Source organism: Rhizobium sp. K33 (assembly GCF_056501445.1).
Window position 1 is genome coordinate 1234695 of record NZ_CP096478.1, and the last position, 221680, is coordinate 1456374.

Sequence of the window (221680 nt, forward strand, 5' to 3'; positions counted from 1 at the left end):
GGGCCGCTTCCGTCAGAACCTGCTCGGCAAGCGCGTCGACTATTCCGGCCGTTCGGTCATCGTGACCGGTCCGGAACTCAAGCTGCACCAGTGCGGCCTGCCGAAGAAGATGGCGCTTGAGCTCTTCAAACCGTTCATCTACGCCCGCCTCGACGCCAAGGGTTATTCCTCGACCGTCAAGCAGGCCAAGAAGCTGGTTGAAAAGGAAAAGCCGGAAGTCTGGGATATCCTCGACGAGGTCATCCGCGAGCATCCGGTTCTCCTGAACCGCGCACCGACGCTGCACCGCCTGGGCATCCAGGCCTTCGAACCGACCCTGGTCGAAGGCAAGGCCATCCAGCTGCACCCGCTCGTCTGCACGGCCTTCAACGCCGACTTCGACGGTGACCAGATGGCCGTTCACGTGCCGCTGTCGCTCGAGGCTCAGCTCGAAGCCCGCGTTCTGATGATGTCGACGAACAACATCCTGCACCCGGCCAACGGTGCGCCGATCATCGTTCCGTCGCAGGACATGGTTCTCGGCCTCTACTATCTGTCGATCCAGAACCAGAACGAGCCGGGCGAGGGCATGGCCTTCTCCGACATGGGCGAACTGCACCATGCTCTGGAAAACAAGGTCGTCACGCTGCACGCCAAGATCAAGGGCCGCTTCAAGACCGTCGACGCCGAGGGCAACCCGGTTTCGAAGATCTATGAAACTACGCCTGGCCGCATGATCATCGGCGAACTGCTGCCGAAGAACGTCAACGTGCCGTTCGACATCTGCAACCAGGAAATGACCAAGAAGAACATCTCCAAGATGATCGACACGGTCTACCGCCATTGCGGCCAGAAGGACACGGTCATCTTCTGCGACCGCATCATGCAGCTGGGCTTCACCCACGCGTGCAAGGCGGGCATCTCCTTCGGCAAGGACGACATGGTCATCCCGGAAACGAAGGCGAAGATCGTCGGTGACACCGAAACGCTGGTCAAGGAATACGAGCAGCAGTACAACGACGGCCTGATCACCCAGGGCGAGAAGTACAACAAGGTGGTCGACGCTTGGGGTAAGGCAACCGAGAAGGTCGCCGAGGACATGATGGCCCGCATTAAGGCCGTCGAGTTCGATCCTGAGACGAACCGCCAGAAACCGATGAACGCCATCTACATGATGTCGCACTCGGGTGCCCGTGGTTCACCGAACCAGATGCGCCAGCTGGGCGGCATGCGCGGCCTCATGGCCAAGCCGTCGGGCGAAATCATCGAGACGCCGATCATCTCGAACTTCAAGGAAGGTCTGACCGTTAACGAGTACTTCAACTCGACCCACGGTGCCCGTAAGGGTCTCGCAGACACCGCTCTGAAGACCGCGAACTCCGGTTACCTGACCCGTCGTCTCGTCGACGTGGCCCAGGATTGCATCGTCAACCTCGTGGATTGCGGCACCGACAAGGGCCTCACCATGACGGCGATCGTTGATGCCGGTCAGGTCGTTGCCTCCATCGGCGCCCGCGTTCTCGGTCGTACCGCGCTTGACGACATCGATCATCCGGTCACGGGTGAGCGCATCGTTGATGCCGGTCAGATGATCCTTGAGCCGCATGTCGTGGAAATCGAGAAGGCTGGCATCCAGTCGATCCGCATCCGCTCTGCTCTGACCTGCGAAGTTCAGACGGGCGTCTGCTCGATCTGCTACGGCCGCGACCTGGCCCGTGGTACGCCTGTCAACATGGGCGAAGCCGTCGGCGTCATCGCCGCACAGTCGATCGGTGAGCCGGGTACCCAGCTGACCATGCGTACCTTCCACCTGGGTGGTACCGCGACCGTGGTTGACCAGTCGTTCCTCGAAGCCTCGTACGAAGGTACGGTGCAGATCAAGAACCGCAACATTCTGCGCAACTCCGAAGGCAATCTGATTGCCATGGGCCGCAGCATGGCGATCACGATCCTCGACGAGCGCGGCATCGAGCGTTCTTCGCAGCGTGTCGCCTACGGTTCGAAGGTCTTCGTGGATGACGGTGACAAGGTGAAGCGCGGCCAGCGTCTGGCCGAGTGGGATCCGTACACCCGCCCGATGATGACGGAAGTCGAGGGTATCGTGCATTTCGAGGACGTCGTCGACGGTCTCTCCGTGCTCGAAGCCACCGACGAGTCGACCGGCATCACCAAGCGTCAGGTCATCGACTGGCGTTCGACCCCGCGCGGTTCGGACCTCAAGCCGGCGATCGTCATCAAGGACGCAAGCGGCAACGTGCTCAAGCTCGCCCGTGGCGGCGAAGCACGCTTCCAGCTCTCGGTCGACGCGATCCTGTCGGTCGAGCCTGGTCAGAAGGTGTCTCAGGGTGACGTTCTCGCACGTTCGCCGCTGGAAAGCGCCAAGACCAAGGACATCACCGGTGGTCTGCCGCGTGTTGCCGAACTGTTCGAAGCCCGTCGTCCGAAGGACCACGCCATCATCGCTGAGATCGATGGTACGATCCGCCTCGGCCGCGACTACAAGAACAAGCGTCGCGTCATCATCGAGCCGGCAGAAGACGGTGTCGAGCCTGTCGAATACCTGATCCCGAAGGGCAAGCCCTTCCACCTTCAGGAAGGCGACTACATCGAAAAGGGTGACTACATCCTCGACGGTAACCCGGCTCCGCACGACATCCTGGCGATCAAGGGCGTCGAGGCACTCGCCTCGTACCTGGTCAACGAAATCCAGGAAGTCTACCGACTGCAGGGCGTTGTGATCAACGACAAGCACATCGAGGTGATCGTTCGCCAGATGCTGCAGAAGGTCGAGATCACCGACAGCGGCGACAGCCAGTACATCGTGGGCGACAATGTCGACCGCATCGAACTGGACGACGCCAACGAGCGCCTGATCGAGGAAGGCAAGAAGCCGGCATATGGCGAACCGGTCCTCCTCGGCATCACCAAGGCCTCGCTGCAGACGCCGTCGTTCATCTCGGCCGCATCCTTCCAGGAAACCACCAAGGTTCTCACGGAAGCTGCGATCGCCGGCAAGACCGACACGCTGCAGGGCCTGAAGGAAAACGTCATCGTCGGCCGTCTGATCCCGGCCGGTACCGGCGGTACCATGACGCAGATCCGCCGCATCGCCTCTTCGCGCGACGACCTCATCCTCGAGGAGCGCAAGAAGGGCACGGGTGCAGATGTTGCGACCCCGATGCTGCAGAACCTCGCTGGCGAAAACGCGCCTGCCGCCGAGTAATCGGTACCGAGGTTAAAAGATCAAAGGCCGTCCGGAGTGATCCGGGCGGCTTTTTCATTTTGGACTGGGGCAGGGCGCGGGCAGGTTCGCACGCAACGAAAAAGGCCGATCGCAAGCGACCGGCCTTCGATAGCTGAAAATGGGTGTTGAGCTCAGGCGAAGCGGATGATCGCGACTTCGCCTTCCAGCGCACCCTGATAGGCCGAGGCATGCGGCTCTTCGTCCGGCGCGCCCGTGATCATGCCGATCTGGTCGAGATCGGCCTCCAGGAAGCCTTCCTCCGAGAGCGCGTTGAGCGTCAGGCGAACAGCCGTGTCGTCGTCTGGGGCGGTCAAGAGGACGTGCAGGTCGACGGGTTCGCCACCCTCGGTCTCGTAGGCCTTGGCGATGACGATGAACACCATGGGCTCGTCGCGGTTGTTGTCGTTGTCGCTGTTGATCATGGTGCCGGTCTTCCTGTTGTGGCGGATCGATTCTTCAGTTGGCGGCCGATTCGACCACACGGGGCAGGGTGGTTGACCCGCTCTCAGTACCTATCTAGAAGTTTCCCGTCGCAATCCAAGCCAAATCGTCTCGGACATCAGGTTTTCCCGTGCCGAAACGGCCAGACTCTCGGTCGGGCAGGGGCTTGGGCCATTAATTGTCAGATGTGACTTGACGTTAAGGGGGGAAAACAGTAGTACCCCGGCCATCGGAGCCCATGTGAGGTAGGCTTTTTCGGGACGCCTCGTCCTGAAGTTCATCTCAAACAGGTCTCCAAACGCACGTTGACGACACGAATGCTGCTCGCACGACGCACTCTTGCAGTGCGTCCTCTGTCTTTTGTGGTCCATCCGCGAAAACGGGTCGGGCCACATTTTGCGCATGAAGAAAACTGTGCGGCCGCCGCCGGAAACGGCAACCACCAGGGCCTGAAAGGGCTTGAGACTAGATTTTGCAAGGGATGGGTATATGCCTACCGTAAACCAGCTGATCCGCAAGCCGCGTCAGGCACAGGTAAAGCGCAATAAGGTTCCTGCTCTGCAGGAAAACCCGCAGAAGCGCGGCGTTTGCACCCGCGTCTACACCACGACCCCGAAGAAGCCGAACTCGGCTCTGCGTAAGGTCGCCAAGATCCGCCTGACCAATGGCTTCGAAGTCATCGGCTACATTCCGGGTGAAGGTCACAACCTGCAGGAACACTCTGTCGTCATGATCCGTGGCGGCCGCGTAAAGGACTTGCCGGGTGTTCGTTACCACATCATCCGCGGCGTTCTCGACACCCAGGGCGTCAAGAACCGCAAGCAGCGCCGTTCGAAGTACGGTGCGAAGCGTCCGAAGTAAGCTTCGGCTCTTCATCCATCAGATACCGGCGCTGCGCGAGGTTCTCCGCGTGATAAAGCGTCCCTAACCGTTGAGAGACAAATAGTATGTCCCGTCGCCACAGTGCAGAAAAGCGTGAGATCAACCCGGACCCGAAGTTCGGCGATCTCGTCGTCACCAAGTTCATGAACGCCATCATGCTTCACGGCAAGAAGTCGGTCGCTGAAAGCATCGTCTACGGTGCCTTCGACGTCGTTCAGAACAAGTCCAAGCAGGAACCGATTGCCGTCTTCCATCAGGCGCTCGACAACGTCGCGCCGCATGTTGAAGTCCGTTCGCGCCGCGTTGGTGGTGCGACCTACCAGGTCCCGGTCGATGTTCGTCCGGAGCGCCGCCAGGCTCTCGCGATCCGCTGGCTGATCACCGCTGCCCGCAAGCGCAACGAGACCACTATGGTCGACCGCCTCTCCGGCGAGCTGCTCGACGCAGCGAACAACCGCGGTAGCGCCGTCAAGAAGCGCGAAGACACCCACAAGATGGCCGATGCAAACCGCGCCTTCTCGCATTACCGCTGGTAATCCACCGATTAAATATTGAAAGGCAGTCCGTTATGGCTCGCGAATATAAAATCGAAGACTACCGCAACTTCGGTATCATGGCGCATATCGACGCCGGCAAGACCACGACCACCGAGCGTATCCTCTACTACACCGGTAAGTCTCACAAGATCGGCGAAGTTCATGACGGCGCAGCCACCATGGACTGGATGGAGCAGGAGCAGGAGCGTGGCATCACGATCACCTCCGCTGCCACGACGACCTTCTGGAAGGGTCGCGACGGCAAAATGCGCCGCTTCAACATCATCGACACCCCCGGCCACGTTGACTTCACCATCGAAGTCGAGCGTTCGCTGCGTGTTCTCGACGGTGCCATCGCCCTTCTCGACGCCAATGCCGGTGTTGAGCCGCAGACCGAAACCGTTTGGCGTCAGGCTGAAAAGTACAACGTCCCGCGGATGATCTTCTGCAACAAGATGGACAAGACCGGTGCTGACTTCTACCGCTCGGTAGAAATGATCAAGACCCGTCTCGGCGCCACCGCTGTTGTCATGCAGCTGCCGATCGGCGCGGAAAGCGACTTCAAGGGCGTTGTTGACCTGATCGAGATGAACGCTCTGGTCTGGCGCGATGAGTCCCTCGGCGCTGCCTGGGATGTCGTCGAGATCCCGGCTGACCTGAAGGACAAGGCTGAAGAATATCGCGAAAAGCTGATCGAGACGGTTGTCGAGATCGACGAAGAAGCGATGGAAGCCTACCTGAACGGCGACATGCCGGACAACGACAAGATCCGCGAACTCGTTCGTCGCGGCACGATCGACGTCAAGTTCCACCCGATGTTCTGCGGCACCGCCTTCAAGAACAAGGGCGTTCAGCCGCTGCTCGACGCCGTTGTCGACTACCTGCCTTCGCCGCTCGACATTCCCGCGATCAAGGGCATCGACTTCAAGACCGAAGCCGAAATCGAACGTCACGCTGATGACGCCGAGCCGCTCTCGATGCTGGCATTCAAGATCATGAACGACCCCTTCGTTGGTTCGCTCACCTTCGCCCGCATCTATTCCGGCAAGCTCGAGAAGGGTTCGTCTGTTCTCAACACGGTCAAGGACAAGCGCGAGCGCGTCGGCCGTATGCTGCAGATGCACTCGAACTCCCGTGAAGACATCGAAGAAGCCTTCGCAGGCGACATCGTTGCTCTCGCAGGCCTGAAGGAAACCACCACGGGTGACACGCTCTGCGATCCCCTGAAGCCGGTTATCCTCGAGCGCATGGAATTCCCCGAGCCGGTCATCCAGATCGCGATCGAGCCGAAGTCCAAGGGCGACCAGGAAAAGATGGGCCTCGCGCTCAACCGCCTGGCTGCCGAAGACCCGTCCTTCCGCGTCAAGACCGACCAGGAATCCGGCCAGACCATCATCGCTGGCATGGGCGAACTTCACCTCGACATCATTGTCGACCGCATGCGTCGCGAGTTCAAGGTTGAAGCCAACGTCGGTGCTCCGCAGGTTGCTTACCGTGAGACGATCACGAAGCTCCACGAAGAAGACTACACGCACAAGAAGCAGTCCGGTGGTACCGGTCAGTTCGCGCGCGTCAAGCTCGTCTTCGAACCGAACCCGGAAGGCGACGACTTCAAGTTCGAGTCCAAGATCGTCGGCGGTGCGGTTCCGAAGGAATACATCCCGGGCGTTCAGAAGGGTATCGAAAGCGTTCTGTCTTCGGGTCCGCTCGCAGGCTTCCCGATGCTCGGCGTCAAGGCCACCCTCATCGATGGTGCCTTCCACGACGTCGACTCCTCGGTTCTCGCCTTCGAAATCGCATCGCGTGCATGCTTCCGTGAAGCTGCCAAGAAGGCCGGCGCTCAGCTGCTCGAGCCGATGATGCGCGTAGAAGTCGTCACCCCGGAAGATTACGTCGGCGACGTTATCGGCGACCTGAACTCCCGTCGTGGCCAGATCCAGGGCCAGGAACAGCGCGGCATTGCGATCGTGATCAACGCTCACGTCCCGCTCGCCAACATGTTCAAGTACGTCGACAACCTGCGCTCCATGTCGCAGGGCCGCGCACAGTACTCGATGGTCTTCGATCACTACGCACCGGTTCCGTCGAACGTTGCTGCTGAAATCCAGGCAAAGTATTCCGGTCAGAAGTGACCGGGATACCCCGCCCCACCAATTGAATAAGTGAATTTCCCCGGACGGGGACCAGATAATGGAGAGCCGGAAATGGCAAAGAGTAAGTTTGAGCGCAACAAGCCGCACGTCAACATCGGCACGATCGGCCACGTCGACCACGGCAAGACGTCTCTGACGGCAGCGATCACCAAGTTCTTCGGTGAGTTCAAGGCCTACGACCAGATCGACGCAGCTCCGGAAGAAAAGGCACGCGGCATCACCATCTCGACGGCGCACGTTGAGTATGAGACGGCCAACCGTCACTACGCCCACGTTGACTGCCCAGGCCACGCCGACTACGTCAAGAACATGATCACCGGTGCTGCCCAGATGGACGGCGCGATCCTGGTTTGCTCGGCCGCTGACGGCCCGATGCCGCAGACCCGCGAGCACATCCTGCTCGCCCGTCAGGTTGGCGTTCCGGCGATCGTCGTCTTCCTCAACAAGGTTGACCAGGTTGACGACGCCGAACTGCTCGAGCTCGTCGAACTCGAAGTTCGCGAACTTCTGTCGTCCTACGACTTCCCCGGCGACGACATCCCGGTCGTCAAGGGTTCGGCTCTGGCCGCTCTGGAAGACTCGAACAAGGAAATCGGCGAGAACGCCATCCGCAAGCTGATGGAAGAAGTCGACGCCTACATCCCGACGCCTGAGCGTCCGATCGACCAGCCCTTCCTGATGCCGATCGAAGACGTGTTCTCGATCTCTGGCCGTGGTACGGTTGTGACGGGTCGCGTTGAGCGCGGTATCGTCAAGGTCGGCGAAGAAATCGAAATCGTCGGCATCCGTCCGACGACGAAGACGACCTGCACGGGCGTTGAAATGTTCCGCAAGCTGCTCGACCAGGGCCAGGCTGGCGACAACATCGGTGCGCTGCTGCGCGGTGTGAACCGTGACGGCGTTGAGCGTGGCCAGATCCTGTGCAAGCCGGGTTCGGTCAAGCCGCACAAGAAGTTCAAGGCAGAAGCCTACATCCTGACGAAGGAAGAAGGCGGCCGTCATACGCCGTTCTTCACGAACTACCGTCCGCAGTTCTACTTCCGCACGACGGACGTGACGGGCATCGTGACGCTTCCGGAAGGCACGGAAATGGTTATGCCGGGCGACAACGTGACCGTTGACGTCGAGCTGATCGTTCCGATCGCGATGGAAGAAAAGCTGCGCTTCGCGATCCGCGAAGGCGGCCGCACCGTCGGCGCCGGCATCGTCGCCTCGATCGTCGAGTAATCAGTTGAAAGAGCGGCCCCGGGCCATGTGTCCGGGGCCGCTTTTCGTTTCCGTCTGTCGGTTGGTGCAAGCCAGTCATGCAGACAATGCGCATGTCGCCAATTCGTGCCTCTGGCCGGATTGACGAAAGGCCGATTGCGGTGTATGTCGCCGGCCACGATCAGAATCGCGCGGTGATTTGCACCGCAGTTCTAAGCGCTGCAGTTTTCAAAGGCCTGGTGACGGGTCGAGTTCGGCAGGGCTCCTCATGACTAGAAAGAGTGACAGGGGCACCCCTCGGTGTCCCTGTGATTTTTGAAAATTAGGGGCCGGCCAGTCATGGTAATTCACTGTCTCTGCGTATGCGGGACGCAAGAAAAGAAACAAGGACAAGTCGAATGAACGGCCAGAATATCCGCATCCGCCTCAAGGCGTTTGATCACCGGGTTCTCGATGCCTCTACGCGGGAGATCGTCTCGACCGCAAAGCGCACCGGTGCAAGCGTTCGCGGCCCGGTACCGCTCCCGACCCGCATTGAAAAATTCACCGTTAACCGTTCGCCGCACGTCGACAAGAAGAGCCGCGAACAGTTCGAGATGCGCACGCATAAGCGCCTGCTTGACATCGTAGACCCGACCCCGCAGACCGTCGACGCTCTGATGAAGCTCGACCTGGCTGCCGGCGTTGACGTCGAGATCAAGCTCTAAGAAGGAATTCCGGCGAGAGCCGAAATAACAAGGAAGGTACGTGGCAAGACCTGCCAACGACTTCTCGAAACGGGAAACCCGAAGGTTCGGAAGGGCCGGAGTGGAATCCTTAAACAAAGAGGAAAGGCCGAGATCTGATCGCGGCCGCGACTCTCAAGAGGAATGAACCAATGCGTTCAGGTGTGATTGCACAGAAAGTGGGAATGACCCGCGTCTATAACGACGCCGGCGAACATATCCCGGTAACAGTTCTGCGGCTGGATAACGTACAGGTCGTTGCCCAGCGTACGGTTGACAAGAACGGCTACACCGCGCTCCAGCTCGGTGCCGGCACGTCCAAGGTCAAGAATACGACGAAGGGTCTGCGTGGCCACTTCGCCGCTGCGAGCGTAGAGCCCAAGGCCAAGCTCGTCGAGTTCCGCGTTTCCGAAGACAACCTCATCGATGTCGGCGCCCAGCTGACCGCGAGCCATTTTGAAGCCGGCCAGCTGGTCGACGTCACGGGCACGACGATCGGTAAGGGTTTTGCTGGTGCAATGAAGCGCCACAACTTCGGCGGTCTCCGCGCTACCCACGGTGTCTCCGTTTCGCACCGCTCGCATGGTTCGACCGGTTCGAACCAGGATCCGGGCAAGGTCTGGAAGGGCAAGCGCATGGCTGGTCACATGGGCCAGACGCGCGTCACCACCCAGAACCTCGAAGTCGTTTCGACCGATGAAGATCGTGGTCTCATCCTTGTGAAGGGCGCAGTTCCCGGTTCCAAGGGTTCGTGGATCATCGTCCGCGACGCCGTCAAGTCGGCGAAGTAAGGGAGCCAAGCACATGGAATTGAACGTCAAGACCCTCGAGGGCAAGGACGCCGGCAAGGTTTCTCTGTCGGACGAAATCTTCGGCCTGGAGCCCCGCGAAGATCTGATCGCTCGCATGATCCGCTACCAGCTGGCCAAGAAGCGCCAGGGTACGCACAAGATCAAGGGCCGCTCGGAAGTCTCGCGCACCGGCTCGAAGATGTACAAGCAGAAGGGCACCGGTCGTGCTCGTCACCATTCGGCCCGCGCTCCGCAGTTCCGCGGCGGTGGTAAGGCTCATGGCCCGGTTGTTCGCAGCCACGCTCATGACCTGCCGAAGAAGGTTCGTGCGCTCGCTCTGCGTCACGCCCTCTCTGCCAAGATGAAGTCGGAAGATGTGATCATCGTCGACAACCTGGTTGCGGCTGAAGCCAAGACCAAGCTGCTCGTCGGCAACTTCGCCTCGCTCGGCCTCACCAACGCTCTCGTCATCGGCGGCGCCGAAATCGACAGCAACTTCAAGCTCGCCGCTTCGAACATCCCGCACATCGATGTTCTGCCGGTTCAGGGCATCAACGTTTATGACATCCTGCGCCGTGGCAAGCTCGTCCTGTCCAAGGCTGCTGTGGAAGCTCTGGAGGAGCGGTTCAAATGACGGATCTTCGCCACTACGACGTGATCGTATCTCCGTCGATCACGGAAAAGTCGACCATGGTGTCTGAGTACAACCAGGTTGTCTTCAACGTCGCCAAGGGTGCAAGCAAGCCGGAAATCAAGGCTGCTGTCGAAGCCCTCTTCGGCGTCAAGGTCACCGCCGTCAATACGCTCGTCCGCAAGGGCAAGACCAAGCGTTTCCGCGGCTTCGCCGGCAAGCAGAAGGACGTCAAGAAGGCGCTCGTGACGCTCGCCGAAGGTCAGTCCATCGACGTGTCGACGGGCGTCTGAGGTAGGGAACAAGAACAATGGCATTGAAAAGCTACAATCCGACGACCCCGAGCCAGCGTCAGCTGGTCATCGTCGACCGCTCTGGCCTCTGGAAGGGCAAGCCGGTCAAGGCGCTGACGGAAGGTCTCACCAAGAGCGGTGGTCGTAACAACTACGGTCGCATCACCGCCCGCTTCATCGGTGGCGGTCACAAGCGCACCTATCGTCTGGTCGACTTCAAGCGTCGCAAGTTCGACGTCGAAGGCACCGTAGAGCGCCTGGAATACGACCCGAACCGTTCGGCCTTCATCGCTCTCGTGACCTACACGGACGGCGAGCAGGCCTACATCCTGGCACCGCAGCGCATCGCTGCCGGTGACAAGGTCATCGCCTCTGAAAAGGCCGTCGACGTAAAGCCGGGCAACACCATGCCCCTGCAGTACATCCCGGTTGGTTCGATCGTTCACAACGTCGAAATGAAGCCCGGCAAGGGCGGTCAGATCGCACGTTCGGCTGGCACTTATGTCCAGCTCGTCGGCCGCGATGCCGGCATGGCGATCCTGCGCCTGAACTCGGGTGAGCAGCGTCTGGTCCCGGGCTCGTGCCTGGCCACCATCGGCGCCGTTTCCAACCCGGATCACGGCAACACCAACGACGGCAAGGCTGGTCGCACCCGTTGGCGCGGCAAGACCCCGCATAACCGCGGTGTCGTCATGAACCCGGTCGACCACCCGCACGGTGGTGGTGAAGGCCGCACCTCCGGTGGTCGTCACCCGGTTTCCCCGTGGGGCAAGCCCACCAAGGGCAAGCGGACTCGCTCGAACAAGTCGACCGACAAGTTCATCATGCGCTCGCGCCACCTGAAGAAGAAGTAAGAGAGGTAGTCAGAAATGGCTCGTTCAGTATGGAAAGGCCCGTTCGTCGACGGCTATCTTCTCAAGAAGGCTGAGAAGGTTCGCGAAGGCGGCCGCAGTGAAGTAATCAAGATGTGGAGCCGTCGCTCCACCATCCTGCCGCAGTTCGTAGGTCTGACCTTCGGCGTCTACAACGGCAGCAAGCATGTGCCCGTCTCTGTCAACGAAGACATGGTCGGCCACAAGTTCGGTGAATTCGCTCCCACCCGGACCTACTACGGTCACGGTGCGGACAAGAAGGCGAAGAGGAAGTAACAATGGGCAAGGCAAAAGCCGAACGCCGGCTGAAAGACAACGAAGCGCAGGCAGTCGCCCGCACGATCCGCGTCAGCCCCCAGAAGCTCAACCTGATTGCCGCGCTCATCCGCGGCAAGAAGGTCGAGCGCGCTCTCGCTGACCTGGAATTCTCCCGCAAGCGCATCGCCGGCACCGTTCGCAAGACGCTCGAGTCTGCGATCGCCAATGCCGAAAACAACCATGATCTCGACGTCGATCAGCTGATCGTCGCCGAGGCCTATGTTGGCAAGTCGATCACCATGAAGCGTTTCCACGCTCGTGGCCGCGGCCGCGCATCGCGCATCGAAAAGCCGTTCTCGCACCTCACCATCGTTGTGCGCGAAGTCGAAGCCAAAGGGGAGGCCGCATAATGGGTCAGAAAATCAATCCGATTGGCTTCCGCCTCGGGATCAACCGCACCTGGGATAGCCGCTGGTTCGCCGACAACGCCGAATACGGCAAGCTGCTCCACGAAGACCTGAAGATCCGCAAGTATCTGATGGACGAGCTGAAGCAGGCCGGTATCGCCAAGGTCGTCATCGAGCGTCCGCACAAGAAGTGCCGCGTCACGATCCACTCGGCTCGCCCGGGTCTGATCATCGGCAAGAAGGGTGCAGACATCGAGAAGCTTCGCAAGAAGATCTCGTCGATGACGAACTCGGAAACCCACCTCAACATCGTTGAAGTGCGCAAGCCGGAAATCGACGCAACGCTCGTTGCCCAGTCGATCACCCAGCAGCTCGAGCGTCGTATCGCATTCCGTCGCGCCATGAAGCGCGCCGTTCAGTCGGCCATGCGTCTCGGTGCCGAAGGCATCAAGATCACTTGCGCCGGCCGTCTCGGTGGTGCTGAAATCGCTCGTACCGAATGGTACCGCGAAGGTCGCGTGCCGCTCCACACCCTGCGTGCAGACATCGATTACGGTACGGCTGAAGCCGAAACCGCATACGGCATCTGCGGCGTGAAGGTCTGGATCTTCAAGGGCGAAATCCTCGAGCACGATCCGATGGCATCGGAACGCCGTGCACTCGAGGGCGATGCCCAGGGTCCCGCAAGCCGTGAACGCGGTGATCGTGGCGACCGTCGCCGCGAGAACGCTTGATTGAACGCTGGCGAAAGATAAGCTCGGAGAAGTAAGAAAATGTTGCAGCCAAAGCGTACAAAGTACCGCAAGCAGTTCAAGGGCCGCATCAAGGGCGTCGCCAAGGGCGGTTTTGATCTGGCATTCGGTGAATTCGGCCTGAAGGCTCTGGAACCGAACCGCGTGAACGCTCGCGAAATTGAAGCAGCCCGTCGTGCGATCACCCGCTATATGAAGCGTGCTGGTCGCGTGTGGATCCGCGTATTCCCTGACGTTCCGGTCACGGCAAAGCCGACCGAAGTTCGTATGGGTAAGGGTAAGGGTTCGGTCGAATACTGGGCATGCAAGGTCAAGCCTGGTCGTATCATGTTCGAGATCGACGGCGTATCGGAAGAGATCGCGCGCGAGGCCCTTCGCCTCGGTTCCGCCAAGCTCTCTGTCACGACGCGCTTCGTACAGCGCATTGCAGAGTGAGGAACAAGTCGATGAAAGCCGCAGACGTACGCGCCATGAGCGCCGACCAGCTGAACGACGAGCTTGCGAAGCTGAAGAAGGAGCAGTTCAACCTGCGCTTCCAGAAGGCCACCGGCCAGCTCGAGAAGTCTTCCCGCATTCAGGAAGTTCGTCGTGACATCGCACGCGTGAAAACCATTGCCCGCCAGAAGGCGGCAGAAGCCAAGGCCTAAGGACCAGAAGAATATGCCGAAACGCATTCTGCAGGGCGTAGTTGTCAGCGACAAGAACGACAAGACTGTCGTTGTTCGCGTTGAGCGTCGATTTGCCCACCCGCTGCTTCAGAAGACCGTTCGCCGGTCCAAGAAGTACAAGGCACATGACGAAACCAACCAGTACAAGACCGGTGACGTCGTCTCCATCCAGGAGTGTGCACCGATCTCCAAGGACAAGCGCTGGACGGTAATTTCCGCCCAGGCTTAATTTACGGACTTGCTGCGCAAGGGCTTGCACCTTGCGCAGAAATCTGTATGAAGCAGGCCACTGGCTGAGAACGCTCGGAATCGGGCGTTCTTTTTGCTTTGAGCGCACGGAAGGTCCCGTATGGGAAACCACCCTGTATTTGTCTTCCCGCGCACATCAGAAATTTATCATAAGCCCGGATAGGGGGCCTCGGCCCAACCGTTCGGGTTACAACAAGAAGGCGACCTGACATGATTCAGATGCAGACTAACCTCGACGTGGCGGATAATTCCGGCGCACGTCGTGTCATGTGCATCAAGGTGCTGGGCGGTTCCAAGCGCAAGTACGCTTCGATCGGCGACATCATTGTCGTTTCGATCAAGGAAGCGATCCCGCGCGGCCGCGTGAAGAAGGGTGACGTGATGAAGGCGGTTGTCGTTCGCACCGCCAAGGACATCCGTCGCGCCGACGGCAGCGTCATTCGATTCGATAACAACGCAGCCGTTCTTATCGACAACAAGAAAGAGCCGATCGGCACCCGTATCTTCGGACCGGTTCCGCGCGAACTTCGCGCCAAGAACCACATGAAGATCATCTCGCTGGCTCCGGAAGTACTGTAAGGGGAGCGACGAGCGATGAACAAGATTCGTAAGGGCGACAAGGTCGTCGTACTCGCTGGCAAGGACAAGGGCCGTTCGGGCGAAGTCCTCCAGGTCCTGCCGAAGGAAGACCGTGCGGTCGTCCGTGGCATCAATGTTGTCAAGCGCCACCAGCGCCAGACGCAGACCGCGGAAGCCGGCATCATCAGCAAGGAAGCTTCGATCCATCTGTCGAACATCGCGATGGCCGACAAGGACGGCAAGCCGACCCGCGTCGGTTTCAAGGTCGTTGACGGCAAGAAGGTTCGTGTAGCCAAGCGTTCGGGAGAAGTGATCGATGGCTGAGGCAAAGTATGAGCCGCGGCTCAAGGCCGAATACGTAAACCGCATTCGCAAGGCTATGCAGGAGCAGTTCTCCTACGCCAACGAAATGCAGATCCCGAAGCTCGACAAGATCGTGATCAACATGGGCGTGGGTGAGGCAACTGCCGACTCCAAGAAGCCTTCCGTTGCAGCGGCTGACCTTGCAGCGATCGCCGGCCAGAAGCCGGTTGTCACCAAGGCCCGCAACTCGATCGCTGGCTTCAAGGTCCGCGAAAACATGCCGATCGGCGCAAAGGTCACCCTGCGCGGCGCCCGCATGTACGAGTTCCTGGACCGCCTGGTCAACATCGCGCTTCCGCGCGTTCGCGACTTCCGCGGCCTGAACCCGAAGTCCTTCGACGGCCGTGGCAACTTCGCCATGGGCATCAAGGAGCACATTGTGTTCCCGGAGATCAACTACGACAAGGTTGATCAGATGTGGGGCATGGACATCATCGTTTGCACGACGGCGACCAACGACGACGAAGCTCGGGCTCTTCTGAAAGAGTTCAACTTCCCGTTCCGTCAGTAACCGTAACGACGAGCGTAGAAGAGGAACTTCGATATGGCGAAGACAAGCGCAGTTGAAAAGAACAAGCGCCGCCGCAAGATTGCCGCGAGCCAGGCCGCAAAGCGTGCCGGCCTGAAGGCGATCATCATGAACCAGGCTCTTCCGATTGAAGAGCGGTTCAAGGCTACCCTGAAGCTGGCAGAACTGCCGCGCGACGGCTCCAAGACCCGTATTCGCAACCGTTGCGAAGTCACCGGTCGTCCGCGTGCATTCTACCGCAAGCTTGGAATGTCGCGTATCGCGCTTCGCGAGCTTGGCAACACCGGCAAGGTGCCGGGCGTTGTGAAGTCGAGCTGGTAAGGAGACGCCAATATGACGATGACTGATCCGTTGGGCGATATGCTCACCCGTATCCGGAATGGCGCAGCTCGCCGCAAGAGCTCCGTTTCCACTCCGGCCTCCAAGCTCCGTGCCCGCGTTCTCGACGTTCTGCAGGCCGAGGGTTACATCCGTGGCTACAGCCAGGTCGATTACGGCAATGGCAAGTCTGAACTCACGATCGAACTGAAGTACTACGAAGGTGCTTCGGTCATCCGCGAGATCGGCCGCGTATCCAAGCCGGGCCGCCGAGTTTATGTCTCGGTCAAGTCCATCCCGCAGGTCGCGAACGGCCTCGGCATCACCATCCTTTCGACTCCGAAGGGCGTGATGGCCGATCACCAGGCTCGCGAACAGAACGTTGGTGGTGAGGTACTCTGCTCCGTCTTCTAAGACGGGCAGGGGATCTCCATAGCGAACAGACAGGATAAAAACTATGTCTCGTATCGGTAAGAAGCCCGTTCCGGTTCCGGCTGGTGTGACTGCCGCCGTCGATGGCCAGAAGGTCACGGCGAAGGGCCCGAAGGGTGAACTTTTCTTCGTCGCGAATGACGAAATCTCCGTGAAGCTCGAAGACAACGCCGTTGTCGTACAGCCGAACAACGACTCCAAGGATGCTCGTTCGAAGTGGGGCATGTCCCGCACGATGATCGAGAACATCTTCAAGGGTGTTAAGGACGGTTACGAGCGCAAGCTCGAAATCAACGGCGTTGGTTACCGTGCGTCGCTCCAGGGCAAGAACCTGCAGCTCGCACTCGGCTTCAGCCACGACGTCGTGTATGAGCCGCCGGTCGGTATCTCGATCGCTGTTCCGAAGCCGACCGAAATCATCGTGTCCGGCATCAACAAGCAGCAGGTCGGCCAGGTCGCCGCCGAGATCCGCGAATATCGCGGTCCGGAGCCCTACAAGGGCAAGGGCGTCAAGTATGCCGAAGAGCGGATCGTCCGCAAAGAAGGCAAGAAGAAGTAAGGATCGCGCGAAATGGCAAGCAGAAAAGAAGCACTTGTTCGCCGTGCGAACCGCGTACGGCGTCAGATCAAGGCGGTGGCAAATGGCCGTCCGCGTCTGTCGGTACATCGCTCTTCGAAGAACATCTACGCTCAGATCATCGACGACGTTGCTGGCAAGACCCTTGCCGCTGCTTCGACGCTCGATGGTGGCCTGAAGGGCGAGCTCAAGACCGGCGCCGACATCGCAGCAGCAGCTGCCGTTGGCAAGCTGGTCGCCGAGCGTGCCGTCAAGGCTGGCGTGAAGGAAGTCGTCTTCGACCGTGGCGCCTTCATCTATCATGGCCGCATCAAGGCTCTCGCCGAAGCGGCTCGTGAAGGTGGTCTGACCTTCTAAAATGAATTTCCACCCGGGCTTGCGTTCGGGTGGATTTCCGGCTTTAAGCCGGTCACACCGGATTCCACCTTGACCCGCAAGGGCAGGGTGGAACTTTGCGTAATCTGCCGATTGCACCCGGAAAAGAAAAAGGAAAAGGACAATGGCACAAGAAAAGCGTGGTTCGCGGGATGACCGTCAGAACCGTGAAGAGCGCGATAGCGAGTTTGTCGACAAGCTGGTCGCCATCAACCGCGTCGCCAAGGTCGTCAAGGGCGGCCGTCGTTTCGGCTTCGCAGCCCTCGTCGTCGTCGGCGACCAGAAGGGTCGTGTAGGCTTCGGCCATGGCAAGGCACGTGAAGTGCCGGAAGCCATCCGCAAGGCTACCGAAGCTGCCAAGCGCGACATGATTTTCGTTCCCCTGCGTGATGGCCGTACGCTGCATCACGACGTCAACGGCCGTCACGGCGCCGGCAAGGTTCTCCTTCGCTCCGCCAAGGCCGGTACCGGTATCATCGCCGGTGGTCCGATGCGCGCCGTCTTCGAGACGCTCGGCATGTCGGACGTCGTCGCCAAGTCGACCGGTTCGTCGAACCCCTACAACATGGTTCGCGCAACCTTCGACGCGCTGAAGGCTCAGGTGCATCCGAAGGACATCGCTGCTCAGCGTGGCCTGAAGTATGCCACCCTCCAGGCTCGCCGCGCTGCCTCTGGCAACGCTGCTGAAGAATAAGAGGAGTCTGAACCATGGCTAAGGCTACGAAGAAGACTGAAGCAAAGACGATCACGATCGAGCAGATCGGTTCGCCCATTCGCCGTCCGGAAGTGCAGCGCAAGACGCTCATCGGTCTGGGCCTCAACAAGATGCACCGGGTCCGCACCCTGGAGGACACTCCTTCGGTTCGCGGCATGATCCGTGCTGTCCAGCATCTCGTTCGCGTCGTCGACGAGAAGTGAGACGGGGGAAGTCATCATGAAACTGAATGAAATCAAAGACAACGAAGGCGCCTCCAAGGAACGTATCCGCGTAGGTCGCGGTATCGGCTCCGGCAAGGGCAAGACCGGTGGTCGCGGTGTGAAGGGTCAGAAGGCTCGTTCCGGCGTTGCCATCAACGGCTTCGAAGGCGGCCAGATGCCGATCTATCGTCGCCTGCCGAAGCGCGGCTTCAACAACATCTTCGCTTCTGAATACGTCACCGTATCGCTCGGCCGTATCCAGACCGCGATCGATGCTGGCAAGCTCGACGCCAAGGCAACGGTTGACGCCGCTTCGCTCAAGGCAGCCGGCGTGATCCGCCGCGCCAAGGACGGCGTTCGCGTCCTGTCCGACGGCGAACTGAAGGCCAAGCTCACGATCGAAGTTGCCGGCGCCTCCAAGGCCGCCGTCGAGAAGATCGAAAAGGCTGGCGGTTCCATCAAGCTGCTCGAAGCAGCCAAGGAAGCCGCTGAATAAGTGAAAGACAATCGCCCGGGGTGCTTCACACCGGGCGATTTTGCTCCCATATGTGAGCCTCACGATCCCAGGACGGAATGGACGTCGTTTTGTCCTCCGGGTCATCTGGAAAACAAGGGTGTGAGGCATGCGGTTGCGTCGCAACTTCTCTCCGCGCCCTGTTTTCTGAAAAAACAGTTTGAACGAATAGCCTCCGGTACTGACGGTTTCTCGTCACCGGTTTAGGTTGGCGGAGAATTCTATGGCTTCTGCAGCGGAACAACTGGCCTCGAACCTGAACTTCTCGACTTTCGCCAAGGCGGAAGATCTGAAGAAGCGTCTGTGGTTCACCCTGGCCGCATTGCTGGTCTATCGCCTCGGCACGCATATTCCGCTGCCCGGCCTCAATCCGGAGGCCTATGCCGCCGCCTTCCAGGGCCAGTCCGGTGGTATCCTCGGTCTCTTCAACATGTTTGCCGGCGGCGCCGTCGAGCGCATGGCGATCTTCGCGCTGGGCATCATGCCCTACATCTCCGCGTCGATCATCGTGCAGCTGATGACGTCCGTCGTCCCCGCCCTCGAGCAGCTCAAGAAAGAGGGCGAGCAGGGCCGTAAGATCATCAACCAGTACACCCGCTACGGGACCGTGCTGCTCGGCACGCTCCAGGCTTACGGCATCGCCATCGGCCTGGAATCGGGCCAGGGCATCGTTGCCGATCCGGGCTGGTTCTTCCGCATCTCCACCGTCCTGACGCTGCTCGGCGGCACCATGTTCCTGATGTGGCTCGGTGAGCAGATCACCTCGCGCGGTATCGGCAACGGCATTTCGCTGATCATCTTCGCCGGCATCGCCGCTGGTCTCCCGACCGCCGTTGCCCATACGCTGGAGCTCGGCCGTACCGGTGCGCTTTCCACGCTGCTGATTCTCACCGTCATCGTCGTTGCCATCGCCGTCATCGCGCTGATCGTCTTCGTTGAGCGTGCCCAGCGCCGGCTTCTGATCCAGTATCCGAAGCGCCAGGTCGGCAACCGCATGTTCCAGGGCGACACCTCGCACCTGCCGCTGAAGCTCAACACCGCAGGCGTCATCCCGGCAATCTTCGCGTCCTCGCTGCTGCTCCTGCCCGCAACGGCAGCCGGCTTCACCGGCAACCAGGCCCTGCCGGGCTGGGCGACGACCATCATTGCTTCGCTCCAGCACGGCCACCCGGTCTACATGCTGCTCTACGGTGCGCTGATCGCCTTCTTCGCCTTCTTCTACACGGCTATCGTCTTCAATCCGAAGGACACGGCCGACAACCTGAAGAAGCACGGCGGCTTCATCCCGGGCATCCGCCCCGGCGACCGCACGGCCGAATACATCGACTACGTCCTGACACGCATCACCGTGGTCGGCGCTATCTATCTCGTTTTCGTCTGCGTACTGCCTGAAATCCTCATCGCGCGCACCGGGATCCCATTAGCCCTTGGTGGTACTTCGCTTTTGATTGTTGTCAGCGTCACCCTTGATACTGTAGCACAGATTCAGGGACACCTGATTGCCCAGCAATACGAGGGTCTGATCAAGAAGTCGAAGTTGCGTGGAGGAAAGAGGGGACGATGAGACTGATTCTGTTAGGACCGCCGGGCGCGGGGAAGGGGACCCAGGCCCAGCGGATCGTGGAGAAGCACGGCATCCCGCAGCTCTCCACCGGTGATATGCTTCGTGCGGCGGTTGCCGCCGGCACGGAGGTCGGCAAGCGCGCCAAGGCTGTCATGGACGCCGGCAAGCTCGTTTCCGACGAGATCGTCATCGCCATCGTTTCCGAGCGCATCGATGCGCCCGACTGCGCCAATGGCTTCATCCTCGATGGTTTCCCGCGCACGCTCGTGCAGGCCGATGCCACTGAGGCCATGCTGTCCGGCAAGAACCTCGATCTGTCGGCGGTCGTCGAGATCCGCGTCGACGACGAGATCCTCGCGGATCGAATCGCCGGTCGTTACACCTGCGCCAACTGCGGTGCGGGTTACCACGACGAAAACTTGAAGCCGAAGGTGGAAGGCGTCTGCGACAAGTGTGGTTCGACCCACTTCAAGCGTCGTCCGGACGACAATCGCGAGACCGTCCGTACTCGCCTGCAGGCCTACTACAAGGAAACCTCGCCGCTGATCGGTTATTACCACGCCAAGGGTAAGCTGCATTCGGTCGACGGCATGGGCGAGATCGATGCCGTCACCGGCGAGATCGAAGCCATCCTCGCCAAGCTCTAAAGGCCTGGCAGTCCCAAGAATCTTCGCGGGGTCGGTTGCTTTTGTCGATCGATTCCGTTAAAGACCGCGCCAACTCGCGACATGACTGCGATCGGCGCGTTCTTCCAAAACGCTGGGAGACCGGGTTCGATCGTTTTGGTTTGTCGAGAACCCGATTTGTAATTGCGGTCCCTTTGGGCCGTGTAACGAGACACGACTTGCCGGATGGCAACTGGAAGCAAGGAGAATAGGCGTGGCACGTATCGCTGGCGTCAACATCCCGACTGCGAAGCGCGTTGTTATCGCGCTGACCTATATTCACGGGATCGGCCCGAAGTTCGCATCGGAAATCATGGAGAAGGTCGGTCTTCCGGCTGACAAGCGCGTTCACCAGCTGACCGACGCTGAAGTCCTCCAGATCCGCGAAACCATCGACCGCGATTACCAGGTTGAAGGTGACCTGCGTCGCGAAACCGCGATGAACATCAAGCGTCTGATGGATCTCGGCTGCTACCGTGGCCTGCGCCATCGTCGTGGTCTGCCGGTTCGCGGTCAGCGCACGCACACCAACGCCCGCACTCGCAAGGGTCCGGCGAAGGCGATCGCTGGTAAGAAGAAGTAATTTGCAGGCAATAGGTCTTGGGCAGGAGGCAGTAGGGATCCCTTACTGCCTCCTGCCTACTGCCTATTGGCTTCAAGGTGGAGCCGCTGGAACTACGGCGGCGAAGAGATCAAGAAAGGTAAGACCATGGCCAAGGAAGCCGCACGCGTCCGCCGTCGCGAACGCAAGAATATCTCGTCGGGCGTAGCCCACGTCAACTCGACCTTCAACAACACGATGATCACCATCACCGACGCTCAGGGCAACGCAATTGCCTGGTCGTCTGCTGGTGCCAAGGGCTTCAAGGGTTCGCGTAAGTCGACCCCGTTTGCTGCCCAGATCGCTGCTGAAGACTGCGCCAAGAAGGCTCAGGAACACGGCATGAAGTCTCTCGAAGTGGAAGTTTGCGGTCCGGGTTCGGGTCGTGAATCCGCTTTGCGCGCCCTCCAGGCTGCCGGCTTCATGATCACGTCCATCCGCGACGTGACCCCGATCCCGCACAATGGCTGCCGTCCGCGCAAGAAGCGTCGCGTCTGATCGTTCTTCGTTTTGCCGGCCAGGCGTTTTCACGCCTAGCCGGTGCTTCTCATATTCGGCCGTCACGATTGAATGGTGATGGCGAACGGAAGGTAAAATCATGATTCAGAAGAATTGGCAGGAACTGATCAAGCCGAACAAGGTGGAATTCTCCTCCTCCGGCCGCACCAAGGCGACCCTCGTTGCCGAGCCGCTCGAGCGTGGCTTCGGTCTGACGCTGGGCAACGCTCTGCGTCGCGTTCTCCTGTCGTCGCTTCGTGGTGCAGCTGTCACGGCTGTCCAGATCGACGGCGTTCTGCACGAGTTCTCGTCTATCCCGGGCGTTCGTGAAGATGTCACCGACATCGTCCTGAACATCAAGGAAATCGCCATCAAGATGGACGGCGACGATGCCAAGCGCATGGTTGTCCGCAAGCAGGGTCCAGGCGTTGTTACCGCCGGTGACATCCAGACGGTCGGCGACATCGAGATCCTGAACCCCAACCACGTGATCTGCACCCTCGACGAGGGCGCCGAGATCCGCATGGAGTTCACGGTCAACAACGGCAAGGGTTACGTCCCGGCCGAGCGCAACCGCGCGGAAGATGCTCCGATCGGCCTCATCCCGGTCGACAGCCTCTACTCGCCGGTCAAGAAGGTGTCCTACAAGGTTGAAAACACCCGCGAGGGCCAGGTTCTCGACTACGACAAGCTGCTGATGACCATCGAGACCGATGGCTCCGTCACCGGTGAGGACGCTGTCGCATTTGCCGCCCGCATCCTCCAGGACCAGCTCGGCGTCTTCGTCAACTTCGACGAGCCGCAGAAGGAAGCCGAAGAGGAAGCTGTCACCGAGCTCGCCTTCAACCCGGCGCTGCTCAAGAAGGTCGACGAGCTGGAGCTTTCGGTCCGCTCGGCAAACTGCCTGAAGAACGACAACATCGTTTACATCGGCGATCTGATCCAGAAGACCGAGGCAGAAATGCTGCGCACGCCGAACTTCGGCCGCAAGTCGCTGAACGAAATCAAGGAAGTTCTCGCTTCCATGGGCCTGCACCTCGGTATGGAAGTACCGGCATGGCCGCCCGAGAACATCGAAGATCTCGCCAAGCGCTACGAAGACCAGTACTGAAAAAGATAAAGGCAGGGCCGTCTCTGCCTTTTCCAGTCAAACTGCGGGTGAATGCCCGTATGTGTCAGGAAACGGCAGCCTCTGAGACAGAGCCTGCACTCAAAGGAGAATAGCAATGCGCCACCAGAAAGCCGGCCGCAAGCTGAACCGTACTGCCAGCCACCGTAAGGCGATGTTCGCCAACATGGCTGCCTCGCTCATCACCCATGAGCAGATCGTCACCACGCTCCCGAAGGCGAAGGAAATTCGCCCGATCGTCGAGAAGCTGGTCACTCTCGGCAAGCGCGGCGACCTGCACGCTCGTCGTCAGGCCATCTCGCAGATCAAGGACGTCGATGCCGTCAAGAAGCTCTTCGACGCCATCGCAACGCGCTACGCCACCCGCAACGGCGGCTACCTGCGCATCATGAAGGCCGGTTTCCGCCAGGGCGACAACGCCGCCATGGCTGTCATCGAGTTCGTCGAGCGCGACGTTGACGCCAAGGGCGCAGTCGACAAGGCCCGCGTCGCCGCTGAAGCCGAAGCTGAAGCTGCGTAAGTTTCCTCCCGTAAGGGAAGGATGAAAAAGGCCGGGTGAGCGATCACCCGGCTTTTTTGTTTGTCATGACTCGGGAGATCGGGCGGCCCTCAGAGCCTTACCGCATTCCTCGACCCTCCCCATCAGAAACGCCCGTTCCACCGCATTGTCGCTTAAACCGGCCGCCCGTTCGAACGCCTCCCGCGCCTCGGCCATGCGCTGAAGCCGCATCAGAAAATCCCCCTTCGCGGCATGGAACGGCGGATGGGCCGCCAGTTGCGGTGCATCCTCGATCTCCGCCAGCAGCATCAACCCCGCCTCCGGCCCGAACGCCATCGCATGGGCCACCGCGCGGTTCAGCGCGACCACGGGCGAGGGGACACGGTCCAGCAGCCGGTCGTACAGTTCGGCACTCCGACCCCAGTCCGTATCCTCGAACCGCGCCGCCCGCGCATGCACGGCCGCAAGGGCCGCCTGCAGCGCATAGACCCCGTCTACACCATCGAGCCGCTTGACGCTCTCCAGTCCGTCCAATCCGCGCTGGATCAGCAATCTGTCCCAAAGTCTTCGGTTCTGTGTCTCGAGCGTCAGCGCACTGCCATCCGCTGCCACCCGTGCCTTGAAGCGCGAGGCCTGCAGCTCCATCAGTGCGAGAAGCCCATGCGCCTCCGGCTCCTGGGACGCAAGGCCGACAAGAATGCGGCCGAGCCGCATCGCCTCCTGGCAGAGCTGCGGCCGGACGAGGTCGTCGCCTCGGCTTGCGGCATAACCTTCGTTGAAGATCAGATAGATCACCTCCAGCACCGAGGCGAGGCGGGCATCGCGCTCTGCCCCGACCGGCACCTCGAAGCTTATGCCCGCGTCCCGCAGCACCTTCTTGGCCCTGACAATGCGCTGCGCCACCGTCGTCTCCTGCGTCAGGAAGGCGCGGGCGATTTCCTCCGTCGTCAGCCCGCCGATGATCTTCAGCGTCAGCGCCGTGCGCTGGTCGCGGGAGAGAAGCGGATGGCAAGCGGTGAAGATCAGCGACAGCCGCTCGTCGCCGATCGCGTCATCGAGGGACGCCTCGATCGCGGCATGGTCGCTCGCCCGTCCCGTCTCGATGTCGTGCGAGAGTGCTGCCTCGTGCCGCGCCATCATCCGGCGGCGCCGCCACAGATCCACGGCGCGCCGCTTTGCCGTGGTCATCAGCCAGCCGCCGGGATTGGGCGGCGTGCCCTTCTCAGGCCAGGTGGCCAGTGCAGCGACCAGCGCATCCTGCGCCAGTTCTTCCGCCAGGCTGATATCGCCCACATGTTTGGCGAGCCCGGCAATCAGCCGGACCCGCTCCATTCTGAAGATCGTCTCGACGTCTTGCGCCGCGCGGTTATCCGTTTGGGGCAACGAGGAAGTTTCGATCGCCTGTCCATCCCGTGTCATGAGCCGGAGTATGGACTTGGCCGCCGCGCGGTCAACCATCGGCATCGCCCTCAGGCGTCGACACCGGTCGTGTCGCCGGCAGCTGCGGCAGGGTCCATCCAGAAGATCTCCCAGACATGCCCGTCGGGGTCCTCGACCGACCGGCTCCACATGAAGCCGTGATCCTGCGGCGGGTTCGGATCCGGCCGGCCCCCTGCGGCAGTGGCTGCATTCAGCACCCGGTCAACATCCGCATGCGCCTCGACGGTCAGCGCCAGCAACACCTGGCTGGTCGCCTTGGCGTCTGCGATGGGCCGCTTCGTGAAGCTGCCGTAATAGTCGTGCGTGAGGATCATGACGCCGATCGTGTCGCACAGCATCATGCAGGCCGCATTCTCGTTGGAAAACTGCGGGTTCTTCGTCGCCCCCAGCGCCTCGTAAAAGCGGGTCGAGGCATTGAGGTCGGTGACCGGCAGGTTGATGAAGATCATCTTGCTCATCGGCGCTCAGCCCTTGTTCTTCTGCTGCGCGGCCAGACCTTCTGCTGCGCGATCATGGCTCGCCTGACCCTCGGGCGTGGCGATCTCGGCGAAATCCTCCATCTCGTAGAAGGGGCGGATCTCGATCTCGCTCGGTCCCATCATCGGGTTGGGGCAGCGTTTCACCCAGGCAACGGCCTCGTCCATGTCCTTCACCTCCCAGATCCAGTAGCCGGCCACCAGCTCCCGCGTCTCGGCGAAGGGTCCGTCGATCACCCGGCGATCCGGTCCGTCGAAGGCCACGCGCTTGCCCATCTTGGATGGCTTCAGTCCGTCGCCCGAAAGCATGATGCCGGCCTGCACCAGTTCCTCGTTGAACTTGCCCATGTCCTCGAACAGCTTCGGCGGCGGCATGATGCCTTCTTCGCTGTCTTCCGTCGCCTTCACCATAACCATCACACGCATGTCTCTTCTCCTCTCGTTTTCCGGACCGCACCGGCGATCCTGCCTCCGCAACGAGTGAGCTAAACCGATTTCGACACGGCATGCGAAAAAAATCTTTCGCCGCCCGTTTATCTCATCTCGGAATGTGGATCGTCGCCCGGATATGTTTGAGCGAAGCGACGATGGTGAAGGTCATGATGACCAGCAGCGTCCAGGAACTCCACTTGCCCAGATGCACGGTCGACCAGGCGCCGAGCTGGTTCGGGTAGTGCCAGATGGCAAAGAAGGTGGAGATGTTCTCGGCCACCCAGATGAAGAAGCCGATCAGGATGAAGGCGAGGAGCATCGGCATCTGCCGGTTCCGGTCGAAGGGCCGGAAGATCACGGTCGTGCGCGCATAAAGCCCGATGGCGAGCGCCGCGAGATACCAGCGGTAATCGCCGATATAGTGGTGGGTGAAGAAATTGAGATAGATCGCCAGCGCCACCAGGGTTGCCATCCAGTAGGGCGGATGATGCCGGATGCGCACGTCGAGCAGGCGCCAGGCCTGGATGATGTAGCTGCCGACGGCGGCATACATGAAGCCGGAAAACAAGGGCACGCCGAGGAGCTTGGTATAGGCGAAGTCCTGATAGGTCCAGGAGGGATTGGCGCCCGAGGTCTTGAAGGCTTCCAGCACGAAGCCGACGACATGGAAGAGGCAGATCGCCTTCAACTCGTCCATCGTCTCGAGCTTGGTCCAGACCATCCAGATCTGGATGGCAAGCGCAATGATGAGGAGCACATCATAGCGCGGAATGCCGAACAGGCCCGTGCGCGGCACGGCAAAGATCGAGACGAAGAAAAGCCCGGCAAAGAGGCATGCGCGGGCTTCCTTGATGCCGAACATGACGAACTCTACGACGAAGCGCCTGAAGCCGGTCAGTTCCGGGTGCGGCGCGTTTTCGATCAGCCGTCGATCGAGCGCACTCAGGATATCCTTGCGTCCCTCCGCCACCAGTGTCATCCGCACGCCCCGCTGTTGCATTCCGTTGCAACCTCAGTACTAAGCGCTGATGGACGAAATCAAGGCATCGACGTCACTGCGTATGCGCCGATTGGCGATCGCGCTCGTCATCATCCTCTGCGGGGCGGCCTTGCGGCTCGGCGGCTACGATATCGGACTGCCCTATTTTCTGGTGAAATACGGTGGCTCGACGCTGTGGGGCGCGATGGTCTTCTTCCTGTTCGCCACGCTGCTGCACCGCCAGTCGATCGGCCGTCTCGCGGTCTTGTCCCTCGTGTCGGCGGCGCTGGTCGAATTCAGCCGTCTCTACCACACCCCCTGGCTCGACGACTTCCGCCTGACGCTGGCTGGCGCTCTGCTCTTGGGGCGCATCTTCTCCTGGTGGAATATCCTGGCCTATGCCGCAGGCATTGCGCTGGCCGCAGGCTTGGAGCGCCGACATCTCGCCCGCACGGGTTCGCTCAAGGCCTAGCGGTCAGCGCCTGCCATGCGTTTGGCCCGCCGCCGCTCCATGATTTTCGGCCGCACGAGGCGATAGCCAAGCACCAGAAGTGTCACGACGATGTAGAAGCTGACTTCGGCGTCGAGAACCTTCAGCGACAGCGCATAATGCAGCACCGCGACGATCAGGACCGGATAGACCAGCTTGTGCAGCTTGTTCCAGCGCTGTCCAAGCCGGCGGATCGACCACTGGTTCGAGGTCAGCGCCAGCGGGATCAGCATGACCAGCCCCGCCATGCCCAGCATGATATAGGGCCGCTTCAGGATGTCGCCGGCGATCGACGACAGGATCAGGCCCCGGTCGAGCGTGAGATAGACGGCGAAGTGGGCCAGCACGTAATAGAAGGCCAGAAGCCCGAGCGCGCGGCGGTAGGCAATGAGATTGATGCCGAACAGATCGCGCAGCGGCGTAATGACCAGGCCGATGCAGAGGAACCGGAGCGCCCAGAGCCCGAGGAGATGCTCGAACGCCCGCACTGGATCGGCCCCGAGCCCGCCGAAGATCCCGAGATAGAAGGCATAGAGACCGGGCATAAGCCCGACTGCATAGAGCGCCCAGATCGACGCCGGCTTGTAGCGGGCGGGCAGGGCAGGAAGTGCAAGAGTGGCCATCAGTAGAACTTCGTCAGGTCCATGCCCTCGTAGAGGCTCGCCACTTCATCGGCATAGCCGTTGAACGGCAGCGTGTCGATGCGCGCGCCTCCGAACAGGCCGTCCGCTTCGCCGATCCGCCGCTCGGTCGCCTGGCTCCAGCGCGGATGGTCGACCTCCGGATTGACATTGGCATAGAAGCCGTATTCCGACGGCTGCAGCCGGTTCCAGGTGGACGGCGGCTCCTGTTCGGTGAGCGTGATCTTGACGATCGACTTGATGCCCTTGAAGCCATACTTCCACGGCACGACGAGCCGGATCGGCGCGCCGTTCTGGTTCGGCAGCGTCTCTCCGTAAAGACCCGTCGCCAGGATTGCCAGCGGATGGCGCGCCTCGTCGAGCCTCAGCCCTTCGACATAGGGCCATTCCAGCGCCTGGAAGATGCCTGCCTGGCCCTGCATCTCTTCTGGACGAACCAGCGTCTCGAAGGCGACGTATTTTGCCGATCCGAGTGGCTCGACCCGATCGAGCAGCGCCGAAAGCGGGAAGCCGATCCAGGGGATCACCATCGACCAGGCCTCGACGCAGCGCATCCGGTAGACGCGCTCCTCCATCGGGATTTCCTTCATGATCGTCTCGATGTCGATCACCTGCGGCTTGGCAACCAGGCCGCCCACCTCGATGGTCCAGGGGCGCGTGGTCAGCGAACCGGCATTGCGTGCCGGATCTTCCTTGCCCGTGCCGAACTCATAGAAGTTGTTGTATGTGGTGACGTCTTCCTTCGAGGTCAGCTTTTCATCGAGGGTGTATTTGCTCGGCTGCGCAGCAAGCGGCGCCGCAAAGGCATGATGTCCGAGCCCGACGGCGGCCACACCACCTGCCGCAACGCCCATGAACTGCCGTCGCTTGAGATAGAGCGACTTCGGGGTAATCTCGGAACTGGCAATCTTCGGCGGATGGTAGACGGGCATGGCGCACCTCTTCAGGCTCTCTGTGTCTCTCTAAGATAGATGACGTGCGCTCAGAGACCAGAGTTTCAGTGCCGGGAAATGAAGCCTGACAGGAACAATTTCGTGTAGGGCGCGGGCGGGCCGCGGCTGTAAGAAACCACCGTTTTCAGCGACGTGGGTCAGCCGCACCAGTTGAGCTTCTGTCCTTCCCAGCGATGAGCAAGCCCGCGGGCGATCAGGTCCTCGCCGACCGAGCGTCCGTCCTGCAGCACCACCCGCAGCTTTCGTCCGTATTGATCGACATCGCGCCGTTCGCGGCGCTCCATGGTCAGCCCGCCGCCGTTCAGGGTCTGCAGAAGCGCCACCTGCGCCTCCATCCCGAGACGCCGCTCGCGCTCGCATTCCGGACGGCCGATCTCCGGCGTGTTGATGTCGGAGATCCGATATTTCACTGCCCGGTACCAGAAGGTGTCGCCATCGACGACGCAATTGATCCGCTGAGCGCCGGAACAGGTCACGAAGCGACCCTCGATCGGCTCAGGATGTGGGGCAACGGCCCCGGTGATGCTGTAGTCGATCAATTTGTTTCCCGCTGGCACAACCAGGTAGGAATAGGGAAGTTTATCGAAATGAATGACGGCGAGGACGCCGAGGCCGCCATAAAAGATGACGCGGCGCATCTTGTAGAGCACCTTGAACGGGCTCCAGCGCGGCGCGGGCTCGGGATTGAGCTTCTGACGGGCATCCTTCAGCAAGATCACGCGGGCAGGTTTGCGGGTCATCATGACGCCTCCTTCCGCGGTAAATTCTAATAAACACGTCTTGCCGCAGGCTTAAGCCGATCACTAAAATGCGAACCAATTTACGCCCTCCGTGAGGTCAAGGCGTACCGATTTGCCCTTGGATGCTAGTGACAGGTGAGGGCGCTTGGCTTAGACCAGTTCCAAAATGGCCGCCTTGCCTTGGCGCCGAGGGTGCAGGCATGACGGCGAACAAGCCATCGAGGTGACACCCATGCCCGCCTATCGTTCGAGAACCACCACCCACGGCCGCAACATGGCCGGTGCCCGCGGCCTCTGGCGCGCGACCGGCATGAAGGACGGCGATTTCGGCAAGCCGATCATCGCGGTCGTCAACTCCTTCACCCAGTTCGTCCCCGGCCACGTCCACCTGAAGGACCTGGGCCAGCTCGTTGCCCGCGAAATCGAAGCCGCCGGCGGTGTGGCCAAGGAATTCAACACCATCGCTGTCGATGACGGCATCGCCATGGGCCATGACGGCATGCTCTATTCGCTGCCGTCGCGCGAGATCATCTCCGACTCGGTCGAATACATGGTCAACGCCCATTGCGCCGACGCCATGGTCTGCATCTCCAACTGCGACAAGATCACGCCCGGCATGCTGTCCGCTGCCATGCGCCTCAACATCCCCGCCGTCTTCGTTTCTGGCGGGCCGATGGAAGCCGGCAAGGCGATCCTGCAGGGCCGCAAGGTCGCCCTCGACCTCGTCGACGCCATGGTTGCCGCAGCCGACGACAAGATCTCCGACGCCGATGTCGACGAGATTGAAAAAGCCGCCTGTCCGACTTGCGGCTCCTGCTCGGGCATGTTCACCGCCAATTCGATGAACTGCCTGACCGAGGCCCTCGGCCTGTCGCTGCCGGGCAACGGCTCGACGCTCGCAACCCATGCCGACCGCAAGCGCCTCTTCGTCGAAGCCGGCCACCTGATCGTCGACATCACCCGCCGCTACTACGAGCAGGACGACGAAAGCGTTCTGCCGCGCAACATTGCCTCCAAGGCTGCCTTTGAAAACGCCATGGCCCTCGACATCGCCATGGGCGGCTCGACCAATACCGTCCTGCACATCCTGGCAGCAGCCCATGAAGGCGGCATCGATTTCACCATGGACGATATCGATCGCCTGTCGCGCAAGGTGCCGTGCCTGTCGAAGGTGGCTCCCGCCAAGCAGGACGTGCACATGGAAGACGTCCACCGCGCCGGCGGCATCATGCGCATCCTCGGCGAACTCGACCGCGGCGGCCTGATCAACCGCGATTGCCCGACCGTGCATGCCGAAACCATCGGCCACGCCATCGACCGCTGGGACATCACCCGCACCAATTCCGAAACCGTTCGCGAATTCTTCAAGGCAGCTCCGGGTGGCGTTCGCACCACCCAAGCCTTCTCGCAGGCCTCGCGCTGGGATGAACTCGACACCGACGGCGAAACCGGCGTCATCCGCTCGGTCGAACATCCCTTCTCCAAGGATGGTGGTCTCGCCGTTCTGAAGGGCAATATCGCGCTCGACGGCTGCATCGTGAAGACGGCTGGCGTCGATGAATCGATCCTGAAGTTCAAGGGCCCGGCCCGCGTCTTCGAAAGTCAGGACGCAGCCGTCAAGGCTATCCTGTCGAACCACATCGTCGCCGGCGACGTCGTCGTCATCCGCTACGAAGGTCCGAAGGGCGGCCCCGGCATGCAGGAAATGCTCTATCCGACGAGCTATTTGAAGTCGAAGGGCCTCGGCAAGGCCTGCGCTTTGGTCACCGACGGCCGCTTCTCCGGCGGCACCTCGGGCCTCTCGATCGGCCACGCCTCGCCGGAAGCCGCCCAGGGCGGCGCGATCGGTCTCGTCCGCGAAGGCGATCTGATCGATATCGACATCCCGAACCGCACGATCAACCTCGTCGTCGACCCGGCCGAACTGGAGCGCCGCCGCGCCGAACAGGACAAGCTCGGCTGGCAGCCCGCCGAAAAGCGCAAGCGCAATGTCACGACCGCGCTCAAAGCCTACGCCGCGTTTGCGTCCTCGGCTGACAAGGGCGCCGTCCGCCAGCTGCCGGAATAAGGCTTCGACATACGGCAACCCGTCGGCATCACCGACGGGTTGCCGTTAACCACCTCTCCACGTTGAACTTTCGAAAATCCGCTCGTTTGAATATATCGCCTGGATACCCGGGGGATGGTTCATGACAGCGAGCGGCGTAAATCCTAGCAGCGAGAGACTGGCTTTTCTCGATGGATGGCGCGGGCTGGCCATTCTGTCCGTGATGATCGGGCATTTCTTCCCGGTGCCGGGCCTCGAGTTCGGTTCATTCGGGGTCGAACTCTTCTTCGTCCTTTCCGGCAGGCTGATGGCCGAGATCCTGTTCGTTCGCAAACTGGACGCCCTGGAGTTCCTCCGTCGCCGCTTTTCGCGCATCTACCCGGCCCTGCTTGTTTTCGTATCCTGCGTCAGCATTCCGGCCCTGCTGAGCGTCGAATTGATGCACACACGCGAGCCGCTGGCAGAGATACCTGACATCGTCGCGGCGCTCACTTTCACCTCAAGCTATCTCGAGCTGTTCTACGACCGCGGCCTGGTGTTCGCCCATACTTGGTCGCTCTCGGTCGAGGAAAACAGCTATCTCGTCCTGCTGGCGCTTGCCTGGTTCACCCGTCGCAAGACGCGGCTGGCGATGTACTGCATGATCGGAGCTGCAATCCTGTGCGTGGCAAACGGCGTGATTTCGAGCGAGTATTTCGGCCAGCGCGAAGAACTGGTCTATTGGCGCACCGATGTCCGCATTGCCTCGATCCTAATCTCCGCCTCGACGTTTCTTGCGATCCGCGAGTTTGACCTCAGGCGCTTCATGCACCCGGCAATCACCGTGCTAGCCCTGCCTTTGGCGCTGATGATGTTTGCCGAGCAGACCCCCGGTTACATCAAATATGGAGCAGCGACGCTTCTGCTGGCCTGGAGTGTCAACGCGCTCGACGTGTCTCCGAAACTGGTAAGGGAGGCGCTTTCGTTCCGGCCGCTGGCATCTCTCGGGCTCGTCAGCTATTCGCTCTATCTTTGGCAGCAGCCATTTTATGTTGCAGCTGGCCGGTTCCGGGACATGGGGCTGATCTACGTCTTCGTGCTTGTCATGGCCGCCCTGTGCTGTGCCATCGGGAGCTATCTGTTTATCGAAGGGCCGGCGCGCAGGTTCATCAACGGCATCGATCTTCGCCGGTATCGCCTGAGGCAGCCATCCACAGGAACCGTCGAATGGTCCGGCAACGAGCCGACCAGCCGCTGACCGATAGGGGCTGACGTTTAACCTCAATCCCGGTAGCTCGGGTCTTCCTTGTCCAGGCACGACTTCAAATACGCAAAATGCTTCGCCGCCATGCCGCGATAGGGGATCCAGCCATCAGACGTGCCTTGCGCAATTTCATCCGAGAGCACCGCCAGCGGCTTGCCGGTCGAAAGCGCCAGGATCATGGTCTGTGCGGCCTTCTCGAAGAAGTAGAGGTCCTCGAAGGCATCCGCCACCGTTTCGCCGGCAACCGAGACACCGTGATTGCCCATGACCAGAACCGCCTTGTCGCGGATCATCTCCGCCAGCCGCTCGCCTTCCTCCGCCGCGTCGGCGATCCCGCCGAAGGAGAGGTCATAGCCGATCCGCCCGAAGAAGCGTGCGGTGTTGTTGTCGAGCGGCAGAAGCGTCGGATCCTTGAGGCAGGAAAGCGCCACCGCATAGGGCGAGTGGCAATGCAGGATCACCCGCGCCTCCGGCAACATCCGGTGCAGCGTGCCATGCACGGTCCAAGCCGATGGGTCGGGGGCATTCGGCCGGTTCATGACATCGGGATCATCGGCATCGAGCAGCAGCAGATCGCTCGCCTTGACCGTAGCAAAATGCTGCCAGCGCGGATTGAGCAGGAATTTCCGCCCATTCGCCGAGACCGCTGCGCTGAAATGATTGCCGACTGACTCGCTCCAGCCGAAGCGATGGCAAAGCCTGAAGGCGGCGGCGAGATCTTGACGCAGCGTGGTCAGCGCCGCATCGTCGAGCATGTCGTTTCCGGAAGCCGCGATATTCATGCCTTGAACCGTCCTTCCGTCGTCAGCGCCCGATAGGTCGAACGCATCTCCTCGCGATCGGCGTAACAGCCGCGCAGATAACGATCACCGCTGGTCGCCGAATAGGCCATGCGCCCATGCACGATCCGGTGATTGTCGAACACCATGCATTCGCCCGCCTTCATCAGGAAGCGCATCATGAACTTGTCGTCCTGCAGCATTTTGCCGAAGCGGCAGAAGGCCGGATAATAGTCGTCGAGCACGGTCTGCGGCAGGTCGAAGAGATCGGCCATGTGCTGGCTGATCGTCAGCCCCGAGACCTCGCCATGTTTGTCGAGCTCGATCACCCGCTGCCTCGAGCGCATGTCGTAAGTGTCGTGTTCGCAATAAAAGGGAATGTCGATTTCCGACAGCAGCTTAAACCCCTCGGGGTCGATCTCCCGGAAGGCATTGGCCACCGCCACACCATCCGAATAGATGCTCATGCCGCCCTCGACGGTGTTTGCCCGGCAATGCAGAAACTGGATGCCCGGCGCATGTTCTTCCGCCGGCGTGTCGGTATGCAGCTCCAGCGCCTTCGCCGTATAGGCCGTGTTGGTCGGATTGATATGCGTCTTCACGTCGAAATACTCGCCGAAGAAGGTCGGCCGCACATGGCCCATCAGCTTGACCGTCTCGGTCAGCCCTTCATTGCTGTCGGGCATGTCGGTCACGATCGTCAGCCCCTCGACGATCATGGCCTCCAGCCATTCGGCAACCTTTTTCGGGTCGCGCAGCAGCTCCGGCTGCGAGAAACGGGGAATGTCGGGATAGTGGTCGCTGAACCAGGCCTTGCGCGGCAGATCGGCCGGATCCGGGCGATGTCTGCCCTCGGTATAGAGCGCCAGCAGCGACAGCGGAAACCGCGACACATGGTTTTCGCCCGCCCAGCGAATGATGAGCGCATCACACTCGATATCCGCACTCGCAGCCCGCGGTGCCTCCGACAGATGGAAGATGTCGAAGCTGCGCTCGCGCGTCTTGGTGTCGAAGGAGCTGGGGCAGTTATCGCGCAGCCAGTAGTAATTGAAATAGGCCTGTCTGCCATCGGCAAGTGGCAGATGCAGGCCCTTCTCGGCGAGTGTCACGGCCCCGGTCGCAACATGGATGTTCATCGCGGTTTTTCCTTAAGTCTGGCTGGCGAGAGAGCGGATCGGATTTGACGATCATCATCCCACTTCTCAGGGGAAAACAGAGGGATTATGCTTATGCTGAGTTAAGCTGGAGATTAAGTTGAGCCGCCTGCCGCCCCTGCGCCTGCTGACCACCTTCGAGGCCGTCGCCCGGCTCGGCTCGATGCGCGAGGCGGCAAGCGCCTTGAACGTCACCCAGCCCGCCGTCACCCAGGCGCTGAAGGCGCTCGAAGATCATGTCGGCGCCATCCTGATCGACCGCTCGACCCGGCCGGCACGGCTCACAGAAACCGGCCAGCAACTGGCGCGCGCCACCCGCGACGGTCTCGACCTGATCGCCGACACGATCGAGGAGATCCGCACCAGCACCGGCCTCGAAGACCAGGGCCTGACCGTTGCCTGCACCATGGGTTTCGCCACACATTGGCTGATGCCGCGGCTGAGCGGTTTCTACGCGGAAAATCCCGGCCTCTTCGTCAATGTCCAGGTCCCGCCGACCGACCTGCCGCAGATCTGGCCGGGCACCGATCTCGTCCTGCGCTACGGCCGGGGCACCTGGAAGGATGGCGAGACGCTGCGCCTGTTCGACGAGACGATCTGCCCTGTTGGCCGCCCGGCCCTGGTCGAGAGCCTGCTGGCAAAAGGCGAGGGGCTGGAGACCGCGCCGCTCATCCATGTCCGCACGGTCGAGGCGCGCCACTGGGAAGGCTGGGCCGACTATCTCGCCCGTCGCGGCCTGCCGAAATCCCGCGGACGGTCCCACATCTTCGACAACTACGTTCAGGCCGTACAGGCCGCGCTCGATGGCCGGGGCCTGATGCTCGGCTGGCATTCGATCACCGACCATCTCGTCGCCGACGGCAGCCTCAAATCCTGGCCCGACGGTGCGCTCGATCTCGGCACCGCCTACTTCGCCACGGTGGCCCCTGCGGCGGCAAAGCGTGGGGCGGTCAAGGCTTTCGTGACGTGGCTAGGGCAGGGGACGGAGAGCTCCAGGTGATGATTCGGCAAAAAATAGGTAGTTAGGCAAATAGGACAATAGCGGGGTTTAGAGGTCGCCTTACGGAGTGGGCCGCGTCTCTCGAAAACTGTCGAGCGCCGCCACCCTCTGCCACCAGTCACCGAGGTTGCGGTGTTCCGCAAACATCTCGCGCACCTCCGGGACCTCGAGCCCATAATCGATCATCGGCGCCAGATAGAGATCGGCCAGCGTGAGCGCGTCTCCACACATCCACCGCTGCCCGGCAAGCATACCGGCGAGCACAGCGAGAGAAGTCCGGGTAATGCGGCGCGCATTCTCCACGCGCATCTGGTCGGGAGTTTCCCCGCGCTTTGGCTTTTCGATGCATTCGACATAGAGCCCCCAGACCACCTGCGGATACACATAGCCATCGGCAATGCTGACGATCTGGTTCATCCGGGCGCGTGTTTTGGCATCGGTCGGCTGAAGCGCCGGTCCGTCGAAAGCCTCGTCGACATAGCGGGTTATGGCCCCGGTCTCATAGAGCTGGAATCCATTATGGTCGAAGGCCGGGATCTTGCCAAAGGGATGTCGTGCCAGGTGCGCGTCGGATATTCCATCTTCCGCGAAAACGTCGACCGGCACCAATTCATGCGCCACGCCCTTCTGCGTAAGCGCAAGTTGGGCGATCCGGACGTAAACGCTGTAATCCGCTCCATACAGAACCGGTGGTGTCATTCCTTTTCCTGCTTGCAGAAGTAGGGTCTTGAGCAGCCCCACAAGAACAGAAGCCAGCAATTCACGCAACAACACCACCAACCTGATCTACTGTTGCCTGTGAGAGCTTCTGGCTCAACTGCCGAACACATGGTTCGTCATCCTGCCAAAAAGCCGGGCGCGATAGCGGCCCGGCTTGTCTCGAATACTGGGGGTCACAGTGCGGCCGTTCGGCAATTCGCTAATTGGATTGCGTTGTCTGCCCCTGCGTTTCGGTCATCTTGATGACCTCGCCGACAGCGCTTCGAAGCTCGGCCATGCGGCTCGCATAGGCGGCGGCGAGGCAGTCGAGATTGCCGCCGCATTCGCCGCGCTGTTCGAGCCACTTGACCTGGGCCGTTTCCAGCTCGCCGCGGCTGCCCATCGGCAGGATTTCGCGGACCAATTCGAACGTGGTGACCATGCGCACGTCCATGTCGTTGAGATCGATATTCTGGCAGATCGCCGCCTCGTCCGCGGCAAGGCCCGGCGTGCGGCAATCGAAACTCGCAGCCTGGGCTGGCTGGGGCAGGGTGGTGACAACCGGAGCGGCGAGGGCGAAGACGGCGAGGCCGAAGATGGTGGATTTGGTTCGGGACATGATCGGTCTCCTTTCCTGATGCTGGACCAACGGTCTTCCAGCGCCAAACGTTCCGCGACGCGTGAACGGCAAAATCCTCACGATGCGGTGAGCACGCGCGCTTTCGGCCTTCCCTTGCGCGCCGCAGCCATTACCTTCAGCCTATGCAAAGGCGAACCTTCCTCTCCCTCCTCGGTGCTTCCGGCGCCGTCTCCGTCATCTCCGGCCCCAAGGCTTTGGCACAGTCCGAGGCTTCTGGCGCGCCGCCCTCGCCCGAGCCTATCGCGACCCCGGCCAGTCCGGCAGCGGATTTGGAGGCGGTGCGCCCGCGGGTCGCTAACCTTCTGGAGGAGGCAAGGCGGCTCGAAACTCTGGAAACGGTCATCGCCACCCGCAACGGCGAGACGCTCGGTGAGCGCGCTTACGGCGAAAGCTCGCTCACTGGTTCGACCAACATCAAGTCGGCCTCGAAATGCGTCGTCTCGGCTCTGGTCGGCATCGCCATCGACAAGGGCCTGCTCGAAGGCGTCGACCAGAAGATTGAAACCGTTCTGCGCTCGGAATTTCCGGCCAATCCCGATCCGCGCCTGTCGCAGATCACCATCGGCCATCTTCTCTCCATGCGGTCGGGCCTTGAGCGCATGTCCGGGCCGAATTACGGCCGCTGGGTCGCGAGCCGCAACTGGACGCGCTTCGCGCTCGCCGCCGATTTCGTCGACGAGCCCGGCGGCGGCATGCTCTATTCGACCGCCTCCACCCACCTTCTCTCGGTCATTCTCACCAAGGTCTCCGGCAAGCCGACTTTGGCACTCGCGCGGGACTGGCTCGGACCGCTCGAGGGCTTCCGCATCGGCTCCTGGCACCGCGATCCGCAGGGCTATTATCTCGGTGGCAACCAGATGGCCATGACGCCGCGCTCACTGCATGCCTTCGGCGAACTCTATCGTCGTGGCGGCGTGACCGAGGATGGCACGCGGCTGATCTCGGAAGCCTGGATCCGCGAGAGCTGGATCCGCCGCACCAATTCCGTCTTCAACGGCGATGGCTACGGCTATGCCTGGTTCCTCAAGGAAATGGGCGGCGCCCAGGTCAACTATGCCTGGGGCTATGGCGGCCAGATGCTCTATATCGCGCCGAGCCTTGGTCTGACCGTGGCGATGACGTCCAATGAGAGCGCGCCATCGGCCCGCACCGGCTACCGTGATGAGCTCCACGGCCTGATGACGCGCATCATCGAAACCGTCAGCACTTGAGCCGGGCAGGCGTTATCCCCATCTGCGATTGGTCTTCCTTGGTTCTGCCTATTTGCCGGCGCAGGAACCGGGTCTAGAACGTCCATATCGCATGAAGGAATTTCGCATGCCGCGTTTTGCCCGTCTGACACCGCTCGCAGTTGTCGTCGCTCTGATGACGCCGCTCACCGCCCCCGCTTTGGCGCAGGACAAGGCGGTGCCGAAGAGCCAGATCGAGATGCAGCTTTCCTTCGCGCCGCTGGTCAAGCAGGCGCGCGGTGCAGTCGTCAATGTCTATGCAGAGCGGCTGGTCCAGACCCGCTCCAGCCTGTTTGCCGGCGACCCCTTCTTCGAGCAGTTCTTCGGCCAGCGCATGCCGAACCGCACCGAAAAGCAGTCCTCGCTCGGCTCTGGAGTGATCGTCGAAGCCGACGGCGTCGTCGTCACCAACAACCACGTCATCGATGGCGCCGACGACATCAAGGTGGCACTCGCCGATGGCCGCGAGTTCCCCGTCAAGGTCGTGCTAAAGGATGACCGCCTCGATCTGGCTGTGCTGAAATTCGAAACCAATGAAGTGATGCCGACGCTGCCGATCGGCGATTCCGATGCGACCGAGGTCGGCGATCTCGTGCTCGCCATCGGCAACCCCTTTGGCGTCGGCCAGACAGTCACCTCCGGCATCGTCTCGGCGCTCGCCCGTAACCAGGTGACGGAAGGCGATTTCGGCTTCTTCATCCAGACCGATGCCGCGATCAATCCTGGCAATTCCGGTGGTGCGCTGGTCAACATGAATGGCGAACTGATCGGCATCAACACCGCGATCTTCTCGCGCGGCGGCGGTTCGAACGGCGTCGGCTTTGCCATCCCCGCAAATCTCGTGCGCGTCTTCCTCGATGCCGCCGACCGCGGTGAGGCAAGCTTCGAGCGTCCCTATGTCGGCGCAAGCTTTGAGCCTGTGACCTCTGACGTCGCCGAAGCCTTGGGCCTTCAGACCGTGCGCGGCGCGCTGGTCGTCAGCGTCGTCGAGGGTGGCCCGGCCGAAAAGGCAGGCCTGAAACCGGGGCAGGTCGTGACGGCCGTCAACGGCATTCCGGTCGAGCATCCAGATGCGCTCGGCTATCGCCTCACCACGGCCGGCCTCGGCAAGACGGCCGAGCTCACCATCCAGCAGGATGGCAAGCAGCAGGCGATTGCGCTGCAGCTCGCATCCGCGCCTGAGACCCGGCCGCGCGACATTCAGTTGATCGAAGGCCGCAGCCCCTTTGCCGGCATCCGCGCCGGCAATCTCTCGCCGCGCCTCGCCTATGAGCTGAAGATGGCATCGGAAGTCACGGGTGTCGTCGTCACCGAAGTCGTGCGCGGATCCCCGGCGGCCCGTCTCGGCTTCCAGCCGCGCGATATCGTGGTGGCCGTCAATGGCGAGCCGATCGCCTCTGTGGATGATCTGCAGACCATGAGCGAAAGCGATCCTGGCTTCTGGCGCGTCGAGATCGAGCGCGATGGCCAGCGCATCCGGCAGATCTTCCGATGAGCGATCTCTTTGCGCCGCAGATGTCGAAAGAGATGGCCGAGCGTCGCCCGCTCGCCGATCGTCTGCGGCCCAAGAACCTTGCCGAAGTCACCGGTCAGGAGCATCTGACCGGCGAGGATGGCGTGCTCGCCCGCATGATCGCCTCGGGCTCGCTCGGCTCGATGATCTTCTGGGGCCCCCCGGGCACGGGCAAGACCACCGTCGCCCGGCTGCTCTCGGGCGAGGCGGGCCTCGCCTTCGAGCAGATTTCGGCGATCTTCTCCGGTGTCGCCGACCTCAAGAAGGTCTTCGAAAGCGCCCGCCTGCGCCGCATGGAAGGTCGCCAGACCCTGCTCTTCGTCGACGAGATCCACCGCTTCAACCGCGCCCAGCAGGACAGTTTTCTGCCGGTGATGGAGGACGGCACCGTCATTCTGGTGGGGGCAACGACCGAGAACCCAAGCTTCGAACTCAACGCCGCTCTTTTGTCGCGCGCCAGGGTCCTGACCTTCAAGAGCCATGACGAGGCGAGCATCGAGATCCTGCTCAAGCGCGCCGAGGAGACCGAAGGCAAGCCGCTGCCGCTCGATGCCGATGCACGGGCAAGCCTGATCCGCATGGCCGATGGCGATGGCCGTGCCTCGCTGACACTGGCCGAAGAAGTCTGGCGTGCCGCCCGCGAAGGGGAGGTCTTCGACACCGAGGGGCTTGGCCGTATCGTCCAGCGCCGCGCTCCGGTCTACGACAAGGGCCAGGACGGCCACTACAACCTGATCTCGGCCCTCCACAAGGCCGTGCGCGGCTCCGATCCCGACGCTGCCCTCTATTATCTCTGCCGCATGTTCGATGCCGGCGAAGACCCGCTCTATCTCGGTCGCCGGCTGGTGCGCATGGCGGTCGAGGATATCGGCTTGGCCGACCCCCAGGCGCTGGTCGTCTGCAACGCCGCCAAGGATGCCTACGACTATCTCGGCTCTCCCGAAGGCGAACTCGCGCTGGCCGAGGCTTGCGTCTATCTCGCGACAGCCCCGAAGTCGAACGGCGTCTATGTCGCCTACAAGGCCGCCATGCGCGCCGCGAAGGAACACGGCTCGCTCTTGCCGCCCAAGCACATCCTGAATGCCCCGACCAAGCTGATGAAGGGCGAGGGCTATGGCGACGGTTATCTCTACGATCACGACCAGCCGGATGCCTTCTCCGGCCAAGACTATTTCCCCGAAAAGATGGGCCGCAAGACCTTCTACGATCCCCCGGAGCGGGGTTTCGAGCGCGAGATCCGAAAGCGTCTGGACTGGTGGTCCAAGCTCCGCCGGGAGCGGAGCGGCGGCTGATCCGCTTGCCTATCGTCATTTCAGCTTAAGCTGCTTTTAAGCGCTCTCCTTTAATCTCCCGGGCCGAACACAGGGGATTGCGTATGACGAAAGAGCTTGAATTCTTGCACTTGCAGCCGGGAGGCAAGGCCGCGCCGCGCCTTGGCTTGCCGGCGCTGGTCAAGCTTTTCGCCTTCGTGCTGATCACGCTGTCGGCCCTTTCGCTCCTCTTCGTCGGTTACATCGCTTCCCGCAAGGCCGACGATATTGCGGTCGAAAAGCAGATCCTGATGCTGGAAAACGTGTTGCGCGACCGCCAGAGCCTGCTTGCCCGCGACCAGCTCGGGCTCGCGCGCTGGGACCGTTCGGTCAAATACATCACGCTCAAGTTCCGCGCCTCCTATGTGGTGGAGGAGTTCGTCTCCTCGCTCTGGTATGATTTCGGCCACGAGCGCAGCTTCCTCGTCGGTCCGGGCGGGCGCCTGTTGATGTCGGCCTGGCAGGACGAGGTGGATCTGACCGCGCGCGAACTGAAGCCTGGCGAGGATCTGAAGGCGATTGCCGACCAGGCGATCAGGCAGCACCATGCCCATCGCACCACGATCGATGGCGGCTATGGCCAGAAACCGGTGCCGGCTTCCCAGGTTCATGCCATCGCCGCCTTCGGTTTCGCCGAGATCGACGGGGATGTGATGCTGACCTCAGCCATGGCCATCGTGCCCGATGATGGCGAGGTGGCGCTGCCTGGAGGCGATCCGGTCGTCCTGATTTCGGCAAGGCCGATCGATGCGGAGCTCGTTGCCGATCTCAACACGCAACTCGAATATCCGGAGCTCCGCTTCAATCGCAACGACGACGGGCTGCTGGCGATCAGGAGCCTCGACGGCCGCAAGCTCGGCAGCTTCGACTTCGCCCTCTACCAGCCCGGTGCCGAGATCTGGACCATCGTGGTGCCGGCGGTGGTGCTGCTCTGCGGCCTGCTGCTCACCGCAAGCTTCGTGCTCGGCCGCTATATCGGCCGCCTGTCGGAGCGGCTGGAAGAAAGCGAGCGTCGCAACCGGGAGCTTGCCCATCGCGATGCGCTCTCCGGCCTTGCCAACCGGCTCTGCTTCGACAAGGCGCTGAACGAGGCGGCGGAACGGCTGGCGCATGCGCCCTTTGCCGTCATTGCCAGCGACCTCGACCGCTTCAAGGCCGTCAATGATATCCATGGCCATGCGGCGGGCGACGAGGTGATCCGGGTGGTTGCGGAGCGGCTGCGGGAGGCCGTCGGCGAAAACGGGCTGGTGGGACGTGTTGGCGGCGACGAATTCGTCGTGCTGGTCCATGCCTTCCGCGACCGGCCGAGGCTTTCCATGCTCGCCCAGCACATCATCGCCTCGGTCTCTCAGCCCATCACTCTGTCGAGCGGCCCGGTCGTCGATGTCGGGATCAGCCTGGGCGTTGCTACCGCACCTGAAAGCGGTGCCGCCGCCCGGCCGATCATGGCCATGGCCGACAAGGCACTTTATGCCTCCAAGGAAGGCGGCCGCGGTCGGGTCTTCTTCGCCGAGGATCTGAGCCCCGACGAGGACGAGCCGGCGGTCCATGCGGCCTGACCCGCTCCGCCGCAGGCTACTGCTGCTCGCTGCCGCATCGGGCCTTTTGCTGAGCTCCCTGGGGCGTCGGGCCTTGGCCCAGGCCTCTCCACCGGCAAGTGCAGCCGATCCCGTCAGTGGGGCCGGGAAGGGGCTGAAGGTCGTCGTGGTCGGCGCGGGCATGGCGGGTCTCTCCGCTGCCGCGCGCCTTGCCGAAAGCGGTGCGGAGGTTGTGCTGCTCGAGGCCCGCGACCGGATCGGCGGCCGCATCTTCACCGATCGCAGCCTCGGCGTGCCGGTCGAACACGGCGCCAATTTCATTCACGGCTATCACGGCAACCCGGTGGCGGATCTCGCCGCCAAGGCCCGCGCAACGCCCTTGTTCATCGACCAGGAAAGCTGGCAGCTTCTTGAGCAAGGCGGCGTGGAGCCGCAAGATTTCGAGATCGACGATGTCTTCGACGATCTGGAAACACTGGCCGACAGCGCAGCGGAAGAGGCCGATGGCGACCCATCGGTGTCGCTGCTCGAGGTGATCGAGATGCTCGATCCCGTCCTCCTGCAGGAGCCGATCGGCAACTGGGCCCTGACCGACACCTATGAGGGCGAATATGGCGCGCCGCTGGCTCAGCTTTCGGCGCTGCATCTCGACGCCGGCGAGGCCTTCGACGGGCCGGATGTAGTGCTGCGCGAGGGGTACGATCTCCTGGTGAAGTTCCTGGGGCAGGGGCTCGACATCCGCCTCGGCCAGCCGGTGCGCAGGATCCGCCACCGCCCCGATGGCGTCACCGTGGAGACCGAAGCCGGGACCGTTGAGGCCGATCATTGCATCGTCACCGTGCCGCTCGGTGTGTTGAAGGCCGGGGCCCTCACCTTCGAACCCGCTTTGCCGGACAGCCACCGGAAGGCGATCACTGCGATCGGCTTCGGTGAACTGGCCAAGGTTTCGGTCGCCTTCGACAAGCCCTTCTGGCCGGAGGATATGCATTTTCTCGGCTATGCCGGACGAGAGCGCGGCCGCTTTGCCGACATGCTGAACCTCATGGCGATCCACGATGCGCCGGTCCTGACGCTGGTTGCGAGCGGGGATTATGCGCCCCGCGTCGACGCGATGGACGACGCGGCGCTGATTGCCGACATCACGGCCGTCCTGCGCGACATGTTCGGATCGGATGTTCCGGCGCCGAAGGGTATGAGCAGGCATGCCTGGTCGAGGGACCCCTTTGCCCGCGGTGCCTATTCCTTCCCGGCGGTCGGGGCATCCCCCGCCGATCACGTGACCCTTGCCGCGCCGGTGGGGCCACGGCTTCTGCTGGCCGGCGAGCATGTAAGCGCCGATTATGCCGGCACGGTGCATGGCGCGCTTTTGAGTGGCGAGCAGGCGGCCGATCTTGTTCTGGCTGCGCACAAGGGCTGAGCGGCACGGATCCGGGCGAGGGGAGGCGGATGGCCTCAGGACGCCTTCTGCTTCGGCTGGACGGCCGGTGCTGCGATCATCTTGACCTTGGATTCGGCGAGCCCATGATGGCCTTCCATGTCGACGATCAGATGCCAATGGCCGCTTTCCGGGATCACGACATTGATCGGCGATTTCTTCGCCACGCCGCCGAGATATTTGTAGTCGAGCGTTTCCTTGAACCGCTGGAAATTGGTCGGCGTCATCAGGCGCACATTGTTGACCGCCGAAAGCGTCACCTCGATGATCGTGCCGGCGCGCTGTTCCTTCAGGTCGTAATGGGTGAAGCGGAAGGTCGGTTTGGACATTTCGCTCAGGTCTCCGTCCAGTCTTTTAATCTATCGTAAAATACCGCGAGCCCGTTAAGGAAGCGTTGGCCGCAAGCCCTGCAAACCAAGGCGAGGGCGGACTTTTTTGGGACTTCGTCTTCACCCAAACGAAAGCAGGGCCGGCACTGCCGACCCCGCGTCCATGTCTCGAAAGGACGGCGACGCTTCGCTTAGCGATGCGTGCCGATATTGGCTTCCGCATGGGTCTCGCCGACCTGCATCGCCTTGAAGAAGGGCACGAGCTGCCACAGGGCCGACAGGCCGACCAGCACGTAAACGATGGTCGCCAGTGCCGTATCCTGACCGCCGAACAGGGCAGCAACGAGGTCGAAATCGGCAATGCCGACCAGCAGCCAGTTCAGGCCGCCGACAATGACGAGAAGCAATGTGATGAGGTTGAGGGCGCGCATGATATTCTCTCCGTTGGTGTGGTCTAGGGCCTAACAGTTTCAAATGAGATTGGTTCCGGGCGGTGCTTGAGGGCTCATCTCCCCTTCGGTGGGGGAGACTTCGGAGCGATGGCCGAAGGCCAGAAATCGATCCAGTGAATCGATTTCAGCGAACGGAGGCCTGAGCGCGACGCCGCGCGAAGGCTCAGAGATGAATTAGGCGAGCGTAAGCCGCCTAAACATCAGAAATCGCCAGAGAGGGGGGCGGTTATGTCGTGGCAACGGAACCGATCCCCTCACCAACAAAATCTGAAGTTTAGGCCGCTTGCGCTGGCCTAAGCCTTCGATTTTGTAACCTCTCCCACAAGGGGGAGAGGTGGGATACGGCGCGCATTTTTGCCTTGGTAACGGCGGGCGAGCGTGACCTCAACGAACGCTGGCTTCCACCGTCGCTGACACGTCGGCGTTCGCGTCGAGATAGTCCTAGTCCAACTCACGGTCTCTCGGATCCTTTTGTGATCCTTGGACTGGCTCTGACCATGGCACGCGAAACAATCCCATTAAGACGCGATACGCAAGGCCCTCGAGAACTCGCTGAGTTTCAGTTGGATCAACATAACCGGTTTCATCAAAGTTTGTCTTTGAGAGTTCGTTAGTTAGCGATTTGTCGATCAAGCGTTCACGTGAGTATTCGCGCATTTGGCTGCGTAGTTTTGTTATCCCTCTGGCAATATCTTTTTCGCGGAAGTCGCTTTTCTTGACCCATTCGACAGATAGGAGTTCAGCGACTTCAGGATCATCAGTTCTGATTTGAGGCTGACGAGGATCATTAATGATCACTGAGGGCCGAACCGGCGACGGTGTATGGTCGGACAGCTTGAACGTCCATCCGACTACTCCATAGAGATTGAAGTAGCCAAACACAGCTCCCTCTAGATCCGATCCAGCCCAAACGACGCTGGGAGTTGGCCCATATGCTTCGGTAAACGAAGGAAGCCTGTTTGAGTTGATCCATACATTGATCGTATCCGCGTCATTCATGATGAAATCCCGGGCGCCGTCGAAACTTCGATGCAAAACGGACTCGTTGCCTATCTGACTGGCTAGAAGCACGAGTGTGGATTTTGCCATCGACCTCAGGGACATCCCGTCGCCAAAGGACAAGTTGAATTCGACCGTTGGAGTGGGATTATGATGAGCAATGGCTCGTTCAAAAACGTCGGCGCGGAATTTCTCTGCAATTTCCCCTGTGAGCTTCCATCGCACGATTGCTTGTTCAACCAATTGAAGAAGGTGGGGTAGGTCCCGCGCCTGGATGCTGATGGTATGTGAGCCATCATCATTTCGTTTTCGGGCCATTGCCTGCTGTGGCCTGAACTGGGGAATGCCATCGACCAGATCGTATTTGACCGCACCCCCACCCAAGTTTCTCAGTTTTGGTGGCGCGTCACCATCACCTGCCCTAAATCCTGCATGCGCACGTATTGACTCAACTGAACGGGTTAAGTGTCTGTCTATAGTGCTTCCTGTAACATTGTTACAATCATCACAGATTATTCCATGAACTGGTTTCTTCCCGCCCAACGCATTGAGGAGAATGTGTTCAGGCTTACTGAACGACTTCTGTAGTGACGTACAAAGGATGCAGATTGGCACGGCAAAGCTCCCAACCAAAAACCCCGCGCCAAACTCAATCGACGCGGGGTTTAATCTACCTCACCTCAGGCGGGTGGACATCGAATTCTCCACCTATCCCTGTGTGCCTCAGCTGCACCCACTCGTGGCACCACAAGTATCGCACTTCTCGCAGGTGCCATTGCGCACCATCGTGAAGTTCTGGCATTCCGAGCACATGTTGCCCGTATAGCCCTGCGCGATGGAGCGCATGCGGCGTGATGCCTCGAGCTTCTTGGCTTCGGCCTTGGCGCTGGCGGCCTCGTCGGCGGCGGCGTCGGTGAAGACGCTTTCTTCGGCGATCTCCTCGGCGAATTCGACCGCGCGTTCTTCGTAGTCGCGCTTGAAGGACACGACTTCATGGGTGGAGACGGCGGTGGCGACTTCGAGCTTGCGGGCGGTGGCGCCCGTCGAGGCAAAGGCGGTGACCGTGGCCGAGGCCTTGGCGGGGGCAGCGGTGGCCGCACCCTTCGGCTCGGCGCTCGCGGCAGCCGGCGTGTGGCTGGAGACGAGCGTCGGCTTGTAACCGCGGGTCAGGCCCTTGGAGACGACATCCGCCTTGCCTTCCTTCATGCCGCGGCCAAGCGCGGTGTTGGAGAAGTCCGAGGTGTCGACATGCGCCAGATCGTGGCGGCCGAGATAGGAGATCGCCAGTTCGCGGAAGACGTAGTCGAGGATCGACGTCGCATTCTTGATCGCGTCGTTGCCGGTGACCATGCCGGCCGGCTCGAACTTGGTGAAGGTGAAGGCGTCGACATATTCCTCGAGCGGCACGCCATATTGCAGGCCGAGCGAGACGGAGATGGCGAAGTTGTTGATGAAGGCGCGCAGCGCCGAGCCTTCCTTGTTCATGTCAAGGAAGATTTCGCCGAGGCGACCGTCATCATATTCGCCGGTGCGCAGGAAGATGGTGTGACCACCGATCTTGGCCTTCTGGGTGTAACCCTTACGCCGGGTAGGCAGTTTTTCCTGCTCGCGCACGACACGATCGACGATGCGCTCGACGATGCGTTCCGTGATGGTGACGGCCTGGGCCGCCATCGGCTGCTGGAGCAGTTCGTCGACGCCGTCCTCGTCATCCTCGTCCTCGATCAGCGAGGCGTTGAGCGGCTGGGAGAGCTTCGAGCCATCGCGGTAGAGCGCGTTGGCCTTCAGCGCCAGCTTCCAGGACAGCATGTAGGCGGAGCCGCAGTCTTCGACGGTCGCTTCGTTCGGCATGTTGATCGTCTTGGAGATCGCACCCGAGATGAAGGGCTGGGCAGCCGCCATCATGCGGATGTGGCTCTCGACCGAGAGATAACGCTTGCCGATCTTGCCGCAGGGATTGGCGCAATCGAAGACGGGCAGGTGCTCCTTCTTGAGGAAGGGCGCGCCTTCGAGCGTCATCGCACCGCAGACATGGATGTTGGCGGCTTCGATGTCCTTCTTCGAGAAGCCCATGTGCTCAAGCAGGTTGAAGCTCATGTCGGAAAGCTGCTCGTCGGAAACCTTGAGGGTCTCCTTGAGGAAGTCGGCACCGAGCGTCCACTGGTTGAAGACGAACTTGATGTCGAAGGCAGACTTCAGCGCGCCGTTGACGGCTTCGATCTTCTCGTCGGTGAAGCCCTTGGCCTTGAGCGTCGAGGGATTGATGCCCGGGGCCTGGTTCAGGTTGCCATGGCCGACGGCATAGGCGTCGATTTCGGCGATCTGGGACTCAGAGTAGCCGAGCGTGCGCAGCGCTTCCGGAACGGCAGCGTTGATGATCTTGAAGTAGCCGCCACCGGCGAGCTTCTTGAACTTGACCAGCGCGAAGTCGGGCTCGATGCCGGTGGTGTCGCAGTCCATGACGAGACCGATCGTGCCGGTCGGTGCGATGACCGAGACCTGGGCATTGCGGTAGCCGTGCTTTTCACCGAGCTCGAGCGCCTTGTCCCAGGCGGCCGTGGCATGTTCGATCAGAGCCGGATCCGTGCAGTCGGCATGGATCAGCGGAACCGGGTTGACCGACAGGCCCTCGTAACCGAAGGCGAGACCCTGGGCGGCGCGGCGGTGGTTGCGGATGACGCGCAGCATGTTGTCGCGGTTCGGTGCAAAGCCCGGGAAGGGGCCGAGTTCCGAGGCGATTTCGGCTGACGTCGCATAGGAGACGCCGGTCATGATGGCGGTCAGCGCACCGCAGATGGCGCGGCCTTCGGCGCTATCGTACGGGATGCCCGAGGACATCAGCAGGCCGCCGATGTTCGCATAGCCGAGGCCGAGCGTGCGGTATTCATATGATAGTTCGGCGATCTGGCGCGACGGGAACTGCGCCATCATCACGGAGACTTCGAGAACGACGGTCCAGAGGCGGACGGCGTGTTCGTAGTCGGCGATGTTGATCTTCTTCGTCTCGGCATCCTTGAACTGCAGGAGGTTGAGCGAAGCCAGGTTGCAGGCCGTGTCGTCGAGGAACATGTATTCCGAGCACGGGTTCGACGCGCGGATCGGGCCGGCAGCCGGGCAGGTGTGCCAGTCGTTCATCGTCGTGTTGAAGTGCAGGCCCGGATCGGCGGACGCCCAGGCGGCGTAGGAGATCTTCTCCCAGAGATCGCGGGCCTTCAGCGTCTTCATGACCTTGCCGTCCTTGCGGGCGGTCAGGTTCCACTCGCCGTCGTTTTCGACGGCGCGCAGGAAGTCGTCCTTCAGCGAGACGGAATTGTTCGAGTTCTGGCCGGAGACGGTCAGATAGGCTTCCGAATCCCAGTCGGTGTCATAGGTCTTGAACTCGAGATCCTTGTAGCCCTGCTGGGCGAACTGGATGACGCGCTTGATGTAGTTTTCCGGAACCTGGTCCTTCTTCGCGGCCTTGATTTCGCGCTTGAGGGCCGGGTTCTCGTTCGGGTCGAAGCAGGCGCCGTTGTCGGCCTCGCAGTTGACGCAGGCCTTCATGATCGCCTTCAGGTGCTTGGCGACGATCTTGGAACCGGTGACGAGGGCGGCAACCTTCTGCTCTTCCTTCACCTTCCAGTCGATATAGGCTTCGATATCAGGATGGTCGATGTCGACGACGACCATCTTGGCCGCACGACGGGTGGTGCCACCCGACTTGATGGCGCCGGCAGCGCGGTCGCCGATCTTCAGGAAGGACATGAGGCCGGAAGAACGGCCGCCGCCGGACAGCTTTTCGCCTTCGCCGCGCAGATAGGAGAAGTTGGAGCCGGTGCCGGAGCCATACTTGAAGAGACGGGCTTCGCGGACCCAGAGGTCCATGATGCCGCCTTCGTTCACGAGGTCGTCTTCGACGGACTGGATGAAGCAGGCATGCGGCTGCGGATGCTCATAGGCCGACTTCGACTTGACCAGCTTGCCGGTGAAGGGGTCGACATAGAAATGGCCCTGGCCGGGGCCGTCGATGCCATAGGCCCAGTGCAGGCCGGTGTTGAACCACTGCGGGGAATTCGGCGCGACGCGCTGGGTGGCGAGCATGTAGGCGAGCTCGTCCTTGAAGGCGGCTGCGTCTTCTTCGGACGAGAAGTACTTGCCCTTCCAGCCCCAATAGGTCCAGGTGCCGGCCAGGCGATCGAAGACCTGACGGGCATCGGTTTCCGAGCCGTAGCGCTCTTCCGCGGGCAGAGCAGCCAGTGCCTTCTCATCGGCAACCGAGCGCCAGAGGAAGGAGGGAACGTCGTTCTCCTCGACCTTCTTCAGGATCTTCGGCACGCCGGCCTTGCGGAAATACTTCTGGGCGAGAATGTCCGCCGCCACCTGGCTGAACTGAGCCGGGACGTCGATGTCGGCAAGACGAAATACGATTGAGCCGTCGGGGTTCTTGATTTCGCTGATGGCCTTGCGGAACTCGATTTCCGCATAGGCGGACTGTCCCGGTTTGGTGAAGCGACGTTCAATGCGCATCTGCCTGTGTCCCTCGATCTAGGGCGCCGAAAATCGGCGCGAGTAATTTCGTTCGGCCAACGCGAAACTGCGCAGCCGCTCACTTGTTCGTCCGTCAGGTGATTCATCCGGAGATGACGACCCTGTATATGGTAGTGATGGTGGCTGCAAACACTAAATATAGTACTAACAGATTATTGCTGCCAGACCCAGACCCCCTGCCGGGCGGTCAAAAATCGCACAAATTTCCTGTTGTGGGCGACGTCGTCAGAACGCCGTTCCACCTCAAAGAAAGCCGCCACAATGTTTGATGAAACCCGGCCTCGTTATGCCCGGTCCAGTCGCCGCCGCAACAGGGTCCATTAACATCGTCCCGACTGATTCCGTCAAGGGGTGGTCTGTGAAGGAAATGTTAACGCTATATGTTGTGGTGATTGATTGTGGATAACGGGCAAAAGAGCGAAGTCACGGGAATGACACGGCTTTCTCGTGTCGTGTGACGCAAGCCCCTGCCGATGCCGCGCCGTCACGCAGAAGTCACGGGGGCGATTTCGTGCCGAAACGATCCGCAAACCGGGCTCAAAGCTAGGTCTTCGGGGCTTTTCTGCGGGCCGAATCGTCGCTCGAAAAAGCTGGGGATGAGAGCCGGGAAAAATCCTGGGCTTGACAGGAAATCTCCTCGGCCGGGCCGCGGACGCTACCTGATATTGCAGATGCGTAATTCACTCATCCCGCATCAACCAAATCGCAATATGTGACGATTATTCAGTGGAACCATCAGTATGGAATGACCTCCATGCCCGGCCGCACAAGGCCGCCTGCCAGGATGGCGGGTCGCACGGAGTAAATCTTCATGAGTATTGCCAATCTCTCCATTCTCAAAAAGATCAGCCTCGTCGTCGTCCTGATGGGCGTGGCGGCCGCGGCGATCGCAGCTGTCGGCGCAAGCGGCCTGTCCTCGCTGGGCTCGGCGCTGAAGGACACCGGCGCCCGCGAAGAGGTGGCCCGTGAGGCCATGGACCTGCGCGTTGACATCATCGCCATCTCCCGCATGACCTATCAGCTGGCGTTGGCTCCGGAAAAGGCCGCCGATTTCGCCGCTGAAACCGACAAGCGCGCGGCCGAAATGCTCGCCCGCCTGCCGAAGATCGCGACGACCGCGAGCCCGGCCGAGGCCCAGATCCTCGATCGCACGAAGGTGGCGCTCGACGCCTATTTCAATCAGATCCGCGAGATGGTTGCCGTCGCTGCGACGCCTGCCGGTCAGGATCTCGCCGTGATGAAGGGCGAGCTGGCCAAGGCTCTCGACGCCCAGAAGACGGTCACCGCAGTGGTCAAGGAATATTCGACCTCGTCTGCCGAGAGCCTGAAGGCCTCGCGTGAAAACGCGCTGGCTGCCTCCGGCTTCACCATGCTGGTTCAGGTCGTGACCGCGGCTGTCTGCATTCTCGCCGGTGTGGCCATCAGCTTCCTGCTTGCCCGCCGCGGCATCGTCAACCCGATCCGCAGCCTGACCGCCGTCATGACGGAAATGGCCTCCGGCAAGCTCGGCAAGGCCATCGAAGGCACCGAGCGCAAGGATGAGATCGGCGAAATGGCCCGTGCGCTGGAAGTCTTCCGCACCAACGAAGCCCACATGCGCGCCATGGAAGCCCAGGAAGCGGCCCTGCATGCCCAGAGCCGTGACCTGCAGACATCGATCAGCGACATCGTGGCGGCGGCCGCTGCCGGCGATTTCTCCAAGCGCATCACCAAGTCTTACGAAGATGCCGACCTGCAGCGCTTTGCCGGTTCGGTCAACGAGCTCGTCGAAAGCGTCGACCGCGGCATCACCGAAGTGCGCCGCGTCATCGCAGCGCTGGCCGATGCCGACCTGACCCACGACATGAACGGCCAGTTCCAGGGCGCCTTTGCCGAACTCCAGGGCAACGTCAACCAGACCATGGCCGTCCTGCGCCAGACCATGCAGAACATCCTGAACGCTGCAGGCACGATCACCGGCAACTCCGGCGAACTGTCCTCGGCCGCCAACCAGTTGGCCCGCCGCACCGAACAGCAGGCCGCCTCGCTGGAAGAGACGGCCGCCGCCCTCGAGGAGATCACCACCACGGTGAAGACCTCGACCCAGCGTGCCCGGGAAGCGTCGCACATGGTCGACGAGACCAAGTCAAGCGCCGGCAAGTCGGGCGACATCGTCCGCAACGCCATCGACGCCATGGGCCGCATCGAGCAGTCCTCGCAGAAGATCAGCCAGATCATCTCGGTCATCGACGAAATCGCCTTCCAGACCAACCTGCTGGCACTCAACGCCGGCGTCGAAGCAGCACGTGCCGGTGAAGCCGGTCGCGGTTTTGCCGTCGTCGCTCAGGAAGTTCGCGAACTGGCCCAGCGCTCGGCCAATGCGGCGAAGGAGATCAAGACCCTGATCAACACCTCGGCCGAGGAAGTAAAGGGCGGCGTGTCGCTCGTGCTTTCGACCGGCGAGGCGCTGAAGGAGATCGAATCTCTGGTCAACCGCGTCAACGACCACGTGGTGACGATTGCCCGTGCCGCCGAAGAGCAGTCGGCCGCGCTTGGCGAGATCAACACCTCGGTCAACCACATGGACCAGATGACCCAGCAGAACGCCGCCATGGTCGAAGAGACGACGGCCGCGAGCCAGGTTCTCGCCGGCGAAGCGCGCCAGCTGCAGGCGCAGCTCGCCCGCTTCAAGCTCGAAGGTGGCACCTCGGCCGGCTCTGTAGGCTACCGCACGGCAGCCTGAGCCATTTCGGGAATTCGCTTATGAGCGAAATACGGAAGCGCCGCAGCGATGCGGCGCTTCTTTCGTTTGCGCGACGGAACGGGCAAGGTGTCAGAGCATTGAAGTCACCTGGTATTGCCGCCGATAGGGCTGCGACAGGGACTACTTAGCGGATCGAGGAGACGCGGGACCATGCATCTGTTGTTGTTGGGCGCTACCGAACTGGTCGGCAGCCATGTTCTCGATCAGGCGCTGGCCGATCCACGCGTAACGGCGGTCACCGCGCCAACCCGCCGACCCTTGCCGCAGCGGCCAGGATTGTCTGCTCCGATCGTGGACTTCGATGCGCTCCCGCAGGATCCCGGCATCTGGGCCGTCGACGCCGTGATCTGCGCACTCGGCACCACCATCAAGACCGCGGGATCGCGTGAACGCTTCCATCGCGTCGATCACGACTATCCCTTGGAGATTGCGCGGCTGGCCAAAGCCCATGGCGCGAGAAGCTTCGTGCTCAATTCCGCGAAAGGCGCCGATGTGAAGTCGCTTTTCTTCTATAGTCGCGTGAAGGGCGAGACGGAACGGGATATCGTGGCACTCGGTTTCGACAGCTGCGTGATCGTCCGGCCGGGCCTGATCGACGGACCGCGCCCGGAACCGCGGCCGATGGAGCAGGGGGCACGGAAAGGGCTTGGCTTGCTTAAGCCGATCCTGCCGCCGACGCTGCAGGCCAATCCACCTGAGGCGATTGCCCGCACTATGCTCGAGGCGGCGATTGCTGCACCCCGCGGGGTTACCGTCATTCCGTCACAGGATATGCTGTGACGGAATGGGACGAGAGACCAGAGTCCATCGTGAGGTTCAGTGCGCGCGGCCGAGAGGGAGCTGGCGGCGAAGGTCGCTCGCCTCAGGGGCTCGGATCCGCCGATAGCGCGCCTCGACGAAGTTGTAGATGCCGAAGGCAGCGAGGCCGACGGCGACCACGGCATAGATGACGTTGCCGAAGGGAAGGCTCTGCACCCAGGCCAGCGCATCCGCCATGCCGCCGGCCTGCTCCGGGTCGACCGTGAAGGCGGCATAGAGGAAGAAGACACCGACGATGCCGAAGACCGCGCCGCGTGCGACAAGGCCATAGATGGAGATCAGCACGGCCGGCGAGTTCTTTTCCGCATCGAGGTCCAGATAACGACCGAAGCGGCGCCTGATCCCCTTCATGGCGGTGATCACGCCGCCGATGACGAAGCCCAAGCCGATGATGCCGGCGAGATAGCGACCGAAGGGCTGGGCCATGGCCCAGGCGGCGAGTCCTTCTTCGCCGCCGGAGCCGCCACCGCCCGACATCTGCAAGGCCATCATCAGGCTGGTGACCGCAAGGCCCGCATAGGTGATGGCACTGCCGAAGAGGGCTGCACGGATCGCGTAACCCTTGAGGTCATCGTCCTGACCATCGGCATTGGCGAGCGACTGAGCGAGCCGCCAGACGACGAAGCCGGCAAGCCCCAGTCCGATCAGACCGATCCATATCCGTCCGAAAGGCTGCTGCAGGAGGGCTGACAGCGCCGACTGTGTATCCGGCCTGCCGCCAGCAAAGCTGGAAAACAGAGCCAGTGCCGCAATCAGCAGGAAGACGACGCCGCGTGCGCTGTAGCCCGCCCGCGCCAACAAGTGAAATTTCGACCGCGTGTTCATGGTAACCCTCTCTTCATGTCGGAAGAGAACGGAAGGCACGCGCAACGGGTTCCGTCGAAAGACCGCTCCGAACGGAACCTCGGGGGCATGACAGTGTTTTTCGGGAGAACAGGGAGGTTGCGATGAAAGACGAACGCACCAGCCACGACGGAGACCGGAACACCGGCTATCGCACCCAGAGCCATCCGGGTCCGAGACGGGGCAGCGTTCTCTCCTGGTGGTCTCTGGCGATCGTCACGCTCTTCCTGGTGCTCGTCATCGGTGGCGCGCTCACCATGTGAATGCTGCGATCCTCAACCAAGTGGTTGACAATCTCCGCATGTCGATAGATATTCAACCACATGGTTGAGCAAACAGACGCAATCCTCGATACGATCTTTCACGCATTGGGCGACCGAACCCGTCGTCAGATGCTTTTTGACCTTTCGCAGGGCGCGCGCAGCGTCGGCGAACTGGCGGAGCCTCATGCCATGTCGCTGGCGGCGGCCTCCAAGCACGTCAAGGTGCTGGAAGGGGCGGGGCTCGTGCGTCGCGAGATCAAGGGACGAACCCATCTCTGCCATCTGGATCCGGGGCCGCTTGCCGGCGCCCACCAGTGGCTGAACACCTATGAGCACTTCTGGACCGGCCGGCTGGACGTTCTCGAACGGCTTCTCCGAGCGGAGGACGCCGCATCTTCAAACGCAAAGAATGGAGAATGACGATGACGGAACTACTGGAGATCCAAGCCTACGGACGTGTGGCGGAACCGGCGACGCTGGTGATCGAGCGTCTCTTGCCCGGGCCGCCCTCGCGGATCTGGAGCTATATTGTCGATGCTGACAAGCGAAAGCTCTGGCTGGCCGACGGTGTGATGGAGGCGAAGGCGGGCGCACCATTCGAACTCGTCTGGCGCAACGAGGAGCTGACTGATCCGCCGGGCGTACGTCCCGAGGGCTTCAGCGAGGAAATGCGGATGAAGAGTCGGGTTCTGGAAGTCCAGAAGGACAAGCGCCTCGTCTTCACCTGGCAGGAGAACGGCGAAGTCTGCATCGACCTCAGGCCGGAAGGTGACGAAGTCCTCATGACCGTCACACACAGGCGGATCTCTGACCGGGCGAACCTGCTGATGGTGGGAGCGGGCTGGCACATGCATCTCGATATTCTCGCAGCCAGACTGCGGGGCAAGACGCCGGAACCCTTCTGGGATGGCTGGCTGCGTCTGAAGGCCGAATACGACAAGCGCATCCCTGGCTGAGCCCGTCCGGCATGGTCATGACAGACTGAGGGGTCTCCCTGGTGGCAGGGAGGCCCCTCATTCTGCTGCTACACGCGCAGATTAGGTTAGGATCATTCCCAATCGACCGAGTTTCAAGTTCCGGTTGATCGGCCACCGAAAGGCCTTCCAGGGTAGACAAGCAACTTTCGCGCGTTCTATGGAGCCGAGACGATTTTCTGTCTTTCATCGAATGAGCAACGATGCCCTGGGATTTGAAATATTTATGGCGATGCCTCCATAAGTTCGGCAGGTTCAGGGACAAGCCGACCAACGACATTGTCCATATTCCCACCTGTTCAGTTTACAGAAACAAGAAACTCATTTCGGTGGAAACCATGTCAGGAGATGGGCTCCTGCTCGGTGACTTCCGGGCCGGTGAGAAGCGGTTCTTGCCCGATGTGGAAAACCGGATGCTGGGTGAAGCCGTCGTGGAGGCGCTTGACAAAAGTCGCCATGTTTCGCGGGAAGAGGATCCGGAACTCTGGGACAAACAAAAACACGAGGCGCGTTACCTCGCTTGGATTCAGGACATCATGGAGACCTACCGATTTCGCACCAAGAGTGCGATGTTCAAGGGGATGGCTTCGAGGGCACGCTGCGGCGTGAAAAGGACTATGTCACCATTCCGAAGGACAGCGGCCACGAAGAGATCGGTGCCAACCTGAGGCTTGCGCTCGACCGCTGCGTTGGTTGAGTCTGTTGAACCGATTGGCCGGAAAAGCAATGCAGCTGTAGATTTCTTCTGCCTTCTTATGCAGCCTGGCATTGGGTTAATTTTCTGCCAGCAAATTGGCAAAATAGCGGCATGCGTGCGAGTGATTAAATGAAGATCATCTCAGAAGAATGGAAACCAACCGGATCCAATGAGGCAATAGTGATCTTGAAGAGCGGCGAGTTCACGATTGCCGCTTTTTCCCATCCCTATTCAAAGTTCATAGGTGAAATAATATCTGATGATTTGCACATATACGATTGCCAATTTTTCGGTAGATCTGCAAACGAAACAGAGAGCATCCGAAGAATTGTGGGTAGCCTTAAACACGAAATGACGGTGGTTGTTCGAGACCGTGCCGAAGGTATAATCACTGTCGGAGATATTCGAATGAAGCTAGAATGTGACATTCCTGCCGATATCAACGAAGGAGAGCTCGTCGACGTTGTCTGTACTCGGATAGACCTTTGGTAGTCGGCTTACTAGATACGCTGCGGTATTTCGACGACTGCCGCTGACGGGCTACCGGCTCGTTAATCCGCAGATTCACGGCTCCACCGTGCTGACATGAAGCAGGCCCCGAGAGAAAAGAACGACAGACCCAAATGAGGAGGCCCTCCGCCGCTGGCGGGGGGCTTTCTTCGAATGGCGAGCTGCGAATAGCCCTTAAGGCTGCGCGGGCGCGGGCGGTGGGCCGGCATCCTGGACCGCACCTTCCGGACCCGTGGCCGGGACATCCGTCTGCGGCGGGTTGACCGACGGTGGTGCCAGCGTGCCATTGCCCGGATCGACCGGGGTAGCCGGCGTCGGAGCCGCGGCCGGATCTTCGACCGGTGCGACACCCGGATCGACGGGCGCAGCGGGCTGGATGGTGCCTCCGGGCTGGGTTTCCGTCGCCTGCTCGGCCGTCGAATTGGCCGCGGCCGCAGGCGAACCTGCCGGCATTTCGTCGGTCCCGATCGGCTCTGCGAGCGGTGCCGCACCAGTGGCGGCGACGCGCCAGACGGTGTTGCCCGCATCGTCTGCGATCAGAAGCGCCCCAGTTCCGTCGAAACCGAGACCGACGGGGCGGCCACGGGCTTCTTCATCGGGATTGAGGAAGCCGGTCACCACGTCTCGGGCTTGACCCGACGGCATGCCGTTTTCGAAGGGCACGTAAAGCACCTTGTAGCCGTTGAAGTGGTCTCGGTTCCAGCTGCCGCGATTGCCGACAAAGGCACCGTTTTCATACTCGGCCGGCATAGCCATGCCCATGGAGAAGGCAAGGCCGAGCGCCGCCACATGGCTGGACAGCGCATAATCCGGCTTGATCGCCTGCTCAACCATGTCGGGCCGCGGCGGATGCAGGCGCGGATCGACATGCTGGCCATAGTAGCTCCAGGGCCAGCCATAGAAGGCGCCGTCCTGAACCGAGGTCATGTAATCCGGCACCAGATTGGGGCCGAGCTCGTCGCGCTCGTTGACGACGGTCCAGAGCGCGCCGCTGTCCGGGTTGAAGGCGAGACCATTCGGGTTGCGAAGGCCCGACGCATAGACGCGGGAGGCACCGGTTTCCCGGTCGATCTGCCAGATGGCGGCGCGGCCCTTTTCGGCTTCGAGCCCGCGTTCGCCGGCATTGGAGTTGGAGCCGACCGAGGCATAGAGGAAGCGGCCGTCGGGGCTGAGCGCCAGATCCTTCGTCCAGTGGTGGTTGATCGGACCACCCGGCAAGGGGGTCAGCACGCGCGGCGCCGTGGTGATCTCGTTCTGGCCGAGCTGATAGTCATAGGCGAGCACCGCATCGGCCGCGGCGACGTACAGCGTGTCGTCGACGAAGGCGAGGCCGAAGGGCGAGTTGAGGTCGGTCAGGAGGTCATGGCGTTCATCGACGGTCCCGTCGCGATCGGTGTCGCGCAGCAGCGTGATGAGGTTGGTCAACTTATCCCCGCCGCCGCCACCCGAAGCGATCGACATGATGAAGCCGCGGATGACGTCCTTCGGACGCTCGACCGGCTTGCCGGGCGGTGCCTTGCTCTGCACGACGAGCACGTCGCCGTTGGGCAGCGTGTGCACGGTGCGCGGGTTGGCGAGATCGCGGGCATAGGCGGAGATGGTGAAGCCGTCGATGACGTCGGGCGTCTCGTCCGCACCCCAGCCGACAACCTCGGCGACCTTCAGGTCGGGCACGAGCGACTGGCTGGGTTCGGGCAGAACGGGATCGGGGCCGATCTGGCTTGAGACGTCGAAATCGCCATTGTCATCGCTGCAGCCGGCAAGGGTGAGCGCCAGAAGGGCGGTGGAGGCGAGCGCGACGCGGCGCAGGGTGATTTCTGAGCGGTTCATGGGGTCCTCCAGGCATCGGCGCTACGCTGTTCGGCGGTGAGATAGACGCAGGCAATCATGGCAATCACGGTGACGGCCGATACGAGGAGGCCGTAGGGCACAATCGCCGTCCAGCCATCGCCGGCGTGAATGAAGCTGTTGAGAATGGCAAGCACCAGCACCGCGAAATAGGCGATGACCGCCGGCCAGCTGGGGCGAAGCGTGCGGGTCGCGGGACGGGCAAGATCGATCAGCCCGGCGATGATGGAGAGCGCCCCGAAGACGAGGCCGAAGAACAAGAGCCAGTCGGAAAAATTGCTCCACATCAGGTGCGAGGTGCGCCAGTAGAGGATGTCGGTGATCAGGGCCAGTGTGAAGCTGACGAAGGGAAAGGGGACGAAGAGCGCCGAAAGCGGATAGGCGTTCGATGCCGTGGGCGGAGAGTGGAGGGTGGCCATCAGTCGATCTCTACCGTTTGGGGTGGAACACAAGAGCCATACGGGCGAGGGGCTCTTTTGTTCCGTTCGCTGGAAAAGACTGACGGCGAAACCGGGATCGGGCGGTCGCGCGAGGAGGGGGATCGGCAAACCGGAAGGGAGGCCAAAGAAAAACCCGCCTTCGGAGAAGGCGGGTCTTAAAGGTCGCTCTTGCTTTGCGTGTCAGCCCTTGGAGCCCTTGGCGATCGGCTCCTGATAGGTGAAGCCCATGTCCCAGGGGAAATAGATCCAGGTGTCCTGGGAGACTTCGGTGACGAAGGTGTCGATGGTCGGCACGCCCTTCGGCTTGGCGTAGACGCAGGCGAAATGCGCCTTGGGCATCATCTCGCGCACTTCGAGCGCCGTCTTGCCGGTGTCGGTGAGGTCGTCGATCACCAGTACGCCTTCGCCGCCATTGACCGTCAGTTCCGGCGTGATGCCCTTCAGGAGGTTCATTTCGCCCTGGTTGACATAGTCATGGTAGGAGGCGACGCAGACCGTTTCGATGAGGCGGATGTTGAGCTCGCGCGAGATGATCGCGGCCGGCACGAGGCCGCCACGGGTGATGCAGACGATGGCGCGGAACTCCTGGCCGAGGCCGGCGAGCCGCCAGGCAAGCGCGCGCGCGTCACGGTGGAACTGGTCCCAGGAAACGGGGAAGGCTTTATCGGGAAGAGACATGAGATGCGGGCTCCGCTGGCTGGATGATGGGATCCGCGCCGGACTGCGGCGCCGTCAACCGGATCCTTCCAAGCGGGCCACGATGCGCGGGCCCCGAAACGCGTTTCGCGCGGCTGATACCGCGCGAAGCTCGCCCTTGAAGGGTTCCAGTCTTTGGCCGTTGCTATTAGCGGGAATCTGAAGCCTCTGGCAAGGCCCGTGTTCCCTCGCCAACAGGCCCCGTCATCAGCGGGACAGAAGCGTCAGCGCCGTCATCGAATCGAGCACCGTGCGGGTGACGCCGCCGAACAGCATTTCCCACCAGCGCTTGTTGCCATAGGCCCCCATGACCAAGAGGTCGATGGAGCTGTCCGACAGCCGGTTCTCGATGGCGATCGCCGGATCGAGCCCGGATTTTTCCGACGCGGTCAGCGTGACATTGACCCCGTGACGCGCAAGCGACGCGGCAATCTCGGCGCCGGCCATGGCGCCGGTCTGGTTCGCGCTGTCGGACGCATCGACCGTGAAGATCTCGACCACCTCGGCGGCCTTGAGGAAGGGCAGGGCGTCGAAGGTGGCGCGGGCCGCCTCGCGCGAGCCGTTCCAGGCAACCAGCACCCGGCGGATCGGTTTCGGCTCCTTCAGGATATGCGGGATGAGCAGCACCGGACGTCCGCTCTCGAACAGGAAGCTTTCGAGCTCCGATCGGGTTTCCGACAGCATGCCCGCCTCGCCCTGGGCGGCAATGACGAGATCGACGCTGCGGGCGCTGTCGATCAATGCGGCGGAGTTGAAACCCGAGGAGGTGACGAAGCTGCGCCATTCATGGGACAGGCCCTCTCGGCTGCCGATCTCGCGGTAGATCTTTTCCACGCCCTCGGTTTCCTGATGCGCCATCTCCTGCAGCGCCTGAACGGTGGCGGGATCCGGGATCTCCATGGGCGCGACCAGCGGCACCATGGCCACGGCCTCGGCATGGGCCCCGATCACATGCGCCTGAAACTGGTTGGCGATGGCAACGGTAAAATCCGTCACCTGCTTCGTGGTTTTCGGTGTGTCCAATATGGCAAGAAGTGTGCGGTAGCCCATGGTCGTCTCCTCTTGCGGCCCTTATCCATCGTCCGCATGAGATAACTATGGGTTCCATTACGATGTTCCGCCTTGACCTCGGTCAAGGCGGCAGGGCCTTGGGAAGAGGACCTAAGCGACCTCGCCGGTGCCGAGATCGCGCTTGGCCGCGGCATCCTTTTCCGACCGCAGCGCAGCGATCATCGCCTCGACATCGGCCGCTGCCGCGTCGACGACCGCCTGGTCGCGCGCCCTGACGATCAGCTCGGTAGAGAATCGGATGCCGTCGAAATGCGGATAGGAGCCGATCGAGGTCTCCGGATGCGCCTTCTGGATCGCGCCGAGCGCCGTTCCGATATCGCCTTCGCCGAAGGGACAGGCAACGGAGCGCGACAGCACCCGCTGGCCGGCCGGCAGGGTCTCGATGACATGCGCCATCATCGCCTGGAAGACCTGCGGCACGCCGGCCATGACATACACATTGCCGATGATGAAGCCGGGCGCCGTCGAGACCGGGTTCGGAATGTGGCGGCTCCCCTCCGGCATGCGCGCCATGCGCTGGCGGGCCTCGGTGAATTCGAGCCCGCGGCCCGCATACATGTCGCCGAGCAGCTTCATCGCATCCTGGTCGTGCAGGCAGGGCACGCCGAAGGCTTTCGACACGGCATCGGCCGTGATGTCGTCATGCGTCGGGCCGATGCCGCCGGAGGTGAAGACATAGGTGTATTTCGACCGGAGCGCATTCAGCGCCTCGACGATCGCGTCCTCCTCGTCCGCGACGATGCGTACTTCCTTCAGATCGATGCCGGCGACCGTCAGGAGATCGGCGAGATGGCCGATATTCTTGTCCTTGGTGCGGCCGGACAGGAGTTCGTCGCCGATGGCGAGCATGGCGGCGGTCTTGATCGTCGAAGTCATGGATGTCGTCCTATGGGATGAGGCAGGCGGGGCTGAAAGACGTTACCGTTTTGTGTCCGGGAAGAGAAGTAAAGGCGGTGAATGATTGAACACTGCGTTCCCTCGCGCGTGACTGGTCGGATCGCCGGAATGCGCTACATCTCGCACATCCATCAGCGCGGCGGGGCCGCATGTTTCAAGGGAGATACGACATGGCGAAGGTACTGGTTCTCTATTACTCGGCATATGGCCACATCGAAACGATGGCCTATGCCGTTGCCGAAGGTGCAAAGTCGGCCGGCGCGGACGTGACCGTCAAGCGCGTTCCGGAACTGGTTCCGGAAGAGGTCGCCAAGGCTTCCTACTACAAGATGGACCAGCAGGCCCCGATCGCCGACCCGAACGAACTCGACCAGTATGACGCCATCATCGTCGGCGCCGGCACCCGTTACGGCACGGTCGCATCCCAGATGCGCAATTTCTGGGACCAGACCGGCGGCCTCTGGGCGCAGGGCAAGCTGACCGGCAAGCTCGGCTCGATGTTCACCTCGACCGCAACCCAGCACGGCGGCCAGGAAACCACCATCATGGGCTTCATCCCGACCTTCCTGCATCACGGCATGGTCTATGCCGGCCTGCCCTATGCCTTCCAGGGTCAGATGGGCGTCGAGCAGGTCAAGGGCGGCTCGCCCTACGGCGCGTCCACGATCACCGACGGCGACGGCTCGCGCCAGCCTTCGGACATCGAACTGGAAGCCGCCCGCTACCAGGGCGCCCATGTGGCAAAGCTGGCTGCCAAGCTCGTCTGATCGTCAGACGATGAATGATCAAGAAAGGCGGGGCCCTCGGCTCCGCCTTTTCTGTCTCGGACGCTGTAAGCTGGCGCGATCGTTAAAATGCTGCCGATCATCGAAAGGGTGGGTTAGGCGGCCTGATGCATCATCATGGTTGTAATGCATAGCATATTTGGACATCAGCCATGACCCAGCCAGAACGCCGCCGCCAGCCACGCCTGAGGGCCCTGAAAGCCGGTCGCGCCATCCTCCCGGGCGGCCATTCGACCTTCGACTGCATGATTCGCAATCTCTCGCCTGTTGGAGCCAAGGTGACCTTCGAATCGACCGTCGACATTCCCCAAGAGTTCCGCCTCCGCTTCGAGGACGGCACGACACATGACTGCGCGGTCAAATGGCGCAAGGAACGCGAACTTGGCGTCGAATTCCTCGATGCGCTGGGAAGTTGAGTGACCGATGACACGGGGCAGGGCGCAGCATCGCACCGCCACCCTTGACGCATCCGCCGAACTGACCGAAACAGGGCCCGCGCGGACGTGGCGAAACTGGTAGACGCAAGAGACTTAAAATCTCTCGGCCTTAGGTCATGCGGGTTCGATCCCCGCCGTCCGCACCATGCCTTCCTAATTGAAAGATATGAGTGCGAGTACGTCTTGTGATGCAGAAGACAGAACGAGCCCAACGGTAAACAGCGCGACGCCGGCCTTCTCAGAGGGAATGCCTTTGGCAAGACTTCTTGTTTGAATATCTTTGATATCAGCGATTTCTTGAGTGAGATGTAGCCGATCACTTTGATTTTCGGCGCGAACACCTGAAAATTGCGCTGCAATTAATTCGGCTTGAGAGTTAATCTGTGTTTCTAAGCGCTTCAGTTCCTTCTCTGATGCAGTAACCCTTTCATCCAGGGTCGTGTCGTTCGCACGAGAAATGACTGTCGAGACTGAGACCTGAGATTGCGATGATATAGAAATTGCCCCAAGCGCAGTGTCGACTGAGCCGTCAGTTTGATGGGAGAAGCGACGCTTCAGTCTCGACCAGTGGAATTGGATAGCCGAAATCGTGGCGCTCATCAGATCGGGTTCGGAGAACAGGCGCGATCTAGCGTTTAATCCGCTGTATGTAATCCAAAAACCTCCGAGTTGGAGCGCGATCCCAAGCCATCTAATTCTTTGTTCGGCGTCAAGAAAAGCGAAACACGCTAAGTAGATGACAATTACACACAGTAGACCTGAACGCATTGCGACTGCTCCCGTGCCCCTTAGCAAAGTTCCTAGCATATACCGGTCACTCCGGATGTACGCCAGCGTTGCCTGATGCGCCAAATTTGTGCAGATCCAATATTGACGAAAGTTTGAGCATTTTCCGCTTTGCGGGCTCCTTGTTTCCTGCTTTGATGCGCCCATCAAAAAACAAGGGGAGCAAAATCCATGATCTCAAGACGTCTCTTTTCGGCGGCCGTTGTTGCGGCGGGCCTGCTCGCCGGTGTGACGTTGCCGGTCGGGCAGGCGCATGCGGAAACCGAAATCAAGTTCACGCTCGACTGGAAGTTCGAGGGGCCGGCGGCCGGTTTTCTGCTGGCGCTGGACAAGGGGTATTTCGCCGCGGAAGGGCTGGATGTGACGATCGATTCGGGCAATGGCTCGGTCGAGGCGATCCCGCGCGTGGCAACCGGCGCCTATCAGATGGGCTTCGGCGACATCAATTCGGTGATCAAGTTCCTCGATGAAGACCCCAGTCAGAAGGTCAAGGCCGTGATGATGGTCTATGACAAGCCGGTCTTCTCGGTCGTCGGCCGCAAGTCGCTCGGCGTGACCGAGGATCCGAAGTCGCTCGAAGGCAAGAAGCTCGGCGCGCCGCCACCGGATGGCGCCTTTGCCCAGTGGCCGGCCTTCAAGCAGGTCGCCGGCATCGACGACAGCGGCATCACCATCGAAAGCATCGGCTTTCCCGTGCGTGAGCCGATGCTCGCCAAGGGCGACGTCGACGCCGTCTTCGGCTTTGCCTTCTCCGTCATCCTAAACCTCAAGGCGCAAGGGATCCCGGCAGACGATATCGCCACCATCCTGATGGCCGACAATGGTCTGAACCTCTACGGCAACAGCGTGCTGGTGAATTCCGATTTTGCCGCCGAGAATCCGGAGGCCGTCAAGGGCTTTCTGAAGGCGCTGGCCAAGGGCTTTGCCGATGCGGTCGCCAATCCAGAAGAGGGTGTGGCCGCCGTCCTCAAGCGCAACGAGACGCTGAACGCCGACATCGAGAAGGAACGTCTTGATATGGCCAACGCCATGAACATCAAGACGCCCTATGTCGTCGAAAACGGCATGGGCAGTGTCGACATGACCAGGCTCTCCGCCTCGATCGAGACGCTGAAGGTCTCGATGGGCCTGAAGGGCAATGTGAAAGCCGAGCAGGTCTTCGACGCGAGCTTCCTGCCGGCCAAGGAAGAGCGGATGTTGCCTTGATGGTAACACCCTCCCCTTGAGGGGGAGGGTCGAACCGCAGGTTCGGGGTGGGGTGACCCTTTCGCCAGATCACCCCACCCGCTGCTTCGCAGCGACCTCCCCCTCAAGGGGAGGTTGGGAAATCCCCTTTTGACCGGAGCCCTTGATGTCTCACCTCGTTTCCATCGACAATGTCGACATGCGCTATGGCGGCGCGGATGGCACGCTGGCCGTGTCGGGCCTCACCATGCGGGTCAACAAGGGCGAGTTTGCCGCCGTGGTCGGTCCTTCAGGCTGTGGCAAGTCGACCCTGATGAAGCTCGTGACGGGGCTGCATATTCCGCAGTCGGGCGTCGTCATCGTCGCTGGCCAGCAGGTGACCAAGCCCGTGTCGATCGTCGGCATGGCTTTCCAGAATCCGACCATGCTGCCTTGGCGCACGACGCTCGAAAACATTCTCCTGCCGCTCGAGATCGTCGAGAAGCACCGCCATCGGCTGCGGGCGAACAAACGGGAATATGTCGAAAAGGCCGAGAACCTGCTGGAGATCGTCGGTCTGAAGGGCGTCGGCTCTAAATTCCCCTGGCAGCTGTCGGGCGGCATGCAGCAGCGCGCCAATCTCTGCCGGGCGCTGATCCACGAGCCGGAACTCCTTATGCTCGACGAGCCCTTCGGCGCGCTTGATGCCTTTACCCGCGAGGAGCTCTGGTGCGTCATCCGCGACCTGCATGCGGCGCAAGGCGTGACCATCGTTCTTGTCACCCACGACCTGCGCGAGGCCGTCTTCCTCGCAGACCGGATCTTCGTGATGAGTGCGCGACCGGGCAAGGTGGTGAAGGAACACGCCGTGCCCTTCGCGCGGCCGCGGGATCTGGAGCTGATGTATCAGACGGAGTTCAACGACATGGTGCATGTGCTGCATGGCGAAATCGCAAAGGCGAGGGTGGCGGCATGAGTGTCACGATCGAGACGGCGCCGACCCGGCCTGTGGTGAAGCCCCTGGCGCAGCGCATCAACTGGGTGCGGGCGGCACCCTTCCTCTACACGCTGGCGCTCTTTGCCGTCTGGGAACTGACGGTTATCGCGCTTGACATGCCGCCGACCATCCTGCCGGCTCCCTCGAGGGTCTTCGAGGCGGTGGTGCAATACTGGTCGCCGATCTGGAAGAATTCGCTGCAGACGCTCTATACGACGACGCTCGGTTTTTTGATCGCGGTGGTCGCCGGGTTGGCGCTCGGCCTCTTCATCGGTTGGTCGAAGACCATCTATGCCGGGCTCTACCCCCTGATGATCGGCTTCAACGCCATCCCCAAGGTGGCGCTGGTGCCGATCCTCGTCATCTGGTTCGGCATCGGCACGGTGCCGGCGGTGCTGACGGCCTTCCTGATTTCCTTCTTTCCGATCGTCGTCAATGTCGCGACGGGGCTGGCGACGATCGAGCCGGAGACGGAGGACGTGCTGCGGGCGCTGGGCGCCAAAAAGCTCGACATCATGCTGAAGGTCGGGATCCCGCGCTCGATGCCCTACTTCTTCGGCTCGCTGAAGATCGCGATCACGCTCGCCTTTGTCGGTTCGGTGGTCTCCGAGACGGTGGCCTCGAATTACGGCCTCGGCAACATGATGAGCTCGGCCCAGAGCCAGTTCAACGTTCCGCTGGTCTTTGCCGGGCTGCTGGCGCTCGCCGTCGAGGGCATCGCCATGTATGCGCTGATGGCCTGGCTCGAAAGGCGCATGACCGGTTGGGCGCACCGCTCCACCATGGCCAATTGAAGGGAAACGCTGGGCGCCCGAAGCGGGCGTTCAGCTCTTGTCCTTCAGGGTAAAGGGCAGCTCGAAGGGCGTCGAGCGCTCGGCGATCACGTCGTTCACCGTATAACGCAGCACATAGCCGCCGGGCTTGGCACCTGCCACATCGAGGGTGAGGTGGGTGTAGACCTCGACAGCATCCGAATGGGCGGTGAAGGTGAAATTGCCGAATTCCTTCTGCAGCGCCAGCGTCTTGCCCTCGTCATCGGTGAGCTCGAGATCGACGGTGAAATGCGACTGGCGCTGGTTGTCCGGTGCCGGCTGCCATTTCAGCCCGGTCACCTCGACATAGGTGATGAGCTTCTCGCCGGTCATGAAGACCGGTTCGGCCTTGGCCTCATAGGCGCGATAGGCGCTCGGCACTTCCGTGACGAAGAGCGCCCGCGGCACGGTGAGCGGCAGGGTCTGGCTGAAGGCCGCAAGGCCGGAGCGGATTGCCTCGAAGGCGCCGCGGGCGTCGTTCTGGGCGGCGAGCCGTTCGGCCTCGATCGCGGCATCGAGCAGCGGGCCGGCCATGGCCGGCGCTACCGTAAGGGGAGCCACCGTGACAAGAGCGCTGACGAAGGCGGCGGCGAGGGGGCGGCAACAGCCGGCGGAGGTGATGGTCACGTGATTCTCCCGCTTGGTCGTGAGCGGGAGTGTGGGAAAAAGGGCCTGAGCGCGTCAAGCGCCGAGGCAGCCCGCGCCATCACGTTGGCCTGATATCACGAGCGCCAGAACATCGGCACGAGCAGTACCATGACGGTCAGGACTTCGAGACGGCCGAGCAGCATGGCAAGCGACAGGACGTAGAGTTCCGGATCCTGCATCATCGAGAAATTGCCGGCCGGGCCGATCAGCGATCCGATGCCAGGGCCGACGTTCGACAGCGCCGTGATGACCGCCGAGGAGGCCGTGGCGAAGTCATAGCCGGCCAGCGCCATGGCAAGGCTGCCGATCACCCAGATGAAGATATAGGCGCTGAAGAACAGGAAGACGGCGCGCTGCGTGTCGGCGTCAACGATCTGGTTTCCGTAGCGCACGGAATAGACGGCATTCGGATAGATCAGCTTCTTAAGGCCCGTGACGATGATGTTGAACAGGATGACGAAGCGATAGGCCTTGATGCCGCCGGCGGTCGAGCCCGAGCAGCCGCCCATGAAGGTGGCGAAATAGGCCGCAGCGACGGCAAACGGCCCCCAGAGCGTGTAGTCCTCGCTGGCATAACCCGTGGTCGACAGGATCGACGAGAAATTGAAGAAGGAATGCGACAGCGCAAGCGGCAGGTCCACGCCGTTGCGCAGATGGTTGTAGAGGGCTGCCGCAATCGCAAAGGCGGCGAGATAGCCGAGGAAGACGAGGATCTGCGGGTCGCGCAGCGCATCGAGCCGGCCCTTGATGAAGAAGACGATCAGGATCGAGAAGGGCAGGCTGCAGACCGTCATGAAGAAGGTTGCGATCCAGCGCAGCGCATAGCTGTCGAAATAGGCGAACGACGCATCATGGGTCGAGAAGCCGCCCGTCGCGATGGTCGTCAGCGCGTGGTTGAGCGCATCGAAATGGCTCATGCCGAACACGTCATAGGCGATCATGCAGATGAGGGTGATCGCGACATAGATGGCAACGAAGGCGCGGGTGAAGGTGGCGATGCGGGCGAACGGCTTGTCGCCGATGTCGGACGATTCCATCTTGAAGAAGGAGACGCCGCCAACCCGGAGGAAGGGCAGGACGAAGAGGCCGAGCGCCACGATCCCGATACCGCCGAGCCACTGCAGCAGCGAGCGCCAGACGAGAAGCCCCGGAGCCATGTCGTCGAGCCCCACGAGCACGGTCGAGCCGGTCGTGGTGATCGCGGAGACCGATTCGAACAGCGCCTGGGCAAAGGTCAGGTCGAGTTCGGAGAAGAAGAGCGGGATGGCCCCGACGAGCGAGAAGACAGCCCAGAGCACGTTGACGAGCAGGAAGCCCATGCGTTTGGAAAAGGCCGGCGGCGGTCCACGCGTTGCCATGGCAGCCGTGATCGACAGACCGCCGACCATGGCGGCGGCTACGGTGAAGACCGACCAATGCGGATCGCCATAATAAAGGTCGACCATGGCCGGGATGAGCATGGCAGTAGAGAGATAGAGACCGCAAAGCGCGGCGATATAAACGACGGAGCGGAGCAGATTGGTATTCAAGGAATGACTTCCGTCTGTTGCAACGCAAAGAGGCTTTGTCTCTGCCCGATGTCTATGCCATAGCGGGGCTCGTTTAAAAATTCAACGGAGGGCGACGTGAGCCCCAGTCAAGTCGATGAAGCGCTGGAGGCGATGCGTGGCCTCTTTCCGGAAACACCGCTGCAGCTCAATGAACATTTGAGCGCCCGCTATGGCGCCAATGTCTATCTGAAGCGCGAGGATCTGACGCCCGTCCGGTCCTACAAGATCCGCGGTGCCTTCAACTTCTTCCGCAAGATCGTCGCCGACAGCCCCTCCGGTACCACCTTCGTCTGCGCGTCTGCCGGCAATCACGCCCAGGGCTTTGCCTATGTCTGCCGCCATTTCGGCGTTCAGGGCGTGGTCTTCATGCCGGTGACCACACCGCAGCAGAAGATCGACAAGACCCGCATCTTTGGCGGCGAATTCATCACGATCCGGCTGGTCGGCGATATCTTCGACCAGTGCTATGCCGCCGCGCGCGAGCATGTCGAGGCGATCGGCGGCTATATGGTGCCGCCCTTCGACCACCCCGATATCATCGAAGGCCAGGCGACGGTGGCAGCCGAGATCCTGCAGCAATTGCCGGACGGCGTGACGCCGGATCTCGTCGTGATGCCGGTCGGCGGGGGCGGACTGTCCTCCGGCATGACCGGCTACATGGCGGGTCGCGTCTCTACGGAGGCGATGATCTTCTGCGAACCGGCAGGTGCCCCGAGCCTGAAGAAGAGCCTGGAAGCCGGCAAGGTGGTGACGCTGCCCAAGGTCGACAATTTCGTCGATGGTGCCGCCGTCGCCCGCATCGGCGACTATAATTTCGAGGCGCTGAAGACCTTCCGTCCGGATCAGGTTCTGATCGTCCCGGAGAACGCGATCTGCGTGACCATGACCGACATGCTGAATGTCGAGGGCGTGGTGCTCGAGCCGGCGGGTGCCTTGGCGCTGGCAGCGCTCGATCTTCTGCCGCGCGTCGCCCTGAGCGGCCGCACGATCGTCGCCGTCGTCTCCGGCGGCAATTTCGACTTCGAGCGCCTGCCCGACGTCAAGGAACGGGCCATGCGCTATGCGGGCCTGAAGAAATACTTCATCCTGCGCCTGCCGCAGCGCCCCGGCGCGCTCCGCGACTTCCTCAACCTGCTCGGCCCCGAGGATGACATCGCCCGCTTCGAATACCTCAAGAAGTCGGCCCGCAATTTCGGCTCGATCCTGATCGGCATCGAGACGGGCAAGCGCGAGAACTTCGCCGAGCTCTTCGACCGCTTCGATCAGGCCGGCCTCGGCTTCGAGGACATCACGGAAAACGAGATCCTCGCCAATCTGATCATCTGATGCCCTGTTCGCCGAGCCAGCCGATTATGGTCTGCGCAATCGGTTGGGTGGTCTGAGGCGAATAGGTGTCGCCGGCAATGACATGATTATTGGCGTCACCGGTCGGCCCGGGATCGACCAGCCGGTGCGGCCCGCCCCAGCGCGCGGAGACGGCGGCAGTGCGGTCCGGCCTCACCACCTTGTCGTCCGCCGACTGGATGAAGAGGGCAGGGATGTTGATGTTTTCCACCGGGGTATGCGTGGCAAGGCGGACGGACTGCGCCATGGGGATCAGGGCGCTGACCGGGTAATCGGTCGTCCAGTTGTGCGCATTGAGCGGGCTGATCGGCTCGAAGCCGCGCCTTTCGCCCAGCAGCAGCCGCGCAAGCTGCGCGCCGAAGGGGCCGGTCAAGAGAAAGCTGCCTGAAGCCTGGACGCCGTAATTGGGCGACAGGAAGACCGACGCCGCCACGTTTTCGGCAAGCCGCGGCCGGGCGAGTGCCCAGGTGACCAGCGAGGCGCCTGTCGATGTCGAGATGACCACCACCTTGTCGCCGAGCAGCCTGCCGATGGAAAGCGCTTCGCCGATATCACCCGCCCAGTCCTCGATCGTGGCGCGCCCCATCGCATCGGCATCTTCAAGCCCGTGACCGGCAAGCCGGGTGAAAAAGAGGTTGGCGCCAAGGGCCTTGGCAACGAGATCCGGCAGGGGGCGAATTTCGGCCGGCGAGGCGGAGAAGCCATGAACGTAGATCACTGCGACAGGCGTTTTCTGAGGCTCGGTTGGGTCCGCCCAGACGATCTGCTTGCCGAGCCCCTTTCGGATGGGGCCGAACTTGGCTTCTTCTGCGGCAATCAGAGTGTCGAGAGCCTGGGGCGTGGTGTCGGCGCCAAGCCGCGCCTCGCGCTCCAGTTCGAGATTCGGCGGCAGCCGGTGAATCACCGCGAGGGTCGCGATGACAACTGCGATCACTGCAAGCATAAGTCCCATGATGCGCCGCATCCCCGTTCTCCCCGTGGTCCCTCCCGACCGCGGCCGACCTTAGCATGACCGTCGGAGACGGAAAGCCGCGCGCGCTGCTCTTCCTCGCCGTTGTCAGCTGTGTTACGGGAGATGCATGTCGATCCTGTCCAGCATTCTCTCGATGTTCACCGGCGGCTCCTCGTCCGAGGCCGCTGCCAAGCCGATGGCCGAGCCGCAGACCTACAAGGACTGCGTCATTCATGCCGAACCGATGCGCGAAGGCAGCCAGTACCGGTTGGCAGGCCGCATCGTGAAGACGGTGGATGACCGTGTCCTGGAGCGGAAGTTCATTCGCGCCGACGTCTTCACCTCGCTTGACGATGCGCTCGACTGCACCTTCCGCAAGGCGCAGCAGATCATCGATCAGAACGGGCCCGCCCTGTTCGGCGATGGCGAAGAGACACGCATCGTGTGAGTGTGCAGTGACTTACCGCGAAGAATAGTTTCTTCGCGGTCACTGAATGTTAATGATGCAGCGCAACACTCAATCCGAGATATTGCTCGGGTTTTTCAAGTGATTATTGCGTTTTGCTCCCGCCTGTCCCCCCGTCTTGGCTTGCTGGTTTCGGGCGCTGCCCTGGTGGCGGCAAGCCCCTCTGCCGCAGCCGGTGACACCGCAGCCGCCATCACGGCCGCCAAGGCCTCGGCCGATCTCGCCTGGCTGATGGCCGCGGGCGGCATGGTGATGATGATGCAGGTCGGTTTCCTGCTTCTCGAAGCCGGCATGGTGCGCTCGAAAAACTCGATCAATGTCGCGCAGAAGAACCTCCTGGACTTCGTCTTCGGCGTCGTCGGCTTTGCCGTCATCGGCTTCATGCTGGCCTTCGGAAGCTCGGGCGTCCTGCCGATCGGGCTCGATGCGGATTTCTTCCTGTTGCATGACCTCGACAGCTGGCTTGCCGGCTTCTTCGTCTTCCAGGTGATGTTCTGCGGCACGGCGGCCACCATCGTCTCCGGCGCCATTGCCGAACGCATGACTCTGTCGGCCTATGTGCTGGGATCGATCATCCTCTCGACCCTGATCTATCCGATCTTCGTACACTGGACCTGGGGCACGGCAATCGGCCCGAACTCCGGCGCTTTCCTCGCCAATCTCGGCTTTGTCGATTTCGCCGGCTCGACCGTGGTGCATGCCACCGGCGGCTGGGTGGCGCTGGCCGCCTGCCTGGTGATCGGCGCACGGCGAGGGCGTTTTGATGCCGAAGGGCGGCCCGTCCGCATCGCCGGCAACAATCCGGTGCTCTCCACGACCGGGGGGCTCATTCTCTTCTTCGGCTGGATCGGTTTCAACGGCGGCTCCACGCTCGCCGCCAATGCCGATGTTGCGCCGATCATCCTCAACACGGTGCTGGCAGGTGGCATGGGCACCTGCGTGGGCTATGTCATCGGGGCCAAGCAGGATGGCGTCGTGCTGCCGGAAAAGGCGCTGAGCGGCATGCTCGGCGCGCTCGTTGCTGTAACCGCCGGCTGTCATGTGCTCGATCCCGGCGGTGCGCTCTTGATCGGCGCGCTCGGCTCGATCGTCGCGCTTTATGGCAACCAGTATGTCGAGCAGAAGCTGAAGGTGGACGATGCGGTGGGCGCCGTCGGCGTGCATGCCTTTGCCGGCGTCGCCGGCACCGTGGCCCTGGCACTGCTGGCGCCGGTCGAGCGCCTGCCGGCCGGAAGCCGCTTCGATCAGCTCTATATCCAGATCTTCGGCTCGGCGCTCAATTTCTACTGGGCCTTCGGGCTGGGCTACGCCTTCTTCTGGACGCTGAAGAAGCTGGTGCCGATCCGCGTCTCGGCCGAAGACGAGGATATCGGTCTCAACGTCGCCGAACATGGGACACGGCTCGGGGTTGGCCATGTCGAGGACGCGCTTTCAAAGCTCGTCTCGGGCAAGGCCGATCTCGGGGATCGTCTGGCAGTCGACCCGGGCGACGAGGCGGAGAAGCTCACCCGGCTCTTCAACAGCCTGATGGACAATATCCAGCAACAGGAGCGCAGCCGCAGCGAGCTGGAGGCGCAGGTGCGTGATCAGGAGGAGGCCGAGCGCGTGACGGCGCTCGCCAATGCCACCTTCGAGGCGATCGTGATGCACGAGGATGCCGTGATCATCGACGGCAACGAGCAGTTCGAGGTGCTGACGGGGCGCACGGTGAAGGAGCTGGTCGGCACCTCCATCCTCGACCTCGTCGACGACACCGGTCGCCGGCTTCGCATCGACGATCCAAATCCCACGCCGGATGTCTCCCGCGAATTCCACATCGTGAGGGCAGACGGAACCGCGATCCCCGTGGAGGCCCGGGGCCGCAACATCGAGTATCGCGGCCGCCACATCCGCATCAGCTGCCTCGTCGACCTGCGCGAGCGCAAGGCGGTCGAAAGCCGGATGCGCCACCTGGCACAGCACGACCCGCTGACCGGCCTCGCCAACCGGGCCCTGTTCACCGAAACCCTGGCCGCCCATGTCGAACAGGCGAATGACGGCTGGGGTTGCGGTATCCTGCTCGTCGACCTCGATCACTTCAAGGACGTCAATGACCTCTACGGCCACCCGGCCGGCGACGAGGTGATCCGCGAGACGGCACGGCGGTTGACGGAGATCATCGGCCCGTCGGACATGGCCGCCCGCCTTGGCGGCGACGAATTCGCAGTCATCCTTGGCAATTGCCATTTCGAGGCGCAGATCGAGGATGTCAGCCGCCGTCTGATCGAAGCCTTCCGCAAGCCCTTCGATACGGGGCAGGGCGAGCGCATCCGCTGTGGCATCAGCCTCGGTGGCGCGCTTTGCCCCGAACATGCAAGCGAGCTGGACGAGTTGATCGGCCGCGCCGATGTCGCGCTCTACCACGCCAAGAAGTCTGGCCGGAACACGTTCCGCGCCTACCGCAAGGGCATGGACGAACTGATCGAGAAGCGGCGGGCGCTGGAGGCCGATATCGAGCGGGGGCTGGAGCGGGGCGAATTCGAGCTCTATCTGCAGCCGCGCGTCGGTGCGCTCGATGGGGCGATCGTCGGTTATGAGGCCTTGGTCCGATGGAAGCATCCGGATCGCGGCATGGTGCAGCCCGGTGACTTCATTCCCGTGGCCGAAGTCTCGGGCAAGATCATCGAGCTTGGCGAATGGGTCCTGACGGAGGCCTGCCGCCTGGCGGCCGGTTTCCCTGACAACCTGCATATCAGCGTCAATGTCTCGCCGGTCCAGTTCCGCCACCCGCAGTTCCTCGACAGGATCGAATCGATCCTGAGCATGGCGGAGGTCTCGCCGCATCAGCTGGAACTCGAGATCACGGAAAGCGTCCTGATCGATGACGATCAGCGGGCGCGCCTCATTCTCGGGCATCTGAAGACGCTGGGTCTGAGGATCGCACTCGACGACTTCGGGACGGGATATTCTTCGCTCAGCTATCTCAGCCGCTATCCCTTCGACGTCATCAAGATCGATCGCAGCTTCGTTTCGGCGCTGGGAACGGAAGAGACAGCAGATGCCATCGTGCGCACGATCATCGATCTCGGCAGCGGGCTTGGTATGCGGGTCGTGGCGGAAGGTGTGGAAACGGTGGAGCAGGCGGGCTATCTGAGTGCCGCGGGCTGCGATGAGCTCCAGGGCTATCTCCTCGGACGGCCGCAACCGGTGGCGCAGGTCGATGCGGAGATCAGTCCGACAGTGGCGGCAGAGTTGAAGAGAGTGGCGCGGCTTTCGGCGCATCGCGGCAAGCGACTGTCCCGGGCGGGGAACGAGACAGCGCTTGCACTCGCGGCAAACGGCAACTGAAGGTCCTTGCCGTCTGCATCAGGGACGCGGCGGCCATGAGGCCGCACGCGATTGATAGGATCAGGCGGCGCGGGCCAGTTCTTCGACTTTGGCCTTGGCCGAAGCAACGGCCTTTTCGGCGGCTTCCGGACCATAGGCGACGCCTTCGACATAGACCGTCTCGACCAGCTCGATGCCCATGAAGCCGAGAACCGTCTTCAGGTAGGGCTCGGCATGGTTCATCGGCGCGCCAGGGCCGGAGGAGTAGATGCCGCCGGCGGCGAGCACGAGATAGGCCTTCTTGCCCTTCGCGAGACCGACCGGGCCGTTCTCGGTGTAGCTGAAGGTGAGGCCGGCGCGGGCAATGTGGTCGATCCAGCTCTTGAGCGACGAATAGATGTTGAAGTTGATGAGGCCGGTGCCGATGACGATCGTGTCGGCGGCCATCAGTTCTGCGACGAGCTTGTCGGAGAGGGCGACAGCCTCGGCCTCTTCGGCGGTACGGGCGTCAGCCGGCTTGCGAATGGCAGCGGTGAAGGTGCCGTCGACATGGTCGAGCTGGGTTTCGACGAGGTCACGGCGGACCAGCGTGCCGGTTTCACCGGCGAACTTCTCGGCGAGGTCGGTCGCGATCGCGTTGGAGAGGGATTCGGAGCCGCGCGGGCTGGAGGTGACGAGAAGGATGGAAGACATGTGCAGTACCTCGGATGTTGGAGGGCCCTTGGGAGCAGGCCTGCCATGCATCTATGCCCGAGCACGCATCAGTAAAACTGTGATAATCTAGATTGATCATATCGAATAACTGGATGGATGCCCAAGCGCGATGGATGCCAACCCGACCCTCGACCAGCTGCAGGTCTTTCTCGCCGTTGCCGATGCGGGCAGCTTTTCTGCTGCGGCCCGGCAGCTGAACCGGGCCCAGTCGGTGGTGAGCTATACGATCGGCAATCTTGAAAGCCAGCTCGGCGTCTCACTTTTTGAACGGACCGGCACGCGCCAGCCGCGGCTGACCGAGGAGGGCCGGGCGATGCTGACCGATGCCCGCCGCATCGTCGGCGACCTGCAGGTGATGCGAGCCAAGGTCCGCAGCATGCATCAGGGGCTGGAGGCCGAGCTGTCGATCGCCATCAGCGTACTTGTGCCGACCGGAGTTTTGCTGGCGGTCCTGCGGGAGTTTCAGCGGCAGTTCCCCTCGGTTTTGCTGCGGCTGGAAGTGGGCGAACTCGGCCGGCTGGTCGAGCTCGTCATGAGCGGCAGGGCAACGATCGGCATCGGCGGCGCGCCGACCCGTCAGGACGATACCTTGATCGTCGACCGCATCGGCCACAATTTCCTGCTGCCGGCAGCCGCAGCCGACCATCCCTTGGCGCAGCGCCGGGGCACGCTGTCGCTGCAGGATGTCCGCGAGGAGACGCAGATCGTCGTGAGCGACGCCTCCGATCTGACCTCGGGCCGGGATTTCAACGTCTTGTCCTTCAAGACCTGGCGGGTGAGCGACATGGCAACCAAGCACCAGCTGATCCGTGGCGGCCTCGGCTGGGGCGGACTGCCCGCCTCAATCATCCGCGAGGACATGGCGAAGGGTCGGATCGTGCATCTCGACCTGCCGGCCTATGAGCAGGGCTCCTACAATCTCTATGCCATCAGGCGGACGGACAATCCGCCCGGGCCGGCCGGCACCTGGCTGATCCGGGCCTTCGAGGAGCAGCTGTCGAACTGCCCCGCCGAAGCGACGCCGCTGCTTGCGAAAGCAGTTTAAGGAATCGATTCAACTGCTTGAATCGACTCCTCGCTTTTATGTCTCCGCCCCTGATCAGATCGTCAGGCGGAACTTGGCAAAACCATCCGCACCGTCGCCGGCATCTTCGATTTCAGCGCCCTTGAAGTCGGCGAGGAAGTCGCGCGCTTTCGGCCCGGTCTCGAAGGTGACGGTGGTGTCGCCGATCGGGGCGAAGGACCAGTTGCCGTCGGCCGACGGATTGATGGTGCCCTGGTCGACGATGTAGCGCACGATGATGTCGCGGTTGGTGTCGGGGCCGACGAAGATCACCTTGTCGGAGGCGATCTCCGGGAATTTTCCGCCGCCCCCGGCGCGGTAGTTGTTCGTCGCGACCGCAAAACTCTGGCCCGGATCGATTGGCTTGCCCTCGAACTGCAGGTTGACAATGCGGCTCGATTCCGGATGCACGACAACGCCGTCCTTGTCGTAGCGGGCGGGCCTGGTGAGGTCGATCTGATAGGTCACGCCGTCGATGACATCGTAGTTGTAGGACGGGAAGTCCGGATTGATCAGGGGAGCGTCCTTCGCGCCCTTCTCGATCTGGTTGAAGATTCCGGCCGACATTTCGAGCCAGTTCTTCACCTGCTCGCCGGTGATCGCGACTGCCTGGATGGTGTTCGGATAGAGATAGAGATCGGCGACATTCTTGATCGCGATATCGCCGGCCGGCACGTCGGTGAAATAGTCCGCGCCGCCACGACCGCCAGCCTTGAACGGTGCGGCGGCAGACAGGACGGGCAGGTCCTTGTGCGGCCCATCCTTCAGCATTTGCTTGATGTACCAGGACTGGGCGATGGACACGATCTGGATCGAGGGATCATCGGCCACCAGAGCGAAATAGGAGTAGAGCGGCGCCGAACTCTTGCCGACGGGCGTGCGCACATAGTCGAGCGTCGCCTGGTGCTCGGTCGCGACCGATGAGACGACTTCGGGCTTGTCCTTGGTGTCGGCGACGATCTTGCGGTTGTCGTCGCGGTGGTAGATCGGCCGCGCCTCACAGGTGAAGTCGACGATTTTCCAGCTTGAGCCGTCCTTTTCGAGGAGCAGATCGATCAGGCCCATATGCGAGCCCCAGAAGCCGGCCATGACGGCGGGTTTGCCGAGCAGCGTGCCCTTGACGGCATCCGCACCGGGAACGTCCTCGAAATCCTTCGGGCCGGGAAAGACAAGATGCTGGTGGCCGGTGAAGATCGCGTCGATGCCTTCGACGCCGGCGAGATAGAGCGAGGCGTTTTCCATGCCTTCGCTCTCGCCGTGTCCGTCGATGCCGGAATGGGAAAGCGCAATCACGATATCGGCGCCGTCTTCCTTCATCTGCGGCACCCAGGCGCGCGCCGCCTGGAGGATGTCGCGCGTCATCGCCTTGCCCTCGAGGTTCTTCGCGTCCCAGAGCATGATCTGCGGCGGCACGAAGCCGATGAAGCCGACCTTAACAGGGCTCGTGGCACCCGAACCGTCGCGGATCTGCTTTTCGATGATGTGGTAGGGCTTGAAGTAGAGCGGGTCCTGCTTGGGGTCGGAGGCGAGCTGGCCCTTGGTCAGGTTGGCGCAGACGAAGGGAAACTGAGCGCCGGCCAGCGTGTTGAACATGAAGTCCAGGCCATAGTTGAACTCGTGATTGCCGAGCGTGCCGCAATCATAGCCGAGCACGTTCATCGCCTTGATCACCGGGTGTACGTCGCCCGGCTTCATGCCCTTCTGATAGGCCATGTAGTCGCCCATCGGATTGCCCTGCAGGAAGTCGCCATTGTCGATCAGCATCGAATTGCCTGCCTCGGCACGGATCGCGTCGATCAGGCTCGCCGTGCGCGCCAGCCCCATCGTGTCGTTCGGCTTGTCGGCATAATAGTCGTACGGCATCACATTGACGTGGATGTCGGTGGTTTCCATCAACCTCAGATGCGCCTGGTTGCCATTCGCGCGGGCGGCGAAGGGGTGGAGCGTGACAAGGGCTGCCGAAGCGGCGACGCCGCTGAGGAAGGAACGGCGGGAGATGGGATGAAGATCAAGCAAAGACGGCATGGGGGCCTCACGGTCAACTGGTGCTGAAAGCGACGGAGGTTAAGTCGCTTTTGGAATGCTTGCACCTGTAAAATGACAGGGGTGAGACGTTGCCGTGGCTCTATCTAGCTCGGCACCAGGTTGCGCGGATCGCGATGGAAGTTGCGGAAATAGGCGGTGATCTGCGCCACCGCATTGGTGGTCTGCTCGAATTCGAGGCCCATCTTGCCCGCCCTGTACCAGCGGACGGTGCATTCGATATGGCCGAGTTCGGCACAGCTGACGGTGACGGTCGCCCCGCGTTTGGCTTCGATCCAGCCTTCGAGTTGAAGAGCCATGCCGGTTCTGGAAATGTCGAGAATACGGATGTTGAGCTTCTGGCCGATGAATTCGAGCGTTCCGCGGATGTGACAGCGGATGCGTTGGCTCCGGCGACCGTCCGGATTGAGTTTGGCAGCAAGCATAAAATTGCGCTCCGTCAAATGGATTGAAAGAAACGCAGAAAACCTCGGCCACACGCCTTAACGGCATCTGGCCAAGGTCATTAGAATGCGAGCCATCTCCTCAGGAGATTTTAGGTGTTTTGCCCGATATCCGGGGTGTTTACCGTTAACTGCCGGCCTCGGGCGCCTCAGCCACGCAGGACCGGGCGGACTTCCTGATGGAAGTTGCGGAAATAGGCGGCGACCTTCGCAATCGAGTTGCTGTTCGGCTTGAACATGATGCCGATGCGCCCGCCATAGTTCCAGCGGACCACGCCTTCGAGCAGGCCGATATCGTCATTCTCAATAACGACGGGGCTCCCGGCGGCCGCCTGCAGTTTCGAGGCGAGCTCGAGTGCCAGACCGCTGCGGGAAATATTGATCACGCGTCCGTCCGCCTCCTGCTTGAAATAGCGCACCTTGCTGTCGATGCGGCAGCGGCTGCGCGGAGCCTTTCGAACATCCATTCCGAGATTATTGCTCATGATGTCGTCCTGATGAAAACAATGGGACGAGCTTAAGGAGGATCTGTAAGAACGGTCTAAAACAAATCATTAGGATTTTTACGAATCCCGATCAAAGACCCACATTGGGGCGCTCGATGACTTCGCGCAGCGCAAAGCTCGAATTGATCTTCACGACATGGGGAAGTGCCGAGAGCCAGTCGCGGTGGATGCGCTCGTAGTCTTCGAGGTCCTTGGCGGCGACCCTGAGGATGTAGTCGTACTCGCCGGACATCAGGTAGCAGACGAGGACATTGGGACAGCGCTTCACCGCGGCTTCGAACTCGGTCAGCGTTTTCGCAAACTGGCCGCTCAGCGAGATATGGACGATGACCATCATCTTGTAGTCGATCGCCTTGTGAGAAAGCCGCGCGTGATAGCCGCTGATGACGCCCGATTTTTCCAGCATGTCGTGCCGCCGCGAGCAGGCGGACGGCGAGAGCCCGACCTTCTCGGCAAGCTCCGCATTGGTCATGCGGCCATTCTCCTGAAGCGCCTTCAGAATGGCACGATCGATGGCATCCAGTTCCGCCATTCGAAGAATTCTCCGTCTGATGAGGCGATGACGCAATAAGCTGCGAAATCTGTGCCGCTCGAACCCTCAGTTTGCAAGGACATTTTGCAGCGCCAATGGTTCAATTTCCGTATCTGAAACAAAGCGGCTGCGGCTGCGAATAAAAGAGAGGAACGCTTGATGCGTGTCGGTTGCCCGAAGGAAATCAAGAACCATGAATATCGTGTCGGCCTGACCCCCGGTGCGGTGCGTGAGTATGTGGCCCATGGCCATGATGTCCTGATCGAAACGGGTGCGGGTGCCGGCATCGGCGCCGATGACCACGCCTATATCGCCGCTGGCGCGAAGATCGCTGCCTCGGCCAAGGACGTATTCGAAAAGTCCGACATGATCGTCAAGGTCAAGGAGCCACAGCCCTCCGAGTGGGTGCAGCTGCGCGAAGGCCAGATCCTTTATACCTATCTCCACCTCGCGCCCGATCCGGACCAGACCAAGGGTCTGATCGAGTCCGGCGTCACCGCCGTTGCCTATGAGACCGTCACCGACGAACGCGGCGGCCTGCCGCTCCTGGCGCCGATGTCGGAAGTGGCCGGCCGTCTCGCCATCCAGGCCGGTGCGACGGCGCTGCAGAAGGCCCATGGCGGCCGCGGCATCCTGCTCGGCGGCGTTCCCGGCGTGCTCCCGGCCAAGGTCACCGTGATCGGTGGCGGCGTCGTTGGTCTCCACGCCGCCAAGATGGCCGTCGGCCTCGGCGCTGACGTGACCATTCTCGACCGCTCGCTGCCGCGTCTGCGCCAGCTCGACGATATCTTCCACGGCCGCGTTCACACGGTCTATTCGACGATCGATGCGCTGGAACAGGAAGTCTTCTCGGCCGATCTCGTTATCGGCGCCGTCCTCATTCCCGGCGCGGCTGCGCCGAAGCTCGTCACCCGCGAAATGCTGTCCGGCATGAAGAAGGGCGCTGTCGTCGTCGACGTCGCGATCGACCAGGGCGGTTGCTTCGAGACCTCGCATGCCACGACCCATTCCGATCCGACCTATGTGGTGGACGGCGTCGTGCACTACTGCGTCGCCAATATGCCGGGTGCCGTTCCGATCACCTCGGCCCATGCGCTCAACAATGCAACGCTGGTTCATGGTCTGGCGCTCGCCGACCGGGGTCTGCGCGCGATCGCCGAAGACCGTCACCTGCGCAATGGTCTGAACGTCCACAAGGGCCGGATCACCAACAAGCCGGTTGCGGAAGCGCTCGGATATCCGGCACACGCCCCGGAAGCCGTACTCAACGTGGCGTAAGGCGACACTCTCCGGTCGCCTCACGTTGCGTCAGGTCCGCATCGTATCGTGTAACGCGGCCATCTGGGCCGGCCATCCCATCGGCCGGCCCAGTTTTTTTTGGCCTGTGATCATGGCAGGTCGGGGCGGCTTTTCGGCTCGTGCATCGGACAGCCGATAAGCGCGCTGCGTTTGGCGGCGGCGACGGGATAAACTTCCTTGCGGGCGCGCATGACATTGCCGAGCGGCCGGTGGTGCTCGACCCCGCGCCAGGGGCGGAAGGTCAGCCCGTCATCGACGGCCCTGGAACGGCCTTCCGACCAGCCGGTCTGTGGGCCAACGCTGATCGTCGCAATCTCCAGATAGGGGCTCTCTTCCTCGGGCCAGACGACGGAGGCGTCCTCGATCGGCTGTGTTTCGAGGTTGCGACAGAGCTGCGCACGCAGGGTCCATTCGCCGCCCTCCCGGGCCATGACTTCGGCAACGGCCTCGCGCAGGACGTCGGGACCTTCCGACAGGTCGATCCGGTCGTCGATGAGGCGCTTGAAGCTCTCGGACCGCGGGATGACATCGAGCTTGGCGACGTAATCCCCGAAGCGCAAAGGCACCTGGGTGTAATAGTGCTCGCCGAGCGGGTGGGTTTCAGGATAGCCGCCCATCGCCTTCAGTGCGCCGGCATCCGCACCCATCGCTTCAAGCCCCTTGACGATCGGGCGCAGGATCCAGCTGAGCGCACTCTTTGCCCATTCGACCCGGTCGGTGGTGCGGGCAATCAGCTTGAGGTTCTTGGCAAAGCCTGCTGCATCCGGTGCGGCAAAGGCCGGTGCCGAGGCAAACAGGAAGTCCTGCGTCACATCGCCTTCGCTGCCCGGCAGACGGTCGCCATCGACGCCGAAGAGCTTGATTGCAAAGCCGCGGGGCAGGGAGACGCTGTCGCGCAAGGGATCACCCGGAATAGTGGAGATGCGGATGATTGCCGGATACGAACGGCCAGGCGTCTGGAAGATGCCCTGGGCGAGCTCTGCGGGCAGGGCGTCATGCACGGTCACCGTGGCTTCGAGCAGAGCGTGGCTCTTGGCATGCACGCTGCGCTGGGCGTGCCCCAGGTCCTCATGCGTCTTGCCGATGATGTAAAGCATGCTCTCCTTGATGTCCTCGATCGCCTCCTGTTCGTCGGCGGTCGGTTTCTCAAGGTTGGCATGATAGCGGATCGGCGGGTTGGGCTGCATCGAGGGCTCCGTTCTCTCTAGACAAGCGAACGGAACGCAGTGCCGGTGACCGAGGTTCCTCCCGGCGCCGGATGTCGTCGCGTCAGCCCCGCTCGCCGCGCGCAAGCGCATGGGTCGCGAGGCGTCGCACACGAAGCCATACTCGACCGTCGATCAGGGCGAGCCCGAGAAGGATGATCGCCATGCCGGCAAAGTCCTCCGGGGCGAGGCGTTCACCGAGAAAGACGGCACCGAGCATGATGGCGCTGACGGGGATCAGGAAGGTCACCAGCATGATATTGGTGGCACCGGCGCTCGCCAGGATCCGGAAGAAAATGACATAGGCAAGCGCTGTGGAGATGAGCGCGATGGCGATCACCGCGGCAATGGTGGCCGCACCGGGCGCCGCAAGCGTCCACGGGCGATCGACGGCCATGGCGAAGATCAGCATGACCGCGCTCGATGCCGTGAGCTGGCCGCAGGCAGTCACAATAGGGCTCAGCCCCCAGAGGCGGAACCTTCTGCCATAGACACCGGCGAAAGCGTAGGAGAGGGCAGCGCCGAGGATTGCGACCTGGGCAAGCACATCCTGGCCGAGGCGCGACAGCGAGGAGGGTCCGATCATGACGGCAACGCCGGCAAAGCCCACCAGCACGCCGGCAAGCCGATTGCCCGTCATCTTCTCGTCGCGTGTCAAAAGATGCGCCACGACAACGCCGAAGAGCGGCGTCGTGGCATTGAGGATCGAGGCGAGGCCGCTCTCGATATGGGTCTGCGCCCAGACGATGAGGCTGAAGGGCAGGATGTTGTTCAAGAGCCCCATGCCGAGAAAGCCGAGCCAGATCCTCGAGGATGTCGGCATAGGGTGTCCCGAAAGCCGCACCACGGCATGCAGGGCAAGCGCTGCCAGACCGACACGGGCCGCAACGATCGTGAGCGGTGGCAATTCCTTGACGGCAACGCCGGTGAAGAAGAAAGACCCGCCCCAGATCACGGAGAGGATGAGGAGCAGACCCCATTCGGTGGCGGTCATGGAGGGGCGGGCGGGCGTCATGCGTGTCTCCGGCTATCGCTCGACGCGGTCTCGGTCCGCTCGATTCGGCATTGATAGCAGTTGTTGCGCGCCGAGCGGACATGCAGATAGGCGATGTGCGGATCGGCGAGCAGGTCCAATGCCCGCGTGACAATGGCCGAAGTCGGCACGACGCCGCCGCTGCCATAGACGATGCGGTCGTCGGCGCCATAGCCGCGCACGATATAGTCGGGGCTTTCCAGCATCGGCGGCAGGACCTCGCTTGCCGCGTAGCGCGGGCAAGAATCGGCATGCAGAAAGATCGGTCCTGTCTCGGCATAGGGCTGGAGCGCGGGGAAGGGGCGGTAGGCCAGCGTCAGATAGGCCTCGCCTTCGGCGATCTCGCCGAGGCAGTGGCGGCAGGGATAGCCGCCGGGAGACAGGCGCCGCTCGGGAGAAAGACCATAGGCGTCGGGCGCGCCCAGACGATAGGCGGCGGCCTCTTCCGATGGCATGGCGAGAAAGCGCAGGGCGGATGTCATGAGCGCCTCGTGGTGACGGTTGAGATGTCCGAGCCTCTGTCATCGGAGCCGCCGTCGCCACCCGATTCCTGCGTAAGCATTCGACGTCAGAAAAGGCGTTTTTCTCTCGCTTAACCTCTGCTGTAGATAATGCGGCGATCCAATATCGGGTGAGGGGCTCCCATGATGTCTACCAGGTCGGCTGCCGCGGCTTTGCTGGCGCTTTCCGCATGTCTGTTTCAACCTTCCATGCCCGCAGCTGCGGCCGAGCTGACCGAAGAGCAGATCGAGGAGGGGCAGAAATTCGTCGTCAACAATGCGATCTTCATCCTCTTCCACGAGGCCGGCCACATGCTGGTTTCGGAATTCAACCTGCCGGTTCTGGGGCGTGAGGAGGATGCGGTGGATGCGCTCTCCTCCGTGCTTCTGCTCGGGGCGGAGGACGAGGAGCTCTACACGACCATGCAGGACAGCGCCGATGGCTGGTTCCTGCTGGATGAGGCGAAGGAGGAAGGCCCGCAGGATGAGGACTTCATGGGCACGCATGGCCTCGACCGCCAGCGCGCCTTTGCGATCGTCTGCATGATGACCGGGGCCAATGCCGAGTTCTTCAAGGAGTTCGCCGACTCGCTCGACTTCCCCGAGGCGCGGCGCCAGGAATGCGTCTTCGAATACAAGAGGGCACGCGACAGCTGGATGAGCCTACTGGCGGCCAACATGAAGGACGGCGCCAAGACGAAGTTCGAGGTGACCTACGAACCGTCCGGCAACGAGGATCTGCAGGGTTTCGCCGACCTTCTGAAGAGCGCCAGCGTCCTGGAGACGATCGCGACCGTCTTCGGCGAAGGCTATAATCTGAAGGACGGGATCAAGATCACCGGTAAGTCCTGCGGCACGGAAAACGCCTTCTGGCATGCCGGAAACCGCGAGATCACCTATTGCTACGAGATGGCAGCCTTCCACGCCGGTCTGATTTCCAACTGGTTCGAGAACCAGACCGCGGGCGAAGAGGACACAGCCAATGACGAGGTCGCCGACGAGGATACGGCCGACGAGGGCGCATCCGCCGATCAGACGGGTGTGTCCGCTGTGAAGCTCAAGAAGAAGGACTGAGCCTCAGCCGTCGCGCTTGACGAGCGCCAGAAGCTCCTGGTCGGTCATGGGATCGACCAGAGCGTTGTAGGTTCCAACCGGCGAGAAGCCGAACTGCTGGTAGAGCTGCAGCGCGCGCGGATGATCGAGCGAATTGGTGGTGACGGTCACCGTCTTCGGATTGCTTGCCCAGGCGGCATAGAGACATTGCAGCAGGAACCACTTGCCGATGCCGAGGCCCAGCGCATGCTCGAAGAGGCCGAAATAGGAGAGCTCGACGAGGTCGTCGCTTTCCTGCGAGAGCTCATAGAAGCCGGCCGGCGCGCCATTCACATAGAGAACCGAGATCGACACCTTGTCGGCATGGATGATCGCCTTCAGCTGCTCGTCGGGCATGCGCAGGCGCTCATACCAGTGCCAGCGCGCACCGACCTGGCGATGCAGGAAGCGGTAGAAGGAGAGCGGGATCTCATGCGTGCGCATGATCGCGGTCTGGATATTGACCGGCACCGGCAGGCTGGACTTCGGCGGCGCCGTCATTTCTAGCCGCGTGACATGGGCCGTCAGCGGACCCGAGGTCTTGGAGCCGAGCGCTTCCGCCTGGCCGGTCACGATGGGCGTGTCCGTCTTCGAGCCCCATTCCGACCAGGAGCCGTCATAGAGCGAATTGTCGGTATGCCCCAGACTCTCGAGCGCCAGCGTCACCACGGCCGCCGTCACGCCCGAGCCACAGCTGGTGACAACGGGATTGTTGAGATCGATGCCGGCATCGGTGAAGATCGAGCGCAGCGTGGCGAGATCCTTCAGGCGACCGTTCTCCGACAGCGAGGCCGCAGGCACACTGCGCGCACCCGGCATATGGCCGGAGCGCATGCCGGCACGCGGTTCCGGTTCCTCGCCGGTGAAGCGACCGGCGGGCCGGGCATCGGCGATCTGCTTGTCGGCATTGTCGGCAATCGCAGACATCTGGTCGAAGGAGGTGATCTTCGCCCGGTCGAACTGCGCCTCGAAGGTGACGGGCGCCGGTTCCGGCAGATCCGTCTCGAGCCTGCGGCCCTCCGCCTTCCAGCCATCGATCCCGCCGTCGAGCACATAGACGCGGCGTGCACCCATGACACGGAACATCCACCAGACGCGCGGTGCGGAGAAAAAGCCCGGGCCGTCATAGACGACGATGGTGTCATCGGCGGAGATGCCGAGCTGGCCGACGGCCTGGGCGAAGAAGGACGGCGAGGGGAGCGAATGCGGCAGGCCGGTCGTGGTGTCGGCAATCACGTCCTGATCGAAGAAGACCGCACCCGGAATGTGGCCGGAGGCGTATTCGACGGCGCCGTTGCGGTTGTGTGCAGGCAGGTACCAGGAGGCATCGACAAGTTTGAATCCGGGCGCCCCGAGGTTCTTTTCGACCCAATCCGCCGAAACGACGAAACGGCTTCTTTCACCGGACATGCACTTCTCCCGTAACGTTCTTCAGGCAGAAGCGTCCGGGGCTCCAAAACGAATCCGGAACCGGCGGTTCTCCTTGCCCTTCTTTTCGATCTTGGCGATATGAATCGCACCGACCTCCTGGGTCTCCGAAACATGTGTGCCCCCGCAGGGCTGGCTGTCAACGGCGGAGTTCTCACCGATGCAGACAAGGCTAACGCGGCCGAGGCCGATCGGCGGGCGGACATTCTTCGACTTCACGATGCCGGGATTGGCCGCAAGCTCCTCGTCCGTAATCCACTGGAGCGTGATGGGGTGATTTTCGGTCACGAGCTTCATCAGGTCCGCAGTGACCTGATCCTTGTCGATCGTCTCCGACATATCGAAATCGACGCGGCTTTCGTCTTCGCCGACGGCAGCCCCGGTGATCGGATAGGAGCAGACGACAGAGAGCAGGTGGCAGGCGGTGTGCATGCGCATCAGCTTGTAGCGGCGCGCCCAGTCGACATGCAGCACGAGCTTTTCACCGACCAGGGGCAGGTGCTCACCCTCCGCCGGCCGGTGCAGGATCATATCCTTGGTTGCGCCGTGGCGGGTCTCGGCGAGCGCAATCCGGCTGCCGTCCTCTCGCTCGAAGAAGCCGGTATCGCCCGGCTGGCCGCCGGAGGCGGCATAGAAGCAGGTCTGGTCGAGTTCGACCGCGCCATCCTCATGCACCGCCGTCACCACCGCCTCCGCCGTCGAGAGATAGAAATCGTCGCGATAGAGGGCGATGGTGGTCATGGGGGGGCTTTCAGTAATGTCAGGCCGTCTCGAACGGCAGGTCGAATTCGCTGCGCTTTTCGAGCCAGGTCGGAACCGGCAGGTTCTTCGAGCGCAGGAAGTCCGGGTTGAAGAGCTTCGACTGGTAGCGGTTGCCATAGTCGCAGAGGATCGTCACGATCGTATGGCCCGGACCGAGCTCCTTCGCAAGACGGATCGCGCCGGCAATGTTGATCCCGGAGGAGCCGCCGAGGCAGAGGCCCTCGTTTTCGACGAGGTCGAAGACGATGTCGAGCGCTTCGGAATCGGGGATCTGATAGGCGAAGTCGGGCTTGAAGCCCTCGAGGTTCGCCGTGATGCGGCCCTGGCCGATGCCCTCGGTGATCGAGGATCCCGAGGATTTGAGCTCGCCGCTTTTATAGTATTCGTAGAGGGCCGCGCCTTCCGGATCTGCAATGCCGATCTTGACGCCCGGCTTGCGGTTTCGCAGACCGATTCCGGTGCCAGCCAGCGTGCCGCCCGAGCCGACGGCGCAGATGAAGCCATCGACCGCACCGCCGGTCTCATCGAAGATTTCCTTCGCCGTCGTCTCGATATGGGCGTCACGGTTGACGGTGTTGTCGAACTGGTTGGCCCAGATCGCTCCATTCGGCTCGCTCTTCGCAAGCTGGGCGGCGAGACGGCCGGAGATCTTCACGTAGTTGTTCGGGTTCTTGTAGGGCACGGCCGGCACTTCGACGAGCTCGGCGCCGAGCAGCTTCAGCGCGTCCTTCTTTTCCTGGCTCTGGGTCTCCGGGATCACGATCACGGTGCGATAGCCAAGCGCCTTGGCCACCAGCGTCAGCCCGATGCCGGTATTGCCGGCCGTGCCCTCGACGATCACGCCACCGGGGCGAAGCAGCCCGCGCCGCTCGGCATCACGGATGATGAAGAGGGCTGCACGATCCTTCACCGACTGGCCGGGATTGAGGAACTCGGCTTTGCCGAGAATGGTGCAGCCGGTCGCCTGGGAGGCGCCTTTCAGCCGGATGAGGGGCGTATTGCCGATCGCTTCGAGAACCGAGGGATGAAATGCCATGATGTCTGCCTTTTCGCCTGACGCGGACACTAGAACCAAAAGCGCGGGGAAAAAAACCGGGGCACCTCGCAATTTTGTCCTTCTGGACAAGAATATGAAGGGCGAACGGTCAGCGCGGGATCGAACCGGTCTTTTCCGCCGGGAGCCGGCAATTGGCAAGGAATGGCTTTTCGCGGTGGGCCGAGGGGAGGGAAAATGCGTTCGGGGGCTCAAATCATTGCCGTCTGGAATGGCGCGGAGTGGCCAAAGCATCAGTCCGTGAGTACACGAAAATAGTTTGCCAAGAGCTCGCCGCTTTTGCACGATTCAAAGTGGTGGTTGTTCAGGAAATATCCGTCGGCGGTATGCATGTCTTCTTCAAGGCGCCGCAGGATCACTTGCAAGTTAGGAGCTGATAGGCCCATTGAGGTGCCGTAAGCATTTTTAGACCGATTGCAATGATCAATCTTCATCAACTGCATGTTCATCGCTCCAAACGAAAAACCGAGATAAACGACCTGCTCGGCTTCCGCGATTAATTCCTTCATCGCGTCCGGTACTGTGTCGTCCTCAACCTGCTCGGTAAAAGTTCGAATGTTTTCTGCAATCTCAATCAGTGGGGATGCTCCCGGGTCGGCTCCATATGGCACCGAGATCATCTTTTTGCCTTGCCAAGGTAGCTGACCTATCTGACCATACGGGTGAATGATGGTCATACTTCTCACCAACCTCTGCGCGTCAGTGTCGGCGATGCGGAAATAGTTTTGCAGCCAGATCGATATGTAGTGCTCAATGCAGCGATCGTAGTTGAAGGTAATGAAGGCCACATTATCAAAGACACGATCGAGGGATTCTCGGCGTATTCCTTCTGTCAACATCTTGCAAAATATATTGTGCCAACAGTCCGAAGATCTTTTGAAATCATGCTTAGTCGACGAGTGTTCATTTGTGAAAAGTATGGATTTTCGCTCCGCTTCAAGAATGCTTGCGGCGATCCCTAGCTTGCCCATCCGTACAATGCGCTCATCCGAATAATGAGTGTGAAGATAGTTGTCGATTGAAAGCGCTTGAGGCATTGCTGCGGCTATGGAACGCCCTGCCGTCCAATACGGATTTCCGTCATGCTCGTTAATCCCCTGCATGTATCGTTTCACGGCGTGATAGATGTTCACGTCTCCAGAACTAAGGTCATATCTGCCTTGAAAGCCAATGTTTAACTTGGTCGCAATCTTGCCCTTCAATTCGTCGCCGATGGGCAGCCCAAGCTCTTTGCTCCCGCCCGCACCTACCACAAAGACTGTTTTCCTACTGAACACACCTAATCCCCTTCGCCAGTAATCGATGTTCAATCACAGGAGGCAATGCTCGGTGGATTCTATTTCTGCTAATAGCTAGGTCAACGGCCGACGGGCAGTTTTGAATCTCTTTATTAGCTTATGTATAGGAGAATCATCGGGACGCAACGAATGCTGACCCGCGCCACTCACTCCGCCTTCAACCCCTGAAACGCCGAGAGCGCCGCATCCCGCGCCTTGCCATGATCGACGATCGGTAGCGGGTAGGTCTTGCCCAGGCTAACGCCGGCGTCCTTCAGAACCGCGAAGGGGGCTTCGAAGGGCTTGTGGATGAATTTGGCTGGCATGTCCTTGAGTTCGGGCACGAAGCGGCGGACGTAAGCGCCTTCCGGATCGAACTTCTCGCCCTGGGTGATCGGGTTGAAGATGCGGAAGAAGGGGGCGGCGTCGGCGCCGGAGCCGGCGACCCATTGCCAGCTGGCGGCATTCGAAGCCGGGTCGGCATCGACGAGCGTATCGCGGAACCAGCGCTCGCCTTCGCGCCAGTCGATCAACAGGTCCTTGATCAGGAAGGAAGCGACGATCATGCGCACGCGGTTGTGCATGAAGCCCGTCTGCCAAAGCTGGCGCATGCCGGCATCGACGATCGGATAGCCGGTCTGGCCGCGCTGCCATTTTTCCAGAAGATCCGGGGCGTCATGCCAGGGAAAACCGTCGAACTTGCCGTTCCAGTTGGCGACGGAAAGATCCGGGAAATGGAAGAGGAGATGATAGGAGAAGTCGCGCCAGACCAGTTCCTTGCGGAAGTGAATGACGTCTTCGGAGGAGTAGCTGTCGTCCAGGCCGCGGGTGGCGTTCCAGACTAAGGCGGGAGAGATTTCGCCATGGGCAAGATGGGGCGAAAGCATCGAGACATGCGGCTCGGCCGGAAAGTCGCGCCGGTTTCGATAGCCGTTGAGGCCGGTTTTTACGAAGTCGGAGAGACGCTTCTTTGCGCCCGCTTCCCCCGGCGTCCACACGGGCTCAAATCCCTTCGCCCAGTTCGGCCGGGTCGGTAGAAGGTGCCAGTCCCCAAGCGCCTCGCTTTGCGGCCAATTCTGAGGTGTCGCAACCGATGTCGGTGCCGGGATCGGCTCGGGCGGTTCGCCGGAGCCATCAAGCGCCTTCCAGAAGGGCGTATAGACGCGGAAATGTCCGCCGGCGCCTGTCTTCAGCTTGGTTGGCTCGTGCAGGATCTGGCCGGCGAATGTCCGGACCTCTATCCCATCGGCGATCAGTTTCGCCTTCAGCGCCTTGTCGATCGCAATGCCCGGCGGATCATAGCGCCGGTTCCAGAAGATGGCCGAGGCCCTGGTCTCGGCGATCAGCTCGCTCAAGACCCGCTCGGCGGGACCACTGCGCAGGATAAGACGCGATCCGAGGGCTTCCAGCGACTTGCCGAAAGCCGCGAGCGAATGATTGAGCCACCAGGCCTGTGCCGCGCCCAGTGGGCCCGTGCCGGCCTCTTCCGGTTCGCGGATATGAAGAGGCAGGATGCGAAAGCCTTCGTCTGCCGCGGTCGCAAGGGCCGCGTGGTCGGAAAGCCTGAGATCCTTGCGGAACCAGAGGATGAGCGTCTTGGCGGAGGTCTGGGGCATGCACTGTCTTCTACGTTGGCTTTATGGGCCCTACGAAGGACAACCGCGAAGGGATCACGTCGTGTTCACGATTTCGCGGTGAAGGGCAACTTGCTCGGGGTCCGCCTTAGGCGGCGGAGCGACCGGGGGCGGCGCGGCGGGTCTGCTCGGCCCGGATCATGCCCATGATCTGCTGCGCATTTTCGCGCACATAGAGCCGGTGCAGCTTCTCGGCGACGGGAGCGGTCGTCAGCAGGCAGGTATAGCCTTCGCGCTCATACCAGCGGAAGTCCACCACATTGTCCATGTTGACGTAGAAGGGAAATCCGTCCCCATCGTGAAGCTCGAGCCACATCGGCCGTCCTCCTTGCATGCCTGTCCGTTGCAGGAGGAGATAGCAGGCAAAGGTGAAGAGGGGGTTTCGACGTCGCTACCCGATCTATCAGTGACGGATGTACATGGCTGAAAAAGCAAAAGGCCCGCGGCTGTGTTCAGCGCGGGCCTTGGAATGAGATGGCTCCCCGGGCCGGATTCGAACCGGCGACCTGTCGATTAACAGTCGAATGCTCTACCGCTGAGCTACCAGGGAACAGCCGCTTGCCGCGGTGTGAGCGGGGTAATACTGATGCTCGCTCCGTTTGCCAAGCGGTTTTTCAAAAAAAATGTCATCACCTTGTTTTTAAGTGTGGGCTCACCATCTGAAGAAGCGCTGACAGGGGCGGGAAATCCCCTGAATTTCGTGGAGTTTTCAAGATGCCCGACCGCCGTTATCGCCTCGATCATGCGCGCGGGCGGCTCGTGCTGGGCGGGCTGGAAATCCCCGTACCCCGCTCGCGAACCGGTCGAATCGTGACCGGCTCGGCCCTTGTGGGCGGCGGTATCCTCGGCTTCCTGCCGATCCTCGGCTTCTGGATGATCCCGCTCGGGCTCATCGTCTTGTCGCATGATCTGCCCGCCGTTCGCCGGCGCCGCCGGCGCATGACCGTCTGGTGGAGCCGCCGCCAGGCCGCAAAGCGCAACGAGCGCCAGGATTAAGAGCCAGCGGCCGCCAAATGGCCGGCACATGTCATAGTGAAATGACCCTCCGCCAACCCTCCCGTAGTCTGGACAGACTGAGTCGCGATCAAAAACGAACCAGGGGGCGTTACGTTCCCGGAAAGGCGACACAAAATGATCCAACCGGTCCAGGCGGAGAGTTCCTTGATTCTGACGCCGAAAGACTTCCTCATCATCGACCTTGCCATGCAGGCAGCAGAGCCGATCAGGATCGGCCGGCCCGACGATGGCCATAGAGAAGCCGTGGGCAAGGCCGTCATCCGGCTTTATACCGCCGGCATGACCGATCCCACCCGCCTTGCCGATGCCGCCAGCACCATGGCTGCAACGCGCCTCCTCGACCGCCGACGTGGACAGCATGCAGGCTGACGAGGGGCTGCGGCGAGGGGTGTTTCGGCATCTACAGCGGCGCCGTGAATTTCGATGAATTTCCCCTTGCGCTCACTCTCGATCCGTTCTAAATGCCGCCCACCACACGCACTTTTATACCCGGATGGCCTCGTGGCGGAGTGGTGACGCAGAGGACTGCAAATCCTTGTACCCCGGTTCAATTCCGGGCGAGGCCTCCATCCGAACCTACCCATATCCTGACATTATCTATTTGCCGGCGTTCAGGCCTTGGCGCCCACCGGTGTCCATCGGCCATCTTTGCGCCGATCCCGCGGCTTTGGTCGTTCTGCCCGATCTTGGCCGATGCCGGTGATTGCGCGGAAAGGTGCGCTCTCGCATGAGCAGGTCTCCCACAACAGGAGCACGCCCATGCGCAACGCAGTCTCTCTTCTGATGGCTGGCCTGATCGGTCTCGCCGCATCCTCCGCTTATGCCGACAATCTCTCGTTTACGCTCGAGAACCAGACGCCCAACATGATCGTGCAGTTTTATGCGACGCCGGCCGATGGCGGCACGCGGTCCGAGCTTCTGAAGAAGAAGGGGCTTTACGGCGGCAAGTCGCGCCAGCTGACGATCGCTGACGGCAGCGATGCCTGCGTCTACAAAATCCGCGCCGTCTTCGAGAATGACAGTTTCTATGACGTCCGGGACGAGGTCGATTTCTGTGAGAACGACACCTATACGCTGGCAGACTGACGCGACCTGCAGCGCGGCTGCGTCACTTCGCAGCCGCGAGATTCTCGTGTGCGAGGCTTCGAGCGGCTTGAAAGCGCATCTGGCTGCAATTAAAGACGGGTGTGAATAGCCGCTATGGCCGGTCGATACGGGGCGCGAACGCAATGATGGATTACGCAGCAGCACGCACCAAGATGGTGGACAATCAGATCAGGACGACGGACGTCACGTCCCATTCCGTTCTGAATGCCTTTCTGTCGGTGCCGCGCGAGGCTTTCGTTTCGGCGGAAATGAAGCCGCTCGCCTATATCGACGAGGACATGCTGATCGCGCCGGCCGCGAACGGCAATCCGCCCCGCTACATCATGGAGCCATCGCCGCTTGCCAAGCTGCTGCAGCTTGCGGCGATCACCAAGGATGATCTGGTGCTGGAGATCGGCTGCGGCGCCGGATATTCGGCAGCCCTTCTTTCGCTGCTTGCCGGTTCTGTGGTTGCGACCGAAAGCGACGAGGCGCTGGTGACGAAGTCCACCGAGACCCTTTCGGAACTGGGTTACGACAACGTCGCGGTGGTCTCTGCAAAGCTCGAGGACGGTTATGCCGCCGAAGCACCCTACGACGTGATCTTCGTCAACGGTGCCGTCGAGGCGCTGCCGGATACGATCCTGTCGCAGCTGCGCGAAGGTGGTCGCCTTGTTGCCGTTGTCGGTTACGGCAATTCGGCGCGCGCCCGTCTTTATGTCAAGAACGGCGGCATCACCTCCTATACCGAGTATTTCAACGCAGCGGTGAAGCCGCTGCCGGGCTTCCGCAAGGCGGCCGAATTCGTTTTCTGAGCGCTAGCGCCATTGGAATGTTGAAGGCCCGCTTCGTGCGGGCCTTTTCGTATCCGCACAACAAAGCTGTGCATCACGGCAATTCCTTAGGAAGGCGTGATTTTTTTCGGCAACCGCGTATCCTAGGGTGAGCGCGAATCGGCCCGGCCACATTGAGCCGGTCGATAGTTCTGAGGACAACGGGGATTAGTATGGCTCAGCCAAGCGTAGCGCGTGAACCGTCCATGGAAGAGATCCTGGCATCCATCCGCCGGATCATCGAAAGCAACGATCCTGTGAATGGCGCAAGCCAGCCGCAGGATCTGTCTCAGCTTTCCGACGACGACGGTGAAGCCGACAGAGGCTATGACGGCGGTGATTTCGTTGCCGCCAACGATGCCGCACCGTCTTTCCCCGTCTTCCAGCGTGAGATGCCGCAGGCGGAAGCCACGCCGCGCCGTGAGATGCCGCAGGCTGAGGCCGAGGAAATGCCGAAGAGCGTCTCGCTTGCGGACCTCGCCGCCCGTGTCCGCTCGGCCTCCGAGCGCATGGAGCGTCCGGTCCAGACCCCGATGCCGCAGGACGCCGCGCCGATCGAGCGTCGCGAACCCGTGTCCGAGACCCGGGCCCCGGAAGCCCCCTCGATGAGCGCCCGCCTCGCGGAATTCCGCCAGCCGGAATTGCGCGCCGCGCAGCCCGCCGAAGCCCAGATGCCGCCATCGCTGCGTCCTCCAGTCGATACACCGCGTCCCGTCTTCGCAGAACCCGAAGCGCCTCTAGCGCGCATCGCCTCCGTCGAGGTTCGCGTCGAGCCGAAAGCCCCGACCGTCGAGATGAGTGCCGATGAGCCGATGGAGACGGAAGATTTCCAGATGAATGATGGACAGAATACGGGTGGTCGCGACCTGACGGCCCTGGTTTCCGCCGCAACGGTGGAGCAGGTCTCTCGCTCCTTCTCCGAACTTGCCGCCGCCTTCGACGGCAGCGAGCGCCGTTCGCTCGACGAGATGGCCGAAGAGATGCTGCGTCCGATGCTCAAGGACTGGCTCGACGACAACCTGCCGACGCTGGTGGAGCGCCTCGTGCGGGAGGAAATCGAACGCGTCGCCCGCGGCCCGCGACGCTGACCGAACTCCCTGAGGGGATCATGGGCCGCTCGCAAGAGCGGCCTTTTTTATTGACTCGTCTTGGGCTGTCCTATTTACAACCCAACATCCAGAACTCGAAAATCCGGTCGGAAAATGCTCGAAAAGACCTATGATTCAGCCGCCGTCGAACCGAAGATCGCGAAAGCCTGGGAGGAGGCGGATGCCTTCCGCGCCGGCGCCAACGCGAAGCCGGGTGAGGATACCTTCACCATCGTGATCCCGCCGCCGAACGTGACCGGTTCGCTGCATATGGGCCACGCGCTGAACAACACGCTGCAGGACATCATGGTCCGCTTCGAGCGCATGCGCGGCAAGGACGTGCTGTGGCAGCCGGGCATGGACCACGCCGGCATCGCCACCCAGATGGTCGTCGAGCGCAAGCTTGCCGAAAACGGCCAGAACCTATCGCGCCGCGACATGGGCCGTGAGGCCTTCATCGACAAGGTTTGGGAGTGGAAGGAAGAATCGGGCGGCCTGATCTTCAACCAGCTGAAACGCCTCGGCGCCTCCTGCGACTGGTCGCGCGAACGCTTCACCATGGACGAGGGCTTGTCCAAGGCCGTGCTCGAAGTCTTCGTCACGCTCTACAAGGAAGGCCTGATCTATCGCGGCAAGCGGCTGGTCAACTGGGACCCGAAGTTCGAGACCGCGATTTCCGACCTCGAGGTCGAGAACAAGGAAGTTGAAGGCCATATGTGGCACTTCAAGTATCCGCTCGCAGGCGGCGAGACCTACACCTATGTCGAGAAGGACGAGGACGGCAACGTCACCTTCCAGGAGGAGCGCAACTACATCTCGATCGCGACCACGCGCCCCGAGACCATGCTCGGCGACGGCGCGGTTGCCGTTCATCCCTCGGATGAGCGCTATGCGCCGATCGTCGGTAAGCTCTGCGAGATCCCGGTCGGGCCGAAGGAGCATCGCCGCCTGATCCCGATCATCACGGACGAATATCCGGATCCGAAATTCGGCTCTGGCGCGGTCAAGATCACCGGCGCACATGATTTCAACGACTACCAGGTCGCCCGCCGCAACAAGATCCCGCTTTATCGCCTGATGGACACCCAGGCGAAGATGCGTGACGACGGCGAGGATTACGCCGTTTATGCAGCGCGCGCTCTGGAGATTGCCAAGACCGGCCATCTGCCGAACGAAGCCGAGGTCGACGACATCAACCTCGTTCCCGACGAGTATCGTGGTCTCGACCGCTATGAGGCCCGCAAGCGCATCATCGATGCGATCAATGCCGAAGGCCTCGCCGTCACGGTGAAGGACGCGGAAGGCAATGATGTGCCCTTCGTCGAGAACAAGAAGATCATGCAGCCCTTCGGCGACCGCTCCGGCGTTGTCATCGAGCCGATGCTGACCGACCAGTGGTTTGCCGATGCGAAGACACTGGCCGAACCCGCGATTGCTTCCGTTCGCGAAGGCCGCACCAACTTCGTCCCGAAGAACTGGGAAAAGACCTACTTCGAATGGATGGAAAACATCGAGCCCTGGTGCATCTCGCGCCAGCTCTGGTGGGGCCATCAGATCCCGGCCTGGTATGGTCCGGATGGTCAGGTCTTCGTCGAAAAGACCGAGGAAGAGGCACTCGATGCTGCCGTCCAGCATTACCTCGCCCATGAGGGACCGTGGAAGGCCTGGGTTCAGGAGAAGCTCGAGAATTTCGCACCCGGCGAGATCCTGACCCGCGACGAGGACGTGCTCGACACCTGGTTCTCCTCCGCGCTGTGGCCCTTCTCGACGCTCGGCTGGCCGGACAACACGCCGGAGCTGGCGAAGTATTACCAGACCGACGTTCTCGTCACCGGCTTCGACATCATCTTCTTCTGGGTCGCCCGCATGATGATGATGGGCCTGCACTTCATGAAGGACGAGGACGGCAATCCGGTCGAGCCCTTCCACACGGTCTATGTACATGCGCTGGTTCGCGACAAGAACGGCCAGAAGATGTCGAAGTCGAAGGGCAATGTCATCGACCCGCTGGAGCTGATCGACGAATACGGCGCAGACGCGCTGCGCTTTACGTTGGCGATCATGGCCGCCCAGGGCCGCGACGTGAAGCTCGATCCGGCCCGCATCGCCGGCTACCGCAACTTCGGCACCAAGCTCTGGAACGCCACACGTTTTGCCGAGATGAACGGTGTGAAGGCGGATCCGGCCTTCCTGCCGGAGACGACGTCGCTTGCGATCAACCGCTGGATCCTGACCGAACTTGCCCGCACGGAAGCCGAGGTTACAGAAGCGATCGAAGGCTATCGCTTCAATGACGCCGCCGGCAGCCTCTATCGCTTTGTCTGGAACCAGTTCTGCGACTGGTATCTGGAGCTCCTAAAGCCCGTCTTCATGGGCGAGGACGAGGCGGCGAAGAAGGAAGCGCAGGCCTGCGCGGCCTATGTGCTGGAGCAGATTTACAAGCTGCTCCATCCCTTCATGCCCTTCATGACGGAAGAGCTCTGGGCACATACGGCGGGCGAGGGCGCTTCACGCGACACCCTGCTCTGCCATGCGGACTGGCCGGCCCCGGAATTCTCCGACGAGAATTCTGCCGCCGACATCAACTGGCTGATCGACCTCGTCACCGGCATTCGCTCGGCCCGTTCGGAAATGAACGTGCCGCCCGGCGCAACGGCCCCGCTGGTTGTTGTCGGGGCCAATGGCGTGACCCAGGAGCGGCTGATCCGCCATGATGCCGCGATCAAGCGCCTGGCACGCGTCGAGGCGATTTCGGTCGCCGACGTCGCGCCGAAGGGGGCGGCACAGATCGTCGTCGGCGAGGCAACTGCCTGCCTGCCCTTGGGCGCGCTGATCGATCTCTCGGCTGAAAAGGCACGCATCGAAAAGGCGATCGCCAAGGTGGACCAGGAGATGGCCCGCATCGCCGGCAAGCTGAACAACGAGAAGTTCGTTGCCAACGCGAACCCTGAGGTGGTCGCTGCCGAGCGGGAGCGTTACCAGGAGCTCGAGGTGCAGAAGGCGAGCCTCGAAACGGCGTTGAAACGGGTTCTGGAGGCCGGTTAAGCGCTGATTGCTTGAGAAATGATTTTCTAAGGGCCGGATCCGAGATCTGGCCCTTTGTTATTGCGCTGCAGCATGGTCGACGCCGCTGCTCAGGGGAGCATTGTAACGATTCCGGGCGATAACTAGCCAATGCGTAGGCAGGCGGCGCCGACAACACCCTGAGGTGGTGAAAAATCAACCATGTCGCCGGATGGCCATGGCTGTGGCATGCGCGCAACGCATGGCTGAATTGCGATAAGAATATTCTAACAAGGTTGCTCTATGTCGCCAGAAGTTAGGATATTCATCCAATCACAGTGGATATCTGAAGCTGCGCTAAAATCGTTACGTAAAAATTTCAGTGATGGAACAAAGCTGTGACAGAGATCACCCGATTGCCATCCTGTCGCACATGTCTAGTATGCCAAATCACAGTTTTGCCTGAATTGGGGAGAGACATGGCGAACCACTTGATGAAGACAACCGCCCTCGGGCTGATCGCAGCATGCGCATTCGTGGGAGGCGCGCAGGCAGGCGGTTTCAGCCGTGGTGAGGCCGATACGGACATCCTGTATGAGGATGGGACGATCGCTGGCCGCGGTGGCGTTGTTTATGTAATGCCGGATCGGGCGTTTGCGACCGTCGACGGAACTTCGTCTTCCGACGACGCCTACAGCGACAACTACGCAATCCCGTCGTTTGCCGCAAAATTCCGTGTATCCGAGAGCTTCTCTTGCGCGATCACCTATACCGAGCCTTTCGGAGCAGCCTCTTCCTACGGGGATGATGCGCAGGACGCGGACAGGGCTGCCGATATCGCTGCTGCACTGCTTGCTCCTCCGGGCTTTGGCCGGCTGCCTTTGGTGCCGGGTGTGGGCGGAAATGCTGTAATCGAGTCTGGTTTTGATACGACAGAACTCGGCGGTACCTGCGCTGTCAACTTCAACGTTGGCCCTGGCCAGCTCTATTTCCTTGGTGGTGGCTTCTCTCAGTCCTTCGATTACACAGAAGTAAAAGACTACGGTTCCCTGAACCTCGAGGACTCGAGTGCCTTCGGTTATCGCCTGGGTGCAGCTTATGAGATCAAGGAATACGCTCTGAGAGCAGAGGTAATGTATCGCTCTGCTGTTGATCACAGCGCCGAAGGCTCGTTCACTTCCGGTGCGCCTTTGGTGAACATCCCTGGTTTCTCCATTCCGCTTGGCACGCAGTTCGACGCCAACGGCACCGGTACTCTGCCGCAATCACTCGAGTTCAGCCTTCAGAGCGGTATTGCTCCTGGTTGGCTCGCCTTCGCCTCGGTCAAGTGGACCGATTGGAGTGTTCTCCAGACGCTCAACTACACGATTGAAGGCCTGGCTTTCGGCGCGGACGTCGATCAGCAGAAGAACTTCTTCTGGCGTGACGGCTGGACGGTCACGGGTGGTGTCGGTCACCAGTTCAACGAGAAGATCTCGGGCGCTCTCAGCCTCACCTGGGATCGTGGCGTCGGCACCGGTGCTGATATCTTCTCCGACACCTGGACGCTCGGTGCAGGCGCGCAGATCAAGCATGGCCCTGGCGTTCTGCGCATCGGTGCTGCTGCCTCCTACCTGACGTCCGGCGAGCAGTCGACGGCTGACGGCGCCGACTTTAATGCGACGGCGGATGGTGACTGGGCCTACGCTCTGAGCGCCAACTATCGCATCTCGTTCTGAGGTTTTCGCAGCCAAATTCCAGAAGCCCGGCTCGCCCGGGCTTCTTTCGTTTCACCCTTCTCACCCGTCTTTCAGCATTCCGGAATGTGACGATTCTGCAACATCGGACCTATCCTTCCTCGGCAACCCCGCCGGCGTCCAATTTGTCCATTTCCCGCCACAAACGGGGAGCACCGGTGGAATGCGAGACGGCAGGCGCCGTTTCCGGCGGGTGGTGTAACGAGTTTCACATGAGCCTCTGGGGCGTAAATAGGGTGCAAATTGCAATGACTTCGGTCGCTTTTGGGGAGCGGTCGGCGGGTCTGGTGGACAAAATCGGATGCGGGCAAAAAATCGCCCCGGTCTTGCCGGAAATCCAGACTAGTCTCTCGATCATGCAGACGAAACATAAAGGGAGCCATGACGGCTGCTCCGACCGCAAGTCCGGTCATGAACCGTCTATTCATTGGTTGAGTGTATTCTTGAAAAAGGGCGCAGATGAACTCGCCGCGATTGCGGGGCGGAGGATCTGATGTCCATGATGACTTGGAAATTGTGCGGACCCATGCGTCTAGGTGACTGGAAGTCTTCGGCGGTGCTTCTGACGGCAGCTCTTCTGCTGTCTTCGAGCCCATCGGCGCGTGCATTCGACATGAATGCCGGCGTCAGCAAGGAATCCGGTCCCTTCGATCTCTTCAAGTTCGGCTTCAACGCCTACAAGAAGGGCCAGAAGGAAGAGGCGGTCGAAGCCTATCGCTACGCTGCCGAGAAGGGGCATACCGGTTCGCGCTGGGCACTCGCCAACATGTATGCTGCTGGTGATGGCGTCGTCGAAAACGACTTCGAAGCCTTCAAGATTTATGCCGAGATCGCCAACCAGGGTGTCGAGCCCGGCTCCGAGGATACCGGCTTCTTCGTCAACGCGCTTCTCTCGCTTGCCCGGTATTATCGCCAGGGCATTCCGGACAGCCCCGTCAAGGCAGACCTTGCCCAGGCGCGCCAGATCTATTTCCAGGTGGCATCCACCTTCGGCGTGCCGGAAGCGCAGTTCCAGCTGGCGCGGATGATCCTGGCCGGCGAGGGCGGCGGTGTGAACGTCCAGCAGGCAAAGAAGTGGCTGAACATGGCGCGCAAGAGTGGCCATGCGGGCGCGATGTCGATCTTCGGCAATGTGCTCTTTGAAGAAGGCCAGACCGTCCGCGGCCTTGCGTTCCTGACGGCGGCGCTCGATCGCTGCAACCCGAAGGATTGTCCCTGGATGCAGGACCTGCAGGAGCGGGCCTTCTCGCTCGCCACAGAAGACGACCGCCGCGTTGCGGTGGCGCTTGCGCCCCAGGTATACCAGCAGGGCGACTGACGCGGCATTTGAGTGTTGGATCGAAATGAAAATGGGCGCCTCGGCGCCCATTAATGTTTCCGCGATGTCGTTCCGCGTCAGAAGGCGAAGTGACCCACGACCGGCACGTGGTCGGATGGCTTTTCCCAGGCGCGCACATGTTTCTCGATTTCGGCGGACCGCAGCCGGTCGGACGCTTCCGGCGAGAGCATCAGATGGTCGATGCGGATGCCGTTGTTCTTCTGCCAGGCGCCGGCCTGATAATCCCAGAAGGAAAAGAGTGGCGCCTCGTCTGTGGACGCCCTGACAGCATCGACGAAGCCGAGGTTTTCGAGGCGCCGGAAGGCGGCGCGTGTCTGAGGCAGGAAGAGCGCGTCGGTTACCCACTGACTCGGGTCCTTGGCGTCGTGCGGCTCGGGGATGACATTGTAGTCGCCGGCGAGGATCAGCGGCTCCTCCAGCGCCATGCGGTCCCGTGCAAAGGCCTCGAGCCGCGCCATCCAGGCGAGCTTGTAGGGGTATTTGATCGGGTCGTCGGAGGGGTTGCCGTTCGGCAGATAAAGCGAACAGACGCGCACCACGCCGCCGTCGACGGAGAAGACGCCTTCGATGAAGCGGGCCTGTTCATCGGTGTCATCGCCGGGCAGGCCGCGGTTGACCTCGTCGGGCTTCACCTTGGAAAGCAGTGCGACGCCGTTGAAGCCCTTCTGGCCATGGGTCTCGACGTGATAGCCGAGCGCCTCGATCTCGGCCCGAGGAAAGCCTTCATCGACCGATTTGATTTCCTGCAGGCAGGCGATGTCGGGTTGTGAATCCTTCAGCCACTGGCACAGGTTTTCGATGCGTGCCTTCACGCCATTGATGTTCCAGGTGGCTATTTTCATCATCACTCACACGGAGAAGCTGGTGCCGCAGCCGCAGCTCGCCACCGCATTGGGGTTCTTGATCTGGAAAGACTGGCCGAGCAGGTTGTCGACGAAGTCGATCTCGGAACCGGCCATGTAGATGAGCGACATCGGGTCGATGAGCACGGTGGCGCCATCGCGCTCAATGACGATGTCGTCGCCGGCCGGCTGGCCGTCGAGGTCGAACTTGTAGGAAAAGCCGGAACAGCCGCCGCCTTCGACGGAGACGCGCAGCGCCTGCTTGTCGGCTTCGGCGGCAACGATGGCTGCGATTCGCTTTGCGGCGGCTTCGGAAAGGGTGACGGTCTCGGTGCTCATTTGGCCTCCTGCCGGGTTCAAGGCCCGGTGAAAACGGTCTCATTCTCAGCAAATCACCGCATTGTCATGCAATTGGGCGATTTTTGCACCGGCGAGGCGGGCCAAAGACGCTTCGAGACCCGCATCGCCTTGCGGCTTTGTTGGCTATAGGTATGAAGGCACAAGAGTTGCGTCAATGGGGAGCAAGCGGCACAGGCATGACGATTGATCAAGCAGCACTGGGTTTCGGAACCGGGGAGCGGGCAGTTTTCGCCACCAATCCCTGGAAGAGCCGTGGTCGCCTTTTCGAAGAAGGGGGCAGCCTGACGCGTTCCGATTTCCAGCGCGACCGTGACCGCATTGTCCACACGACGGCCTTTCGGCGCCTGAAGCACAAGACCCAGGTCTTCATCGGGCCGGATGGCGATCATTACCGGACGCGCCTGACGCATACGATCGAAGTCGCGCAGATCGCCCGCGCGCTCGCCCGCGCCCTGAAGCTCGACGAGGATCTCGCGGAAGGCGTGGCCCTCGTGCATGATTTCGGCCACACCCCCTTTGGTCACACCGGCGAAGATGCGCTGCACGAAGTGCTGAAACCCTATGGCGGATTCGACCACAACGCCCAGTCGCTCCGCATCGTCACAAAGCTCGAGCGTCGCTACGCCGATTTCGACGGGCTGAACCTGACCTGGGAATCGCTCGAAGGGCTAGTGAAGCACAACGGGCCGCTGCTGACGAAAGACGGGCAGGGGACGCGCGGACCCGTTCCGCAGCCGATCCTCGACTATTGCGAGATCCATGATCTCGAGCTTTCGAGTTTTGCCGGGCTGGAGGCGCAGGTCGCGGCCATTGCCGACGACATCGCCTACAATACCCATGACATCGATGACGGGCTGCGCTCGGGTTACCTCACCTTCGAGATGCTCGAGGATGTGCCTTTCCTCGCCGGGCTGATGAAGGATGTGCGGGACCGCTATCCGCATCTCGATCCCGATCGCTTCACCCACGAGATCATGCGCCGGCAGATCACCCGGATGGTCGAGGATGTGATCGGTGTTGCCCAGGAGCGTCTGAAGAGGATCGAGCCGCAGAGCGTGGAGGATGTCCGCGCCGCCCCGATGACCATCGCGACCTTCTCCGACGAGATGGCCGAGACCGACAAGGCGATCAAGAAACTCCTGTTCAGCCGGATCTACCGCCACCCGGACATCATGCGGATTCGTGCCGCGGCCGCCGAGATCGTCACCGATCTCTTCAATGCCTATATGGCCGACCCCAAGCTGATGAAGAGTCACTTCTGGGTCAACCACATCTCGGGCCTCAATGACGGCCAGAAGGCCCGCCATGTCGGCGACTATCTGGCCGGCATGACGGACACCTATGCGGTGCGCACGCACCGGGAGCTGTTTGACCGGACTCCGGAATTGCGATAGGCAGCCGACAAATTCTGAACGGACGCGGGGACTTTACCCGCGCGCAGGGACACGCCATGAACCTTTTCGCCGATTTCGAAACCCGGATCAAAGCAGCGCTCGACGAGATCGAGGCGGTGCGCGAGAAGCGCGACAGCCTCGACTTCAGCCGTATCGTGGTCGAACCGCCGCGTGATCCGAGCCATGGCGATGCCGCGACCAATGCCGCCATGGTGCTGGCCAAGGGCATGGGTATGAACCCGCGCGCGCTGGCCGACCTGATCGGCGAGAAGCTGAAGCAGGATCCTGATATTGCCGAGGTCGGCGTGGCCGGCCCCGGTTTCATCAACATCCGCCTTTCCGTCGCCTATTGGCAGCAGCTGCTTGCGACCATGATCCGGCAGGGCACGGACTTCGGCCGCTCGACCGTGGGCGCCGGCCACAAGGTCAATGTCGAATATGTCTCGGCCAACCCGACGGGCCCCATGCATGTCGGCCATTGCCGTGGCGCCGTTGTCGGCGACACGCTGGCCAATCTGCTGGGCTTTGCCGGCTACGAGGTGACCAAGGAATACTACATCAACGATGCCGGCGCGCAGATCGACGTGCTCGCGCGCTCCGCCTTCCTGCGCTACCGCGAGGCACTCGGTGAAGACATCGGCGAGATTCCTGTGGGCCTTTATCCAGGCGATTACCTGGTCCCGGTGGGCAAGGCGCTGGCCGACGAGTATGGCACCAAGCTTCTGACGATGCCGGAAGAGGAGATGCTGGCGATCGTCAAGGACAAGGCGATCGATGCCATGATGGCGATGATCCGCGACGATTTGGCAACGCTGAACGTGCATCACGACATCTTCTTCTCCGAGCGCACGCTGCATGCCGGCAATGCCGCGAAGATCCGGACCGCGATCAATGACCTGACCTTCAAGGGCCATGTCTATCGGGGCACGCTGCCGCCGCCGAAGGGCCAGCTGCCGGAAGACTGGGAAGATCGCGAACAGACCCTCTTCCGCTCGACCGAAGTCGGCGACGACATCGACCGGCCGCTGATGAAGTCGGACGGCTCCTACACCTATTTCGCCGCCGACGTTGCCTATTTCAAGGACAAGTTCGATCGCGGCTTCTCCGAGATGATCTATGTGCTCGGCGCCGACCACGGCGGTTATGTGAAGCGGCTTGAGGCCGTCAACCGGGCCGTTTCCGAGGGCAAGTCGAAGCTGACGGTACTCCTCTGCCAGCTCGTCAAGCTCTACCGCGACGGCGAGCCGGTGAAGATGTCGAAACGGTCCGGCGATTTCGTCACGCTGCGCGAAGTGGTCGAGGAAGTCGGCCGCGATTCGGTGCGCTTCATGATGCTCTATCGGAAGAATTCCGAGCCGCTCGACTTCGACTTTGCCAAGGTGACGGAGCAGTCGAAGGACAATCCGGTCTTCTACGTGCAGTATGCGCACGCCCGTTGCATGTCGATTCTGCGCCAGGCGAAGGAAGCTTTCCCGGATCTGGAAATCGAGACGCTCGACCTCGCCGGTGCCGTATTGGGACAGATCGAAGACCCGACCGAACTGTCGCTGGTGGCCAAGCTTGCCGAATATCCGCGGATTATCGAGGCGGCAGCACTGTCGCAGGAGCCGCATCGTCTTGCATTTTACCTGCATGATCTGGCAAGCTCGCTCCATGCTCACTGGAATAAGGGCAAGGATTCGCCCGAATTACGCTTTGTTAACGATAAACATAGAGAATTAACCATCGCCAGGCTTGGGCTGGTGCATGCTGTCGCCTCCGTGTTGAAGTCGGGACTGGCCATTACTGGCACCGAAGCTCCGGTCGAAATGCGATAGTATCGTCACCAATTCCCCACAATGCGCTGGCAGGCGTTGAGTCGCGTGAGTGAGTGGAACAGGGTATGGTACAGAAGCAGGCTGCAAACAGCATTCGATCGCAGGGCGATGGTTTCGCAGATGACGATCCGTTGGCGGAACTGGCTCGCATCGTCGGGTTTGACCAGCCCCTGAAGCGCGAGCCCGTGGTAACGCTTCCGCACGTGGCCGAGGTCGGGTCTCCGAACTTCAATCTTGAAGACGAATTGATGCGCGAGTTCGAGGGCTACGAAGCCGCGCCCGCGCCGTCGTCCTATGCGCCGCCGCTGGCCGTACCTGAGCCTGTGGCGCCGCGCCCGGTCGCCGTCGAGAGCTATCCGGCGCCGCAGTACCGTGAAGAGCCGCGCTTCGAGGCTGAGCCGTCCTACTACAATGCGCCTGAGCCGGCCTATCAGCCTGAGCCTGCTTATGAGGCCGAGCCTGCATATGAGCCTGAGCCGGCCGCTTATGCCGCGCCTGAGGTGTCCCATGAGGAGCCCTATGCGGCTGCATTCGAGCAGTCTGAGCCTGAGTTGAGCGACTTTGCTGTGCGTGAGGAGGCTCCAGTCGCATATCCGGTAGAGCCGGAGATCTCTCTCGATCTGGCTGATGAGCTTGAATTCGCCGTCGCTGATGCGGATCTCCGTCCCGAGCCTGTTGCCGAGCCGATCAAGCCCGTCCAGCCCGAGCCGCCGCGCCTGCGTCTGCCGCTCGCCAATTTTTCCGCGCAGCCCGTTCGTCGTGCAGAGCCGCAGCTTGCGCCCGAGCCTCCGAAGGCCGAGACGTCGCTTGACCTGAGCGCCTTCGACGCGCCTGTGGCTGCGCCAGCCCCGATCCCGGCGCCTGTCGCGCCGCAGCCGGTTTCGCCCCCGCTCGACTTCGGCAAGGCAACCTTCGACTGGGCCTCCGGTCCCGTCGAGCCGATCCCGACCGTGTCGGCTACGCCGAAATTCGATGTGTCACCTGTTGCCCCTGCAGCCGCTTCCGTTCCGGATTTCGGCAGCTTTGCCGTCGCCTCCGAGCCGCGTGAGATGACCGCAGCGCCCGTGCAGACGGTAAGCCGCGCCGAGCGGGAAGAGCCCGACTTCAGCTTCGATTTCCTCGACGAACTGGCTATTGAAGACGAGCCGAAGGCCGTGTCGGCCGCGCCGCAAGCCGTTCAGGAACGCGCAGCGCCGACTGCGGCGGATGATGAATTCGACCCGTTCTCCGATGACGAATTCGATCTTCAGCTCGACGATATCGAACTGGATCTTTCGGACCTCGACAGCGCTCCGCAAAAGCCGCAGGCGGCACCGGCGCCTGTCGTTGCTGCCACCCCTGCAACGCCTGCGCCCGTCTTCGCGGCTGCATCCGCTCCGGCGCCGGCACCGAGCCGCATCGAGCCAGCGCTTGCCACAGCATTCGTCGGCACCGTGTCTGCCAATGCAGCCTATGCCCAGCCGGCACCCGTTGCAGCGCCTGCCTATGTTGCTCCGGTGAGCCGCCCGGCTACCGAGACCTACGCGCCGGCTCCTGCCCAGCCTGCTGCACCCGTTCGTCCGGCAGTGCCCGCCGAAGAGAGCTTCGGCTTCGACCCCTCGGAGATTTCCGAGCAGGACGACACGCTGGAAACACTGAGCGGCATGGATGTGCCGGACGTGCCGGTGACAGAAACCCGGCCGGTCCAGCCTGCGCAGCCGGATTATGACTTCGACATCGATGCCGAACTGGCCACTCTCTTCGAGGAGCCGGTGGCGCCGCCGCAGCCGAAGCCGGTCGCGACGAGCCGCTATGCCCCGGCGCCCGCGGCCGAAGCGCCCGCGGCCCGCGTCGCTGCGGCCAAGCCGCCGCTCGATGATTTCGACGCGTTCGAAAAGGCGCTGGAAGAAGACCTGCGCAGCAGCATGTCCTCTGCCTCGGCCCTGGAGCCGGAAAGCCGCGGTCACATCACCATCGCCGGCGAAGGTCAGGGCTTCCGCTTCCGCCACATCAAGCCTTACCTGATGGCCGGTACGGCCGTCGTGATGCTGCTCGCCGGCGCGGGCGGGCTTTACGCCTGGCTCGGCAGCGGCACCGTCGGCACGTTGACAAGCGGCGAGCCGCAGGTGATTGCCGCCGACAAGTCGCCGGTCAAGATCGTGCCCGAGGATCCGGGTGGCAAGTCCGTGCCCAACCAGGACAAGGCGGTTTATGACCGCGTGGCCGGCAATGGCGTTGAAGATCCGAAACAGCCGAGCCTGATCTCCTCTGAAGAAGAGCCCGTCGATGTGGTTCAGCGCACGCTGATCCCGGAAACACTTCCGCTCGAGGGTGAAAACGAGGCCATGGGCACGCCGGTCGGCGAGACCGAAGATCCGCGTCTTCTGCCCGACAGCCAGCCGCAGCAGGCTGAAGCCGAAGACCCGGCGACCATCACGCCGCGCAAGGTGCGCACCATGATCGTCCGTCCGGACGGCACGCTGGTTGCGCAGGAAGTGCCGGCAGAGCCGACGGCCGCACCGGTTGAGACCGCGGCCGCAACGCCGTCTCAGGCTGCCGAAGGTACGCCGGTCCTGGCGCCGCCGAGCGTGCCGAACACCAACACCAATGACACGGTTCGGACCGTTGATACGCGTGTCGTGACACCGGGTGGCGAGACCGAAGCTGCTGCGACACCGGTGTCTGTGCCCGCCGCATCGGCATCTGCCGCGACCGAAGTTGCGACTGCAACGCCAGTTGCTCCCGACACGCAGCCCCTGGCGGACGCAACCGCACCGGCGGCCGACCCGACCTCGGCCCGCGCCCCGATCCCGACGACGCGTCCGGCCGATCAGCCGGTGAACGTCGTGGGCACCGTGACCGATCAGGGCAATGTCCGGCCGGCGCAGCCGGCGGCGACTGCCCCGGCGGAAGTGGCCGCTGCCTCTCCGGCAGCAGCGTCTGCGGCACCGGCAACGGCAGCCCCGGCTGGCAGCTTCGGCATCCAGATCGCCTCGCTGCCGTCGGAAGCCGATGCGCAGAAGAGCTATCGTAACCTCTCGTCCAAATTTGCGGGCGTCCTCGGTGGCAAGCCCTGGGAAATCCGCCAGGCGGATATTCCCGGCAAGGGCACCTTCTACCGCGTTCGCATCGTGGCCGGCTCCAAGGACGACGCCGTGGCCCTCTGCGAGCAGTATCGCGCCGCAGGCGGCAGCTGCCTCGTCTCACGCTGATCATCGCGAAATTCAGAGAAAAGAAGAGGCGGGACCCCGGGTTCCGCCTCTTTTCTTGTGCATGACGGCAAGGGCGCCCGCCCGGCCGCTTCGGCTTTTCACCTCCCATCGATATGGTTTGCTCATGATAACACATACCCGTCCCGCCAAAGCCATGATCCTCGGTTGCCTCGGCCAGCGTCTGACCGCTGACGAGAAGGCCTTCTATCGCGACGAGCAGCCCTGGGGCTTCATCCTCTTCGGCCGCAATATCGGCGAGGCCGAACAGGTGAAGGATCTTGTTGCCGAAATGCGCGAGACGGTCGGCGGTGCAGCCCATGTGCCGGTTCTGATCGACCAGGAAGGCGGTCGCGTGCAGCGCATCCGCGAGCCGATCGCACCGGTTTATCCCTCGGGCGCTGACCTGGGCGCGCTTTACGATCGTGATGCCGAAAAGGGTCTGCGCGCCGCCTGGCTGATGTCGCGCCTGCATGCCTTCGATCTCTACCGCCTCGGCATCAATGTCGACTGCCTGCCGGTGCTCGATGTGCCGATCGAAGGAGCCTCCAATGTCATCGGCAATCGGGCCTATTCGAACGACCCCTATGTCGTGGCGAAGATGGGGCAGGCGGCCGCGGACGGTTTGAAGGCCGGCGGCGTCTTGCCGGTCATGAAGCATATGCCGGGCCATGGGCGCGGCATGGCCGACAGCCACCACGAACTGCCGGTTGTCACCGTACCGCGTGCCGATCTCGAAGCTCATGATTTCGTGCCGTTCAAGGCGCTGGCCCATGAGCTGATGGGCATGAGCTGCCATGTCGTGTATACCGACATCGACCCTGATCACCCGGCTTCGACCTCGCAGATTGTCACCGAGGAGATCGTGCGCAAGGCGATCGGCTTCGAGGGGCTGCTGATGTCCGACGATATTTCGATGAATGCGTTGAAGGGCACGATCGGCGAGCGCGCCGTGCGCATTGCTGCAGCCCTAGACGTCGTGCTGCATTGCCATGGGCATATGGACGAGATGAAAGCGGTGGCAGCAGCCGTATCCGAACTGTCCGGCAAGGCCCGTGAACGTGCCGACGCGGTCGAGGCAGCCTTCACCGCACCGGATGACGCGGACGAGCAGCTGCTCCGCGACGAATTTGCCAACCTGATGGCGGTCGCCTGATGGTGCGCGGCCCTGTCCAGCCGACGGTGGTGTACCGGCCCTCTCAGGGAGAGACGCCGGCGCCGACGCCGATGGACAGCCTGTGGCAGGACACTGCCGCAGAGCGTGCCGCCAGCGATCCGGCATTGCTGATCGATGTCGCGGGTTTTGAAGGCCCGCTCGACCTTCTCCTGTTTCTCGCCCGCAACCAAAAGGTCGATCTCGCGCGGATCTCCGTTCTGGCGCTCGCCGAGCAATATCTGCAGTTCATCGAGAGTGCCCGGCGCATCCGCATCGAGCTGGCCGCCGACTATCTCGTGATGGCGGCCTGGCTTGCCTATCTGAAATCACGCCTCCTGATCCCGCAGCAGCCGAAGGACGATGGCCCCTCGGGCGAGGAAATGGCAGCGACGCTTGCCTTCCGCCTGAAGCGTCTCGAGGCCATGCGCGAAGCAGCGACCCGTCTGATCAACCGCAACCGGCTGGGTCGTGACGTGCATCCGCGCGGTGCGCCCGAACATGTGCCGTCGCGCGCCACAAGTGCCTTCGAGGCCTCGCTTTACGATCTGCTAACGGCCTACGCCGCCCTGCGCCAGCGCCAGGCGATCACGCAGGTCACCATCGAAAAGCGCCGCGTCTGGTCGCTCTCCGATGCGCGCGGCATCCTGACCCGCATGATCGGCGAGATTGCCGATTGGACGGCGCTCGATCATTTCCTGCTGCGCTATCTGCCGAGCCCCGAAGAGCGGGTGACGGCCATCGCAAGTGCCTTTGCCGCTTCGCTCGAACTGGTTCGCGAGGGCCGGTTGGAAATTCGCCAAGAAGGCGCCTTCCAGCCGATCTATATGCGCAGCGGCCCGAAGGCCGAAGCCCTGAAAGCCGTGGAGTGAGCCGTGGCGGATGTTGACGATCTGGAGCCGGAAGACGGCATGGAGGCGGAGGAGGGCGGCCATAGCGCTTCGCTCCGTGCCGAGCTCGATCGCCGCGAGGCTCTGAGGATCGCCGAAGCCCTCGTCTTCGCCTCGGCACAGCCCGTTTCGACGGCGTTCATCGAGGAACGCCTGCCGCGCGGCATTTCGGCGCCGGAGATCCTGCATCAGCTGAAGGAGGAATATGCCGGCCGCGGCGTGAACCTCGTTCAGGTCGAAGATCATTGGGCGTTCCGCACGGCAGCCGACCTCTCCTTCGCCATCCGCAGCGATGAGACCGAGGTGAGGAAGCTGTCGCGGGCCGCACTCGAAGTGCTTGCCATAATAGCCTATCACCAGCCGGTCACGCGCGCCGAGATCGAAGACATCAGAGGCGTGCAGACCTCGAAGGGAACGCTCGACGTGCTGATGGAGGCGGGCTGGGTGCGCTTTCGCGGCCGCCGCCGCTCCCCGGGGCGCCCGGTGACGCTCGGCACGACCCGCGATTTCCTCGATCATTTTGGCTTGGAAGAATTGCGCGATCTTCCCGGTCTTGAGGAATTGAAGGGGGCAGGGCTCCTCTCGGGACGCATCCCCGCCAACTTCAATATTCCGCTTCCGATGGCCCATGACGACCTGACGGATGAGGAAGATCCGATCACGCAGCTCGATCTCGAGGAACTCGGCCTCTTGACTCCGGGCGGTGAAGCAGAGGAATAGGGTCAGCTTTTTCAATGGTGACCGGTGATGCCGGCTTGTCTGCGATGATGACATCGCGGCGATCCGGCCTGAGCCGCGCGGACGGCAGAATGAACTCAGCGAAGATCCAGCACGCAAACGGCCAGCGCACGGCGGGCGTGACCTTTGCCGCGCGTCTGACGTTCGAGGACATTCACCACCGCTATTACGGCAAGGAAACCATCCGCGGTGTTACGCTGACCGCGGAGCCGGGCGAGGTGCTCTGCCTTCTCGGCCCTTCCGGTTCCGGCAAGACAACGCTGCTCAGAATTGCTGCCGGGATTGAGGCGCAGGCATCGGGCCGTGTGGTGATCAACGATCGCGAGGTGGCCGGTCCGACGACATTCCTGCCGCCGGAAAAACGCGGCATCGGGCTGATGTTCCAGGACTTCGCCCTGTTTCCCCATATGTGCGTGCTGGACAATGTGCGCTTCGGCCTGACCGCGCTGCCGCGAAAGGACGCGGTTTCGGAAGCCATGGCCGCACTGGAGCGGGTTGGGCTTGCCCATTATGCCGAGAAGTTTCCGCATGCTCTGTCGGGCGGCGAGCAGCAACGCGTGGCGCTCGCAAGGGCGCTCGCGCCGCGCCCCAGCGTTCTCTTGATGGACGAGCCGTTCTCCGGCCTCGATTCGCGCCTCAAGGACACGGTGCGGGCTGACACGCTCGCAATTCTTCGTGAGACCCGCGCGACCGCCGTTGTTGTCACCCACGATGCCGAGGAGGCCATGCGCATGGCCGACCGGATCGCGCTCTTGAAAAATGGACGACTTGTCCAGGTCGGCACATCGGATGATCTCTATCGCCGGCCGAAGGACATCTTCGCCGCCGCCTTCTTCTCCGAGATCAACGAATTCTCAGGCCGTGTGAGCGGCGGACGGGTGGAGACGCCGCTCGGTGCGGCCGATTCCGGCGGGATCGCCGAAGGCGCGGAGGTGGAAGTGGCGGTGCGGCTTTCCGGACTCTCCGTGCGTGAGACTGGCGGCAACATTCCTGCCCGCATCATCGCGCGCCGTTTCCTCGGCGTCGTCGAACTGCTCGATCTCGCAGTCCCCGGCACCGAGCGGCCGGTTCGCGCCCGGATCAGGGCGGATATCTTGTCGGCGGGTGTGCGTGACGTCACGATTGCGGTTGAGCCCAAGGACATTTTGGTGTTTGAAAAGACACCGCAAAGCCCCTACATCGGGGAAACGCAAATCTAAGGAGTGGCAGGCATGGGTTCGTTTAGCATTTGGCACTGGATCATCGTTTTGGCGATCGTCCTGCTTCTCTTCGGCCGCGGCAAGATCCCTGAACTGATGGGCGACGTGGCCAAGGGCATCAAGAGCTTCAAGAAGGGCATGAGCGACGAGGACGAGAACCAGACCGCCTCGAACGGCCAGCCGACCACGACGAAGACCGTCGACCACAAGGCCGACGAGGTGAAGTGATCGGCTCACGCTGATCGGACGGGCGGCTCCTCGGGCTGCCCGTTCTTCGTTGAAGTGTTGGAAGACCGGCGCCGGATTTGAGGCGCCATGGCGTGGCATCAGGAGCCCGTTTTTATGCTGGATATTGGCTGGACCGAGCTTTTGGTGGTCGCGGTGATCCTGATCGTCGTTGTCGGTCCAAAGGACCTGCCGCCGATGATCCGGGCCTTCGGCAAGATGACGAAGCGCCTGCGCCAGACGGCCGGCGAATTCCGCGCCCAGTTCGACGAGGCCCTGCGCGAGGCCGAGCTCGACGATCTCAAGAACTCCGTCAACGACATCCGCTCACTCAATCCGGCGAATACCATCCGCGAGACGCTGAACCCGCTGCGCCAGATGGGCCAGGAGATCAAATCCGATCTCGAGCGCTCGACCCGTCCGGACGCAAAGCCCGCGCCGCTCGATGACGGATACGAAGACAATTCGATCCTGCCCGACCTGCCGCTCGGTCTCGGAGAGCCTCCGCAAGAACTGAGGCCGGTCGCCCAGCAGCCCGCACAGCCAGCCCCTGCGTCTCAGCCGGCAGCCCCGGCGGCCGACCCGCCACAGCCGGTTGCGGCCTCGACCGGGCCTGCGACCTCCGCGCCGGTGACCCCGGCCCCTGCGGTTCAGAAGAAGACCGCGAGCCGCAAGCCATCCACGAAGACTGCCCCGACGGCAAAAGCCGCTCCGAAGGCGGCCAAGGCTCAGCCCACCACGACGGCGGCTTCGCCGGTGCCTGCGGCTCCCAAGGCCAAGGCAACGATGTCGGCTACTGCCAAGGCGCCGGCAGCCAAGGCCGTTCCGGCTGCAGATACCCCTGCGAAGGCCGCTCCCAGGCCGCGCAAGACCAAGAGTGAGGACCGCGCATGAGCGGCGACATCGACGACAAGCCCCAGCCGCTGATCGAACACCTGATCGAGTTGCGTTCGCGCCTGATCTGGGCGCTCGGCTCCTTCTTCGTCGCCTTCATCGTCTGCTTCTATTTCGCCAAGCCGCTGTTCAACATGCTGGTCGTCCCCTATCGCTGGGCGGTCAGCTGGGCGGGTCTTGATCCGACCAAGGCGGAGCTGATCTACACGGCACCGCAGGAATTCTTCTTCACTCAGGTGAAGGTTGCGGCCTTCGGCGCCATGGTCATCGCCTTTCCGGTGATTGCTTCCCAGATCTACAAGTTCGTCGCGCCCGGCCTCTACAAGAACGAGCGCGCCGCTTTCCTGCCGTTCCTGATCGCGTCTCCGCTCCTGTTCCTGCTGGGCGCATCGCTCGTCTACTTCTTCTTCACGCCGATGGTCATGTGGTTCTTCCTCGCCATGCAGCAGAGCCCGGGCGAGGGCGAGGTGGCGATTTCGCTGCTGCCGAAGGTCTCGGAATATCTGAGCCTGATCATGACGCTGGTCTTCTCCTTCGGGCTGGTCTTCCAGCTGCCGGTCATCACCACGCTCTTGGCGCGTGTCGGCATTCTGGAAAGCCAGTGGCTGGCGGACAAGCGCAAGTATTTCATCGTGGTGGCCTTCGTGGTCGCGGCCGTGCTGACCCCGCCGGATCCGCTCTCCCAGATCGGTCTTGCGCTGCCGACCATCCTTCTCTACGAGGTGGCTATCTATGCGGCGCGACTCGTGGAAAAGAGCCGTGCCAAGTCAGCAGACGGGACCGCGCTCGCCGAGGCTTCGTCGGTCGACGAGACCTGAGACGGCGACAGCCCGTCTCGCCGATGCCACAACCCATCAAGACATGGGGCCGGACCTGGCCGCCGGCCACTCCGCTCCCGGTCGAAGAACAAGACCTGGAACGACGATGCTCGATATCAAGTGGATCCGTGAAAACCCCGAGGCCCTCGACGCCGCACTCGCCAAGCGTGGTGCAGAGCCGCTGTCTGCCTCGCTGATCGCGCTCGACCAGAAGCGTCGCGCCGTCGCCCAGTCGATGCAGGACATGCAGTCGCGCCGCAACAGCGCGTCCAAGGAAATCGGCGCCGCCATGGCAAGTAAGAACATGGAACTGGCCGAAAAGCTGAAGGCGGAAGTCGCCTCGCTGAAGGACACGCTGCCGGCCGCCGAAGAGGAAGAGCGCCAGCTCACCGCAGAACTGAATGATGCACTGTCGCGCATCCCGAACGTTCCGCTGGATGACGTTCCCGTCGGCAAGGACGAACACGACAATGTCGTGGCTCGTGTCGTTGGCGAAAAGCCGACCTGGAGCCACAAGCCGTTCGAGCATTACGAGATCGGCGAGAACCTCGGCTACATGGATTTCGAGCGCGCAGCCAAGCTGTCGGGCGCCCGCTTCACCGTATTGACGAGCCAGCTGGCGCGCCTGGAGCGTGCGCTCGGCCAGTTCATGCTCGACCTGCACACCAGCGAACATGGCTATACGGAAGTGTCCTCGCCGCTGATGGTGCGCGACGACGCCATGTATGGCACCGGCCAGCTGCCGAAGTTCGCCGAAGACCTGTTTAAGACGACGGATGGCCGCTGGCTGATCCCGACGGCCGAGGTCACGCTGACCAATCTGGTGGCCGGTGAAATCCTCGACCAGGAAAAGCTGCCGCTGCGCTTCACGGCGCTTACCCCGTCCTTCCGCTCGGAAGCTGGCTCTGCCGGCCGCGACACGCGCGGCATGCTGCGCCAGCACCAGTTCTGGAAGTGCGAGCTCGTGTCCATCACGGATGCCGAGAGCTCGATTGAAGAGCACGAGCGCATGACCGCCTGCGCCGAAGAAGTGCTGAAGCGTCTTGGCCTGCATTTCCGCACCATGACGCTCTGCACCGGCGACATGGGCTTTGGTGCCCGCAAGACCTATGACCTAGAGGTCTGGCTGCCGGGCCAGAACACCTATCGCGAGATCTCGTCCTGCTCGGTCTGCGGTGATTTCCAGGCACGCCGCATGAATGCCCGTTACCGCAACAAGGACGGCAAGGGCACGACCTTCGTGCACACGCTGAACGGCTCGGGCACGGCCGTTGGTCGCTGCCTCATTGCGGTCATGGAGAACTATCTCAACGAAGACGGCTCCATCACTGTCCCTGATGTCCTGCTGCCCTACATGGGCGGTCTGAAGAAGATCGAGAAGGCGGCCTGATCACGCCGCAACCGGAGTGGCCATGCGCATCCTGCTGACGAACGACGACGGTATCCACGCTCCCGGGATCGCCTCCCTGGAGCGGATCGCCCGCAGCCTGTCCGACGATGTCTGGATCGTGGCGCCGGAAACCGACCAGAGCGGCCTTGCCCATTCGCTGACGCTGTCCGAGCCCCTGCGTCTGCGCGAGATCGAGGACAAGAAGTTCGCGCTGCGCGGCACGCCGACCGATTGCGTGATCATGGCAATCCGCAAGGTTCTCGACCGCAAGCCCGATCTCGTTCTCTCCGGCGTCAACGCCGGCGCGAACCTCGCCGATGACGTTACCTATTCCGGCACGGTCGCCGGCGCGATCGAGGGGACGGTGCACGGCGTGCGCTCCTTCGCCTTGAGCCAGGCCTATAGCTACGAAGCCGGCGCGCCGATCCCGTGGCACGTCGCCGAGACACTGGCACCCGATCTGCTGCGCAAGCTGTCGAAGGTCGATCTTCCGCCTGGCACCTTCCTGAACCTCAATTTCCCCAACTGCGAGCCGTCCGAAGTGCAGGGCATCGAGGTCACGGCGCAGGGTAAATTGGAATTCGGCCTGTCGGTCGAAGAGCGTCAGGATGGACGAGGCCTGCCATACTTCTGGCTGCGCTTCGGTGACCGCAAGGGCAATTTCCGCGCCGGCACCGACATCCACGCGCTGCGCGAGAAGAAGATTTCGGTGACGCCGCTGAAGCTCGACATGACCGATTACGCAGTCCAGGATCTCGTCGCCGAAGCGCTCGGGAATGGAGACGCAGCGTGAGAACGGCGCTTCTCGAGCGGGAAGGCTTCGCAGCGCTCGTTCTGCGCCTGCGCGCGGAAGGCATCACCAATCTCGATCTGCTGACGGCGGTCGAACAGACGCCGCGCTCTGCCTTTGTGCCGCCGGAATATGCCCAGAATGCCTATTCGAGCCGCTCGATCCCGATCGACTGTGGCCAGTTCATGGAAGGCGCGGATCTCGCCGTGCGCCTTCTGTCGCATCTGCAGGTGAAGCCCGGTCACCGGGTGCTGGAGGTCGGAACCGGAAGCGGCTTCGTCACCGCGATCCTGGGACGGCTCGCCGAGCGGGTCATCTCGATCGAGCGTTACAAGACGCTCATCGCCAATGCCCAGCGCCGGCTCGAACAGCTTGCGATTCGCAACGTGATCCTCCGCCAGATGGACGGGATGAACGGTCTGCCGGGTGAGGGGACCTTCGACCGCATCTTTGCAACGGCTGCCTATCCCGTCATGCCGCGCTTCTTTGCCGAGCAGCTGGTCTCGGGCGGCATGCTGCTCGCGCCGCTGATGGTCGAGGAGGAGCGCTGCATCATGGTGCGGCTGACGAAGACCGGCAGCCGGTTCGAGCGCGAAGACCTGTTCGAAGTCCCGTTTCTTCCCTTGCAGCCGAAGATCGCGCAGCACCTTTGAAGCTGCCTGCGAAGGCGCTCGTAACTGCCGCTGACACGGGCGTTCCGGCCACTACTAGAGCCTTGAATCCGGCAGTCGCACCAGCAACGGTTACATGCGTATCGTCGAATTCGTTCACAATGATTCCGCGGGGTTAACCGACCGGTAATACTAACGCGCTTTAATGATCCCACATCAAGTTGTGTCATATGTGGGTCGAGTCATGCGTAAAAGTGTATCGCCGAAAGCTGGATTGCCGTTTGCTCGTTTGTGCGGCGCGCTCCTTCTGGCCGGTACGGCAGCCGGGTGCAGTTCAGATGCCTCCCGCTTCAGCTCGGTCTTCTCAACCGACAGCCTGACGACGGCGTCCATTCCGCGTCAGTCGGGCATGCGCGGCCAGCCGCCGGTCCCCTCCGAGAACATTGGTGGCGGTGCGCCGGTCTATGGCCAGAGCCAGGCCATGGCGCAGCCGATGCCGGCCGCACCCGCTTATGAGGCGCCGGCTTCGGCCCGGGCCGCGAGCACCCCGGCCTCGGTCCAGCGCGCCGAACTGGCAGCCCCCTCGGGTGCCGCCCAGGCGCCCGTCTCCAACAATTCCGAACGTGCGGCTGCTCTCGCGCAGCCCTTCCCCTCGGCGCCGCAGCAGACCGGTCAGGTCGCTTCCGTCAATCCGGGTCAGGTTCTTGCCGAGCCGCGCAGCACCGGCTCGACGCCGAAGCAGGGCGGCTGGTCGACGGCCGGCGCGGCACGGGTCACGCTGCGTCCTGGCGAAACCATGGCGACGCTCGCAGGCCGCTATGGCGTACCGCAGAAGGAACTTCTGAAGGCAAACGGCCTGTCGCAGGCAAGCGATGCCGCACCGGGTCAGCTGGTCATCATTCCGACCTTCGGTGGTCCGAATGCTGCCCGTGCCGCAGCAGACGCCTCGGGTCTCCCGAGCGATGGCCGCAAGCCGGTTCTGCCGGGCGATCAGCAGCAGAATGTCGCCGTTCTGCCGACCGCTCCGAATTCCCGTGAAAAGCAGCAGGTCTCGGCCTCTGCGGCAACCGGCAAGTCGGATGCTGGTGCAGGCGCCGGCATGGGCTCCTACATCGTGAAGCCGGGCGACTCGCTCGTGCGGATCGCCAAGGCCAATGGCGTCAGCGTCGACGACCTGAAGAAGGCGAACAGCCTGACCACGGGCAATATCCGGATCGGCCAGGCGCTCGCCATCCCCGCAAAGTCGACGCAGCCTGCCGTTGCCGTGAAGGCCACGGCCGCTCCGGCTGCCGACCCGGTCCAGACCGCATCCGTGCCGGCCAATGGCCAGCCGGCCGAATATCAGGCACCGGCCGCCACCAAGTCGGTCACCGAAGTCGCCTCGGTAAAGCCGGAAACGGCAGCACCTGAAATGACCGGCATCGGCAAGTATCGCTGGCCGGCCCGTGGCGCCGTCATCGCCAACTTCGGCTCGAACATCGATGGCAAGCGCAGCGATGGCATCGCGATTTCCGTGCCGCAGGGCACGCCCGTCAAGGCCGCCGAAAACGGCGTCGTCATCTATGCGGGCAATGGCCTGAAGGAACTGGGCAACACGGTTCTGATCCGCCATGACGACGGCAAGGTCACCGTCTACGGCCATGCCGACAGCCTGTCGGTCCAGCGCGGCCAGAAGGTTCAGCGCGGCCAGACGATCGCCACCTCCGGCATGACCGGCAACGTCAAGCGTCCGATGCTGCATTTCGAAGTCCGCAAGGACGCCGCACCGGTCAACCCGATCACTTACCTGGAATAGTGTATTGCGTATCAGGTCAGTGAAAAGGCCCGGGGCTCGCGCTCCGGGCCTTTCTGCATGGTGAGATGTGTAGTCTCAGTCGCGATCGGTCGAGATCCTGAGCCGGCCCGCGAGGTCCTGGATATACTGCCAGGCGACGCGGCCGGAGCGTCCGCCGCGCGTCGTTGCCCATTCGAGCGCCTCGTGATGCAATTGCTCGCGCGGCAGCGGCAGGGCGAAATGCGCGGCATAGCCGTCGATCATCGTCAGATAGTCGTCCTGGCTGCATTTGTGGAAACCGAGCCAGAGGCCGAAACGGTCCGACAGTGAGACTTTCTCCTCAACGGCTTCGGAGGGATTGATCGCCGTCGACTGCTCGTTCTCCATCATGTGGCGTGGCAAGAGGTGTCGGCGGTTGGACGTGGCGTAGAAGAGCACATTGTCCGGACGACCCTCGACACCGCCGTCGAGCGCAGCCTTGAGCGATTTATAGGCCGTGTCGTCATGGTCGAAGGAGAGGTCGTCGCAGAAGACGACGATTCGATACGGTGCATCCTTGATGATCTCGAGCAGCGCGGGCAGGGTCGAGATGTCTTCGCGATGCACTTCAACGAGCTTGAGCGCAATGCCGTTGGTCTTGATGATGTCGGCATGCACCGCCTTGACGAGCGAGGACTTGCCCATGCCGCGGGCGCCCCAGAGCAGCACATTGTTGGCCGCAAAGCCTTCCGCGAACCGCAGCGTGTTCTCGTGCAGGATGTCGCGCACATGGTCGACGCCGCGGATGAGGCCGAGCGCGACCCGGTTCGGACGCTTGACCGGCTGCAGATGCAGTCGGGCAGGCGCCCAGACGAAACAGTCGGCGGCCTCCCAGTCATTGACGGCGGGGGGAGGGCCGGCCAGCCGCTCGACGGTGTCCGCCAGTCGCTTCACCTCGGCCAGAAGCGCCGTCACGGTCTGATCGTTCATCGTCATCCTCCCTGTCGAGTTGCAGCCTTGGGTGCTTGATCTCGGGCGGTATCACGCAGAATTGCGGGCATAAAGGCTGAGGGTTCCGAAAATGGTACGCTTGAACGCTGTTTCTGTTGCATTCACGGGCTCTCTCACTATATTCCGGCGACCTGACGAGGGGGCCGCGCGGCTCTGATAGAACGCATTAATAGGGAGTCTTTCATGTTTATCACTGAGGCCTTTGCCCAGGACGCGGCTGCTGCTCCGAGCGCCATGGGGTCCGGACTGGAGATGCTGCTGCTCTTCGCACCGCTGATGGTGGTCTGGTACTTCTTCCTGATCCGTCCGCAGCGCCAGCAGATGAAGAAGCGTGAGGAGACCCTCTCCGCAATCCGTCGTGGCGACCAGGTCATCATGGGCGGCGGCATCGTCGCCAAGGTCACCAAGGTGGTTGACGACAAGGAACTCGAGCTTGAAATCGCCGATGGCGTGAAGGTTCGTGCGATGCGCCAGTATGTGGCGGAAGTCCGCGTCAAGGGCGAGCCGGTCAAGACCGAAACCGCCGCCTGATCCCGCTGGGCCGGCCTCGAGCCGGCCTTAGCCATTTTTCCGATGCCCTAATCCGAGAGTTCCATGCTTTACATTTCCCGCTGGAAGACATTGTTCATCTGGTTGACTGTCGCACTCGGCGTCCTTGTCGCCTTGCCCAATGCCTTCACGGACGAGGAACTGGAAGCTTTCCCCTCGTGGTTCCCGACTCACAAGATCACGCTGGGCCTCGACCTCCAGGGCGGCTCGCATATCATGCTGAAGCTGGAGCGCCAGGACATCGTCAAGGAGCGTCTGGAGACGATCGTTGGCGACGTGCGCACCCAGTTGCGTGAAGCCGGCATCCGCTACACGGGCCTCTCCGGCGTCGGTCAGCAGATCCAGGTCCGCATCACCGATGTCGCCAAGGTGCCGGAGGCAATCGAGGCGTTGCGCACGCTGACCGATCCGGTCAGCATCGGCGGCCTGACCGGCGGCTCCGTGACGGAAGTCACGCTCGAACAGGCAGAAGAAGGCCTGCTGCGCCTGACACTGACAGACGAGGGCATCGATTATCGTGTTTCGTCGGCACTCACCCAGTCCATGGAAGTCGTGCGTCGCCGCGTCGACGAACTCGGCACGACCGAGCCGTTGATCCAGCGCCAGGGCGAGGACCGCATCATCGTTCAGGTTCCGGGCCTGACGGATCCGCAGCGCCTCAAGGCCCTGCTGAACCAGACCGCGAAACTGTCCTTCCACATGGTCGACGTGTCCATGCCGGTCACGGAAGCGATCAACACGCGTCCGCCGGCGCAGTCGGAGGTCCTCTATTCGACCGACGACCCGGCCGTCCCCTACCTGATCGAGCGCCGCGCGCTGATCTCGGGTGAGAACCTCGTCGATGCTCAGGCCTCCTTCGACCAGCGCACCAATGAGCCGGTCGTCAGCTTCCGGTTCGACAGCCGCGGCGCCCAGCGTTTCGCCCAGGCGACGCAGGAAAATGTCGGCCGGCCGTTCGCCATCGTTCTCGACCAGCAGGTCATTTCGGCGCCGGTCATCCGCGAACCGATCCTCGGCGGCTCCGGCCAGATCTCCGGCAATTTTTCGGTCGAAGGCGCAAACGACCTCGCCGTGCTGCTGCGCGCGGGTGCTCTGCCGGCCACGCTGACGGTGGTCGAAGAGCGCACCGTCGGCCCGGGCCTCGGTCAGGATTCGATCAATGCCGGCGTGACCGCCAGCATCATCGGCGGCATCGCCGTCGTCGTCTTCATGGTTGCGCTTTATGGCACCTTCGGCGTGATGGCGAACATCGCGCTTGCTGCCAATATCGCCCTGATCTTGGCCGCACTCTCGCTGATCGGCTCGACGCTCACCTTGCCGGGTATCGCGGGTATCGTGCTGACCATGGGTATGGCGGTCGACTCCAACGTTCTGATCTACGAGCGCATTCGCGAAGAGGCAAAGAATGGAAGATCGCTAATCCAGGCGATCGACATCGGCTTCAAGAAGGCGTTCGCGACCATCGTTGACGCCAACCTGACGACCCTCATCGCCGCCGTCGTTCTCTTCTTCCTCGGATCCGGCCCGGTTCGCGGCTTTGCCGTGACGCTGTCGATCGGTATCGTCACGACCGTCTTCACCGCTTTCACGCTGACCTTCTGGCTGATGGCCTTCTGGTATCGCTGGAAGCGTCCGAAGCACATGCCGAAGAGCGTGCGCACCGGCTTCTTCGACAACCGCAACATCCGCTTCATGGCGGCACGCAAGTTCAACTTCGGCGCTGCCATGCTGATCTCGATCGCCTCGCTGGTTGGGTTTGCGACCGTCGGCATGAACCTCGGCATCGACTTCAAGGGCGGCTCGATCATCGAAGTGCAGGCGCGCGACGGCAGCGCGGATCTGTCCGATATCCGCGAGCGTCTGAGCCAGCTGAACCTCGGCGAGGTGCAGGCCCAGGGCTTCGGCGACGACTCGAGCGCCCTGATCCGCCTGCAGGCGCAGGATGGTGGCGAGAATGCCGAGCAATCGGCGCTCACCAAGGTGCGGGGCGAGCTGGAAGCCGAATACGACTTCCGGCGCGTCGAGGTGGTCGGACCGTCGGTTTCGAGCGACCTGACCTATTCCGCAACCATCGGCGTTGCCGCCGCTCTGTTCGGGATCCTGATCTACATCTGGTTCCGCTTCGAATGGCAGTTCGCGCTCGGCGCGATCATCGCCACGCTGCATGACGTGATCTTCACGCTCGGCCTCTTCGTCCTGACCGGCATCGAGTTCAACCTGACCAGTATCGCGGCGATCCTGACGATCATCGGTTATTCATTGAACGACACCGTCGTCGTCTACGATCGCATGCGCGAAAACCTGCGGCGCTACAAGAAGATGCCGCTCGAGGTGCTGATCGACGAATCGATCAACCAGACGCTCTCGCGTACGGTCCTGACGGCGGGCAGTACGATCCTCGCCCTCGGCGCGCTCTATCTGTTCGGCGGCGAAGTCATCGCCTCCTTCACCTTCGCCATGCTGGCGGGTGTTCTCATCGGCACCTTCTCGTCGATCTACATCGCCGGCCCGGTTCTGATCGCCTTCAAGCTGCGTCCGGAAAGCTTCCAGCAGGACGACTCCGAGGGCGAGAAGGTGCCCGCCAAGGCAGGGGCCTGATCGGATGGTCTTCGGCTTCGGCGACAAGGGCATCACCATCCGTGATGCCCATTTCCCGGGGCGGCCCGGCATCGACAGTTACGGCAATGGGGGCTTCCGCTTTGCCGATATGTCGCATCGCGGCTCGCTGCTGCTGCTCCCGTCCGGCGTCTATGGGTGGGAGCAGACCGAGGATGAGCCGATCACGCAGGCGTCTCTCGCGCGCGTCTTCGCCGAAACCGGCATAGAGTTCCTGATCCTCGGGACCGGGCGCCAGTTGCGACTGGTCGACCCCGACTTGCGCGCCGCCTTGAAAGCCAAGGGTATCGCGACCGACCCGATGGGAACCGGTGCGGCGATCCGCACGTATAACATCATGCTGGCCGAGCAGCGTCCGGTCGCGGCCGCGTTGATTGCAGTCTGACGCCGACCCCCGAAAGGTGCATTGTGAGCGAGACCCCGTCGTCGAATGAGGCACTGTGCCTGCGGACACTGCAGGAGACGGACCGTGATCGTTATCTCGCAAGCCTTTTGACGCCGGCCGACCGTCGCGCGGCGGTCGTTGCGCTCTACGCCTATAATGCAGAACTCGCCCGCGTTCGCGACCTCGTGCGTGAACCCCTGCCGGGTGAGGTGCGCCTGCAATACTGGCGTGATCTGCTCGAAGGCTCGGCCCATGGCGAGACCGCCGCCAATCCGGTAGCTGCCGAACTCTTGCGGGCAGTGGAGGCCTTTCGTCTTCCGGTCGCACCGCTGGTCTCGATGGCCGATGCAAGGATCTTCGACCTCTATGATGATCCGATAGAGACGACCGGCATGTTCGAGGGCTATGCCGGCGAGACGGCGGCTGCACTGATCCAGCTCGTTTCCCTGGTTCTCGATGCGGCTGCTGCCGAGATGGCGACGGAGATTGCCGGGCACGCCGGTGTGGCGCTGGCGGTCGCCGGCGCGCTTCTCCTGATGCCGATCCATCGGGCGAGAGGGCAGGTCTACCTGCCGACACAGATCCTGGCCTCCGTGGGCCTTAATCGGGACGGCTTTCTCGCGAGCGGCAATGACGACCGCAAAGCCGCCGCCATCCAGGCCTTTGCAGGTTTCGGTCTCGATCATCTGGCCAAGGCAAGGTCTGCGGGCCGCCTGCCGAAGAGCCTCATCCCCGCCTATCTGCCGGTAACGCTCGCCGATCCCGTCCTGCGGCGGGCCGCCAAGGCCGGCGCATCGGTCCTTTCGCAAGATATCCGTCCGCCGCAATGGCGCAGACAGATTGCCATGATGCGGCTTTTGATGACGGGTCGCCTCTGACTTCTGGCGCCCGGATCGGTCACGTTCGCGCAAGGCTCGCCTGCTAGCAGCCATTGCGATAGTATGCGTGGCGAAGGAGGCGAGAGCGGATCATGGTGACTTGGGGTATCGTCTTTGCGCTCATCCTGGCGCTCGCCTATTTTTCCTCGCGCATGGTGCGCCAGGAAGAAGAAGGCTTTCAGGACGCGGGCCTTGCCATCATGGAATTCGGCCGCGCCTTTCCCCAGGAAGCAATCCGCAACCTGCATGCGACCGCCGACGGCAAGGCGGTGTTCGTCCGGCTTCACGACAACAAGGCCGGCTTCATGCGCAGCCTGCGCAATCATTTCGCCTGCCATCTGATCGAGCCGGGGACGGTGCGCGTGCGGGCCCTGCCGAGCGGCAAGGGGATCGCCGTCGAGTTTCTCGACGCCCCCTCCCACAACGGCGAGTTCACCTTCTCAAATCCGGCGGTTGCCGCCGAAGTGTCGCTCTGGCTGCTTGGAAACTATGTCGGCCATGCAGACCGCGAGCCGGATGCCGCGTCGGGCGCGACCGGCTGAGGCTGCCGTCAGGCCGCACCCAGCCAGGTCTTGCAGTGGTCGAGCGCCCGCGCTGCGATCAGCTGTCGCTTCATGATCGTCTTGTCCTTGCCGCGGAAGCGCTTGACGCCCTCCGGCTTGACGATCGAACCCGGCTCCAGCTCCGGGAAGAGCCCGAAATTGATGTTCATCGGCTGGAAGGACCGCTTGCCCGGCTCCTCGTCGGAGACGATGTGACCGCCGGTGATGTGGTTGAGCAGTGAACCCAGCGCCGTGGTCGCCGGCGGGATGCTGGGTGTCTCGCCCTTGCGCTGCGCGGCGGCGAAACGACCCGCAAGCAGGCCGATCGAGGCGCTTTCGACATAGCCCTCGCAGCCGGTGATCTGGCCGGCAAAGCGCAGACCCGGACGGGCCTTCAGCTGCAGACTGTGATCGAGCAGGGTCGGGGAATGGATGTAGGTGTTCCGGTGCAGACCGCCGAGACGGGCGAATTCGGCATTCTCGAGGCCCGGGATCATCCGGAAGATCTCGGCCTGGGCGCCGTAGCGCAGCTTCGTCTGGAAGCCGACCATGTTGTAAAGCGTACCGAGCGCATTGTCCTGGCGCAGCTGTACGACAGCATAGGGCTTGACGGTCGGGTTATGGGCATTGGTGAGGCCCATGGGCTTCATCGGCCCGTGACGTAGGGTCTCGCGGCCACGCTCGGCCATGACTTCGATCGGCAGGCAGCCGTCGAAATAGGGCGTGCCTTCCCATTCCTTGAAGCCGACGGCGTCACCGGCGATCAGGGCGTCGACGAAAGCGTTGTACTGCGCCTCATCGAGCGGGCAGTTGATATAGTCCTTGCCGGTCCCGCCAGGGCCCACCTTGTCATAGCGTGACTGGTACCAGCAGATATCCATGTTGATGCTGTCGGTATGCACGATCGGCGCAATGGCATCGAAGAAGGCGAGCGCGTCCTTGCCGGTCTTCTCGCGGATCGCCTCGGCCAGCGCAGGCGAGGTGAGGGGGCCGGTGGCGATGATGGCGAGATCCCAGTCCTCCGGCGGCAGGCCGGTGATTTCTTCGCGCACCACCGAGATCAGCGGGTGCTGCTGGATGGCAGCGGTGACCGCGTCCGAAAAACCATCGCGATCGACGGCGAGCGCACCGCCGGCCGGCACCTGGTGCTTGTCGGCACAGGCCATGATCAGGGAATTCGCGAGCCGCATCTCGGCATGGATCACGCCGACGGCATTGGAGGTCGCGTCGTCCGAGCGGAAGGAATTGGAGCAGACCAGTTCGGCCAGACCGTCGGTCTTGTGTGCATCGGTGCCGCGTACGCCACGCATCTCGTGCAGGATGACCGGAACGCCGGCCTGAGCGACCTGCCAGGCGGCTTCGGAGCCTGCGAGGCCACCGCCGATGATGTGAATGGGGGAGAAGGAGCTGTTCGTCATGGGCGGCTCCATATCACGGCTCGCCGCACAAGGTCCATCCGGTGCGGCGTCATGGCGACGACCGGATGATCACATTCCAGAAGCACGAATCAAAAACGGCACCAGGCGGTGCCGTTTGACAGGCTGCTTCGCAAAAGATCCGATTAACGGAAAGAGCGCGAAGCGATATTGCGGATTTCGTAGCGGGTGATGCCGATGTCGTTCAGGGTCTGTGCAGACAGGTTGCCCAGTTCGTTCATCGTGCGGCGGTAGCTGATCCAGTTCTTTGCAATGCGGATCGGGTTCATGGTCGTTTCCTCGTCGAATGTTCGCCGATCCTGCGGTCTTTCCCGCATCGGCGATTGACGTTCTTATACGCCCGTAAAACAATATTGTGCAGTGCAAATAATGTGCGACTGCTATGCGTTTGTGCATGAGGTTGCTGTGATATTCGGCAGCTCGGGCGTGCTGACCAAAAAGGCGTCATGGGTTAACGGCTCTTCACAAACGCAGAAAAGCCCGCAGATGCGGGCTTTTCGATGCCTATGATCATGCCGGATTGGCGATCAGACGGGCTTGATCAGAATGTGCTTCTTCTTGCCCAGCGAAAGCTTGATCACGCCGTCGCCGGTGAGCTGTGCATTGTCGACAGACATGCGCTCATCCGAGACGCCTGCATCGTTGATCTTGACCGCACCGCCCTGAACATGACGACGGGCTTCGCCATTGGAGGCGGCAAGGCCGGCCTTGACGATCAGCGCCAGCAGGCCGACGCCGGCTTCGAGCTCGGCCGAGGCGATTTCGACGGTCGGCAGATTGGCCGAAAGCGCACCCTCTTCGAAGGTCTTGCGCGCCGTCTCCGCAGCTTCTTCGGCTGCCGCACGGCCGTGCAGGATCGCGGTGATCTCGGTGGCGAGGATCTTCTTGGCTTCGTTGGCGTCAGAGCCGCCGAGCGCCGCAAGACGCTTGATCTCATCCATCGGCATCGTCGTGTAGAGCTTCAGGAAGCGCTCGACATCGGCGTCTTCCGTGTTGCGCCAGTACTGCCAGAAGTCATAGGCCGAGAGCATGTCGGCATTCAGCCACACGGCGCCATTGACCGATTTGCCCATCTTGGCACCGGACGACGTCGTGAGCAGCGGCGAGGTCAGCGCGTAGAGCTGCGGCGTGCCCATGCGGTGGCCGAGATCGATGCCGTTGATGATGTTGCCCCACTGGTCGGAGCCGCCCATCTGCAGGCGGCAATCGTAGCGCTGGTTAAGCTCCACGAAGTCGTAGGCCTGGAGGATCATGTAGTTGAATTCCAGGAAGGACAGCGACTGCTCGCGGTCAAGGCGCGTCTTCACACTGTCGAAGGACAGCATGCGGTTGACCGAGAAATGACGACCGACATCGCGCAGGAACTCGAGGTAGTTGAGACCGCGCAGCCATTCGGCATTGTTGATCATCAGCGCGCCGCCCTTGGGGCCGGCTTCGTAGTTCAGGTAGTTCGAGAAGCAGCGCTTGATCGAGGCAATGTTCTCCTCGATCGTGTCGACGGTCATCAGCTTGCGGGCTTCTTCCTTGAAGGAGGGGTCACCCACCATGCCCGTGCCGCCGCCCATCAGCGAGATCGGCTGGTGGCCGGTCGCCTGGAACCAGTGCAGCATCATGATCTGGATGAGACCGCCGGCATGCAGCGAAGGCGCCGTCGGATCGAAGCCGATATAGGCCGTCACGCTTTCCTTGGCGAGCAGGTCGTCGAGGCCTGTTTCATCGGAAATCTGATGAATGAAGCCGCGCTCGTGCATGGTGCGGAGGAAATCGGACTTGAACTTCGTCATGACGCTGTTGCTTTCGGGTTCTCTGGTCTTTCGGTGGTATTCTTGGAAATGCGCGCGGGCTTTAGCATTGTTTTTTGAATTGTGCACCCGTCTCGGTCATGAATGTCCTGCATGACAGGCGTTCGAATCGGGTGGCACATGGCGGATATCAAGACGGCGATCGGGCTGATGAGCGGCACTTCGATGGATGGCATCGATGTGGCACTGGTCCGCACCGATGGCGAGGCCATCGTCGAGCGTGGAGCGTTTCTGTCGGTACCCTATGAGCCCGCCTTCCGCGATCGACTGAAGAAGGCGGTGGAGGATGCCAAGATGATCCGGCACCGCGACGAGCGGCCGGGTGATCTCTCACGCATGGAGAGGGATCTCACGCTACGTCATGCAGACGCTGTGCGCCTGTTTCTGGAGCTGCAGAACCTGAAACCTGGTGACATCGACCTCATCGGTTTTCACGGTCAGACCGTCTTGCACCGGCCGGATGAGGCGCTGACCGTGCAGCTCGGTGACGGAGCGTTGCTGGCCAGGGAGACTGGCATCGACGTGGTCTACGACATGCGGGCGAACGACATGGTCCATGGCGGGCAGGGCGCCCCACTGGTCCCAGTCTATCACCAGGCGCTGGCGCACCAGATCCCGGCGGAGGACTGGCCGGTCTGCTTCGTCAACATCGGCGGCATCTCGAACCTGACTTTTCTCGACCACGACGGCACGATCATTGGCTACGACAGCGGGCCGGGCAACACGCTGATCGACCAGTGGGTCGAGGCCCATGCCGGCATTCCCTATGACGATGGCGGCCGCATCGCGTCGGAAGGTTCGGTCGTCATGGCACTCGCCGAACGTTATCTCGCCAATTCCTTCTTCACCGCAGAGACCCGCCGCTCGCTCGATCGCAACGATTTTCGTCCGCCCGAGGGACATGAAGCCGAGCTCTCCGACGGTGCGCGCACGCTCGCTTACGTCTCCGCGGCGGCGATCCTCAAATCTGCGGGCCATTTGCCGAGCTTGCCAAAGACCTATGTGATTTGCGGCGGCGGCCGTTTGAACCGGACGATCATGGCCGATCTGGTGCGCCTCGCGGGTGAAAAGGGCGCAACAGTATTGACCGCCGAGCAGGCCGGCTTTGATGGCGACGCCATGGAGGCGGAAGCCTGGGCCTATCTCGCGGTACGCTCTGCGAGGGGGCTCGCCTTGACATTTCCAGGAACGACCGGAGTCTTGGAGCCGGTCAGCGGCGGAGTGCTGGCGCCATCCGTGATTCTGCGGACGCCGCGCCTTGTCCTGACAAGGTGGTCGGATGGTGACGAAGAGCGTCTTGTTGAATTGCACGGCACGCCGGAGACCAGCGCCTATGTCGGGCACGGCAAGCCTTGGGATCGGCACTACGCACGAGAGCGACTGGCCGGGTGGCGGACAGGCTTTCACCGCAATGGCTGCTCCACCTTGAAGCTGATGACGGCCAGTGGTTTGCATTTCGTCGGGCGCGCCGGCATCAGCTGGTACGAGGACGCGCAGGTCCATCAACTTGCCTATTCGATCGTCCAGTCCAATTGGGGCAAGGGTTACGCGAGCGAGATTGCCAGCGCTCTGGTTGCGTGGTTCTTTGAGGCCGAGATCGGACAACGGCTGGAAGCCATGGCGCATGTCGACAACGCAGCCTCGTTGCATATCCTCAAAAAGATAGGCTTCCGGGAAATCGACACCCGCTCCGTGCGAGGGGAACCCTGCCGCTTCTTTGAGATGACCCGTGCCGGTTATGCGGACTTCGCAAAGGCGAGCCCGTCGCGCAAGCCCACCTCATAGGCATGCCGGATGCCGGCCGCATCGCCGACGGCAAACTTGCTCACGGGGATGTCTTCGCTGGGGCCGACAATGACGCGGTTCGGTGCAGCCGGCGGCTTGCGGCCGAAACGCGTGGAGAGAAGCAGCGTGCGCCAGCCCTTGTTTTCGACTTCCGTAAGCTTCATCAGCGGTGGATTGTCGACGAGCCCGCCATCGAGATAGGCGCGACCGCGGACACGTCCGACCGGCATGAAAGGCGGCACGGAGGAGGTCGCCATCAGCGCATCGACCAGTTCGCCTGGGTAGTCGACATTGTGCGTCGAGATCCAGGTGGGCCGCAACTTCATCCGCAGGCCTGCCTTGGAATGGGCGCCATCGGTCAGGAGTTTCTCGATCTGGTAGGCGCCGATGGACCCGAGAGCCCCGATTGCCCCGGGCATCCAGTCTGGCACGCCGGAGAGTTGGATGAGCATGGGTGGGGCCGCCTTCAGCGCCGCAAGCTCGCTGTCTTTGAACTCGCTGGCAAGCAGCTGCCGAAACAGGCTTCCGACCACAAGCGGCGATTCCCGCCGACGCAGCGCTCGCCAATCGAGGCCGCGCTCGCCCTTCTCGGCAAAGGCAAAGGCCGAGGCCCGCACGCGGTCGCCGACGCCGGCCAGGAACATCGCCCCGTGATAGGCGCCAGCCGAGACGGCAACATAGAAACGCGGGTTGAGCGGCTGATGCTCGCTGAAGGCTTTCAGGAAGCCGCTTTGCCAGTAGCAGCGGTTGCCACCGCCTGCGAGACCGACGGCGTCAAAGGTCATGGGTGAGGTCATGAAAAAATCGCAGTCTGAAATCGAAAACGGAAACTAATCGCGGCGGAGCAGCGCGAGGGCTTCCGCTTCGCGTCCCCTGCCGCGCTCCGCGCGCTCGTAGAACTGTTTGCGCGCTTCGTCCTGTCTGATGATGTCCTTGCTGACTTCCACCAGAAAATCACTGAGCGTCAGCCCGTTTTCGCGCGCCAGCTGCTCCATCTGTGCATCCAGCGGCTCGGGTAGGTTGATTGTGACTGCTCTCATCGGGTGAGCTCCTCAATCAGGCGGGCAGGATCCACGACTTCGATATGGTCGAACCGAAGTTCGCCTCCTCGAAAATCCCTGACATTGCTGGTGACAAGATAGCGGGCATTGGCAGCAACCGCCAGATCAATCAGGTGATTGTCTGCCTCGTCGCGCAAGTTTGGTCGCCAGCGATAGCTGACGTCAACGAGCGCGGCATTCGCAAGTATCGCATCGAGAACTTGATTGCGTTCGACCATGTTCAGTCTTGCCCTTCGAAAGAGGGCCTCTCGATTCACGACATCTTCGTATTCGAGATAAAGCGCCAGGCTGAGCATTGGCTTCAATTGCCCGGACAAACACGCCTCGATCACTTTCGAGGCTGGGCCGCGGCCGATACAAGCGCTGACAAGCGCATTTGTATCGGCCACGATCCGGATCATCTTACCGGATCCGCTTGGCGGCGGGTTCCGGGACCAGTTCGCCGTCGAGGCGGCGGTCGAGATAGTCTTCGCATTCGGCCATCAGCGTTTCCACCTGGCCGTTGAAGAAGTGGTTGGCGCCCGGCACCGTCTTGTGGGTGATCAGGATGCCCTTCTGGGTCTTCAGCTTGTCGACCAGGCCGATCACATCTTTCTCGGGGGCCACCTTGTCGCTGTCGCCATTGATGATCAGGCCGGACGACGGGCAGGGGGCGAGGAAGGAGAAGTCGTAGATGTTTGGCTGCGGCGCGATCGACATGAAGCCTTCGATTTCCGGGCGGCGCATCAGGAGCTGCATGCCGATCCAGGAGCCGAAGGAATAGCCGGCAACCCAGCAGCTCTTCGAATCCGGATGCAGGCTCTGCACCCAGTCAAGCGCGGAGGCGGCATCCGACAGTTCGCCTGCACCATGGTCGAACTCGCCCTGGCTGCGGCCGATGCCGCGGAAGTTGAAGCGGAGCGTGGTGAAGCCGCGCTTCTGGAACATGTAGAACAGCTGGTAGACGATCTGGTTGTTCATCGTTCCGCCGAACTGCGGATGCGGATGAAGGATGATCGCGATGGGGGCGCTTTTTTCCTTGGAGGGCTGATAACGGCCTTCGAGACGACCCGCGGGGCCGTTGAAAATCACTTCGGGCATTAGGTTCCGGTCCCTGACATTTTTGCGGTTCGTCAACACCAAATTAGAAAGCTGACTTGACGGCGTCAGTCAGCTTTTCTAAAACGAAGTTTAGAACCGTTCGAAACTGGATGGCGTCGCATCCGGGGTGAAGGTGTCATAAGGCAAGCCTGGCGGAAATTTCAAGGAAAATGCGCCGCCGCAGCTATGGGAGTCTGAAGCCGGTATGGCTGTTGAGCGCATCTATCTCGACTGGAACGCCACCGCGCCCCTGATGGGTCCGGCGCGCGAGGCCATGCTCGAGGCGCTCGCCATGCCCGGCAATCCCTCTTCCGTGCATGCGGAAGGAAGAGCCGCACGCGCCGTCCTCGAAAAGGCGAGGCGCGAGGTTGCAGGTCTCGTCGGTGCCGAACCGGCGCATGTGACCTTTACCGCGAGCGCGACCGAGGCTGCCAATCATGTCTTGTCGCCGGCCTATCGCATGGGCAAGTCGCGTGTCTCGCTCGGTCGTCTCTATGTCTCTGCCATCGAGCACCCGGCCGTCAGGGCTGGCGGGCGCTTTGCCCCAGACAAGGTAACGGAACTGCCGGTGACGCCATCGGGCATCCTCGATCTCGAAGCGCTTTCCGCGCATCTGGCGGCGCACGATGCCACAGACGGCCTGCCTCTGGTCGCCGTCATGCTGGTCAACAACGAAACCGGCATCATTCAGCCAATCCAGGCGATCGCTGCCGTCGTAAAGAATTTTCGTGGGCTCTTGGTGGTGGATGCCGTGCAGGCGGCAGGACGCATGCCCTTGTCGATCGCAGACCTCGGTGCTGATTTCCTGATCCTCTCGGCTCATAAGCTGGGTGGCCCCAAAGGTGTCGGTGCACTGGTGTCGCGCGGCGAGACCTTGATGCCGGAGCCTTTGGTCCGCGGCGGTGGCCAGGAAAAGGGCCATCGCGCCGGCACGGAAAACCTTGCCGCCATCGCCGGCTTCGGCGCGGCCGCGCGCGAAATGGCATCGGATCTCGCCGAGCGGAATGCGCGGCTGACTGCGCTTCGCGATCGAGCGGAAGAAGCGATGTTGTCGGCGGCACCCGACACCGTGATCTACGGACGCAGCGAGGCGCGTGTTTGCAATACGAGCTTCTTCCATCTGCCGGGGCTCAAGGCGGAGACCGGGCAGATCGCCTTCGATCTTGAAGGCGTCGCACTGTCGGCCGGTGCGGCCTGCTCGTCGGGCAAGGTGGGCGCGAGCCATGTGCTGACCGCCATGGGTGAGGATGCAGCGACTGGAGCGCTGCGTCTCTCGATTGGCCCGGCCACGACAGAGAGCGATATAGATCGCTTCCTCGCGGCCTTCGCAAAGATTGCTGCTCGGCGAAAGCCGACGGGGCAGGCCGCGTAAAGCGGCAAAAAACCGGTCCGGATCGCGTTTTTCCCTTGCCAAGAGGGGTGAAATGATGGTCCGGGGACCTTAGATATGGCGGGTCACCGCCCAACGTTAACAAGCTGCCGGAATTTGGCCCGGCAAGATTGGAGAACGACCATGGCTGCTGTGCAGGAAACGATCGATCAGGTGCGCCAGATCGACGTCGACCAGTACAAATACGGCTTCGAGACCATGATTGAAGTCGACAAGGCCCCGAAGGGCCTGTCGGAAGACATCGTGCGGTTTATCTCGGCCAAGAAGAACGAACCCGAATGGATGCTGGAATGGCGCCTCGACGCCTATCGTCGCTGGCTGACGATGGTCGAGCCCACCTGGGCGCGCGTCGACTATCCGAAGATCGACTTCAACGACATCCACTACTATGCAGCGCCGAAGACGGCTGCCGGGCCGAAGTCGCTCGACGAAGTCGATCCGGAGCTTCTGAAGGTTTATGAAAAGCTCGGCATCCCGCTGAAAGAGCAGGAAATGCTGGCCGGCGTTCAGTCCTCGAAGATCGCCGTCGACGCCGTCTTCGACTCTGTTTCGGTCGTCACGACCTTCAAGGAAGAGCTGAAAAAGGCCGGCGTGATCTTCATGTCGATCTCGGAAGCCGTACGCGAGCATCCGGAGCTGGTGAAGAAGTATCTCGGTTCGGTCGTGCCGGTCACCGACAACTATTATGCGACGCTGAATTCGGCCGTCTTCACCGACGGTTCCTTCGTCTTCATTCCGAAGGGCGTTCGCTGCCCGATGGAGCTGTCGACCTATTTCCGTATTAACGAGAAGAACACCGGCCAGTTCGAGCGCACGCTGATCGTTGCCGAAGAGGGCGCCTACGTCTCCTATCTTGAAGGCTGCACGGCACCTCAGCGCGACGAAAACCAGCTGCACGCGGCCGTCGTCGAGCTCGTGGCGCTCGATGATGCCGAGATCAAGTATTCGACCGTTCAGAACTGGTATCCCGGCGATAAGGACGGCAAGGGCGGCATCTACAACTTCGTCACCAAGCGCGGCGATTGCCGTGGTGCGCGCTCGAAGATCTCCTGGACCCAGGTCGAGACCGGCTCTGCGATCACCTGGAAATATCCGTCCTGCATCCTGCGCGGCGACGACAGCCAGGGCGAGTTCTACTCGATCGCCGTCTCCAACGGCCACCAGCAGGTCGATAGCGGCACCAAGATGATCCATCTCGGCAAGAACACCAAGAGCCGGATCATCTCCAAGGGCATCTCGGCCGGAGTGTCGCAGAACACCTATCGCGGCCAGGTCTCGATGCACCGCAAGGCGGAAAACGCTCGCAACTTCACCAATTGCGACTCGCTGCTGATCGGCGACACCTGCGGCGCGCATACCGTGCCTTACATCGAGGTGAAGAACTCGACGGCCAAGGTGGAGCACGAGGCAACGACCTCGAAGATCTCTGAGGACCAGAAGTTCTACGCCATGCAGCGCGGCATCCCGGAAGAAGAGGCAATTGCTCTGATCGTCAACGGCTTCGTCCGCGACGTCATCCAGCAGCTGCCGATGGAATTCGCGGTCGAAGCGCAGAAGCTGATCAACATCTCGCTCGAGGGTTCGGTCGGCTGATGAACGAGAAGGTCGAGAACCTTATTCTGGAGCATTTGCGCGTCATGCGCACCGACATCGCCTCCTTGAAGGAAGAGATGGTCGGCGTGCGTTCCGAAATACGGGCTGTGAAGCAATATATGGCCGGGTTCATGACCGATGAGACAAGACAAGATGGCGAAATCGCAGAGCTGAAGCTGCGTCTCGACCGGATCGAAAAGCGACTCGAATTGAATGAGGGCTGACAAGCCAGTGCGCACGGCGCACGGACGGCAGCCCGGATGTCCTCGGGACAAGCCCGAGGATGACGGAATTGTAGAGCGCGGAACGCGCGACAGGAAACGACAGGCGGCCCTTGAACCGCCCGATGGACAGGAAGACAGACATGCTTGAAATCAGAAACCTCCATGCCCGTATCGCCGAAGACGGCACCGAAATCATCAAGGGCCTGAATCTCACCGTGAAGGCCGGCGAAGTGGCTGCCATCATGGGTCCGAACGGTTCGGGTAAGTCGACACTGTCCTACATCCTTTCGGGCCGCGAAGACTATGAAGTGACCGAAGGCGATATCCTCTACAACGGCGAGAGCATTCTCGAACTCGACCCGGCCGAGCGTGCGGCAAAGGGCATCTTCCTCGCCTTCCAGTACCCGGTCGAAATCCCGGGAGTCGCCACCATGCAGTTCCTGAAGGTCGCGATGAATTCGCAGCGCAAGGCGCGTGGCGAGGACGAGCTGACGACGCCGGACTTCATGCGCCGCGTCAAGGAAGCCGCTGCCGAGCTGAAGATTAACCCTGACATGCTGAAGCGGCCGCTCAATGTCGGCTTCTCGGGCGGTGAGAAGAAGCGCGCCGAGATCCTGCAGATGGCGCTGCTTGAGCCGAAGCTCTGCATTCTCGACGAGACCGATTCCGGCCTCGACATCGATGCGCTGAAGATCGTTGCTGACGGCGTGAACGCCCTCAAGCGCCCGGATCGTGCAACCGTCGTGATCACCCACTACCAGCGCCTGCTCGACTACATCGTGCCGGACAGCGTGCACGTTCTCTACAAGGGCCAGATCATCAAGTCGGGTGACAAGAGCCTGGCGCTGGAACTCGAAGCCAACGGTTATGCCGACATCACCGGTCAGGCTGCCTAAGGGCTTTCAAGTTTTAAAGGAGTTGCAACGATGACATTGCAAGCGGCCAACCGGCTCACCGTAGCCGAGACCCAGCTCATCGACGCCTATACCAACCAGGTCGGCAGCCTTCCGGGCGATGGCGCCGTGCTTCTGAAGCGCGACGGCCTGTTCGACGCCCTGAAGCGTCAGGGCCTTCCGACGCGCCGCGTCGAGACCTTCCACTACACGGACCTCAAGGCCCTTCTGCGCGCGCTTCCGGCCGAAGAGCCGCAGGCGGTTGCCAAGGCGATCAACCCACTGGTCGCAGGCGCCCATGTGCTGAACGTCCTGCAGGGTGTTGCTCAGAGGCCAGCGGCGCTGCCGGACGGAGTGAGCATTTCGCTCTATCGCGACGCGCTTTCCGACGGTGCGGCGGCAGAAGGCCTGACCGCCTTCAACGCCGATGACACGATCGGCCGCCTGAACGGCGCTTTCGTGCGCGATGGCTTCACGCTCGACGTGGCCGAGGACGCCGAGATCGAAGCCCCGATCGAACTGCAGTCGGTGCATGCCGCCGGTCAGCTGCATCTGCGCTTCCCGGCGACCTTCGGCAAGGGGTCCAAGGCCACCATCATCGAGCGCCATGTCGGCCAGAGCGGTTCGGCCGCACTCGCCTCCGTTGTCGCCGACCTGAAGCTCGGCGAGGGCGCGGAGATCACCTGGGTGATCCTGCAGGGCGAAGGCGATGCCGACACCCATCTCGGCCAGATACGCGCCGAACTCGGCACGGACGCCAAGTTTCGCCTCTTCATCGTCAATGCCGGCGGCAAGCTGGTGCGCCAGGAAGTGCATGTAAAGACGGCGGGCGAAGGCTCCGACTTCATGCTGCGCGGCGTCAACCTGCTCGGCGGCGACACCCATACCGACGTCACCATGACGCTCGGCCATGACGTGCCGAACACGACCTCGACGGAAATCATCCGCAACGTCGTCTTCGATCGCGCCAAGGGGGTGTTTCAGGGCATGATCCGGGTTGCTCCGGATGCCCAGAAGACCGATGCGCGCATGGCCTGCAACACGCTGCTGATGTCCGATGATTGCGAGTTCTCGGTGAAGCCGGAGCTTGAGATCTTCGCCGACGACGTGCAGTGCGCCCATGGCGCGACGGTCGCCGACATCGTCAAGAGCCATCTCTACTACCTGATGTCGCGTGGCATTCCGGAGAAGAAGGCGCGTGCGCTGCTGATCAACGGCTTCGTCGCCGAAATCGTCGAGGAGCTCGAAAACGAGCCGCTCGTCGAGGCCCTGGAAGAGATCATCACCGATTGGCTGGAGCATCATGGCTGACACGATCGCGGCACGGACAGGGTACGACGTCGAGGCCGTGCGCCGGGATTTCCCGATCCTGTCGCGTGAGGTCTATGGCAAGAAGCTGGTCTATCTCGACAATGCGGCCTCGGCGCAAAAGCCGAGCCAGGTGATCGACGCGATCGCCCATGCTTATTCCAACGAATATGCCAATGTGCATCGTGGCCTGCATTTCCTGTCCAACGCCGCGACGGACGCCTATGAAGCGGCGCGCGAGAAGGTGCGCCGGTTCCTGAATGCCCCTTCGATCGACGAGGTGATCTTCACCAAGTCCTCGACCGAAGCGATCAACACGGTCGCCTATGGCTGGGGGATGAAGCATATCGGCGAGGGCGACGAGATCGTGCTCTCGATCATGGAGCACCACTCCAACATCGTGCCCTGGCATTTCCTCAGGGAACGCAAGGGCGCCAAGCTCGTCTGGGCTCCGGTCACCGACGAAGGCGCCTTCGACATGGAAGCCTTCGAAAAGTGCCTGACCGAGCGCACCAAGCTGATCGCCATCACCCATATGTCCAACGCGCTGGGCACCGTCGTGCCGATCAAGGAGCTCTGCCGCATTGCCCGTGAGCGCGGCATCGCTGTCATGGTCGATGGCAGCCAAGGCGCGGTGCATATGCCCGTCGACGTCCAGGATCTCGGTTGCGACTGGTATGCCGTGACCGGCCACAAGCTCTACGGTCCCTCGGGCATCGGCGTGCTCTGGGGCAAGATGGACCGCTTGCGGGACATGGATCCCTTCATGGGCGGTGGCGAGATGATCATCGAGGTCTCCGAAGACCGCGTCACCTATAACGAGCCGCCGCATCGCTTCGAGGCGGGCACGCCGCCGATCGTCCAGGCGATCGGGTTGGGCTATGCGCTCGACTATATGGAAAAGCTCGGCCGCGAGAACATTGCAGCCCATGAGGAAAGCCTGCGCGCCTATGCGCATGAGCGCCTGTCGGCGATCAATTCGCTCAGGATCATCGGCAACGCACCGGGCAAGGGAGCGATCTTCTCCTTCGAACTCGCCGGCATCCACGCTCATGACGTCTCGACGATGATCGACCGTCGCGGTGTCGCCGTTCGTGCAGGCACCCATTGTGCCCAGCCGCTTCTGGCACGTTTCGGCGTGACCTCCACTTGTCGGGCCTCGTTCGGCCTTTATAACACACGGGAAGAAGTCGATGCGCTGGCAGACGCTCTGGATTACGCCCGCAGCTTCTTCGCCTGAGGAATGAACACCATGAGTGACACGGAAACCAAGCCAGACGTCCGCGAAGGCATCATCAACACGGCGATCCCGCCGGAAGAGGTGGCCCGCCTCTCCGACGATATCATCTCCGCGCTGAAGACCGTCTATGACCCGGAAATCCCGGCCGACATCTTCGAACTCGGGCTGATCTACAAGATCGACATCGAGGACGACCGCACGGTCAAGATCGTCATGACCCTGACGGCACCGGGTTGCCCGGTCGCCGGCGAAATGCCGGGCTGGGTCGAAAATGCCGTCGGTTCGGTCGAGGGTGTGTCGGGGGTCGAAGTCGAAATGAGCTTCGATCCGCCGTGGACGCCGGACCGCATGTCCGAGGAGGCGCAGGTCGCCGTCGGCTGGTATTGAGACAATTAGGCAATCAACGAAACGGCCCGTCATGCGCGGGCCGTTTTGCGTTTCGGTACAGCTGTTTAGACTGTACGATAGGCTCGATCGAAATAGACGAGCGCCTGGCCGTCCTCGCGGGTGGTGACGTTGAGAACCTCGCAGAACAAGACGTCATGGGTGCTGCCGTCATGCACTTCCGTGATCCGGCATTCAAAGGAAACGAGCGCATCGACGAGGCGCGGCGTGCCCGACGGCGTCGTCTCCCAGGTGGCGGCGGCGAAGCGCTCCTCGACCGGCGTCTTGCCACCGAAGAGCCGGCTGACGGGCTCGTGTTCTGCCGAGAGCGCGTTGACCGTGACGAAGCCGTTGGCGCTGACGGCAGGGTAGGCGGACGATCCCTTGTTGAGGCAGACAAGCAGCGTCGGCGGATTGTCCGAAACGCTGGTGACAGCAGTTGCCGCAAAGCCGGCGCGACCGCCGGGGCCGTCGGTGGTGACAATCGTCACGGCTGCGGCAAGCCGAGCCATGCCGTTGCGATAGGTCGCACTCTTTTCCGGCGCAGTGATGTCCGTTGCGGGGGCGACGGGTGCGATGGTCTTCGTGGCCAGCATGGCAGGTCCTTTCACGCGCGTTCGACGCCCGACAGGAAGTCGAGGACCGCGCTGTTGAATGTTTGCGAATAGGTGACGTTGACGGCGTGTCCGCCGGCGACGGTCAGGCGCAGCGTTGCGTTCGGCATGGACTGTGAAAGTCGCAATGAACGGGAATAGGGGACGAGAAGGTCGTCGCGGGTGGCGATGACAAGCGTCGGCGTCTGGATCTCGCCGAGGCGATCGTCGACATCGAAGGCGCGCAGTGCCGCGATCCGGCGCAGGATATTGTCGCGCCCCTGGAAATGGGCGAGTGCATGGGCCTCTTCCGCCGCCATCTTCTCCGGGTTTTCCGCCATGTAGATGGCCGGGTAGAGGAAGAGCGGCTGTGCTTTGACGAAGGCCTCGACACCGGCGTTTTCGAGGAGCGCGATGCGCACGTCGAAGCAGCGCCCGGAATGCGGATCGGCCTTGCTCCAGGCATTGATCAGCACGAGACTCTCGATCAGTTCCGGCCGGCGAAGCGCCAGATCAAGCCCGATCAGGCCACCCAGCGCATGGCCCATGAAGTGGAATTTTTCGAGCTTCAGCGTCTCGACGATCTCCAACACGTCGTCGGCCATGGCTGCGATACCGCCGACTTCAGGCACCGAGCCACCCGTCTTGCCGCAGCCGCGATGGTCATAGGTGATGACGCGGAAACGTTCCGAGAGGGCAGGGATCTGCGGCGCCCAATAGCCGCCGGAGCCGCCGAGCCCTGACGAAAGCAGGATGGTCGGCGCATCGGGGGAGGTAAGGCCGTGGATGTCGTAATGCATGATTTTTCCCAAGTGTTGCGGCGGGTGGTGCCCCCCCTCTGTCCTGCCGGACATCTCCCCCACAAGGGGGGAGAACAGAGAGCGCAGGCGTCCTGCCACCCGCTGAGATCTCAGTAGGGAAGCCATTGTGCCCAGCGCAGACACGGGTGCCGAGCGCGGCGGCGAAGCGTTCTCCCCCCTTGTGGGGGAGATGGCCGGCAGGCCAGAGGGGGGTATTCCATGTGCCGGCCTTAGCGAGAGCATCACTTCGTCCCGATATGCGCGACCGTCGCGATTTCGACCAGCGCATCCGGCTTCACCAACCCGCATTGCACGCAGTAGCGCGCCGGCTTGTCGCCCGGGAAGTATTCGGCATAGACCTTGTTGACGGCCTGGTAGTTGGCCCAGTCGGTGACGAAGATGTGGTTCATGGTCACGTCGTCCATGGTGCCGCCGGCGGTCTCGATGACGGACTTGATGGTTTCCAGCACATGGCGCGTCTGGGCGGCTGCGTCGCCGACATGCACGACGTCGTTGTTCTTGTCGAAGGGAAGGGTTCCCGAGACATAGAGGATGCCGTCGGCAAGGGCGCCGGGCGAATAGGGGGCGATCGGCTTCTGGGTGCCTTCCGGAACGACGATGGTCTTGGGCATTCTCACACTCTCCTGGTTCGATGTGGTGATGTTGGAATGGGTGATCATCCGGCGGCGTCGGCAGGGGCTGCCTGTCCGATCGCGCCGCAGAAGTCGTTGACGGTCGCGACCCAGCCGAAGAATTTTTCGACATTGTAGACGGTCGCCTGCTGGATGAAGTCGGGGCCGAGGTGATGGGTCGCGTCCTCGAGCATCACGCCGAAATATTCGAGGTGGAAGGCATCGCGCAGCGAGCTTTCGACGCAGACATTGGTGGCAATGCCGACGAAGACGAGATTGCGGATGCCGCGGGCGCGCAGCACCGAGTCCATATTAGTGTTGAAGAAGCCGGAATAGCGGCTCTTCGGCACCAGGATGTCACCGGGTTTCGGTTGAAGCTCGTCGACGATGGCATAGTCCCAGGTGCCCTTGGCAAGCAGTTGCCCCTGCAGTTCCGGCCGCTTGCGCATGGTTTTGAGCGCATTCGACTTGTGCCAGTTGGGCGAGCCGGGGCCGCCTGCCTCGACATAGTCAGGATCCCAGCCGTTCTGGAAATAGACGACCAGAACGCCCGCTTCGCGTGCTGCATCGAGCGTCTTCTTGATGTTGGCAATCGTGCCCTTGGCGCCCGAAATGTCGAAGCCGGCGAGATCGACGTAACCGCCTTCCGTCGAATAGGCATTCTGCATGTCGACGACGACGACCGCCGTTTCCGACGGCTTCAGCGTGATCGGCTCGGGACGGGCCGGCAGCGTGACGCTCTTCGTCAGTTCCGGGCGCGGCTGATAGCCTGCGACAACGGTCTCGCTCATTCGGCGGCCTCCAGCATCTGGTTCACATGGGCGCGGCTCTTCATCAGCGGCTGGACGAACTTGCCGAACTTCTCGATGCCTTCGAGGAAGTCGTCGAAGGTCAGCATCACGCCACCGGTGCCGGGGACTTCGCTCATCTCGTCCAGCATGGCGGCAACCTCGGCATAGGAGCCGATCAGCGTGCCCATGTTGATGTTGACGGCAGACACCGGGTTAGACATGTGCCGCACATTGGTGTCGGAACCGGACTTGGTGTCGGCAGCACTCTGCAGACCGAGCCACTTGATGGCTTCCTCGTCGGCGCCCGCCTTGTAGTGCTCCCACTTGGCGAAGGCTTCTTCGGTGGTTTCTTCGGCCAGAACCATGGTGAGCACGAAGGAACGCACCTCGCGGCCGGTCTTTGCGGTCGCGGAGAGAAGCCGTTCATTGGTCGGCGCGAAAGCTTTCGGCGTGTTGACGCCGACGCCGAAGCAGAAGCTGTAGTCGGCGAACTTCGCGGAAAAATCCATGCCGGCATTCGAGGAGCCGGCGCAGATCAGCTTCACGTCACCCTCCGGGATCGGCTTCATCCGGCAGTCGTCCATCTGGAAGTGCTTGCCCTTGAGATCGGACTGGCCTGTCGTCAGCAGGTCCTTCAGGACGGTCGTGTATTCGCTGAGATATTCGTAGCGGTCGGAGAAATAGTCGTCGCCGGGCCAGAGACCCATCTGGCTGTATTCCGGCCGCTGCCAGCCGGTGACTAGGTTGACGCCGAAGCGCCCGCCGGAGATCGAATCGATCGTGGTGGCCATGCGTGCGACGATCGCCGGCGGCATGATCAGGGTCGCGGCCGTGCCGAAGAGCTTGATCTTAGACGTGACGGCAGCAAGGCCGGCCATCAGCGTGAAGCTCTCGAGGTTATAGTCCCAGAACTCCGTCTTGCCGCCGAAGCCGCGCAGCTTGATCATCGAAAGCGCAAAGTCGAAGCCGTATTCTTCGGCCTTCAGCGTGATCGCCTTGTTGAGCTCGAAACTCGGCTTGTATTGCGGGGCATTCTCCGAAAGGAGCCAGCCATTGTTGCCGATCGGGATAAAGACGCCGATTTCCATTTTTCGTTCTCCGCTTCTGGAGGCGCGCTCAGCGCCATTTTTTGTTCGCAGAGAATAATGCAATCACCGTGCCAATTAAAAAAATGGAACGAATACAGAGGCTTGCAGTGGTGCGCCCCGAATATTTTACCGGATGGTCAAAATTTTCGGGTTTTGCGCCGAGCTTTGCTCGTCTCTGCGCCCGTTTCGCGAAATCGCTGCGCGATTTTTGATCGTCATGTGTCTCTGAGAGACTTGATGCCACTGGTCAAGTTTCTGAAATAGATCAGGTTTTGGTCGCCCGGTTGCGCTGCTTACAGATTGATCATCATCAAGCCCGGGCCGGGCTGACATGCACGTCCCGCGTCCCAGAGATGCGCCTAACCTATTGAACCATAGGGGCGCGTCCCTTACATTGCGCATGAGAAACGCCGGACCTTGAACCCGGTTGTTGATGGAGACTGTGCCGATGGGCTTTCAGGTAATGACCATGAGCGATGCGGCTGCCGCACGCGTCAGGGCGATCGTCGAGAATTCCGGTCCCGATGCCAAGGGTATCAGGGTGGGGATCAAGAAGGGCGGCTGCGCCGGGATGGAATACACCATCGATCTGGTGACGGAGCCCAATGCCAAGGACGACCGCATCGAGAAGGACGGCGCCACGGTCTGGATCGATCCGGCGGCTGTTCTTTACCTGCTCGGCACGGAAATGGGCTTCGAGACCACGACGCTGCGCTCCGGTTTCACCTTCCACAATCCCAATCAGACCTCAGCCTGCGGCTGCGGTGAATCGGTCGAGCTCCAGGCCGCCGATCTGGCGGAACTTGCCCGTCAGCGCCAGACGGCAACCGCCTGAACGATAGCAATGGCACATCACCCGTGGGTGCCTGAAATGATGTCTCGAAGAATCGAGGCATCATTTTTTGCCGGATTGCGAAAAAATATCTTGCGGAAAGTATTCATCGATAAATAAACTGCGGTCATGGATACAAGTGACCGCAAGATTATCGATCTTCTGGCTGAAGACGCACGTCGATCGCTCGCCAGCATAGGGGATGTCGTAGGGCTTTCCCCGTCGGCCGTCAATGAGCGCATCCGCCGCCTGGTGGCATCGGGCGCCATCAAGCGCTTCACGCTGGAGGTGGATCCGGTTGCGCTCGGTCTGCCGATCACGGCCTTCATGCTTGTCACTCTGCCGCAGGATACCGAGCAGGCTGCCTTTCGCGATTACGCCGAAGCGCACCCTTCCGTGCTCGAATGTCACCATGTCACCGGCGGCTGGTCCTATATGCTGAAGATCCGGACCGCTGACCTCACGGGCATCGAAACCTTCCTGGCCGATTTGAAGGGCGAGCGCCTGATCGCGCGCAGTGAGACTATGATTGCGCTGTCGACCGCGAGCGAGCGTGGTTTCGTCATCGGCGCCGACTGACGGCCTCCGATCGGCCGCGCTTACCAAGGTCGATGCCCATGCACCGGCTATACCAAAGAAATCCCTTTGGAAATCCCATCTTCACCCGCCCGGTTTCCATCCGGTCATGCTAAATCTGCCTGTGTGGGGCAGCATTCGGGGTGAGGGGCTCAATGTCAGACAGGCAGGCTACTGCCAACGCGATGTTCGATTTCATCACCGAATCATCGCAGGCGCGTGACGACAATGCGGTCCTGGCGAGCCTCGACAAGGCGGCGAAATCCTTCGGGATGGATTGCTACGCCATCTCCGGCATCCCGCTGCCCAACGAGCGGATCGACCCCTATTTCATGCTGAACGCCTGGCCGGACGGCTGGTTCGAGCGCTACGTGCAGGAAAACTATGTCCACGTGGACCCGGTGATCTACCGGACGAAGATGTCGAACGAGGCCTTTGTCTGGTCGGAAGCACTTGCCGACAAGCCTCTGAGCCGATCTGCCAAGCGGGTTATGAACGAGGCGACCGAGTTCGGCATGATGGACGGCTATAGCGTCCCGCTGCACTCGGTCGGCGGCTTCCAGGCAATCGTCACCTTCGGAGCCCACAAGGTGGATCTCTCCAGCGAACAGCGTGGCGCGCTCCATATCATTTCAATCTATGCGCACAACCGGTTGCGCGCCTTCATGGCCGACAACTCCGAGCGCATGGCCGCAGCGGCGGCCAAAGTGACGCCGCGCGAGCGTGAGGTGATCCTCTGGTGCGCGGCCGGAAAGACCAATTGGGAAATCGGCCAAATTCTTGGAATCTCGGAGAAAACCGTCCAGCACGAGATTGCGTCGGCCTGCCGCAAGTTGAACTCCGTCAACCGAGCGCAACTGATCGCCGAATCGATCCGGCTGGGTTTAATCAGATAAATAGGCAGAACGGCCTATATTGAATTTGGCCCCCTTGGCTCAGTGTCGACCCCGGGTTTTTGGGGGTCTACATGCTGGCGACGATCCTGGGCGCAGCGACGCATGATTACGCTGACATCATGGAAAAGGTCTGGCGCTTCCGCCATCGGCAGTTCGTCGAACGGCTGGGCTGGGAGGCCTGCCGTCGCCCCGATGGGCGGGAGATCGACCAGTTCGACGGAGACGAGGCTGTCCATCTGCTACTGATCGTCGGCGGCGAAGTTGTCGGTTACAGCCGTCTTCTGCCGACACTGCGGCCGCATCTCCTGTCGGATGTCTATCCGCATCTGATGGACGGCGGCGAGTGGCCGCGCGGCGAACGCATCTTCGAATGGACGCGCTGCATCGCCGAGATCTCTAACGAGAGGATCGCCGGCGTCCCGATCTCACACGTGCTGATGACCGGCGTGATGGAATATTGCCTCGTTGCAGGCATCAGGTCGCTGATTGTCGAGACCCATCCGAAGCTGGTCAATCTGCTTCTGTCCACAGGTTGGGATGTCATGCCGCTGGCCGCACCCAGCATGCTGGACGGCGCCCTGATCCTCCCAATCGTGGCGAAGCCCTCGACGGCGGGCCTTCTCAAGCATCACGAACTCTACGGCATCACGGGGAGTGTGCTCGATTTCGCCTTTGCACCGGGCAACCCTTTTGGCACGGCACCTCTGGTGCCGCTGATGTTCGCCCAGGAACCTCACGGAACCCATCAATATCCCAGAATGGCAGGAGAATGACATGACGGATGGCCCTATTCCATCCTCCGATACCTACGTGCGCTCGATCGTTGAAGAGCAGGTGCGTAGCCTCAGAGAAATCATCAAGGGCGTCTCGCAGAAGGCGCCCTTGAGCGACGATGCGCTGTTTCTCGACCATCTACTGCAGATGGTGTCTCTGGCCGCGGCAGATGGACTGGAGCGCCGCCGTGGCGGAAGCGGCCGAAAGCGGTCGTCGTCAGAAGCCGACAGCGACCTTGCGAGCATCCACCTCGACGTCGCAAAGATGGAGTTCGTCTCGCAGGGCCTCGATCGCACCCAGTAGATAGGTGCGGACATTCTGGCTCTCGGCCGCGTTCGTGCAGAACAGGCCGAGGGCCTCTTCGATCTGGAAGAGACAGTCTTCGACATAGTCGCTGGTAACGACGCAAGCCAGCGCGCGCTCCAGATGTTGGTCGAACAAGGATTTGAGGTGCACGCGATCCTCGCTGGGTGCAGCGAGGATATCAGCCTTCAGATCATTGAGCGCATCGTTATACATGAATTCCTCTTTGCAACCTATTGCAACTCAAGACTGTGGCGAGAAGTTGCGCATTTTGCAATCAAAGAATTGCATTTTTGCTATGCGTAAGCACGTTGATTGTGACGCAGCCCAAAAATGCTCGCGCCAAGGGTGTCACGATTTTGCGGCGATGATGGACCCCGACATTCGGTCTCTGACCGATCAGGCACTGAAGGAGAGTTCGATGGATGGATCGCGAATCAATCGCGTTTGATGCTCATCAGCACGTCCCAGATCTCCGCCCCCGTCTCCCAGACCGCGGCATTCGCCTTGAAGCCGATTTCGCTCTCGACGACCGACAGCATTTCCGAGGCGAGGTCGACATTGGACGTATCGGCGTAGGTCTCGTCTCCCGATGGCGCGACGGATGCTGTGACACCGCCAGGCTCTGTGCTGACGAAACTCGTTTCGAGCCTGTCGTAAGCGGGCGTCATGGCGTTGGCGACATTGTTTGCCGAGGCGGCAAGCCGCGTCTGCTGCGCCTGCATCCCGGACAAGGAAACACTCATCATTGCAGAAAGGCTCATGACTTGACCTGCCGTTCGCGGATATCGACAGCACCACCATAGCGGCTACGGGTTAGGAGATTCGGAATCCGCACGGTTTGCAGACCGTTGCCGGCGGACGAGGCTTTGAGCCATTCTGACACGCGCCGCACGAGTAAGGGACGCTGCGATGCTAGACCTCTTGGAATGCAAAGAACCCGGCGCCGGGCACCGGGTTCTGAAACTCTCATTCGAGATAGATCATTCGATGATCTGGATGATCTGGCGCGTTTGCGGATCGACGATCACGCGGCGCTCGTTGACGACGGTGTAGGAATAGTTGTCGTAGCCGTCGACCGGGTAGAGTTCGACCGGATCCTCGATGACGCGGCCGATCAGCACATCGCCTTCATACGGGACGGAGCGCACTTCGCGCTGCATGACATAGGTTTCGACCGGGGCCGGCACGACAATCGTCGACTGGGTGGCGACCGGCGCCTGCTGGATGATGACAGTCTCCTGCGCATGGGCCGACGCCGTGAGCGTCATGAGGGCCGCTGCACCGGCGAGGATAAGAGTATTGCGCATATCTGTTCTCCTGTGTTGAGCAGCAGAAGAACGGGGAATGCTGCATTCCGTTCCATCACACGCTTTTTCGGCATGTCACCACAAATGAAGAACGCCGCCTCAAGGGCGGCGTTCCTGTGTCGAGACTTGGGCCGTTACTCGGCGGCTTCCGCGTAGGCTTCCATCGGCGGGCAGGTGCAGACGAGGTTCCGGTCGCCATAGACATTGTCCACGCGGTTGACCGAGGACCAGTACTTGTCGACCCGGAAGGCACCCGGCGGGTAGCAGGCCTGTTCGCGGCTGTAGGGACGATCCCACTGGCCGACCAGGTCCTCCACCGTATGCGGCGCGTTCTTCAGCGGATTGTTGGCCTTGTCCATCCGGCCTTCCTCGATGTCGCGGGCTTCCTCGCGGATCGCCAGCATCGCATCGCAGAAGCGGTCGATCTCGGCCTTGGTCTCCGATTCCGTCGGCTCGATCATCAGCGTACCCGCCACCGGCCAGCTCATGGTCGGCGCGTGGAAGCCGCAGTCGATCAGACGCTTGGCCACATCGTCGACGGTCACGCCGGCTGACGCCTGCAGCGGACGGGTGTCGATGATGCATTCATGCGCCACGCGACCCGAGGCCGACGTGTAAAGCACGTCATAGGCGCCCTTCAGCCGTGCCGCGATGTAGTTGGCGTTGAGGATCGCGACCTTCGTCGCCTGGGTCAGGCCTTCGCCACCCATCATCAGGCAGTAGGACCAGCTGATCGGCAGGATCGACGGCGAGCCATAGGGGCCGGCCGAGACGGCACCCGGACGGCCGTCGGTCGAGACGTGACCGGGCAGGAACGGTGCCAGATGCGCCTTGACGCCGATGGGTCCCATGCCCGGACCGCCGCCACCATGCGGGATGCAGAAGGTCTTGTGCAGGTTCAAGTGGGAGACGTCGGAGCCGATATCACCCGGACGGGCAACGCCGACCATGGCGTTCATGTTGGCACCGTCGAGATAGACCTGGCCACCATGCTGATGGGTGATCTCGCAGATCTCGCGCACCGTCTCCTCGAACACGCCATGCGTCGAGGGATAGGTGATCATGCAGCAGGAGAGGTTGTCTGCATGCTGTTCCGCCTTGGCGCGGAAGTCGTCGAGGTCGACATCGCCGTTTTCCTTCGACTTCACCGGCACGACCGTCATGCCGACCATCTGGGCAGACGCCGGATTGGTGCCATGCGCAGACGTCGGGATCAGGCAGACGGTGCGATGGCTATCGCCACGCGACAGGTGATAGGCGCGGATCGTCAAGAGGCCGGCATATTCGCCCTGGGCACCCGAATTCGGCTGCATCGAAATCGCGTCGTAACCGGTGACGGCGCAGAGCTTTTCCGAGAGATCGTCGATCATCTCCTTGTAGCCCAGCGCCTGATCTTGAGGCACGAAGGGATGGATGTCGGAAAACTCCGGCCAGGTGATCGGCAGCATTTCCGCCGTCGCGTTGAGCTTCATGGTGCACGAGCCGAGCGGGATCATCGCCCGGTCGAGCGCCAGATCTCGGTCCGACAGCCGGCGGATATAGCGGGTCATCTCGCTTTCCGCGCGGTTCATGTGGAAGATCGGATGCGTGAGGTACTCGCTGGTGCGCAGGAGATCCTTGGGCAGGCGGTAATCGGCTTCGAATTCCGAGACCTTGAACTTGCCGCCAAAGGCACGCCAGACGGCTTCGAGTGTCGCAGGGCGGGTCCGCTCGTCGAGGGCGATGCCGACCTTGGTCTCGCCGACCTTGCGCAGGTTTACACCTTCCGCGACAGCCGCCCTCATCACGAGGCCCCGCATGTGGCCGACCTCGACGGTGATCGTGTCGAAGAAGGTCTCAGGCTCGATCGTGTAGCCGAGCTTTTCCAGGCCCTTGGCGAGCAGCACCGTCTTGCGGTGCACCTGCTGGGCAATCGCCTTCAATCCCTGCGGACCATGGAAGACCGCATACATCGAGGCCATGACGGCAAGCAGAACCTGCGCGGTGCAGATGTTCGAGGTCGCCTTTTCCCGGCGGATATGCTGTTCGCGGGTCTGCAGCGACAGGCGATAGGCGCGGTTGCCGCGCGCATCGACGGAGACCCCGACGAGACGGCCGGGCATCGAGCGCTTGATCGCGTCCTTTACCGCCATGTAGGCCGCATGCGGGCCGCCATAACCGACCGGCACGCCGAAGCGCTGGGTCGAGCCGATGGCGATGTCGGCACCCATTTCGCCGGGTGATTTCAACAGCAGCAAGGCGAGAATATCGGCCGCGACGGCGGCGAGCGCGCCGGTCTGGTGCAGGCGGGCGATCAGGCCGGAGAAGTCACGCACATGGCCATGCGTGCCCGGATACTGGAAGATCGCGCCGAAGACTTCGGTCGGGTCGAGATCGGTGAAGGGATCGCCGACGGTGACGGTCCAGCCGAGCGGCTCGGCGCGGGTCTGGATGACGGCGATGGTCTGCGGGTGGCAATCCTTGTCGACGAAGAAGCCGGTCGCCTTGGTCTTGGCGCTGCGCTGGCAGAGCGCCATGGCTTCCGCAGCTGCGGTTGCTTCATCGAGCAGCGAGGCATTGGCCACGTCGAGACCGGTGAGATCCGTCACCATGGTCTGGTAGTTGAGAAGCGCCTCGAGACGGCCCTGAGAAATTTCCGGCTGGTAGGGCGTATAGGCCGTGTACCAGGCCGGGTTTTCCAAGATGTTGCGCTGGATGACCGGCGGCGTGATGGTGCCGTAATAGCCCTGGCCGATCAGCGAGGTCAGGACCTTGTTCTTGTTCGCCGTCTCGCGCAGCTTGTCGAGCGCCTCGCGCTCGGTCATCGCGGCACCCCAGGTGAGCGGCACCTTCTGGCGAATCGAGCCGGGAACGGTGGCGTCAATCAGCTCGTCGAGCGAGTGGTAGCCGATCACCTTCAGCATATCCGTCATCTCGGCCGGTGAGGGGCCGATATGACGTCGATTGGCGAAGTCGTAAGGATCGTAGTCGGTGAACTGGAATTCTGTCGTCATCAGGCGATCAGCTCCTTGTAGGCGGCTTCATCGAGCAGAGCGTCGGCGTCTGCAGGATTGGCAAGCTTCAGCTTGAAGAACCAGGCGGCACCTTCCGGATCGGAATTGACCAGCGACGGGTCGTCCACGATCGCCTGGTTGATCTCGACCACTTCGCCATCGAGCGGGCAGTAGACGTCAGACGCTGCCTTGACGCTTTCAACGGTCGCGGCACCTGCGTCCTTCTTGAAGCTGGTGCCTTCATCCGGCAGTTCGACGAAGACGAGATCGCCCAGCTGACCGGCGGCATGGGTGGTGATGCCGACGGTGGCGATATCGCCTTCGATCTTCAGCCATTCGTGTTCGGGGGTGAATTTCAGCATGGTTCTCTCCGGAGATTTTTTAGCGTTTGTAGGTGGGGGTAATGAAGGGAAGGGCGGTGACGGTCAGGGCCAAGAACTTGCCACGCACTTCCGCAAAGACCTGGGTGCCGGGTTCGGCCATGGCGGTCGGCACGTAACCCATGGCAACAGGGCTCTCGACGCTCGGCCCGAAGCCGCCTGAGGAGACATGGCCGATTTCGGTCTTGCCCTCGGCATCGGCAAAGAGTTTGGCGGGCGGACGGACCGGGGCCTTGCCCTCAGGCTTCAGACCCACGCGGCGGCGGGAAACGCCGTTTTCGAGTTCGCCGAGGATGCGGCTCGCACCTGGGAAGCCGCCCTCGCGGGCGCCGCCTGAGCGGCGGACCTTCTGGATGCCCCATTCGATCGAGGCTTCGACCGGCGATGTCGTGGTGTCGATGTCGTTGCCATAAAGGCAGAGGCCAGCTTCGAGGCGCAGCGAATCGCGGGCGCCAAGCCCGATCGGCAGGCAGTCGGGCTGGTCGAGCAGGGCCTTGGCGAGATCGGTGGCGCGCTCAGCCGGCACCGAGATTTCATAGCCGTCCTCGCCTGAATAGCCCGTGCGAGACACGAGGGCTGGGATGTCGCCGAGGGCAAGCTCACGCACATCCATGAACTTCATGCCTGTGACATCGGAGTTGAGTGTCGCAAGAACCGCTTCCGCCTTCGGCCCCTGCAGGGCGAGCAGCGCGCGATCGTCATGCACGAGAACCTCGACGCCAGCGGGAAGCTTCGCCCGCATGTGGGCGATATCCGCATCCTTGCAGCCGGCATTGACCACGACCAGCAACCGTTCGCCGAGCCGCGAGATCATCAGATCGTCGAGGATGCCGCCATTGTCGTCGGTGAAGAAGCCATAGCGCTGGCGACCGTCTTTCAGGCCGAGGATGTCGACGGGAACGAGCGTTTCCAGGGCCTTGGCCGCATCCTCATAAGCGCCGGAAGCGGCGAGGAGTTCGACCTGGCCCATGTGGGAAACGTCGAAGAGACCGGCGGCGGCGCGGGTGTGCAGGTGTTCCTTCAACACGCCGGCCGGATATTGCACCGGCATGTCGTAACCGGCAAAGGGCACCATCTTCGCGCCAAGCGACACGTGGAAATCGTAAAGGGGGGTGCGTTTCAGTTGGGTCTGATCGTCCAAGACGTCGCCTCCGGGTTTCGCGCTCGCGCGCTTGCTCAAGTCTGGGCACGGTTGTGCCGGTTCATGAGCCCCCTCTGTCCTTGTGCCTGAGATTGTTATCCCTTCGGCTTGGTCCGCTTTGGAAACGGGCCTCTCTCCAGAGTGCAGTCGACGCCTTGTGGTCCTTTTGCCTGAGAGTTTCCGGGGCGGTTGCTCCTTCGGCACCGGATTGAACCGGCTTCTCCCAACAAGGTCATGAAACGCATTATCTGGCACGGCGGCGCCTTGGCAAGAGGCAGCGTCGCTCCCGAATAAATAATTGTCGCTGGAGCGTCGTGTTTGCGGCATCGCAAGGATCTCGGTAATTGGCCGCCCGCCGCGGCATCTCGCCACTTGGCTTGATCGGGCCATCGCGATAAAGGAGCGGGTGAACGGGGGAAATGATGAAGCCGAAACCCAAGACAGCGACGATGATCCTGCGCATCCTGTGCGCCATGGTCTTCCTGTCCGTCGGTTTTGCGCACCGGACCCCGGCAGCGATTGCCAATGACGTCCAATCGTCCGCCTATGTTCTGCCTGACGGCACATTCGCCGATCTCTGCGTTGCCGATCAGGGGCAGAAGCGCGTCAAGCCCATGGCCGATTGCGAGGCCTGTCGTCTTGCTGGCGCGATCCTGCTGCCCGAACCCTCGGCGCAGTCCTGGCTGCTGAGCCAGTTTGCGAGCCTCGGCGAAGTCGCACCCGTCGAAACGGCCATCCGTTCCGGCCATCTCCTCGATCGTCCGCGCCTGCGCGGTCCGCCGCTCTCCGTCTGAACCCTTTCAACATCCGATCAGACCGATAGATGCCGACGGCCAAAAGGGACCGCGGCCAGGAGAGACACCCATGAAGACCAGACTTATTCTCGCAGCTGCCGTTGCCACGCTCGCTTCGACCACGGCCGTGTTCGCCCATGCGACCTTTGCCAACCAGCCCGCCAAGATCGGCTCCTATGTTGCCGCCACCCTGCAGGTCCCCCATGGCTGTGACGGTAAGGCGACCAATGAAGTCCAGATCAAGCTGCCGGAAGGCTTCATCTCCGCCAAGCCGATGCCGAAGGCCGGCTGGGATATCGAGATCATCGAAGGCGATTACCAGAACAGCTACGACAACCACGGCAAGGCGGTGAAATCGGGTCCCGTCGAGATCCGCTTCAAGAACGGCGACCTGCCGGACAATTTCTACGACACCTTCACCGTCTACGGGAAGATCGCAGCCGGGGATCCGGCGGTCGGTCTTGCCTTCCCGACCGTTCAGCTTTGCGGCGCGGACGCCAAGGTCGCTTGGGATCAGATCGCGGCCCCTGGCCAGGATCCCCATGATCTCGATGGTCCCGCACCGGTCCTCAAGCTCGTTGCCGCCGAGGGCGATGCCCATGCTGGCCATGGCGCACACGGCGCCCATGCCGGTCACGGTGCTCCCGCCGATCAGGCCGCTGCCGACGGTCACGGCGCGCATGGTGCTCATGGTGCTCATGGTGATCATGCCGGCCACGGCGATCACATGGCGGCCAACAATCCGGGCGGCTTCGAGACTGTCTCGGCGGGCGAACTGGAGCTGACGGCCGGCTTCACCAAGGCGATGCTGCCCGGTCAGCCTGTCGGTGGTGGTTTCATCACGATCACCAACAATGGCGGTGAAGACGACAAGCTCGTCTCGGCGACCTCGGCGCAGGCCGGTGAGGTGCAGCTGCACGAGATGGCCATGGAAGGCGACGTGATGAAGATGCGTCAGCTGACTGATGGCATCGCGATCCCGGCCGGCGAGACGGTCGAGCTGAAGCCCGGCGGCCTGCACCTGATGTTCTTCAAGGTGTCGGAGCCCTTCAAGGAAGGCGAAACCGTCAATGTCACGCTGACCTTCGAGAAGGCCGGTGCCGTCGATGTTGCGCTCCCGGTCGGTCCGGCCCGAGGCAACTGAGCTTAAGCGCCTTTCCTCAGAAAACACGAAACCGCGGCCGTCACCGGTCGCGGTTTTTCAATGCCTGCTTTGATCCTGAGTGATCAGGCGACCGAGTTCTTGTAGGCCTCGATCGTTTCCTTCAGCGTTGCCTGCTCGAACTGTTGCTGCGTCGATGTCAGGAAGTAGAGCGCCAGGGCCGGCGGCTGCACGACATTGACCAGCGCTCGCAAACGCAGGTCTTCGCTCTGCGCCGCCTGTTGTGCCAGCACACGCGTGTGCTCTTCCACATAGGTGGCTCGAGAGACGCGCTGTAGCGGCTTGACCGGTTCCATCGCATAGGCTGCGGTATGGGCAGAGACTGTGACAACCTGTGTCATGAGCGTTTTCCAGATATTACATAACGACATTAGCATAAGCTATGGTTATCTATGCATCTTTAAGTCGAATGAGCGGATTTGAATAAAAACCTTCGGGTTTGTCATCTGCCTGACATCGCCCGCTTTTGCGCCAGATCAAGGCGTCCCTTTTGCTTGGCCGGCATCCTGTCTAAGCAACAGGAAAGGGAGTGCGGACATGATCATTCTGGTTGGCTATGCCACGGTTGAGGGACAGACACGCAAGATCGCCGAGGCGGTCGCCGCCGCAATCGAGAAGGCGGGACACCGGGCCTTGCTGCTCGACGTTACATCGGGCGGCGAATATGCGGTCGCCCATCCCGAAGCTGCGATCCTCTGCGCACCGGTTCATGCGGCACGCTATCCCGCAGCCTTCGCCGCCTTCGTGGGGCAGGAGGCTTCCTGGCTGAACAGCGTGCCATCCGCCTTTGTCTCTGTCTCCCTTCTCATTCGCAGCGAGTTTGAAGAAGAGCAGGAGGAAGCAAGGCAGTTTCCCGACGCACTGCTCGCCGAGAGCGGCTGGCGGCCTGGCCTCGTCCATCATGCCGCCGGAGCGCTGCGTTACACCGACTATGACTTCTTCAAGCGCTGGATCATCCGTCGCATGGCGGAATACGAGAACGCACCGACGGATGTGAGCCGCGACCACGAATTCACCGACTGGCAGGCGCTCTCTGCTTTCGTGCAGGCCTTTCTGAGCGAGGCCAAGGCTTGACGCAGCCGTCTTCAGCGGTTTGAACGGGACGACCCAATGCGTTCGAGCCGGAGGCCTTCATGTTTCATATTCTTCTGGTGGCTATTGGCGGCGCGACCGGCTCCGTCGCCCGCTACCTGACCGGCCTTGCCATGACACGGCTTCTGGGTCCCGCGTTTCCCTGGGGCACGATCACGGTCAACATCGTCGGCTCGTTTGCGATCGGGCTGTTGGCCGAGCTCGTGGCGCGCAAGGTTTCAGCGCCCGTCGAGATGCGGCTCTTGCTGGTGGTGGGTTTCCTCGGCGGTTTCACCACCTTCTCCTCGTTCTCGCTGGACACGCTTGCTCTGGTCGAACGGGGGGCAGCTCTTTCCGCCTTCGTCTATGTCGGCGCAAGCCTCGTCCTGTCCCTCGGGGCGGCATTCGGCGGTCTCGCCCTCGGCCGGAGCCTCTTCTGACGCGCGTCTCCGCATTTCCGCTTTCCCTTTCAGGCCGAAATCTACTAAAGGCACGGGACAAGTGGGTGGAGAACCCGAGCAGAAAGTATCCTCATGGCAGGCATCGAACATATCACCGTGGAGGCCGACGAGGCCGGCATGCGGCTCGACCGCTGGTTCAAGATCCACTATCCGGGCCTTGGCTTCGGCGCGCTGCAAAAGCTCCTGCGCTCCGGCCAGGTGCGCGTTGACGGCGGTCGCGTGAAGACCGACGCCCGCGTCCAGCCGGGCCAGGTGGTGCGCATTCCGCCCATGGATGTTGACGCGAAGAAGACCGGCCCGATCGCGAGCCACGATCTGAAGCACGGCGACGACCACGAACTCCTGTCGCGCATGCTTCTGCATGAAGACGAGAAGGTCTTTGTCTTGAACAAGCCCGCCGGCCTTGCCGTGCAGGGTGGCTCTGGCCTGACCCGCCATATCGACAAGATGCTCGAAGCCTGGACCAGCCGGAAGGGCGAAAAGCCCCGTCTCGTGCACCGTCTCGACCGCGACACCTCCGGGGTGCTCGTCGTTGCCCGCACGCGCGGCGCCGCCCAGAAGCTGACGGCCGCGTTCCGAGAGCGCGACACCAAGAAGATCTACTGGTCGCTGGTAAAGGGCGTTCCGCGCAAGCACGAGGACAAGATCTCGACCTGGCTCACCAAGGACCAGACCGACGAAGGCGACCGCATGCGGGTCTGCAAGCATGGCGAGGAGGGGGCGGACCACGCGGTGTCCTACTACCGCGTCATCGATACGGCAGCCCAGAACCTCGCCTGGCTGGAGATGGAGCCCTATACGGGCCGGACCCACCAGCTGCGCGTCCATGCGCTCCACATCGGGCACCCGATCATCGGCGACCCCAAATACTTCATCGATGACCACAACTGGGATTTCCCTGGCGGCATCCAGAAGCGGCTGCATCTGCATGCCCGCCATATCGACCTGCCGCATCCGAACGGCGGACGCCTCAAGGTGACCGCACCGCTGTCGCCGCACATGGTCCAGAGCTGGAACCTGCTGGGCTTTGACCAGGCGGATGGTGACAGGGACGGCGAATGAAGCTGGTTCTCTTTGACTGCGACGGCACGCTGGTCGACAGCGTCGGCCTGATCCACGAGGTCATGCGCCACACTTTCCCGGCCTTTGGAAAGCCTGAGCCGAAGATCGAAACCACGAAGTCGATCATCGGGTTGACCCTCGATATCGCGATCGCCCGCATGGACGGCAAGCCGCATGCCGATGACGAGGCGGTGGCCATGGCCGCGCATTACAAGACGATTTTTTCGGATATCCGTCGGACCTCCGGCTTTGCCGAGACCATGTTCGATGGCATCCGCGAGGTTCTCGACGCGCTGATTGCCCGCGAGGATGTCTGGCTTGGCGCCGTCACCGGCAAGTCACGCCGCGGGCTTGAGATCATCCTTGAAGCCCATGGCCTGAAACCCCATTTCCTGTTCTGCCGGACCGCCGACGATTGCCCCTCCAAGCCGCATCCGGCCATGGTGACGGAATGCTGTGACGAGGCCGGTATTGCCACGCGCGAAACCATCGTCATCGGTGATGCGATCTATGACATGCAGATGGCGAAGGCCGCCGGTGCCACAGCGATCGGCGTGTCCTGGGGTTATGCCAAGGCGGACGATCTCTGGAAGGCAGGCGCCGATGCCGTGGTCGAACGTCCGGCGGACCTTCTGGCCTATATTCACTAGGAGCTCATGATGCGCGACGAACTCAGCCAGGACATTTTCGGGACCTTCATTCCTGAACCGAGCCATGAGGATCCAGTGCGCCGTGCGCAGATCCAGATGAAGCGTCCGCTGCCGAAGCGCTTTTACGAGGCGGTCGGCGTCGAGGCGCGCGATGATGGCTATTCGATCACGCTCGACGGCAAGCCTGTGAAGACGCCCGCCAAGAACCTGCTGACGCTGCCGACGCGCGAGGCAGCCGAGCTCGTGGTGGCCGAATGGGCCGGGCAGGGTGAGTTCATCGATCCGGCCACCATGCCGATCACGAAGCTCGCCAACACGGCGATCGATGCCGTGGCAAACAGTCTCGACGACGTCTTCGACGAGATCCTCCGTTTCGCAGGCACCGACCTGCTCTGCTACCGCGCCGACGGCCCGCGAGAGCTGATCGACCGGCAGTCGGCGCGCTGGGATGCCGTCTTGACCTGGGCCGCCACCGCCCATGGCGCGCGCTTCATTCTGGTCGAAGGCGTGATGCATCAGGAGCAGCCGAAGGAAGCTGTCGCGGCCTATGCTGCAGCCCTGCAGCGCTACCGCGACCCATTCCAGATCTCGTGCCTCAATGTCGTGACCACGCTGACAGGCTCGGCCGTGTTGGCGCTCGCCTTTGCCGAAGGTGCCTTCGATCTCGACGAAGTCTGGTCGCTGGCGCATCTCGATGAGGACTGGACGATCGAGCACTGGGGCTCCGATGCCGAGGCAGAGGCGCGTCGTGAGGCGCGCTACGGCGAATTCGCCTCTGCGGCGTCACTCTTCTCCGCGCTCCAGAGCGCGGATTAACCCTCCACTAACCATAAATGGCGAATTCTCAGGCTGGTCCAGAATCATCAGCCCGGGGTCGCCATGTCAGCTCGCAGTTTCCGCATTGCCGCCGCCATCGGCCTTGTCCTGCTGCTGGCATCCTGCTCGCTCATCTATGGGCGCAGCATCGATCGGCCCCTGGTCTACTACGTCCGCAACGTCACGGTGATGGCCGACCTGAAGGTACCGCTCGACCTCATCGAAAGCGTCGACCGACGGGTCTCGGCGGCAATCGCCGCGACACGCGCGCCGCAAGGGGCCGAACGCGTGGTCCTGCTGGTGAAGATCGATCGGTTGGGCTACGGCGAGGGCGCGCGGCGCAGTCTCGCCCAGGCGAGGTTCACCGTCACCGCGACCTCCGTCGAGACCGGCGAGCCGGTGGCGCAGGGTGTCTTCACCGTCAACAGCCCGACCAATGATCCGCGCTGGGCCCGTCAAGCTCTTGCTGAAGAAATCGCCGCCCGTATCCGTTTTGCCTTCTCGCTGACCACGCCCCGGATCAGGAAGGTCGTTGCGCCTCGCACAATCTCAACCCGGCTGAAGACCGATCCGGCACCGGTGATCGCGCCGTCCGCGACGCCCGTGAGTCCTCAGGCGACGGTCGTGGAGCCGACCGTCGTTGCGCCGCCGCCGGTTGTGGTCACGACGCCAGCCAATCCTGCACCGCCAGAGCCGGCGGAGATGGCGGCCCCTCCGGTACGCGCGGCTGCTCCTGCCCAACCCGCGCGCCGCGCGGCCGATATTGCAAAAGGCACGCCCGTCGAGCAAGGCGCCGTCGGCAAGATCCGCCTGCGACCGGACTGCGATCCGGCCGTCACCGCAAACTGCGCGGCAGCACCCTGACCAGGGTCCGGGCGCAATGACGCATCCGCGCGCCGCAGCCGTGATTGACTTGGGCCTGACCTCGGCCTAATCCTCATCGTGGATGGTTTCCGGACGGCAGAGATGTTGTGCGGAGAGCAAAAGGGAATGCGAAGGCGTGGACCCCAACCGGGCACGCGGAACGCAGCCGACCCCGCGACTGTATTGCAGCGAGGGTTCTCCATCCGCTCTGCCGTTACTAGTGGTGACAGATCGCGTGGTGTGATCGGCTTCCGAAAACGTCAGGACGGAAAAGCCACTGGGGTGGCAACACGATCAGCCGGGGCTGGACGCCTCTTTCTCTACGAATCGTCCGCTCTTTCGTGTTGCCGTCAACTCTGGGAAGGCGAGGAGAACCCGACGGTCCTTTCAAGGATCACGACCTGCGAGCCAGGAGACCTGCCATCCACGGGCATGGTGCCCACACTGGGGAGGTTTCCCCGTTGCCAGCACGGAGGTTGTCGTGGCGACGTCTTGCATCCGCGGGTCCTTGTCGACCCGACGGTGCCGATCCGTCTTCGCGGATCGTGCATCCAAATGTTGTTCGCGCGTGTTTGAAACAGGCGCTGCAGGTCACCTGCGTGCGGTCTGGGGTTATGGCGCGCCATGACCGCTTCCCATTCCCGATCCATCCTGGTTCTCGGTGGTGCTCGCTCGGGCAAGTCGCGCTTTGCCGAGGGATTGGCGCGCGACACTGGCCTCGACAGGTTTTACCTGGCGACGGGCCGCGCTTGGGACGACGAGATGCGGGTCCGCATCGAAACCCACAAGGCCGACCGAGCCAATGACGGCTGGACGACCCATGAGGAGCCGCTCGATCTCGCCGGCGCGCTGAAGGCGCTGGACCAGCCCGGCCGCGTCATCCTCGTCGACTGCCTGACGCTTTGGGTCACCAATCTGATGATGGAAGAGGGCCGTGCCGTCGACGCCGACGGCGCCGCACTCGCCGCTAGTCTGGGGGAACTCCAGGCCACCGTCATCTTCGTTTCCAATGAGGTCGGCCTCGGCATCGTGCCCGAGAACAAGATGGCCCGCGCCTTCCGCGACCATGCCGGCCGTCTCCACCAAGCCATCGCCGCCGAAGCGGCAGTCGTCTATTTCGTTGCGGCCGGATTGCCGCTGAAAATGAAGGGTTGAACCATGTTGCAGCAAAAGATCCCTGCCACCGTCATCACCGGCTTCCTCGGTGCCGGCAAGACCACCATCATCCGCAACATGCTGACCAATGCCGGCGGCAAGAAGATCGCGCTGATCATCAACGAATTCGGCGATCTCGGCGTCGATGGCGACGTGCTGAAGGGCTGCGGCGCAGAGAACTGCACCGAGGACGACATCATCGAACTCACCAATGGCTGCATCTGCTGCACGGTGGCCGACGACTTTGTGCCGACGATGCAGAAGCTGCTCGACCGCGACGTGAAGCCTGATCACATCGTCATCGAAACCTCGGGTCTCGCCTTGCCGCAGCCGCTGGTCGCCGCCTTCAACTGGCCTGATATCCGCACCCGCGTGACGGTCGATGGCGTCGTCACCGTCGTCGATAGCGCGGCCGTCGCTGCCGGTCGCTTCGCCGACGACCACGACGCGGTCGCCGCCCAGCGCGCCGAAGACGACAATCTCGACCACGAAAGCCCGATCGAAGAACTGTTCGAGGATCAGCTGACCTGCGCCGACCTCATCGTCTTGAACAAGACCGACCTGCTTGACGCTGCTGGCATCGCCGCGGTGCGCGCCGAAGTCACCGGCCGCACCAGCCGTAAGCCCTCGATGATCGAGGCGAAGAACGGCGAAGTGCCCTCGCTCGTGCTGCTCGGCATCGGCGCCAGCACCGAAGACGACATCGAAAACCGCAAGTCGCATCACGAGCTGGAGCACGAAGCGCTGCATGCCTCGGGCGAGGATCACGACCACCATCACGATCACGACGAGTTCGAAAGCTTCGTTTTGAAGCTCGGCGCGATCAAGGATCCCGCGGACTTCATCGACCGCCTGAAGCCGGTCATCGAAAAGCACGACATCCTTCGCCTGAAGGGTTTCATCGACGTGCCGGGCAAGCCGATGCGCCTTGTCATCCAGGCCGTCGGCACCCGCATCGACACCTATTTCGACCGTCCCTGGACATCGGGCGAGAAGCGCGAAACGCGGCTTGTGGTGATCGGCCTGCATGAATGGGATTTCGGCACCGTGATCGAGGACGTCCAGGCGGCGGCTGGCTGATCCATGCATCTGCTCCTCGCCCAGAAGGGATCGATCAGCGACGGCGACGAAGCGATCGATCTTGGCCAGACGCCGGGGGACGTGCTGTTTCTCTCGGCGGCGGACACGGAGCTTGCGGCAATCGCCGCAGCCGTTGAGGCGAGGGGCAAGCAAGCGCTGCGCTGGCGGCTGGCCAGCCTGATGACGCTGAAGCACCCGATGTCGGTCGATACCTATATCGAGCGCACGGCGCGCCATGCGCGGCTGATCGTGATCAGGGCGCTGGGCGGGGCGAGCTACTTTCACTATGCGATGGAGGCGTTGCACGCTACTGCGCGCCGCAGCGGTGCTGCCATCGTCGTGCTACCCGGCGACGACAAGCCGGATGAGGGGCTTTCGCCTTTCCAGGCCTGTGCGGATAACGACCGCCAGGCGCTCTGGACCTACCTCACCGAAGGCGGGGCCGGAAATGCCGAGGCCTTCGTCGCCTATGCCGAGGCGATGCTGCGCGGGGACGAACGTCCGGACCCGGCGCGTCCATTGCTGAAGGCCGGCATCTGGTGGCCGGGCAGGGGCGTGATCGGGGTCGATGAGTGGGAGAGTCGAGCGCTCCCGGCACCCCCCTCTCCAACCCCTCCTCACAAGGGGGAGGGGCTTCAAGCCATCACCCCTCTCTGCTTCTACCGCGCCCTCGTCCAGAGCGGCGAAACGGCACCCGTCGAAGCCATGGTCGAAGCCTTGCAGGCCAAGGGTCTCATCCCCCTGCCGGTCTTCGTGTCGAGCCTCAAGGATCAGGTTTCGGTCGATACGCTCCGCGCCATCTTCACGCGATTCCCGCCCGCGGTGGTCATCAACACGACCGGTTTCGCCGTCTCGACGCCGGGAGCGGAAGCGCCGTCGACCGTGCTCGACGAGACCGGCGCCGTGGTCCTGCAGGCAATCTTCTCGTCCTCGCCGCGCGCCACTTGGGAGACCTCTGGTCAGGGCTTGAGTGCCCGCGATCTCGCGATGGGCGTCGCCCTGCCGGAAGTCGATGGCCGGGTACTCACCCGCGCCGTCTCCTTCAAGTCGAAGGCGCGCTTTGACGAGCGGGTCGAAGCCAATCTTGTGAGCCACGAGCCGGATGCCGGCCGCATGAACTTCGTCGCCGAACTCGCCGCCAACTGGGCGAAGCTACGCGCGACCGAACCCGCCGAACGCCGTGTGGCGCTTGTCATGGCCAACTACCCGAACCGGGACGGACGCCTCGGCAACGGCGTCGGACTGGACACGCCGGCCGGCACGGTCGAGGTCATGCGCGCCATGCGCGACGCCAGTTACGACCTCGTTGACCTGCCGGCCGATGGCGACGCATTGATGCAGGCGCTGATGGCCGGCCCGACCAATGCGGCGCATGATGGTCGGATCATTCGCGAGCGGTTTTCCGTCAGCGATTACAGATCGTTCTTTGCTGATCTTCCCAAAGAGGTTCAGGAGCGCGTCACCGCGCGCTGGGGCGCTCCGGAGGCCGATCCCTCCCATCTCGACGGCGCCTTCGCGCTGCCGCTGATGCGCTTCGGCAAGCTCATGATCGGCATCCAGCCGGCCCGTGGCTACAACATCGATCCGAAGGAAACCTATCACTCGCCCGATCTCGTGCCGCCGCATGGCTATCTCGCCTTCTACGCCTTCCTGAGGCGAGAATTCGGGGCGCAGGCGGTGATCCACATGGGCAAGCACGGCAATCTCGAATGGCTGCCCGGCAAGGCGCTGGCACTGTCGGAGGCCTGTTTCCCAGAGGCCGTCTTTGGCCCGCTGCCGCATCTCTATCCCTTCATCGTCAACGACCCTGGCGAGGGCACGCAGGCCAAGCGCCGCAGCTCCGCCGTCATCATCGACCACCTGACGCCACCTTTGACCCGGGCGGAAAGCTACGGGCCGCTGAAGGACCTGGAGGCGCTGGTCGATGAATACTACGAGGCTTCGGGCGGCGATCCGCGCCGGCTCGTTTTCTTGAAGAAGCAGATATTGGAGCTAATCGAAGACATCGGCCTCGATCAGGACGCCGGCATCGTCAAGGGCGAGGCGGAAGATCAGGCGCTGGAAAAGCTCGACGCCTATCTCTGCGATCTCAAGGAAATGCAGATCCGTGATGGCCTGCACATCTTCGGGAAGGCGCCGGAAGGTCGGTTGCTGACGGATCTTGTCGTCGCGCTGGCGCGTGTGCCGCGCGGCCAGGGAGAAGGTGGAGATGCGAGTTTGCAGCGGGCGATCGCGGGGGATCTCCATCTGCTCTCCCCCCGTGTGGGGGAGATGTCGGCGAAGCCGACAGAGGGGGGTATTCTCCAGGCGCAGAGGTTTAATTTACCCCCCTCTGGCCTGCCGGCCATCTCCCCCACAAGGGGGGAGAGCGGAATCGTGGCCGACGGCGTGCCCCCTTCTCCCCGCGGCCAAGGAGAAGGTGCCCGAAGGGCGGATGAGGGGCTCCCCTTCGATCCCCTCGACTGCATCATGTCCGCCTCCTGGACCGGGGCAAAACCCGCGATCCTCGCCGATCTCAGCGACGCCCCCTGGCGTACAGCCGGCGACACAGTTGAGCGCATCGAACTGCTTGCCGCCAAGTTCATCTCTGGGGAGGTCCAATGCCCGGAGGATTGGCCTCGTACCCGAGCCGTCCTCGCTGAAATCGAAACCCGCCTGAAACCTGCCGTGGTCAAATCCGGTGCTGCCGAAATCGACGGCCTTCTCAAAGGGCTTGCCGGCCAGTTCGTGCCCCCCGGCCCCTCGGGTGCGCCGACGCGCGGACGGCCGGACGTGCTGCCGACGGGACGAAACTTCTACTCCGTCGATAGCCGCGCGGTTCCAACACCGGCGGCCTACGAACTCGGCAAGAAATCGGCCGAGCTGCTCATCCAGCGCTACGTCCAGGACCATGGCGAATGGCCTGTTTCCTTCGGCATCACCGCCTGGGGCACGTCGAACATGCGCACCGGCGGCGATGATATCGCGCAGGCCTTGGCCCTCATCGGCGTCAAGCCGCTCTGGGACATGGCCTCGCGCCGCGTCACCGGCTTCGAGGTGATCCCGATGGTGATCCTCGACCGCCCGCGCGTTGACGTGACGCTGCGCATCTCTGGATTCTTCCGCGATGCTTTTCCCGAACAGATCGCGCTCTTCGACAAGGCGGTGCGGGCTGTGGCAGCACTCGACGAAGACGAAGGCGACAATCCGATTGCGGCCCGCGTGCGGACCGAAACCGAGAAGCTGAAAGGTGAGGGACTGGACGAGAAACAGGCCGCCCGCCGTGCCGGGTATCGGGTCTTCGGCTCCAAGCCTGGGGCCTATGGTGCTGGCCTCCAGGCGCTGATCGACGAAAAGGGTTGGAGCGACCGCGCCGATCTCGCCGAGAGCTATCTCGTCTGGGGCGGTTATGCCTATGGCGCGGGAGAGGAGGGCAAGGCGGAGCGCGGTCTTTTCGAGGAGCGCCTGCGCTCGGTTCAGGCCGTGGTTCAGAACCAGGACAATCGCGAACACGACCTGCTCGACAGCGACGACTATTACCAGTTCGAGGGCGGAATGACGGCGGCGATCGAGCATGTCGCGGGTGTCAGGCCCAAGGTCTATCACAACGACCATTCGCGACCGGAAAAGCCTGTGATCCGCAGCCTCGAGGAAGAGATCGGCCGTGTCGTGCGTGCCCGCGTGGTCAACCCGAAATGGATCGAAGGCGTGATGCGCCACGGCTACAAGGGCGCCTTCGAGATCACCGCGACTGTCGACTACATGTTCGCCTTCGCCGCAACGACGGGCGCCGTGCGTGACCACCATTTTGAAGCGGTCTACCAGGCCTTCATCCTCGACGAACGCGTGCGCGACTTCATGGCCGAGAAGAATGCCCCGGCGCAAAAGGAACTCGCCGAGCGCCTGATCGAGGCCATTGACCGGGGCTTGTGGACGCCGAAGAGCAATTCGGCCAAGTTCACCCTTGCCGAGATGGCAGAGGGAGGAGAGCATGTCTGAGGTTGCGGTCGGAAAACCGATGGCCTTGAGTGGCCATTGCCTCTGCGGCGGGGTGCGGTTTCGCACGCCCGGTCCCGTCCGAAGTTCCGGGCACTGCCACTGCGAAAGCTGCCGGCGCGCGGCCTCGTCTCCGATCACCACATTCATGACCGTGGCACGCGACAGCGCCACGTTGGAGGGCGAGAGCCTGCGCTTCTATGCGTCTTCGCCGGGTGTCCGGCGGGGCTTTTGCGGCAATTGCGGGTCGCCCATGTCGTTCGAGACCAATCGCCGACCCGACGACATCGACTTTTACGTCGCAAGCCTCGATGAAGGACTGTCCATCCCCATTCGCGAACACTGGCATTGGGACGAACGGGTGGACTGGCTGCAGGTTGTCGACGACCTGCCGAAAAGCGAAGGCGGCGTCTCGTGACCGCCGGTCAAAGAGACGATTGCCACATCGGCGCCGATTGCGCGGCTGGTTCGCAGACTGAAACAAGAGCATCTGGGAGTACGACATGACCGAGGAAACGACGAGCAATGCGGAAGCCGATCTCGCCCGTCACGCGGAGAAGATGGCCAAGAAGAAGGCTGCCCGCGACAAAATCATGGCGACCAAAACTGGCGAGAAAGGTCTGATCATTGTCCATACCGGCAAGGGCAAGGGCAAGTCGTCTGCCGCCTTCGGCATGATCTTCCGGCATATTGCGCATGGCAAGAAATGCGCCGTCGTCCAGTTCATCAAGGGGGCGATGTCCACCGGCGAGCGCGACCTGATCCTCAAGCATTTCTCGGATCTCTGCGAATTCCACACCATGGGCGAAGGCTTTACCTGGGAAACCCAGGACAAGGCGCGTGACACCGCCATGGCGAAAGCCGCCTGGGAAAAGGCCAAGGAACTCATCCGCGATCCCTCAAATTCCATGGTGCTGCTCGACGAGGTCAACATCGCGATCCGCTACGACTACATCGACCTCGCCGAAGTGCTGGAGTTTCTCGCGACCGAGAAGCCTGACATGACCCATGTCGTGCTGACCGGCCGCAACGCCAAGGACGAACTGATCGAGCTGGCCGATCTCGTGACCGAGATGGAGCTGGTGAAGCACCCGTTCCGCTCCGGCATCAAGGCGCAGATCGGGGTGGAGTTCTGATCGTCAAATCCCCAGCCACACACGGATCGGGTTGGTCGGGTCGGCAAGCAGGCGGATCGCAAGCGCCACGCAGGTGATGACCAGCAACGGCTTGATCAGGCGAGCGCCGTTCTTCATCGCGAGCCGCGATCCGGTCTGGGCGCCGAGGAACTGGCCGATGCCCATCAGAAAGCCGATCTTCCAGAGCACCACGCCGCCGGCGACGAAGACGAGGAAGGCGCCGACATTCGAGCCGAAGTTCAAGAGCTTGGTATGCGCCGTGGCCTTCAGCATGCCGAAACCGGCAAGTGAGACGAAGGCGAGCATGAAGAAGGAGCCGGTCCCGGGCCCGAAAACGCCGTCATAAAAGCCGATCATCGGGACGAAGGTCAGGCCGAAGGCAAAGGGTGTCAGCCGCTGGTGGCTGTCGATGTCGGAGAGGTTCGGCTTCAGCGCAAAATAGAGCGCGATTGCGACCAGCAGAAAGGGCATGAAGGCCCGCAGCACGTCGCCGGGGACAAAGCTTGCGACCAGGGCGCCGAGCGCGCCGCCGATCACGGCCATTGCTGCCATCGGCAACTGCTTCTTGAGATCCACATGGCCCTTGCGGGCATAGGCGATGGTGGCAGACCCCGCGCCGAACATCGACTGCAGTTTGTTGGTGCCGAGCGTTTCGAGTGGTGGGATGCCGGCAATCAGCATGGCGGGAATGGTGATCAGCCCGCCGCCACCGGCAATCGAATCGATGAAACCGGCGATGAAGGCGGCAATGAACAGCAGCAGCAAGGCTTGGAAAGCGAGATCGACCACGGCGAGACTCAAGGGTTTGGGAGGCGGGCAGGGAAGGTGTCGTCCTTGTGAACCAAAGCCGGGGCGCACGCAACCGTGCTGCATGTCGGTCGGGTCGCAGAGGGGACATTCTGTGGACTGGCGTTTCCGTCACACAAAGCGCCGCAAACCGGTTTGACGGTCGGGTGACGCTTCGCTAAAGCTCAAGGTAATGTGCGACGGCGCCTGTTCGACAGGCTGGAAATAGTCCGGTGCGGCTGACCCAATCAGGGAGCCAATTCCGGAGCTGTCCCAAAGGCCATGGACCACGCCTGAACGGGCGATTGGTTCGGCGCTTCGTACAGGCAGATAAAACGAAGCAGGGAGGCCTTTATCTCATGGCAGAAAAACTCGGAATCATGGTCTGCGGCCACGGCAGCCGCAATCAGAACGCGGCGAAGGAATTCGCCGTGATCGCGGAAGCGCTGCGCGCCCGCAACCCGGACATGCCGGTCGAATACGGCTATCTCGAATTCTGCAATCCGGTGATCGCAGCCGGCCTCGACAGCCTGCGTGACCAGGGTGTGACCCGCGTTCTGGCAGTACCGGGCATGCTCTTTGCCGCCGGCCACGCGAAGAACGACATCCCCTCGGTGCTCAACACCTACCAGGCCCAGAACCCGGGCATGGTGATCAATTACGGCCGCGAACTCGGCATCGATCTGAAGATGATCCGAGCCGCCGGTGACCGCATTCAGGCGGCCGTCGACGAGGCCAACGAAACGCTCGGCTTTGTTGAAAAGCACGAGACGCTGCTGATGGTCGTCGGGCGCGGCTCGTCCGATCCGGACGCCAATTCCAACGCCACAAAAGTCATGCGTATGCTCTGGGAAGGCATGGGCTTCGGCTGGGGTGAAACCTGTTATTCCGGCGTGACCTTCCCGCTGGTCGAGCCGGGCCTGACCCATGCCGCCAAGCTTGGCTACAAGCGCATCGTCGTCTTCCCATATTTCCTGTTCACAGGCGTCCTGGTGAAGCGCATCTACAGCTATACCGACGAGGTCGCGGCACGTTTCCCGGAGATCCAGTTCGTCAAGGCGAGCTATCTCAACGACCACCCGCTGGTGCTCGATGCCTTCCAGGATCGCGTCAAGGAGATCCTCGAGGGCGCGGCGGTGATGAACTGCCAGATGTGCAAGTATCGCGAACAGGTGCTCGGCTTCGAAGCCGATGTCGGCCAGCCGCAGGAAAGCCACCACCACCATGTCGAGGGTATCGGCGGCGGCCTTGAGGACTGTCCGTGCAAGGGCGATTGCGACGCCTCCTGCCGCGATCCCGATTTCTGCCGCGAGCATGGTCTGCCCTGGACGCCAGTGCACAGCCATGCCGATCCGGCGCCGCTGAAGCCCGTGCCAGTCACCGAGGCCTTCGACTATGCAGCCTCCTTCACGCTCGGCGGCAAATATGCTGCTCTCAAGGACAAGACCCCGGATGCAGAACTGCAGGCCGTGATGGACGCCCCGTCCTCCGGCAAGGCAGTGCATCACGAGCATGGACCGAATTGCGGATGTGGTCACCACGACCACCATCATGGACATGACCACAACTATGCCCATGGGCACGACCATGGCCACGACCATGGGCACCATCACCACCATGATGGCCATGATCACGGCCACCATCATCATGGCCACGGCCACGGTCATGATCACCATCACCACCACGCGCCTTATCCCCATGCGGACCATCCGCTGGGGCCGAAGTCGATGCAGAAGAAAAAGTAATGCCGCTCTTCGATCGCATCCTGATCGTCGACTGGTCCGGTGCCGGGCAACCGGTGACCGGCAAGAACTCGCTCTGGGCGTGCCTCGCCCGGCGTGAGGGCGTTGGTCATACGATCGAGTGGATCGAGAATTTTCCGACCCGTCACGCCTTCATGCAGCGGCTCGAGGCCGTGGTCGGCGCAGCCATCGCCGCGGGGCAACGCCTGCTATGCGGTTTTGATTTCGCCTTCGGCTATCCGGCGGGTACTGCGGAACGACTGACCGGGAAGGGCGATTGGCGCGCCCTGTGGCGTAAGATCGCCGCTGAAATCGAGGACGCGCCCGACAACCGCAACAACCGCTTCGATCTCGCCTCGCGCTGGAACGCCACGCATTTTGCCGGTGAGCCGCGCTTCTGGGGACGGCCGCATCAGCATGTCTATGCCGATCTCTCGGACAAGAAGCCGCCTGCACCGACAGAGGCGCCGCTCGCCTTCCGCCGCTCGGAGCAGTTCGCCAAGGGGGCCAAATCCGTCTGGCAACTGACCTATAATGGCTCCGTCGGCAGCCAGACCCTGCTTGGCATCGCCAGACTGTCGCGCTTTCTCGACGAAAGTGGCTACGGTGAACACATCGCCGTCTGGCCCTTCGAGACGGGCTTTGCCACCACGTTTGAAAAGCCCGTCGTCTTCGCCGAGATCTATCCCTCGCTCTTCACGCTGGCCGCACAGGACGAGGTGAAGGACCAGGCGCAGGTTCGCACCGTCGCCGAGGCTTTCGCCCGGTTCGATGTGGATGAGCGACTTGCGAGGCTGCTGGATCGGCCGCCAATGCTTTCAGACGAGGAGGTTGCGACATCGCTCGCCGAGGAGGGCTGGGTGCTCGGCATCGGGCACAAGGAGTTGCTCTTGGGTGAGGTAGATCCCGCTTCGGCAGGTGAGCCTCCGTTACCCCTCGACTACATCCGCGACCCCGCCGAGATCTACCGCCAGTCCTTCGCCACCATCCGCGAGGAAGCATCTCTCGACCGTTTCCCCACGGTCCTCCAGCCGCTGGTCATCCGTCTCATTCATGCCTGCGGCATGGTCGATCTCGCCGATGATGTCAGCTGGTCCGACGGCGCTTTTGAAGCCGGTGCCGCGGCGCTTGAAAAGGGGGCGCCGGTTCTCGTCGATGTCGAGATGGTCCGCCACGGCGTGATCCGACGCCTGTTGCCGGCCGAAAACGAGATCCTCTGCCTCCTGAACGACGAGCGCGTAAGGCCGAAGGCAGACGAAATCGGAAATACCCGCTCCGCCGCCCAGGTCGACCTCTGGGATGAACATCTCGCAGGCGCGGTGGTCGCCATCGGCAATGCTCCGACGGCGCTTTTCCGCCTGCTGGAGCGCATCGACGCCGGCGCGCCGAAGCCGGCGGTCATCCTTGGTTTTCCCGTTGGTTTTGTTGGAGCTGCCGAAAGCAAGGACGAACTGATCGCCAATTCCAGAGGTATTCCCTATATTGCGGTGCGCGGCCGCCGGGGTGGCTCTGCCATGGCCTCTGCTGCCGTCAATGCCTTGGCGGGAGGGCTTGGCACCAATGTCTGACGCCTTGCACGCCCCCTGGCTCACCATCATCGGCATCGGCGACAACGGGCTTGAAAGCCTTACCCCCGAGGCGCAGGCCGTCGTCTGGCAGGCGGAAACACTCGTCATCGGAGAGCGGCTGGATGCGGTCATCGACGGGTCGAACCTGCCGCAGCTGAAGCGCATTCTCACCTGGGGCGCTGGTTTTCGCGAGACACTCGCGGAAATCCTCAAGCTGCGCGGCACGCCCGTGACGATCCTCGCGACCGGCGACCCCATGCATTTCGGCATCGGCGCGACACTCCGGCGGTATGTGGCGGCCGAAGAGATGTTTGTGCTGCCAAGTCCTTCCGCCTTCTCGCTGGCTGCCGCCCGGCTCGGCTGGCCGCTTCAATCGGTGACGCTGATCTCGCTGCATGGCAGGCCGCTTGCCTTCCTCAACCGGCATGTGATGCCGCGCGCCCGCATTCTGGCGCTGACCTCAGATGCCTCGACCGTCCAGGCTGCTGCCGTGCTGCTGGCCGAACGAGGCTTTGGTGCCTCCGTCCTGCATGTGCTAGAACACATGGGGGGAACGCGGGAGCGCATCCTGCGGATGACGGCGCTGGAAATGGCCGAAACCTGCCCGGTCCTTTCGGATTTCAACACACTGGCCATCGATTGTGCCTGGGACGGTCCTTTGCTGGCACCGGTGCCGGGTCTGCCCGACGAGGCCTTCCGTCATGACGGGCAGCTCACCAAGCGCGAGATCCGCGCGGCGACGCTGGCCCAGCTCGCCCCCTTTCCGAATGCCCGTCTGTGGGATGTCGGCGCGGGCTGCGGCTCGATTGCCATCGAATGGATGCGCGCCGGCATGGGCACTAGGGCGATCGCGATCGAGGCAAAGCCCGAGAGGCTGGCGATGATCCGCGAGAATGCCGAAGTCCTCGGCGTGCCCGACCTTGAAATCGTCGAGGGCGAGGCGCCGGCCGTGCTCGCGGGCCTGAAGACGCCAGATGTGATCTTCATCGGCGGCGGTATCAGCGGCGAGGGGCTGTTCGAAGCCTGCTGGGCAGCGCTTGCTCCCGGCGGGCGACTGGTCGCCAATGCCGTGACAATCGAAGGCGAGGCTCGGCTCGTGGACTTGCGCAGCCGCTATGGTGGCGATCTGTCGCGTTTGCAGGTGGCACGCGCTGCCCCGGTCGGACGCTATTGCGGCTGGAAATCACTGATGCCGGTCACGATGTGGACGGCTGTAAAGGGAGAGGCTGAATGACCGGAAAACTCTATGGCCTCGGCCTCGGCCCGGGCGATCCGGAACTGCTGACCCTGAAGGCGCATCGCATCCTCACTGGTTGCCCGGTTGTAGCCTATCCGGCTCCCGATACCGGCCCGAGCTTCGCCCGCCAGATTGCAGCCCCTTATCTGACCGCCGCCCAACTGGAAGTGCCGATCATCGTGCCAATGCGGGTCGAACGCTTCCCGGCCCAGGACATTTACACGCAGGCTGCCGAGACGCTGTCGCATCATCTCGATGCCGGCTCTGATGTCGCGGTCCTCTGCGAGGGCGATCCCTTTTTCTACGGCTCCTTCATGTATCTCTTCGAAAGGCTCGCAGATCGTTATGCGACCGAGGTCGTGCCCGGCGTTTCCTCGATGATGGCGGCAGCCGCGGGTCTCGGCCGACCGCTTGCTGCCCGCAACGACGTGCTGACGGTGCTGCCGGGCCCGCTGCCGGACGATGAGCTCGCCGCACGGATCGCGGCATCTGGCGCTGTCGCCATCATCAAGCTCGGCCGGCACTTTGCTCGCATTCGCGCGCTGATCGAGAGCCTCGGGCTGACGGCGCAGGCGGGTTATGCAGAGCGCGTGAGCCTTGCCGAACAGAAGCTGACGCCGCTTGCCGACGTGATAGAAGAGACCGCGCCCTATTTCTCGATGATCCTGATCTACAAGGGCGACGAGCGCTGGCATCCGGCACTCGCGAAAAAGCTTGGAAGCGGGGCCTGATGACGGGTACCGCCGCATCCCCGGCCAAACCGGCTGTCGTGATCCTGAGTGAGGCCGCCGCTTCTCTTGGCCGCCGCATCGCGGCGGACGTCGGCGGCGAGCTGCATGGCGCCGCCGCCCGCGTCGTAGAGGCTGATGTGCGATTTGCGTCGGCCAAAGACCATGTGCAGACGCTGTTTGCCGCCGGCCGGCCGATCATCGCCGTGATGGCCGCTGGTGCTCTGATCCGGCTGCTCGCCCCGATGCTCCTGGACAAACACGCCGAACCGCCAGTGCTGGCCGTCGCCGAGGATGCGTCCTCCATCGTGCCGCTGCTCGGCGGTCACCATGGCGCCAACGACCTCGCACGGCAGATTGCATCCGCCCTCGGTGCCCATGCCGCGATCACGACGGCCGGCGACCTGAAATTTGGTGTAGCGCTCGATCAGCCGCCGGACGGCTATGTGCTGGCCAATCCCGAGAGAGCCAAGGCGGTGATGGCCGAACTTGTGGCCGGCGCTGGCGCCCGGCTCGAGGGTGCATCTGCCAACTGGCTCACACAATCAAGACTTCCATTTGAACAAGAGGCCCGCGTGACGCTGACCGTGACCGACCAACAGAAGACCGCAGGCGAGCTGGAGCTCGTCTATCATCCGAAGACGCTGGTGCTCGGCATGGGCTGTGAGCGGCATGCAAAGCCGGAAGAGGCAATTGCCTTGGCCGAGGAGGCGCTTGCCAAAGGTGGTTTCGCGAAGACAAGCCTCGCTGCCGTCTGCTCGATCGATCTGAAGGCAGACGAAACGGCGATCCATGCGGTGGCCGCCCATTTTGGCGTGCCGGCCCGCTTCTTCACCGCAGCCACGCTCGAAGCGGAAGCGCCGCGTCTGAAGAACCCCTCCGAGGTCGTCTTCGCCGAAGTCGGCTGCCATGGGGTGGCCGAAGGCGCAGCGCTTGCGGCTGTCGGCGCGTCGGGCGAACTCGTTGTCGAGAAGATCAAGTCCAAGGGGGCCACAGCCGCGATTGCGAGGGCCGCTGATATCGTCGACCCGAAGAAGACAGGCCGTGCCCGCGGCACGCTTTTCGTCGTCGGCATCGGCCCAGGCTCCGAGGGCTGGCGGTCGCCCGAGGTCTCGCGCATGGTACAGGCCTCCACGGATCTTGTCGGTTATTCGCTCTATCTCGACCTGCTCGGCCCGCTCGCCGACGGCAAGACCCGCCATGATTTCGACCTCGGCAAGGAAGAGGCCCGCGTCGTGCATGCGATGGAACTGGCGGGTGAGGGCAAGACGGTGGCGCTGGTCTGCTCCGGCGATGCCGGCATCTACGCCATGGCAACGCTGGTGTTCGAACTCTTCGACAAGGGCGGCATCACCGACGCCGCGAGCCGTATCGAAGTGCGGGTCTCGCCGGGCATCTCCGCACTCCAGGCCGCCGCCGCCCGGATTGGCGCGCCGCTCGGCCATGATTTCTGCACTATTTCGCTCTCCGATCTTCTGACCCCCTGGGAACATATCCAGCGCCGTGTGAAGGCAGCAGGCGAGGGCGATTTCGTCATCGCCTTCTACAATCCCGTCTCGATGAAGCGCCGCACGCAGCTGGCTTACGCCCGCGACGAATTGCTGAAATATCGCCCGGCCTCGACCCCGGTGATCCTCGCCACCAATCTTGGCCGCGAGGGCGAAAACGTCCGTACCGTGCCTCTGGGCGAGTTGAACGTCGACGATGTCGACATGCTGACCGTCGTGGTGGTCGGCTCGTCCGAGAGCCGGACTGTGACGACTGGCGACGGCAAGACCTGGGTTTACACGCCTCGTGGTTATTCGGGGAAGGCAGACAGTAGCATGAAGGGAAGTGAAGCATGACCGTCTATTTCATCGGCGCCGGCCCGGGAGCCCCCGACCTCATCACCGTGCGCGGCCTGCGCCTCATCGAGCGCTGCCCGGTCTGCCTCTATGCCGGCTCGCTGGTGCCGGAGGAAATCGTCAAGGCGGCTCCTGAAGATGCCCTCGTCAAGGATACCGCTCCCATGCATCTCGACGAGATCATCGCCGAGATCGAGGCGGCGCATGCGCGGGGCGAGGACGTCGCCCGCGTCCATTCCGGCGACCCGTCGATCTACGGCGCGATCGCCGAACAGATGCGCCGGCTCGATGCGCTCGGCATCCCCTATGACGTCGTACCCGGCGTGCCGGCCTTTGCCGCGACGGCTGCCCGGCTGAAGACCGAGCTGACGCTTCCCGAGATTGCCCAGACGGTCATCGTCACGCGCACCGAAATGAAGGCATCCTCGATGCCGGAATTCGAGACGCTGGAGATCCTCGGCAAGTCGCGGGCGACGCTTGCGATCCATCTGTCGATCCGCAATCTCACCCATATCCGCGATACGCTCACGCCCTATTATGGCGAGGATTGCCCTGTCGTCATCGCCTATCGCTCCACCTGGCCGGACGAGCTCTTCATTCGCACCACCTTGAAGGACATGGCCGAAGAGGTGCGCAAGGCGAAGATCACTCGCACTGCCCTGATCATGGTCGGCAAGGTCTTCGGCCATGTCGAGTTCCGAGACAGCGACCTCTACAATTCCGATTTCAGCCACGTCCTGCGCAACGTGGGCAAGAAGAAGGCCCGTGGCTGACGCGCGGCCTGGGCAACAGGTCAGGTCGGCGGCTTACCGCTACGCGGTCTTCCTCCTCGCTCTCCTGGCCGGTTGCGTCGTCACAGGCGTGATGTCGTTCATCTATCTCTCGACATACTTCTCCCAGGGGCCGCTGCGGGATTTCCGGGGCTATCTCGGCTACAACGTGATCGACAGCGGCACCCCCTGGCAATGGACCTTCAACATCCTGATGTGGGGGCTCCCGGCCCTGCCTCTCTGCCGTCTGATTCTTGAGTGGATGAGTGGCGTTCGGCCGGCATGGTGGCGAATAGGCGTCGGTTACCTGGTTCTTGGCCTCGTCATTTATGCGTTTGGCACGCTTGCCTATTCGACCGAGATCGATCGCATGCTCCTGCTTATCGCCGGCATGAGCGTGATCCTGACCGCCGGCTACGATTTCACCCGTCGCTGGATTGCCGTCTGCTGACGGTGCTAGGGTTGTGCTTGAGACCAGACAGCAAGGGAGCGTGTAGATCGATGACAGCATCAGACAGTGTGATGCAGGGTGGCTGCCGGTGCGGCCAGGTCACGATGAAAGTGAAGGGCCGGCCGCTGATGACCATGGCCTGCCATTGCAAGGGATGTCAGCGCATGACCGCCAGCGCCTTCTCGCTGAGCGCCCTTTTTCCGGAACAAACCGTCGAGATTGCCGGCCTCGAGCCGGTGATCGGCGGCATGCATGGCGAATTGCGCCATTACTTCTGCCCGCATTGCCTCAGCTGGATCTTCACGCGCGCCGAGATGCTCGGGCCGCTCATCAATATCCGCGCAACCATGCTGGACGGCGCGGCCGATCTGCCGCCCTTCATCGAGACCTGCGTGTCGGAGAAGCTGCCCTGGGTCTCGCTGCCGGCAATGCACAGTTTCGAGAAATTCCCTGCGATGGAAGACTTTCCGAAGCTGATCGGCGAATTCGCCGAAACCGCGCCGTGACTGCTTCCTTGTTCCCGAGGATTGCGATATGGAACCCGCTTCCTCAGACAGGACGTCAACCTCATGCATAAAGTCATTTTCGATACGGACCCGGGCGTCGATGACGCAATGGCGCTGCTCTTCCTGCACCATCATCCCGACGTCGACCTTCTCGGCATCACCACCGTCTTCGGCAATGCCGAGATCGACATCACGACCCGCAACGCGCTGTTCCTGAAGCGGGAGTGGAAGATTGTTGCGCCCGTCGCCCGCGGCGCCGGCGAGACATTCATCCCGCATCGCGTCAGCCATGAGCCGCCGAAGTTCATCCATGGCGATGACGGCCTCGGCAATATCGGCGTGCCCGAGGTGACGGATGTGCATCCCGATCCGCGTCCGGCCCATCGCTTCCTCGTCGAGACCATCCGCGCCAATCCGGGCGAAGTGACGATCGTGGCCGTCGGCCGCATGACCAACCTCGCCAACGCGCTCAAGGAAGACCCGGAGATTGTGGATCTCGTCAAGGAGATCGTCATCATGGGCGGCGCCTTCGACGTTAACGGCAACGTGACACCGGCGGCCGAAGCCAATATTCATGGCGATCCGGAAGCCGCGGACGTGGTGATGACGGCGAAATGGCCGGTCGTTGTGGTCGGTCTCGATGTCACCATGCAGACGGTAATGACGCGGTCACAGCTTGCTGACATCAGGGATGCCGCCGGCACCAGCCGCGCGCGTCTGCTGTTCGATCTCTCGCAGTTCTACATCGATTTCTACGAAGGCCTGGTCGACGACGGCATGGTCGTGCATGACAGCTGCGCCTGCGTCTATGTCGTCGCGCCGGAACTCTTCAAGACCCGCAGCGGCGTCATCCGCGTGGTCTGTGGGGGCATAGCTGACGGTCAAACGATCCAGAAGCCCGATGGTCGTGGATTCGGTCCCTCCGATTGGGATGGCGATCTGCCGAGCCAGAAGATCTGCACCGAGATCGATGCACCGGCTGTATTGAAGCTGATCCACGACGTTATCGTCTCGGTCCGCGAGGACTGATCGCCCATCTGCAGACAAAGAAAAACCCCGGATCTCAGAGGAGATCCGGGGTTTTTTATTCGTAGTCCGGACGGTTCTCGACGAGATCAGCCGTTGACGGCGTGACGAGCAACGCGACGGATGTCTTCGCGGCCGATGCCGAGGTCACGGAGTTCGCGGTCCGACATGCGGCCGAGTTCGGTGATCGTCTGACGGTACTTGCGCCAATTGTTGAGCGAGCGAGCGATGTTCATTTGGGTCTACCTCTTTGGTGGTTTGGACCCATCCGTGGGCCCCTTCGAATTTGTTGATCCGAATATATGCTGCGATGCGAAATGATTGAAGACATAAAGCGGTAAAGCACCTATGCGCCGAACGCATACCAATCGATTTAACGCTTTGTTAATTGACGCTTTTTTGAGCGTTTGCCTGCCTCAGGACAGCGACTGCCAAACAGGCGCGATTCGACCTAACAATCATTCGAGATGGTGGGTGAGGAGAGTGAGGACAAAAAAATAACGCTCACCGGGGGAGGAGGTCCGGTGAGCGTCATTTTTACAGGCCAACGACTGGGAGGAGGAGTGTCGTCGGCCAATCGATCCCGCTTTGGGAGGAGGAGTAAGCGGGTCGAAGAAGAAGCGCCAGAAGTTCCGTCGCTCTGTTGATGATGAATATAAGCGAGACTTACGACTTTGTGCAGTGCAAAAAGAGCATGGAAGGCATGCGGATCTTGCATGGAGATGCTAGGCTCGCGGTACGACCGTTCCGGCCGCCTTGTCTTTCCGTCTGTGCCGCTGCAGATTGCCACCACGGCAAGGGGGAATGTGCATGTATAGAGGCAGGTTGAAGCGCGACCTCGACGACTGGGTCAAGCGAGGGCTGATCGATGGCGCCACTGCGGGCAGATTGCTCGAGGATGTGGATCGCCGCGGTCCAAGCTTCAGCATCGGCTCCATCCTGTCGATGTTTGCGGCGGTCCTGATTGCTGCGTCCCTGCTGATGCTGATTGCGGCCAATTGGGAGCTGATCCCCCGCCTGACCAAGGTGGCGGGTATCATCGGGCTGATCTGGATCTTCCATATTGCAGCTCTTGTGGCGAGGGCGCAGGGTGCGGACCGCATCGCGGCCGCTTCCCTCGTGCTCGGTGCAACCGCCTTCGGTGGCGCCATTGCGCTGATCGGCCAGCTTTATCACCTCTCAGGCGACACCTTCTCGGCGATGTTCCTGTGGTTCTCCGTCACCATTGTGTCCGCTGCCCTTTTCCGGTCAGGGGCGCTGACCGTCACTGCCGGCGCACTGGCGCTTGCGACCTTTGCCGGCAGCTTCGAGAGCTTCGGCTGGGATGTCGGCAGCCATGGGCTCTGGGCCTGGTGGCCGCCCTTCGGCGCGGCCGCCATTTTCGGATTGGCGCGGTGGACAGGTGCGGATCGGGCGAAACATTTCGGCTATATCCTGCTCCTGGTCTGGGTCTGGTGGATGGTGATCCTCGAAGGGGGAGAGCTTCACGCACTCGCCGTTGCCATTGTCGCGACGGTGGCCTTCCTGGCGCTCTCAGCCCCGGGTTCGCCGCTTGCCGCTCTGCACCGCCGGCTGGGTGCCTCTGCGAGCTTCTACTTCCTGGTCATGGCTCTGAGCGGTTTCGCCTATGTTCAGGGAAGCGTCATGGATGCGGCGTCGATCGCGGTTCTCGGGATTGTCATCCTCGGGCTTTCGATCGCAGCCATTGCGCTGGAAGGGCGGGACAATGGTGCCGTCCGGTTTCTGGCTTACGGCGCCTTCGCGGCAGAGATCCTTTACCTCTCCTACGAGACGATCGACAGCATCCTCGGCACCTCGGCTTTCTTCCTCCTGTCCGGCCTTGTGGTCGCCGTTCTGGCCTTCGTCGTCATCCGTCTGGAGAAACGTTTTTCCCGTCCCGTGCCTGAGGTGAAGTCATGATCGCCGCAAGACCCTTTGCCGCCGTCGCACTCGCCATGGCTCTGCTGCAGACCGCCATCCTCGGCTACATGATCGAGGGGCGGGCGGGCATATTGCGGTCCGGAACGGAAGTCCTCTTGAAGACGGCACCTGTCGATCCGCGCGATCTGCTGCGCGGCGACTATGTGATCCTGACCTATGATGTCTCGACCATCTCGACGACCTCGATCATCGGGCAGAAACCGGAAACCGGTGATGCCGCGCGATTGCATGTCCGTCTCAAGCCGGGAGCCGATGGCTTCTGGACCGTGTCGGAGGCATCCTTCGACCCGCTTCCCATCGAAGACGGCAGCGTGGTCCTGCTCACGCAACCCGTGACGATCTACGATTGGGAGTGGCAGAATGCCGGAAACCTCACGGTTTCCTACGGCATAGAGCGCTTCTACGTTCCGGAAGGCGAGGGCAGGCCGATCGAAGACGGCCGCAACGAGGGCCGGGTCTCTGTCGCAGCACGTGTCTCCGAACATGGCCAGGCACAGATTCGCGCATTGATGCTGGATGGTGAGCCGCTTTACGAAGAGCCGCTCTACTGACGACTGCCATTCGCCCTCTGCAAAGCCTGTGAAGCCTGCCCAGTGGGCCCTGCAATCCTGTCATTTTTCCTTTGCGTGCGGGAAAACGGGTGTTATAGAGACGCGCGCTCCGGAGGGGCCATGCGCGAATGCGGCATGCGCTTTTGGACGCGGGTATGGTGAAATTGGTAGACACGCCAGATTTAGGTTCTGGTGCCGCAAGGCGTGGGAGTTCAAGTCTCTCTACCCGCACCAGCTAAGCCGCGCGGGATCGATGAGAGAAGCACCGAGGTGTGGCTCCCGTCAGTCCGGCGCCGTTTTGCTTGGCAGATTGTTGACGATTGCGACGCAGCCACGTCCGGAAAAATCAATTCCGGCGTCGTGCTCAGGGAAAACACCGGCTGTCCGAGCACGGCCGCCACGACATGAAGGTAAGAACATGCAGGTTACAGAAACGCTCGCTGAAGGGCTGAAGCGCGAAATCAAGGTCGTCGTTCCGGCCAAGGACATGGAACAGCGCATGAACGAGCGTCTGGCCGAAGTGAAGGACAAGGTCCGCATCAACGGCTTCCGCCCGGGCAAGGTGCCGGTTGCACATGTCAAGAAGATGTACGGCAAGTCGATCATGGCTGAGCTCGTCAACGAAATCATTCGTGACAAGCCGTCGGCGATCCTGTCGGAGCGCGGCGAAAAGTCGGCGACCCAGCCGGAAATCGTCATGACCGAAGACGAGAAGGAAGCGAAAAAGATCCTGTCGGCCCAGGCAGACCTGGAGTTCACGCTCTCCTACGAAATCATCCCGGCGATCGAACTGAAGTCGGTTGACGGCATCAAGGTCACCCGCGAAGTGGTCGATGTCTCGGATGAAGAAATCAACGAGCAGATCGAGAAGATCGCCGAAAGCGCCCGCACCTTCGAGACCAAGAAGGGCAAGGCTGCTGAAGGCGACCGCGTCACCATGGACTACCTCGGCAAGGTCGACGGCGAAGCCTTCGACGGCGGCAAGGACGAAGACGCAGAGCTGGTCATCGGCTCGAACCGCTTCATCCCGGGCTTTGAAGACCAGCTCGTCGGCGTCAAGGCTGGCGATGAAAAGGTCATCACCGTAACCTTCCCGGCCGACTATCCGGCAGCCAACCTCGCTGGCAAGGAAGCCACCTTCGACATCACCGTCAAGGAAGTCGCAAGCCCGGCCAAGACCGAAATCAACGACGAACTGGCCACCAAGCTCGGCGTCGAATCGGTCGAGAAGCTGAAGGAAATCGTGCGCGGCCAGATCGAGAGCCAGTACGGCAACGTCACCCGCCAGAAGGTCAAGCGTCAGATCCTCGACCAGCTCGACGCGCTCTACAAGTTCGAGTCGCCCTCGAAGCTCGTCGACGCCGAGTTCGAAAACATCTGGCGCCAGATCAACACCGATCTCGCTCAGTCCGGCAAGACCTTCGCTGACGAAGACACGACGGAAGAAGCAGCCCGCGAGGAATACCGCGCGCTTGCAGAGCGTCGCGTTCGCCTCGGCCTCGTTCTCTCTGAAATCGGCGAAAAGGCCGGCATCGAAGTAACCGAAGAAGAAATGCAGCGTTCGCTCTTCGCCCAGCTGCAGCAGTTCCCGGGCCAGGAAAAGCAGATCCTCGACTTCTTCCGCAACACGCCCGGCGCTGCCGCTTCGCTGCGCGCGCCGATCTTCGAAGAAAAGGTCATCGACAAGCTGCTCGCTGAAGTCTCCGTCACCGACAAGAAGGTGACGAAGGAAGAGCTGCTGGCCGACGACGCCGAAGAAGGCGACAAGCCGGCCAAGAAGGCAGCCCCGAAGAAGAAGGCTGCTGCCAAGGCTGACGACGCTGCTGAAGGCGAAGAAGCCGCTCCGAAGAAGAAGGCAGCACCGAAGAAGAAGGCCGCCGAAGGCGACGCTGAGTAATCTTCGTTCGATGATGAGTTGAGAGAAAGCCGTCCCTTGGGGCGGCTTTTTCGTTTTCGGCACGGAAGGCAGCACGCATGCAGATCACGCTCGTTCGCAACGCCACCCTGATCGTCGACATAGCCGGCCTCCGGCTTCTGATCGATCCCTGGCTTGCCGGCAAAGGTGAGGGGAAGAACTATTCCGGAAGGGGTCCGTCACCGCTCGTGGACCTGCCGATGCCGATCGAGGACATTCTGCGCGGTATTGACGCGGTGCTCGTCTCCCACCTGCATTCCGATCACTTTGATGAGATAGCTCAGACTTCGATTGGAAAGAGCCTGCCCATGCTTTGTCACGCGCGCGATAAGGCCGCCATTCTCGCCATGGGCTTCCAGGACGTCCGCGCCATCGGCTATGGGATCGCGATGGGCCAAGTCCGCATCCGCACCACCGACGGCCGCCATGGCCCGCCCGAGGTGCTCGACGACATGGGAGAGGTCTCGGGTTTCCTCATCGAAGCCACCGGAGAGCCAAGGCTCTACTGGGCGGGCGACACCATTCTGTGCCCGGAGGTGGAGGCGGTGCTGACGCAGGAGCGGCCGGATGTCGTGGTGCTTCACGGCTGCGGCGCCTTGTGGAACGGCAAGGGACCTCTGGTGATGGATTTGGAGATGATTGCGCTCACGCTCGACCTTGCGCCCTTCGCGCAAGTCATCGTCACGCATCTCGAGGCCGTCGACCATGCGACCGTCTCGCGGAAGGATCTCCACCGCCTTATCGCGGCCGGCGCAACTGGCGCCGACCGTCTCGTCATACCGGATGACGGGGAGATCCTGACGTTCTGAGGGTCAACGCCAGCCGAGAGCCGGCGCGATATGGGCCAGGATAGACTCGATCACATGGGCGTTGTACTCGACGCCGAGCTGGTTCGGCACCGTGAGCAGGAGCGTATCGGCCTCAGCAATCGCCTCATCGCGCCTCAGCTCATCGATGAGTTGATCCGGTTCCGCGGCATAGGAACGCCCGAAGATGGCGCGGGTGTTCTCGTCGATATAGCCGATCGAATCCTGATCCTTGTTGCGGCCGAAATAGGCACGGTCCATGTCGTTGACGATGGCGAAGATGGAGCGGCTGACCGATACCCGCGGTGTCCGGCTATGGCCGGCTTGCGTCCAGGCGTCGCGATACGCACGGATCTGTTTCGCCTGCTGGATGTGGAAGGGTTCGCCCGTCTCGTCGTCCTTCAGTGTCGAACTCTGCAGGTTCATGCCGAGCTTTGCGGCCCAGACGGCGGTCGCATTGGACCCGGCACCCCACCAGATTCGATCGCGCAGGCCTTCCGAATGCGGCTCGATCCGAAGGAGGCCCGGCGGGTTGGGGAACATGGGGCGTGGATTTGGCTGCGCGAAACCTTCGCCCTTCAAAACGTCCAGAAAGACTTCGGCATGGCGGCGCCCCATATCGGCATCGGTCTGGCCTTCTTCGGGCTGGTAGCCGAAATAGCGCCAGCCTTCGATCACTTGCTCTGGCGATCCGCGCGAGATCCCAAGCTGCAGGCGTCCGCGCGAGATCAGGTCGGCGGACCCGGCGTCCTCTGCCATGTAGAGAGGGTTCTCGTAGCGCATGTCGATAACGCCGGTGCCAATCTCGATCTTGGATGTGCGTGCGCCAACGGCGGCAAGCAGCGGGAAGGGAGAGGCAAGCTGGCGTGCGAAATGGTGAACGCGGAAATAGGCGCCATCCGCCCCGAGCTCTTCGGCCGCGACGGCAAGATCGATCGACTGCAGGAGGGTATCCTGCGCCGAGCGCGTGCCGGACTGAGGCGAGGGCGACCAATGGCCGAAGGAGAGGAAACCGATTTTCTTCATGATGTCATGCCTTTGTGACGGGTGTTGTCCCCTAGATGGCATCGGGAACGGCCTTCACCAAAGAGAGCTGGAGGTGACAGACTGTTTCAAGCGGGAAGACGCGCCAGAAGACACCTTCTCATCCCACAACAGAGTACGAATTTCACGACTGCCGTCGCTCCACGAGGAGCAGTCCGCTGACCCCCATCACGGCGAGCGCCAGTCCCAGCCAGGCGGTGCCCTGGTAACCGAAATAGTGGGAGCCGGCCGCAAAAGTTCCGGCACTGACGGCATTTCCCAGGAAGGAGTTGATCGGCATGAAGGCAGTGCCGAGACCCGGCTTGGTCGGAAAGAGGTCCTGGAAATAGGTGATCGGCAGCGACAGAAGTGCCGCCGCCGCCGCCGCGCCCGGGAGCGCGAGCATGTAGAAGTGCCACGGTTCTGTCGCGAAGGCATAGCCCACCATATGCAGGCCATAGAGGAGAGATGCCCCGACGATCAGCGTCAACAGGTTCACCGTCTTCAACAGCGATGCCGCAAGCAACATGAACGGGATTTCGATGAATGCGATGAGCGCTGCGATGAAGCCGACATCGCGCGTCGAGCCGCCGAGTTCGAGGGTGAGAATGAGCGGCCAGATCATCGTCGCAAGCCGGGTGGTCCCCGTCACCGCCGCCATTGCGATCATGCGCACCAGCATGTCAGCCCGCACCAGTTCCCGAAGTGCCGTAAAGAACGCCGTACCGCCATTGGCCGTCTTCTCATGAGACGGTTTTGGTGCTGCGAGGAGAAGAAGCGCGCTGACGGACACAATGAGGGTGCAGCCGGCGGCCGCGCCCCAGGCGCCGAGCATGTTGGGGGATCGGGCCAGAACGATCCCGAGCACCGCCGGCATCACAACCCAGGACGCGGACATGAACGAGCGCACGGTCGTGTTGACGGCGGCGGTGTCGCGGGGCGAAAGCGCGGCTGTTTCAATTCTTGCGGAGGCAAAAAGCAGGGAATGCACGGCCTGGGCGAAGGGAATGATGAGGGCGGTGGCGACCACGAAGACCGGGATCGACGGAAAGAGGAAGATTGCGCCGTAACCGAAGGTGCCGGCGAGCGCCAGCACGGCGATCATCCGGCGCTTGTCGCCCATCCCGTCTGACAGGATCCCGAGCGACACGCTGATCGCCACCGTCATGATCGAGGCAACGACGGTCAGTGCCGAAAAGACCTGATCGCTCATGCCGAGAGCGCCAATGGCGGTGACGCCCAGATAGGGCAGGGTGGAGCCATAGGCGCAACCCTGGACGAAGATCATGATGGACAGGACGACCAATTGCGGACGTGCCGCAATCTGGCGGAGCGAGGAGGACATGGGCGACTCGGGGGAGTGACGAGAAGAGGCGCATGCTTAGCAGGCGCCAGCCGTCGCGTCTCCTGCGAGATCCGACCTTTCGTCCGGCTGCCCTACTCCGCCGCCCGTCGCTCGATCTTCTCCACCTTCAGCTCGCCCATGCGGTTCCAGGCATCAAGCCCGGCGATCTTGTAGGCTTCGGCGAGCGTCGGGTAGTTGAACGTGTTCTCGACGAAATACTCGACCGTGCCTTTGAGATTGAGCACGGCCTGGCCGATATGCACGAGTTCGGTCGCGCCTTCGCCGACGATATGGACGCCGAGCAGGCGGCGGGTCTTCAGCGAGAAGATCATTTTCAGCATGCCGCTGTCGAGGCCCATGATGTGGCCGCGGGACGTCTCGCGGAAATGTGCGATCCCTGTCTCGTAAGGGATCCCGCGCTGAATGACCTCTTCTTCCGTGAGGCCGCAGGTCGAGATCTCCGGAACGGCATAGATGCCATAGGGGAAATATTGCGGCGGATCATGTGCCGGTGCCCCAACCGCATGGCGGGCGGCGATGCGGCCCTGCTCCATCGAGGTGGAGGCGAGTGAGGGGAAGCCGACGACATCGCCGGCGGCATAGATGTTCGGGACGGAGGTCTGGAACGTATCCGGGTTCACCTTCAGGCGGCCGCGGTTATCGGCTTCGAGCCCGGCCGCTGAGAGGTTGAGCGTATCGGTTGCCCCGACGCGGCCCGCAGCGAAGAGCACCATCTCGGCTGTCAGGACGCGTCCGTTCTTCAGCGTCACCCGGCATTTGCCATCGATCTTTTCGACGCCTTCGACCGTCTGGCCGAAGATCAGCTTCATGTTGCGGTCGCGAAGTTGGTAGGTGAAGTCCTCGACGATCTCCTTGTCGATGAAATCGAGCATCGTGTCGCGTGGCTCGACCACGGTGACGACGGTATCGAGGGCAGAGAAGATCGTCGCATATTCGATGCCGATGACGCCGGCGCCGATGACGATCATCGAACGCGGCAGTTCCTTGATCTCCAGGATCTCGTCACTGTCGATGATGCTGACACCATCGAAGGGGATATGCGACGGCTTGAATGGCCGGGTGCCGACGGCAAGCAGGACCGAGCCGGCCTGCACATGCACCACTTCGCCGTCTTCCTTCACCACTTCCAGCGTATGGGCGTCGATGAAATGGGCGGTGCCGCGCATCTGGTGCACGCGGTTGCGCGAAAACTGGTGTTCGAGAACCTCGACTTCGTGGTCGAGCGTGATCAGAAGGCGGCGGCGCAGGTCGTCGGCGCTGATCTCCTGCTTCACACGGTAGCTGCGGCCGTAGAAGCCGCGCTCGCGCCAGCCGGTGAGGTTGAGCGCGGTCTCGCGCAACGTTTTGGAGGGGATTGTGCCGGTATGCACCGAGACGCCGCCGACGCGTGTCCCTTTCTCGATGACGAGAACCTTCTTTTCCAGCTTGGCAGCCTGGATCGCCGCCCGGCGCCCGGCCGGTCCGCTGCCAATCACGACGAAGTCATACTGGTTCATGAGATGCCTCTGATTCGGCTGCCGGAATGCTGCAGCGCACATTATCAATAAGCACTATGACAGGGCAACGTCACCGTTTCGTTATCGTGGCTCCCGGGCCGCGCGATCCCGATCCCCCCGATCTGGGGGATAACGAGCTTGTGGGATCAGATCAGTCGCAAACCCTTGAGGCTGGCATGCCCGTCCTTGCCGATGATGATGTGGTCGTGGACGGTGATGCCGAGCGGCTTTGCCGTCTCCACGATCGTGCGGGTCATGTCGATGTCGGCGCGTGACGGTGTCGGGTCACCACTGGGATGATTGTGGACCAAGATCAAGGCAGTGGCAGACAGCTCCAGCGCGCGTTTGACCACCTCGCGCGGATAGACGGGGGTATGGTCGACCGTGCCGCGTCCCTGGATTTCGTCGGCGATCAGGACGTTGCGTTTGTCCAGGAAGAGGATGCGGAACTGTTCCGTCGTCTCGTAAGCCATGGCGGCATGGCAGTAGTCGATGACCGAGGACCAGGAGGACAGGACCTGTTTCTCGCGAAGCTCGCTCTTCAGCATGCGCTGGGCGACATTGGCGATCAGCTTGAGGTCCAGGGCTACGGTTTCGCCGACGCCTTTCACCTCCTGCAACAGCGCCGGCGGCGCGCCCAGCACGCCGGCGAGTGTCTTGAAGCGGGCAAGCAGGGCTTTGGCGATGGGCTTGGTGTCACGCCGCGGGATAAGGCGAAAGAGCAGCAGTTCGAGGATCTCGTAATCGGCAAGCGCCACGTCCCCACCGTCCCGGAAGCGGCTTCGCAGGCGCTCCCGATGCCCGAGATAATGCGCCTCCGGCTGCATGACCGGCCGCGTGGACCGCGCCTTCGCCAGTGCTCCGTCTCGTGCCGGTTGCTCGGCGAAGAAGCTGCGTTCGTCGATTTCGTCGTCTGGCGGAAGTCGGCCGGCACCGAAGAGATCGGTGGACTGTTGCGGGGCGACGCCTTCAGGGCGCGGGAACTCACCTGAGAACGGAAACTTGCTCGTCATGCCACCCAATCCTGACCCTCATGGTCGAACGGCAGAACCGCCGCACGGATATAGTGACACGACTGCCGCCGTGCGCAAGTTCAAGTTGCGAAAGGTGGTGCCGAGCCTTGCCGCTCAGCCGAGGCCGGGACGGTCAAGTCCTGCGGGCGAGAGCGTGAAGATCTCGCAGCCGGTCGCCGTCACGCCGACGGTGTGCTCGTATTGCGCCGTCAGCGACCGGTCGCGGGTGACCGCAGTCCAGCCGTCGGACAGCACTTTCACATGCGGCTTGCCGAGATTGATCATCGGCTCGATGGTGAAGATCATGCCTTCGCGCAGTTCCGGGCCTTCGTTCGCCTTGCCGTAATGCAGGATGTTCGGGCTGTCGTGGAACAGGCGCCCGACGCCGTGGCCGCAGAAGTCGCGCACCACCGAGCAACGCTCGGCTTCGGCATAAGTCTGGATCGCTTCGCCGATAGCACCAGTGCGCGCGCCGGGACGCACGGCGGCGATGCCGCGCATCAGGCACTCATGCGTGACTTCCATCAGCCGCTCTGCTGCGCGCTTGATGTTTCCGACCGGATACATGCGGCTCGAATCGCCATGCCAGCCGTCGAGCAGGAAGGTGACGTCGATATTGACGATGTCGCCGTCGCGCAGCGGCTTGTCGTCGGGCATGCCATGACAGACCACATGGTTGATCGAGGTGCAGACCGAGTATTTGTAGCCGCGATAATTGAGTGTGGCGGGGATCGCACCGTGATCGGCGCCGAACTCGAAGACGAATTTGTCGATCGCCGCTGTCGTGACGCCGGGCTTTACCATCGGCACCAGCGCATCGAGGCAGCGGGCCGTGAGTTGGCAGGCCCGACGCATGCCTTCGAAATCATCGGCACCGTAAAGACGGATTGCGCCGGTGTTCTTCAGAGGCGCCGTGGCCGCATCGATATAGGTGACCATGGGGGTCCCTTTCGGATTTTCTAATCAGAGCTTTGGCCGTTCATAAAGCACGCAGGCCGTCTTCGTCTATCCGGATGAGCCTTTCCGGCTCGATTTTGCCAGGATCGATCCGGCACCTGACGGCATAGGCTTCGACGCCGCGCGCAATCGCAAGGGCGAATGCGCGGCCATAGCCAGGGTCGAGATCGGCACAGATCCTCAGCTGATCGCAGTCGGAGCGCTGAATGATGAAAAGCATCGCCGCCCGTTTGCCGGCATCCACGAGATCACCCATCTCGTCCAGATGTTTGGCGCCCCGCGTCGTGACGCTGTCGGGAAACTCCGCAAGTCCCGCCTCGCGGATGAAATGCACATTCTTCACCTCGACATGAACACTGCCTTTGCTCTCGTCCTCAAGCAGGATGTCGATGCGCGAGTTGCGGCCATAGCGCTGCTCGCGTTTCAAGGAGGAAAAGCCGGCAAGCTGCGGCACCAGACCACTGAGGATCGCCTCTTCGGCAAGGCGATTGGGAAGCGCCGTGTTGACCCCAACCACGGTGCCATCGGCCTCGACGAGTTCCAGGGCATGGGCGTATTTCCGGCTGGTCGAGTCGTGTCGCGACAGCCAGATCCGGGACCCCGGCGCGGCCAGGCCCCGCATGGAGCCGGTGTTGGGACAAAATCCGGTAATCTCGCTGCCGTCTTCCAGGATGGCGTCGAACAGGAACCGTTTGTAGCGGTGCAGGAGCCGTGCTGGCACCAGAGGTGGAGAGAAGATCATGGCGCGGGTGAGGGCGCGGGATCGGTATCGGTGTCGGGCTTGTTGATGGCCCATGTCAGCAGCGCGTCCAAAGCAGGGCAAAGCGCCTGGCCCCAGTCCGTCAGACAATATTCCACCTTGGGCGGCACCTGGTGATGCACGATACGCCTGACGATCCCGTCAGCCTCCATCTGGCGCAGTTGCTGAATCAGCATCTTCTGCGAAATCCCGGGGATCGAGCGCTCCAGCTCGGAGAAGCGCAGCACCGCCCCGCCGAAGAGGTGGAACAGGATCACGAGCTTCCAGCGTCCCTCGAGGATACGCAGGGCGTTTTCCACGCCCTCGGCCCCATCGGCAGGCGTCAGGAAGGCATCCTTACTTTTTAGTGGGTACCTTACCTTTTCGTCGGTTCTTGTCATTTTTTGAGCCTATCGCCATCTTCGTCATCGAGCAAGCGCGCCGCTCTTTCGCAACCAGAAACGAAAGAACTGATCCCATGTCCACCAAGATGACTGGGCCTGTTGAGGCCTATTTCGAGGGCAGGAATGCGCGCGATCTCGCGCGCGCCCTGTCCGGCTTTTCCGAAATCGCCGTCGTTCATGACGAGAGCCGAACCCATCACGGCCGAGCCGAAATCAGTGTCTGGATGCAGAACACGATCGAGGCGTATGACGATCATTCGAGGCTGTTGCAGGTAGAGGAAGATGGAGCTGATCTCATCGCCACAGCGGAGGTCTCGGGCAATTTCCCGGGCAGTCCCATCACGCTTCGCTATCGCTTCGTCATCGATGGCGGCATGATCTCTAGCCTGGAGATCGCACCGTGAGTGTGCATTTCAAAACCGACCCGACGGAATTTGCAGGCAGGAACGTCGTTGTGACCGGTGGTACCATGGGCGCAGGCGAGGCGATCGTGAAGCGCTTCCTGCGCGCTGGCGCCAAAGTCGCCACAGCCGCTCGTAACATACCGCAAGAACCGGAGCTCGGTGTCACGTTCATCCCGGCAGACCTCTCGACCCCGGAGGGAATTGATGTGCTCGCAAAGGAGGCACTGTCTGAACTTGGGGCGATCGACATTCTTGTCCACTCCCTTGGCGGCTCATCCACGCCCGGCGGTGGCTTCAAGGCTGCCACGGAAGAGTTCTGGCAGCAGGAATTGGCACTGAACCTATTGGCGGCCGTTCGCCTCGACCGTCTGCTTGTGCCGGGAATGCTCGAGCGGGGAGAGGGTGTCGTTATTCATCTGGCATCGATCCAGCATCGTTTGCCATTACACGAGTCGACGATTCCCTATGCAGCCGCCAAGGCAGCCCTGGCGAACTACAGCAAGTCGCTGTCGAAGGAGGCCGGTCCCGCCGGTGTCCGCGTGAATACGGTTTCCCCTGGCTGGATCCGCACGTCCGCGGCAGACCGCATGGTGCAACGTCTGGCCGAGAGCAGCGGGGTCAACGAGGGTCAGGCCCGGCAGGGAATCATGGATGCCCTGGGCGGCATACCCATCGGCAGGCCGGCCTGGCCTGAGGAGATCGCCGAACTCGTCGCTTTCCTCGCCTCCGAACGCGCCGCATCGATCCATGGCGCGGATTACGTCATCGACGGAGGAACGGTGCCAACCCAGTGAAGCGGCAAAGCCGGTCACACCCCGTGGCGTGACCGGCTCTAGACCCGCGCCAACACGTAGCGCCCGGGCGCATCCGCGATGGCATTCAGCGCATCACCGCCCGGCTTGCGGGCAGGCACACGGTCGTCATCGAGTTTCTCGATCCAGCTCTGCCAGTGCGGCCACCAGGAGCCTGCAGTCTCCTTGGCATTCGCCATCCATTCCTCGTAAGTGCCGGCTGCGGGGCCGTTGGTCCAGAACTGATACTTCTGCTTGTCCGGCGGATTGACGACACCGGCGATATGGCCCGAGCCGGACACGACGTAATCGACGGGGCCGCCGAACAGGCTGCTGCCGATGAAGACCGATTTCGCCGGCGCGATATGGTCTTCCTTGGTGGCCAGATTGTAGATCGGGATCGTCACGTCCTTGAGCGACAGCGTCTTGCCGGCCAGCTGCATCTTGCCCTGGCTCAGCGTGTTGTTGAGGTAGCAGTTGCGCAGATAGAAGGAGTGGTTCGCCGCCGCCATGCGTGTCGAATCGGAATTCCAGTACAAGAGGTCGAAGGGCATCGGATCCTGGCCCTTCAGGTAGTTGTTGACGAAATAGGGCCAGATCAGCTCCGATGCGCGTAGCATGTTGAAGGCCGCCGCCATCTTGGAACCGTCGAGATAGCCGGATTCATGCATCCGCTGTTCGAGGCTCGCCAGCTGGCCTTCATCGACAAATACCTTGAGATCGCCGGCGAAGGTGAAGTCCACCTGCGTGGTGAAGAGCGTGGCGCTGGCGATCCGCTTGTTGTTTTCCTGCGCATGCAGGGCAAGGGCCGCAGCAAGCAGGGTTCCGCCGACGCAGTAGCCGATCGCGTTGACTTGTTTTTCGCCGGTCGCCTTCTCCACCGTATCGAGGGCGAAATCGACGCCCTCGCGGATATAGGCCTCCCAATCCTTCGACGCATGCCGCTCGTCCGGGTTCACCCAGGAAATGACGAAGACCGTGTGGCCCTGGTCGACGCACCACTTGATGAAGCTTTTCTGCGGATTGAGATCGAGAATGTAGAACTTGTTGATCCAGGGCGGGCAGATGAGGAGAGGGCGCTTCAGCACGGTGTCGGTCGTTGCCTCGTACTGGATGACCTCGCAAACATCGCTCTGGGCAATCACCTTGCCCGGCGTGATCGCCATGTTCTCACCGACGGCAAACTTGCTGGTGTCGGTCTGGCGGATCCTGAGATCCCCGCCACCGGCGGCAATATCCTCCGCCAGCATCTGCATGCCCTTGACCAGATTGGCCCCGCTGCTTTGCACCGTTTCCTTGTAGAGCTGCGGATTGGTGGCGACGAAGTTGGCCGGCGACAGCGCAGCCGTGATCTGGCGCATGTAGAAATTGGCCTTGTGCCGCGTGTGCTCGTCGAGGCCACCGGCATCATTGACCATCTTTTCGGCCCATTGCGTCAGCACGAGATAGGTCTGGCGAAGGAAGTCGAAGAAGGGATTGCGCTCCCAGTCCTCGTCGGAGAAGCGCTTGTCTTTCGGCAGGGGATCACCGATCGCCTGGTCCGGCGAGGCGAATCGCGCCAGCGACCGGCTCCAGACGCCGAAGACTGCATTGAGGAGATGGGTCTGGGCTTCGAGCGTGCGCTTGGGATCGGACATCCAGTATTCCGCGACCTTGCCCATGGTTTTGACCATTTCGGCAACGGGCTCGGCGACAGGATCGACGATTTCCCCTGTCTCGCGCGGCTTCAACCAGACCGAAGCCGCCTTGCCAAGGTTTTCCAGCGCCTTGGCGGCATTGATGATCAGCGCCTGCGGATCCTTGATGATGTAAGGTTCAAGCAGTTTCGGGTCGAACGCGGCATTCGCTTCGGCTTCTTCGCGCGTCCTGTCCATGCCGTCCTCCCCAGGATTGTTCTGGCGTCTTTTGTGTTTGCCTATCCTGCATGAAAACGACTACAAGTTCCAGCGATTGGCGCATAGTCTTTCGAAGGTGATCGATGGTTGCGCCCTTGAGGAATGTCAGTTTTCCGCGCAGACGCGGGCGGTCGGGGCCATGGTGCACAGCAAATTCAGTCTTTCAGGTCTCTCGATCCAGGCGCTTGCCGTCGCAGCCATCGCGCTGATGGCAGGCACCGGCTGCCAGTCGTCCGCGCCGCCGGCTCCGGTCGAGACCACGGCTGCACCGGCAGGCCTGCAGGTGACCGTCGAAGATCCCGACAATCCGGAAGCGCCTCAGCAGCGCCCGACCTATCCGGATGGATACCCGAACTTCGCGGGCTCCCTAAGTGCCGCCAGCGTCCAGATGAGCAACGAAGAAGCCGCGGCCCTTCAGTCGCAGCTCACCTCACTCGGCGCGGCCCGCAAAGCCGGCACCATCAGCGAAGCCGAGTATCAGGGGCGACTTGCCGAACTGCGGCGCATCGCGGCCGAGCACGGAGCCGAGACGCAGGCCCAGATCGCCAATTAAGGCTTGCGTTCGGGGCGATTTTTTCGCAAAGCAACCGAGGCGTTTTTGACATAAAATTTCGTCGGCGATTCAGGGCGTACAGCCGGATTTGCGACAAAATTTCCTGCCAGCGCTTGGATTGGGATATCATCACGCGCATTCGGTTTTGCGGTTCGTTGCGGAGCGTGTGGTCACTGGGACAACGAGCGCGCCTGCCGCGGTAATCATCCGCGCGGTTTCAGGGGTTGAAGATGGAAGAGTTTCACAAAGTCCGGCGTTTGCCGCCCTACGTTTTCGAACAGGTCAATCGTTTGAAGGCGAGCGCGCGAGCCGGTGGGGCCGACATCATCGACCTCGGCATGGGCAACCCCGACCTTCCGACCCCGCAGGCGATCGTCGACAAGCTTTGCGAAGTCGTCCAGGACCCGCGCACCCATCGTTACTCCTCCTCAAAGGGCATTCCGGGCCTGCGCCGCGCCCAGGCGGCCTATTACGCCCGCCGCTTCAACGTGAAGCTCAATCCGGATACGCAGGTCGTGGCGACGCTGGGCTCCAAGGAGGGCTTCGCCAACATGGCGCAGGCGATCACCGCACCGGGTGATGTCATCCTTTGCCCGAACCCGACCTATCCGATCCATGCCTTCGGCTTCCTGATGACCGGCGGCGTCATCCGCTCGATTTCGATCGAACCGGACGAGACCTTCTTCCCGCCGCTCGAGCGCGCCGTGAAGCACTCGATCCCGAAGCCGCTGGCGCTGATCATCAACTACCCGTCGAACCCGACGGCCCGCGTGGCAAGCCTCGACTTCTACAAGGATGTCGTCGCATTCGCGAAGAAGCACGACATCATCGTGCTCTCCGATCTCGCTTATTCGGAGATCTACTTCGACGGCAATCCGCCTCCATCCGTGCTCGAAGTTCCGGGCGCGATGGACTGCACCGTCGAGTTCACCTCGATGTCCAAGACCTTCTCCATGCCCGGCTGGCGCATGGGCTTTGCGGTCGGCAACGAGCGCCTGATCTCGGCGCTGACGCGCGTGAAATCCTATCTCGATTACGGCGCCTTCACGCCGATCCAGGTGGCCGCAACCCATGCCCTGAACGGCGATGGCTCCGACATCGCGGAAGTGCGCAATGTCTACAAGCGCCGCCGTGATGTCATGGTCGAAAGCTTCGGCAAGGCCGGTTTCGAAGTACCGCCGCCGGCCGCGACCATGTTCGCCTGGGCGAAGATCCCGGAAAAGTTCCGCCATCTCGGCAGCCTCGAATTCTCCAAGCTGCTGGTCGAGAAGGCTGACGTCGCCGTCGCCCCGGGCATCGGCTTCGGTGAAATGGGCGACGAATATGTCCGTCTCGCCCTAGTCGAGAACGAACACCGCATCCGCCAAGCCGCGCGCAACATCAAGAAGTTCCTCTCGACGGCCGACGAGACGATGCACAACGTGATTTCGCTCAACGCCCACCGTTGAGTTCACGTTGATCCAAGGCGGTCCGGTCAGGACCGCCTCACTTTCTATATCATGACGTCAGGAATGCCTCATGGCGAATGCCCTTAAAATCGGCGTGGCAGGTCTCGGGACCGTCGGTGCCTCGCTTGTCCGTATCCTCCAGAGCCGCGCCAATGCGCTCACCGTCGCCTGCGGTCGTCCCATCACCGTAACGGCCGTCTCGGCCCGCGACGCCTCGAAGGATCGTGGCATTCTGATGGATGGCATTGCCTGGTTTGCGGATCCGGTTGAACTGGCGAATTCCGCCGACATCGATGTCTTCGTCGAACTGGTCGGCGGCGCGGAAGGGGCAGCCGAGATGTCCGTGCGCGCTGCGCTCGCACGCGGCCTGCATGTCATCACCGCCAACAAGGCGCTTCTGTCGCGCCATGGCGTCGAGCTTGCCAAGCTCGCCGAGGAAAAGGGACGCCTCTTGAACTACGAGGCCGCAGTCGCCGGCGGCATCCCGGTCATCAAGACGCTGCGTGAGTCGTTGACCGGCAACAATTTCTCCCGCATCTACGGGATCATGAACGGCACCTGCAATTACATCCTGACCCGGATGGAGCGGGAAGGCCTGTCCTTCGCGGACTGCCTCAAGGAAGCGCAGCGCCTCGGTTATGCTGAAGCCGATCCGAGCTTCGACATCGAGGGCAACGACACGGCCCACAAGCTTTCGATCCTCACGACGCTGGCTTTCGGCTGTGAAATCTCGGCCGACAAGATCTATCTCGAAGGCATCACCAACATCTCGACCGAGGACATCCACGCGGCCGCCGATCTCGGCTACCGTATCAAGCTTCTCGGCGTCGCCCAGAAGACCGAAAGCGGCATCGAGCAGCGCGTGCATCCGACCATGGTGCCGCTCGACAGCGTCATCGCGCAGGTCGATGGTGTGACGAACGCCGTCGCGCTTGAATCCGACATTCTCGGCGAACTCTTGATGGTGGGCCCCGGCGCCGGCGGCAATGCCACGGCCTCCGCCGTTCTCGGCGACATCACCGATATCGCAAAGAGCCGTCCGGGTGCCCAGGAAGTGCCGGTGCTCGGCCGTCCCGCGCATCTGCTCGAGCCCTATCGTCAGGCCGAGATGCAGAGCCATGAGGGCGGCTATTTCATCCGCCTGACCGTGCAGGACCGCACCGGCGTCTTCGCCAGCATCGCGACGAAGATGGCCGAAAACGCGATCTCGCTCGAATCCATCGTCCAGCATTCGAAGCAACCCGCCACGCCTGATCGTCCGCAGACGATCATTCTGGTGACGCACGCGACCATGGAAAGCGCCGTCCGCAAGGCCGTCGGTGCGATCAAGGGCGAGGGCTATCTGATCGGTGAGCCGCAGGTGATTCGCATCGAGCGGCCCAAGACCTGACCGTCTTTTGGACCCTGACAGCACTCACCGGCACCTCTTGCAGGCCGCAATCCCGCGCGAATCCGCATTAATCTGACGATTTGCGCTGCGTCTGGCTCCGCCTCTATCGCCAAAAGTCTAATGCGGGCGTAGTCTGCAGCGACTGTCGGGGCCTTGGGGAGGAGTTCATCGATGGGAGCCGGTCATCACGGCGCGTCCTGGGGCGAAATGGCCGAGGGCGTGCTGAACAAGGACGACGAGACATCCGTCGAGCGGGAAAGCGACCACGACAAGACCGCCGTGTCGCTGGAGACCCAGTGGGACTGGATGCGGCTTCTCGCCTTTACACTGATCATGGCCATCCCCTTCGCTCTGGTCGCGTGGCTGATGTCTTGAGGAAGAGCATCGCATCCGCGCGGCGCTCTGCTGCCTCTGGTGATTTTCCACGATCGGTATAGAACGGGTGAGGGCGGTCCAGCCGCCATTGGTCCTGTCGCGCAGATCTTTGGCCTGCGCACCCGTAAAGAGCAGTAATGTCGACTGAACCGGTAGATCCCGTTATCCGCGCCTTTCTTGGCGTCGAGCAGTCCGCTAGCGGCCAGCGCTGGATGTCGCGCACCGACCAGGCCGGTCAGAACCGGGCGCTGGCGATCAGTCAGCTGCATGGCATTCCCGAACTCGTCGCCCGTGTCCTCGCAGGACGTGGTGTAGGCGTGGACGAGGCGCTGGCCTTTCTCGATCCGACCATCCGCAATCTCATGCCGGACCCCTCGAAGCTCACGGATTGCGATGCCGCCGCTGCCCGCATCGTCGAGGCGATCGAGCGCCAGCAACGGGTGGCGATCTTCGGCGACTACGATGTCGATGGCGCGGCCTCGTCGGCGCTGATGGCGCGGTTCCTCCACCACTTCGGCGTGGAGGCCGAGATCTACATTCCTGACCGCATTTTCGAAGGCTACGGTCCGAATGCCGCCGCCATCGACCAGTTGATCGAGCGCGGTGCCAATCTCCTGATCACCGTCGACTGCGGATCGACCAGCATCGAGGCACTGGGGGCCGCCGAGCGCCGGGGCGTCGATGTTGTCGTCATCGACCACCACCAGATGGGTCACGAAATGCCCGTCTGCCATGCGCTGGTGAACCCGAACCGCGAGGACGATTTGTCGGGGCAGGGGCATCTTTGTGCCGCCGGCGTCGTCTTCATGGTGCTGGTCGCGACGCTGCGGGTACTGCGGGAGCAGGGCCATCCGCATGCGCGATCGCTTGATCTGCTCGCCTGGCTCGATCTTGTGGCGCTTGCCACTGTCTGCGATGTGGTGCCGCTGAAAGGCCTGAACCGGGCCTATGTCACCAAGGGCTTGATTGCAGCGCGCCACCAGAACAATGCCGGTCTTGCAGCCCTTCTTCGGATCGCCGGCGTGGGCGGTCCCGTCACGCCCTATCATTTCGGCTTTCTGCTAGGCCCTAGAATCAATGCCGGTGGCCGCATTGGTGATGCCGCACTCGGAAGCCGCCTGCTGACGCTCGACGACGCCAGCCAGGCCGATGAGATTGCCGCAAAGCTCGATGAGCTGAATCGCGAGCGCCAGGCCATGGAAGCCGTGATGCTGGCCGAAGCCGAGGCCGAGGCCATGGCGGAATATGGCACGGGCGAGAGGGCCTCTGTCATCGTGACGGCGAAGGAAAACTGGCATCCGGGGATTGTCGGTCTGCTCGCAGCGCGGCTGAAGGAGAAGTTCAAGCGGCCTGCCTTTGCAATCGCCTTCGATTCGCTCGGCAAGGGAATGGGATCCGGGCGCTCGATCAATGGCTTCGACATGGGCAAGATGGTCCGGGCAGCCGTCGACGAGGGGCTTCTGGTCAAGGGTGGTGGTCATGCCATGGCGGCTGGACTAACGGTCGAGCGCGCCAATCTCGGGCGTCTGCGCAGTTTCTTCGAGGAGCAGGCCTCGGTGCAGGTCTCTGCACTGGCTGCCAACCAGACATTGAAGATCGACGGCGCCATCGGCGCATCTGGCGCGACGCTCGCCCTTGTCGATCAGCTGGAGGCGGCAGGCCCCTATGGCTCCGGTCATCCGCAGCCGATCTTTGCCGTTCCGCTGCATCGCCTAAAGGATGCCCGTCCCGTCGGCACCACGCATATCAAGATCACGCTGGAAGGCATGGACGGGAAGCGCCTGGACGGCATCGCCTTCCGCGCGGCAGAGACGGACCTTGGCCATTTCCTGATGAACAATCGCGGCAACCAGGTTCATGTCGCCGGTACCTTGAGCGCTGACCATTGGCAGGGCAACAGGCGCGTACAGTTCCGCGTTCTGGACGCCGCAAAGGCACCCTGACGTATCAGAACTCTGATGATTTTCAGGAGGATCGAAGTGGCACGCCCTAGGGGAGTCGAACCCCTCTTCCCAGAATGAAAATCTGGTGTCCTAACCGATAGACGAAGGGCGCGTGCGCTTCGGTGGCGCCCTTATGGCTGGAACTTTGGGTGAGCGCAAGCCCTCTTTCGGCTCCTGCGACGATTTTTTCCACAGGCTTGAACTGGGGCGATATCATCAGCGCAAACAAGCACTTGAGCCGCCGTCGTCAACAGGTTTTCCAATGTCCGGGGAGATCGAAGTGGCACGCCCTAGGGGAGTCGAACCCCTCTTCCCAGAATGAAAATCTGGTGTCCTAACCGATAGACGAAGGGCGCGTGCGCTTCGGTGGCGCCCTTATAGTCAGGCACTGGGGTGACCGCAAGCGGAAACTTGGTCTGATAAGACAGAAATTTGACGGAAGGCACGCATGCATACGCGTCGCCAAACAACGCCGACATGCGAAAGAAATTCGATGGAATTAAGGGGAGGGAGGAGAAACGAAGTGGCACGCCCTAGGGGAGTCGAACCCCTCTTCCCAGAATGAAAATCTGGTGTCCTAACCGATAGACGAAGGGCGCGTCTGCTTCGTGGCGCCCTTATAGTCAGGCTGTTTGCGGACCGCAAGCGGCTTTTTTCGTCTTTCATGCAAAAAATATGACAGCCGCTCCGATGCCTATCTCCGAGGCTCCTATCCGCATAGATTACAACGGCTTAAAGGGCCATCGGATTGGAACGGTCAGTCCGATGCGCCGGCCGTTTCCTGTTTCTTGCCGCCCTTGAGCAGATCCGAGAGCGACGGCAGCCATTTCTTCTTCTTGGTCGGCGCCTCGGCATCGGCCACGGTCTGCTCACCGGCCGGCAGCGGTTCCGCCGGGTCATATTCCGGCACGGCGCCCATGGCCTGCAGCTGATCGGGAGTCAGCTGAACGCGTTCAGGGACCGTGGCGGTCGGCTCGCGGAGCGCCAGGATCTTGCGCTTGGGCCGCGGGTCGGAGAGTTTCTTCAGGACGGGAGGCTCGTCTCCGGACACGGCTGCCGCCTCGGTGAGCGGCAGGCCCTCGGGTGTGGGCGCGGCTGCCTGCTCCTGCAATGCCTGCTGCTGCATCAGGGCCTGCTGTTGCGGCGAGGGGCTGAAAAGGCTCTTGCGCACGGCGTTGACGCCGAGCGTCGGCATCTCGGCCGGAACGAGGCTCGGACTTGCCGCAGTGCCCGCCTCGGCCACAGCCGTGGCCGCAGGGCCGGCGTCCGGTGCGACGGCCTGTGCATTTGCCCGGCCGGCGGAAAACAGGCTGTTGCTTCCGGCATTCACCGCTGTCGGCTGCATGGTGAGCTCACCGAGATCGGCCCGTGCGGCTTGGGATCGTGAATCAGATGCTTGCGCCCGACCTTGTATCGCCTGCTGCTGCAAGGCCAGCACTTCCGGAGGCGGCTCCGCGATGTCGGCAAAGGCGGCCGCCATGGGGACCGGCTGGCGCTTCAGGCGCGCCGGTTCCGTTTCATTCTGGGGCAATGCTTGTTCCGCACTCCCTGGCTGTCCCGAAACGGCAACCACATAAGGATCCCGGAAAGCCTTGTCCGCCGGCGCGGTGGCAGCGATGTCCTCCGATGGCGCAGAATCGCCGATCGAAAGAACCTCGTCGGCACTCGTCTGGCATGCGGCCAGCGGCACAGCTGAAAGCAGCGTCAGCAGTGCGATTGCAGGTCTGCGGAAAGGGGATGAGCTGGTCATGTCGGTCTCCGTCGCCACCTTCACCAAGGAAGGGTAAGGGCCGCTGCAGCGGCCCTCGTTTGATCCGGAGACTAGGCGCGCAAACTTGCGCGAGGCGGTGGTCTTACCAGGCGCCTGTATTGGGCATGGAGGCCCAGGGTTCTGCCGGAGCGAGATTCTCGCCCTTCTGCAGGATTTCGATGGAAATGCCGTCCGGCGAGCGGACGAAGGCCATGTGGCCGTCGCGCGGCGGGCGGTTGATGGTCACGCCATTGTCCATCAGCTTCTGGCAGATGGCATAGATGTCATCCACTTCGTAGGCCAGATGGCCGAAATTGCGGCCGCCGGTATAGTCCTCGGTGTCCCAGTTGTAGGTGAGTTCGAGGCAGGGCGCCATTTCTTCACGGGCGCGGCCGAGATCCTTCTCGGCACTCAGGAAGACCAGCGTGAAGCGGCCTTTTTCGTTCTCGTAGCGGCGGATTTCCGTGAGCCCGAAGAGCTCGCAATAGAAGTGCAGGGAGGCCTCGAGATCTTTCACTCGGACCATGGTGTGTAGGTAACGCATGGGTGTTCTCCTTTGACATGCAGCATATGGAACAGTCGTCAGCTTCGAGCAAGGCTGCGGCTGCAAAAGCAATTGGTGAAATGTAAAACTAGGGCTTGCGCAGATCCGTTGACCAAATGTTAATCTGAATCTCAAGAATCAGTTAACTAAGCAATGTGACGCGTTTTCGAGGGGCTTGGGGAAATGGCGGACAGGATTTCATCGAAGGGGCTCGGCGAGTTCGAAGAGCTGTCCGGAGAAGCCGTCGACCTGTTGGAGATCACCGGTGTCGTCAAATGGTTTGATGTGGCCAAGGGCTTCGGCTTCATCGTCCCCGACAACGGCATGCAGGATGTCCTTCTGCATGTGACCTGCCTCAGACGCGACGGCTACCAGACCATCCTCGAAGGCACGCGCATCGTAGCACTCATCCAGAAGCGCGAGCGTGGCTATCAGGCCTTCCGCATCCTCTCCATGGACCAGTCGACTGCCGTGCATCCCTCGCAGATGCCGCCGGTGCGCACCCATGTGCAGGTGACGCCGACCAGTGGCCTTGAGCGGGCCCTGGTCAAATGGTTCAACCGCACCAAGGGCTTCGGCTTCCTGACGCGGGGCGAGGGCACGGAAGACATCTTCGTCCACATGGAAACGCTGCGCCGTTTTGGCCTGACTGAATTGCGCCCCGGCCAGACGGTGCTCGTGCGCTTCGGACCTGGCGACAAGGGCCTGATGGCCGCTGAGATCCACCCGGACAATCCTGGTCCGGCCGCGCGTGCGCACTGAGCCGATGAGCAAGATTCGTGACATCCTGAGAAGCGCCATCACGGCGCTTTTTGCGTTTCTGCTGCTGGCTGGCGCCGTGCTTGCGGAGGTCAACTTTGAACGCGGCCAGCTGGCTTTCGAGACGGCATCCGGAGATCGGATCACCTTTGATGTGGAATGGGCGCTGACTGCCGAGCAGCGGGCGAGGGGCCTGATGGAGCGGCCGGCACTGCCAGATCGCACGGGCATGCTGTTTGATTTCGGCGAAACCCGCATGGTCACCATGTGGATGGCGAACACGCCTGCGTCGCTCGACATGATCTTTATCGACGAGACCGGCCGGATCGTCCGGATCGCCGAGCGCACCACGCCGATGTCCGAATCGATCGTCTCCTCGGGTGAACCCGTCCGCTACGCGCTGGAAATCCGCGGCGGCCATGCGGCCGAACTGGGCCTCGAGCCATCCGCCCGACTCGTCCTGCCCCTCGATCTGCCGAAGTGACGGCGCTCAGCCCTCTGTTTCACCTGTAGAAACTGCGAGACCGGACACGCTTTTGCTGTTGCGGCCCGCAGGTGAACCGTGTATTCGGGCTGCATTGCTGGAACGGAGTGTAGCGCAGTCTGGTAGCGCATCTGGTTTGGGACCAGAGGGTCGGGAGTTCGAATCTCTCCACTCCGACCATGCAATGAGCCGAGGACCCCCAACATGGCGGTCGCTCGCGGTCTGAATAATCAACTCTCCCTCAGTTCTGACGACAAGCGGTCAAGCCGACAACGCTGTTTGCATAGCGCGTTCTTTCCAAGACCTTCCCGCCCTCACGCGCGCGTGCATTCTCTCTTCTCCGCAATTATTCCTTGCTCGCGCGATGCGCGCCCACTATTCCTTATGGTTGTATCCAGGGGTGGGGACGATCATGCTGCGAAAATTCTTGTGTCTCGCGGGCATCACCGCGTTGGTCACGGGCTGTCAGACGGTCAAGCCGGCGGCCTCGCCCATGGAAGCCTATCTCAATCGCCATGCTGCCGCAGAAGCCATTGCGCGGAATTGCCCTGCCTATGGCGGCTATGGCGCCGTGAGCGCGATGCGGTCGGATGCCGAAAGCAATCTCGCAAAGGCTCGCGCCCTCGGAGCAACGGAGACGGATGTCCAGATGGCGCGCGAGCGAATGAATGGCACGCTCATGAGTGCCGTGATGCTGGTCGGACCGCTGGAGGCCTGCAACAGCTTCGTCAATCAACTCGCCTGGGCCGGCACCTCTACCGCCGTCATCGGCACGAAGAAAGCGCAATGAGCGGCGACTGGCGACGTGGTTCCTTGAGATGACGAATGGCTTTTGAGCTGCCATGCGGTCGCCCCTTTGCCGTCTATCGATCCCCCGCGCTGCGTCGATTTTCCCACGGGCGATTCACCGATCATGCAGTTGCGAAGGAACCGCAACGAGGATATACGAATTCTCGAACGAAGTCGGTTGAGACGGCGGTTCTTCTTCTGCGCCCAGCAGAAATGCCCATTGTTATCAATGGTCCGCAGGAAGAGAATCGTTTAGCGCCGATGAAAGGTGTAAGGTCTGCCGTGATTGGTGGGCCGGGTGTCAGTCGGCAACGGCGCTTGCCGCGAAGTCTTGGAGACGGATAAGGCCATGTCTGCGAAGATCTACCGCCCCGCGAAAACCGCCATGCAGTCTGGCAAGGCGAAGACCCATCTTTGGGTACTGGAATTCGACCAGTCCGCGCCGCGCAAGATCGATCCGATGATGGGCTACACCACGTCCGGTGACACGCGCCAGCAGGTCAAGCTGACCTTCGAGACGCTGGAGCAGGCCGAAGCCTATGCCAAGCGCGAAGGCATCGAATACCGCGTCATCCTGCCGAAGGAAGCCAAGCGCCAGGTCGTGTCCTACACGGACAACTTCCGCTACAACCGTCTGCAGCCCTGGACGCATTGATCCGATCCCGCCGCCTCGTCGGCGCCAGACGGTCCCTTAGCTCAGCTGGATAGAGCAAGTGCCTTCTAAGCACTAGGTCGTAGGTTCGAGCCCTACAGGGATCGCCATCTTCTTGATGTTCCATTCGTATTAGTGCCGGTTAAAGCAGTTGCAGCAGGAACCAACCGGCTGGTCACGTGTTGAGTGCTCCGTGAAGACACCGCTATCACAGGGAGTGAGACACATGATGAAGATGCTTGCCGCAGCCGCCATGCTTTCCTTGAGCCTGACCGGCGTATCGCTTGCCCAGAGCTCGTCCGACGGTTCGGGCGGCAGCACCGGTGGCAGCCAGCAGAGCGATACTGCGAACGACGCCAACGGCACCACCGAAGATGGCGCCACCACCGGCTCCGACAATCCCGGCGACACCAGCGCCGGCGACGAACCGCAGTGCCCTCCGGGCCAGAAGAGCGCCGACGCGTCGGCCACCAAGGCAGACCCGAAATGCGTGGCTGAATAAGCTCCGTTCTGATCGAGTTAAGAGGCCGGGTCAGCCCGGCCTTTTGCATGGTTTTCTGATGCCGTCACCGCTGCAGCCGGTGGAAATCGTGCCGGCGCCAACCTTTCGGAAACCCTTCGGAGCGATGATGGCGCTCACGAGAGGTTAACCATGTCCAGTCGCACCGCTTCTTCCCGCCGCACGCCGTCGAAACGCCGAAAGTCCGCACGCTCCTCCGCTGGCCATGGCATGACATCCTGGCTCGTCGCACTGGCTGTCGTCGCCGGCGGCATCGCGCTCTACGACAACAGGGACACGGTGCTGAAGGAAATGGCGCCGCTTCTGTCGACGGAAAAGCGGGTCGCCAGTTCGCCGGCCAAGAGCGAACCACGGGGCGAAAAGCCTGCGTCTGAACGCGCAGCTGCAAAGGGGACGAAGGGCCCGGTGCCGCCGGCGAATGTCGGCGTTGTGAAGGCCGCCGTCCCGGCAGCGCGACCGGCCGTGACCACGGCAACCGCGGGGCCTCTGACCGGCGAAAACTTCTCCGGCAAGTTCTACTTCTGCGGCGTATCCGGCCTCGACAACTGTGTCATGACCGGCGACACCTTCTGGTACAAAAAGACCAAGATCGTTCTGGCCGATATCGCAGCACCTCGAACCGATGGCGCAGCCTGCCAGCAGGAGCGCGACCGCGGCTTCGCGGCCAAGGTTCGGCTCAAGGATCTCCTGAGTTCGGGCCGGTTCGACCTCGAAACCCTGAAGGCGCAGGCTGCGGGTGAGGCTTCCGGCGTCATGCGCGTGGCGACGCGCAATGGTCGCTCGCTCGGCTCGATCCTCGTTTCGGAAGGCCTGGCCAAACCCCGCATGGCCCGCCAGCAGAGCTGGTGCCCCTGACCGCTCGCTCCGTCTCAAATGCAAAAAAGCCCGCCGTGATCGACACGGCGGGCTTTTGTCTTTGCGATAGGGTCTCGTCGCTCAGTGCAGGATCTGGCTGAGGAAGAGTTGGGTGCGCTCATGCTGCGGGTTGTCGAAGAACTCGGCCGGCGAATTCTGCTCGACGATCTGGCCCTGGTCCATGAAGATCACGCGGTCGGCTACCTGACGGGCGAAGCCCATTTCGTGGGTCACGCAGATCATGGTCATGCCTTCTTCGGCAAGACCCACCATCGTGTCGAGAACTTCCTTGACCATTTCCGGGTCGAGCGCCGAGGTCGGCTCGTCGAAGAGCATGATCTTCGGCTTCATGCAGAGTGCACGGGCAATGGCCACGCGCTGCTGCTGGCCGCCGGAGAGCTGGCCCGGATACTTGTTGGCCTGTTCCGGGATCTTGACGCGCTTGAGGAAGTGCATCGCGATCTCCTCGGCATCCTTCTTCGGCATCTTGCGGACCCAGATCGGGGCCAGCGTGCAGTTTTCGAGGATGGTGAGATGCGGGAAGAGATTGAAGTGCTGGAACACCATGCCGACTTCCCGGCGCACTTCGTCGATCTTCTTCAGGTCGTTGGTCAGTTCAATGCCGTCGACGACGATATTGCCCGTCTGGTGTTCTTCCAGACGGTTGATGCAGCGGATCATCGTGGACTTGCCGGAGCCCGAGGGACCGGCGACGACGATGCGTTCGCCCTTCATGACCTTAAGGTTGATGTCCCGCAGCACGTGGAAATCACCATACCACTTGTTCATGTTGATCAGTTCGACCGCCACGTCGTTGCCCGACGCGGTCTTCTTAGCGGAGTTGGCTTCAGCCATGGTTTTTCCCCTTGTTCTTAACGCTTGTGACCGGTGTCGAGGTGCCGCTCCATGAAGGCGGAGTAGCGCGACATGCCGAAGCAGAAGATCCAGAATACGAAGCCGGCGAAGATCAGACCGGTGAGCGGTGTCACAGGCGTGGCCCAGGTGGCATCGGTGAAGTTGAGACGGACGATGCCAAGCAGGTCGAACATGCCGATGATCGACACGAGCGAGGTATCCTTGAACAGTCCGATGAAGGTGTTGACGATGCCCGGAATGACCAGCTTGATCGCCTGCGGCAGGATGATCAGACGGGTTTTCTGCCAGTAGGAAAGGCCGAGAGAATCGGCGCCTTCATATTGGCCCTTCGGGATCGCCTGCAGGCCGCCGCGCACCACTTCGGCCATATAGGCCGAGGCAAAGAGCGACACGCCGACCAGCGCACGCAGGAAGTTGTCGATCGTCCAGCCCGTGGGCATGAAGAGCGGCAGCATCACATTGGCCATGAAGAGGACCGTGATCAGCGGCACGCCACGCACCACTTCGATGAAGATGACGCAGATCATCTTGATCACAGGCATGTCCGAGCGGCGCCCGAGTGCCAGCAGAATGCCGAGCGGCAGGGAGACGGCGATCCCGACGAAAGACAGGATCAACGTGACCATCAGGCCGCCCCAGAGCGGGGTTTCCACTTCCGGAAGGCCAAAGCCGCCATGCAGCAGGAAGAAGGCGACGATCGGGAAGACGATGAAGAGCAGGAGTGCGTTGAGCCCCTTGCGCGGTGCCTTCGGGATGAGCATCGGCGCCAGAAGTGCGATGAACATCACGCCGACAAGGATCACGCGCCAGCGTTCTTCGAGCGGATAGCGCCCGAAGATGAACTGCGAGAAGCGGCTCTCGACAAAGGCCCAGCAGGCGCCTTTCCAGCCGTCCGGTTGGGTGCCGCCCTGGGCGATGGTCGCGCAGACGGCGCGGTCGGCGCCGAACCAGGCGGCATCGAGGAAGAGGAAGTTGATCGCCCCGGGCAGGATCAGGGCCAGGACCGCGAGACCGATGATCGTGAGCACCGTGTCTTTCGGTGTCGCAAGCAGGTTGGCGCGGATCCAGCCGATGACGCTACCATCGGAGGTCGGGGCGGGAAGGGGTGCCAGCATTTCCCGGCGCACATAGGAAAGTTCGTGTGCCATGATCAACGCTCCACCAGAGCCATGCGCGCATTGAACCAGTTCATGAAGAGCGAGGTCACAATGCTGATGGACAGATAAACGACGAGCCAGATGGAGACGATTTCGATCGCCTGACCGGTCTGGTTGAGCGTCGTCCCGCCGGTCGAGACCAGTTCGGGGAAGCCGACGGCAACACCCAGCGACGAGTTCTTCGTCAGGTTGAGATACTGGCTGGTCAGCGGCGGGATGATGATGCGCATCGCCTGCGGCACGATCACGAGACGCGTCGTGGTCGAGGGCTGCAGCCCAAGGGCCGAAGCGGCTTCCGTCTGGCCCTTCGAGACACCCTTGATGCCGGCGCGGATGATTTCTGCGATGAAGGCTGCGGTGTAGAAGGAGAGTGCCAGATAGAGCGCCACGAATTCAGGCGCAATGACCGCTCCGCCGGTCATGTTGAAGCGGCTGGCGACGGGATAGTCGAAGGTCAGCGGCGCCCCGGCGGCGAGGAAGGCAAGGATCGGCAGGCCGAGGATCAGCCCGAACGAGACCCAGCCCGTCGGGAAGGGTTGGCCGGTGCGCATCTGGCGCGCCTTTGCCCAGCGAGCAACGACGATGGCGGCGATGATGCCAACCACGATCGCGATCGGGATCATGCTCGCGCCATCACCCCAGATCGGCTTAGGGAAGGCCAGACCACGATTGTTGAGGAAGGTCGAGAACGGCAGCTCGAGCGAGTCGCGCGGCTGCGGCAGCGTCGACAGAACGCCCGAATACCAGAAGAAGATGACGAGCAGCGGCGGCAGATTGCGGAAGGCTTCGACATAGACCGTGCAAAGCTTGGCGATCAGCCAGTTCTTCGACAGACGGCCGATACCGATCATGAAGCCAATGATCGTTGCGGTGATGATGCCCGTTACGGCAACAAGGATCGTGTTGAGCAGACCGACCAGGATGGCGCGGCCATAGGTCGAGTCCGACGAATAGGAAATCAGCGTCTGGCCGATGTCGAAGCCGGCGCGGCCGTTCAAGAAGTCGTAGCCCGTCGCGGTATTGCTGCGGGCGAGGTTTTCGATGGTGTTGTTCGCGATGGTCCAGACGATAAACGTCATGATGGCGATCGTAGCGACCTGAAAGAAGATGGATCTTGCTTTCGGATCGTAGATCAGCGAGCCCACGCTCTGCCCACCGGCAGGTAAACTGGTGGCGTGATCTGTCATGCTGTGCCAAATCCCCGAGGCTTCTTTGAGCCCTAAACTGTTATTGTCTTTCGAGACAGCCGGCTCTTGTGAGTGTCGCTGCTGACCGCAACGCGGGGGCCGGTCTGATCACGTGGTCTTAATATGCGCGAGGCGGCTTTCGCCGCCTCGCCAAGGTCGTCCGATCTTAGCGGATCGGCGGGGCGTACTGCAGGCCGCCCTTGGTCCACAGAGCGTTTACGCCGCGCTCGATCTTGAGCGGGGTGCTGGCGCCGATGTTGCGTTCAAAGACTTCGCCGTAGTTACCGACGCCCTTGATGATGTTGTAGGCCCAGTCGTTGGTGAGGCCGAGATCGGTACCGATCTTGGTGTCGGCTTCCGTACCGAGGAAGCGCATGATGTCCGGGTTGGTCGTGGTCGACTTGATTTCATCGACGTTTGCCTGGGTGATGCCGAATTCTTCGGCCTGGACCAGAGCGTAGTGCGTCCACGAAACGATGTCGAACCACTGGTCGTCACCCTGACGGACGGCCGGGCCAAGCGGCTCCTTCGAGATGATTTCCGGAAGGATGACGTGGTCGTCGGGGTTGGTCAGCGTCAGACGCAGCGAATACAGGCCCGACTGGTCGGTCGTGTAAACGTCGCAACGGCCAGCCTGATAGGCAGCGTTGACTTCTTCGAGCTTTTCGAAAACGACCGGCTTGTATTCGAGGTTGTTGGCCTTGAAGTAGTCGGCGAGGTTGAGTTCGGTCGTGGTGCCGGACTGTACGCAGACGGCGGCGCCGGAGAGCTCGAGAGCCGATTTGACGTTCAGGCCCTTGGTGACCATGAAGCCCTGGCCGTCGTAGTAGTTGACGGCACGGAAGTTGAAGCCGAGTGCGGTGTCGCGGCTGATCGTCCAGGTGGTGTTACGAGCAAGCATGTCGACTTCGCCCGACTGCAGCGCGGTAAAGCGGCTCTGGGCGGTGGTCGGCGTGTACTTAACCTTGGTCGCATCGCCGAAGATGGCAGCTGCGACGGCCTTGCAGTAGTCAACGTCGAAACCGGTCCAGTTGCCGGCTGCGTCCGGCGAAGCGAAGCCGGCGAGACCCGTGTTCACGCCGCACTGGACGAAACCCTTGGCCTTTACGTCGTCAAGCGTCGCGGCCGAAGCTGCGGACGCGCCAAAACCCAGGACCGCAGCGCCAATGGCGGCTGACAGGAACTTGTTGTTCATTTTTCCCAACCTTTTTTCTCTTGTTGTATGCCAGCGACGGCCTGCTGCTGAAACCAGCAGCGCACGTCGGCTCACGGCCTCCCGGTGCGAGCCTTCATATCTCAGTCGTAAAAGCAGGCAGGGTCAAGTCTTTATGCCGCGAATTGGCCACAAAAGCGCGAATTTGCCAAAAACGCACTCGAAATAGGCAAAAATGTGTGGTTTTTGCCCTGAAGTGATGAAAATTGCGCCCATTTCACTGTTCTGCTCTGCTTCTACTGCAAGACTTGCGCCTGGCCTCACGGAATTGTGCAACTTGACCGGACATGGCGGAGGCGCGAAAACCACGGCACAGAAGCGTGAGGAATCGTGAAATCCATGAGCAAATCCAAAGACTGGCTGGCCGACGCCGGCACCGATACGAAGCTGTGCCACATCGGCCATGATCCTGCCGACTACCATGGCTTCGTGAACCCGCCGGTCGTCCATGCGTCGACGGTTCTCTTTCCCAATGCCAGGGCCATGGAGACGCGCAATCAGCCTTACACCTATGGTACCCGCGGAACTCCGACCACGGACGCGCTTTGCCGCGCCATCGACGCGCTGGAAGGGTCTGCGGGCACGATCCTCGTACCGTCGGGTCTGGCGGCCATCACGGTCCCGTTCCTGGCGTTTCTTTCCGCCGGCGATCACGCGCTCATCGTGGATTCGGTCTATTCGCCCTGCCGCCATTTCTGCGACACCATGCTGACGCGCCTCGGGGTCGAGGTCGAATATTACGATCCTGAGATCGGTGCGGACATCGAGCGGCTGATCAGGCCGAACACGAAGCTGGTGCACACCGAGGCGCCAGGCTCCAACACCATGGAGATGCAGGATATCCGCGCGATTTCCGAGGCAGCCCACAAGCATGACTGCGTGGTCACGCTCGACAATACCTGGGCAACGCCGCTCTATTTCAAGGCGCTCGATTTCGGTGTCGACGTGACCATCCATGCCGCAACCAAATATCCCTCCGGGCACTCGGACATCCTGATGGGCACCGTCTCGGCCAATGCAAAGCACTGGCCGGTCCTGAAGGAAGCCAACATCACTCTCGGCATCTGCGGCGCACCCGATGACAGCTATCAGATCCTCCGTGGCCTGCGCACGATGGGGCTGCGCCTCGACCATCACTACAAGAGCGCGCTTTCGGTCGCGCGCTGGCTTGAAGCCCGCGGCGATGTCGCACGTGTGCTGCATCCGGCGCTGGAGAGTTTTCCCGGTCATGCGATCTGGAAACGGGACTTCAAGGGAGCAAGCGGCGTCTTCTCCTTTGTCTTGCCGGCATCGGCGCTCGAGAAGATCAAGCCGAAGGCCCATGCCTTCCTCGATGCGCTGCAGCTCTTCGGTCTCGGCTGGTCCTGGGGCGGCTATGAAAGCCTCGCGGTCCTGGTCAATCTGGAGGATCGCAAGATCAGGAAGGGCCCGACAGATGGCGCCGTGATCCGTCTTCAGATCGGTCTCGAAAATGTCGAGGACATCCAGGCCGATCTCGAGCGGGGCTTCGCCGCAGCCGCAGCGGTTTAGAAAACGCGCTATACGTCAGCCGTCGATCCGGTGGCCGTAAAGCCAGTCCAGATCGGCGGCAAGACGTTCCGGCGGGCGTAATGACAGCACGATATCGCGCCCGATCCGAAATGGACCGCGGGCGTGATAGGCAAAGCGGTTGAAGTCGCCACGCGCCTTGACCCGCGCCGCCCGTGCCTTGCGCTCGCTGGAGAAGTCGGCGAGCGCCGAGGGCAGGGGCGTCTTCGCCACATGCATGGCGAGAGAATAAGCGTCCTCGATCGCCATCGCCGCCCCCTGCGCCGAAAACGGCATCATGGCATGCGCGGCATCTCCGATCAGTACCGTGTCGCGGCCATTATGCCAATTGCCTTCAGATGCCTGGTAGAGAGGCCAGAAGGTCGGCTTTTCCGCGCCGGCAAGCACGGTCCGGATATCGCGATGCCAGCCCGAGAACTGCTCGAGCAACATGGCGCGCCGCGCTGCATCGGCGTCGATCGCCCAGCTCTCGTCGCTCTTCGTCCCCGCCGCGATTGCAACGAGATTGAAGCCATCGACCTCCTTGAGAGGATAGCTCACCAGATGTGCCTTTGGCCCAAGATAGGCTGCGACACCGGTACGGGAGAGGAACGAGGGCGCAACAGCCTGATTGATGGTGAAGCGCCAGGCGATGTTGCCCGAAAAGCTGACCGTCGGGCTGCCTGCGATGGCATCGCGCGCGACCGACCAGGCGCCATCCGCGCCGACGACCAGATCCGCTTTCCGGGCCGTGATGGCGGCGAGTGCCTCTGCCCCGATCCCCTGCACGCGATGGCCGAGATGCAGGCGGCAGAGCGGCTGATTGAGAACGGCCCTGAGAAGCGCCTGTTGCAGCGTGGAACGGTGCAGGACGCCATAGGGCTGTCCCCAGCGCTTCCTTGCAAAGTCACCCGCGGGCACGGAGGCGAGCGGTCGCAAATCCATCCCGGATACGAGGCTGATTGCGGCAGGTTCGAGCCAATGGCGCTCCAGCTCGCCGAGCACGCCCAGCGCATCAAGGACGCGTGTCGCATTCGGCGAGAGTTGCAGGCCGGCCCCGACTTCGCCGAGTTGCGGCGCCTGCTCGATAATGTCGGAGGAGATGCCCCTGGCAGCAAGCGCCAGGGCAGACGTCAGGCCCGCCACCCCGGCTCCGACGATGGCAGCGTGCTTGATGGACATGAGGAAATGCCGATCGTGACGCCGCGGTCACGCCGCCTTGACGTGGAAGACGCAGCCCGGCGGGTTGGTCTGTTCGGCCTTGAGGCTCGGATTGTAGCGGTAAAGCGTCGAGCAGTAGGAGCAGACCTTTTCGTTGTCATGTCCCATGTCGATGAAGATATGCGGATGGTCGTAAGGCACGGAGGCGCCGGTGCACATGAATTCCTTGACGCCGACTTCGATCACGCGATGACCGCCGTCGTTCTGGAAATGGGGAATGGTGTGACCGGCCATGATGTGCTCCGAAAATGCTGTGCGAATTGGCGCGGACATTAGCGCCGTCCTTCGCAAAAGTGTAGAGCCGGAGCCGAGCAAAAGTCACAGAAAATCCGCCTGCGGCAATTGATGTCAGGAAGGCGTTGGCTATGGTTGCCGCCTCAAGGCCACAAGGACCAGTTCATGAATCTCGACGCGCCGCCGTTTTCCAGCTTTCACAACGAAGGGCTTGAGCTTGCCTATTTCGATGATGGTGATCCGGCTGGCGATCCGATCCTGCTGATCCACGGTTTTGCCTCGTCGGCCAATGTGAACTGGGTTTATCCCGGCTGGCTGCGCACCCTGGGCGATGCGGGCTACAGGGTGATTGCAATCGACAATCGTGGCCATGGCGCAAGCGCCAAGCCGCATGATCCGGAAGCCTACCACCCGAGCGCAATGGCCGGCGACGCCGCAGCGCTGCTGACGCATCTCGGCATCGCCGAGGCCCATGTCATGGGTTACTCCATGGGTGCGCGCATCTCTGCCTTTCTCGCAATCGAGCATCCCCATCGTGTCCGGTCGCTGGTCTTCGGCGGATTGGGTATCGGCATGTGTGACGGCGTCGGCGACTGGGACCCGATCGCGGATGCCTTGCTTGCGCCCTCGCTGGACGAGGTCACCCATGAGCGCGGCCGCATGTTCCGCGCCTTTGCCGAGCAGACCAAGTCCGACCGCCTGGCGCTTGCGGCCTGCATCCGCACTTCTCGCGATCTCGTCAGCCGTCAGGATATTGCCAAGGTCGACATCCCGACCCTGATCGGTGTCGGCACCAAGGACGACATTGCCGGCTCGCCGCATGAGCTCGCCGAACTCATGCCCCGCGCGGTGGCGCTCGATATCCCGAACCGCGACCACATGCTGGCTGTCGGAGACCGGGTGTTCAAGAAGGCAGCGCTCGACTTCTATTCCGAGCTCGAAGGGCGTTGACCCTCACCGTCCGGTGAAGACCGGCCTGCGCCGCTCGGCAAAGGCCGCGCGGCCCTCGCGGTAATCCTCGCTCTCGAAGGTCGAGGCGCCGATGATCTCCGCCTCGCGCAGCATGTCGACGTCGGCCTCTTCGGCCGCACGCAGGGCAAGTTTCGATGCGCGCAGCGACAGCGGCGCATTGGCCGCGATCGTGTCGGCAAGGATCTGCGCCCGTTGCTCGAGCTGGTCCGGCTCCGTCAACTCCGACAGAAAACCGCAGGCGAGAAGTTCCGCAGCTTTCATCGCCGCTCCGGTGAAAAGAGCGCGTCTCGCCATCTGGCTGCCGAGGCCACGGACGAAATCCTGGACCGCATCCGCGGGATAAGCGAGGCCGAGGCGCGCCGCCGGGACGGCGAACATGGCATCCGACGATGCCAGCCGGAGATCAGCAGCCGCCGCCAACCCGAAGCCGCCGCCGTAACAGACGCCTCTGATCGCCGCGATCACCGGCACGGGGGCTTCCCGCACGGCCGCAAAGGCCCGGCTGTTCGAAGCCTCGTAGACGCGGGCCGTCGCAGCATCTTTGCGTAATTCGGTAAATTCCGAAATGTCTGCGCCGGCGCTGAAGTCCATCGTTCCGCCGCCCGTGAGAACGATGACGCGGACGCCAGCTTCGGCATGGAGCCAATGGATGGCCTCCGGTATCGCGCGCCACATGGCGGCCGTGACGGCGTTCTTTCGTTGCGGATTGTCGATCACCAGAAGCCCGGTACCGGCTTCGCAGAAAGCCTTGATAAAGCCTGTGGCAAAGGTGTTCGACTGTTTCATGCGGCCCCCATTTGAGTTCGATCTGTCTTCGACTATATAATGCCATTCCTAGACGAACGAGGAGACCGGCAATGGTCGCACACAACGACGTCCTCAAGACCGAAGCCATCAAGTCCATGGATCCGATTTGGGACAGCCTGCGGCACGAAGCCCGCGTGGCCGCCGATCGCGATCCCATGCTCGCGGCTTTCTTTCATTCGACGGTGCTGAGCCACGCGTCGCTGGAAGATTGTGTGATCTACCGCATCTGCGAGCGGCTGGATCACTCGGATGTTCCGGCGATTGTTCTGCGCCAGGCCTTCGAGGCAATGATGCGTGACTGGCCGGAATGGTCCACGATCCTGCGCGTCGATATTCAGGCTGTCTACGATCGCGACCCTGCCTGCACGCGGTTCCTGGAGCCTGTGCTCTACTTCAAGGGTTTTCATGCGATCCAGACCCATCGTCTGGCCAACTGGCTCTGGAACAACGGCCGCCGCGACTTCGCGCTTTACCTGCAGAGCCGGTCCTCGAACATGTTCCAGACGGATATCAACCCGGCCGCGCATATCGGCAAGGGCATCTTCCTTGACCACGCCACCGGCCTCGTCGTGGGCGAGACTGCAAAGATCGGTGACAATGTCTCGATACTGCACGGCGTCACCTTGGGCGGTACCGGCAAGGAGGGGGCCGACCGGCATCCCAAGATCGGCGATGGCGTGATGATCGGGGCAGGGGCCAAGGTGCTGGGCAACATCGAGGTCGGCAGCTGCTCGCGCATTGCGGCAGGCTCGGTCGTGTTGAAGCCTGTTCCCAGATGCACTACGGTCGCCGGCGTTCCGGCCCGTGTTGTCGGCGAGGCCGGTTGTGCCGAGCCGAGCCGGTCGATGGACCAGATGATCGTTTCCGACGACTGAGCGCGCCGGAAAGATCGTCCAATCGGAAAACGGCCCCGCCAGTCTGGGCAAACTTTGCATTGCGTCTTTACATCGGCGGAAAGGCCGTGCGACAAGCGCGCAACTCGAAACCCTCCCCGAAAACAGTCCATGGAGACACAGTGTGAAGCCGGAAGAACTGAAGAAACTCGACGCGTATTTCAAGCGCACTTTCAACCCGACGATGAGCGTCAAGGCTCGTCCGCGCAAGGACGACTCCGCTGAAGTCTACGTGGGTGACGAGTTTCTCGGCGTCGTCTTCAAGGACGACGAAGACGGCGATCTGTCCTACAATTTCTCGATGGCGATCCTCGACGTCGATCTGTGATCTTGGCCGCTGCTGATCGCGGCGCCGACGGAAACTGAGACGGGGCTGCGGCAGGATCGCAGCCCTTTTTCATTATCCGGCTTACAATTGACGATTGTTGTGCGATGCACAAATTCTCTTGACCCCTTTTGTGCGGCTGCTATGTTCGGGTCATCTGATATTCCGGACAGAAGGAGGAGCACTCGCATGTTCAATATCGACGACGCCAGCAAGAAGAGCAAGGAAGCCATGGACACCATGCTGAAGAACTATTCAGAGGTGACGAAGGGCTTTCAGGCCATCGCAGCCGAAGCGACCGACTACTCGAAGAAGTCTTTCCAGGACCTGACGTCCTTCATGGAAGCCATGACCTCCGTGAAGAGCGTCGAGGCCGCCTTCGAGCTCCAGACGTCCTTCATGAAGTCCTCCTACGAAAGCTTCGTGGCCGAGGCGACGAAGATGGGCGAGATGTATGCCGATCTCGCGAAGATCGCCTACAAGCCCTACGAGTCCAGCATGGCCAAGACGATGGCGCCGGTATCGGCTGCTGCCTGATTGAAGCTTGCGCGTAACCTGCAAGACCGGCCGTGCCCCGCGCGGCCGGTCTTGTCATTTGTGGCTGCTGGTATAACCTATCCGTTCAAATTCCTCGCTTTTCCGGGCTTCGTGACAAATTGTCGTCACCTTGACCTGGGGGGCTTAAAATCACCGCATAATGAACTACCTTACTGTGCTGAGTGTTCGTCCGCACCGATGTGTAACGGCAAACCGGCCGGACAACGGAGAATGAACTGAAATGACTGCCAAGCCGGTCTTCATGCAAAGCCAGGGTGACGGGGATAATGCCAATCGCGGCACCTCGGTCATCACGCGCACCAAGCCGAAGACGAAGAAGCCGAATCTGTATCGCGTCCTGCTTCTGAACGACGACTACACCCCGATGGAATTCGTGATCCACATCCTGGAGCGCTTCTTCCAGAAGGACAGGGAAGCCGCCACCCGCATCATGTTGCACGTCCACAATCATGGGGTCGGGGAATGTGGTGTCTTCACCTACGAAGTCGCTGAAACCAAAGTCTCACAGGTGATGGATTTCGCCCGGCAACATGAACATCCGCTTCAATGCGTCATGGAAAAGAAGTGAGGATCAGACGTGCCAACATTTTCACCCAGCCTCGAAAAAGCGCTGCATCAGGCCCTGACCTACGCAAACGAGCGTCACCATGAATATGCGACGCTGGAGCACCTGCTGCTCGCTCTGATCGACGACGCTGATGCCGCCGCCGTGATGGGGGCTTGCAACGTCAACCTCGACGCCCTGCGCAAAACCGTGACGGATTTTGTCGACAACGATCTCGCCAATCTGATCACCGGCTACGATGAGGACTCCAAGCCCACATCGAGCTTCCAGCGCGTCATCCAGCGCGCCGTGATCCATGTCCAGTCTTCGGGCCGCGAGGAAGTCACCGGCGCCAACGTGCTTGTTGCGATCTTCGCCGAGCGCGAGAGCAATGCTGCCTATTTCCTGCAGGAACAGGAAATGACCCGCTACGACGCGGTGAACTACATCTCCCATGGCATCGGCAAGCGCCCGGGTGCCTCGCAGGTCCGCAGCCCACGCGGGGCGGAAGAGGGCGAGCCCGACGCAAAGCAGGGTGGTCGCGAGCCGGAGGAAGGTTCGGCCAAGGGCAAGCAGGAGGCTCTAAAGGCTTACTGCGTCAACCTGAACGAAAAGGCGAAGACCGGCCGCATCGATCCGCTGATCGGTCGTCACGACGAGGTCAACCGTACCATTCAGGTTCTATGCCGCCGTTCGAAGAACAACCCGCTCTATGTCGGTGATCCCGGCGTCGGCAAGACGGCGATCGCCGAAGGCCTTGCCAAGCGCATCGTCGAAGGCAAGGTGCCGGAAGCGCTGGCAGACGCCACCATCTTCTCGCTCGACATGGGTACGCTCCTCGCCGGCACCCGCTATCGCGGTGACTTCGAAGAGCGGCTGAAGCAGGTCGTGAAGGAGCTCGAGGATTATCCGGGCGCCGTCCTCTTCATCGACGAGATCCACACCGTGATCGGTGCCGGTGCCACCTCGGGCGGCGCCATGGATGCGTCGAACCTTTTGAAGCCGGCGCTCTCCTCGGGTGCGATCCGCTGCATCGGCTCGACCACCTACAAGGAATACCGCCAGTTCTTCGAGAAGGACCGGGCTCTGGTTCGTCGCTTCCAGAAGATCGACGTCAACGAGCCGTCGATCGACGATGCGATCGAGATCATGAAGGGCCTGAAGCCTTACTTCGAGGACTATCACAAGCTCCGCTACACCAACGACGCGATCAAGTCGGCAGTCGAGCTGTCGGCGCGCTACATCTCCGACCGCAAGCTGCCCGACAAGGCGATCGACGTGATCGACGAGACGGGTGCGGCCCAGATGCTGCTGCCGGCGTCGCGTCGCCGCAAGCTGATCACCGAGAAGGAGATCGAGGCAACGATCGCCACCATGGCCCGCATTCCCCCGAAGACGGTGTCCAAGGACGACGAGATGGTGCTTGCCAATCTCGAAAAGGAACTGCGCTCCGTGGTTTACGGGCAGGACAAGGCGATCGAGGCGCTATCCACCTCGATCAAGCTCGCCCGTGCCGGCCTGCGCGAGCCGAACAAGCCGATCGGCGCCTATGTCTTTTCCGGCCCGACCGGCGTCGGCAAGACCGAGGTCGCCAAGCAGCTGGCATCGTCGCTCGGCGTCGAACTCCTGCGCTTCGACATGTCGGAATACATGGAGCGGCACACAGTCTCGCGTCTGCTCGGTGCACCCCCCGGTTATGTCGGCTTCGATCAGGGCGGTCTTTTGACCGATGGCGTCGACCAGCATCCGCATTCGGTCGTGCTGCTCGATGAAATCGAAAAGGCGCATCCGGATATCTACAACATCCTGCTGCAGGTCATGGACCATGGCCAGCTGACGGATCACAACGGCAAGAAGATCGACTTCCGCAACGTCATCCTGATCATGACGACCAATGCGGGTGCTTCGGAAATGGCGAAGTCGGCAATCGGCTTCGGCTCCTCCAAGCGCACCGGCGAAGACGAAGAGGCGCTTAACCGCCTGTTCACGCCGGAATTCCGCAACCGTCTCGACGCAACGATCCCGTTTGCGCCGCTGCCGACGGAAGTCATCCATCAGGTCGTGCAGAAGTTCGTCATGCAGCTGGAAGCGCAGCTTTCGGAACGCAACGTCACCTTTGACCTGTCGGAGCCCGCGATCGCCTGGTTGGCGAAGAACGGCTACGACGAGAAGATGGGCGCCCGCCCGCTGGCTCGCGTCATCCAGGAGCACATCAAGAAGCCGCTGGCCAACGAGATCCTCTTCGGCAAGCTGAAGAAGGGCGGCGTGGTCAAGGTCGGTACCAAGACCGACGAAAACGGTGCAGAGGTGCTGGATCTCGATGCGATCGCGGAGGTGGCGCCGGTCAAGCCGAAGCCCGAGGCCGAAGTGGCTTCCGCCAAGCCCGCCAAGGCGAAGCGCAAGCCCACGCCTAAGGCTTCGGCCGTCGAGGACGATGGCGATGTCGCTGTCATCGACGAGGCACCGAAGCCGGCCAAGCGCTCGGCTGTGCCGAAGGTGCCGAAGAAGAAGTAAGCACCAGTCGATCAGAAAACCTGTGCCGGGCAGTCAGCCCGGCACTTTCTTTTTGCCGATCCGGAATTTTGAATGACCTCGGCTTCCAGTGATATTTCAAAGACGCGGTGGTTTTTCGCCGGCATGCGGGGGCTCTTCAGCCTGCCCGCGATCATCCTGATGATCTCCTTCGTCGGCTTTTCGGCTTTCGCGCTCGAATCGGGTGTCAGCCGGGCCGAGGCCATGTTCATGACGGCCGCAGTCTGGGCTCTGCCGGCCAAAATGATCCTGATCGGCACCATGACCAGCGGGGCCAATCTTCTCGCGATTTTTCTCGCCGTCTCGCTGTCGTCGATCCGCATGATGCCCATGGTGGCGTCCCTCGTGCCGGAGATGCGGACCGGAAAAACGCCCACTTGGATCCTGCTTTTCCTGTCTCACTTCGTGGCGATCACGGCCTGGGTCTTCGCCATGGGCACGTTCAAGGATGTGCCGAGGGAAGGGCGCATCGCCTATTTCGCAGGCTTCGGCATCACGCTGGTGACGATCAACACGATCCTGGTCGGCATCTGCTATGGCCTCGTTGCCCAGTTCCCGCCGATCGTCGCGGCTCTCCTGTTCTTCCTCACGCCTGTCTATTTCATTGCTTCGATCTGGGCGACGGGCCGCCAGTCCGTGGTGAAGGTGGCTTTTGTCGTCGGCGTCGTCGCCGGCCCAGTGCTGGCCGTGCTCGTCCCAGGCTTCGATATCCTGATCGCGGGTCTGGGCGGCGGTACGCTTGCCTATCTCTTCGATCGCTACGTCATCCGTCGGGGCAGGCGTTCCGCGAGTGCTGAGGAACAGAAGATGGCTCCGCAGGCGGAGGAGGTGGTCTGATGCAGGACTACTGGCCCTATATCGTCATCATCATCGCCGGTTGGCTCGCGACGGATCTCTGGCGCTGGCTCGGCGTTCTCGCCGGCAATCGGCTTCAGGAAGGCTCGGAAGCGCTCAACTGGGTGAGGGCGGTTGCGACCGCACTCGTCATGGCGGTGACCGCCAAACTCGTTGTTTTCCCGACAGGCACGCTGGAAGCCTCGCCGCTCTGGCTGAGGCTTGCAGCCGCCGGCCTTGGCTTTGCAGCCTTCCTTCTGGCCGGGCAGCGCGTGCTCGTGGGCGTCGCCGTTCCCCTGGCGATCCTGGGGGCAGGGCTGCTCTGGCTCTGAGATCAGGCGCGTTCACAGACACGTGTGATCGCTGGAATTGCCACATTTCGCTTCCCAAGTCGGGTATCCGATCAACAGGAGGAAAGCGAAATGTCCAAGGTTGTACGCTTCCGAAAGCTGAAACACGGTGATCCGCCCCGCTTCAAGGTGCTGCCGGAAGACTTGAGCGAGAGCTCGTCAAAACTGGGTGGCTGGGATTCGACCGGATCCTTCCCGATCATGGTGCTGGCCTTGATTGCCATCGCAGCATTGGTGGTCGTGGGCGGCTTCGTCGGCTGAGCCTGTTCTTCGACCCTTCATCCCCTCGGGTGGCGGCGCTTCAGAGCGCCGCCTTGATCTTCTCCGCCTGCGCTTTCAGCAGCTCGACATCGGCCATGCCACCGGCATGCGGCTTCAACGGCTGGCCTTCGTGCCGCGGAATGACGTGGAAATGCAGGTGGAAGAC

At 62.0% G+C, this 221680-nt stretch carries 230 protein-coding genes, 9 tRNA genes, 2 pseudogenes and 2 riboswitches (2 of these 243 only partly in view); of the genes and pseudogenes, 155 read left to right on the plus strand and 86 right to left on the minus strand.

Annotated features, from left to right (window positions below; all coding sequences use genetic code 11):
- Positions 1-3202, plus strand: partial view of a DNA-directed RNA polymerase subunit beta' gene (gene rpoC, locus M1E12_RS06105; RefSeq protein ID WP_113462468.1) — the 3' portion only. Its footprint begins 1010 nt before the window's first position; 3202 of the gene's 4212 nt are visible here — the last part of the coding sequence; the start codon falls outside the window, past its left edge; it ends in the stop codon at positions 3200-3202.
- 152 nt (positions 3203-3354) lie between these two features.
- Here rpoC and M1E12_RS06110 read toward each other — a convergent pair whose 3' ends face one another.
- On the minus strand, positions 3355-3645 hold the full coding sequence (locus M1E12_RS06110; RefSeq protein WP_113462469.1) for a transcriptional regulator: 291 nt from the start codon (positions 3643-3645) through the stop codon (positions 3355-3357).
- A 508-nt stretch (positions 3646-4153) separates the two neighbouring features.
- Here M1E12_RS06110 and rpsL point away from each other — a divergent pair.
- From rpsL to rplQ, 31 genes are all read left to right on the plus strand, one after another.
- Positions 4154-4525 (plus strand): 30S ribosomal protein S12, encoded by a 372-nt coding sequence (gene rpsL, locus M1E12_RS06115; protein WP_003507760.1) that lies wholly within the window; start codon positions 4154-4156, stop codon positions 4523-4525.
- Positions 4526-4611: 86 nt separating this feature from the next.
- A complete protein-coding gene (gene rpsG, locus M1E12_RS06120) occupies positions 4612-5082 on the plus strand; it encodes a 30S ribosomal protein S7 (protein WP_113462470.1) in 471 nt (156 codons plus the stop codon).
- A gap of 32 nt (positions 5083-5114) precedes the next feature.
- Entirely contained in the window at positions 5115-7214 is a 2100-nt protein-coding gene (fusA, locus tag M1E12_RS06125; RefSeq protein ID WP_113462471.1) for an elongation factor G, read from the plus strand.
- A gap of 72 nt (positions 7215-7286) precedes the next feature.
- A complete protein-coding gene (gene tuf, locus M1E12_RS06130; protein WP_113465461.1) occupies positions 7287-8462 on the plus strand; it encodes an elongation factor Tu in 1176 nt (391 codons plus the stop codon).
- 377 nt (positions 8463-8839) lie between these two features.
- Positions 8840-9148, plus strand: coding sequence for a 30S ribosomal protein S10 (rpsJ, locus tag M1E12_RS06135; RefSeq protein ID WP_006728688.1), 309 nt, complete (start codon positions 8840-8842; stop codon positions 9146-9148).
- 170 nt (positions 9149-9318) lie between these two features.
- Positions 9319-9957, plus strand: coding sequence for a 50S ribosomal protein L3 (gene rplC, locus M1E12_RS06140; RefSeq protein WP_113462306.1), 639 nt, complete (start codon positions 9319-9321; stop codon positions 9955-9957).
- A gap of 13 nt (positions 9958-9970) precedes the next feature.
- Complete coding sequence (rplD, locus tag M1E12_RS06145) at positions 9971-10591, plus strand: 50S ribosomal protein L4 (RefSeq protein WP_113462305.1); 621 nt, start codon at positions 9971-9973, stop codon at positions 10589-10591.
- A complete protein-coding gene (locus M1E12_RS06150) occupies positions 10588-10881 on the plus strand; it encodes a 50S ribosomal protein L23 (RefSeq protein WP_113462304.1) in 294 nt (97 codons plus the stop codon). Before rplD ends, M1E12_RS06150 begins: the two co-directional genes overlap by 4 nt.
- 17 nt (positions 10882-10898) lie before the next feature.
- Complete coding sequence (gene rplB / locus M1E12_RS06155) at positions 10899-11735, plus strand: 50S ribosomal protein L2 (protein WP_113462303.1); 837 nt, start codon at positions 10899-10901, stop codon at positions 11733-11735.
- 15 nt (positions 11736-11750) lie between these two features.
- Positions 11751-12029 (plus strand): 30S ribosomal protein S19, encoded by a 279-nt coding sequence (gene rpsS / locus M1E12_RS06160; protein WP_062282885.1) that lies wholly within the window; start codon positions 11751-11753, stop codon positions 12027-12029.
- 2 nt (positions 12030-12031) lie between these two features.
- On the plus strand, positions 12032-12421 hold the full coding sequence (gene rplV, locus M1E12_RS06165; RefSeq protein ID WP_479564076.1) for a 50S ribosomal protein L22: 390 nt from the start codon (positions 12032-12034) through the stop codon (positions 12419-12421).
- Positions 12421-13152, plus strand: coding sequence for a 30S ribosomal protein S3 (rpsC, locus tag M1E12_RS06170; RefSeq protein WP_113462301.1), 732 nt, complete (start codon positions 12421-12423; stop codon positions 13150-13152). The genes rplV and rpsC overlap by 1 nt, the downstream gene beginning before the upstream one ends.
- 39 nt (positions 13153-13191) lie before the next feature.
- A complete protein-coding gene (gene rplP, locus M1E12_RS06175; RefSeq protein ID WP_006728680.1) occupies positions 13192-13605 on the plus strand; it encodes a 50S ribosomal protein L16 in 414 nt (137 codons plus the stop codon).
- Positions 13606-13616: 11 nt separating this feature from the next.
- The gene (rpmC, locus tag M1E12_RS06180) at positions 13617-13817 is read left to right on the plus strand and encodes a 50S ribosomal protein L29 (RefSeq protein ID WP_028735898.1); all 201 of its coding nucleotides are present in this window, start codon (positions 13617-13619) and stop codon (positions 13815-13817) included.
- A 13-nt stretch (positions 13818-13830) separates the two neighbouring features.
- Complete coding sequence (gene rpsQ, locus M1E12_RS06185) at positions 13831-14067, plus strand: 30S ribosomal protein S17 (protein ID WP_113462300.1); 237 nt, start codon at positions 13831-13833, stop codon at positions 14065-14067.
- A 230-nt stretch (positions 14068-14297) separates the two neighbouring features.
- Positions 14298-14666, plus strand: a complete 369-nt coding sequence (gene rplN / locus M1E12_RS06190; RefSeq protein WP_006728677.1) for a 50S ribosomal protein L14 — start codon at positions 14298-14300, stop codon at positions 14664-14666.
- A gap of 15 nt (positions 14667-14681) precedes the next feature.
- Entirely contained in the window at positions 14682-14990 is a 309-nt protein-coding gene (gene rplX / locus M1E12_RS06195; protein ID WP_479564077.1) for a 50S ribosomal protein L24, read from the plus strand.
- Positions 14983-15540, plus strand: coding sequence for a 50S ribosomal protein L5 (gene rplE, locus M1E12_RS06200; RefSeq protein ID WP_113462298.1), 558 nt, complete (start codon positions 14983-14985; stop codon positions 15538-15540). Before rplX ends, rplE begins: the two co-directional genes overlap by 8 nt.
- A gap of 33 nt (positions 15541-15573) precedes the next feature.
- On the plus strand, positions 15574-15879 hold the full coding sequence (gene rpsN, locus M1E12_RS06205) for a 30S ribosomal protein S14 (protein WP_113462297.1): 306 nt from the start codon (positions 15574-15576) through the stop codon (positions 15877-15879).
- A gap of 12 nt (positions 15880-15891) precedes the next feature.
- Positions 15892-16290 (plus strand): 30S ribosomal protein S8, encoded by a 399-nt coding sequence (rpsH, locus tag M1E12_RS06210; protein ID WP_112684667.1) that lies wholly within the window; start codon positions 15892-15894, stop codon positions 16288-16290.
- A gap of 43 nt (positions 16291-16333) precedes the next feature.
- On the plus strand, positions 16334-16867 hold the full coding sequence (gene rplF / locus M1E12_RS06215; RefSeq protein ID WP_113462296.1) for a 50S ribosomal protein L6: 534 nt from the start codon (positions 16334-16336) through the stop codon (positions 16865-16867).
- Positions 16868-16879: 12 nt separating this feature from the next.
- Entirely contained in the window at positions 16880-17242 is a 363-nt protein-coding gene (gene rplR / locus M1E12_RS06220) for a 50S ribosomal protein L18 (RefSeq protein WP_113462295.1), read from the plus strand.
- A 142-nt stretch (positions 17243-17384) separates the two neighbouring features.
- A complete protein-coding gene (gene rpsE, locus M1E12_RS06225) occupies positions 17385-17954 on the plus strand; it encodes a 30S ribosomal protein S5 (protein WP_113462294.1) in 570 nt (189 codons plus the stop codon).
- A 14-nt stretch (positions 17955-17968) separates the two neighbouring features.
- Positions 17969-18178 carry a 50S ribosomal protein L30 gene (gene rpmD, locus M1E12_RS06230; RefSeq protein WP_113462293.1) on the plus strand — a complete coding sequence of 70 codons (210 nt, stop codon included), beginning with the start codon at positions 17969-17971 and terminating at the stop codon, positions 18176-18178.
- Between the two features lie 16 nt (positions 18179-18194).
- On the plus strand, positions 18195-18674 hold the full coding sequence (gene rplO / locus M1E12_RS06235; RefSeq protein WP_113462292.1) for a 50S ribosomal protein L15: 480 nt from the start codon (positions 18195-18197) through the stop codon (positions 18672-18674).
- Between the two features lie 241 nt (positions 18675-18915).
- Positions 18916-20256 (plus strand): preprotein translocase subunit SecY, encoded by a 1341-nt coding sequence (secY, locus tag M1E12_RS06240; RefSeq protein ID WP_113462291.1) that lies wholly within the window; start codon positions 18916-18918, stop codon positions 20254-20256.
- Positions 20253-20903, plus strand: a complete 651-nt coding sequence (locus M1E12_RS06245) for an adenylate kinase (RefSeq protein WP_136542898.1) — start codon at positions 20253-20255, stop codon at positions 20901-20903. Before secY ends, M1E12_RS06245 begins: the two co-directional genes overlap by 4 nt.
- Before the next feature lie 232 nt (positions 20904-21135).
- Entirely contained in the window at positions 21136-21504 is a 369-nt protein-coding gene (gene rpsM / locus M1E12_RS06250) for a 30S ribosomal protein S13 (RefSeq protein WP_113462289.1), read from the plus strand.
- A 126-nt stretch (positions 21505-21630) separates the two neighbouring features.
- Positions 21631-22020 (plus strand): 30S ribosomal protein S11, encoded by a 390-nt coding sequence (rpsK, locus tag M1E12_RS06255; RefSeq protein WP_112641742.1) that lies wholly within the window; start codon positions 21631-21633, stop codon positions 22018-22020.
- 100 nt (positions 22021-22120) lie between these two features.
- Positions 22121-23131 (plus strand): DNA-directed RNA polymerase subunit alpha, encoded by a 1011-nt coding sequence (locus M1E12_RS06260; RefSeq protein ID WP_006728661.1) that lies wholly within the window; start codon positions 22121-22123, stop codon positions 23129-23131.
- A gap of 115 nt (positions 23132-23246) precedes the next feature.
- Positions 23247-23669, plus strand: coding sequence for a 50S ribosomal protein L17 (gene rplQ / locus M1E12_RS06265; protein WP_479564078.1), 423 nt, complete (start codon positions 23247-23249; stop codon positions 23667-23669).
- A gap of 63 nt (positions 23670-23732) precedes the next feature.
- Here the strand turns inward: rplQ and M1E12_RS06270 are convergent, their stop codons facing one another.
- The 4 genes from M1E12_RS06270 to M1E12_RS06285 form a co-directional block, all read right to left on the minus strand.
- Complete coding sequence (locus tag M1E12_RS06270) at positions 23733-25106, minus strand: RNA polymerase sigma factor (RefSeq protein WP_479564079.1); 1374 nt, start codon at positions 25104-25106, stop codon at positions 23733-23735.
- Between the two features lie 11 nt (positions 25107-25117).
- Entirely contained in the window at positions 25118-25546 is a 429-nt protein-coding gene (locus M1E12_RS06275) for a VOC family protein (RefSeq protein ID WP_479564080.1), read from the minus strand.
- A gap of 6 nt (positions 25547-25552) precedes the next feature.
- Complete coding sequence (locus M1E12_RS06280) at positions 25553-25990, minus strand: YciI family protein (RefSeq protein WP_136542896.1); 438 nt, start codon at positions 25988-25990, stop codon at positions 25553-25555.
- A gap of 112 nt (positions 25991-26102) precedes the next feature.
- Positions 26103-26975, minus strand: coding sequence for a DUF817 domain-containing protein (locus M1E12_RS06285; RefSeq protein WP_479564081.1), 873 nt, complete (start codon positions 26973-26975; stop codon positions 26103-26105).
- A gap of 49 nt (positions 26976-27024) precedes the next feature.
- Here M1E12_RS06285 and M1E12_RS06290 point away from each other — a divergent pair, with 49 nt between their 5' ends.
- Positions 27025-27447: a ribosomal maturation YjgA family protein gene (locus tag M1E12_RS06290; protein WP_479564082.1), complete on the plus strand. Its 423-nt coding sequence runs from the start codon at positions 27025-27027 to the stop codon at positions 27445-27447.
- Here the strand turns inward: M1E12_RS06290 and msrQ are convergent.
- From msrQ to M1E12_RS06305, 3 genes are all read right to left on the minus strand, one after another.
- Entirely contained in the window at positions 27444-28091 is a 648-nt protein-coding gene (msrQ, locus tag M1E12_RS06295; protein ID WP_479564836.1) for a protein-methionine-sulfoxide reductase heme-binding subunit MsrQ, read from the minus strand. The genes M1E12_RS06290 and msrQ overlap by 4 nt on opposite strands.
- Positions 28088-29038, minus strand: coding sequence for a protein-methionine-sulfoxide reductase catalytic subunit MsrP (gene msrP, locus M1E12_RS06300; protein WP_479564083.1), 951 nt, complete (start codon positions 29036-29038; stop codon positions 28088-28090). The genes msrQ and msrP overlap by 4 nt, the downstream gene beginning before the upstream one ends.
- 158 nt (positions 29039-29196) lie before the next feature.
- A complete protein-coding gene (locus M1E12_RS06305) occupies positions 29197-29802 on the minus strand; it encodes a thermonuclease family protein (protein ID WP_479564084.1) in 606 nt (201 codons plus the stop codon).
- A gap of 229 nt (positions 29803-30031) precedes the next feature.
- Between M1E12_RS06305 and ilvD the strand changes: the two genes are divergently transcribed.
- Both ilvD and M1E12_RS06315 read left to right on the plus strand, forming a co-directional pair.
- Entirely contained in the window at positions 30032-31867 is a 1836-nt protein-coding gene (gene ilvD / locus M1E12_RS06310; RefSeq protein ID WP_479564085.1) for a dihydroxy-acid dehydratase, read from the plus strand.
- 121 nt (positions 31868-31988) lie between these two features.
- Positions 31989-33083 (plus strand): acyltransferase family protein, encoded by a 1095-nt coding sequence (locus M1E12_RS06315; RefSeq protein ID WP_479564086.1) that lies wholly within the window; start codon positions 31989-31991, stop codon positions 33081-33083.
- A gap of 23 nt (positions 33084-33106) precedes the next feature.
- Here M1E12_RS06315 and M1E12_RS06320 read toward each other — a convergent pair whose 3' ends face one another.
- Both M1E12_RS06320 and M1E12_RS06325 read right to left on the minus strand, forming a co-directional pair.
- Positions 33107-33871, minus strand: a complete 765-nt coding sequence (locus M1E12_RS06320; protein WP_479564087.1) for a class II aldolase/adducin family protein — start codon at positions 33869-33871, stop codon at positions 33107-33109.
- On the minus strand, positions 33868-35004 hold the full coding sequence (locus M1E12_RS06325; RefSeq protein WP_479564088.1) for a TauD/TfdA family dioxygenase: 1137 nt from the start codon (positions 35002-35004) through the stop codon (positions 33868-33870). The genes M1E12_RS06320 and M1E12_RS06325 overlap by 4 nt, the downstream gene beginning before the upstream one ends.
- Before the next feature lie 118 nt (positions 35005-35122).
- Here M1E12_RS06325 and M1E12_RS06330 point away from each other — a divergent pair, with 118 nt between their 5' ends.
- Positions 35123-36022 (plus strand): LysR family transcriptional regulator, encoded by a 900-nt coding sequence (locus M1E12_RS06330; RefSeq protein WP_479564089.1) that lies wholly within the window; start codon positions 35123-35125, stop codon positions 36020-36022.
- 60 nt (positions 36023-36082) lie between these two features.
- Here M1E12_RS06330 and M1E12_RS06335 read toward each other — a convergent pair whose 3' ends face one another.
- Both M1E12_RS06335 and M1E12_RS06340 read right to left on the minus strand, forming a co-directional pair.
- Positions 36083-36721 carry a glutathione S-transferase family protein gene (locus M1E12_RS06335; protein ID WP_479564837.1) on the minus strand — a complete coding sequence of 213 codons (639 nt, stop codon included), beginning with the start codon at positions 36719-36721 and terminating at the stop codon, positions 36083-36085.
- Positions 36722-36941: 220 nt separating this feature from the next.
- Positions 36942-37340 carry a lysozyme inhibitor LprI family protein gene (locus M1E12_RS06340; protein WP_479564090.1) on the minus strand — a complete coding sequence of 133 codons (399 nt, stop codon included), beginning with the start codon at positions 37338-37340 and terminating at the stop codon, positions 36942-36944.
- Positions 37341-37483: 143 nt separating this feature from the next.
- Between M1E12_RS06340 and M1E12_RS06345 the strand changes: the two genes are divergently transcribed.
- The 5 genes from M1E12_RS06345 (at position 37484) to M1E12_RS06365 (ending at position 44368) form a co-directional block, all read left to right on the plus strand.
- On the plus strand, positions 37484-38572 hold the full coding sequence (locus M1E12_RS06345; protein WP_479564091.1) for a serine hydrolase domain-containing protein: 1089 nt from the start codon (positions 37484-37486) through the stop codon (positions 38570-38572).
- 154 nt (positions 38573-38726) lie between these two features.
- The gene (locus M1E12_RS06350; RefSeq protein WP_479564838.1) at positions 38727-40085 is read left to right on the plus strand and encodes a DegQ family serine endoprotease; all 1359 of its coding nucleotides are present in this window, start codon (positions 38727-38729) and stop codon (positions 40083-40085) included.
- Entirely contained in the window at positions 40082-41395 is a 1314-nt protein-coding gene (locus tag M1E12_RS06355) for a replication-associated recombination protein A (protein WP_479564092.1), read from the plus strand. Before M1E12_RS06350 ends, M1E12_RS06355 begins: the two co-directional genes overlap by 4 nt.
- Positions 41396-41478: 83 nt before the next feature.
- The gene (locus M1E12_RS06360) at positions 41479-42972 is read left to right on the plus strand and encodes a diguanylate cyclase domain-containing protein (protein WP_479564093.1); all 1494 of its coding nucleotides are present in this window, start codon (positions 41479-41481) and stop codon (positions 42970-42972) included.
- A gap of 73 nt (positions 42973-43045) precedes the next feature.
- The gene (locus M1E12_RS06365) at positions 43046-44368 is read left to right on the plus strand and encodes a flavin monoamine oxidase family protein (RefSeq protein WP_479564094.1); all 1323 of its coding nucleotides are present in this window, start codon (positions 43046-43048) and stop codon (positions 44366-44368) included.
- A gap of 35 nt (positions 44369-44403) precedes the next feature.
- On the opposite strand, the gene M1E12_RS06370 is transcribed toward M1E12_RS06365, so the two are convergent.
- The 4 genes from M1E12_RS06370 to M1E12_RS06385 all read right to left on the minus strand — a co-directional run bounded on the left by M1E12_RS06370 (position 44404) and on the right by M1E12_RS06385 (position 50672).
- Positions 44404-44715, minus strand: a complete 312-nt coding sequence (locus tag M1E12_RS06370; RefSeq protein ID WP_113462272.1) for a DUF1883 domain-containing protein — start codon at positions 44713-44715, stop codon at positions 44404-44406.
- A gap of 191 nt (positions 44716-44906) precedes the next feature.
- On the minus strand, positions 44907-45146 hold the full coding sequence (locus M1E12_RS06375) for a DUF378 domain-containing protein (RefSeq protein WP_113462271.1): 240 nt from the start codon (positions 45144-45146) through the stop codon (positions 44907-44909).
- Between the two features lie 462 nt (positions 45147-45608).
- A complete protein-coding gene (locus M1E12_RS06380) occupies positions 45609-46781 on the minus strand; it encodes an HNH endonuclease (RefSeq protein ID WP_479564095.1) in 1173 nt (390 codons plus the stop codon).
- 108 nt (positions 46782-46889) lie between these two features.
- Positions 46890-50672: a vitamin B12-dependent ribonucleotide reductase gene (locus M1E12_RS06385; protein ID WP_479564096.1), complete on the minus strand. Its 3783-nt coding sequence runs from the start codon at positions 50670-50672 to the stop codon at positions 46890-46892.
- Between the two features lie 832 nt (positions 50673-51504).
- Here M1E12_RS06385 and M1E12_RS06390 point away from each other — a divergent pair.
- Positions 51505-53415, plus strand: coding sequence for a methyl-accepting chemotaxis protein (locus tag M1E12_RS06390; protein ID WP_479564097.1), 1911 nt, complete (start codon positions 51505-51507; stop codon positions 53413-53415).
- Positions 53416-53586: 171 nt separating this feature from the next.
- Entirely contained in the window at positions 53587-54216 is a 630-nt protein-coding gene (locus M1E12_RS06395) for a Rossmann-fold NAD(P)-binding domain-containing protein (protein WP_479564098.1), read from the plus strand.
- Positions 54217-54252: 36 nt separating this feature from the next.
- On the opposite strand, the gene M1E12_RS06400 is transcribed toward M1E12_RS06395, so the two are convergent.
- Complete coding sequence (locus M1E12_RS06400; protein ID WP_479564099.1) at positions 54253-55080, minus strand: DUF1206 domain-containing protein; 828 nt, start codon at positions 55078-55080, stop codon at positions 54253-54255.
- Positions 55081-55202: 122 nt separating this feature from the next.
- Here M1E12_RS06400 and M1E12_RS06405 point away from each other — a divergent pair, with 122 nt between their 5' ends.
- From M1E12_RS06405 to M1E12_RS06425, 5 genes and pseudogenes are all read left to right on the plus strand, one after another.
- Complete coding sequence (locus tag M1E12_RS06405; RefSeq protein WP_479564100.1) at positions 55203-55361, plus strand: hypothetical protein; 159 nt, start codon at positions 55203-55205, stop codon at positions 55359-55361.
- Between the two features lie 60 nt (positions 55362-55421).
- Positions 55422-55781, plus strand: coding sequence for an ArsR/SmtB family transcription factor (locus tag M1E12_RS06410; RefSeq protein WP_479564101.1), 360 nt, complete (start codon positions 55422-55424; stop codon positions 55779-55781).
- Positions 55782-55783: 2 nt separating this feature from the next.
- On the plus strand, positions 55784-56317 hold the full coding sequence (locus tag M1E12_RS06415) for an SRPBCC family protein (RefSeq protein WP_479564102.1): 534 nt from the start codon (positions 55784-55786) through the stop codon (positions 56315-56317).
- 356 nt (positions 56318-56673) lie between these two features.
- Positions 56674-57032, plus strand: a pseudogene (locus tag M1E12_RS06420) (contact-dependent growth inhibition system immunity protein).
- 129 nt (positions 57033-57161) lie between these two features.
- Positions 57162-57524 (plus strand): hypothetical protein, encoded by a 363-nt coding sequence (locus tag M1E12_RS06425; protein WP_479564103.1) that lies wholly within the window; start codon positions 57162-57164, stop codon positions 57522-57524.
- Between the two features lie 192 nt (positions 57525-57716).
- On the opposite strand, the gene M1E12_RS06430 is transcribed toward M1E12_RS06425, so the two are convergent.
- The 5 genes from M1E12_RS06430 to M1E12_RS06450 form a co-directional block, all read right to left on the minus strand.
- On the minus strand, positions 57717-59372 hold the full coding sequence (locus M1E12_RS06430) for a PQQ-dependent sugar dehydrogenase (protein WP_479564104.1): 1656 nt from the start codon (positions 59370-59372) through the stop codon (positions 57717-57719).
- Positions 59369-59809, minus strand: coding sequence for a DUF2231 domain-containing protein (locus M1E12_RS06435; RefSeq protein ID WP_479564105.1), 441 nt, complete (start codon positions 59807-59809; stop codon positions 59369-59371). Before M1E12_RS06435 ends, M1E12_RS06430 begins: the two co-directional genes overlap by 4 nt.
- 201 nt (positions 59810-60010) lie before the next feature.
- A complete protein-coding gene (gene gpt, locus M1E12_RS06440; RefSeq protein ID WP_113461769.1) occupies positions 60011-60508 on the minus strand; it encodes a xanthine phosphoribosyltransferase in 498 nt (165 codons plus the stop codon).
- Positions 60509-60733: 225 nt separating this feature from the next.
- On the minus strand, positions 60734-61576 hold the full coding sequence (locus M1E12_RS06445; protein ID WP_310238455.1) for a universal stress protein: 843 nt from the start codon (positions 61574-61576) through the stop codon (positions 60734-60736).
- 111 nt (positions 61577-61687) lie between these two features.
- Positions 61688-62473, minus strand: coding sequence for a competence/damage-inducible protein A (locus tag M1E12_RS06450; RefSeq protein WP_479564106.1), 786 nt, complete (start codon positions 62471-62473; stop codon positions 61688-61690).
- 191 nt (positions 62474-62664) lie between these two features.
- Between M1E12_RS06450 and wrbA the strand changes: the two genes are divergently transcribed.
- The 3 genes from wrbA (at position 62665) to M1E12_RS06465 (ending at position 63862) form a co-directional block, all read left to right on the plus strand.
- Positions 62665-63261 carry an NAD(P)H:quinone oxidoreductase type IV gene (gene wrbA / locus M1E12_RS06455; RefSeq protein ID WP_113461766.1) on the plus strand — a complete coding sequence of 199 codons (597 nt, stop codon included), beginning with the start codon at positions 62665-62667 and terminating at the stop codon, positions 63259-63261.
- A gap of 170 nt (positions 63262-63431) precedes the next feature.
- Entirely contained in the window at positions 63432-63695 is a 264-nt protein-coding gene (locus M1E12_RS06460) for a PilZ domain-containing protein (RefSeq protein ID WP_479564107.1), read from the plus strand.
- Positions 63696-63776: 81 nt separating this feature from the next.
- A tRNA-Leu gene (locus tag M1E12_RS06465) sits at positions 63777-63862 on the plus strand.
- Between the two features lie 7 nt (positions 63863-63869).
- Here the strand turns inward: M1E12_RS06465 and M1E12_RS06470 are convergent.
- Positions 63870-64316, minus strand: a complete 447-nt coding sequence (locus tag M1E12_RS06470) for a hypothetical protein (protein WP_479564108.1) — start codon at positions 64314-64316, stop codon at positions 63870-63872.
- A gap of 357 nt (positions 64317-64673) precedes the next feature.
- On the opposite strand from M1E12_RS06470, the gene M1E12_RS06475 reads away from it, so the two are divergent.
- From M1E12_RS06475 to M1E12_RS06485, 3 genes are all read left to right on the plus strand, one after another.
- Positions 64674-65708 (plus strand): ABC transporter substrate-binding protein, encoded by a 1035-nt coding sequence (locus tag M1E12_RS06475; protein ID WP_479564109.1) that lies wholly within the window; start codon positions 64674-64676, stop codon positions 65706-65708.
- Between the two features lie 145 nt (positions 65709-65853).
- Positions 65854-66642 (plus strand): ABC transporter ATP-binding protein, encoded by a 789-nt coding sequence (locus M1E12_RS06480; RefSeq protein ID WP_479564110.1) that lies wholly within the window; start codon positions 65854-65856, stop codon positions 66640-66642.
- Positions 66639-67457 carry an ABC transporter permease gene (locus M1E12_RS06485; RefSeq protein ID WP_479564111.1) on the plus strand — a complete coding sequence of 273 codons (819 nt, stop codon included), beginning with the start codon at positions 66639-66641 and terminating at the stop codon, positions 67455-67457. Before M1E12_RS06480 ends, M1E12_RS06485 begins: the two co-directional genes overlap by 4 nt.
- Positions 67458-67487: 30 nt before the next feature.
- Here M1E12_RS06485 and M1E12_RS06490 read toward each other — a convergent pair whose 3' ends face one another.
- A complete protein-coding gene (locus tag M1E12_RS06490) occupies positions 67488-68102 on the minus strand; it encodes a hypothetical protein (protein ID WP_479564112.1) in 615 nt (204 codons plus the stop codon).
- Positions 68103-68197: 95 nt separating this feature from the next.
- The gene (locus M1E12_RS06495) at positions 68198-69652 is read right to left on the minus strand and encodes a TrkH family potassium uptake protein (protein WP_479564113.1); all 1455 of its coding nucleotides are present in this window, start codon (positions 69650-69652) and stop codon (positions 68198-68200) included.
- 132 nt (positions 69653-69784) lie between these two features.
- Here M1E12_RS06495 and ilvA point away from each other — a divergent pair, with 132 nt between their 5' ends.
- Positions 69785-70999 carry a threonine ammonia-lyase gene (gene ilvA, locus M1E12_RS06500; protein WP_479564839.1) on the plus strand — a complete coding sequence of 405 codons (1215 nt, stop codon included), beginning with the start codon at positions 69785-69787 and terminating at the stop codon, positions 70997-70999.
- On the opposite strand, the gene M1E12_RS06505 is transcribed toward ilvA, so the two are convergent.
- A complete protein-coding gene (locus M1E12_RS06505) occupies positions 70992-71981 on the minus strand; it encodes an alpha/beta hydrolase (RefSeq protein ID WP_479564114.1) in 990 nt (329 codons plus the stop codon). The two genes, ilvA and M1E12_RS06505, sit on opposite strands and share 8 nt — an antisense overlap.
- A 115-nt stretch (positions 71982-72096) precedes the next feature.
- Here M1E12_RS06505 and M1E12_RS06510 point away from each other — a divergent pair, with 115 nt between their 5' ends.
- Positions 72097-72417 carry an HlyU family transcriptional regulator gene (locus M1E12_RS06510; protein WP_479564115.1) on the plus strand — a complete coding sequence of 107 codons (321 nt, stop codon included), beginning with the start codon at positions 72097-72099 and terminating at the stop codon, positions 72415-72417.
- Between the two features lie 99 nt (positions 72418-72516).
- On the plus strand, positions 72517-75762 hold the full coding sequence (gene amt / locus M1E12_RS06515; RefSeq protein ID WP_479564116.1) for an ammonium transporter: 3246 nt from the start codon (positions 72517-72519) through the stop codon (positions 75760-75762).
- A gap of 60 nt (positions 75763-75822) precedes the next feature.
- On the opposite strand, the gene M1E12_RS06520 is transcribed toward amt, so the two are convergent.
- On the minus strand, positions 75823-76434 hold the full coding sequence (locus tag M1E12_RS06520; protein WP_479564117.1) for an FMN-dependent NADH-azoreductase: 612 nt from the start codon (positions 76432-76434) through the stop codon (positions 75823-75825).
- Positions 76435-76564: 130 nt separating this feature from the next.
- Here M1E12_RS06520 and M1E12_RS06525 point away from each other — a divergent pair, with 130 nt between their 5' ends.
- Positions 76565-77500 carry a LysR family transcriptional regulator gene (locus tag M1E12_RS06525; RefSeq protein WP_479564118.1) on the plus strand — a complete coding sequence of 312 codons (936 nt, stop codon included), beginning with the start codon at positions 76565-76567 and terminating at the stop codon, positions 77498-77500.
- Positions 77501-77554: 54 nt separating this feature from the next.
- On the opposite strand, the gene M1E12_RS06530 is transcribed toward M1E12_RS06525, so the two are convergent.
- The 4 genes from M1E12_RS06530 to M1E12_RS06545 all read right to left on the minus strand — a co-directional run bounded on the left by M1E12_RS06530 (position 77555) and on the right by M1E12_RS06545 (position 81042).
- Complete coding sequence (locus M1E12_RS06530; protein WP_479564119.1) at positions 77555-79543, minus strand: bifunctional 2',3'-cyclic-nucleotide 2'-phosphodiesterase/3'-nucleotidase; 1989 nt, start codon at positions 79541-79543, stop codon at positions 77555-77557.
- A 104-nt stretch (positions 79544-79647) separates the two neighbouring features.
- Positions 79648-79986: a PilZ domain-containing protein gene (locus tag M1E12_RS06535; RefSeq protein WP_479564120.1), complete on the minus strand. Its 339-nt coding sequence runs from the start codon at positions 79984-79986 to the stop codon at positions 79648-79650.
- A 167-nt stretch (positions 79987-80153) separates the two neighbouring features.
- Positions 80154-80489: a PilZ domain-containing protein gene (locus M1E12_RS06540; protein ID WP_136542859.1), complete on the minus strand. Its 336-nt coding sequence runs from the start codon at positions 80487-80489 to the stop codon at positions 80154-80156.
- Between the two features lie 91 nt (positions 80490-80580).
- On the minus strand, positions 80581-81042 hold the full coding sequence (locus tag M1E12_RS06545) for an Lrp/AsnC family transcriptional regulator (RefSeq protein WP_113461753.1): 462 nt from the start codon (positions 81040-81042) through the stop codon (positions 80581-80583).
- A 159-nt stretch (positions 81043-81201) separates the two neighbouring features.
- Here M1E12_RS06545 and ald point away from each other — a divergent pair, with 159 nt between their 5' ends.
- Complete coding sequence (gene ald, locus M1E12_RS06550) at positions 81202-82320, plus strand: alanine dehydrogenase (protein ID WP_136542858.1); 1119 nt, start codon at positions 81202-81204, stop codon at positions 82318-82320.
- 110 nt (positions 82321-82430) lie between these two features.
- Here ald and M1E12_RS06555 read toward each other — a convergent pair whose 3' ends face one another.
- From M1E12_RS06555 to M1E12_RS06565, 3 genes are all read right to left on the minus strand, one after another.
- On the minus strand, positions 82431-83528 hold the full coding sequence (locus tag M1E12_RS06555) for a catalase family protein (protein ID WP_479564121.1): 1098 nt from the start codon (positions 83526-83528) through the stop codon (positions 82431-82433).
- 82 nt (positions 83529-83610) lie between these two features.
- A complete protein-coding gene (locus M1E12_RS06560) occupies positions 83611-84561 on the minus strand; it encodes a DMT family transporter (RefSeq protein WP_479564122.1) in 951 nt (316 codons plus the stop codon).
- Positions 84558-85061: a DUF1203 domain-containing protein gene (locus M1E12_RS06565; protein WP_479564123.1), complete on the minus strand. Its 504-nt coding sequence runs from the start codon at positions 85059-85061 to the stop codon at positions 84558-84560. The genes M1E12_RS06560 and M1E12_RS06565 overlap by 4 nt, the downstream gene beginning before the upstream one ends.
- Before the next feature lie 162 nt (positions 85062-85223).
- Between M1E12_RS06565 and M1E12_RS06570 the strand changes: the two genes are divergently transcribed.
- Complete coding sequence (locus M1E12_RS06570) at positions 85224-86153, plus strand: DUF4344 domain-containing metallopeptidase (protein WP_479564124.1); 930 nt, start codon at positions 85224-85226, stop codon at positions 86151-86153.
- 3 nt (positions 86154-86156) lie between these two features.
- Here the strand turns inward: M1E12_RS06570 and sseA are convergent, their stop codons facing one another.
- From sseA to M1E12_RS06605, 7 genes are all read right to left on the minus strand, one after another.
- Positions 86157-87581 (minus strand): 3-mercaptopyruvate sulfurtransferase, encoded by a 1425-nt coding sequence (gene sseA, locus M1E12_RS06575; protein ID WP_479564125.1) that lies wholly within the window; start codon positions 87579-87581, stop codon positions 86157-86159.
- Positions 87582-87602: 21 nt separating this feature from the next.
- Positions 87603-88340, minus strand: coding sequence for an alanyl-tRNA editing protein (locus tag M1E12_RS06580; protein WP_479564126.1), 738 nt, complete (start codon positions 88338-88340; stop codon positions 87603-87605).
- Positions 88341-88359: 19 nt separating this feature from the next.
- The gene (locus M1E12_RS06585) at positions 88360-89397 is read right to left on the minus strand and encodes a cysteine synthase A (protein WP_310238529.1); all 1038 of its coding nucleotides are present in this window, start codon (positions 89395-89397) and stop codon (positions 88360-88362) included.
- Between the two features lie 251 nt (positions 89398-89648).
- Positions 89649-90725 carry a hypothetical protein gene (locus M1E12_RS06590; RefSeq protein WP_479564127.1) on the minus strand — a complete coding sequence of 359 codons (1077 nt, stop codon included), beginning with the start codon at positions 90723-90725 and terminating at the stop codon, positions 89649-89651.
- Positions 90726-90859: 134 nt separating this feature from the next.
- Positions 90860-92308, minus strand: a complete 1449-nt coding sequence (locus M1E12_RS06595) for a cryptochrome/photolyase family protein (RefSeq protein WP_479564128.1) — start codon at positions 92306-92308, stop codon at positions 90860-90862.
- A gap of 106 nt (positions 92309-92414) precedes the next feature.
- Positions 92415-92642, minus strand: coding sequence for a hypothetical protein (locus M1E12_RS06600; RefSeq protein WP_136540439.1), 228 nt, complete (start codon positions 92640-92642; stop codon positions 92415-92417).
- 159 nt (positions 92643-92801) lie between these two features.
- A tRNA-Asn gene (locus tag M1E12_RS06605) sits at positions 92802-92876 on the minus strand.
- A gap of 164 nt (positions 92877-93040) precedes the next feature.
- Here M1E12_RS06605 and M1E12_RS06610 point away from each other — a divergent pair.
- The 10 genes from M1E12_RS06610 to exoR all read left to right on the plus strand — a co-directional run bounded on the left by M1E12_RS06610 (position 93041) and on the right by exoR (position 102407).
- The gene (locus tag M1E12_RS06610; RefSeq protein ID WP_136540441.1) at positions 93041-93322 is read left to right on the plus strand and encodes a hypothetical protein; all 282 of its coding nucleotides are present in this window, start codon (positions 93041-93043) and stop codon (positions 93320-93322) included.
- A 165-nt stretch (positions 93323-93487) separates the two neighbouring features.
- Entirely contained in the window at positions 93488-93712 is a 225-nt protein-coding gene (locus tag M1E12_RS06615; RefSeq protein ID WP_479564129.1) for a hypothetical protein, read from the plus strand.
- Between the two features lie 126 nt (positions 93713-93838).
- Positions 93839-93912, plus strand: a tRNA-Cys gene (locus M1E12_RS06620).
- Between the two features lie 190 nt (positions 93913-94102).
- Positions 94103-94429, plus strand: a complete 327-nt coding sequence (locus M1E12_RS06625; protein WP_310238548.1) for a hypothetical protein — start codon at positions 94103-94105, stop codon at positions 94427-94429.
- 143 nt (positions 94430-94572) lie between these two features.
- Positions 94573-95244, plus strand: coding sequence for a protein-L-isoaspartate O-methyltransferase family protein (locus tag M1E12_RS06630; protein ID WP_479564130.1), 672 nt, complete (start codon positions 94573-94575; stop codon positions 95242-95244).
- Between the two features lie 191 nt (positions 95245-95435).
- Positions 95436-96350, plus strand: a complete 915-nt coding sequence (locus tag M1E12_RS06635; RefSeq protein ID WP_479564131.1) for a PopZ family protein — start codon at positions 95436-95438, stop codon at positions 96348-96350.
- A 114-nt stretch (positions 96351-96464) separates the two neighbouring features.
- Positions 96465-99395 carry a valine--tRNA ligase gene (locus M1E12_RS06640; RefSeq protein WP_479564132.1) on the plus strand — a complete coding sequence of 977 codons (2931 nt, stop codon included), beginning with the start codon at positions 96465-96467 and terminating at the stop codon, positions 99393-99395.
- Positions 99396-99832: 437 nt separating this feature from the next.
- Positions 99833-101071, plus strand: coding sequence for an OmpP1/FadL family transporter (locus tag M1E12_RS06645; protein WP_479564133.1), 1239 nt, complete (start codon positions 99833-99835; stop codon positions 101069-101071).
- A gap of 230 nt (positions 101072-101301) precedes the next feature.
- Complete coding sequence (locus M1E12_RS06650) at positions 101302-101583, plus strand: hypothetical protein (protein ID WP_479564134.1); 282 nt, start codon at positions 101302-101304, stop codon at positions 101581-101583.
- 32 nt (positions 101584-101615) lie between these two features.
- On the plus strand, positions 101616-102407 hold the full coding sequence (exoR, locus tag M1E12_RS06655; RefSeq protein ID WP_113461732.1) for an exopolysaccharide production regulator ExoR: 792 nt from the start codon (positions 101616-101618) through the stop codon (positions 102405-102407).
- A gap of 77 nt (positions 102408-102484) precedes the next feature.
- Here exoR and xth read toward each other — a convergent pair whose 3' ends face one another.
- Together xth and erpA are read right to left on the minus strand one after the other, a co-directional pair.
- Positions 102485-103270, minus strand: coding sequence for an exodeoxyribonuclease III (gene xth, locus M1E12_RS06660; protein WP_479564840.1), 786 nt, complete (start codon positions 103268-103270; stop codon positions 102485-102487).
- 6 nt (positions 103271-103276) lie between these two features.
- Positions 103277-103609 (minus strand): iron-sulfur cluster insertion protein ErpA, encoded by a 333-nt coding sequence (gene erpA / locus M1E12_RS06665; RefSeq protein WP_113461731.1) that lies wholly within the window; start codon positions 103607-103609, stop codon positions 103277-103279.
- Positions 103610-103806: 197 nt separating this feature from the next.
- On the opposite strand from erpA, the gene M1E12_RS06670 reads away from it, so the two are divergent.
- The 14 genes from M1E12_RS06670 to M1E12_RS06735 all read left to right on the plus strand — a co-directional run bounded on the left by M1E12_RS06670 (position 103807) and on the right by M1E12_RS06735 (position 120532).
- On the plus strand, positions 103807-105024 hold the full coding sequence (locus M1E12_RS06670) for a deoxyguanosinetriphosphate triphosphohydrolase (RefSeq protein WP_479564135.1): 1218 nt from the start codon (positions 103807-103809) through the stop codon (positions 105022-105024).
- Between the two features lie 56 nt (positions 105025-105080).
- Positions 105081-106841 (plus strand): arginine--tRNA ligase, encoded by a 1761-nt coding sequence (argS, locus tag M1E12_RS06675; RefSeq protein ID WP_479564136.1) that lies wholly within the window; start codon positions 105081-105083, stop codon positions 106839-106841.
- Positions 106842-106906: 65 nt separating this feature from the next.
- The gene (locus M1E12_RS06680; RefSeq protein ID WP_479564137.1) at positions 106907-110032 is read left to right on the plus strand and encodes an SPOR domain-containing protein; all 3126 of its coding nucleotides are present in this window, start codon (positions 106907-106909) and stop codon (positions 110030-110032) included.
- 124 nt (positions 110033-110156) lie between these two features.
- On the plus strand, positions 110157-111185 hold the full coding sequence (gene nagZ, locus M1E12_RS06685; RefSeq protein ID WP_479564138.1) for a beta-N-acetylhexosaminidase: 1029 nt from the start codon (positions 110157-110159) through the stop codon (positions 111183-111185).
- Entirely contained in the window at positions 111185-112054 is an 870-nt protein-coding gene (locus M1E12_RS06690) for a segregation and condensation protein A (RefSeq protein WP_479564139.1), read from the plus strand. The genes nagZ and M1E12_RS06690 overlap by 1 nt, the downstream gene beginning before the upstream one ends.
- Before the next feature lie 39 nt (positions 112055-112093).
- Positions 112094-112792: an SMC-Scp complex subunit ScpB gene (gene scpB / locus M1E12_RS06695; protein WP_479564841.1), complete on the plus strand. Its 699-nt coding sequence runs from the start codon at positions 112094-112096 to the stop codon at positions 112790-112792.
- Positions 112793-112881: 89 nt separating this feature from the next.
- Entirely contained in the window at positions 112882-114009 is a 1128-nt protein-coding gene (locus M1E12_RS06700) for an ABC transporter ATP-binding protein (RefSeq protein ID WP_479564140.1), read from the plus strand.
- Positions 114010-114021: 12 nt separating this feature from the next.
- On the plus strand, positions 114022-114237 hold the full coding sequence (locus tag M1E12_RS06705) for a twin-arginine translocase TatA/TatE family subunit (RefSeq protein ID WP_113461725.1): 216 nt from the start codon (positions 114022-114024) through the stop codon (positions 114235-114237).
- A 114-nt stretch (positions 114238-114351) separates the two neighbouring features.
- A complete protein-coding gene (gene tatB / locus M1E12_RS06710) occupies positions 114352-115128 on the plus strand; it encodes a Sec-independent protein translocase protein TatB (RefSeq protein ID WP_479564141.1) in 777 nt (258 codons plus the stop codon).
- Positions 115125-115946: a twin-arginine translocase subunit TatC gene (gene tatC / locus M1E12_RS06715; protein ID WP_479564142.1), complete on the plus strand. Its 822-nt coding sequence runs from the start codon at positions 115125-115127 to the stop codon at positions 115944-115946. The genes tatB and tatC overlap by 4 nt, the downstream gene beginning before the upstream one ends.
- 106 nt (positions 115947-116052) lie before the next feature.
- Positions 116053-117336, plus strand: a complete 1284-nt coding sequence (serS, locus tag M1E12_RS06720) for a serine--tRNA ligase (protein WP_310238592.1) — start codon at positions 116053-116055, stop codon at positions 117334-117336.
- 22 nt (positions 117337-117358) lie between these two features.
- Positions 117359-118129 (plus strand): 5'/3'-nucleotidase SurE, encoded by a 771-nt coding sequence (gene surE, locus M1E12_RS06725; RefSeq protein ID WP_113461722.1) that lies wholly within the window; start codon positions 117359-117361, stop codon positions 118127-118129.
- Complete coding sequence (locus M1E12_RS06730) at positions 118126-118779, plus strand: protein-L-isoaspartate(D-aspartate) O-methyltransferase (protein WP_136540478.1); 654 nt, start codon at positions 118126-118128, stop codon at positions 118777-118779. The genes surE and M1E12_RS06730 overlap by 4 nt, the downstream gene beginning before the upstream one ends.
- 202 nt (positions 118780-118981) lie before the next feature.
- A complete protein-coding gene (locus M1E12_RS06735) occupies positions 118982-120532 on the plus strand; it encodes a peptidoglycan DD-metalloendopeptidase family protein (RefSeq protein WP_479564143.1) in 1551 nt (516 codons plus the stop codon).
- Positions 120533-120607: 75 nt separating this feature from the next.
- On the opposite strand, the gene M1E12_RS06740 is transcribed toward M1E12_RS06735, so the two are convergent.
- Entirely contained in the window at positions 120608-121480 is an 873-nt protein-coding gene (locus tag M1E12_RS06740) for an ATP-binding protein (protein ID WP_479564144.1), read from the minus strand.
- 204 nt (positions 121481-121684) lie between these two features.
- Between M1E12_RS06740 and yajC the strand changes: the two genes are divergently transcribed.
- From yajC to M1E12_RS06765, 5 genes are all read left to right on the plus strand, one after another.
- Positions 121685-122032: a preprotein translocase subunit YajC gene (gene yajC / locus M1E12_RS06745; RefSeq protein WP_113461718.1), complete on the plus strand. Its 348-nt coding sequence runs from the start codon at positions 121685-121687 to the stop codon at positions 122030-122032.
- Between the two features lie 63 nt (positions 122033-122095).
- A complete protein-coding gene (secDF, locus tag M1E12_RS06750) occupies positions 122096-124648 on the plus strand; it encodes a protein translocase subunit SecDF (protein WP_479564145.1) in 2553 nt (850 codons plus the stop codon).
- A 4-nt stretch (positions 124649-124652) separates the two neighbouring features.
- The gene (locus tag M1E12_RS06755) at positions 124653-125051 is read left to right on the plus strand and encodes an Mth938-like domain-containing protein (RefSeq protein WP_136540486.1); all 399 of its coding nucleotides are present in this window, start codon (positions 124653-124655) and stop codon (positions 125049-125051) included.
- Positions 125052-125074: 23 nt separating this feature from the next.
- Positions 125075-125929 carry a phytoene/squalene synthase family protein gene (locus M1E12_RS06760; RefSeq protein ID WP_479564146.1) on the plus strand — a complete coding sequence of 285 codons (855 nt, stop codon included), beginning with the start codon at positions 125075-125077 and terminating at the stop codon, positions 125927-125929.
- Between the two features lie 92 nt (positions 125930-126021).
- A complete protein-coding gene (locus tag M1E12_RS06765; protein WP_479564147.1) occupies positions 126022-126471 on the plus strand; it encodes a hypothetical protein in 450 nt (149 codons plus the stop codon).
- An 8-nt stretch (positions 126472-126479) separates the two neighbouring features.
- Here the strand turns inward: M1E12_RS06765 and trmFO are convergent, their stop codons facing one another.
- The 3 genes from trmFO to tyrS form a co-directional block, all read right to left on the minus strand.
- Positions 126480-127889, minus strand: coding sequence for a methylenetetrahydrofolate--tRNA-(uracil(54)-C(5))-methyltransferase (FADH(2)-oxidizing) TrmFO (trmFO, locus tag M1E12_RS06770; protein WP_479564148.1), 1410 nt, complete (start codon positions 127887-127889; stop codon positions 126480-126482).
- Positions 127890-128032: 143 nt separating this feature from the next.
- Complete coding sequence (locus tag M1E12_RS06775; RefSeq protein WP_113461788.1) at positions 128033-128176, minus strand: DUF1127 domain-containing protein; 144 nt, start codon at positions 128174-128176, stop codon at positions 128033-128035.
- A 258-nt stretch (positions 128177-128434) separates the two neighbouring features.
- Entirely contained in the window at positions 128435-129691 is a 1257-nt protein-coding gene (gene tyrS / locus M1E12_RS06780; RefSeq protein WP_479564149.1) for a tyrosine--tRNA ligase, read from the minus strand.
- Positions 129692-129829: 138 nt separating this feature from the next.
- On the opposite strand from tyrS, the pseudogene M1E12_RS06785 reads away from it, so the two are divergent.
- Together M1E12_RS06785 and M1E12_RS06790 are read left to right on the plus strand one after the other, a co-directional pair.
- Positions 129830-130936: pseudogene (locus M1E12_RS06785) on the plus strand (anhydro-N-acetylmuramic acid kinase); the annotation flags it as partial.
- A gap of 9 nt (positions 130937-130945) precedes the next feature.
- Positions 130946-131494: a GNAT family N-acetyltransferase gene (locus M1E12_RS06790; protein WP_479564842.1), complete on the plus strand. Its 549-nt coding sequence runs from the start codon at positions 130946-130948 to the stop codon at positions 131492-131494.
- Here the strand turns inward: M1E12_RS06790 and M1E12_RS06795 are convergent.
- The 4 genes from M1E12_RS06795 to M1E12_RS06810 are packed head-to-tail and all read right to left on the minus strand — an operon-like array spanning position 131446 to position 133635.
- Complete coding sequence (locus tag M1E12_RS06795) at positions 131446-132279, minus strand: patatin-like phospholipase family protein (protein WP_479564150.1); 834 nt, start codon at positions 132277-132279, stop codon at positions 131446-131448. The two genes, M1E12_RS06790 and M1E12_RS06795, sit on opposite strands and share 49 nt — an antisense overlap.
- 45 nt (positions 132280-132324) lie before the next feature.
- Positions 132325-132534, minus strand: coding sequence for a hypothetical protein (locus M1E12_RS06800; protein WP_479564151.1), 210 nt, complete (start codon positions 132532-132534; stop codon positions 132325-132327).
- Entirely contained in the window at positions 132531-132956 is a 426-nt protein-coding gene (locus M1E12_RS06805; protein ID WP_479564152.1) for a putative toxin-antitoxin system toxin component, PIN family, read from the minus strand. Before M1E12_RS06805 ends, M1E12_RS06800 begins: the two co-directional genes overlap by 4 nt.
- Position 132957: 1 nt before the next feature.
- Positions 132958-133635 (minus strand): alpha/beta hydrolase, encoded by a 678-nt coding sequence (locus tag M1E12_RS06810; protein WP_006728558.1) that lies wholly within the window; start codon positions 133633-133635, stop codon positions 132958-132960.
- 205 nt (positions 133636-133840) lie between these two features.
- On the opposite strand from M1E12_RS06810, the gene M1E12_RS06815 reads away from it, so the two are divergent.
- The 7 genes from M1E12_RS06815 to M1E12_RS06845 all read left to right on the plus strand — a co-directional run bounded on the left by M1E12_RS06815 (position 133841) and on the right by M1E12_RS06845 (position 140670).
- A complete protein-coding gene (locus tag M1E12_RS06815; protein WP_479564153.1) occupies positions 133841-135007 on the plus strand; it encodes a cysteine desulfurase family protein in 1167 nt (388 codons plus the stop codon).
- Positions 135008-135148: 141 nt separating this feature from the next.
- A complete protein-coding gene (gene sufB / locus M1E12_RS06820) occupies positions 135149-136618 on the plus strand; it encodes a Fe-S cluster assembly protein SufB (protein ID WP_113461711.1) in 1470 nt (489 codons plus the stop codon).
- Positions 136618-136842, plus strand: coding sequence for a hypothetical protein (locus tag M1E12_RS06825; protein WP_310238624.1), 225 nt, complete (start codon positions 136618-136620; stop codon positions 136840-136842). The genes sufB and M1E12_RS06825 overlap by 1 nt, the downstream gene beginning before the upstream one ends.
- 140 nt (positions 136843-136982) lie before the next feature.
- The gene (sufC, locus tag M1E12_RS06830; protein ID WP_479564154.1) at positions 136983-137738 is read left to right on the plus strand and encodes a Fe-S cluster assembly ATPase SufC; all 756 of its coding nucleotides are present in this window, start codon (positions 136983-136985) and stop codon (positions 137736-137738) included.
- Between the two features lie 30 nt (positions 137739-137768).
- Entirely contained in the window at positions 137769-139046 is a 1278-nt protein-coding gene (gene sufD / locus M1E12_RS06835) for a Fe-S cluster assembly protein SufD (protein WP_479564155.1), read from the plus strand.
- Positions 139039-140283, plus strand: a complete 1245-nt coding sequence (locus M1E12_RS06840) for a cysteine desulfurase (RefSeq protein WP_479564156.1) — start codon at positions 139039-139041, stop codon at positions 140281-140283. Before sufD ends, M1E12_RS06840 begins: the two co-directional genes overlap by 8 nt.
- A gap of 12 nt (positions 140284-140295) precedes the next feature.
- On the plus strand, positions 140296-140670 hold the full coding sequence (locus M1E12_RS06845; RefSeq protein WP_113377391.1) for an SUF system Fe-S cluster assembly protein: 375 nt from the start codon (positions 140296-140298) through the stop codon (positions 140668-140670).
- A gap of 65 nt (positions 140671-140735) precedes the next feature.
- Here the strand turns inward: M1E12_RS06845 and M1E12_RS06850 are convergent, their stop codons facing one another.
- From M1E12_RS06850 to rutA, 5 genes are all read right to left on the minus strand, one after another.
- Positions 140736-141263, minus strand: a complete 528-nt coding sequence (locus M1E12_RS06850) for a flavin reductase (protein ID WP_479564157.1) — start codon at positions 141261-141263, stop codon at positions 140736-140738.
- 11 nt (positions 141264-141274) lie between these two features.
- Positions 141275-142060 (minus strand): pyrimidine utilization protein D, encoded by a 786-nt coding sequence (rutD, locus tag M1E12_RS06855; RefSeq protein ID WP_479564158.1) that lies wholly within the window; start codon positions 142058-142060, stop codon positions 141275-141277.
- A 242-nt stretch (positions 142061-142302) separates the two neighbouring features.
- Positions 142303-142692 carry a pyrimidine utilization protein C gene (gene rutC / locus M1E12_RS06860; RefSeq protein WP_479564159.1) on the minus strand — a complete coding sequence of 130 codons (390 nt, stop codon included), beginning with the start codon at positions 142690-142692 and terminating at the stop codon, positions 142303-142305.
- A gap of 44 nt (positions 142693-142736) precedes the next feature.
- On the minus strand, positions 142737-143483 hold the full coding sequence (rutB, locus tag M1E12_RS06865; protein WP_479564160.1) for a pyrimidine utilization protein B: 747 nt from the start codon (positions 143481-143483) through the stop codon (positions 142737-142739).
- Positions 143480-144571 (minus strand): pyrimidine utilization protein A, encoded by a 1092-nt coding sequence (rutA, locus tag M1E12_RS06870; protein ID WP_479564161.1) that lies wholly within the window; start codon positions 144569-144571, stop codon positions 143480-143482. The genes rutB and rutA overlap by 4 nt, the downstream gene beginning before the upstream one ends.
- A gap of 448 nt (positions 144572-145019) precedes the next feature.
- Here rutA and sufA point away from each other — a divergent pair, with 448 nt between their 5' ends.
- The 5 genes from sufA to M1E12_RS06895 all read left to right on the plus strand — a co-directional run bounded on the left by sufA (position 145020) and on the right by M1E12_RS06895 (position 147952).
- The gene (gene sufA / locus M1E12_RS06875) at positions 145020-145406 is read left to right on the plus strand and encodes a Fe-S cluster assembly scaffold SufA (protein ID WP_113461784.1); all 387 of its coding nucleotides are present in this window, start codon (positions 145020-145022) and stop codon (positions 145404-145406) included.
- A 126-nt stretch (positions 145407-145532) separates the two neighbouring features.
- The gene (locus M1E12_RS06880; protein WP_113461702.1) at positions 145533-145982 is read left to right on the plus strand and encodes an Lrp/AsnC family transcriptional regulator; all 450 of its coding nucleotides are present in this window, start codon (positions 145533-145535) and stop codon (positions 145980-145982) included.
- A gap of 152 nt (positions 145983-146134) precedes the next feature.
- Complete coding sequence (locus M1E12_RS06885) at positions 146135-146875, plus strand: helix-turn-helix transcriptional regulator (protein WP_310238657.1); 741 nt, start codon at positions 146135-146137, stop codon at positions 146873-146875.
- A 71-nt stretch (positions 146876-146946) separates the two neighbouring features.
- Positions 146947-147648 carry an acyl-homoserine-lactone synthase gene (locus M1E12_RS06890; protein ID WP_479564162.1) on the plus strand — a complete coding sequence of 234 codons (702 nt, stop codon included), beginning with the start codon at positions 146947-146949 and terminating at the stop codon, positions 147646-147648.
- Position 147649: 1 nt separating this feature from the next.
- Positions 147650-147952, plus strand: coding sequence for a hypothetical protein (locus tag M1E12_RS06895; RefSeq protein ID WP_136540519.1), 303 nt, complete (start codon positions 147650-147652; stop codon positions 147950-147952).
- Here the strand turns inward: M1E12_RS06895 and M1E12_RS06900 are convergent.
- The 6 genes from M1E12_RS06900 to gcvT all read right to left on the minus strand — a co-directional run bounded on the left by M1E12_RS06900 (position 147866) and on the right by gcvT (position 153776).
- A complete protein-coding gene (locus tag M1E12_RS06900; RefSeq protein WP_479564163.1) occupies positions 147866-148168 on the minus strand; it encodes a hypothetical protein in 303 nt (100 codons plus the stop codon). The two genes, M1E12_RS06895 and M1E12_RS06900, sit on opposite strands and share 87 nt — an antisense overlap.
- A gap of 221 nt (positions 148169-148389) precedes the next feature.
- Positions 148390-148716: a flagellar basal body protein gene (locus tag M1E12_RS06905; protein ID WP_479564164.1), complete on the minus strand. Its 327-nt coding sequence runs from the start codon at positions 148714-148716 to the stop codon at positions 148390-148392.
- 219 nt (positions 148717-148935) lie between these two features.
- Complete coding sequence (locus tag M1E12_RS06910; RefSeq protein ID WP_113461697.1) at positions 148936-149262, minus strand: DUF1236 domain-containing protein; 327 nt, start codon at positions 149260-149262, stop codon at positions 148936-148938.
- A gap of 134 nt (positions 149263-149396) precedes the next feature.
- A complete protein-coding gene (gene gcvP, locus M1E12_RS06915; RefSeq protein WP_479564165.1) occupies positions 149397-152255 on the minus strand; it encodes an aminomethyl-transferring glycine dehydrogenase in 2859 nt (952 codons plus the stop codon).
- Positions 152255-152617, minus strand: a complete 363-nt coding sequence (gene gcvH / locus M1E12_RS06920) for a glycine cleavage system protein GcvH (RefSeq protein WP_140827278.1) — start codon at positions 152615-152617, stop codon at positions 152255-152257. Before gcvH ends, gcvP begins: the two co-directional genes overlap by 1 nt.
- A 19-nt stretch (positions 152618-152636) precedes the next feature.
- A complete protein-coding gene (gcvT, locus tag M1E12_RS06925; RefSeq protein ID WP_479564166.1) occupies positions 152637-153776 on the minus strand; it encodes a glycine cleavage system aminomethyltransferase GcvT in 1140 nt (379 codons plus the stop codon).
- 148 nt (positions 153777-153924) lie between these two features.
- A riboswitch (glycine riboswitch) is annotated at positions 153925-154012 on the minus strand.
- A 183-nt stretch (positions 154013-154195) separates the two neighbouring features.
- On the opposite strand from gcvT, the gene M1E12_RS06930 reads away from it, so the two are divergent.
- On the plus strand, positions 154196-154570 hold the full coding sequence (locus M1E12_RS06930) for a hypothetical protein (RefSeq protein WP_479564167.1): 375 nt from the start codon (positions 154196-154198) through the stop codon (positions 154568-154570).
- A gap of 70 nt (positions 154571-154640) precedes the next feature.
- A complete protein-coding gene (locus M1E12_RS06935) occupies positions 154641-155714 on the plus strand; it encodes a copper chaperone PCu(A)C domain-containing protein (RefSeq protein WP_479564168.1) in 1074 nt (357 codons plus the stop codon).
- A gap of 83 nt (positions 155715-155797) precedes the next feature.
- Here the strand turns inward: M1E12_RS06935 and M1E12_RS06940 are convergent, their stop codons facing one another.
- Positions 155798-156073, minus strand: coding sequence for a hypothetical protein (locus M1E12_RS06940; protein WP_479564169.1), 276 nt, complete (start codon positions 156071-156073; stop codon positions 155798-155800).
- Positions 156074-156269: 196 nt separating this feature from the next.
- Between M1E12_RS06940 and M1E12_RS06945 the strand changes: the two genes are divergently transcribed.
- The 11 genes from M1E12_RS06945 to cobO all read left to right on the plus strand — a co-directional run bounded on the left by M1E12_RS06945 (position 156270) and on the right by cobO (position 168002).
- Positions 156270-156806 carry a flavodoxin domain-containing protein gene (locus M1E12_RS06945; protein WP_479564170.1) on the plus strand — a complete coding sequence of 179 codons (537 nt, stop codon included), beginning with the start codon at positions 156270-156272 and terminating at the stop codon, positions 156804-156806.
- A 59-nt stretch (positions 156807-156865) separates the two neighbouring features.
- Positions 156866-157243: a fluoride efflux transporter CrcB gene (crcB, locus tag M1E12_RS06950; protein WP_310238691.1), complete on the plus strand. Its 378-nt coding sequence runs from the start codon at positions 156866-156868 to the stop codon at positions 157241-157243.
- 93 nt (positions 157244-157336) lie between these two features.
- Positions 157337-158326 carry an RluA family pseudouridine synthase gene (locus M1E12_RS06955; RefSeq protein ID WP_113461688.1) on the plus strand — a complete coding sequence of 330 codons (990 nt, stop codon included), beginning with the start codon at positions 157337-157339 and terminating at the stop codon, positions 158324-158326.
- The gene (locus M1E12_RS06960; RefSeq protein WP_479564171.1) at positions 158323-158976 is read left to right on the plus strand and encodes an HAD-IA family hydrolase; all 654 of its coding nucleotides are present in this window, start codon (positions 158323-158325) and stop codon (positions 158974-158976) included. Before M1E12_RS06955 ends, M1E12_RS06960 begins: the two co-directional genes overlap by 4 nt.
- 9 nt (positions 158977-158985) lie before the next feature.
- A complete protein-coding gene (locus M1E12_RS06965) occupies positions 158986-159792 on the plus strand; it encodes an ATP12 family chaperone protein (RefSeq protein WP_479564172.1) in 807 nt (268 codons plus the stop codon).
- 63 nt (positions 159793-159855) lie between these two features.
- Positions 159856-160656 carry a hypothetical protein gene (locus M1E12_RS06970; protein ID WP_479564173.1) on the plus strand — a complete coding sequence of 267 codons (801 nt, stop codon included), beginning with the start codon at positions 159856-159858 and terminating at the stop codon, positions 160654-160656.
- Positions 160657-160722: 66 nt separating this feature from the next.
- A riboswitch (cobalamin riboswitch) is annotated at positions 160723-161095 on the plus strand.
- A gap of 185 nt (positions 161096-161280) precedes the next feature.
- On the plus strand, positions 161281-161811 hold the full coding sequence (gene cobU, locus M1E12_RS06975) for a bifunctional adenosylcobinamide kinase/adenosylcobinamide-phosphate guanylyltransferase (RefSeq protein WP_136540547.1): 531 nt from the start codon (positions 161281-161283) through the stop codon (positions 161809-161811).
- A 3-nt stretch (positions 161812-161814) separates the two neighbouring features.
- Positions 161815-162891: a cobalamin biosynthesis protein CobW gene (gene cobW / locus M1E12_RS06980; protein ID WP_479564174.1), complete on the plus strand. Its 1077-nt coding sequence runs from the start codon at positions 161815-161817 to the stop codon at positions 162889-162891.
- 3 nt (positions 162892-162894) lie between these two features.
- Positions 162895-166869, plus strand: a complete 3975-nt coding sequence (gene cobN / locus M1E12_RS06985) for a cobaltochelatase subunit CobN (RefSeq protein WP_479564175.1) — start codon at positions 162895-162897, stop codon at positions 166867-166869.
- The gene (locus M1E12_RS06990) at positions 166862-167284 is read left to right on the plus strand and encodes a GFA family protein (protein ID WP_479564176.1); all 423 of its coding nucleotides are present in this window, start codon (positions 166862-166864) and stop codon (positions 167282-167284) included. Before cobN ends, M1E12_RS06990 begins: the two co-directional genes overlap by 8 nt.
- A gap of 85 nt (positions 167285-167369) precedes the next feature.
- On the plus strand, positions 167370-168002 hold the full coding sequence (gene cobO, locus M1E12_RS06995) for a cob(I)yrinic acid a,c-diamide adenosyltransferase (RefSeq protein ID WP_479564177.1): 633 nt from the start codon (positions 167370-167372) through the stop codon (positions 168000-168002).
- Between the two features lie 3 nt (positions 168003-168005).
- Here the strand turns inward: cobO and M1E12_RS07000 are convergent, their stop codons facing one another.
- Positions 168006-168791, minus strand: coding sequence for a TSUP family transporter (locus M1E12_RS07000; RefSeq protein ID WP_479564178.1), 786 nt, complete (start codon positions 168789-168791; stop codon positions 168006-168008).
- A 356-nt stretch (positions 168792-169147) separates the two neighbouring features.
- On the opposite strand from M1E12_RS07000, the gene M1E12_RS07005 reads away from it, so the two are divergent.
- The 9 genes from M1E12_RS07005 to M1E12_RS07045 all read left to right on the plus strand — a co-directional run bounded on the left by M1E12_RS07005 (position 169148) and on the right by M1E12_RS07045 (position 178663).
- Positions 169148-170533 carry a sirohydrochlorin chelatase gene (locus M1E12_RS07005; protein ID WP_479564179.1) on the plus strand — a complete coding sequence of 462 codons (1386 nt, stop codon included), beginning with the start codon at positions 169148-169150 and terminating at the stop codon, positions 170531-170533.
- A gap of 887 nt (positions 170534-171420) precedes the next feature.
- Positions 171421-172098, plus strand: a complete 678-nt coding sequence (locus M1E12_RS07010; RefSeq protein WP_479564843.1) for a precorrin-8X methylmutase — start codon at positions 171421-171423, stop codon at positions 172096-172098.
- Positions 172091-173332: a precorrin-6y C5,15-methyltransferase (decarboxylating) subunit CbiE gene (gene cbiE, locus M1E12_RS07015; RefSeq protein ID WP_479564180.1), complete on the plus strand. Its 1242-nt coding sequence runs from the start codon at positions 172091-172093 to the stop codon at positions 173330-173332. Before M1E12_RS07010 ends, cbiE begins: the two co-directional genes overlap by 8 nt.
- Positions 173329-174066, plus strand: a complete 738-nt coding sequence (gene cobI, locus M1E12_RS07020) for a precorrin-2 C(20)-methyltransferase (RefSeq protein WP_479564181.1) — start codon at positions 173329-173331, stop codon at positions 174064-174066. The genes cbiE and cobI overlap by 4 nt, the downstream gene beginning before the upstream one ends.
- Complete coding sequence (cobJ, locus tag M1E12_RS07025; protein ID WP_479564182.1) at positions 174066-175907, plus strand: precorrin-3B C(17)-methyltransferase; 1842 nt, start codon at positions 174066-174068, stop codon at positions 175905-175907. Before cobI ends, cobJ begins: the two co-directional genes overlap by 1 nt.
- Positions 175904-176680: a precorrin-4 C(11)-methyltransferase gene (cobM, locus tag M1E12_RS07030; RefSeq protein ID WP_310238733.1), complete on the plus strand. Its 777-nt coding sequence runs from the start codon at positions 175904-175906 to the stop codon at positions 176678-176680. Before cobJ ends, cobM begins: the two co-directional genes overlap by 4 nt.
- Entirely contained in the window at positions 176673-177128 is a 456-nt protein-coding gene (locus tag M1E12_RS07035; protein WP_479564183.1) for a hypothetical protein, read from the plus strand. The genes cobM and M1E12_RS07035 overlap by 8 nt, the downstream gene beginning before the upstream one ends.
- A gap of 50 nt (positions 177129-177178) precedes the next feature.
- Entirely contained in the window at positions 177179-177634 is a 456-nt protein-coding gene (locus M1E12_RS07040; protein ID WP_479564184.1) for a GFA family protein, read from the plus strand.
- A 63-nt stretch (positions 177635-177697) separates the two neighbouring features.
- Positions 177698-178663 carry a nucleoside hydrolase gene (locus tag M1E12_RS07045; RefSeq protein ID WP_479564185.1) on the plus strand — a complete coding sequence of 322 codons (966 nt, stop codon included), beginning with the start codon at positions 177698-177700 and terminating at the stop codon, positions 178661-178663.
- An 86-nt stretch (positions 178664-178749) separates the two neighbouring features.
- Here M1E12_RS07045 and M1E12_RS07050 read toward each other — a convergent pair whose 3' ends face one another.
- Positions 178750-178896: a DUF1127 domain-containing protein gene (locus tag M1E12_RS07050; protein ID WP_006728511.1), complete on the minus strand. Its 147-nt coding sequence runs from the start codon at positions 178894-178896 to the stop codon at positions 178750-178752.
- A 574-nt stretch (positions 178897-179470) separates the two neighbouring features.
- On the opposite strand from M1E12_RS07050, the gene M1E12_RS07055 reads away from it, so the two are divergent.
- The 5 genes from M1E12_RS07055 (at position 179471) to M1E12_RS07075 (ending at position 183876) form a co-directional block, all read left to right on the plus strand.
- Entirely contained in the window at positions 179471-180580 is a 1110-nt protein-coding gene (locus tag M1E12_RS07055; RefSeq protein WP_479564186.1) for a DUF2157 domain-containing protein, read from the plus strand.
- A complete protein-coding gene (locus tag M1E12_RS07060; protein WP_479564187.1) occupies positions 180577-181152 on the plus strand; it encodes a GDYXXLXY domain-containing protein in 576 nt (191 codons plus the stop codon). The genes M1E12_RS07055 and M1E12_RS07060 overlap by 4 nt, the downstream gene beginning before the upstream one ends.
- A 149-nt stretch (positions 181153-181301) precedes the next feature.
- Positions 181302-181386: transfer RNA gene (locus M1E12_RS07065), tRNA-Leu, on the plus strand.
- Between the two features lie 184 nt (positions 181387-181570).
- Positions 181571-183049 carry a trigger factor gene (gene tig, locus M1E12_RS07070; RefSeq protein WP_479564188.1) on the plus strand — a complete coding sequence of 493 codons (1479 nt, stop codon included), beginning with the start codon at positions 181571-181573 and terminating at the stop codon, positions 183047-183049.
- 77 nt (positions 183050-183126) lie between these two features.
- Complete coding sequence (locus tag M1E12_RS07075) at positions 183127-183876, plus strand: MBL fold metallo-hydrolase (RefSeq protein WP_479564189.1); 750 nt, start codon at positions 183127-183129, stop codon at positions 183874-183876.
- A 3-nt stretch (positions 183877-183879) separates the two neighbouring features.
- Here the strand turns inward: M1E12_RS07075 and M1E12_RS07080 are convergent, their stop codons facing one another.
- The 7 genes from M1E12_RS07080 to M1E12_RS07110 form a co-directional block, all read right to left on the minus strand.
- Positions 183880-184899, minus strand: coding sequence for an LLM class flavin-dependent oxidoreductase (locus tag M1E12_RS07080; RefSeq protein WP_479564190.1), 1020 nt, complete (start codon positions 184897-184899; stop codon positions 183880-183882).
- 142 nt (positions 184900-185041) lie between these two features.
- Positions 185042-186241: an MFS transporter gene (locus M1E12_RS07085; RefSeq protein ID WP_479564191.1), complete on the minus strand. Its 1200-nt coding sequence runs from the start codon at positions 186239-186241 to the stop codon at positions 185042-185044.
- A gap of 92 nt (positions 186242-186333) precedes the next feature.
- The gene (sthA, locus tag M1E12_RS07090) at positions 186334-187758 is read right to left on the minus strand and encodes a Si-specific NAD(P)(+) transhydrogenase (protein ID WP_479564192.1); all 1425 of its coding nucleotides are present in this window, start codon (positions 187756-187758) and stop codon (positions 186334-186336) included.
- A gap of 146 nt (positions 187759-187904) precedes the next feature.
- Entirely contained in the window at positions 187905-188771 is an 867-nt protein-coding gene (radC, locus tag M1E12_RS07095) for a RadC family protein (RefSeq protein ID WP_479564193.1), read from the minus strand.
- 114 nt (positions 188772-188885) lie between these two features.
- Positions 188886-189710 (minus strand): type I methionyl aminopeptidase, encoded by an 825-nt coding sequence (map, locus tag M1E12_RS07100; RefSeq protein WP_113461660.1) that lies wholly within the window; start codon positions 189708-189710, stop codon positions 188886-188888.
- A 40-nt stretch (positions 189711-189750) separates the two neighbouring features.
- Positions 189751-190470 (minus strand): DNA/RNA nuclease SfsA, encoded by a 720-nt coding sequence (gene sfsA / locus M1E12_RS07105; protein WP_479564844.1) that lies wholly within the window; start codon positions 190468-190470, stop codon positions 189751-189753.
- A complete protein-coding gene (locus M1E12_RS07110) occupies positions 190467-190868 on the minus strand; it encodes a winged helix-turn-helix transcriptional regulator (protein ID WP_479564194.1) in 402 nt (133 codons plus the stop codon). Before M1E12_RS07110 ends, sfsA begins: the two co-directional genes overlap by 4 nt.
- A gap of 77 nt (positions 190869-190945) precedes the next feature.
- On the opposite strand from M1E12_RS07110, the gene M1E12_RS07115 reads away from it, so the two are divergent.
- Both M1E12_RS07115 and M1E12_RS07120 read left to right on the plus strand, forming a co-directional pair.
- Positions 190946-191275: a nuclear transport factor 2 family protein gene (locus tag M1E12_RS07115; RefSeq protein WP_479564195.1), complete on the plus strand. Its 330-nt coding sequence runs from the start codon at positions 190946-190948 to the stop codon at positions 191273-191275.
- Positions 191276-191277: 2 nt separating this feature from the next.
- Complete coding sequence (locus M1E12_RS07120; RefSeq protein WP_479564845.1) at positions 191278-192069, plus strand: SDR family oxidoreductase; 792 nt, start codon at positions 191278-191280, stop codon at positions 192067-192069.
- A 38-nt stretch (positions 192070-192107) separates the two neighbouring features.
- Here the strand turns inward: M1E12_RS07120 and M1E12_RS07125 are convergent, their stop codons facing one another.
- Complete coding sequence (locus M1E12_RS07125) at positions 192108-193940, minus strand: PHA/PHB synthase family protein (protein WP_479564196.1); 1833 nt, start codon at positions 193938-193940, stop codon at positions 192108-192110.
- A 160-nt stretch (positions 193941-194100) separates the two neighbouring features.
- Here M1E12_RS07125 and M1E12_RS07130 point away from each other — a divergent pair, with 160 nt between their 5' ends.
- The 5 genes from M1E12_RS07130 to recJ all read left to right on the plus strand — a co-directional run bounded on the left by M1E12_RS07130 (position 194101) and on the right by recJ (position 199670).
- A complete protein-coding gene (locus M1E12_RS07130) occupies positions 194101-194514 on the plus strand; it encodes an SHOCT domain-containing protein (protein ID WP_479564197.1) in 414 nt (137 codons plus the stop codon).
- A gap of 230 nt (positions 194515-194744) precedes the next feature.
- Positions 194745-195962, plus strand: a complete 1218-nt coding sequence (locus M1E12_RS07135; RefSeq protein WP_113461654.1) for an LL-diaminopimelate aminotransferase — start codon at positions 194745-194747, stop codon at positions 195960-195962.
- 70 nt (positions 195963-196032) lie between these two features.
- Positions 196033-197352, plus strand: coding sequence for a homoserine dehydrogenase (locus M1E12_RS07140; RefSeq protein WP_479564198.1), 1320 nt, complete (start codon positions 196033-196035; stop codon positions 197350-197352).
- Positions 197353-197523: 171 nt separating this feature from the next.
- Entirely contained in the window at positions 197524-197727 is a 204-nt protein-coding gene (locus M1E12_RS07145) for a hypothetical protein (RefSeq protein WP_479564199.1), read from the plus strand.
- A gap of 137 nt (positions 197728-197864) precedes the next feature.
- A complete protein-coding gene (gene recJ, locus M1E12_RS07150; RefSeq protein WP_479564200.1) occupies positions 197865-199670 on the plus strand; it encodes a single-stranded-DNA-specific exonuclease RecJ in 1806 nt (601 codons plus the stop codon).
- Positions 199671-199707: 37 nt separating this feature from the next.
- Here recJ and M1E12_RS07155 read toward each other — a convergent pair.
- From M1E12_RS07155 to gloA, 5 genes are all read right to left on the minus strand, one after another.
- Positions 199708-199782 (minus strand) — tRNA-Glu (locus tag M1E12_RS07155).
- Positions 199783-199951: 169 nt separating this feature from the next.
- Positions 199952-200026 (minus strand) — tRNA-Glu (locus M1E12_RS07160).
- Between the two features lie 168 nt (positions 200027-200194).
- Positions 200195-200269, minus strand: a tRNA-Glu gene (locus M1E12_RS07165).
- A 158-nt stretch (positions 200270-200427) separates the two neighbouring features.
- Positions 200428-201420 carry a hypothetical protein gene (locus M1E12_RS07170; protein WP_479564201.1) on the minus strand — a complete coding sequence of 331 codons (993 nt, stop codon included), beginning with the start codon at positions 201418-201420 and terminating at the stop codon, positions 200428-200430.
- Between the two features lie 103 nt (positions 201421-201523).
- On the minus strand, positions 201524-201964 hold the full coding sequence (gloA, locus tag M1E12_RS07175; RefSeq protein ID WP_136540610.1) for a lactoylglutathione lyase: 441 nt from the start codon (positions 201962-201964) through the stop codon (positions 201524-201526).
- Between the two features lie 183 nt (positions 201965-202147).
- Between gloA and M1E12_RS07180 the strand changes: the two genes are divergently transcribed.
- The 8 genes from M1E12_RS07180 (at position 202148) to M1E12_RS07215 (ending at position 206023) form a co-directional block, all read left to right on the plus strand.
- A complete protein-coding gene (locus M1E12_RS07180; protein WP_113461200.1) occupies positions 202148-202726 on the plus strand; it encodes a cold-shock protein in 579 nt (192 codons plus the stop codon).
- Between the two features lie 4 nt (positions 202727-202730).
- Complete coding sequence (locus tag M1E12_RS07185; RefSeq protein ID WP_479564202.1) at positions 202731-203207, plus strand: DUF192 domain-containing protein; 477 nt, start codon at positions 202731-202733, stop codon at positions 203205-203207.
- Positions 203208-203310: 103 nt separating this feature from the next.
- Positions 203311-203387, plus strand: a tRNA-Pro gene (locus M1E12_RS07190).
- Between the two features lie 232 nt (positions 203388-203619).
- Positions 203620-203997, plus strand: a complete 378-nt coding sequence (locus M1E12_RS07195) for a hypothetical protein (RefSeq protein ID WP_479564203.1) — start codon at positions 203620-203622, stop codon at positions 203995-203997.
- Positions 203998-204345: 348 nt separating this feature from the next.
- Positions 204346-204651: an ETC complex I subunit gene (locus M1E12_RS07200; protein ID WP_102020343.1), complete on the plus strand. Its 306-nt coding sequence runs from the start codon at positions 204346-204348 to the stop codon at positions 204649-204651.
- Positions 204652-204681: 30 nt separating this feature from the next.
- Positions 204682-204758 (plus strand) — tRNA-Arg (locus M1E12_RS07205).
- A 116-nt stretch (positions 204759-204874) separates the two neighbouring features.
- Entirely contained in the window at positions 204875-205150 is a 276-nt protein-coding gene (locus tag M1E12_RS07210; protein WP_136540618.1) for a hypothetical protein, read from the plus strand.
- 150 nt (positions 205151-205300) lie between these two features.
- Positions 205301-206023, plus strand: a complete 723-nt coding sequence (locus M1E12_RS07215; RefSeq protein WP_479564204.1) for a nuclease — start codon at positions 205301-205303, stop codon at positions 206021-206023.
- 81 nt (positions 206024-206104) lie between these two features.
- On the opposite strand, the gene M1E12_RS07220 is transcribed toward M1E12_RS07215, so the two are convergent.
- The 4 genes from M1E12_RS07220 to M1E12_RS07235 all read right to left on the minus strand — a co-directional run bounded on the left by M1E12_RS07220 (position 206105) and on the right by M1E12_RS07235 (position 210438).
- Positions 206105-206878, minus strand: a complete 774-nt coding sequence (locus tag M1E12_RS07220) for an amino acid ABC transporter ATP-binding protein (protein WP_310238802.1) — start codon at positions 206876-206878, stop codon at positions 206105-206107.
- A gap of 17 nt (positions 206879-206895) precedes the next feature.
- Positions 206896-208047, minus strand: a complete 1152-nt coding sequence (locus tag M1E12_RS07225) for an amino acid ABC transporter permease (RefSeq protein WP_479564205.1) — start codon at positions 208045-208047, stop codon at positions 206896-206898.
- Positions 208048-208049: 2 nt separating this feature from the next.
- A complete protein-coding gene (locus M1E12_RS07230; protein WP_479564206.1) occupies positions 208050-209243 on the minus strand; it encodes an amino acid ABC transporter permease in 1194 nt (397 codons plus the stop codon).
- A 166-nt stretch (positions 209244-209409) separates the two neighbouring features.
- A complete protein-coding gene (locus M1E12_RS07235; RefSeq protein WP_113461208.1) occupies positions 209410-210438 on the minus strand; it encodes an amino acid ABC transporter substrate-binding protein in 1029 nt (342 codons plus the stop codon).
- Positions 210439-210795: 357 nt separating this feature from the next.
- Here M1E12_RS07235 and M1E12_RS07240 point away from each other — a divergent pair, with 357 nt between their 5' ends.
- On the plus strand, positions 210796-211986 hold the full coding sequence (locus M1E12_RS07240) for a cystathionine beta-lyase (protein ID WP_479564207.1): 1191 nt from the start codon (positions 210796-210798) through the stop codon (positions 211984-211986).
- Between the two features lie 15 nt (positions 211987-212001).
- Here M1E12_RS07240 and M1E12_RS07245 read toward each other — a convergent pair whose 3' ends face one another.
- Both M1E12_RS07245 and M1E12_RS07250 read right to left on the minus strand, forming a co-directional pair.
- Positions 212002-213165 (minus strand): FAD-dependent monooxygenase, encoded by a 1164-nt coding sequence (locus tag M1E12_RS07245; RefSeq protein ID WP_479564208.1) that lies wholly within the window; start codon positions 213163-213165, stop codon positions 212002-212004.
- A gap of 27 nt (positions 213166-213192) precedes the next feature.
- On the minus strand, positions 213193-213438 hold the full coding sequence (locus M1E12_RS07250) for a zinc-finger domain-containing protein (protein ID WP_136540631.1): 246 nt from the start codon (positions 213436-213438) through the stop codon (positions 213193-213195).
- A gap of 165 nt (positions 213439-213603) precedes the next feature.
- Between M1E12_RS07250 and M1E12_RS07255 the strand changes: the two genes are divergently transcribed.
- A complete protein-coding gene (locus tag M1E12_RS07255) occupies positions 213604-214389 on the plus strand; it encodes an alpha/beta fold hydrolase (protein ID WP_479564209.1) in 786 nt (261 codons plus the stop codon).
- A gap of 3 nt (positions 214390-214392) precedes the next feature.
- Here M1E12_RS07255 and M1E12_RS07260 read toward each other — a convergent pair whose 3' ends face one another.
- Positions 214393-215196, minus strand: coding sequence for an enoyl-CoA hydratase-related protein (locus tag M1E12_RS07260; protein ID WP_479564210.1), 804 nt, complete (start codon positions 215194-215196; stop codon positions 214393-214395).
- A gap of 71 nt (positions 215197-215267) precedes the next feature.
- Between M1E12_RS07260 and cysE the strand changes: the two genes are divergently transcribed.
- From cysE to M1E12_RS07300, 8 genes are all read left to right on the plus strand, one after another.
- The gene (cysE, locus tag M1E12_RS07265) at positions 215268-216092 is read left to right on the plus strand and encodes a serine O-acetyltransferase (RefSeq protein WP_479564211.1); all 825 of its coding nucleotides are present in this window, start codon (positions 215268-215270) and stop codon (positions 216090-216092) included.
- Between the two features lie 142 nt (positions 216093-216234).
- Entirely contained in the window at positions 216235-216438 is a 204-nt protein-coding gene (locus tag M1E12_RS07270; protein WP_006728476.1) for a DUF3126 family protein, read from the plus strand.
- A gap of 186 nt (positions 216439-216624) precedes the next feature.
- Entirely contained in the window at positions 216625-216972 is a 348-nt protein-coding gene (locus M1E12_RS07275; RefSeq protein ID WP_479564212.1) for a phasin family protein, read from the plus strand.
- 241 nt (positions 216973-217213) lie between these two features.
- Positions 217214-217561 carry an ATP-dependent Clp protease adapter ClpS gene (clpS, locus tag M1E12_RS07280; RefSeq protein WP_054151297.1) on the plus strand — a complete coding sequence of 116 codons (348 nt, stop codon included), beginning with the start codon at positions 217214-217216 and terminating at the stop codon, positions 217559-217561.
- A gap of 9 nt (positions 217562-217570) precedes the next feature.
- Positions 217571-220051, plus strand: a complete 2481-nt coding sequence (gene clpA, locus M1E12_RS07285) for an ATP-dependent Clp protease ATP-binding subunit ClpA (RefSeq protein WP_310238816.1) — start codon at positions 217571-217573, stop codon at positions 220049-220051.
- A 72-nt stretch (positions 220052-220123) separates the two neighbouring features.
- On the plus strand, positions 220124-220906 hold the full coding sequence (locus M1E12_RS07290; protein ID WP_479564213.1) for an AzlC family ABC transporter permease: 783 nt from the start codon (positions 220124-220126) through the stop codon (positions 220904-220906).
- Positions 220906-221235 (plus strand): AzlD domain-containing protein, encoded by a 330-nt coding sequence (locus M1E12_RS07295; protein ID WP_136540643.1) that lies wholly within the window; start codon positions 220906-220908, stop codon positions 221233-221235. The genes M1E12_RS07290 and M1E12_RS07295 overlap by 1 nt, the downstream gene beginning before the upstream one ends.
- Before the next feature lie 90 nt (positions 221236-221325).
- The gene (locus M1E12_RS07300) at positions 221326-221514 is read left to right on the plus strand and encodes a hypothetical protein (RefSeq protein WP_479564214.1); all 189 of its coding nucleotides are present in this window, start codon (positions 221326-221328) and stop codon (positions 221512-221514) included.
- Between the two features lie 40 nt (positions 221515-221554).
- On the opposite strand, the gene M1E12_RS07305 is transcribed toward M1E12_RS07300, so the two are convergent.
- Positions 221555-221680: the 3' portion of an HIT family protein gene (locus M1E12_RS07305; protein ID WP_479564215.1), read on the minus strand. Its footprint extends 294 nt past the window's final position; only the last 126 of its 420 coding nucleotides appear in the window; its start codon lies beyond the right edge, outside the window — the gene reads right to left on this strand; the stop codon is at positions 221555-221557.

What these genes read in the sequence shown, in the direction of transcription:
- ilvD (WP_479564085.1), top strand. Translation starts at nt 30,032, where the DNA reads ATGCCCGCCTATCGTTCGAGAACCACCACCCACGGCCGCAACATGGCC.
- M1E12_RS07275 (WP_479564212.1), top strand. Translation starts at nt 216,625, where the DNA reads ATGTTCAATATCGACGACGCCAGCAAGAAGAGCAAGGAAGCCATGGAC.
- M1E12_RS07245 (WP_479564208.1), bottom strand. Translation starts at nt 213,165, where the DNA reads ATGTCCATCAAGCACGCTGCCATCGTCGGAGCCGGGGTGGCGGGCCTG.
- rpsJ (WP_006728688.1), top strand. Translation starts at nt 8,840, where the DNA reads ATGAACGGCCAGAATATCCGCATCCGCCTCAAGGCGTTTGATCACCGG.
- M1E12_RS06245 (WP_136542898.1), top strand. Translation starts at nt 20,253, where the DNA reads ATGAGACTGATTCTGTTAGGACCGCCGGGCGCGGGGAAGGGGACCCAG.
- M1E12_RS07040 (WP_479564184.1), top strand. Translation starts at nt 177,179, where the DNA reads ATGACAGCATCAGACAGTGTGATGCAGGGTGGCTGCCGGTGCGGCCAG.
- M1E12_RS06645 (WP_479564133.1), top strand. Translation starts at nt 99,833, where the DNA reads ATGGCGAACCACTTGATGAAGACAACCGCCCTCGGGCTGATCGCAGCA.
- M1E12_RS06150 (WP_113462304.1), top strand. Translation starts at nt 10,588, where the DNA reads ATGACGGATCTTCGCCACTACGACGTGATCGTATCTCCGTCGATCACG.
- M1E12_RS07240 (WP_479564207.1), top strand. Translation starts at nt 210,796, where the DNA reads ATGAGCAAATCCAAAGACTGGCTGGCCGACGCCGGCACCGATACGAAG.
- rplV (WP_479564076.1), top strand. Translation starts at nt 12,032, where the DNA reads ATGGGCAAGGCAAAAGCCGAACGCCGGCTGAAAGACAACGAAGCGCAG.
- M1E12_RS06805 (WP_479564152.1), bottom strand. Translation starts at nt 132,956, where the DNA reads ATGATCCGGATCGTGGCCGATACAAATGCGCTTGTCAGCGCTTGTATC.
- rpsC (WP_113462301.1), top strand. Translation starts at nt 12,421, where the DNA reads ATGGGTCAGAAAATCAATCCGATTGGCTTCCGCCTCGGGATCAACCGC.
- secY (WP_113462291.1), top strand. Translation starts at nt 18,916, where the DNA reads ATGGCTTCTGCAGCGGAACAACTGGCCTCGAACCTGAACTTCTCGACT.
- M1E12_RS07080 (WP_479564190.1), bottom strand. Translation starts at nt 184,899, where the DNA reads ATGAAGAAAATCGGTTTCCTCTCCTTCGGCCATTGGTCGCCCTCGCCT.
- M1E12_RS06520 (WP_479564117.1), bottom strand. Translation starts at nt 76,434, where the DNA reads ATGTCTTCCATCCTTCTCGTCACCTCCAGCCCGCGCGGCTCCGAATCC.
- M1E12_RS06635 (WP_479564131.1), top strand. Translation starts at nt 95,436, where the DNA reads ATGGCTCAGCCAAGCGTAGCGCGTGAACCGTCCATGGAAGAGATCCTG.
- M1E12_RS07045 (WP_479564185.1), top strand. Translation starts at nt 177,698, where the DNA reads ATGCATAAAGTCATTTTCGATACGGACCCGGGCGTCGATGACGCAATG.
- M1E12_RS07230 (WP_479564206.1), bottom strand. Translation starts at nt 209,243, where the DNA reads ATGACAGATCACGCCACCAGTTTACCTGCCGGTGGGCAGAGCGTGGGC.
- M1E12_RS07255 (WP_479564209.1), top strand. Translation starts at nt 213,604, where the DNA reads ATGAATCTCGACGCGCCGCCGTTTTCCAGCTTTCACAACGAAGGGCTT.
- gpt (WP_113461769.1), bottom strand. Translation starts at nt 60,508, where the DNA reads ATGTCTCTTCCCGATAAAGCCTTCCCCGTTTCCTGGGACCAGTTCCAC.
- M1E12_RS06755 (WP_136540486.1), top strand. Translation starts at nt 124,653, where the DNA reads ATGGTCTTCGGCTTCGGCGACAAGGGCATCACCATCCGTGATGCCCAT.
- rpsN (WP_113462297.1), top strand. Translation starts at nt 15,574, where the DNA reads ATGGCGAAGACAAGCGCAGTTGAAAAGAACAAGCGCCGCCGCAAGATT.
- rpmD (WP_113462293.1), top strand. Translation starts at nt 17,969, where the DNA reads ATGGCTAAGGCTACGAAGAAGACTGAAGCAAAGACGATCACGATCGAG.
- cobM (WP_310238733.1), top strand. Translation starts at nt 175,904, where the DNA reads ATGACCGTCTATTTCATCGGCGCCGGCCCGGGAGCCCCCGACCTCATC.
- M1E12_RS07185 (WP_479564202.1), top strand. Translation starts at nt 202,731, where the DNA reads ATGAGCAAGATTCGTGACATCCTGAGAAGCGCCATCACGGCGCTTTTT.
- M1E12_RS07235 (WP_113461208.1), bottom strand. Translation starts at nt 210,438, where the DNA reads ATGAACAACAAGTTCCTGTCAGCCGCCATTGGCGCTGCGGTCCTGGGT.
- rplD (WP_113462305.1), top strand. Translation starts at nt 9,971, where the DNA reads ATGGAATTGAACGTCAAGACCCTCGAGGGCAAGGACGCCGGCAAGGTT.
- rpsK (WP_112641742.1), top strand. Translation starts at nt 21,631, where the DNA reads ATGGCCAAGGAAGCCGCACGCGTCCGCCGTCGCGAACGCAAGAATATC.
- M1E12_RS06625 (WP_310238548.1), top strand. Translation starts at nt 94,103, where the DNA reads ATGCGCAACGCAGTCTCTCTTCTGATGGCTGGCCTGATCGGTCTCGCC.
- M1E12_RS06555 (WP_479564121.1), bottom strand. Translation starts at nt 83,528, where the DNA reads ATGCAGCCCAACCCGCCGATCCGCTATCATGCCAACCTTGAGAAACCG.
- rpsS (WP_062282885.1), top strand. Translation starts at nt 11,751, where the DNA reads ATGGCTCGTTCAGTATGGAAAGGCCCGTTCGTCGACGGCTATCTTCTC.
- M1E12_RS06945 (WP_479564170.1), top strand. Translation starts at nt 156,270, where the DNA reads ATGATCATTCTGGTTGGCTATGCCACGGTTGAGGGACAGACACGCAAG.
- M1E12_RS06735 (WP_479564143.1), top strand. Translation starts at nt 118,982, where the DNA reads ATGCGTAAAAGTGTATCGCCGAAAGCTGGATTGCCGTTTGCTCGTTTG.
- M1E12_RS06705 (WP_113461725.1), top strand. Translation starts at nt 114,022, where the DNA reads ATGGGTTCGTTTAGCATTTGGCACTGGATCATCGTTTTGGCGATCGTC.
- rplQ (WP_479564078.1), top strand. Translation starts at nt 23,247, where the DNA reads ATGCGCCACCAGAAAGCCGGCCGCAAGCTGAACCGTACTGCCAGCCAC.
- tig (WP_479564188.1), top strand. Translation starts at nt 181,571, where the DNA reads ATGCAGGTTACAGAAACGCTCGCTGAAGGGCTGAAGCGCGAAATCAAG.
- M1E12_RS06965 (WP_479564172.1), top strand. Translation starts at nt 158,986, where the DNA reads ATGCGCGACGAACTCAGCCAGGACATTTTCGGGACCTTCATTCCTGAA.
- M1E12_RS07005 (WP_479564179.1), top strand. Translation starts at nt 169,148, where the DNA reads ATGGCAGAAAAACTCGGAATCATGGTCTGCGGCCACGGCAGCCGCAAT.
- rplP (WP_006728680.1), top strand. Translation starts at nt 13,192, where the DNA reads ATGTTGCAGCCAAAGCGTACAAAGTACCGCAAGCAGTTCAAGGGCCGC.
- M1E12_RS06640 (WP_479564132.1), top strand. Translation starts at nt 96,465, where the DNA reads ATGCTCGAAAAGACCTATGATTCAGCCGCCGTCGAACCGAAGATCGCG.
- rplO (WP_113462292.1), top strand. Translation starts at nt 18,195, where the DNA reads ATGAAACTGAATGAAATCAAAGACAACGAAGGCGCCTCCAAGGAACGT.
- M1E12_RS06110 (WP_113462469.1), bottom strand. Translation starts at nt 3,645, where the DNA reads ATGATCAACAGCGACAACGACAACAACCGCGACGAGCCCATGGTGTTC.
- xth (WP_479564840.1), bottom strand. Translation starts at nt 103,270, where the DNA reads ATGAAAATAGCCACCTGGAACATCAATGGCGTGAAGGCACGCATCGAA.
- gcvH (WP_140827278.1), bottom strand. Translation starts at nt 152,617, where the DNA reads ATGCTGAAATTCACCCCCGAACACGAATGGCTGAAGATCGAAGGCGAT.
- M1E12_RS06410 (WP_479564101.1), top strand. Translation starts at nt 55,422, where the DNA reads ATGGTTGAGCAAACAGACGCAATCCTCGATACGATCTTTCACGCATTG.
- trmFO (WP_479564148.1), bottom strand. Translation starts at nt 127,889, where the DNA reads ATGACGAACAGCTCCTTCTCCCCCATTCACATCATCGGCGGTGGCCTC.
- cobJ (WP_479564182.1), top strand. Translation starts at nt 174,066, where the DNA reads ATGACGGGTACCGCCGCATCCCCGGCCAAACCGGCTGTCGTGATCCTG.
- M1E12_RS06450 (WP_479564106.1), bottom strand. Translation starts at nt 62,473, where the DNA reads ATGACTTCGACGATCAAGACCGCCGCCATGCTCGCCATCGGCGACGAA.
- sufC (WP_479564154.1), top strand. Translation starts at nt 136,983, where the DNA reads ATGCTTGAAATCAGAAACCTCCATGCCCGTATCGCCGAAGACGGCACC.
- M1E12_RS06305 (WP_479564084.1), bottom strand. Translation starts at nt 29,802, where the DNA reads ATGATGACCCGCAAACCTGCCCGCGTGATCTTGCTGAAGGATGCCCGT.
- crcB (WP_310238691.1), top strand. Translation starts at nt 156,866, where the DNA reads ATGTTTCATATTCTTCTGGTGGCTATTGGCGGCGCGACCGGCTCCGTC.
- tyrS (WP_479564149.1), bottom strand. Translation starts at nt 129,691, where the DNA reads ATGACGAAGTTCAAGTCCGATTTCCTCCGCACCATGCACGAGCGCGGC.
- M1E12_RS06510 (WP_479564115.1), top strand. Translation starts at nt 72,097, where the DNA reads ATGTCGATCCTGTCCAGCATTCTCTCGATGTTCACCGGCGGCTCCTCG.
- M1E12_RS06535 (WP_479564120.1), bottom strand. Translation starts at nt 79,986, where the DNA reads ATGCTTGCTGCCAAACTCAATCCGGACGGTCGCCGGAGCCAACGCATC.
- M1E12_RS07060 (WP_479564187.1), top strand. Translation starts at nt 180,577, where the DNA reads ATGATCGCCGCAAGACCCTTTGCCGCCGTCGCACTCGCCATGGCTCTG.
- M1E12_RS06955 (WP_113461688.1), top strand. Translation starts at nt 157,337, where the DNA reads ATGGCAGGCATCGAACATATCACCGTGGAGGCCGACGAGGCCGGCATG.
- M1E12_RS06840 (WP_479564156.1), top strand. Translation starts at nt 139,039, where the DNA reads ATGGCTGACACGATCGCGGCACGGACAGGGTACGACGTCGAGGCCGTG.
- M1E12_RS06425 (WP_479564103.1), top strand. Translation starts at nt 57,162, where the DNA reads ATGAAGATCATCTCAGAAGAATGGAAACCAACCGGATCCAATGAGGCA.
- rpsH (WP_112684667.1), top strand. Translation starts at nt 15,892, where the DNA reads ATGACGATGACTGATCCGTTGGGCGATATGCTCACCCGTATCCGGAAT.
- M1E12_RS06480 (WP_479564110.1), top strand. Translation starts at nt 65,854, where the DNA reads ATGTCTCACCTCGTTTCCATCGACAATGTCGACATGCGCTATGGCGGC.
- M1E12_RS06800 (WP_479564151.1), bottom strand. Translation starts at nt 132,534, where the DNA reads ATGAGAGCAGTCACAATCAACCTACCCGAGCCGCTGGATGCACAGATG.
- secDF (WP_479564145.1), top strand. Translation starts at nt 122,096, where the DNA reads ATGCTTTACATTTCCCGCTGGAAGACATTGTTCATCTGGTTGACTGTC.
- M1E12_RS06400 (WP_479564099.1), bottom strand. Translation starts at nt 55,080, where the DNA reads ATGAACACGCGGTCGAAATTTCACTTGTTGGCGCGGGCGGGCTACAGC.
- M1E12_RS07195 (WP_479564203.1), top strand. Translation starts at nt 203,620, where the DNA reads ATGCTGCGAAAATTCTTGTGTCTCGCGGGCATCACCGCGTTGGTCACG.
- M1E12_RS06485 (WP_479564111.1), top strand. Translation starts at nt 66,639, where the DNA reads ATGAGTGTCACGATCGAGACGGCGCCGACCCGGCCTGTGGTGAAGCCC.
- M1E12_RS06345 (WP_479564091.1), top strand. Translation starts at nt 37,484, where the DNA reads ATGCAAAGGCGAACCTTCCTCTCCCTCCTCGGTGCTTCCGGCGCCGTC.
- sfsA (WP_479564844.1), bottom strand. Translation starts at nt 190,470, where the DNA reads ATGATCTTCTCTCCACCTCTGGTGCCAGCACGGCTCCTGCACCGCTAC.
- serS (WP_310238592.1), top strand. Translation starts at nt 116,053, where the DNA reads ATGCTCGATATCAAGTGGATCCGTGAAAACCCCGAGGCCCTCGACGCC.
- tatC (WP_479564142.1), top strand. Translation starts at nt 115,125, where the DNA reads ATGAGCGGCGACATCGACGACAAGCCCCAGCCGCTGATCGAACACCTG.
- M1E12_RS06475 (WP_479564109.1), top strand. Translation starts at nt 64,674, where the DNA reads ATGATCTCAAGACGTCTCTTTTCGGCGGCCGTTGTTGCGGCGGGCCTG.
- M1E12_RS06910 (WP_113461697.1), bottom strand. Translation starts at nt 149,262, where the DNA reads ATGCGCAATACTCTTATCCTCGCCGGTGCAGCGGCCCTCATGACGCTC.
- cobW (WP_479564174.1), top strand. Translation starts at nt 161,815, where the DNA reads ATGTTGCAGCAAAAGATCCCTGCCACCGTCATCACCGGCTTCCTCGGT.
- recJ (WP_479564200.1), top strand. Translation starts at nt 197,865, where the DNA reads ATGTCGACTGAACCGGTAGATCCCGTTATCCGCGCCTTTCTTGGCGTC.
- M1E12_RS06610 (WP_136540441.1), top strand. Translation starts at nt 93,041, where the DNA reads ATGCCCGACCGCCGTTATCGCCTCGATCATGCGCGCGGGCGGCTCGTG.
- M1E12_RS06960 (WP_479564171.1), top strand. Translation starts at nt 158,323, where the DNA reads ATGAAGCTGGTTCTCTTTGACTGCGACGGCACGCTGGTCGACAGCGTC.
- M1E12_RS06900 (WP_479564163.1), bottom strand. Translation starts at nt 148,168, where the DNA reads ATGTATAACGATGCGCTCAATGATCTGAAGGCTGATATCCTCGCTGCA.
- M1E12_RS07200 (WP_102020343.1), top strand. Translation starts at nt 204,346, where the DNA reads ATGTCTGCGAAGATCTACCGCCCCGCGAAAACCGCCATGCAGTCTGGC.
- M1E12_RS06315 (WP_479564086.1), top strand. Translation starts at nt 31,989, where the DNA reads ATGACAGCGAGCGGCGTAAATCCTAGCAGCGAGAGACTGGCTTTTCTC.
- M1E12_RS06940 (WP_479564169.1), bottom strand. Translation starts at nt 156,073, where the DNA reads ATGACACAGGTTGTCACAGTCTCTGCCCATACCGCAGCCTATGCGATG.
- gloA (WP_136540610.1), bottom strand. Translation starts at nt 201,964, where the DNA reads ATGCGTTACCTACACACCATGGTCCGAGTGAAAGATCTCGAGGCCTCC.
- msrP (WP_479564083.1), bottom strand. Translation starts at nt 29,038, where the DNA reads ATGCCCGTCTACCATCCGCCGAAGATTGCCAGTTCCGAGATTACCCCG.
- M1E12_RS06825 (WP_310238624.1), top strand. Translation starts at nt 136,618, where the DNA reads ATGAACGAGAAGGTCGAGAACCTTATTCTGGAGCATTTGCGCGTCATG.
- M1E12_RS06325 (WP_479564088.1), bottom strand. Translation starts at nt 35,004, where the DNA reads ATGAACATCCATGTTGCGACCGGGGCCGTGACACTCGCCGAGAAGGGC.
- M1E12_RS06815 (WP_479564153.1), top strand. Translation starts at nt 133,841, where the DNA reads ATGGCTGTTGAGCGCATCTATCTCGACTGGAACGCCACCGCGCCCCTG.
- M1E12_RS06445 (WP_310238455.1), bottom strand. Translation starts at nt 61,576, where the DNA reads ATGGGCTACCGCACACTTCTTGCCATATTGGACACACCGAAAACCACG.
- rplE (WP_113462298.1), top strand. Translation starts at nt 14,983, where the DNA reads ATGGCTGAGGCAAAGTATGAGCCGCGGCTCAAGGCCGAATACGTAAAC.
- sufB (WP_113461711.1), top strand. Translation starts at nt 135,149, where the DNA reads ATGGCTGCTGTGCAGGAAACGATCGATCAGGTGCGCCAGATCGACGTC.
- rpsE (WP_113462294.1), top strand. Translation starts at nt 17,385, where the DNA reads ATGGCACAAGAAAAGCGTGGTTCGCGGGATGACCGTCAGAACCGTGAA.
- nagZ (WP_479564138.1), top strand. Translation starts at nt 110,157, where the DNA reads ATGATAACACATACCCGTCCCGCCAAAGCCATGATCCTCGGTTGCCTC.
- M1E12_RS06320 (WP_479564087.1), bottom strand. Translation starts at nt 33,871, where the DNA reads ATGAATATCGCGGCTTCCGGAAACGACATGCTCGACGATGCGGCGCTG.
- M1E12_RS06405 (WP_479564100.1), top strand. Translation starts at nt 55,203, where the DNA reads ATGAAAGACGAACGCACCAGCCACGACGGAGACCGGAACACCGGCTAT.
- M1E12_RS06595 (WP_479564128.1), bottom strand. Translation starts at nt 92,308, where the DNA reads ATGCCCCAGACCTCCGCCAAGACGCTCATCCTCTGGTTCCGCAAGGAT.
- M1E12_RS06990 (WP_479564176.1), top strand. Translation starts at nt 166,862, where the DNA reads ATGTCTGAGGTTGCGGTCGGAAAACCGATGGCCTTGAGTGGCCATTGC.
- M1E12_RS07145 (WP_479564199.1), top strand. Translation starts at nt 197,524, where the DNA reads ATGGGAGCCGGTCATCACGGCGCGTCCTGGGGCGAAATGGCCGAGGGC.
- sufD (WP_479564155.1), top strand. Translation starts at nt 137,769, where the DNA reads ATGACATTGCAAGCGGCCAACCGGCTCACCGTAGCCGAGACCCAGCTC.
- cobN (WP_479564175.1), top strand. Translation starts at nt 162,895, where the DNA reads ATGCATCTGCTCCTCGCCCAGAAGGGATCGATCAGCGACGGCGACGAA.
- rplR (WP_113462295.1), top strand. Translation starts at nt 16,880, where the DNA reads ATGGCAAGCAGAAAAGAAGCACTTGTTCGCCGTGCGAACCGCGTACGG.
- M1E12_RS06895 (WP_136540519.1), top strand. Translation starts at nt 147,650, where the DNA reads ATGACGGATGGCCCTATTCCATCCTCCGATACCTACGTGCGCTCGATC.
- M1E12_RS07085 (WP_479564191.1), bottom strand. Translation starts at nt 186,241, where the DNA reads ATGTCCTCCTCGCTCCGCCAGATTGCGGCACGTCCGCAATTGGTCGTC.
- M1E12_RS06375 (WP_113462271.1), bottom strand. Translation starts at nt 45,146, where the DNA reads ATGCGCGCCCTCAACCTCATCACATTGCTTCTCGTCATTGTCGGCGGC.
- M1E12_RS06370 (WP_113462272.1), bottom strand. Translation starts at nt 44,715, where the DNA reads ATGTCCAAACCGACCTTCCGCTTCACCCATTACGACCTGAAGGAACAG.
- cobI (WP_479564181.1), top strand. Translation starts at nt 173,329, where the DNA reads ATGACCGGAAAACTCTATGGCCTCGGCCTCGGCCCGGGCGATCCGGAA.
- cobU (WP_136540547.1), top strand. Translation starts at nt 161,281, where the DNA reads ATGACCGCTTCCCATTCCCGATCCATCCTGGTTCTCGGTGGTGCTCGC.
- M1E12_RS06560 (WP_479564122.1), bottom strand. Translation starts at nt 84,561, where the DNA reads ATGACGCCCGCCCGCCCCTCCATGACCGCCACCGAATGGGGTCTGCTC.
- exoR (WP_113461732.1), top strand. Translation starts at nt 101,616, where the DNA reads ATGCGTCTAGGTGACTGGAAGTCTTCGGCGGTGCTTCTGACGGCAGCT.
- erpA (WP_113461731.1), bottom strand. Translation starts at nt 103,609, where the DNA reads ATGAGCACCGAGACCGTCACCCTTTCCGAAGCCGCCGCAAAGCGAATC.
- M1E12_RS07290 (WP_479564213.1), top strand. Translation starts at nt 220,124, where the DNA reads ATGACCTCGGCTTCCAGTGATATTTCAAAGACGCGGTGGTTTTTCGCC.
- rutC (WP_479564159.1), bottom strand. Translation starts at nt 142,692, where the DNA reads ATGCCCAAGACCATCGTCGTTCCGGAAGGCACCCAGAAGCCGATCGCC.
- M1E12_RS06415 (WP_479564102.1), top strand. Translation starts at nt 55,784, where the DNA reads ATGACGGAACTACTGGAGATCCAAGCCTACGGACGTGTGGCGGAACCG.
- M1E12_RS06670 (WP_479564135.1), top strand. Translation starts at nt 103,807, where the DNA reads ATGACGATTGATCAAGCAGCACTGGGTTTCGGAACCGGGGAGCGGGCA.
- M1E12_RS06280 (WP_136542896.1), bottom strand. Translation starts at nt 25,990, where the DNA reads ATGCGTGTGATGGTTATGGTGAAGGCGACGGAAGACAGCGAAGAAGGC.
- M1E12_RS06795 (WP_479564150.1), bottom strand. Translation starts at nt 132,279, where the DNA reads ATGACCTTTGACGCCGTCGGTCTCGCAGGCGGTGGCAACCGCTGCTAC.
- fusA (WP_113462471.1), top strand. Translation starts at nt 5,115, where the DNA reads ATGGCTCGCGAATATAAAATCGAAGACTACCGCAACTTCGGTATCATG.
- sufA (WP_113461784.1), top strand. Translation starts at nt 145,020, where the DNA reads ATGGGCTTTCAGGTAATGACCATGAGCGATGCGGCTGCCGCACGCGTC.
- M1E12_RS07050 (WP_006728511.1), bottom strand. Translation starts at nt 178,896, where the DNA reads ATGAACATCGCTCGCTCGCTCAACAATTGGCGCAAGTACCGTCAGACG.
- M1E12_RS06880 (WP_113461702.1), top strand. Translation starts at nt 145,533, where the DNA reads ATGGATACAAGTGACCGCAAGATTATCGATCTTCTGGCTGAAGACGCA.
- M1E12_RS06740 (WP_479564144.1), bottom strand. Translation starts at nt 121,480, where the DNA reads ATGAACGATCAGACCGTGACGGCGCTTCTGGCCGAGGTGAAGCGACTG.
- M1E12_RS06470 (WP_479564108.1), bottom strand. Translation starts at nt 64,316, where the DNA reads ATGAGCGCCACGATTTCGGCTATCCAATTCCACTGGTCGAGACTGAAG.
- M1E12_RS07075 (WP_479564189.1), top strand. Translation starts at nt 183,127, where the DNA reads ATGCAGATCACGCTCGTTCGCAACGCCACCCTGATCGTCGACATAGCC.
- M1E12_RS06260 (WP_006728661.1), top strand. Translation starts at nt 22,121, where the DNA reads ATGATTCAGAAGAATTGGCAGGAACTGATCAAGCCGAACAAGGTGGAA.
- M1E12_RS07110 (WP_479564194.1), bottom strand. Translation starts at nt 190,868, where the DNA reads ATGACAAGAACCGACGAAAAGGTAAGGTACCCACTAAAAAGTAAGGAT.
- M1E12_RS06890 (WP_479564162.1), top strand. Translation starts at nt 146,947, where the DNA reads ATGCTGGCGACGATCCTGGGCGCAGCGACGCATGATTACGCTGACATC.
- M1E12_RS07210 (WP_136540618.1), top strand. Translation starts at nt 204,875, where the DNA reads ATGATGAAGATGCTTGCCGCAGCCGCCATGCTTTCCTTGAGCCTGACC.
- M1E12_RS07125 (WP_479564196.1), bottom strand. Translation starts at nt 193,940, where the DNA reads ATGGACAGGACGCGCGAAGAAGCCGAAGCGAATGCCGCGTTCGACCCG.
- rutA (WP_479564161.1), bottom strand. Translation starts at nt 144,571, where the DNA reads ATGGAAATCGGCGTCTTTATCCCGATCGGCAACAATGGCTGGCTCCTT.
- M1E12_RS06930 (WP_479564167.1), top strand. Translation starts at nt 154,196, where the DNA reads ATGATGAAGCCGAAACCCAAGACAGCGACGATGATCCTGCGCATCCTG.
- M1E12_RS06460 (WP_479564107.1), top strand. Translation starts at nt 63,432, where the DNA reads ATGACCCAGCCAGAACGCCGCCGCCAGCCACGCCTGAGGGCCCTGAAA.
- M1E12_RS07140 (WP_479564198.1), top strand. Translation starts at nt 196,033, where the DNA reads ATGGCGAATGCCCTTAAAATCGGCGTGGCAGGTCTCGGGACCGTCGGT.
- M1E12_RS06530 (WP_479564119.1), bottom strand. Translation starts at nt 79,543, where the DNA reads ATGCCGTCTTTGCTTGATCTTCATCCCATCTCCCGCCGTTCCTTCCTC.
- cobO (WP_479564177.1), top strand. Translation starts at nt 167,370, where the DNA reads ATGACCGAGGAAACGACGAGCAATGCGGAAGCCGATCTCGCCCGTCAC.
- gcvP (WP_479564165.1), bottom strand. Translation starts at nt 152,255, where the DNA reads ATGACGACAGAATTCCAGTTCACCGACTACGATCCTTACGACTTCGCC.
- M1E12_RS06270 (WP_479564079.1), bottom strand. Translation starts at nt 25,106, where the DNA reads ATGGTTGACCGCGCGGCGGCCAAGTCCATACTCCGGCTCATGACACGG.
- radC (WP_479564193.1), bottom strand. Translation starts at nt 188,771, where the DNA reads ATGACGAGCAAGTTTCCGTTCTCAGGTGAGTTCCCGCGCCCTGAAGGC.
- M1E12_RS06650 (WP_479564134.1), top strand. Translation starts at nt 101,302, where the DNA reads ATGAGCCTCTGGGGCGTAAATAGGGTGCAAATTGCAATGACTTCGGTC.
- M1E12_RS07250 (WP_136540631.1), bottom strand. Translation starts at nt 213,438, where the DNA reads ATGGCCGGTCACACCATTCCCCATTTCCAGAACGACGGCGGTCATCGC.
- M1E12_RS06810 (WP_006728558.1), bottom strand. Translation starts at nt 133,635, where the DNA reads ATGCCCGAAGTGATTTTCAACGGCCCCGCGGGTCGTCTCGAAGGCCGT.
- cbiE (WP_479564180.1), top strand. Translation starts at nt 172,091, where the DNA reads ATGTCTGACGCCTTGCACGCCCCCTGGCTCACCATCATCGGCATCGGC.
- rpsL (WP_003507760.1), top strand. Translation starts at nt 4,154, where the DNA reads ATGCCTACCGTAAACCAGCTGATCCGCAAGCCGCGTCAGGCACAGGTA.
- sseA (WP_479564125.1), bottom strand. Translation starts at nt 87,581, where the DNA reads ATGTCCGGTGAAAGAAGCCGTTTCGTCGTTTCGGCGGATTGGGTCGAA.
- M1E12_RS07215 (WP_479564204.1), top strand. Translation starts at nt 205,301, where the DNA reads ATGTCCAGTCGCACCGCTTCTTCCCGCCGCACGCCGTCGAAACGCCGA.
- wrbA (WP_113461766.1), top strand. Translation starts at nt 62,665, where the DNA reads ATGGCGAAGGTACTGGTTCTCTATTACTCGGCATATGGCCACATCGAA.
- M1E12_RS07130 (WP_479564197.1), top strand. Translation starts at nt 194,101, where the DNA reads ATGGTGCACAGCAAATTCAGTCTTTCAGGTCTCTCGATCCAGGCGCTT.
- M1E12_RS07170 (WP_479564201.1), bottom strand. Translation starts at nt 201,420, where the DNA reads ATGACCAGCTCATCCCCTTTCCGCAGACCTGCAATCGCACTGCTGACG.
- M1E12_RS06540 (WP_136542859.1), bottom strand. Translation starts at nt 80,489, where the DNA reads ATGAGCAATAATCTCGGAATGGATGTTCGAAAGGCTCCGCGCAGCCGC.
- M1E12_RS06690 (WP_479564139.1), top strand. Translation starts at nt 111,185, where the DNA reads ATGGTGCGCGGCCCTGTCCAGCCGACGGTGGTGTACCGGCCCTCTCAG.
- M1E12_RS06545 (WP_113461753.1), bottom strand. Translation starts at nt 81,042, where the DNA reads ATGGCGGAACTGGATGCCATCGATCGTGCCATTCTGAAGGCGCTTCAG.
- rutB (WP_479564160.1), bottom strand. Translation starts at nt 143,483, where the DNA reads ATGAGCGAGACCGTTGTCGCAGGCTATCAGCCGCGCCCGGAACTGACG.
- M1E12_RS07300 (WP_479564214.1), top strand. Translation starts at nt 221,326, where the DNA reads ATGTCCAAGGTTGTACGCTTCCGAAAGCTGAAACACGGTGATCCGCCC.
- rplC (WP_113462306.1), top strand. Translation starts at nt 9,319, where the DNA reads ATGCGTTCAGGTGTGATTGCACAGAAAGTGGGAATGACCCGCGTCTAT.
- argS (WP_479564136.1), top strand. Translation starts at nt 105,081, where the DNA reads ATGAACCTTTTCGCCGATTTCGAAACCCGGATCAAAGCAGCGCTCGAC.
- M1E12_RS06565 (WP_479564123.1), bottom strand. Translation starts at nt 85,061, where the DNA reads ATGACATCCGCCCTGCGCTTTCTCGCCATGCCATCGGAAGAGGCCGCC.
- M1E12_RS07220 (WP_310238802.1), bottom strand. Translation starts at nt 206,878, where the DNA reads ATGGCTGAAGCCAACTCCGCTAAGAAGACCGCGTCGGGCAACGACGTG.
- map (WP_113461660.1), bottom strand. Translation starts at nt 189,710, where the DNA reads ATGGTCACCTATATCGATGCGGCCACGGCGCCTCTGAAGAACACCGGC.
- M1E12_RS06850 (WP_479564157.1), bottom strand. Translation starts at nt 141,263, where the DNA reads ATGCTGGCCACGAAGACCATCGCACCCGTCGCCCCCGCAACGGACATC.
- M1E12_RS06340 (WP_479564090.1), bottom strand. Translation starts at nt 37,340, where the DNA reads ATGTCCCGAACCAAATCCACCATCTTCGGCCTCGCCGTCTTCGCCCTC.
- ald (WP_136542858.1), top strand. Translation starts at nt 81,202, where the DNA reads ATGCGTGTCGGTTGCCCGAAGGAAATCAAGAACCATGAATATCGTGTC.
- rpsQ (WP_113462300.1), top strand. Translation starts at nt 13,831, where the DNA reads ATGCCGAAACGCATTCTGCAGGGCGTAGTTGTCAGCGACAAGAACGAC.
- M1E12_RS07295 (WP_136540643.1), top strand. Translation starts at nt 220,906, where the DNA reads ATGCAGGACTACTGGCCCTATATCGTCATCATCATCGCCGGTTGGCTC.
- M1E12_RS06680 (WP_479564137.1), top strand. Translation starts at nt 106,907, where the DNA reads ATGGTACAGAAGCAGGCTGCAAACAGCATTCGATCGCAGGGCGATGGT.
- M1E12_RS06970 (WP_479564173.1), top strand. Translation starts at nt 159,856, where the DNA reads ATGTCAGCTCGCAGTTTCCGCATTGCCGCCGCCATCGGCCTTGTCCTG.
- rutD (WP_479564158.1), bottom strand. Translation starts at nt 142,060, where the DNA reads ATGCATTACGACATCCACGGCCTTACCTCCCCCGATGCGCCGACCATC.
- M1E12_RS06885 (WP_310238657.1), top strand. Translation starts at nt 146,135, where the DNA reads ATGTCAGACAGGCAGGCTACTGCCAACGCGATGTTCGATTTCATCACC.
- surE (WP_113461722.1), top strand. Translation starts at nt 117,359, where the DNA reads ATGCGCATCCTGCTGACGAACGACGACGGTATCCACGCTCCCGGGATC.
- M1E12_RS06765 (WP_479564147.1), top strand. Translation starts at nt 126,022, where the DNA reads ATGGTGACTTGGGGTATCGTCTTTGCGCTCATCCTGGCGCTCGCCTAT.
- rplX (WP_479564077.1), top strand. Translation starts at nt 14,682, where the DNA reads ATGAACAAGATTCGTAAGGGCGACAAGGTCGTCGTACTCGCTGGCAAG.
- M1E12_RS07115 (WP_479564195.1), top strand. Translation starts at nt 190,946, where the DNA reads ATGTCCACCAAGATGACTGGGCCTGTTGAGGCCTATTTCGAGGGCAGG.
- M1E12_RS06775 (WP_113461788.1), bottom strand. Translation starts at nt 128,176, where the DNA reads ATGAACCCGATCCGCATTGCAAAGAACTGGATCAGCTACCGCCGCACG.
- M1E12_RS06525 (WP_479564118.1), top strand. Translation starts at nt 76,565, where the DNA reads ATGGATGCCAACCCGACCCTCGACCAGCTGCAGGTCTTTCTCGCCGTT.
- M1E12_RS07180 (WP_113461200.1), top strand. Translation starts at nt 202,148, where the DNA reads ATGGCGGACAGGATTTCATCGAAGGGGCTCGGCGAGTTCGAAGAGCTG.
- M1E12_RS06290 (WP_479564082.1), top strand. Translation starts at nt 27,025, where the DNA reads ATGGACGAAATCAAGGCATCGACGTCACTGCGTATGCGCCGATTGGCG.
- M1E12_RS06355 (WP_479564092.1), top strand. Translation starts at nt 40,082, where the DNA reads ATGAGCGATCTCTTTGCGCCGCAGATGTCGAAAGAGATGGCCGAGCGT.
- M1E12_RS06700 (WP_479564140.1), top strand. Translation starts at nt 112,882, where the DNA reads ATGAACTCAGCGAAGATCCAGCACGCAAACGGCCAGCGCACGGCGGGC.
- M1E12_RS07225 (WP_479564205.1), bottom strand. Translation starts at nt 208,047, where the DNA reads ATGGCACACGAACTTTCCTATGTGCGCCGGGAAATGCTGGCACCCCTT.
- yajC (WP_113461718.1), top strand. Translation starts at nt 121,685, where the DNA reads ATGTTTATCACTGAGGCCTTTGCCCAGGACGCGGCTGCTGCTCCGAGC.
- M1E12_RS06350 (WP_479564838.1), top strand. Translation starts at nt 38,727, where the DNA reads ATGACGCCGCTCACCGCCCCCGCTTTGGCGCAGGACAAGGCGGTGCCG.
- M1E12_RS06600 (WP_136540439.1), bottom strand. Translation starts at nt 92,642, where the DNA reads ATGTGGCTCGAGCTTCACGATGGGGACGGATTTCCCTTCTACGTCAAC.
- M1E12_RS06845 (WP_113377391.1), top strand. Translation starts at nt 140,296, where the DNA reads ATGAGTGACACGGAAACCAAGCCAGACGTCCGCGAAGGCATCATCAAC.
- M1E12_RS07260 (WP_479564210.1), bottom strand. Translation starts at nt 215,196, where the DNA reads ATGAAACAGTCGAACACCTTTGCCACAGGCTTTATCAAGGCTTTCTGC.
- scpB (WP_479564841.1), top strand. Translation starts at nt 112,094, where the DNA reads ATGGAGGCGGAGGAGGGCGGCCATAGCGCTTCGCTCCGTGCCGAGCTC.
- M1E12_RS06385 (WP_479564096.1), bottom strand. Translation starts at nt 50,672, where the DNA reads ATGCGCATTGAACGTCGCTTCACCAAACCGGGACAGTCCGCCTATGCG.
- M1E12_RS06585 (WP_310238529.1), bottom strand. Translation starts at nt 89,397, where the DNA reads ATGGCATTTCATCCCTCGGTTCTCGAAGCGATCGGCAATACGCCCCTC.
- rplN (WP_006728677.1), top strand. Translation starts at nt 14,298, where the DNA reads ATGATTCAGATGCAGACTAACCTCGACGTGGCGGATAATTCCGGCGCA.
- rplB (WP_113462303.1), top strand. Translation starts at nt 10,899, where the DNA reads ATGGCATTGAAAAGCTACAATCCGACGACCCCGAGCCAGCGTCAGCTG.
- M1E12_RS06580 (WP_479564126.1), bottom strand. Translation starts at nt 88,340, where the DNA reads ATGACCACCATCGCCCTCTATCGCGACGATTTCTATCTCTCGACGGCG.
- M1E12_RS06275 (WP_479564080.1), bottom strand. Translation starts at nt 25,546, where the DNA reads ATGAGCAAGATGATCTTCATCAACCTGCCGGTCACCGACCTCAATGCC.
- M1E12_RS07055 (WP_479564186.1), top strand. Translation starts at nt 179,471, where the DNA reads ATGTATAGAGGCAGGTTGAAGCGCGACCTCGACGACTGGGTCAAGCGA.
- M1E12_RS06285 (WP_479564081.1), bottom strand. Translation starts at nt 26,975, where the DNA reads ATGACACTGGTGGCGGAGGGACGCAAGGATATCCTGAGTGCGCTCGAT.
- M1E12_RS06360 (WP_479564093.1), top strand. Translation starts at nt 41,479, where the DNA reads ATGACGAAAGAGCTTGAATTCTTGCACTTGCAGCCGGGAGGCAAGGCC.
- M1E12_RS06905 (WP_479564164.1), bottom strand. Translation starts at nt 148,716, where the DNA reads ATGAGCCTTTCTGCAATGATGAGTGTTTCCTTGTCCGGGATGCAGGCG.
- M1E12_RS06935 (WP_479564168.1), top strand. Translation starts at nt 154,641, where the DNA reads ATGAAGACCAGACTTATTCTCGCAGCTGCCGTTGCCACGCTCGCTTCG.
- M1E12_RS06395 (WP_479564098.1), top strand. Translation starts at nt 53,587, where the DNA reads ATGCATCTGTTGTTGTTGGGCGCTACCGAACTGGTCGGCAGCCATGTT.
- ilvA (WP_479564839.1), top strand. Translation starts at nt 69,785, where the DNA reads ATGCGTGGCCTCTTTCCGGAAACACCGCTGCAGCTCAATGAACATTTG.
- M1E12_RS06570 (WP_479564124.1), top strand. Translation starts at nt 85,224, where the DNA reads ATGATGTCTACCAGGTCGGCTGCCGCGGCTTTGCTGGCGCTTTCCGCA.
- M1E12_RS06505 (WP_479564114.1), bottom strand. Translation starts at nt 71,981, where the DNA reads ATGCGGCGCATCATGGGACTTATGCTTGCAGTGATCGCAGTTGTCATC.
- M1E12_RS06430 (WP_479564104.1), bottom strand. Translation starts at nt 59,372, where the DNA reads ATGAACCGCTCAGAAATCACCCTGCGCCGCGTCGCGCTCGCCTCCACC.
- M1E12_RS07135 (WP_113461654.1), top strand. Translation starts at nt 194,745, where the DNA reads ATGGAAGAGTTTCACAAAGTCCGGCGTTTGCCGCCCTACGTTTTCGAA.
- sthA (WP_479564192.1), bottom strand. Translation starts at nt 187,758, where the DNA reads ATGAACCAGTATGACTTCGTCGTGATTGGCAGCGGACCGGCCGGGCGC.
- M1E12_RS06390 (WP_479564097.1), top strand. Translation starts at nt 51,505, where the DNA reads ATGAGTATTGCCAATCTCTCCATTCTCAAAAAGATCAGCCTCGTCGTC.
- M1E12_RS06335 (WP_479564837.1), bottom strand. Translation starts at nt 36,721, where the DNA reads ATGACACCACCGGTTCTGTATGGAGCGGATTACAGCGTTTACGTCCGG.
- tuf (WP_113465461.1), top strand. Translation starts at nt 7,287, where the DNA reads ATGGCAAAGAGTAAGTTTGAGCGCAACAAGCCGCACGTCAACATCGGC.
- clpS (WP_054151297.1), top strand. Translation starts at nt 217,214, where the DNA reads ATGACTGCCAAGCCGGTCTTCATGCAAAGCCAGGGTGACGGGGATAAT.
- rpsG (WP_113462470.1), top strand. Translation starts at nt 4,612, where the DNA reads ATGTCCCGTCGCCACAGTGCAGAAAAGCGTGAGATCAACCCGGACCCG.
- cysE (WP_479564211.1), top strand. Translation starts at nt 215,268, where the DNA reads ATGGTCGCACACAACGACGTCCTCAAGACCGAAGCCATCAAGTCCATG.
- rplF (WP_113462296.1), top strand. Translation starts at nt 16,334, where the DNA reads ATGTCTCGTATCGGTAAGAAGCCCGTTCCGGTTCCGGCTGGTGTGACT.
- M1E12_RS06435 (WP_479564105.1), bottom strand. Translation starts at nt 59,809, where the DNA reads ATGGCCACCCTCCACTCTCCGCCCACGGCATCGAACGCCTATCCGCTT.
- tatB (WP_479564141.1), top strand. Translation starts at nt 114,352, where the DNA reads ATGCTGGATATTGGCTGGACCGAGCTTTTGGTGGTCGCGGTGATCCTG.
- rpmC (WP_028735898.1), top strand. Translation starts at nt 13,617, where the DNA reads ATGAAAGCCGCAGACGTACGCGCCATGAGCGCCGACCAGCTGAACGAC.
- M1E12_RS06630 (WP_479564130.1), top strand. Translation starts at nt 94,573, where the DNA reads ATGATGGATTACGCAGCAGCACGCACCAAGATGGTGGACAATCAGATC.